General features: G+C 53.1%; 182 protein-coding genes, 2 tRNA genes and 1 riboswitch (2 of these 185 only partly in view). Of the genes, 98 read left to right on the plus strand and 86 right to left on the minus strand.

Annotation, left to right across the window (positions count from 1 at the left end):
- Nucleotides 1–560: the 3' portion of a helix-turn-helix transcriptional regulator gene (locus CCY01nite_RS17420; RefSeq protein WP_146864500.1), read on the plus strand. It extends 82 nt beyond the left edge of the window; the window shows 560 of its 642 coding nt (coding positions 83–642); its start codon lies beyond the left edge, outside the window; the stop codon is at nt 558–560.
- Between the two features lie 6 nt (nt 561–566).
- On the opposite strand, the gene msrB is transcribed toward CCY01nite_RS17420, so the two are convergent.
- On the minus strand, nt 567–1,082 hold the full coding sequence (gene msrB / locus CCY01nite_RS17425) for a peptide-methionine (R)-S-oxide reductase MsrB (protein ID WP_146864502.1): 516 nt from the start codon (nt 1,080–1,082) through the stop codon (nt 567–569).
- A gap of 376 nt (nt 1,083–1,458) precedes the next feature.
- Between msrB and CCY01nite_RS17430 the strand changes: the two genes are divergently transcribed.
- Both CCY01nite_RS17430 and CCY01nite_RS17435 read left to right on the plus strand, forming a co-directional pair.
- A tRNA-Lys gene (locus CCY01nite_RS17430) sits at nt 1,459–1,531 on the plus strand.
- Nucleotides 1,532–1,620: 89 nt separating this feature from the next.
- Nucleotides 1,621–3,282 carry an AAA family ATPase gene (locus tag CCY01nite_RS17435; protein WP_146864504.1) on the plus strand — a complete coding sequence of 554 codons (1,662 nt, stop codon included), beginning with the start codon at nt 1,621–1,623 and terminating at the stop codon, nt 3,280–3,282.
- Nucleotides 3,283–3,779: 497 nt separating this feature from the next.
- Here the strand turns inward: CCY01nite_RS17435 and CCY01nite_RS17445 are convergent, their stop codons facing one another.
- Entirely contained in the window at nt 3,780–4,259 is a 480-nt protein-coding gene (locus tag CCY01nite_RS17445; RefSeq protein WP_146864508.1) for a GNAT family N-acetyltransferase, read from the minus strand.
- 413 nt (nt 4,260–4,672) lie between these two features.
- Between CCY01nite_RS17445 and CCY01nite_RS17450 the strand changes: the two genes are divergently transcribed.
- The 7 genes from CCY01nite_RS17450 to CCY01nite_RS17480 all read left to right on the plus strand — a co-directional run bounded on the left by CCY01nite_RS17450 (nt 4,673) and on the right by CCY01nite_RS17480 (nt 16,585).
- Nucleotides 4,673–6,154 carry a family 43 glycosylhydrolase gene (locus CCY01nite_RS17450; protein ID WP_146864510.1) on the plus strand — a complete coding sequence of 494 codons (1,482 nt, stop codon included), beginning with the start codon at nt 4,673–4,675 and terminating at the stop codon, nt 6,152–6,154.
- A gap of 191 nt (nt 6,155–6,345) precedes the next feature.
- Nucleotides 6,346–7,566: a glycoside hydrolase family 88/105 protein gene (locus CCY01nite_RS17455; protein ID WP_146864512.1), complete on the plus strand. Its 1,221-nt coding sequence runs from the start codon at nt 6,346–6,348 to the stop codon at nt 7,564–7,566.
- Between the two features lie 49 nt (nt 7,567–7,615).
- Nucleotides 7,616–10,813 carry a SusC/RagA family TonB-linked outer membrane protein gene (locus tag CCY01nite_RS17460; RefSeq protein WP_146864514.1) on the plus strand — a complete coding sequence of 1,066 codons (3,198 nt, stop codon included), beginning with the start codon at nt 7,616–7,618 and terminating at the stop codon, nt 10,811–10,813.
- A 90-nt stretch (nt 10,814–10,903) separates the two neighbouring features.
- Nucleotides 10,904–12,712 (plus strand): RagB/SusD family nutrient uptake outer membrane protein, encoded by a 1,809-nt coding sequence (locus tag CCY01nite_RS17465; protein ID WP_222614430.1) that lies wholly within the window; start codon nt 10,904–10,906, stop codon nt 12,710–12,712.
- Nucleotides 12,713–12,744: 32 nt separating this feature from the next.
- A complete protein-coding gene (locus CCY01nite_RS17470; RefSeq protein WP_146864518.1) occupies nt 12,745–13,899 on the plus strand; it encodes an Ig-like domain-containing protein in 1,155 nt (384 codons plus the stop codon).
- A 14-nt stretch (nt 13,900–13,913) separates the two neighbouring features.
- Entirely contained in the window at nt 13,914–15,452 is a 1,539-nt protein-coding gene (locus CCY01nite_RS17475; RefSeq protein ID WP_146864520.1) for a family 43 glycosylhydrolase, read from the plus strand.
- A gap of 26 nt (nt 15,453–15,478) precedes the next feature.
- On the plus strand, nt 15,479–16,585 hold the full coding sequence (locus tag CCY01nite_RS17480; protein WP_146864522.1) for a glycoside hydrolase family 88/105 protein: 1,107 nt from the start codon (nt 15,479–15,481) through the stop codon (nt 16,583–16,585).
- A 27-nt stretch (nt 16,586–16,612) separates the two neighbouring features.
- Here CCY01nite_RS17480 and CCY01nite_RS17485 read toward each other — a convergent pair whose 3' ends face one another.
- Entirely contained in the window at nt 16,613–17,119 is a 507-nt protein-coding gene (locus CCY01nite_RS17485) for a hypothetical protein (protein WP_146864524.1), read from the minus strand.
- Nucleotides 17,120–17,257: 138 nt separating this feature from the next.
- Between CCY01nite_RS17485 and CCY01nite_RS17490 the strand changes: the two genes are divergently transcribed.
- Together CCY01nite_RS17490 and CCY01nite_RS17495 are read left to right on the plus strand one after the other, a co-directional pair.
- Nucleotides 17,258–18,202: a helix-turn-helix domain-containing protein gene (locus CCY01nite_RS17490; RefSeq protein ID WP_186831122.1), complete on the plus strand. Its 945-nt coding sequence runs from the start codon at nt 17,258–17,260 to the stop codon at nt 18,200–18,202.
- A gap of 81 nt (nt 18,203–18,283) precedes the next feature.
- The gene (locus tag CCY01nite_RS17495; RefSeq protein ID WP_146864527.1) at nt 18,284–19,513 is read left to right on the plus strand and encodes an MFS transporter; all 1,230 of its coding nucleotides are present in this window, start codon (nt 18,284–18,286) and stop codon (nt 19,511–19,513) included.
- Between the two features lie 5 nt (nt 19,514–19,518).
- Here the strand turns inward: CCY01nite_RS17495 and CCY01nite_RS17500 are convergent, their stop codons facing one another.
- The 4 genes from CCY01nite_RS17500 to katG form a co-directional block, all read right to left on the minus strand.
- Nucleotides 19,519–19,809: a hypothetical protein gene (locus tag CCY01nite_RS17500; protein ID WP_146864529.1), complete on the minus strand. Its 291-nt coding sequence runs from the start codon at nt 19,807–19,809 to the stop codon at nt 19,519–19,521.
- A gap of 189 nt (nt 19,810–19,998) precedes the next feature.
- On the minus strand, nt 19,999–21,009 hold the full coding sequence (locus tag CCY01nite_RS17505) for a terpene synthase family protein (RefSeq protein WP_146864530.1): 1,011 nt from the start codon (nt 21,007–21,009) through the stop codon (nt 19,999–20,001).
- A 154-nt stretch (nt 21,010–21,163) separates the two neighbouring features.
- Nucleotides 21,164–22,933, minus strand: coding sequence for a hybrid sensor histidine kinase/response regulator (locus CCY01nite_RS17510; protein ID WP_146864532.1), 1,770 nt, complete (start codon nt 22,931–22,933; stop codon nt 21,164–21,166).
- 216 nt (nt 22,934–23,149) lie between these two features.
- Nucleotides 23,150–25,429, minus strand: a complete 2,280-nt coding sequence (katG, locus tag CCY01nite_RS17515) for a catalase/peroxidase HPI (RefSeq protein WP_146864534.1) — start codon at nt 25,427–25,429, stop codon at nt 23,150–23,152.
- A gap of 181 nt (nt 25,430–25,610) precedes the next feature.
- Between katG and CCY01nite_RS17520 the strand changes: the two genes are divergently transcribed.
- The gene (locus CCY01nite_RS17520; protein ID WP_146864536.1) at nt 25,611–26,000 is read left to right on the plus strand and encodes a DUF1801 domain-containing protein; all 390 of its coding nucleotides are present in this window, start codon (nt 25,611–25,613) and stop codon (nt 25,998–26,000) included.
- Here CCY01nite_RS17520 and CCY01nite_RS17525 read toward each other — a convergent pair whose 3' ends face one another.
- The gene (locus tag CCY01nite_RS17525) at nt 26,001–26,282 is read right to left on the minus strand and encodes a hypothetical protein (protein WP_146864538.1); all 282 of its coding nucleotides are present in this window, start codon (nt 26,280–26,282) and stop codon (nt 26,001–26,003) included. It abuts the gene before it with no gap.
- A gap of 265 nt (nt 26,283–26,547) precedes the next feature.
- Here CCY01nite_RS17525 and CCY01nite_RS17530 point away from each other — a divergent pair, with 265 nt between their 5' ends.
- The 6 genes from CCY01nite_RS17530 to CCY01nite_RS17555 all read left to right on the plus strand — a co-directional run bounded on the left by CCY01nite_RS17530 (nt 26,548) and on the right by CCY01nite_RS17555 (nt 37,977).
- The gene (locus CCY01nite_RS17530; protein ID WP_146864540.1) at nt 26,548–29,280 is read left to right on the plus strand and encodes a DUF8487 domain-containing protein; all 2,733 of its coding nucleotides are present in this window, start codon (nt 26,548–26,550) and stop codon (nt 29,278–29,280) included.
- 139 nt (nt 29,281–29,419) lie between these two features.
- Nucleotides 29,420–30,019 carry an RNA polymerase sigma-70 factor gene (locus tag CCY01nite_RS17535; protein WP_186831123.1) on the plus strand — a complete coding sequence of 200 codons (600 nt, stop codon included), beginning with the start codon at nt 29,420–29,422 and terminating at the stop codon, nt 30,017–30,019.
- Nucleotides 30,020–30,096: 77 nt separating this feature from the next.
- Entirely contained in the window at nt 30,097–31,281 is a 1,185-nt protein-coding gene (locus CCY01nite_RS17540) for a FecR family protein (protein WP_146864544.1), read from the plus strand.
- A gap of 236 nt (nt 31,282–31,517) precedes the next feature.
- Nucleotides 31,518–34,766: a TonB-dependent receptor gene (locus CCY01nite_RS17545; protein WP_146864546.1), complete on the plus strand. Its 3,249-nt coding sequence runs from the start codon at nt 31,518–31,520 to the stop codon at nt 34,764–34,766.
- A gap of 24 nt (nt 34,767–34,790) precedes the next feature.
- Complete coding sequence (locus tag CCY01nite_RS17550) at nt 34,791–36,242, plus strand: RagB/SusD family nutrient uptake outer membrane protein (RefSeq protein WP_146864547.1); 1,452 nt, start codon at nt 34,791–34,793, stop codon at nt 36,240–36,242.
- A gap of 70 nt (nt 36,243–36,312) precedes the next feature.
- Complete coding sequence (locus CCY01nite_RS17555; protein WP_146864549.1) at nt 36,313–37,977, plus strand: FAD-dependent oxidoreductase; 1,665 nt, start codon at nt 36,313–36,315, stop codon at nt 37,975–37,977.
- Nucleotides 37,978–38,016: 39 nt separating this feature from the next.
- Here the strand turns inward: CCY01nite_RS17555 and CCY01nite_RS17560 are convergent, their stop codons facing one another.
- Genes CCY01nite_RS17560 through CCY01nite_RS17595 form a run of 8 tightly spaced genes read right to left on the minus strand, consistent with a single transcriptional unit; the run spans nt 38,017 to nt 45,424 of the window.
- Nucleotides 38,017–38,424, minus strand: a complete 408-nt coding sequence (locus tag CCY01nite_RS17560; RefSeq protein WP_146864551.1) for a DUF6157 family protein — start codon at nt 38,422–38,424, stop codon at nt 38,017–38,019.
- 11 nt (nt 38,425–38,435) lie between these two features.
- Nucleotides 38,436–38,690: a DUF6755 family protein gene (locus CCY01nite_RS17565; RefSeq protein WP_146864553.1), complete on the minus strand. Its 255-nt coding sequence runs from the start codon at nt 38,688–38,690 to the stop codon at nt 38,436–38,438.
- Nucleotides 38,691–38,700: 10 nt separating this feature from the next.
- Nucleotides 38,701–39,192, minus strand: a complete 492-nt coding sequence (locus tag CCY01nite_RS17570; protein WP_146864555.1) for a Rieske (2Fe-2S) protein — start codon at nt 39,190–39,192, stop codon at nt 38,701–38,703.
- Between the two features lie 10 nt (nt 39,193–39,202).
- The gene (locus CCY01nite_RS17575) at nt 39,203–39,772 is read right to left on the minus strand and encodes a 4Fe-4S dicluster domain-containing protein (RefSeq protein WP_146864557.1); all 570 of its coding nucleotides are present in this window, start codon (nt 39,770–39,772) and stop codon (nt 39,203–39,205) included.
- 20 nt (nt 39,773–39,792) lie between these two features.
- Nucleotides 39,793–42,006, minus strand: a complete 2,214-nt coding sequence (locus CCY01nite_RS17580) for a molybdopterin oxidoreductase family protein (RefSeq protein WP_146864559.1) — start codon at nt 42,004–42,006, stop codon at nt 39,793–39,795.
- A gap of 20 nt (nt 42,007–42,026) precedes the next feature.
- On the minus strand, nt 42,027–43,091 hold the full coding sequence (locus tag CCY01nite_RS17585; protein ID WP_146864561.1) for an MFS transporter: 1,065 nt from the start codon (nt 43,089–43,091) through the stop codon (nt 42,027–42,029).
- A gap of 1 nt (nt 43,092) precedes the next feature.
- Complete coding sequence (locus tag CCY01nite_RS17590) at nt 43,093–44,157, minus strand: tellurite resistance/C4-dicarboxylate transporter family protein (protein ID WP_146864563.1); 1,065 nt, start codon at nt 44,155–44,157, stop codon at nt 43,093–43,095.
- A gap of 40 nt (nt 44,158–44,197) precedes the next feature.
- The gene (locus CCY01nite_RS17595; protein WP_146864565.1) at nt 44,198–45,424 is read right to left on the minus strand and encodes a multiheme c-type cytochrome; all 1,227 of its coding nucleotides are present in this window, start codon (nt 45,422–45,424) and stop codon (nt 44,198–44,200) included.
- 105 nt (nt 45,425–45,529) lie between these two features.
- Here CCY01nite_RS17595 and CCY01nite_RS17600 point away from each other — a divergent pair, with 105 nt between their 5' ends.
- The 3 genes from CCY01nite_RS17600 to CCY01nite_RS17610 all read left to right on the plus strand — a co-directional run bounded on the left by CCY01nite_RS17600 (nt 45,530) and on the right by CCY01nite_RS17610 (nt 47,001).
- The gene (locus tag CCY01nite_RS17600; RefSeq protein WP_146864567.1) at nt 45,530–45,865 is read left to right on the plus strand and encodes a hypothetical protein; all 336 of its coding nucleotides are present in this window, start codon (nt 45,530–45,532) and stop codon (nt 45,863–45,865) included.
- A 75-nt stretch (nt 45,866–45,940) separates the two neighbouring features.
- A complete protein-coding gene (locus CCY01nite_RS17605; RefSeq protein WP_146864569.1) occupies nt 45,941–46,198 on the plus strand; it encodes a TFIIB-type zinc ribbon-containing protein in 258 nt (85 codons plus the stop codon).
- Nucleotides 46,199–46,230: 32 nt separating this feature from the next.
- Nucleotides 46,231–47,001, plus strand: a complete 771-nt coding sequence (locus CCY01nite_RS17610; RefSeq protein ID WP_146864571.1) for a TerC family protein — start codon at nt 46,231–46,233, stop codon at nt 46,999–47,001.
- Nucleotides 47,002–47,037: 36 nt separating this feature from the next.
- On the opposite strand, the gene CCY01nite_RS17615 is transcribed toward CCY01nite_RS17610, so the two are convergent.
- From CCY01nite_RS17615 to CCY01nite_RS17625, 3 genes are read right to left on the minus strand one after another with little or no spacing between them, the layout of a single operon-like run.
- Nucleotides 47,038–48,054: an MlaD family protein gene (locus tag CCY01nite_RS17615; RefSeq protein ID WP_146864573.1), complete on the minus strand. Its 1,017-nt coding sequence runs from the start codon at nt 48,052–48,054 to the stop codon at nt 47,038–47,040.
- Between the two features lie 3 nt (nt 48,055–48,057).
- Entirely contained in the window at nt 48,058–48,831 is a 774-nt protein-coding gene (locus CCY01nite_RS17620; protein ID WP_146864575.1) for an ABC transporter ATP-binding protein, read from the minus strand.
- A 1-nt stretch (nt 48,832) separates the two neighbouring features.
- Nucleotides 48,833–49,624 (minus strand): MlaE family ABC transporter permease, encoded by a 792-nt coding sequence (locus CCY01nite_RS17625; RefSeq protein WP_146864577.1) that lies wholly within the window; start codon nt 49,622–49,624, stop codon nt 48,833–48,835.
- 133 nt (nt 49,625–49,757) lie between these two features.
- Here CCY01nite_RS17625 and CCY01nite_RS17630 point away from each other — a divergent pair, with 133 nt between their 5' ends.
- The 4 genes from CCY01nite_RS17630 to CCY01nite_RS17645 all read left to right on the plus strand — a co-directional run bounded on the left by CCY01nite_RS17630 (nt 49,758) and on the right by CCY01nite_RS17645 (nt 52,110).
- Nucleotides 49,758–50,600 carry a metallophosphoesterase family protein gene (locus CCY01nite_RS17630; RefSeq protein WP_146864579.1) on the plus strand — a complete coding sequence of 281 codons (843 nt, stop codon included), beginning with the start codon at nt 49,758–49,760 and terminating at the stop codon, nt 50,598–50,600.
- A gap of 71 nt (nt 50,601–50,671) precedes the next feature.
- Nucleotides 50,672–50,869 carry a hypothetical protein gene (locus tag CCY01nite_RS17635; RefSeq protein ID WP_146864581.1) on the plus strand — a complete coding sequence of 66 codons (198 nt, stop codon included), beginning with the start codon at nt 50,672–50,674 and terminating at the stop codon, nt 50,867–50,869.
- A gap of 114 nt (nt 50,870–50,983) precedes the next feature.
- Nucleotides 50,984–51,514 (plus strand): DUF4199 domain-containing protein, encoded by a 531-nt coding sequence (locus CCY01nite_RS17640; protein WP_146864583.1) that lies wholly within the window; start codon nt 50,984–50,986, stop codon nt 51,512–51,514.
- Nucleotides 51,515–51,657: 143 nt separating this feature from the next.
- Nucleotides 51,658–52,110, plus strand: a complete 453-nt coding sequence (locus tag CCY01nite_RS17645) for a response regulator transcription factor (protein ID WP_222614432.1) — start codon at nt 51,658–51,660, stop codon at nt 52,108–52,110.
- 4 nt (nt 52,111–52,114) lie between these two features.
- Here CCY01nite_RS17645 and CCY01nite_RS17650 read toward each other — a convergent pair whose 3' ends face one another.
- Both CCY01nite_RS17650 and CCY01nite_RS17655 read right to left on the minus strand, forming a co-directional pair.
- Nucleotides 52,115–54,703: a cation-translocating P-type ATPase gene (locus CCY01nite_RS17650; RefSeq protein ID WP_146864587.1), complete on the minus strand. Its 2,589-nt coding sequence runs from the start codon at nt 54,701–54,703 to the stop codon at nt 52,115–52,117.
- Nucleotides 54,704–54,749: 46 nt separating this feature from the next.
- On the minus strand, nt 54,750–55,574 hold the full coding sequence (locus tag CCY01nite_RS17655; protein WP_146864589.1) for a universal stress protein: 825 nt from the start codon (nt 55,572–55,574) through the stop codon (nt 54,750–54,752).
- A gap of 48 nt (nt 55,575–55,622) precedes the next feature.
- Nucleotides 55,623–55,720, minus strand: a riboswitch (TPP riboswitch).
- Nucleotides 55,721–55,817: 97 nt separating this feature from the next.
- Between CCY01nite_RS17655 and CCY01nite_RS17660 the strand changes: the two genes are divergently transcribed.
- Nucleotides 55,818–56,042 (plus strand): hypothetical protein, encoded by a 225-nt coding sequence (locus CCY01nite_RS17660; RefSeq protein WP_146864591.1) that lies wholly within the window; start codon nt 55,818–55,820, stop codon nt 56,040–56,042.
- Here CCY01nite_RS17660 and CCY01nite_RS17665 read toward each other — a convergent pair.
- From CCY01nite_RS17665 to CCY01nite_RS17680, 4 genes are read right to left on the minus strand one after another with little or no spacing between them, the layout of a single operon-like run.
- Nucleotides 56,039–56,908, minus strand: coding sequence for a pepsin/retropepsin-like aspartic protease family protein (locus tag CCY01nite_RS17665; RefSeq protein WP_146864593.1), 870 nt, complete (start codon nt 56,906–56,908; stop codon nt 56,039–56,041). The two genes, CCY01nite_RS17660 and CCY01nite_RS17665, sit on opposite strands and share 4 nt — an antisense overlap.
- Before the next feature lie 18 nt (nt 56,909–56,926).
- Complete coding sequence (locus CCY01nite_RS17670; RefSeq protein ID WP_146864595.1) at nt 56,927–57,148, minus strand: hypothetical protein; 222 nt, start codon at nt 57,146–57,148, stop codon at nt 56,927–56,929.
- Nucleotides 57,149–57,177: 29 nt separating this feature from the next.
- Nucleotides 57,178–60,318 (minus strand): glycosyl hydrolase, encoded by a 3,141-nt coding sequence (locus CCY01nite_RS17675; RefSeq protein ID WP_146864597.1) that lies wholly within the window; start codon nt 60,316–60,318, stop codon nt 57,178–57,180.
- Nucleotides 60,319–60,338: 20 nt separating this feature from the next.
- Complete coding sequence (locus tag CCY01nite_RS17680) at nt 60,339–62,294, minus strand: lectin-like domain-containing protein (protein WP_146864599.1); 1,956 nt, start codon at nt 62,292–62,294, stop codon at nt 60,339–60,341.
- Between the two features lie 59 nt (nt 62,295–62,353).
- Here CCY01nite_RS17680 and CCY01nite_RS17685 point away from each other — a divergent pair, with 59 nt between their 5' ends.
- From CCY01nite_RS17685 to CCY01nite_RS17765, 17 genes are all read left to right on the plus strand, one after another.
- Nucleotides 62,354–63,064: a DUF2071 domain-containing protein gene (locus CCY01nite_RS17685; protein WP_146864601.1), complete on the plus strand. Its 711-nt coding sequence runs from the start codon at nt 62,354–62,356 to the stop codon at nt 63,062–63,064.
- 171 nt (nt 63,065–63,235) lie between these two features.
- On the plus strand, nt 63,236–63,634 hold the full coding sequence (locus CCY01nite_RS17690; RefSeq protein ID WP_146864603.1) for a hypothetical protein: 399 nt from the start codon (nt 63,236–63,238) through the stop codon (nt 63,632–63,634).
- Between the two features lie 9 nt (nt 63,635–63,643).
- Nucleotides 63,644–64,021, plus strand: coding sequence for a helix-turn-helix domain-containing protein (locus tag CCY01nite_RS17695; RefSeq protein WP_146864605.1), 378 nt, complete (start codon nt 63,644–63,646; stop codon nt 64,019–64,021).
- The gene (locus CCY01nite_RS17700; RefSeq protein WP_146864607.1) at nt 64,008–64,433 is read left to right on the plus strand and encodes a hypothetical protein; all 426 of its coding nucleotides are present in this window, start codon (nt 64,008–64,010) and stop codon (nt 64,431–64,433) included. Before CCY01nite_RS17695 ends, CCY01nite_RS17700 begins: the two co-directional genes overlap by 14 nt.
- A gap of 165 nt (nt 64,434–64,598) precedes the next feature.
- Nucleotides 64,599–65,234 (plus strand): RNA polymerase sigma-70 factor, encoded by a 636-nt coding sequence (locus tag CCY01nite_RS17705; protein WP_146864609.1) that lies wholly within the window; start codon nt 64,599–64,601, stop codon nt 65,232–65,234.
- A gap of 73 nt (nt 65,235–65,307) precedes the next feature.
- On the plus strand, nt 65,308–66,369 hold the full coding sequence (locus CCY01nite_RS17710) for a FecR family protein (RefSeq protein WP_146864611.1): 1,062 nt from the start codon (nt 65,308–65,310) through the stop codon (nt 66,367–66,369).
- A 236-nt stretch (nt 66,370–66,605) separates the two neighbouring features.
- Entirely contained in the window at nt 66,606–69,959 is a 3,354-nt protein-coding gene (locus CCY01nite_RS17715) for a SusC/RagA family TonB-linked outer membrane protein (protein WP_146864613.1), read from the plus strand.
- 26 nt (nt 69,960–69,985) lie between these two features.
- Nucleotides 69,986–71,884, plus strand: coding sequence for a RagB/SusD family nutrient uptake outer membrane protein (locus CCY01nite_RS17720; RefSeq protein WP_146864615.1), 1,899 nt, complete (start codon nt 69,986–69,988; stop codon nt 71,882–71,884).
- Nucleotides 71,885–71,916: 32 nt separating this feature from the next.
- On the plus strand, nt 71,917–73,110 hold the full coding sequence (locus CCY01nite_RS17725; RefSeq protein ID WP_186831124.1) for a DUF5000 domain-containing lipoprotein: 1,194 nt from the start codon (nt 71,917–71,919) through the stop codon (nt 73,108–73,110).
- 19 nt (nt 73,111–73,129) lie between these two features.
- Nucleotides 73,130–73,813 carry a DUF4998 domain-containing protein gene (locus CCY01nite_RS17730; RefSeq protein ID WP_146864619.1) on the plus strand — a complete coding sequence of 228 codons (684 nt, stop codon included), beginning with the start codon at nt 73,130–73,132 and terminating at the stop codon, nt 73,811–73,813.
- A gap of 24 nt (nt 73,814–73,837) precedes the next feature.
- Nucleotides 73,838–74,563 (plus strand): SGNH/GDSL hydrolase family protein, encoded by a 726-nt coding sequence (locus CCY01nite_RS17735; protein ID WP_146864622.1) that lies wholly within the window; start codon nt 73,838–73,840, stop codon nt 74,561–74,563.
- Nucleotides 74,564–74,595: 32 nt separating this feature from the next.
- Entirely contained in the window at nt 74,596–76,581 is a 1,986-nt protein-coding gene (locus CCY01nite_RS17740; protein WP_146864624.1) for an FAD-dependent oxidoreductase, read from the plus strand.
- Nucleotides 76,582–76,908: 327 nt separating this feature from the next.
- The gene (gene rnk / locus CCY01nite_RS17745) at nt 76,909–77,298 is read left to right on the plus strand and encodes a nucleoside diphosphate kinase regulator (protein WP_146864626.1); all 390 of its coding nucleotides are present in this window, start codon (nt 76,909–76,911) and stop codon (nt 77,296–77,298) included.
- A 134-nt stretch (nt 77,299–77,432) separates the two neighbouring features.
- Complete coding sequence (locus CCY01nite_RS17750) at nt 77,433–78,293, plus strand: AraC family transcriptional regulator (protein ID WP_146864628.1); 861 nt, start codon at nt 77,433–77,435, stop codon at nt 78,291–78,293.
- A gap of 7 nt (nt 78,294–78,300) precedes the next feature.
- Nucleotides 78,301–78,726, plus strand: a complete 426-nt coding sequence (locus tag CCY01nite_RS17755; RefSeq protein ID WP_146864630.1) for a DUF983 domain-containing protein — start codon at nt 78,301–78,303, stop codon at nt 78,724–78,726.
- Nucleotides 78,727–78,780: 54 nt separating this feature from the next.
- Complete coding sequence (locus CCY01nite_RS17760) at nt 78,781–79,215, plus strand: SRPBCC family protein (protein WP_146864632.1); 435 nt, start codon at nt 78,781–78,783, stop codon at nt 79,213–79,215.
- 54 nt (nt 79,216–79,269) lie between these two features.
- Nucleotides 79,270–80,367: a Gfo/Idh/MocA family protein gene (locus CCY01nite_RS17765; RefSeq protein WP_146864634.1), complete on the plus strand. Its 1,098-nt coding sequence runs from the start codon at nt 79,270–79,272 to the stop codon at nt 80,365–80,367.
- A 99-nt stretch (nt 80,368–80,466) separates the two neighbouring features.
- On the opposite strand, the gene CCY01nite_RS17770 is transcribed toward CCY01nite_RS17765, so the two are convergent.
- A complete protein-coding gene (locus CCY01nite_RS17770; RefSeq protein ID WP_146864636.1) occupies nt 80,467–81,555 on the minus strand; it encodes a metallophosphoesterase in 1,089 nt (362 codons plus the stop codon).
- 111 nt (nt 81,556–81,666) lie between these two features.
- Between CCY01nite_RS17770 and CCY01nite_RS17775 the strand changes: the two genes are divergently transcribed.
- The 6 genes from CCY01nite_RS17775 to CCY01nite_RS17800 all read left to right on the plus strand — a co-directional run bounded on the left by CCY01nite_RS17775 (nt 81,667) and on the right by CCY01nite_RS17800 (nt 90,501).
- Nucleotides 81,667–82,488 carry an N-acetylmuramoyl-L-alanine amidase gene (locus CCY01nite_RS17775; RefSeq protein ID WP_146864638.1) on the plus strand — a complete coding sequence of 274 codons (822 nt, stop codon included), beginning with the start codon at nt 81,667–81,669 and terminating at the stop codon, nt 82,486–82,488.
- 94 nt (nt 82,489–82,582) lie between these two features.
- Nucleotides 82,583–83,179, plus strand: a complete 597-nt coding sequence (locus tag CCY01nite_RS17780) for an RNA polymerase sigma factor (RefSeq protein WP_186831125.1) — start codon at nt 82,583–82,585, stop codon at nt 83,177–83,179.
- A 15-nt stretch (nt 83,180–83,194) separates the two neighbouring features.
- On the plus strand, nt 83,195–84,349 hold the full coding sequence (locus tag CCY01nite_RS17785; protein ID WP_146864642.1) for a FecR family protein: 1,155 nt from the start codon (nt 83,195–83,197) through the stop codon (nt 84,347–84,349).
- 182 nt (nt 84,350–84,531) lie between these two features.
- Nucleotides 84,532–87,870: a TonB-dependent receptor gene (locus CCY01nite_RS17790; RefSeq protein WP_146864644.1), complete on the plus strand. Its 3,339-nt coding sequence runs from the start codon at nt 84,532–84,534 to the stop codon at nt 87,868–87,870.
- Nucleotides 87,871–87,894: 24 nt separating this feature from the next.
- Nucleotides 87,895–89,481 (plus strand): RagB/SusD family nutrient uptake outer membrane protein, encoded by a 1,587-nt coding sequence (locus CCY01nite_RS17795; protein ID WP_146864646.1) that lies wholly within the window; start codon nt 87,895–87,897, stop codon nt 89,479–89,481.
- A gap of 9 nt (nt 89,482–89,490) precedes the next feature.
- Complete coding sequence (locus CCY01nite_RS17800) at nt 89,491–90,501, plus strand: DUF6528 family protein (protein WP_146864648.1); 1,011 nt, start codon at nt 89,491–89,493, stop codon at nt 90,499–90,501.
- An 85-nt stretch (nt 90,502–90,586) separates the two neighbouring features.
- On the opposite strand, the gene CCY01nite_RS17805 is transcribed toward CCY01nite_RS17800, so the two are convergent.
- Nucleotides 90,587–92,170, minus strand: a complete 1,584-nt coding sequence (locus CCY01nite_RS17805; RefSeq protein ID WP_186831126.1) for a RagB/SusD family nutrient uptake outer membrane protein — start codon at nt 92,168–92,170, stop codon at nt 90,587–90,589.
- Between the two features lie 17 nt (nt 92,171–92,187).
- Entirely contained in the window at nt 92,188–95,232 is a 3,045-nt protein-coding gene (locus tag CCY01nite_RS17810; protein WP_146864652.1) for a SusC/RagA family TonB-linked outer membrane protein, read from the minus strand.
- 594 nt (nt 95,233–95,826) lie between these two features.
- Here CCY01nite_RS17810 and CCY01nite_RS17815 point away from each other — a divergent pair.
- On the plus strand, nt 95,827–96,597 hold the full coding sequence (locus CCY01nite_RS17815; RefSeq protein ID WP_307726084.1) for a DeoR/GlpR family DNA-binding transcription regulator: 771 nt from the start codon (nt 95,827–95,829) through the stop codon (nt 96,595–96,597).
- Here the strand turns inward: CCY01nite_RS17815 and CCY01nite_RS17820 are convergent.
- The 4 genes from CCY01nite_RS17820 to CCY01nite_RS17835 form a co-directional block, all read right to left on the minus strand.
- Complete coding sequence (locus tag CCY01nite_RS17820) at nt 96,587–97,624, minus strand: sialidase family protein (protein WP_146864654.1); 1,038 nt, start codon at nt 97,622–97,624, stop codon at nt 96,587–96,589. The two genes, CCY01nite_RS17815 and CCY01nite_RS17820, sit on opposite strands and share 11 nt — an antisense overlap.
- 89 nt (nt 97,625–97,713) lie before the next feature.
- Nucleotides 97,714–99,270 (minus strand): flotillin family protein, encoded by a 1,557-nt coding sequence (locus tag CCY01nite_RS17825; RefSeq protein ID WP_146864656.1) that lies wholly within the window; start codon nt 99,268–99,270, stop codon nt 97,714–97,716.
- 4 nt (nt 99,271–99,274) lie between these two features.
- Nucleotides 99,275–99,871 carry a hypothetical protein gene (locus CCY01nite_RS17830; protein WP_222614433.1) on the minus strand — a complete coding sequence of 199 codons (597 nt, stop codon included), beginning with the start codon at nt 99,869–99,871 and terminating at the stop codon, nt 99,275–99,277.
- A 153-nt stretch (nt 99,872–100,024) separates the two neighbouring features.
- Nucleotides 100,025–100,534 (minus strand): hypothetical protein, encoded by a 510-nt coding sequence (locus CCY01nite_RS17835; RefSeq protein ID WP_146864658.1) that lies wholly within the window; start codon nt 100,532–100,534, stop codon nt 100,025–100,027.
- 169 nt (nt 100,535–100,703) lie between these two features.
- Here CCY01nite_RS17835 and CCY01nite_RS17840 point away from each other — a divergent pair, with 169 nt between their 5' ends.
- Nucleotides 100,704–102,008: an O-acetylhomoserine aminocarboxypropyltransferase/cysteine synthase family protein gene (locus CCY01nite_RS17840; protein WP_146864660.1), complete on the plus strand. Its 1,305-nt coding sequence runs from the start codon at nt 100,704–100,706 to the stop codon at nt 102,006–102,008.
- A gap of 91 nt (nt 102,009–102,099) precedes the next feature.
- Here the strand turns inward: CCY01nite_RS17840 and CCY01nite_RS17845 are convergent, their stop codons facing one another.
- Nucleotides 102,100–103,746, minus strand: coding sequence for an amidohydrolase family protein (locus CCY01nite_RS17845; RefSeq protein ID WP_146864663.1), 1,647 nt, complete (start codon nt 103,744–103,746; stop codon nt 102,100–102,102).
- A 3-nt stretch (nt 103,747–103,749) separates the two neighbouring features.
- Nucleotides 103,750–104,700 carry a nitrilase family protein gene (locus tag CCY01nite_RS17850; protein ID WP_146864665.1) on the minus strand — a complete coding sequence of 317 codons (951 nt, stop codon included), beginning with the start codon at nt 104,698–104,700 and terminating at the stop codon, nt 103,750–103,752.
- 128 nt (nt 104,701–104,828) lie between these two features.
- On the opposite strand from CCY01nite_RS17850, the gene CCY01nite_RS17855 reads away from it, so the two are divergent.
- The 4 genes from CCY01nite_RS17855 to CCY01nite_RS17870 all read left to right on the plus strand — a co-directional run bounded on the left by CCY01nite_RS17855 (nt 104,829) and on the right by CCY01nite_RS17870 (nt 107,230).
- Nucleotides 104,829–105,245, plus strand: a complete 417-nt coding sequence (locus CCY01nite_RS17855) for an OsmC family peroxiredoxin (protein WP_146864667.1) — start codon at nt 104,829–104,831, stop codon at nt 105,243–105,245.
- A gap of 176 nt (nt 105,246–105,421) precedes the next feature.
- Nucleotides 105,422–106,153: a helix-turn-helix domain-containing protein gene (locus CCY01nite_RS27110; protein WP_371863619.1), complete on the plus strand. Its 732-nt coding sequence runs from the start codon at nt 105,422–105,424 to the stop codon at nt 106,151–106,153.
- A 110-nt stretch (nt 106,154–106,263) separates the two neighbouring features.
- Nucleotides 106,264–106,752 carry a hypothetical protein gene (locus CCY01nite_RS17865; RefSeq protein WP_146864671.1) on the plus strand — a complete coding sequence of 163 codons (489 nt, stop codon included), beginning with the start codon at nt 106,264–106,266 and terminating at the stop codon, nt 106,750–106,752.
- Nucleotides 106,753–106,798: 46 nt separating this feature from the next.
- Nucleotides 106,799–107,230, plus strand: a complete 432-nt coding sequence (locus tag CCY01nite_RS17870) for a nuclear transport factor 2 family protein (protein ID WP_146864673.1) — start codon at nt 106,799–106,801, stop codon at nt 107,228–107,230.
- Between the two features lie 249 nt (nt 107,231–107,479).
- On the opposite strand, the gene CCY01nite_RS17875 is transcribed toward CCY01nite_RS17870, so the two are convergent.
- From CCY01nite_RS17875 to CCY01nite_RS17895, 5 genes are all read right to left on the minus strand, one after another.
- A complete protein-coding gene (locus tag CCY01nite_RS17875) occupies nt 107,480–109,627 on the minus strand; it encodes a hybrid sensor histidine kinase/response regulator (protein WP_186831127.1) in 2,148 nt (715 codons plus the stop codon).
- 176 nt (nt 109,628–109,803) lie between these two features.
- On the minus strand, nt 109,804–110,328 hold the full coding sequence (locus tag CCY01nite_RS17880) for a ferritin (protein WP_146864677.1): 525 nt from the start codon (nt 110,326–110,328) through the stop codon (nt 109,804–109,806).
- Nucleotides 110,329–110,362: 34 nt separating this feature from the next.
- Nucleotides 110,363–111,190 (minus strand): glutamate racemase, encoded by an 828-nt coding sequence (gene murI / locus CCY01nite_RS17885; RefSeq protein ID WP_146864679.1) that lies wholly within the window; start codon nt 111,188–111,190, stop codon nt 110,363–110,365.
- A gap of 51 nt (nt 111,191–111,241) precedes the next feature.
- Nucleotides 111,242–114,163, minus strand: coding sequence for an FAD-binding and (Fe-S)-binding domain-containing protein (locus tag CCY01nite_RS17890; RefSeq protein ID WP_146864681.1), 2,922 nt, complete (start codon nt 114,161–114,163; stop codon nt 111,242–111,244).
- A 29-nt stretch (nt 114,164–114,192) separates the two neighbouring features.
- Nucleotides 114,193–115,098, minus strand: coding sequence for a DUF72 domain-containing protein (locus CCY01nite_RS17895; RefSeq protein ID WP_146864683.1), 906 nt, complete (start codon nt 115,096–115,098; stop codon nt 114,193–114,195).
- 339 nt (nt 115,099–115,437) lie between these two features.
- Here CCY01nite_RS17895 and CCY01nite_RS17900 point away from each other — a divergent pair, with 339 nt between their 5' ends.
- Genes CCY01nite_RS17900 through CCY01nite_RS17910 form a run of 3 tightly spaced genes read left to right on the plus strand, consistent with a single transcriptional unit; the run spans nt 115,438 to nt 119,655 of the window.
- Nucleotides 115,438–116,853: a glycogen synthase gene (locus CCY01nite_RS17900; RefSeq protein WP_146864685.1), complete on the plus strand. Its 1,416-nt coding sequence runs from the start codon at nt 115,438–115,440 to the stop codon at nt 116,851–116,853.
- A 10-nt stretch (nt 116,854–116,863) separates the two neighbouring features.
- A complete protein-coding gene (locus tag CCY01nite_RS17905; RefSeq protein WP_146864687.1) occupies nt 116,864–118,141 on the plus strand; it encodes a glucose-1-phosphate adenylyltransferase in 1,278 nt (425 codons plus the stop codon).
- A 50-nt stretch (nt 118,142–118,191) separates the two neighbouring features.
- Entirely contained in the window at nt 118,192–119,655 is a 1,464-nt protein-coding gene (locus CCY01nite_RS17910) for a glycoside hydrolase family 130 protein (RefSeq protein ID WP_146864689.1), read from the plus strand.
- Here the strand turns inward: CCY01nite_RS17910 and CCY01nite_RS17915 are convergent.
- Nucleotides 119,642–120,655: a glycosyltransferase family 4 protein gene (locus CCY01nite_RS17915; protein WP_146864691.1), complete on the minus strand. Its 1,014-nt coding sequence runs from the start codon at nt 120,653–120,655 to the stop codon at nt 119,642–119,644. The genes CCY01nite_RS17910 and CCY01nite_RS17915 overlap by 14 nt on opposite strands.
- Before the next feature lie 5 nt (nt 120,656–120,660).
- A complete protein-coding gene (locus CCY01nite_RS17920) occupies nt 120,661–122,946 on the minus strand; it encodes a glycosyltransferase family 4 protein (RefSeq protein ID WP_146864693.1) in 2,286 nt (761 codons plus the stop codon).
- 208 nt (nt 122,947–123,154) lie between these two features.
- On the opposite strand from CCY01nite_RS17920, the gene bshC reads away from it, so the two are divergent.
- On the plus strand, nt 123,155–124,768 hold the full coding sequence (gene bshC / locus CCY01nite_RS17925; RefSeq protein ID WP_186831128.1) for a bacillithiol biosynthesis cysteine-adding enzyme BshC: 1,614 nt from the start codon (nt 123,155–123,157) through the stop codon (nt 124,766–124,768).
- 108 nt (nt 124,769–124,876) lie between these two features.
- Here bshC and CCY01nite_RS17930 read toward each other — a convergent pair whose 3' ends face one another.
- The gene (locus CCY01nite_RS17930; protein WP_146864697.1) at nt 124,877–127,111 is read right to left on the minus strand and encodes an FUSC family protein; all 2,235 of its coding nucleotides are present in this window, start codon (nt 127,109–127,111) and stop codon (nt 124,877–124,879) included.
- Nucleotides 127,112–127,434: 323 nt separating this feature from the next.
- Between CCY01nite_RS17930 and smc the strand changes: the two genes are divergently transcribed.
- From smc to CCY01nite_RS17945, 3 genes are all read left to right on the plus strand, one after another.
- Nucleotides 127,435–130,968 (plus strand): chromosome segregation protein SMC, encoded by a 3,534-nt coding sequence (smc, locus tag CCY01nite_RS17935; protein WP_146864699.1) that lies wholly within the window; start codon nt 127,435–127,437, stop codon nt 130,966–130,968.
- Between the two features lie 89 nt (nt 130,969–131,057).
- Nucleotides 131,058–132,521 carry an MFS transporter gene (locus CCY01nite_RS17940; protein WP_146864701.1) on the plus strand — a complete coding sequence of 488 codons (1,464 nt, stop codon included), beginning with the start codon at nt 131,058–131,060 and terminating at the stop codon, nt 132,519–132,521.
- A gap of 232 nt (nt 132,522–132,753) precedes the next feature.
- The gene (locus CCY01nite_RS17945; RefSeq protein WP_246129969.1) at nt 132,754–134,937 is read left to right on the plus strand and encodes a DUF7133 domain-containing protein; all 2,184 of its coding nucleotides are present in this window, start codon (nt 132,754–132,756) and stop codon (nt 134,935–134,937) included.
- Between the two features lie 2 nt (nt 134,938–134,939).
- Here CCY01nite_RS17945 and CCY01nite_RS17950 read toward each other — a convergent pair whose 3' ends face one another.
- The 4 genes from CCY01nite_RS17950 to CCY01nite_RS17965 form a co-directional block, all read right to left on the minus strand.
- Nucleotides 134,940–135,461 carry a DUF192 domain-containing protein gene (locus CCY01nite_RS17950; RefSeq protein WP_146864705.1) on the minus strand — a complete coding sequence of 174 codons (522 nt, stop codon included), beginning with the start codon at nt 135,459–135,461 and terminating at the stop codon, nt 134,940–134,942.
- A 20-nt stretch (nt 135,462–135,481) separates the two neighbouring features.
- A complete protein-coding gene (mqnE, locus tag CCY01nite_RS17955) occupies nt 135,482–136,663 on the minus strand; it encodes an aminofutalosine synthase MqnE (protein WP_146864707.1) in 1,182 nt (393 codons plus the stop codon).
- On the minus strand, nt 136,660–138,786 hold the full coding sequence (locus tag CCY01nite_RS17960; protein WP_146864709.1) for a M43 family zinc metalloprotease: 2,127 nt from the start codon (nt 138,784–138,786) through the stop codon (nt 136,660–136,662). Before CCY01nite_RS17960 ends, mqnE begins: the two co-directional genes overlap by 4 nt.
- Nucleotides 138,787–138,888: 102 nt before the next feature.
- Entirely contained in the window at nt 138,889–140,523 is a 1,635-nt protein-coding gene (locus CCY01nite_RS17965) for a NupC/NupG family nucleoside CNT transporter (protein WP_222614434.1), read from the minus strand.
- Between the two features lie 180 nt (nt 140,524–140,703).
- Between CCY01nite_RS17965 and CCY01nite_RS17975 the strand changes: the two genes are divergently transcribed.
- Nucleotides 140,704–143,406: a T9SS type B sorting domain-containing protein gene (locus tag CCY01nite_RS17975; RefSeq protein ID WP_146864711.1), complete on the plus strand. Its 2,703-nt coding sequence runs from the start codon at nt 140,704–140,706 to the stop codon at nt 143,404–143,406.
- A 55-nt stretch (nt 143,407–143,461) separates the two neighbouring features.
- Here CCY01nite_RS17975 and trxA read toward each other — a convergent pair whose 3' ends face one another.
- On the minus strand, nt 143,462–143,779 hold the full coding sequence (gene trxA / locus CCY01nite_RS17980) for a thioredoxin (RefSeq protein ID WP_146864713.1): 318 nt from the start codon (nt 143,777–143,779) through the stop codon (nt 143,462–143,464).
- A gap of 133 nt (nt 143,780–143,912) precedes the next feature.
- Entirely contained in the window at nt 143,913–147,551 is a 3,639-nt protein-coding gene (dnaE, locus tag CCY01nite_RS17985; RefSeq protein ID WP_146864714.1) for a DNA polymerase III subunit alpha, read from the minus strand.
- An 82-nt stretch (nt 147,552–147,633) separates the two neighbouring features.
- Between dnaE and CCY01nite_RS17990 the strand changes: the two genes are divergently transcribed.
- From CCY01nite_RS17990 to CCY01nite_RS18010, 5 genes are all read left to right on the plus strand, one after another.
- Nucleotides 147,634–148,302: a C40 family peptidase gene (locus CCY01nite_RS17990; protein WP_146864716.1), complete on the plus strand. Its 669-nt coding sequence runs from the start codon at nt 147,634–147,636 to the stop codon at nt 148,300–148,302.
- A gap of 191 nt (nt 148,303–148,493) precedes the next feature.
- Nucleotides 148,494–149,120 carry a TylF/MycF/NovP-related O-methyltransferase gene (locus CCY01nite_RS17995; protein ID WP_186831129.1) on the plus strand — a complete coding sequence of 209 codons (627 nt, stop codon included), beginning with the start codon at nt 148,494–148,496 and terminating at the stop codon, nt 149,118–149,120.
- A gap of 9 nt (nt 149,121–149,129) precedes the next feature.
- A complete protein-coding gene (locus tag CCY01nite_RS18000) occupies nt 149,130–149,888 on the plus strand; it encodes a methyltransferase domain-containing protein (RefSeq protein ID WP_146864721.1) in 759 nt (252 codons plus the stop codon).
- A gap of 2 nt (nt 149,889–149,890) precedes the next feature.
- Nucleotides 149,891–150,589: a class I SAM-dependent methyltransferase gene (locus CCY01nite_RS18005; RefSeq protein WP_146864723.1), complete on the plus strand. Its 699-nt coding sequence runs from the start codon at nt 149,891–149,893 to the stop codon at nt 150,587–150,589.
- The gene (locus tag CCY01nite_RS18010; RefSeq protein ID WP_146864725.1) at nt 150,583–151,749 is read left to right on the plus strand and encodes a glycosyltransferase family 4 protein; all 1,167 of its coding nucleotides are present in this window, start codon (nt 150,583–150,585) and stop codon (nt 151,747–151,749) included. The genes CCY01nite_RS18005 and CCY01nite_RS18010 overlap by 7 nt, the downstream gene beginning before the upstream one ends.
- Here the strand turns inward: CCY01nite_RS18010 and CCY01nite_RS18015 are convergent.
- Nucleotides 151,741–153,246 carry a lipopolysaccharide biosynthesis protein gene (locus CCY01nite_RS18015; protein ID WP_146864727.1) on the minus strand — a complete coding sequence of 502 codons (1,506 nt, stop codon included), beginning with the start codon at nt 153,244–153,246 and terminating at the stop codon, nt 151,741–151,743. The genes CCY01nite_RS18010 and CCY01nite_RS18015 overlap by 9 nt on opposite strands.
- Before the next feature lie 121 nt (nt 153,247–153,367).
- Between CCY01nite_RS18015 and CCY01nite_RS18020 the strand changes: the two genes are divergently transcribed.
- The 4 genes from CCY01nite_RS18020 to CCY01nite_RS18035 are packed head-to-tail and all read left to right on the plus strand — an operon-like array spanning nt 153,368 to nt 157,326.
- Nucleotides 153,368–154,249 (plus strand): glycosyltransferase, encoded by an 882-nt coding sequence (locus tag CCY01nite_RS18020; RefSeq protein ID WP_186831130.1) that lies wholly within the window; start codon nt 153,368–153,370, stop codon nt 154,247–154,249.
- A complete protein-coding gene (locus CCY01nite_RS18025) occupies nt 154,246–155,193 on the plus strand; it encodes a glycosyltransferase family 2 protein (protein WP_146864731.1) in 948 nt (315 codons plus the stop codon). The genes CCY01nite_RS18020 and CCY01nite_RS18025 overlap by 4 nt, the downstream gene beginning before the upstream one ends.
- A 3-nt stretch (nt 155,194–155,196) precedes the next feature.
- Nucleotides 155,197–156,114, plus strand: coding sequence for a glycosyltransferase family 2 protein (locus CCY01nite_RS18030; RefSeq protein ID WP_146864733.1), 918 nt, complete (start codon nt 155,197–155,199; stop codon nt 156,112–156,114).
- Between the two features lie 15 nt (nt 156,115–156,129).
- Nucleotides 156,130–157,326, plus strand: coding sequence for a glycosyltransferase family 4 protein (locus CCY01nite_RS18035; protein ID WP_146864735.1), 1,197 nt, complete (start codon nt 156,130–156,132; stop codon nt 157,324–157,326).
- A gap of 80 nt (nt 157,327–157,406) precedes the next feature.
- Here CCY01nite_RS18035 and CCY01nite_RS18040 read toward each other — a convergent pair whose 3' ends face one another.
- Both CCY01nite_RS18040 and CCY01nite_RS18045 read right to left on the minus strand, forming a co-directional pair.
- Entirely contained in the window at nt 157,407–159,893 is a 2,487-nt protein-coding gene (locus CCY01nite_RS18040) for a YfhO family protein (RefSeq protein WP_146864737.1), read from the minus strand.
- A gap of 21 nt (nt 159,894–159,914) precedes the next feature.
- Nucleotides 159,915–160,220 carry a hypothetical protein gene (locus CCY01nite_RS18045; RefSeq protein ID WP_146864739.1) on the minus strand — a complete coding sequence of 102 codons (306 nt, stop codon included), beginning with the start codon at nt 160,218–160,220 and terminating at the stop codon, nt 159,915–159,917.
- A gap of 14 nt (nt 160,221–160,234) precedes the next feature.
- Here CCY01nite_RS18045 and CCY01nite_RS18050 point away from each other — a divergent pair, with 14 nt between their 5' ends.
- The gene (locus CCY01nite_RS18050; RefSeq protein ID WP_146864741.1) at nt 160,235–161,032 is read left to right on the plus strand and encodes a queuosine precursor transporter; all 798 of its coding nucleotides are present in this window, start codon (nt 160,235–160,237) and stop codon (nt 161,030–161,032) included.
- Between the two features lie 8 nt (nt 161,033–161,040).
- Entirely contained in the window at nt 161,041–161,490 is a 450-nt protein-coding gene (locus CCY01nite_RS18055) for an NUDIX domain-containing protein (protein ID WP_146864743.1), read from the plus strand.
- On the opposite strand, the gene CCY01nite_RS18060 is transcribed toward CCY01nite_RS18055, so the two are convergent.
- From CCY01nite_RS18060 to CCY01nite_RS18075, 4 genes are all read right to left on the minus strand, one after another.
- Nucleotides 161,487–162,425, minus strand: a complete 939-nt coding sequence (locus CCY01nite_RS18060) for a magnesium transporter CorA family protein (RefSeq protein ID WP_146864745.1) — start codon at nt 162,423–162,425, stop codon at nt 161,487–161,489. The genes CCY01nite_RS18055 and CCY01nite_RS18060 overlap by 4 nt on opposite strands.
- Before the next feature lie 56 nt (nt 162,426–162,481).
- A complete protein-coding gene (gene dapF, locus CCY01nite_RS18065) occupies nt 162,482–163,261 on the minus strand; it encodes a diaminopimelate epimerase (RefSeq protein WP_146864747.1) in 780 nt (259 codons plus the stop codon).
- Between the two features lie 110 nt (nt 163,262–163,371).
- Entirely contained in the window at nt 163,372–164,049 is a 678-nt protein-coding gene (locus tag CCY01nite_RS18070) for a hypothetical protein (RefSeq protein WP_146864749.1), read from the minus strand.
- 17 nt (nt 164,050–164,066) lie between these two features.
- Complete coding sequence (locus CCY01nite_RS18075; RefSeq protein ID WP_146864751.1) at nt 164,067–164,939, minus strand: nucleoside phosphorylase; 873 nt, start codon at nt 164,937–164,939, stop codon at nt 164,067–164,069.
- Nucleotides 164,940–165,036: 97 nt separating this feature from the next.
- Between CCY01nite_RS18075 and CCY01nite_RS18080 the strand changes: the two genes are divergently transcribed.
- From CCY01nite_RS18080 to CCY01nite_RS18090, 3 genes are all read left to right on the plus strand, one after another.
- Nucleotides 165,037–165,107 (plus strand) — tRNA-Cys (locus CCY01nite_RS18080).
- Nucleotides 165,108–165,221: 114 nt separating this feature from the next.
- The gene (locus CCY01nite_RS18085) at nt 165,222–168,107 is read left to right on the plus strand and encodes a sensor histidine kinase (RefSeq protein ID WP_146864753.1); all 2,886 of its coding nucleotides are present in this window, start codon (nt 165,222–165,224) and stop codon (nt 168,105–168,107) included.
- Entirely contained in the window at nt 168,104–168,847 is a 744-nt protein-coding gene (locus CCY01nite_RS18090; RefSeq protein WP_146864755.1) for a LytR/AlgR family response regulator transcription factor, read from the plus strand. Before CCY01nite_RS18085 ends, CCY01nite_RS18090 begins: the two co-directional genes overlap by 4 nt.
- A gap of 203 nt (nt 168,848–169,050) precedes the next feature.
- Here CCY01nite_RS18090 and CCY01nite_RS18095 read toward each other — a convergent pair whose 3' ends face one another.
- The 4 genes from CCY01nite_RS18095 to CCY01nite_RS18110 all read right to left on the minus strand — a co-directional run bounded on the left by CCY01nite_RS18095 (nt 169,051) and on the right by CCY01nite_RS18110 (nt 173,768).
- Entirely contained in the window at nt 169,051–169,791 is a 741-nt protein-coding gene (locus CCY01nite_RS18095; protein ID WP_186831131.1) for a 3-keto-disaccharide hydrolase, read from the minus strand.
- A gap of 8 nt (nt 169,792–169,799) precedes the next feature.
- Entirely contained in the window at nt 169,800–171,083 is a 1,284-nt protein-coding gene (locus tag CCY01nite_RS18100; protein ID WP_146864757.1) for a Gfo/Idh/MocA family protein, read from the minus strand.
- Between the two features lie 72 nt (nt 171,084–171,155).
- Nucleotides 171,156–172,655 carry a sigma 54-interacting transcriptional regulator gene (locus CCY01nite_RS18105; protein WP_246129970.1) on the minus strand — a complete coding sequence of 500 codons (1,500 nt, stop codon included), beginning with the start codon at nt 172,653–172,655 and terminating at the stop codon, nt 171,156–171,158.
- A gap of 18 nt (nt 172,656–172,673) precedes the next feature.
- Nucleotides 172,674–173,768 carry a vWA domain-containing protein gene (locus CCY01nite_RS18110; protein WP_146864761.1) on the minus strand — a complete coding sequence of 365 codons (1,095 nt, stop codon included), beginning with the start codon at nt 173,766–173,768 and terminating at the stop codon, nt 172,674–172,676.
- A 136-nt stretch (nt 173,769–173,904) separates the two neighbouring features.
- On the opposite strand from CCY01nite_RS18110, the gene CCY01nite_RS18115 reads away from it, so the two are divergent.
- The gene (locus CCY01nite_RS18115) at nt 173,905–174,747 is read left to right on the plus strand and encodes a sugar phosphate isomerase/epimerase family protein (protein WP_146864763.1); all 843 of its coding nucleotides are present in this window, start codon (nt 173,905–173,907) and stop codon (nt 174,745–174,747) included.
- 175 nt (nt 174,748–174,922) lie between these two features.
- On the opposite strand, the gene CCY01nite_RS18120 is transcribed toward CCY01nite_RS18115, so the two are convergent.
- From CCY01nite_RS18120 to CCY01nite_RS18150, 7 genes are all read right to left on the minus strand, one after another.
- Entirely contained in the window at nt 174,923–178,135 is a 3,213-nt protein-coding gene (locus tag CCY01nite_RS18120) for a glycosyltransferase family 117 protein (RefSeq protein WP_146864765.1), read from the minus strand.
- Nucleotides 178,136–178,230: 95 nt separating this feature from the next.
- A complete protein-coding gene (locus CCY01nite_RS18125; RefSeq protein WP_146864767.1) occupies nt 178,231–178,524 on the minus strand; it encodes a putative quinol monooxygenase in 294 nt (97 codons plus the stop codon).
- Entirely contained in the window at nt 178,524–179,348 is an 825-nt protein-coding gene (locus CCY01nite_RS18130) for an SAM hydrolase/SAM-dependent halogenase family protein (RefSeq protein WP_146864769.1), read from the minus strand. Before CCY01nite_RS18130 ends, CCY01nite_RS18125 begins: the two co-directional genes overlap by 1 nt.
- 101 nt (nt 179,349–179,449) lie before the next feature.
- The gene (locus CCY01nite_RS18135; RefSeq protein ID WP_146864771.1) at nt 179,450–180,262 is read right to left on the minus strand and encodes an SDR family oxidoreductase; all 813 of its coding nucleotides are present in this window, start codon (nt 180,260–180,262) and stop codon (nt 179,450–179,452) included.
- Between the two features lie 100 nt (nt 180,263–180,362).
- Complete coding sequence (locus tag CCY01nite_RS18140; RefSeq protein ID WP_146864773.1) at nt 180,363–181,580, minus strand: RNA polymerase sigma factor; 1,218 nt, start codon at nt 181,578–181,580, stop codon at nt 180,363–180,365.
- Nucleotides 181,580–181,921 carry a YciI family protein gene (locus tag CCY01nite_RS18145; RefSeq protein ID WP_146864775.1) on the minus strand — a complete coding sequence of 114 codons (342 nt, stop codon included), beginning with the start codon at nt 181,919–181,921 and terminating at the stop codon, nt 181,580–181,582. Before CCY01nite_RS18145 ends, CCY01nite_RS18140 begins: the two co-directional genes overlap by 1 nt.
- Before the next feature lie 160 nt (nt 181,922–182,081).
- A complete protein-coding gene (locus CCY01nite_RS18150; RefSeq protein ID WP_146864777.1) occupies nt 182,082–183,404 on the minus strand; it encodes a DEAD/DEAH box helicase in 1,323 nt (440 codons plus the stop codon).
- 225 nt (nt 183,405–183,629) lie between these two features.
- Between CCY01nite_RS18150 and CCY01nite_RS18155 the strand changes: the two genes are divergently transcribed.
- The 3 genes from CCY01nite_RS18155 to CCY01nite_RS18165 all read left to right on the plus strand — a co-directional run bounded on the left by CCY01nite_RS18155 (nt 183,630) and on the right by CCY01nite_RS18165 (nt 184,957).
- The gene (locus CCY01nite_RS18155; protein ID WP_146864779.1) at nt 183,630–184,376 is read left to right on the plus strand and encodes a fatty acid desaturase; all 747 of its coding nucleotides are present in this window, start codon (nt 183,630–183,632) and stop codon (nt 184,374–184,376) included.
- A 26-nt stretch (nt 184,377–184,402) separates the two neighbouring features.
- The gene (locus CCY01nite_RS18160; protein WP_146864781.1) at nt 184,403–184,678 is read left to right on the plus strand and encodes an RNA recognition motif domain-containing protein; all 276 of its coding nucleotides are present in this window, start codon (nt 184,403–184,405) and stop codon (nt 184,676–184,678) included.
- A 93-nt stretch (nt 184,679–184,771) separates the two neighbouring features.
- Nucleotides 184,772–184,957, plus strand: coding sequence for a hypothetical protein (locus CCY01nite_RS18165; RefSeq protein ID WP_146864783.1), 186 nt, complete (start codon nt 184,772–184,774; stop codon nt 184,955–184,957).
- On the opposite strand, the gene CCY01nite_RS18170 is transcribed toward CCY01nite_RS18165, so the two are convergent.
- Nucleotides 184,949–185,311, minus strand: a complete 363-nt coding sequence (locus CCY01nite_RS18170; protein ID WP_307726085.1) for an ArsR/SmtB family transcription factor — start codon at nt 185,309–185,311, stop codon at nt 184,949–184,951. The two genes, CCY01nite_RS18165 and CCY01nite_RS18170, sit on opposite strands and share 9 nt — an antisense overlap.
- 132 nt (nt 185,312–185,443) lie before the next feature.
- Between CCY01nite_RS18170 and CCY01nite_RS18175 the strand changes: the two genes are divergently transcribed.
- Both CCY01nite_RS18175 and CCY01nite_RS18180 read left to right on the plus strand, forming a co-directional pair.
- On the plus strand, nt 185,444–187,768 hold the full coding sequence (locus tag CCY01nite_RS18175; protein WP_186831132.1) for a family 10 glycosylhydrolase: 2,325 nt from the start codon (nt 185,444–185,446) through the stop codon (nt 187,766–187,768).
- A gap of 89 nt (nt 187,769–187,857) precedes the next feature.
- Complete coding sequence (locus CCY01nite_RS18180) at nt 187,858–189,123, plus strand: DUF5690 family protein (RefSeq protein WP_246129971.1); 1,266 nt, start codon at nt 187,858–187,860, stop codon at nt 189,121–189,123.
- Here the strand turns inward: CCY01nite_RS18180 and CCY01nite_RS18185 are convergent.
- The 9 genes from CCY01nite_RS18185 to CCY01nite_RS18225 all read right to left on the minus strand — a co-directional run bounded on the left by CCY01nite_RS18185 (nt 189,095) and on the right by CCY01nite_RS18225 (nt 201,379).
- Nucleotides 189,095–189,457, minus strand: a complete 363-nt coding sequence (locus tag CCY01nite_RS18185) for a DUF1304 domain-containing protein (RefSeq protein WP_146864787.1) — start codon at nt 189,455–189,457, stop codon at nt 189,095–189,097. The genes CCY01nite_RS18180 and CCY01nite_RS18185 overlap by 29 nt on opposite strands.
- A gap of 142 nt (nt 189,458–189,599) precedes the next feature.
- The gene (locus tag CCY01nite_RS18190; RefSeq protein ID WP_146864789.1) at nt 189,600–190,541 is read right to left on the minus strand and encodes a glycerophosphodiester phosphodiesterase family protein; all 942 of its coding nucleotides are present in this window, start codon (nt 190,539–190,541) and stop codon (nt 189,600–189,602) included.
- 4 nt (nt 190,542–190,545) lie between these two features.
- A complete protein-coding gene (locus CCY01nite_RS18195; protein ID WP_146864791.1) occupies nt 190,546–191,148 on the minus strand; it encodes a histidine phosphatase family protein in 603 nt (200 codons plus the stop codon).
- A 17-nt stretch (nt 191,149–191,165) separates the two neighbouring features.
- Complete coding sequence (locus CCY01nite_RS18200; RefSeq protein ID WP_146864793.1) at nt 191,166–192,626, minus strand: FGGY-family carbohydrate kinase; 1,461 nt, start codon at nt 192,624–192,626, stop codon at nt 191,166–191,168.
- An 11-nt stretch (nt 192,627–192,637) separates the two neighbouring features.
- Complete coding sequence (locus CCY01nite_RS18205) at nt 192,638–194,077, minus strand: FGGY-family carbohydrate kinase (protein WP_246129972.1); 1,440 nt, start codon at nt 194,075–194,077, stop codon at nt 192,638–192,640.
- A gap of 2 nt (nt 194,078–194,079) precedes the next feature.
- The gene (locus CCY01nite_RS18210) at nt 194,080–195,084 is read right to left on the minus strand and encodes a 2-hydroxyacid dehydrogenase (RefSeq protein WP_146864797.1); all 1,005 of its coding nucleotides are present in this window, start codon (nt 195,082–195,084) and stop codon (nt 194,080–194,082) included.
- Between the two features lie 14 nt (nt 195,085–195,098).
- Nucleotides 195,099–196,373 carry an MFS transporter gene (locus tag CCY01nite_RS18215; RefSeq protein WP_146864799.1) on the minus strand — a complete coding sequence of 425 codons (1,275 nt, stop codon included), beginning with the start codon at nt 196,371–196,373 and terminating at the stop codon, nt 195,099–195,101.
- A gap of 28 nt (nt 196,374–196,401) precedes the next feature.
- On the minus strand, nt 196,402–198,138 hold the full coding sequence (locus CCY01nite_RS18220; protein ID WP_146864801.1) for a RagB/SusD family nutrient uptake outer membrane protein: 1,737 nt from the start codon (nt 198,136–198,138) through the stop codon (nt 196,402–196,404).
- Nucleotides 198,139–198,145: 7 nt separating this feature from the next.
- A complete protein-coding gene (locus CCY01nite_RS18225) occupies nt 198,146–201,379 on the minus strand; it encodes a SusC/RagA family TonB-linked outer membrane protein (RefSeq protein WP_222614435.1) in 3,234 nt (1,077 codons plus the stop codon).
- A gap of 339 nt (nt 201,380–201,718) precedes the next feature.
- Here CCY01nite_RS18225 and CCY01nite_RS18230 point away from each other — a divergent pair, with 339 nt between their 5' ends.
- From CCY01nite_RS18230 to CCY01nite_RS18240, 3 genes are all read left to right on the plus strand, one after another.
- On the plus strand, nt 201,719–202,483 hold the full coding sequence (locus CCY01nite_RS18230) for a DeoR/GlpR family DNA-binding transcription regulator (protein WP_146864805.1): 765 nt from the start codon (nt 201,719–201,721) through the stop codon (nt 202,481–202,483).
- Nucleotides 202,484–202,494: 11 nt separating this feature from the next.
- Nucleotides 202,495–204,330, plus strand: a complete 1,836-nt coding sequence (locus CCY01nite_RS18235; RefSeq protein ID WP_146864807.1) for an ABC transporter ATP-binding protein — start codon at nt 202,495–202,497, stop codon at nt 204,328–204,330.
- 188 nt (nt 204,331–204,518) lie between these two features.
- Complete coding sequence (locus CCY01nite_RS18240; RefSeq protein WP_146864809.1) at nt 204,519–204,818, plus strand: DUF3817 domain-containing protein; 300 nt, start codon at nt 204,519–204,521, stop codon at nt 204,816–204,818.
- A 94-nt stretch (nt 204,819–204,912) separates the two neighbouring features.
- On the opposite strand, the gene CCY01nite_RS18245 is transcribed toward CCY01nite_RS18240, so the two are convergent.
- On the minus strand, nt 204,913–205,404 hold the full coding sequence (locus tag CCY01nite_RS18245) for a DinB family protein (protein WP_146864811.1): 492 nt from the start codon (nt 205,402–205,404) through the stop codon (nt 204,913–204,915).
- Between the two features lie 100 nt (nt 205,405–205,504).
- On the minus strand, nt 205,505–206,161 hold the full coding sequence (locus CCY01nite_RS18250) for a GIY-YIG nuclease family protein (protein ID WP_146864813.1): 657 nt from the start codon (nt 206,159–206,161) through the stop codon (nt 205,505–205,507).
- Between the two features lie 144 nt (nt 206,162–206,305).
- Here CCY01nite_RS18250 and CCY01nite_RS18255 point away from each other — a divergent pair, with 144 nt between their 5' ends.
- The 7 genes from CCY01nite_RS18255 (at nt 206,306) to CCY01nite_RS18285 (ending at nt 218,693) form a co-directional block, all read left to right on the plus strand.
- Nucleotides 206,306–210,370, plus strand: a complete 4,065-nt coding sequence (locus CCY01nite_RS18255) for a hybrid sensor histidine kinase/response regulator transcription factor (RefSeq protein WP_146864815.1) — start codon at nt 206,306–206,308, stop codon at nt 210,368–210,370.
- Between the two features lie 227 nt (nt 210,371–210,597).
- Nucleotides 210,598–213,645 carry a SusC/RagA family TonB-linked outer membrane protein gene (locus tag CCY01nite_RS18260; RefSeq protein WP_246129973.1) on the plus strand — a complete coding sequence of 1,016 codons (3,048 nt, stop codon included), beginning with the start codon at nt 210,598–210,600 and terminating at the stop codon, nt 213,643–213,645.
- 16 nt (nt 213,646–213,661) lie between these two features.
- The gene (locus tag CCY01nite_RS18265) at nt 213,662–215,359 is read left to right on the plus strand and encodes a RagB/SusD family nutrient uptake outer membrane protein (RefSeq protein WP_146864817.1); all 1,698 of its coding nucleotides are present in this window, start codon (nt 213,662–213,664) and stop codon (nt 215,357–215,359) included.
- A 9-nt stretch (nt 215,360–215,368) separates the two neighbouring features.
- Entirely contained in the window at nt 215,369–216,880 is a 1,512-nt protein-coding gene (locus tag CCY01nite_RS18270; protein ID WP_146864819.1) for a glycoside hydrolase, read from the plus strand.
- A gap of 40 nt (nt 216,881–216,920) precedes the next feature.
- Nucleotides 216,921–217,394: a hypothetical protein gene (locus CCY01nite_RS18275; protein WP_146864821.1), complete on the plus strand. Its 474-nt coding sequence runs from the start codon at nt 216,921–216,923 to the stop codon at nt 217,392–217,394.
- 1 nt (nt 217,395) lies between these two features.
- Entirely contained in the window at nt 217,396–218,247 is an 852-nt protein-coding gene (locus CCY01nite_RS18280) for an AraC family transcriptional regulator (RefSeq protein ID WP_146864823.1), read from the plus strand.
- A 50-nt stretch (nt 218,248–218,297) separates the two neighbouring features.
- Nucleotides 218,298–218,693, plus strand: a complete 396-nt coding sequence (locus CCY01nite_RS18285) for a DinB family protein (RefSeq protein WP_146864825.1) — start codon at nt 218,298–218,300, stop codon at nt 218,691–218,693.
- Here CCY01nite_RS18285 and dusB read toward each other — a convergent pair whose 3' ends face one another.
- The 4 genes from dusB to CCY01nite_RS18305 form a co-directional block, all read right to left on the minus strand.
- Nucleotides 218,694–219,731, minus strand: coding sequence for a tRNA dihydrouridine synthase DusB (gene dusB / locus CCY01nite_RS18290; protein WP_146864827.1), 1,038 nt, complete (start codon nt 219,729–219,731; stop codon nt 218,694–218,696).
- Between the two features lie 143 nt (nt 219,732–219,874).
- Complete coding sequence (locus CCY01nite_RS18295; protein ID WP_146864829.1) at nt 219,875–221,650, minus strand: peptidoglycan DD-metalloendopeptidase family protein; 1,776 nt, start codon at nt 221,648–221,650, stop codon at nt 219,875–219,877.
- A gap of 148 nt (nt 221,651–221,798) precedes the next feature.
- Entirely contained in the window at nt 221,799–222,533 is a 735-nt protein-coding gene (locus tag CCY01nite_RS18300; RefSeq protein ID WP_146864831.1) for a metallophosphoesterase family protein, read from the minus strand.
- Between the two features lie 19 nt (nt 222,534–222,552).
- The gene (locus CCY01nite_RS18305; protein WP_146864833.1) at nt 222,553–223,539 is read right to left on the minus strand and encodes a phosphotransferase enzyme family protein; all 987 of its coding nucleotides are present in this window, start codon (nt 223,537–223,539) and stop codon (nt 222,553–222,555) included.
- A 67-nt stretch (nt 223,540–223,606) separates the two neighbouring features.
- Between CCY01nite_RS18305 and CCY01nite_RS18310 the strand changes: the two genes are divergently transcribed.
- Together CCY01nite_RS18310 and CCY01nite_RS18315 are read left to right on the plus strand one after the other, a co-directional pair.
- Entirely contained in the window at nt 223,607–225,088 is a 1,482-nt protein-coding gene (locus tag CCY01nite_RS18310; RefSeq protein ID WP_146864835.1) for an arylsulfatase, read from the plus strand.
- A 19-nt stretch (nt 225,089–225,107) separates the two neighbouring features.
- Nucleotides 225,108–225,539, plus strand: coding sequence for an SRPBCC family protein (locus tag CCY01nite_RS18315; protein ID WP_146864837.1), 432 nt, complete (start codon nt 225,108–225,110; stop codon nt 225,537–225,539).
- Here CCY01nite_RS18315 and CCY01nite_RS18320 read toward each other — a convergent pair.
- Together CCY01nite_RS18320 and CCY01nite_RS18325 are read right to left on the minus strand one after the other, a co-directional pair.
- The gene (locus tag CCY01nite_RS18320) at nt 225,534–226,178 is read right to left on the minus strand and encodes a response regulator transcription factor (RefSeq protein WP_146864839.1); all 645 of its coding nucleotides are present in this window, start codon (nt 226,176–226,178) and stop codon (nt 225,534–225,536) included. The genes CCY01nite_RS18315 and CCY01nite_RS18320 overlap by 6 nt on opposite strands.
- On the minus strand, nt 226,165–228,138 hold the full coding sequence (locus CCY01nite_RS18325) for a tetratricopeptide repeat-containing sensor histidine kinase (RefSeq protein ID WP_146864841.1): 1,974 nt from the start codon (nt 228,136–228,138) through the stop codon (nt 226,165–226,167). The genes CCY01nite_RS18320 and CCY01nite_RS18325 overlap by 14 nt, the downstream gene beginning before the upstream one ends.
- A gap of 216 nt (nt 228,139–228,354) precedes the next feature.
- Here CCY01nite_RS18325 and CCY01nite_RS18330 point away from each other — a divergent pair, with 216 nt between their 5' ends.
- Nucleotides 228,355–228,708 (plus strand): C40 family peptidase, encoded by a 354-nt coding sequence (locus CCY01nite_RS18330; protein WP_146864843.1) that lies wholly within the window; start codon nt 228,355–228,357, stop codon nt 228,706–228,708.
- 168 nt (nt 228,709–228,876) lie between these two features.
- Here the strand turns inward: CCY01nite_RS18330 and CCY01nite_RS18335 are convergent, their stop codons facing one another.
- Both CCY01nite_RS18335 and CCY01nite_RS18340 read right to left on the minus strand, forming a co-directional pair.
- Nucleotides 228,877–229,536 (minus strand): nucleotidyl transferase AbiEii/AbiGii toxin family protein, encoded by a 660-nt coding sequence (locus CCY01nite_RS18335; RefSeq protein ID WP_146864845.1) that lies wholly within the window; start codon nt 229,534–229,536, stop codon nt 228,877–228,879.
- A complete protein-coding gene (locus CCY01nite_RS18340) occupies nt 229,536–230,021 on the minus strand; it encodes a helix-turn-helix transcriptional regulator (RefSeq protein ID WP_146864847.1) in 486 nt (161 codons plus the stop codon). Before CCY01nite_RS18340 ends, CCY01nite_RS18335 begins: the two co-directional genes overlap by 1 nt.
- A gap of 418 nt (nt 230,022–230,439) precedes the next feature.
- Between CCY01nite_RS18340 and CCY01nite_RS18345 the strand changes: the two genes are divergently transcribed.
- Nucleotides 230,440–230,686, plus strand: partial view of an FAD-dependent oxidoreductase gene (locus CCY01nite_RS18345; protein ID WP_146864849.1) — the start only. Its footprint extends 1,394 nt past the window's final position; only the first 247 of its 1,641 coding nucleotides appear in the window; its start codon is at nt 230,440–230,442; its stop codon lies off the right edge, out of view.

Consider the following 230,686-nt stretch of genomic DNA (forward strand, 5'->3'; position numbering starts at 1 on the left):
GCGTCATTGCGCAGGAGCTGGGGATCACGGGGGAAGGCGCGCGCCAGCAGCTGCAGCGGCTGGCGGAGGAAGGCTGGGTGCAGTTTGAATCGATCTCCCGGGGAGTAGGGCGGCCGTCGCTGATATGGCGCCTGACCGGGCGGGGCAACCGCCGTTTCCCGGATTCACACGCCGAATTGACAGTACAGCTGATCGATACGATCCGCGACGTGCTGGGTGATGAAGCGCTGGAAAACGTGATCAGCGCCCGCGAGTATAAAGTGCTGTTAAGATATTATGATATTCTTGTATTGGAAGACGGCCTGGAGGCGAAAGTCGCCAAATTTGCCGCCCTCCGTTCATCCGACGGCTACCTGGCCGAGTGGCGGAAAGACGGGGATGGCTACCTGCTGATCGAAAACCATTGCCCCATTTGCGCGGCGGCCAACGCCTGCCACGATATCTGTAAAGTGGAACTGCAGACTTTCCGGGAAATGTTCAAGGAATGGGCCACCGTAGAGCGGCTGGACCATGCCATCGAGGGCGCGCAGCATTGCGCGTACCGCATCATGCCCGTTTAATTCTCCTTACTTTTCCGGCTCAAAATCCAGCGACACCGAGTTCATGCAAAAGCGCTTGTAAGTAGGCGCCGGCCCATCGTCGAAGATATGCCCCAGGTGCGAATTGCACCGGCCACATTCTACCTCTATGCGGTGCATGCCGTAGGAATTATCCTCCTTGTAAATAACGCTGTTAGGCCGGATGGCCTCAAAGAAGCTCGGCCAGCCGCAGGTGCTGGCGAACTTGGCATCCGAGCGGAAGAGCACGTTGCCGCAGACAGCGCAATAGTAGGTTCCTTTTGTTTCACTGTCCCAGTACTCCCCTGAAAAGGCGCGTTCCGTGCCCTGTTCCCGCGCGATGTGGTAAAGCTCCTTTGGGAGAATCTTTTTCCATTCGGCATCGCTGACGTTGAGGTGGGTGGTGTCTGTACGGGAGTAGTAGGGATTGTTTTGATGGTCTTTCATGTGCTGGTTTTGTTGGGCGTTGCCTTTGCAGGCGAACAGGGTGATGATGAATGCGGACAATATGGTTGTCATTTTCATAGCCTAAAGGTCGGGAAAATGACGGAATTAAGAGGCGCTTGTTATTTTGGTTTTCTTTGGCGATGGTAGTGGGTTCTGTATGTTGTAATTATTTGATAATCAATATATAAGCCATATGTAAGCCATAGATAATTCATATCTCATTAGGACGGCTTGTATATGGGAAACATATGGGTTATATATGGCTTATATATGGGTTATCTCCTGTAAGTTGCTATAGGAGAGGGTTTGCAGGAATATTCTCTTCGGCGGGGAAATGCTTGTGGGCTTGATTGTTTGTTGTGGAGAGTGGTATTCGGATAGTTTATCGGGCGAGATTGATTTTTAATATTTTTTTTTACCTTTGAGCCCCCGGGTAAACGACCTGGGTTTTTTTGACTCTGTAGCTCAGTTGGTAGAGCAGCTGACTCTTAATCAGCGGGTCTAGGGTTCGAGTCCCTACAGGGTCACAACTACAAGAGATCAGAAATGATCTCTTTTTTTATGCCTGCTTACCCCAGGTATGCAAATTGGAAATTAAAATAGGTATTTTTGGTATATGCATATACGGAGCCTTCGCCTTGAAAATTTCAAACGGTTTACTGATCTTACTATTCAGGATATTCCTGAACAGGCGAAGCTTGTATTATTAATAGGCAGTAATGGAAGTGGGAAAAGTAGTGTTTTTGATGCATTCCAGGTATTTGGTACGCAGAGCGGTAAATCTAATAAAGCTTTGAATGTTGATGTGTTCAAAGATCCAGCTGTAAAAACATTCAAAATTACTGCTGACACTTTCGAATATGGTTCCATATCGAACGAAAACTATACTTCATATCACACAGAAGGCATCAATTATGGTAGTTTCTATGGCCGTACCAGCTTCCGGCAGATTCCAAGATTGACAAGATTAGCATTGGGAAGTCAAAATGTTCAGATTGAAAGAGACAGTGACAGGGCCGCTTCATTTATAGACAGAGACGAACGCTTTGAGAACGATCTTGAACATTTATTCGGGAAACTGTTAAAAGAATTTTTTCGTAGTAATGATGATAAGTCGGAGATTAAAGAACGGATCATAAATCCCATAAATGAAGCGCTTTTCAGGATCTTCAATAAAAGTTCTGACACGGTGATTTCACTTCTTGAAATTATCCCCCCATTGGAAGGGAAAGTAGCCGAAATTAACTTCAAAAAGGGGAATTCTGTATTTCATTATAACTATCTAAGCGCCGGCGAGAAGGAAGTATTTAATATTTTGTTGAACCTCATTGCCAGACGGGAATACTATCAAAATACGATATACTATTTCGACGAAATAGACCTTCATCTGAATACAGCCCTTCAATATAGTTTTTTAAAGGAAATAGCAGAAAACTGGATACCTGCAGATTGCCAGCTTTGGACCGCCAGCCATTCACTTGGATTTATTGAATATGCCAATAAATCTGAGCGTGCGGTTATTGTTGATTTTGATGACCTGAATTTCGATCTTCCCCAGGTACTGGTACCTGAGCCAAAAGAAAGTAAAGATGTTTATGAAATTGCGGTTGGCAAAGAGTTTCTCCCTTCCATTTTTGGAGAAATGAATATTTTCTTTGTGGAAAACAACGACAGGGATTACTATGCCCTGGCTGGAATTGATAATACCATATTCGTTTCAGATAATAGCCGGAATAATGTATATCATAAAGTACGAACCTCTGAGTTTATGGGAATTGTTGACCGGGATTATCTCTCAGATAGTGACATAAAAGAGATCAGAAATCATTATCCACGCCTTCATTTACTGGAGTATTATAGTATAGAAAACTACCTGTATCATCCGGATAACCTGGAAGAGTATTTTCTTGACCTTAAAAAGGATTTCAACAAAGAACAATACGTACGTGATCTGATCTCGGCCAAAAATCAGTGCAAAGATGGGATTATTCCTTCTCTGAGTCTTAAAAGGACTGAATATCCTTATTTTGGAGAACCCGAATACAATGGTAAGTCACTTCAAAACCGGTTTAAGAACAAGCAGGAAAATTTTGCAGAATCTCAAGTGATCGCCGGTTATCTTGCAAGCGACAACTTTGATGATTTCTATAAAGTACTTCCTATGAAAACATATTGCACTCAGTTACCACAGCGGCAAAATATCATCAAGTCTGATCTTGCTAAAACCGGGTGGTTTAAGAAACAGATTCAGAGAATCCTGGGTAATTTAAAGCATTAAAAAATACGAGTTTACGAGTTGGCGTTAGCTTATAAGTATCTCTTTAGGGCCTCTCCAGTTATATGACAGTAATTTTCAATGTCAAACTGTATAAATCGTATCTGGCGACTTTTCATTTCCCGTAATATTGTTCTCGCCATATGAGAAAAAATTAGGCCACCCTCCGGATTTCAGAGTGAGGTATCGCTTCTACAGTAAAGAAGAAGGAGGAAGGGACCGACTGCCGCACCAAGGTTATCGCTCGGATTTTAGCTATGGCAGCGGTGACCACTATGAATATTCCATGATCTGGCCGGAATTCGAAGACCCCAACGGTGAAGTGATATTGGAGGATGATTGTCCGGTGCCTCAAAGTGGCACAGCCAGAATGTGGATTATAATTCCCGAAAGGCGAGGCGTACATAGACAGAAAATAACGATCGGGCTTATTGGATATTTTATGGAAGGCTCCCGTAAGGTTGCAGAATGTGAAGTTATTGATCTGGGGCTGCCCGTTTTTATACCAACCTGTAAATAAACTCTTCTATCTCCATTTGCCGTGCATTTGCAAAACCCTTATCCGTACCAATCTTTATAAAACCACATTTTTCCAGCACCTTTTGTGAGCCAAAATTGTCAAACGCAACCCGTCCAAAAATAGGTCTTGCGCTTACAATGGTTAGAAAGTTGCTGAGTGCTGTTGTAGCGATCCCCCTTCCCCAAAAGCTTCTGTCTATCCAATATGTAATTTCGGCATCACCTTCCATTTCAAATTTTGCGATGCTGCCTACAACGGTTTCGTCCACCAGAATTGTCTGCATATTTATTGTAGGATCATCCAGAAATTTTGAAAATTTTGCAAAATAGGCTTCCAGGTTGGGTTGGTCTTTGGGAGTAAATGCTGCCAGGTAGTTCGCCTCCCTGTCGAGCTGAAACCGGAACAAGATCTCTAAATCGGATCTTTGTGTTTGTCTGAGTTTTACTGCTATATTTCGCATAATAACGCCAATCATTTATAAATGAAATTACGGATTCAACGTATTCTTATAAATCACCCCATCTTTTGTATAATCCAGCGTGAACTGAACCACTAAATCCGGGCTAAACTGGACCATTAATTCTGTGCCATCTTCTCTTCCTATCCAAAGTTCTTTGTTGCCGCGTCAATCCATATCAGATTCAGCAAGACAATATACCAGTGGAATTTCATCATTACCACATTCAAATATAAATAATGACATCAAAATACGATCGCCCTGAAATAGAATTATTTCAACCATCGTACGATGTACCAGGTATTTGAGACGAATCGCCAAAACATTGAACAGTACGTTTCGTACAGGTTTATTTATTTTGAAAAATTGGAAAGGATTGCTGCCGGGGGACTGCAGCTGTCATTAAAATTAATATCATGCGTTTGTTTTTATCGTTGCTGCTCTGCGCTCTTTTTCTTACAACGAATGCCCAGCAGCTGGTGTTGCCGGGCGATCATCCTGATCCTTCAGTAGTAAAAATCCGTGATCAATACTGGGCTGCAGGCACAACTTCCAACTGGTTCCCGATCTTTCCATTGTACCATTCCAAAGACCTTGTAAACTGGGAAGCTGCCGGACACGTGTTCACAGAGAAGCCTGCATGGGCCGATTACTATATGTGGGCGCCCGAAATCACTTATGATAACGGGAAAGTATATATGTATTATACGGCTCACAAAAAAAATGGAAGCTTATGTATAGCGGCTGCGGTAGCCGAAAAACCGGAAGGCCCATATAAAGATCTGGGGCCGCTTATATGCCAGGAATACGGATCGATAGACGCTTTTCCCATGCGGGACGAGAACGGTAAGTTATATATGATATGGAAAGAAGATGGCAATAGTGCTGGTAAACCTACGCCTATATGGGCCGCAGAAATGCGGGAGGACAGGACTGCATTGGTGGGAGAGAAGAAAGAACTTTTCCGTGCGGATGCCTCCTGGGAAAAGGGCCTGGTGGAAGGCGTTTCTATAATAAAACATAACAATTACTTCTATGCGCTGTATGCGGCAGCGGCTTGCTGCGGTAAGACGTGCAATTATGGAACCGGCGTTGCCAGGGCAAAAAACCTGCTTGGACCCTGGGAAAAGTTTCCGGGAAATCCTGTGTTATCGGGTAATGCCGACTGGAAATGTCCCGGCCACGGAACACCTGTTGAAAAGGACGGCAGGTTCTATTTCCTTTATCATGCGTATAGTACAAGCAGCGGGGCTTATGGCGGACGGCAGGGCTTATTGAATGAATTTGAATTTACGCCCGATGGATGGCTCCGTTTTTTAAACGGTAAGGATTATGTCAGGCCGGTAACGTCCCCCGGATTTGTTGACGATTTTCCAGACGCCAGGCTTGCCGGCAGCTGGTATTGGAGCATATTTCAGGATGTGCGGTACGCTATCTCACAAAATACATTAAGGCTAAAGGCACTTCCGGCCGCTTGTGGCGCGTATATTGGCCGCTCCGTTTTGTCCCGGAATTATAATGCGGAAGTTACGGTCATGAAGGAATCCACATCGCAGGCAGGGATTGCCCTGATAGGGGACGATAAGAATATGGTATACGCAACCATTCACAATAATCATATCCGCCTGGTAGAATTGAGGAAGGGCAAAGCAGCGGTAATTGCCCAAAAGAAGATCAAGATGCCTTCGCAGCTGGTGCTGAAAGTAAAGGTTGCAAACAATACACAGGCCTCTTTTATGTACAGTACGGATGGCGTACAGTTTAAAATATTGAATGTCAAGGCGGCTGATATTTCTTTTCTGCCCCCGTGGGACAGGGCTGTGCGTGTAGGACTGGTTTCGAAAGGACCGCTGGGAGCGGAGGCGCTCTTCCGGAAGTTTGCGCTTGTCAGCGAGTAGACAGCCGGGCATGATTTGATACAATTCGACAAAATGTTGAACAGAATTTGCGATCGGGATATATTTCCTTTGTGCAGGAATACGTCCACAATGTATTGGAAGACTGCGTCTGACCGGTGACCGTGATTTTACGCCCATACTTACGCCTATACTATGATAAACCGGCTAATAATAACGATAAAGAAAGCGGTATGAAAATATCTGTTATCATCGCTGGAGTTTTTTTCACTTCGGTTTTGTTGACATGTTGCAGCAAAGGAAGTGATAGTCCCGAGCCAGCCCCCGGGCCGGATATAAAAAAGGACTCCGCGGCGTATGACCTCGAAAACTTTCCGGAAGGGTCACAGCCTGAAAAAATAGGCGTAAAACTAACCGAACGTTTTCTGCAGACAAAACCCTCCTATTGGGGGAACGTAAATTCCCAGTATACGGCCGATCATATCACTTATCCTGATGTATGTGCCTGGCTGGGAGCATTCTGGTTTACAAAGGCTATCAAAAATGAGGAGCTGCAAAATGCACTGGTCAGCAAGTTTGAACCTTTATTTACGACTGAAAAGCACTTGCAGCCAAACTTGAATACCACCGCGGGTAATAAAGTGGATTATTATGTTTTTGGAGCGGTTCCGCTTGAGATATATAAGGGGAAAAAAGAAAGCAGGTATCAGGACCTCGGAATGAAGTATGCCGACGGGCAATGGACGTTACCTTCCAATGCAACGCAATCGCAAAAAGACTGGTACGCAGATGGTTATTCCTGGCAGACGCGCCTGTGGATCGATGACATGTTTATGATAACGGCATTGCAGGCCCAGGCATATCTGGCTACAGGAGATGAAAAGTACATGGAGCGTACCGCAAGGGAAATGGTGCTGTACCTTGACCGGCTGCAACGCAGCAACGGCTTGTTCTTTCATGCTCCCGACGCACCGTTTTTCTGGGCGCGTGGCAATGGCTGGATGGCTGTCGGAATGGCGGAAGTACTGCGCATCCTGCCCAAAGAGACCCGTTATAATGTTTACCGGGAAAGAATTATGAAGGGTTATCGGGCGATGATGGCGACTTTACTGAAATACCAGATGAATGACGGGATGTGGGGGCAGCTGATTGATAATATGTCGGCATGGAAAGAAACATCCGGGAGTGCCATGTTCACATACGCGATGATCACAGGTGTCAGGAACGGTTGGCTCGATAAGGAAAAATATGGCACGGCCGCCCGCAAGGCGTGGCTGGCGTTGCTCACATACCTGGATGCAAACTATGATATCAGGAATGTGTGCGAAGGCACCGGGGCGAAGAACGATTATCAATACTATCTGGATAGAAGGCGGTGGACAGGGGATCTGCATGGTCAGGCAGCCCTTTTATGGTGCGCCTATGCTTTGTCTCGTCCCGATAAGCCAGACTGATAAAAAACGAACAGCGAAAAAAATAACGAGAATATCAAATCCACGATTTATGAGAAGACTTCTAAAGAAGGTAAAAGGTGCGCAGTGTACTTCAGCACTGTGCAGGATACCACGTCTTGGAGCGCTTGCCGTGCTCTTCCAACTGCTAGGTACAGGTATCGCCTATTCACAAAATGATCCTGTTGTGCCCAGGGAGACACAACAAAACAAAAAGCGTATTACAGGCAGGGTAACGTCTTCAAGCGGAGAGCCGCTGCCAGGGGCTTCCGTGAGAATCAAGAACACAAGTATTGGTACTGCTACGAATAATGACGGGCTCTATGTTATTGACGCGCTTGCTACAGATGTGCTTTCATTCAGCTATACGGGCTTTTTGACAAAAGACACTACAATGAATGGCAGTGGCGTTTTGAATGTCATGCTTCAGCCGGATGTGCTGTTGAACGAGGAGGTGGTTGTAGTAGGTTATGGCAAGCAGAAGCGGGCGGCCATGGTTAGCTCCATAAGCACTGTCGGCTCGCAGGAATTGAGGTCTCCCTCCGGTAACCTTACAGGTAATCTTGCCGGTCAGCTTTCGGGTCTTATCAGCATCCAGCGTACCGCGGAGCCGGGCAGGGACGATGCGGAGTTCTGGATCAGGGGCATCAGCACCTTCAGGGGAGGCTCCAAACCTTTGATCCTGGTAGACGGTATACCACGTGAGATAAATGATATTGAACCAGACGAAATTGAAACCTTTTCCGTGCTGAAGGATGCGGCGGCAACGGCGGTTTACGGTGCTGAAGGCGCAAACGGCGTTATTCTTGTAACCACCAAGCGGGGGATCGTATCCAGGCCCAGGATATCTTTCCGTGCCGAACATTCAATGGCCAGTCCTCAAAGACTGCCCGAGTTCGTGGATTCGTGGGAATACCTTGAACTGGCCAATGAAGCGTTGTTCAACGATGGGTTTGACCCCTATATGACCGCGGAGCAGATTGAAAAGTACCGCAGCCGCGAGGATAACGATCTGTATCCAAATACCAACTGGATGGATGAGCTGCTGGCGAAAAATGTGCAGAACCAGCGCTACACTTTAAATTTCAGGGGCGGAGCGGAAAACGCCAAATACTTCGTATCGATGGCTTATTTCAACCAGGAAGGGGTGTTCAAGAAGAACCCGTTGGGCAAATATGACAGCGACTTTGATTTTCAGCGGTATAACCTCCGCAGCAATATAGATCTGAGAGTAAGCAAGACCACTCAACTGAATATCGACCTTGGCGGCCAGTATGTCAACAGGCTCACTGCTAACCGGTCGCCCGATGATGTTTTCGGCTTTATGCTCAATACGCCGCCGCACCTGTTCCCCACTATTTACAGTGACGGCACCCTGGCTACCTACGAAATACAAAGTGATGGCAACAACCGCAGCCCATACAATATGCTGTACAACCAGGGGTACCGGAAGGAGTTTAGCACACAGATACAATCCAACATAGGTCTGACGCAGGATCTGAAGGTGATCACGGCCGGTCTGAGCGCCAATGCCAAGGTCAGCCTGGACTATGAGGGGAATGCGTCTACGCTGCGTAACTACTGGCCCAGCCTGTACCACGCCACCGGGCGCGATGCAGACGGTAATCTGGTATATATAACATCTGTTTCCGGCAGCCCCCAGCTGACAGATCCAGAGTTTACAGGTACCAGCTCCTACCGCAATATATATGTGGAAGGATCGCTTAACTATGCGCGTGGTTTCGGGCAGCATAATGTAGGAGGCATGTTGCTCTACATGCAGAAGGAGAACCAGCGGAGCGATGCGGTGCTTCCCTATAGGAAACAGGGCCTCGTGGGACGTGTCACCTATTCTTTCGATAACCGCTATTTCATTGAGGGGAATTTCGGTTATACCGGTAGCGAAACATTTGCGAAAGGAAACCGGTTTGGATTTTTCCCCGCCGTGGGCGTAAGCTATTTCGTTTCCAACGAGCATTTCTATCCCGAAGGACTGAAGAATGTGCTGAACAGCGCCAAGATCAGGCTGTCCTACGGCCGTACCGGTAATGATAATACCGGCGGCTCCCGTTTTCTTTACCGGGCCACTTTCAAAACAGACGGTTATACATTCAACCAGGGCATCGGTTCCACAGGCGGTACCAATGGGATGGGCGCGGGCATCAACGACCTGCTGTTTGTCAATAATACCATTGCCTGGGAAATCGAGGACAAGCGCAATGTGGGGCTTGACCTGGGATTTTTCAACAACAGGATCGAGCTGACGGCAGACTACTTTAACAACCGCCGTTCAGGCATCCTGATACAACGCAATACCATCTCCGCTGTAGCGGGATTCCATGCCAACCCCTGGGAGAATTATGGCATCGTGGATAATCATGGTGTGGACGCAAGCTTCAAAAGCAGCCATAACATCGGCCAGTTCAGGATAACTACCAGGGGAACTTTCACTTTTGCCCGCAACAAAATTATAGAATACGATGAGCTGCCGCAAAACCATCCCTGGATGGAAGTTACCGGTACGCGGGTGGGAGACCGTTCCGTTTATATTGCCGAGCGGCTCTATACAGATGACGATTTTATCAAAACACAAAACGCCAACGGCACTTACTCCTACCAGTTAAAACCGGGGTTGCCGGTGGTATCCATGCAGGGAACACTGGGGCCGGGCGATATCAAATTTGCTGACCTGAACAATGACAACATCATTGACAACAATGACAGGAAAAGAGGAGTAGGCCACCCCGAAAACCCCGAGATCAATTATGGTTTTGGTGTAAATGCAGAGTATAAAGGAGCCTATATAAGCGTCTTCTTCCAGGGGACCGGAAATTCCGCTACTTTGCTGGGTGAGGGTAACAGTACTTTCTGGCCTTTCAACTGGGGTATAGAGAAAGCGAATTACCGGACGGCCTTCCTGGACCGCTGGACGGCGGAAGATCCCCGGCAAGACGTTGTAATGCCGAGAATCCACAGCCACTATTCCTACAACGTGAACAAAGAACCCAATACCTGGTGGTTACGGAACAGCAGCTTCCTTCGTTTGAAAAATGTGGAAATAGGTTATGCGCTTCCAAAGGAGCTGGCCCGGAAACTCAGGCTGGGCGGCGCCAGGGTGTACCTGATGGGGTACAACCTCTATGTTTGGGACGATGTAAAATACTGGGACCCGGAAATGGGGAATCGCAACAAGGGTATGAGCTACCCCATGTCCCGCTCTTTTACGTTCGGTCTTGAGCTAAACCTATAGCATTCAGAAGGAAAATCACCATTTGGCAGCGCAGGCTATCCGGCCTTAAAAATTTTACGAATGAAAAAAACAAAAATTATAAATACACTTTTGATAACTCTTTCCCTGGGATATTTTACTTCCTGTAGTAAGTATCTGGATGTGTCCGATGAGCTGGCAGGCGGTATCAGCGATATCTCCCAGGTATTCGATAACGTGGACCGTACCAGGAAGTGGTACTCCCAGGTTTTTGCCAACCGCCCCGACTATTCCATGATATGGGTAGAAACAGACGGTATGGGCAACCCGTGGACTGCTTACGCTGATGAGATATATACAAGGCTGGCCAACAACTCGGGAAAATATAACGAGTGGAACTCCTCCAACTCCGCCGCGCAAAGGTGGGGCAAGCTTTACGAAAGTATCCGTCAGGCCAATATATTCCTGGAACAGGTAAGGCCCATTGTTGAAGAAGGCGGCCCCGGCGCAGCAGTACTTACCGAGCCGGAAGTAGAAAGTTACAAAGCCAACGTGCGGTTTATGAGGGCGCTGTACCACTATTACCTGATGGAGCTTTATGGCCCCATACCGATTGTGGACCATTCCATGACTTTGGAAGATGAGCTGGACCTGCCCCGGAATTCGCTCGATGAAGTGATAAACTTTATCGATGCGGAACTGCTGGCATCTATGCAGGGCATGGAGCAGGAACCTTATCACAACAATGAATCCTATCGTGCCGTTCCCACGAAGGGCGTTGCATTGGCCGTTCGGGCAAAACTGTGGGCCTATGCCGCCAGCCCGCTCTTCAACGGAGGGTTTGCCGAAGGAAGACAATTAACGAACAAAGACGGCAAACGCCTGTTCCCTGACCGCGACGAAAGCAAGCTGCAGAAAGCTATGCAGACCTGTAAAGATCTTATTGAATATGCTGAGCAGGGCGGCCGGTATCAGCTTTATAGAAACAGCGGCACTTTCGATCCCGCTAAATCTGTATACGAACTGTTCCAGCAGTACAATACGGAAATTATCTGGGCCAACTCGGCCACATCCTGGAAAGCCTACAACGGTGGTGGTTTTGACCAGTACGCCACCCCCAGGAGCGAGCCTTCTGGTCTTGGCGGCTTTCACGTATTGCAGGAGCTCGTTGATGATTTTTATATGTCGGACGGTTATCCTGCCAAAAGCACTGCTTTCCTTGAGGCATCTCCTTCATACAGCGAAATCGGTTTTGGTACGCTGGATGGAGTAGAAGTTTCCAAAATGTATATCGGGCGTGAACCGCGTTTTTATAACACGATCACTTTTTCCGGCAAAAAATGGCATATCAGCAACAATGAGGTGCAGTTTTACAAAGGTGGTAATTCGGATAACTCGGTAGGCGATGGCGCCCCGTTTACCGGATATCTTTTATACAAGAGAATGAACCGTACGGTGTATGGCCGTTCTCCGGGCGTAACCTCCATGTACAGACCTTCCATCATCTTCCGCCTCGCAGAGTTTTACCTGCTGTATGCCGAAATGCTCAATGAAGTGTCGCCTTCAGATCCGGATGTGCTCAAATACGTTAACCTGATACGGGAACGTGCCGGCCTGCCGAAGCTGGAAGATCTGAACCCTGCCATAGCAGGCAACCAGGAGTTGCAGCGCGAAGCCATACGCCACGAAAGACGTATAGAGCTGGCTACCGAAGGTCAGCGTTATTTCGATGTACGCCGTTGGATGATAGCCGAAAATACGCCCGACCAGGGTGGTCAGGGCGGTGATTTTACAGGTATGACCCCGGATGGGAATAAAGCGGCATATCATGTACGCAGAAAGGTACAGACCCGTAGCTTCAAACGTAAGAACTACCTGTTTCCTATACCGCTGGCCGAAATGCAGAGAAGTAAAAACCTTGTACAGAATCCCGGCTGGTAACATAAAAAACTATCTACTTTAAATTGAATTGTATGTTGAACAATAATAAAGTATTCGCATTTGCGGCTACGTTCCTGCTGTTCGGCCTGTTGCTCGCAGGCTGCGGAAAAAGTTTCCTGGAGGTAAACGAAGTGGGTGTGGAAAGTATTACGATAAGCGAAGAGCTTGGCAACGGCGTTACGCTGCTGAAAGGCACTACGCTCGATGCTGGCTGGAAAGTGACCGTACTGCCCGAAAATGCAACGGACCGGGCGGAGAACTTTTCTTCCTCCAACCCGGATGTGGCCTCGGTAAACGGTATGGGCGTGGTAACAGCCAATACCGAAGGTACTGCAGACATTACCATATCAGTAGGCGGAAAGAACGTTGAATTTACGGTAACAGTAGTAAACAAGATTATTGTACCGGCTACAGGTATCCAGTTCCTGTCATCCGAACTGGAACTGAAAAAGGGAGAAACGCTCAGCTTGCCTGGTCAGATTACGCTTACGCCGGCTGATGCAAATGACGGATTGGATTATACCTCTTCTGATGCGGCTGTGGCTGCAGTAAATGAGGAAGGCCTGCTGGAAGGCATTTCGTTGGGAACGGCCACCATCACCGTTGCATCCAAACAAAATCCATCTGTTAAGGCTACGCTGACGGTGCAGGTAATGCCCTTTAGCGGCGATTACTCAAGGGCTGACTGGACGATGACAGCCTCCCATGAGCTGATGATAGCCACCAACAACCCGGAAGGAAATTCATTGTCGGCCGCCATTGACGGTGATCTTGCCACCAATTTCTGCCTCGTAAGGCCGGGTAAAACATCCGGTACTACCACCAAGGTAAGTGTGCCTTCCGGATCAGCTATTTATTTTATTGTAGACATGAAGACGGCCCAGGATGTGAACTACTTTAGAATACGTCACAGGAACATCACCCAAACCTTCATAAGATGGTACGCATTTGATGAAATATCAGGCAGCAACGATGGTACAAATTTCGAGGTGATCGCAACAGATGTGGTTATTCCCGATGCCGCAACAGCATCCGTGGAGGAGTCTGTTAATATACCCCTGCCAAAATCCAACTACCGTTACCTGAAATTCTATGCGCAGAAAGCACAATGTTTTAACCAGGCATCGTACACATCACAGGGCAATACGGTACAAATACAGGAGTTATATCTTGGTGTAACGCCCTAAGTAAAATGCATTTTATGAAACGATTAATAGTCGCGGTATGTATGCTCAGCATTGCATTAATAGGCAATGCCTGCCATAAATCATCGGATACTCCTGGCGGACCGCCGCCGCCGGAAAACCCACCCCCGTCATCCGGGGGTGGTGATTTATCCGCATTCACGATAGACAGTACATTTACCAACCCGATCATGCCCGGCGGCGCTGATCCCTGGGTGATCGAAAAAAACGGGACATACTACTATACTTATACCCAGGGCAGCAAACTGGTTATCCTGGAAACAAAAAACATGTCATCGCTTGCATCGGCACGCAGGCACGAAGTCTGGACGCCTCCCTCCGGTCAGCCTTATTCAAAGAACCTGTGGGCGCCCGAGCTTCACGAGATCGATGGGAAATGGTATTTTTATTTTGCAGCCGATGACGGCGCGAATGCCAACCATCGCATGTATGTGCTTGAGAATGCTTCGCCTACTCCTGTAGAAGGGAACTGGCTGATAAAGGGGAAAATATCCGACCCGTCAAATCAATGGGCGATCGATGGCACAGTATTAGAGCATGGCGGCCAGATGTATATGCTCTGGTCGGGAGGTAATGCCGGGGCGCCGCCGCAGCATATTTATATTGCAAAGATGAGCAACCCCTGGACCATCTCGGGCGAAAAAGTGATCATATCCTCGCCTGCCTATGATTGGGAAAAGAAAGGCAACCCTATCAATGAAGGACCACAGGTGCTGATCAATCCCCAGGGCCGGGTATTTGTGGTGTATTCCGGCAGCGGCTACTGGGTAGATGGCTACTGCCTGGGATTGCTCACACTTAAAGAAAACGGGAATCCTATGAATCCTTCCGACTGGACGAAGAAGGACCAGCCTGTTTTTTCCATGAGAGCAGAAAGCGGCGCATATGGCCCGGGACACAATGGCTTTTTTAAATCGCCCGACGGCAAGGAAGACTGGATCATTTACCATGCACGTACCCGCGCGGGCGGGGGCGACGGTAACGGCCGCAACCCGCGTATCCAGCGCTTTACCTGGAACGTTGACGGGTCCCCCAACTTCGGGGCCCCGGCGAATATTGCCATACCGCAAAACCGCCCATCCGGCGAGAAATGGCGATACATATATCCCAAGACGAAATGGGCCATTGCCGCATTCAGCTCGGAGGAAACCGTCAACAGCCGTTTGGCATCCCGCCTGATAGATAATAATACCGCTACTTTCTGGATTGCGCGGTATTCTTCCGATCCAACGGATTATCCCGGACATTGGGTGACCGTGGATATGGGAGAAGGATCCGGGGTTGATGGCTTTATCATCAATCAGAAAGAAGGTGACCGCAAAATAAAGGAACTGCAGTTGCTGATCAGTAATGACAACAATTCCTGGGAAAACCTTGGTGTGTTTACCCTCAATAATATCGATCTGTTGAAGCAATACATAGATCTGCCCCAACGCAAGCAGTTCCGCTATTTCAGGCTGGCTCCCAAATCCGGTTATGATGCGCAGCGTCAACCCGGCCTGGCGGAGGTATCTGCATTCAGATTTAAAGATTGATCAATGGTTCATCGAAAAATAGCTTTATGTTTAAAAATTTGTTTTTATCGTTACTAACCGTTTTTTCTATTCAGGGTGTATCCGCGCAGCAGAATTTCCTGTCGGGTTTCCCGAAGGGGTTTGCGCCGAAAGAGGTTGGGAAAGATCTGGCATATCATTTCATTGACAGCAGGCATGATCTGTATGCAGCGAGATGGATACATTATGCCGAAGTTTGTACATGGAACGGCGCACTGGACTATGCGCTGAAAGCAAAGGACCAGCAGCTTGTCAAACTGTTGCAGCGTAAATTCGAGCCCTTCTTTGGCAGGGAAAAGGCGCTGCTGCCGCCCATGAACCATGTGGATTATAATATGTTCGGAAGTATTGCACTCAAACTCTACCAGGTAACAAAAGATAACCGGTACCGGGATATGGGACTGGCTTATGCTGATGCCCAGTGGAACGTGCCGGAAAATGCAACACCGGCCGAGAAAGCATGGAGTGAAAAAGGGTATTCCTGGCAGACACGCCTCTGGATTGACGATATGTACATGATCACCGTTGTACAAAGGGAGGCATACAAAGTTACCGGAGATATAAAATATATTGATCGCGCGGCAAAGGAAATGGTGCTGTACCTGGATGAATTGCAACGCCCCAACGGTCTTTTCTATCATGCACCGGATGTTCCTTTATACTGGGCAAGGGGAGATGGCTGGATGGCTGTAGGGATGGCCGACCTGCTGCGTGATCTGCCCAAAGACCACAAGGACAGGCCGCGTATTATGGCAGGTTACCTCGCCATGATGAAAAGCCTGAAGGATTACCAAAGACCAGAAGGGATGTGGAACCAGTTGATTGATGAGCCGGACTTTTGGGCAGAGACATCCGGAACGGCCATGTTCACCTATGCGTTTATCCGGGGTATTCAACAAGGCTGGTTAGATGCCGCGGAATACGGCCCCGCCGCACGGAAAGCCTGGATGGCCATGGTCCCGTATATCGACGAACGCAAAAATGTGACCGAAGTGTGTATTGGTACGGGCAAGAAGAATGATAAAGCGCACTACGCCAACCGTCCGCGCAATGCAGGTGATTTTCATGGACAAGCGCCATATCTGTGGTGTTCGGCGGCGCTGATGGATAAATGATAGGCCCTTGCGCTGGTTCGTTATCTGCTATGGCGTCGTTTCTTTATACACCACACTGAATACTCCTTCATACTTATTGAATTCCTCCGTGAATGGGCCAGCGTATATACTGTCCTTTTTAAGATGGATGGAGAATTTTCCGAGGACGCGTCCTTCAATAGTATCAAATCCTACTATTTCAAGGCGGTTTTCTTTGGTGGAATCCAGGCTGTATTTAGCGATGATACCGGCACAGTGCTCGCAATTGGGAACGATCACGCCGGCGCCAAACTTCTCTAACTTTCCAGTGAACGTGGGGCTTCTTTTGAAATCAAACGTTATCCGTTCGTTGTTTTCTCCCCATCCTTCCACGTAATAGGTGCTGTCGTTGCTTTGGCGAAAGCCCAGCGCGGTATTCACCGCCCAGTGATCACCGTTCTTTTTAGCCCGGAAAGTGAATGTGTCCTCTTTATCCCCGTCATTTTCCATTTTTGATTTGGAGCATCCGGAGGCGATCGTCAGTAAAGCTGTGGAGATGATGATGATATATTTCATAAGTAACGTGTAAGCATGGTCCTGTTAAAAATAGTGCAAAATTGAAAAAGGCGGATCACAAATTTGACACTTGAAAAGCTGGCTGGCCGGATGATAAAAGCAGCAAAAATCCTACCTTTGAATTATATAACTGCTGCCATGGAAAAAACAATCCCCACCGAAAGCCTCATCCAATACTACCAGAGAACAGGGCAGGAGGTCCCCGCAGACCTGCTGCACCATCCCGCCGGCACCGGGCACTTCAATGTAAGGCTGGCCGTTACCGCCACCCGCAAAACTCCCTTCAACAGGCGGGACTACTTCAAGATCTGCCTCAGCAGCGGCACCGGCAAAAACAAAGGCACCCTGGTGTATCATGATAAAGAAATACAGCTGCAGCAACCCTGCATCATCTTCACGCATCCTTCCGTGCCGGCATCCATCGAAATACCCTGTCACTCCGCCAGCCGCTACAGCGTTTTTTTTAACAAGCCTTTTATAGAAGGACTTGTTCCGCCGGACGTGCAGTACGCCAGCCCGCTCTTTAACGCCGCGTTGCATCCGGTAGTGGCGCTTACGGAGGAAGAGAAAAGCCGGCTAACGATGTATTTCGCTGAAATGCAATCCCTGCAGGAATCGGCTTATCCCTTTAAAAGGGAAATGATCCGGAACATATTGCAATTGCTCATTCACGAAGGCATCCGGCTGCAGCAAAAACAGACCGGTCAGCCGGCTGTTATCCGGGACAGGCTGGTGAATGATTTCTTTGCACTCCTGAACCTGCAATTCCCGGTCGATTCGCCGGACAGTTCCTTAAAACTCCTGACCCCGGCACACTTTGCCGACCTGCTGCACGTGCATGTGAACCATCTGAACAGCGTGGTGAAAAAGCATTCCGGGAAAACTACCCGCACCATCATCCACGAGCGCGTAGTAGCAGAGGCGCGGGCCTTGTTAAGAAATACCAACTGGAACATTGCCGAGGTGGCCTATGCGCTTGGTTTCGAATATCCTTCCCACTTTAACAAGTACTTCAAGCAGTTTACCGGCGTCAGCCCGCAGGAGTTCAGGCAGCAAAAAATGACCCCGGCTGCTCACCTTTGATTTGTATAAGTATCTCTTTGAATGATATAACACGCATGGAGGCGCGGCGGTCTATCTTTGCACAGCCAAAAGCCATTTACCATGAGGACTATCAACGAATCCAATATACGGTGGAACACATACGTTGCATTAGGTTTAATACCGTTATCCGGCTTCGCGATGGACGTATATATCCCGTCCCTGCCGGATATGGCGGTGCAGCTGAACACTACGCCGGCGGCCATCCAGCTGACGCTTTCGCTGTTCATCATCAGCTACGGCGTTTCACAATTGATCGTAGGCGGCCTGATCGATACGTACGGCCGCTACCGGCCCAACCTGGCGGCAATGCTCGTGTTCAGCGCTTCCAGCTTTCTCATCGCCTATACAAAGAACCTGCCGCTGATATATGTGATGCGTGTCGTACAAGGCTTTGCGGTGGCGGTCATCATCGTGAGCAAACGCAGCTTTTTCGTGGATATGTACCGCGGTGACCAGCTGAAGAAGTACACCAGCCTGTTTTCTGTTATCTGGGCTATCGGCCCGATCGTAGCGCCGTTCCTCGGCGGTTTTTTTCAGACGACCTGGGGATGGACTTCCAATTTTATTTTCCTGGGATGTTTCAGCTTGCTGTTTTTTATCGTTGAAATATTTACCGGCGGCGAATCGCAAAAAGCGCCGCAACCGCTTAGTGTGCGGGTGATAGCGGACAGCTACTTCCATATGATCAAAAAGCCGGATTTCAGCGCGGGCATGGGAATACTTGGATTTACCTACGCCATGATCCTCCTGTATGGCATGGCCAGTCCATTCCTGATCGAGCACCGCCTGCACCTCTCACCGGCGGTAACGGGGTATTGCGCCCTGTTTTCAGGCGTGTCGGTGATGACAGGCGGCACCATCTCCCGCATCCTGATCCGGCAACCGTTCGTAAAAAAGCTGGTCATCGCGTCCGGCCTGCAGGTGGTGCTGGCCACTGTGATCATCATCAGCACTTTTTATCATCAAAGCCTGGTGACCTTGATGCTCTATGTATTTCTGCTGCACAGCACCGGTGGTTTCATATTTAATAACCTCATGTCGTATTGCCTCACGCGCTTCCCGCAATATGCCGGCAAGGCTACCGGCCTCGTAGGGGGCGGCTTTTCGGTGGTGACTTCCATTTTAAGCACTTTACTGGTGAAGGTGGTGTCTATCACCGATCAGACGGCCTTAGGCGTAGCTTACGCGGTATTGATCATCGGCACGCTGCTGCTGATCGTAAAAACGAAATGGAAGACGGGGGAAAGTGTTGTCTTCGAAACGGCGGACCGGAAGCAGCTGACAGCATAGATAAGTCAGCTTCCCGCCAGCGGCGTCCCGAAGATGCCCACGGCCAGCTCTATCCAGATCAATACCAGCGCCGCCAGTATCCCCACAACGATCGCGATCCGGTATTCCGTCTTCTTTACATTTCTTATCACCAGCTCGCACAGCAGCCCCGTGCCGAATAACAGTACGCCGGCAACAATGAAATCGAATGGCGACCAGTTTACTTCGGCCGTGAACTGCATGGCTACCAATGGTATCAGCAACAGCAGCGCCGCCGCGATCAGGATGCCGAGCAATCTTTTGTTTTGTGTGATCATAGTTGTGTTATTATGATGATTAAAAAGTACTTTGCATTACAAAGTTAATGCGTATTTTTATTGCGGAAAAATTTTTTTGGAAAGGAGAGCTGACTAGAAAAGAGGGCTGACTAAAAAGGGCACTCCCTCCCGGGTAGGTGATGGGAACAACGCGGTTCTCTGCGCCTTTTATAGTCAGCCCAGTGGAAATTATACCGTATAAGGAGCGTTTGCCGGAACCGGCGCCAGGTCCGCGTACTGGAAATGATACCTGCTCGTTTCATGGTTGCTCCAGTCGATATTCGCGCGCATGATCGCTTTCAGACCCTCCACATACCTGACGATCTCCATGTCCACCGCCTCGTTGAACGAGGGCAGGGTAGCGGTCAGCCGGATGAACCGCCGCACCTGGTGATCATGAATGGCGATTGTCCGGCTGATCGCCTTGTTGAGGGAAGTGTTCTTTTCATGCGCAAGGATCGTTACGAGATTATGATATTCTCCTTTTTCCCGTTCCTTCGAAAGGGAGAACAGATCGTTGGCCCAGCATACCGTGTTCCGGCATAACTCCGTCAGTTCCGTCAATACCGGATGCTCCCAGGCATCCGCCGGCAACGTAATGCGGTCGATCATTTCCACGCAGTCCGTCGCCACATTCGCCGCGCCGATATATTGCCGGCGGGCCATGTAATCTTCTACGGACGGCCATCGCCCGGCTTCGATGTTTTTATGCTGCCAGAGCGCCGCATGAAAAATACGCCACAGGCTCTTCTTGTATTTTTCCAGCCATTCGGGCGTGCCGAGGCGGATGAGCCTTTCCCACAGATCGGCCAGCGCGGCAAATACCGGCTCCTTGCTGTGATGCGCGATGGACGGGTTTTCGAGAATGGCCACAAAATGCCGGCTAAATTGCTCTACCGATGCGCTGTCGTGACCACCGGACACCATCGCGTCCTGCTGGTCCAGGAAATCATCTACGAGAAACAGCAGCGTGTTCAGATCAGAATACGCGCACAACGTTTCCCGGTCCGCATTCGGGAACATGCGCGCTACCATGTAGGCATAGCCTTCTTTGCGGTACTGCTGGATCTGCTGCTCGGTGTGAAGCAGGCCGAATTTCCGTATCCATTGTACGGTGTGGGCATCCGCTGCAAGCACATGACTGTTGATACGGGACGGGAACGGGCAGTAAAGCCGTTTTGGAAGAATAATGGAGTACATAAACTTTTCGTTTAATGGTTACTGTTATAGATTACAAAATCAATATATATAAATAAGGCGATAAAAGGTAGGTTCGCAAAAGACAGGGCATTATCGAAAAAAGAAGCCTGCGCTTGCTGCACAGGCTTCTTGCAATATTATACGTACCGTATCATCAGTGGGGCGTAAACTCCCGGAGAATCCTCGTAAGGGTGGAAAGCTGCATGGGTTTCACCACGTAATCATCCGCCCCAAGGTCCCAGGCCGCCACTTTGTCTTCCCGCAGGTTGCTGCCGGTTACAAATACTACCGGCACCGCATACAGGGAAAGATGGCTTTTGAAGACCTGCAGCAGCTCCCGTCCGTCCGTATCGGGCAGCCGCATGTCCAGGAAAACAATATCCGGGCGGTTCTGTTCCGCCATCCGCAGCCCTTCCGCGCCTGTATGCGCTATTTCTACCGTGCAGCCCATGCCGGTCAGCATTTTGCCGTAAAGCCGCGAACCGATGATGTCATCGTCAATGATCAGCACCTTCGCCGGATACATGGCGTTGACCTGCGGCGCTGTATATAAAACCGGCGATACCGCCAGGTCTGTTCTGAATTTTGCCGTGAACCTGCTTCCCGTGCCGATCTTCGTTTCTGCCGTGAGGCTGCCTCCCAGCTGCTCGGCGATCTTTAACGCAATGTGCATGCCCAGGCCCGTGCCGGAAGGATTGTTTTCGGTGGATGACATGTATGGCGTGAATAGTTTCGCCAGCGTATCGTCGGTCATGCCCGTGCCGCTGTCCTGCACGGTGATGTACCAAAACTCCCCGGCTGCATGCACCTCTATCTTCACCTCCGTGTCCTTTTTCGAAAACTTCAGCGCGTTGCTGATCAGGTTGTTCAGCACCTGCGTTACCTGTATGCGCGGAAAATTGATCGTTTCCGGCGTGCCGGGTCGTACAGCAGCAGTGATCACGAGATTTTTAACGGAGGCCTGGTAAGCAAAGAGCTGCACCGCATCCTGCAGCCAGTCGCGCACATTCAATGGCTGGATGTTCACGGGAATGGTTTGTCCCGATTCGATCTTCGCCAGCGCCAGTACGTTATTGATGATCTCGAGCGCCTGGTTCACGGAATAATCGATGCTCTCATGCATGCGCTTCCTGTCCTCGTCCGAAAGGTCCTCATCCTGCAGCAGCTTGTTGATCGCATAGAGCGCGTTCAGCGGAGAGCGCAGCTCGTGGGTGGTTTCATTGACGTAAACCGTTTTGTAAAAGCTTTCCTTCGATAGCTTGACGGCGGCATTGCTCAATTTGGCATTCGCATTACTGAGCTTGCCGATCAGCACATTGTTCTGTTGAAGATAAAAGAGGATCACCACAACATTCAGCAGGATCACGGTTGACCATGTTGCCACCCGGAACAGGGGATAGAGGCTGCTTTCAATTTCAAGCGGCGGAATGATGCGCAGCTGGGTAATGACTTCTATGCCCACCAGCGCCGCAACGGAACAAAAGATGCAGGCGGCCAGCAGCTTTTTTTCTTTCCGGGGAAAGATCAGCAACGGCCCTCCGATCAGGTAGCCCGCCATGTGCGTGGCATCAATGACGGTACTGAGCATCACGCCAAAGATCAGCGTGGCCGAGCAGAAGGTGAAATGCCATATGAGGGAGGATAAAAAATACTGCCGCCGGTAGTTGAGCAGGATAACGCTTGTGAACAGTAATGTTTCCGGTATTGCCGGGTACAGGATCACCGTTCGCCCGGAAAGGATGGTGAGCAGGCCGCCGAAGAAGAATACCAGCGAAGCTGCGATCAGGCTCGATATGTTGATGACCCGGGTTCGTTTGTTCTGCTCAGGCTCGCCGGGAACAACCCCTGCGTTTACCAGCGCATAACACCGCTTTCTTACAACTGCAGGTATCAGAAGCGGGCGCAATATTTTGGGCTGGATCATGCCGGTGAAGGGTAATTAGTGACCGAAAATACATCAATTCTTCAGTTGAATACGCATATTAATGTTAATCATCTGTGAATGGAAAGGGCCGTATTGTTGTTTATCCATTGATTTTCAACAGGAATGTGTTTAATGAATTGTTATGTGTATTTCCGGCACAAAATCGAAAGCCCCCGTCACCAGGGGCTTTCGATTTAAGATATCTGTCAGGTCCCGTCAAACGAGATCAAACCTGTCCAAATTCATCACCTTATTCCACGCCGCCACAAAATCTTTCACAAATTTATCCTGCGCATCCGCGCTTCCATAAACCTCTGCAACCGCTCTCAGTTCCGCATTGGAGCCAAATACAAGGTCAGCCCGGGTGGCCGTCCATTTGATGGCGCCGGTAGCGCGGTCGCTGCCTTCATACAGCTCATTGTCCAGCGATGCGGCTTTCCATGCGATGTTCATGTCCAGCAGGTTCACAAAGAAATCATTGGTCAGCTGGCCGGGGCGCGTTGTGAAAACGCCATGCTTTGAACCGTCGAAATTCGTGTTCAGCGCACGCATGCCGCCGACCAGTACGGTCAGTTCCGGCGCTGTGAGCGTGAGCAAATGCGCCTTGTCTATCAGCAATGATTCGGTGGACACGGGGAATTTTGCTTTGCGGTAATTGCGGAAGCCGTCGGCAAGCGGCTCGAGGTGGCCGATGGATTCAATATCGGTTTGCTCCTGCGAAGCGTCCATCCGGCCGGGCGTAAAGGGGACCGTAACGGCATGTCCCGCGTCTTTCGCCGCTTTTTCAACACCCGCGCAGCCGGCCAGCACGATCAGATCGGCCAGCGAAACTTTTTTACCGCCGGATTGTGCGCCGTTGAATTCTTTCTGGATGTTCTCCAGCGCAGCCAGTACTTTCTGCAGCTGTGGCGGATTATTAACTGCCCAGAATTTTTGCGGGGCCAGGCGGATGCGGGCGCCGTTGGCGCCGCCGCGCTTGTCCGAACCCCGGAAGGTGGAAGCGGAAGCCCATGCGGTGGAAACCAGTTCCGGCACGCTGAGCCCGGCTGCCAGTATTTTTGTTTTCAGGGACGCAATATCATTCGCATCGGTCAATACATGGTCCACTTCCGGGATCGGGTCCTGCCAGAGCAGTTCTTCCGCCGGTACGTCCGGACCGAGGTAACGCGCACGGGGACCCATATCGCGGTGCGTTAATTTGAACCAGGCGCGGGCGAAAGCATCCGCAAATTCATCGGGATTTTCCAGGAAGCGCCGTGATATTTTTTCGTAAGCGGGATCAAACCGTAAGGAAAGGTCGGTAGTAAGCATGGTCGGCAAATGCTTTTTGGTACCGTCGTAAGCGTCGGGAATAATGCCTTCCGCGTCTTTCGCCACCCATTGATGCGCGCCGGCGGGACTTTTGGTCAGTTCCCATTCGAAGCCGAACAGGTTTTCGAAGAAGTTATTGCTCCATTGGGTCGGTGTTTTCGTCCATATCACTTCAAGGCCGCTGGTGATGGTGTCCGCGCCTTTGCCGGAACCATAGCTGTTGCTCCAGCCAAGGCCCTGCAGTTCGAGGCCCGCGGCTTCCGGCTCTTTGCCTACGTGTGTGGAAGGCGCGGCGCCGTGGGTTTTGCCAAAGCTGTGCCCGCCGGCTATCAGCGCTACTGTTTCTTCATCGTTCATCGCCATGCGGCCGAAAGTGTCGCGGATATCTTTGGCGGCCGCAATCGGATCAGGGTTGCCGTCGGGACCTTCGGGGTTCACGTAGATCAATCCCATCTGCACGGCCGCAAGCGGTTTTTCCAGGTTGCGGGACTGGTGGATGTGGCCGTCCGCATCGTCATCGGATGACAATACCCCATGTTCTTTCGGTACCCCCTCGGAGCCGTCCGCATAACGGAGGTCGCCGCCTAGCCACGTGGTTTCTGCGCCCCAGTACACATCTTCATCCGGTTCCCAGGCATCTTCCCGTCCACCCGCAAAGCCAAATGTCTTAAAGCCCATCGATTCCAGCGCTACGTTGCCGGTAAGGATCAGCAGGTCCGCCCAGGATATCTTGTTGCCGTACTTTTGCTTGATGGGCCAGAGCAGCCTGCGGGCTTTATCAAGACTCACATTGTCCGGCCAGCTGTTCAGCGGCGCAAAACGCTGCTGCCCCGATCCCGCGCCACCGCGACCGTCGCCCACACGATAGGTGCCTGCGCTATGCCATGCCATGCGGATGAACAAGGGGCCATAGTGCCCGAAGTCCGCCGGCCACCAGCTCTGCGAATCGGTCATGAGCGTATGCAGGTCTTTTTTCACCGCTTCCAGGTCGAGGCTTTTGAAAGCATCGGCATAGTTAAAACCTTCATCCAGTGGATTGGATAAGGACGAGTGCTGGCGCAGGATGCCTACCTTTAACTGGTTGGGCCACCAGTCACGGTTCCGGGTACCGCCCCCGCCAACGTTCTGCTTCAGGCTGCCATTATGAAATGGGCACTTGCTGATGTCTTTTGAGTCTTTTTCCATCTTTATAATTTTGTGGTCGTGAAGAACATTTACCTGCTCATGCATTTGTGCAGGATGGTAAAATTAGGCTATTGAAGATATAGACAGGATCAATTGATTCTATCTTTTAATAGTTTAAATCTATTCTTATGCTGCTGCTTCGCTTCTGTGAATTTAACTTATTTACGGTATCTTCCGTACTATGGAAAAGGAAATACAGGCATATAACGATGCAATGACGGCGGCGGATAAAGCGATCTGCAAAAAGCTGGCGCAGGAAATAGATAAACATCTCACCGGCGCGGAAAGTAAGATATGGCACCGGCATCCGGTCTGGTTTCTGAACGGTAACCCGATCGTCGGGTATAGTAAACTGAAAGATTCCGTCCGCCTGATGTTCTGGAGCGGGCAGTCTTTTGAGGAAGAAGGTTTGCTGCCGGACGGAAGCTTCAAGGCCGCGGTGGCCCGTTATACGGATGTAAAACAGGTGGATACGGAGCTGCTGCAACGCTGGCTGGACAAGTCCGCGGAGATACAGTGGGATTACAAGAACATCGTCAAACGCAAGGGCGTGCTGGAACGGTTGCTGTAGTCAGACCTTCTGTAACAACTTCCTGCTCTCCTTACTCACGAAAGTGATCGGCACAAATTTGTCCGTCGGCGCACCGATATAATACACCATCCACTCCGGATCATGCTGCGCCAGCATTTCACTGATGCAATCCGCCCGGTGCCCCATGGGATTAGAGCAATCGTCCCAGTAAAACAACTCCACCCGGTAGTGCAGCTGCTGCTTCTGATTGTTGATCGTTACTTCAACATTTATTTCCTGCTTGCCCGGAAGGGGAGGAATGGGAATGACAATGTGGCTCATGGTTTTATGTTATGATAACCGCACCACAAGAAGGCTGCCATATCTGAACGCCGCACAGATCAAGCTGTTTATGTATTTTTTTTTCTGATAATCGTTCGTTGGCGTGCCTCCGGTGTCCGGAAACGGACAGTCCATAAAATAATCCATCTTTTCCATGATATTCCCCATTGCATGATCCCCGCGCGGGAAGTAGGTTTGAAGCTATAAACCGCCCGGATACCCACGTTATGAATACGGGCGCTGAACGCACATAATTAAAGACAGCATGCTCAGATCCTTATTCATTTTGCTTTCCGCAATAACGTTATGGAATACACGCCTTTCCGCACAGACAAAAGTATTACCGCTCGAAGGCATTTGGGATTTCAAGCTCGATCCCTTTGAAACCGGTGTGAACAGCAACGGCGTACAGTTGCAGCCGCAGCTCGCGGAAACCATTACGCTGCCGGGCTCTACAGACCAGGGCGGCAAGGGATACAAGACCCAGGGTATGACCTCTCTGCGCCTTACCAGGGCGTTTGAATACAAAGGGATCGCCTGGTACGAAAAAGAGATCTATGTGCCGGCAGACTGGCAGGATAAGGAAGTAGAACTGTTCCTTGAACGCGCGCACTGGGAAACACAGGTGTGGATCAACGGCCAGCCGGCGGGAAGACGGGAAAGCCTTTCCGTACCGCATGTTTATTCCGTTTCTTCACTGATCCGCGCCGGTGAAAAAAACAAGGTGCGCATCCGCGTGAATAACGACAAGATATACGACATAGAATATGCCCATGCCATCAGCGCGGAAACGCAGACGAACTGGAACGGCATCATCGGGAAAATAGCGCTGCAGGCGTACGATAAAGTGCACCTGGCCGATGTGCAGATCTATCCGGATGCTGCAAAGAGATCAGCAAAAGCAAAGATCACCATCAGGAATGCTACTGCAAAAGCCGTAAATGGCCGGCTGACATTTTCCGGCGCTGCCGGCGGCAAAAATATTCCCGTTTCTTCCGCCACATTTTCCGGCAAGGATTCCGTGATGATCGTAAACACGGAGATCGCGCTGGGAGATAGCCTGCTTCTGTGGGATGAATTTCATCCCAACCTCTACCGGCTTGAAGTAAAGCTGGAAGCGGACGGTCATTATGCTGATGAGAAGAAGGTGAATGTTGGGGTAAGGTCGCTGGCGACCAAAGGCACGCAATTCATATTCAACGGCCGTCCCGCTTTCATCCGGGGAACGGTGAATTCTTCGGAGTTCCCGCTGACGGGGTATCCGCATACCACAGTAGAAGAATGGACGAGGATCTTCCGCGTTTGCCGGGACTACGGTTTGAACGCCATGCGCTTCCATTCCTGGTGCCCGCCGGAAGCGGCATTTGTAGCGGCGGATGAACTGGGGATGTATCTGCAGGTGGAGAACCCCGACTGGCGGTTCACCGTGGGTAAAGATTCCGCCACCAACCGTTTCCTGAAAGAAGAAGGCGAAAGGATACTGGACACTTACGGCAATCATCCTTCTTTCATCATGTTCTGCGAAGGCAACGAAATGGTAGGGCCAACGGTAAAGGAATTCCTGAGCGCGCAGGTAACACACTGGAAGGAACGCGATCCGCGGCATTTGTACACCGGCAGCGCGGCCTATCCCATCGTGCCGGAAAGCGACTACAACGTGCTGTACGGCGCCCGCCCGCACCGCTGGAAAGAAGGACTGAAGAGCCGCTTCAACGTAAAACCGCTGGATACCTGGTACGACTACTCCGAATATGTAGCCAAGCACAAAGTGCCCATGATCACCCACGAGATCGGCCAATGGTGCGTATATCCCAACTTTAAAGAGATACCGAAATATACCGGCGTGCTGAAGCCTTATAACTACGAGCTGTTCCGCGAAATGCTGCGGGAGAGCAGGATGCTGGACCAGGCCGAAGAGTTTACAACTGCCTCCGGCAAGTTCTCGGTGATCATGAAAAAGGAAGAAGTGGAATCCTATCTGCGGACGCCCGGTTTTGGTGGCTATCATATGTTGCAGCTGAACGACTTCCCCGGTCAGGGAACCGCGCCGGTGGGCGTGGTGGATATTTTCTGGGACCCCAAGCCGTATGTGACCGCCGCGGAATTCAGCAGGTTCCAGGCCCCGGCGGTGCCGCTGCTCAGAACAACTTCCTTTACATGGACGAACGGACAAACCTTCCAGGCCACAGCGCAGTTCGCCAACTTCGGTGAATCCCCCATCAATGACGCCGTTGCGCACTGGACCTTGAAATATCCTGATGGAACAATATACGCGGAAGGAGATCTCGCGAAGACGGACATCCCCATCGGCGCACCATTCACGCTTGGCGAGTTGTCCGTTCCCCTGAACCGGATACAGGAAGCGGTAAAGCTCGATGTGGAGATCGGTATCAAGGGAACGGACTGCTCCAATAAATGGGGAATATGGGTGTACCCGGAGCAACTGAAAGCGCCGCAGTCCAAAGATGTGATGATCGCCCACCGTTGGAACGATAAAGTAAAAAGTTATTTGGAGAAAGGCGGAAAGGTATTGCTGCTGGCCGATACGGCGGATGTTCGTTCGGATGCTGATCCGGTGTTTTCCGGCATTTCGTGGAACACGGTATGGTCAGGCATGCCGCCTAACCTGTTAGGCATCCTCTGTGATCCGCAGCATCCCGCCCTCCGCCATTTCCCCACGCAGTTCCATTCCAACTGGCAGTGGTGGGACGTTGTGCGGCATTCAAAACCGCTGGTGCTGGACAAGCTGCCTTATTCCTTCAAACCCCTGGTGCAGATGGTGCCGGACTGGAACCGCCCCCGGAAGATCGGGCTGGTATTTGAAGCGAAAGTAGGGAAGGGAAGCCTGCTGGTGTCGGGCGCCGACCTCCGGAACGGCCTGGATAAAAGGCCGGTAGCACGCCAGCTTTTGTACAGTTTGCAACAGTATGTGAATAGTGATGAATTTGCGCCGGATGTTACGGTGGATGCGGCGGTGATAGATGCGTTGTTCAAATAAAGTTTTCATGCGGCACACGCCTTCCGTGTGCAGAAAGGCAGCACCACGAACTACGGTGCTGCCTTTCTTTTTTGAATTTTTACCGCGCTCTTTTGATGTTTTTTAGTAGCTTTAATAGTACACCAATAATTCCACGCTGTTGCCGGAGCATATATTATATGATGAGGACAGGGAACTGCTGAACCGCCTTGTAAAAGGAAATGAGGAAGCCTTTACCATCCTGTACGACCGATACTACAGGCGGGTAGCGCTCTTTGTGCAGCAACTGGTGAAACTGCCCGCGCTTGCGGAAGACATCTCCCAGGAAACCTTTATCCGCATCTGGGAAGCCCGCGAACAGTTAGCCAAAGTACAATCCTTCAAAAGTTACCTTTTTGTGGCCGCCCGCAATCATGCGTTGAACTGCCTGAAGCGCGGCGCTTCGGAAGAAGCCCTCAAAGGCGAGATCATCCGCCATTTCCAGCAGTTCCGCAACAACACGGAAGAAGAAATGCTGACGCAGGCGTATCTGCAGCATATAGAACGGGTGCTGAACGCCCTTCCCCTGCAAACGAGAAGAATATTCCGCCTCTGCCGCGAGCAGGAGCACAGCTACGAGGAAGTAGCTGCGCGGCTGGGCATCTCGAAGAATGCCGTTAAAAAACACATGATACGCTCCATAAAATCCCTGAAATCAGCCGCAGAAAAGGATCTCGGTATTTCCTTCGGCCTGGCCCTCATACTTGTTTCCCGCCTGTAAAATTTTTTTCCTCCCAGGGGTACCCTTCATCGCTATTTTTTTGTCTTCCTACTGAGCACATATTGCATCCACGTACAATGAAAGACAAAGAATTCTATCAACTGCTGGTGAAGCGGTATATGGAAAACAAGGCTACCGACAAGGAGCTGGAAGCCTTTTTTCACTACCTCGGGCAAGGTGTGCTGGACGAGCATATCGCTGCGTATATGGATGCGGGTTCAACGGCGGAACAAATACATAACACCGGAGCAACACATGATGCGGATGATACGTCGCACGGGCGTAAGCTGCGGCGCACGGCCTCCCTGCCGGCTGCAAAACCGGCACGAAAAATATGGCTGGCCGCCGCCGCTTTACTGGCCGCCCTTCTCCTCGCCGGTGGAGGCATCTATCTTTTCCGCAACAACAGCACACCGCTACCACAGGGAACCCTGGCTGCCGCCCCGCAACAGGAGATCGCTCCCGGCACGGACAACGCTGTGCTAACCCTCGCGGACGGCTCCACCATCACGCTGGACAGCACCAGCGCCGGTTCACTCTCCATACAAGGCAATACGAACGTTATACAACAGGCCGGCGGCAAACTCGCTTACCGCCTGCAGGGAGCCGCATCTTCACAGATCGTTCAATACAATACGCTTACCACGCCAAGAGGCGGAAAATACCAGCTCACCCTGCCGGACGGCACTACCGTGCTGCTCAACGCCGCGTCCTCGCTGCGTTTCCCGGTAGCCTTCCCCGGCAAAACACGCGAAGTAGTGCTCAATGGCGAAGCATATTTTGAAGTAGCGGAGAACGCCGCGCAGCCTTTCCGCGTAAGATTGCAGGAACCCGGCGAAGTCATAGAAGTGCTGGGCACCAGCTTTAACGTAATGGCCTACCGGGACGAGCCCCCGGTTAAAACAACGCTGGTGACCGGCAAGGTGAAAGTCACCAGCAACGGCAAAGCAGCTTTGCTGGCTCCGGGTGAACAGGCCGTAATGGCGGCGGATATCAAAGTACAGAAAGCCAGCATCGAAGAAGCGCTGGCCTGGAAGAATAACGAGTTCTATTTCTCCAATACCAATATCTACAGCGTCATGCGGCAGATATCAAGGTGGTACGATGTGGACGTGAAATTTGAAGATTCCCTGCAGGTTTACCTCAACGGGAACATCCGCAAGAACGTAAATGCATCACAGGTGTTTAAAATGCTGGAACTGACAGGAGAGGTGCGTTTTTCAACAAATGGAAAGGAAGTGACAGTCAGCGCCCGGCGCTGATCAACATATTCTTTAATCATTAAAAACTGACCACGTATGAAACCAAAAAGATCATAGCCTTCCGCCATGCATGAAAAAGCCGGGGACATCGGAAGTGTCTCCGGCCATTCAGGTGCTTCATTAAAATTCGGCAGAATCATCATTCCACACCTAAACTTTTTAAAAGTATGCAAATTTATGCACGCTGCAAAGACTTATGCATAAAGAGTCCTTACGTTTCCAAAATCTTACGGCGTATGCGATTAACAGGCTTCCTGATGCTGGCTTTTCTCATGGAGACAAGCGCAGAAGGGTTTTCGCAGGAAAAGATCACGCTATCAAAAAAGGACGCCGCCATTCAGCAGGTGTTCCGTGATATCCGCAGGCAGACCGGGTATGATTTCCTGTACAGTAACAAGGTGCTGGCCAATGCCAGACCGGTATCCGTTTCGGTGCGCAATGCGAGCCTCGACGAAGCGATGCGCCTCGTCCTCAAAGGGCAGCCGCTGACCTACAACATTGTAGACAAAACGGTGGTCATCAAACTGTATGAGCAGCAGCCTCCCGCGCCGAAGGCGGACACCGTTCAGCCGGTGCGCGTAAACGGGCAGGTGAAAGACGATAAAGGCGTACCGTTGCCGGGCGTTACGGTGCACGTAAAAGGAACCTCCGCCGGCACACTCACCGACCCCGACGGCAAATTCAGCATCAACGTGGAGAACACGGACGCCGTGCTGGAATTTACTTATCTCGGGTTTACGAAGGAAGAACGCGCCGTGGGCGAAAACACTACGTTCGACATCGTGCTGCGGCCCTCACAGGAAGGGCTGAACGAAGTGGTGGTAGTGGGATACGGCACGGTGCTGAAAAAAGACCTGACCGGCTCGCTGACGCAGGTGAAATCGAAGGAGATCAACGCAACGCCCGCTGCCAACGTGTTGCAGGCGTTGAGCGGCCGCGCCACCGGCGTACAGGTGATGCAGAACAACGGCTCGCCCGGTGGTCCCGTCAGCGTCCGCATCAGGGGCGCCAATTCCGTGCTGGGCGGCAACGAACCGCTGTATGTTGTGGACGGCTTCCCGGTTTCCGGCACCAATCCCACCATGCTCAACAACATGGACATCGAATCGATCGACATCCTCAAAGATGCCTCCGCCACAGCGATCTACGGCTCCCGCGGCGCGAACGGCGTGGTGCTGATCACCACCAAAAAAGGAAAGGCCGGCCGCACGAAAGTGGATTTTGAAACCAGCTACAGCACACAACGCCTCCGCAAGAAACTGGACCTGATGAATGCGAAGGAATACGCCCAGTTTTACAACGAGCAGGCCCGTAACGACAACCAGCAACCCTTCTTCACCCAAGAACAGATTGATGGTTTCGGGGAAGGATTCGACTGGCAGGACCTGGTATTCAAAACCGCACCGATGAAGCTCACCAGCCTGAACGTGAACGGCGGCAACGACAAAACGCAGTTCTCCCTTTCAGGAAGCGTGTTCGCGCAGGACGGTATTGTGGAAGGAAGCGACTACGACCGCTATTCCCTCCGCGCCAACGTCAACCACGAGATCAGCAAGAAGTTCACGGTCACTTTTTCCGGCACCTTTTCCCGCCTGAAAACAGACCGTAAGGACAGTCGCGGTGGAAGCAGGGGCAATTCCATGATCGCCGCCGCCATTTCCGCGCCGCCCACGCTGACGCCTTACAATGATAACGGCTCCTACCGTGTGCTGGCCCGCGCATATCCATTTGTTGCCACCGACCTCATCAACCCGCTTAATTTTATCAATGAACAGAACTCAACCACCAAAGCCAATGTGGTGCTGGCGAATGCCGCAATCATTTACCGCCCCTGGCCGGATGTGACCGTCAAGATATCCGGTGGCATCGAGAACAGGGACGACCGCACCGATTCTTATACCAGCACGAAATTTGTGAACTCCAAAGGCTCCGCGAGTGTGAGCGCCAGCCAGTTCACCAGCTTCCTGAACGAGAATACCATCAGCTACAACAAATCCCTCGGGAAACATAACATCGCCGCGGTGGCAGGCTTTACCTACCAGGATTTTCAGACCACGTTCATCAGCGGCAGCGGTGTAGGCTTCCTGAGCAATACGCCCGGCTCCAATGACCTCGGCTCCGCGGATGCGCCTGGGATTCCAGGCACAGGCTACGCCAAATCCGCCCTCGTATCGCTTCTGGGCCGTGTAAACTATAGCTACGATAACAAATACCTCGCGACCATCAGCTTCCGCCAGGACGGCTCCTCCCGCTACAGCGAAGGCAACAAATGGGGCGGTTTCCCCTCCGCCGCGATCGCATGGCGGTTGTCTGAAGAAGATTTCATCAAAGACCTTGGCTTCTTCTCCGACCTGAAGCTGCGCGCCAGCTGGGGATACACCGGCAGCCAGGCCATCAGTCCATATGCAACGCTCAACCAGCTCAGCTCCGGCAAAACCGTATTCGACGATGCACTGGCCACCACCTATGCACCCAGTACCACGTTGCCCGGCAACCTGAAATGGGAAGTGACCGAGCAAAGGGATGTAGGACTGGATATCGGTTTGCTGAGGGACAGACTGGTGATCACCGCGGACTATTACGTGAAAAATACGCGCGACCTCCTCAACAGGGTGATCCTCCCTTCCTCCATGGGCTTCACCCGCACCCTGCGCAATGTGGGTGAAGTGAAGAACCAGGGCTTCGAGCTGGGCATCAACGCCGCGATCTTCGATGGTGATTTCAAATGGGACCTCAACACCAATTTCTCCATCAACCGCAATAAAGTGGTGAAGCTCTATGGTGGCGACGATATCTTCGGCGGTACCGTTACCGCGGTGATCGTGAACGATAACAGCAACATCCTGCGGGAAGGCCGGCCGATAGGCCAGTTTTGGGGATACCTGGAAGAAGGGTATGATGAGAACGGCCGCATCCGCTTTACAGACCTCGATAAAGACGGCTCCGTTACCGCGCGTGACAAGACCTATATCGGCGATCCCAATCCCGACTTCATCTACGGCATCAACTCGAACATGTCTTACAAGAACTTCGGGTTGAGCATATTCATCCAGGGCTCACAGGGCAATGATATTTTCAACATGAGCGCGATCGGCAATACGATCGACTACGGCTTCGGGCTGAACATGCCGCGCGAAGTCTTTGAAAACCACTGGACGCCCGAGAACCCGAACGCCAAATACCCGCGTATCAGCTACAACAATACGGTGAGGGTTTCCAACCGTTTCGTGGAAGACGGGTCTTACATGCGCCTGAAGAACATAGAGCTGAACTATGCCGTACCGGTAAAGCAGGCGGGCCTCAACTGGCTGCAGAACCTGCAGGTATACGCCAGCGGGCAGAACCTGCTGACGTTCACGAAGTACTCCTGGTGGGACCCGGAAGTGAATTCACAGGGCGGTGAAAACTCCACCGCACAGGGATATGACTATTACAGCTATCCCACTGCGCGTTCGTTCACCTTCGGCATCAGGGCCGGCTTCTAATTATTTGACCGAAAAAATTGTGACATGAAGCATGTACATAAAACCTGGCTGCTGCTGACGATCATCGCACCGTTGCTGCTGGCCTCCTGCAAAAAAGCACTCGAAGAAAATCCGCCGTCACTGGCAGTGGAAACATTCTATAATACACCCGCGGAAGTGGAAGCAGCCGTCAATGCTATTTATTCCCCGCTCCGCTACAATACCATGCCGAACTATTACGCCACGCTCGAATGCCAGTCCGACTTCACCTACGGCCGCGGCAGCTGGGCGCAGATGAGCGAATTCCAGGGACTGAATGATGTAAACATCACCCGCGTAGGCGGTTTCTGGAACGACTTCTACCTGAGCATCCGCAACGCCAACCTGGTGATCGCGAATGCGCCCAACGGCAACGCCATCAGCGAAGCGGAGATCGCGCGCTACGTGGCGGAAGCAAAGTTCCTGCGGGCATTCAACTACTTCCACCTGGTGCGCAACTGGGGCGGCGTGCTGCTCCGCACGGAAAACAACATCAACGAAGTAGACCTGCCGAGAAGCAGCGAAGCGGACATTTACGCGCTCATCCTCGCGGACCTGGCTGATGCGGAAGTGAACCTGCCGGATGTTGCCCCGCAAGCCGGCCGTCCATCGAAATGGACTGCCAAGACCTTGCTGGCGGATGTTTACCTTGAGCTGGACCGGTTTGAGGAAGCGCGGGATAAGGCCAATGAAGTGATCGTATCGAACAAATACGAATTGATACCGGTAGACAGCACGGAGGATTATCAGAAGATATACGGGCCGGAAGTGATCACGTCGAAGGAAGAAATATTTTACATCAAATACATGCGGCAGGACGGCCAGGGTAACTACATACTCTGGATCACCAACCACCCGGATACCAAACTGTTCCCTGCCGGCGGCGCGTACGCCGTGTACGGCGACCGCACAAATTCCCTGTACAGCAACTGGGACGATGCGGATTTCCGCAAAGGGATGTGGGACCTCATCAACATCGGTCTGGGCGCCAATTCACTGGTGTGCAACAAGTACCAGGACAAGCTGGCGGTGAGCCAGCGCGGTGCGGGCACTGATCTGCCCGTATACCGTTATTCCGAATTGCTGTTGATGTATGCCGAAGCCGCCAGTCATGAGAACGGCGGGCCTACGGCGGAAGCGATGGAAGCCCTCAACAAAGTGCACCGCCGCGCTTACGGCTACGACCCGAAAACAGTATCGCCCGTTGATTTTGACATTGCGGATTACACTACGCACGACGCTTTCCTCGCCCTCGTTATGCAAGAACGCGGCTACGAATTGCAGTTCGAAGGCAAACGCTGGCTGGAACTGAAACGCACGGGCAAGGCCGCGGCGATCATCAGCGCCGTGAAAGGCAAGACCATCACGGAAAAGAACTGGCTCTGGCCCATCCCGCTTTCGGAAATGAACTACAACCAGGCGCTTGATCCTTCCACCGACCAGAACCCGGGATACTGAGTGTCACGAGCAGAGAGTAATCTCAAGGTTGCAATACCCGGGTTTACTTACTAACACAAACAAAAAGAGCATGGAACAAAAGAAACAACAGGACCGCCGTACATTCATCCGCTCCACCGTACTGGCAGCGGTTACCATACCCGCCTTATTTTCCGGCGGCACGCAGGCCGCTGATTTCATATCCGACGTAACCGGTCCCACGGAGCATTCCGACGTGGTGGTATACGGCGCTACGCCCGCGGGCATCGCGGCGGCCGTGGCCGCGGGCCGCGAGGGAAAACGGGTGGTGCTCGTGGAACCCTTGCTGCTGGCGGGAGGCATGATGAGCGGGGGGCTTAGCTTCAGCGATTCCAACCAGATGGCGAGGGAAACGCTGCGCGGCATCTTCGAGGAATTTCACCTGCGCGTGGAAAAACATTATACGGACAAGGGCGTTAAGCTGCCTTACGAAGTAAGCGTGAAAGACAACCGCCCCTGGACCTACGAACCGCATGTTGCGGAAAATATCTTCCACCAGTTGCTGGAAGAAGCCGGCGTGAAAGTGGTGCTGGGCGAAACGTTGCACCGCGCCCGGAAGAAGCGTGGCCTGCTGCAATCATTCCGCACCGTTTCCGGCAAAACGTTCTCCGGTAAAATGTTCATCGACGCAAGCTATGAAGGCGATCTCATGGCCGCCGCGGGCGTAGGGTACAGGGTGGGGCGCGAAAGCAGGAGCGAGTTCAACGAGCCGCTGGCAGGCGCCATCTATCCGAAAAAGCCGGTGACGATGGATGCGTATGATCCACAGCGTAAACCGCTGCCATACATTTCTTCTACAACAAGACCGCAGGAAGGAGCGGGGGACAAGCTGATCATGACCTACAGCTTCCGCTTCTGCTTCTCGAAAGATCCGGCCAATAGGGTCCCTTTCACACAACCCGCCAACTACGATCCGGCGGCTTACGAACTGGTACGCCGCTTTCTGAAGGCATACCCTGACACGCCGCGCCTGATCGACCTGTATCCCTTGCCCGGCAACAAGCTGGACGGCAACAACGGCATCGGCCTGCAACTGTCCATCGGCCTGGTGGGCCTGAACGCCGCTTACCCGGACGGCTCCGCACGGGAAAGGCAGGCTATCTGGAACGCACATACGGAGTATTGCAAGGGACTGTTCTGGTTCCTCACCACCGATCCCGCCGTGCCGGAAAAGATCCGGCAGCAGATGCAGGAGATCGGTTACGCAAAAGACGAGTTCCCGAAATTTGATCATTTCCCCCCCGTGCTCTACGTGCGCGAAGCGCGGAGAATGGAAGGCGCGTATTTCCTCACGGAAAAAGACATCCTGCATGATGTGGAAAAACCGGATTCCATCGGCATCGGGTCATTCCCAGTAGATTCCCATGACTGCCAGCGCATCGCCACGGACGACGGGTTTATCAATGAAGGAACTATCTTCCCGAAACATCTCAAATCCAGGAAGATCGGACAGCCTTACCAGATGCCTTACCGCGCTATCACGCCGAAGGCGGATGAATGCGGCAACCTGCTGGTGCCGGTTTGTTTGTCATCTTCCCACGTGGCGTTTTCTTCTGTGCGGGTGGAGCCGGCGTGGATCGTACTGGGGCAAAGCGCCGGTATTGCCGCGGCATTGGCGATAGAGGAAGGGAAGAAGGTGCAGGAGGTGGATTACACGAAGCTGGCGGAGCGGTTGAAGAAGAGCGGGCAGGTGCTGGAATTGCCGGAGATCGCATAACGGAAACAGGGGTTGATCGAAGCGGTCGCCCCTGTTTTTTTACCGCTTGCTCTTCATGGCTTTCAGTTGCTTCAGGCTACCGTCATGCGCATATTGCTCATATTCCGGCGAGCCCAGCGCATATATCGCCACTTTGCCATCGGCATCAAAATGAAAGCCCCATCCATAGCGCTTCGCCAGCGCCGACGAACGTAAACAGGCTTGTCCCTTTGAAAAGAACTGCTCGCGGGCCTGCGCGAGGTTTTGCCGTGTGGGATTATTTTTCATGACGTATCCTTCGAATATGACATCATCGGAAGTATAGCGGTAGGGGTGCGCCTGCAACATATCAAATTGGCGGTTGGCAATTGTTTCGCCGGAGGCTTTCTTTGGTGGTATCTCCGCTTCGGTAACGGGACAGTCGTCCGCCACGCTGATAAATGTATTATAGTAGTTGGTGGTATGCATCGTTCCGCAAATTAACGGCTTTTATCCTTGCGGTCGCCCATCGGCAGATAATATAACCAGAAAAAACCGATCAGGAAAAGCACGAGCGAGGCGATGAACGCGGGCAGGGCAATGTCTTTATGCTTGCCGAGCGCGTTATTCAGGCCGGTATACAGCAGCCATATCTGTATGCTGATGTTGAGGATCAGGATCACGATCAATGCGGACATCAGCGTGTTGCGCTTGTTGGGATGCGCTTTGTTCTGGGCGTCTTTGAAATTGCTCATAGCGATATATTCACGCGGTTACATAAACATCTTCTCCTTTCAGCACTACTTGTAATGCGGGCAACGGCCGTGGCGGCGGGCCGGCCAGCACTTCGCCTGTCGTGGCGTCGAAGAATCCCTCATGGCAGGGGCACACGATCTGCCCGCTGCCGGGCTTGTAGTACACGGCACAGGAAAGATGGGTGCATTTCTGTTCATACGCCCGCCAGTCGCCATTCTCCAAACGTATAAGAATATAGGGGATGGAGCTTCCTTCCAGCACAAAGGAGCGGGTGCCGCCTACGGGCACGCTGTCCGCCTTGCAAACGAAATGTTCTCCTTTGATCTCTTCCGGCGGAAAAAAATGCGCTTTGGCCGCTACATAGGCGCTGCCTACGGCGAGGCCACCGGAAACAAGGCACAGGAACCGCGCGAAGTCCCGGCGGCTGACCTGTGTGGAAGCGGTCCGTTCTATCGGGAAATCCTGTTTCCAGTTCGGGTCTTTTGCTGTTTGATCAGACATATCTTTCAGATTAATGAACTTTCAGATGAGTGCTGCCTTTCGGCATCATGATATTTACCTTGGTGGTCACCGTTTGCTGGCCGAAGATGAAAGTATTCACAGGCGTGCTGTTCGGCCGCATCCGGCTGATCTCTTCCCTTGTGCCGTAGAACAGCGCCTGGCTGGGGCAGACGGTGGCGCACATGGGCTTTTTGCCGGCGCTGGTCCGGTCGTAGCACATGTTGCATTTCATCATCATATCGTATTTCTCTTCCTTGATGGGCACGCCGAAGGGGCAGGCCATCACACAGTTGGAGCAGCCGATGCACCGGGCGGTATTGGCGCTGTGCACCACCCCGAAATCGTCTTTGGAGATCGCATCCGCGGGGCAGACGCGGGCGCACACGGGATCGTCGCAATGCATGCAGACCTGCACGGTGGTCTGAATGGACACGGCGCGTTCCACATAGTTGACATGTATCATGCTTTGATGGCCGTTCGTTTCGCATTCGGCGCATGCCATTTCGCAGGCTTTGCAGCCGATGCAGCGCTGCATGTCTACGAAGAATTCCATGTCTGTTTTATATGCGGTCACTTCCATAACAATGAATTAAAGGGTGATCAGATACTGTCAAATGCATGTGCTTCGCCGGGGGCGGATATTTTACCGAGCGGTTCCAGCTTGCAGGCGCAGACCTTGAATTCCGGGATCTTCGATACCGGGTCGAGCGTGCCGGGCGTGAGCTGGTTGGCGGATTTTTTGCCGGGCCAGTGGTAGGGGATGAACACGGTATCCTTGCGGATGGTTTCCACGATGTTCGCGGGAAATTCGCCGGAGCCTCTGCGGGTGGTGACCCTTACCAGCTCCCTTTGCCGGATGCCGTACTGCGCGGCCAGCACGGGGTGTATCTCCACGAGGGGCTCCGGGATCAGCCCTACCAGCTTGCCGATGCGGCGGGTCTGGGTGCCGCTCAGGTACTGCGATACCACGCGGCCGGTAGTCAGCACAACGGGATATTCGTCATCCGTTACTTCGCCGGGATCGCGGTATTTGACCGGGTTGAAATGCGCTTTGCCGTCAGGCGTGGCGAATTTCCGGTCTTCCCACAACCGGGGCGTTCCGGGATGATCTTCGGAAGGGCAGGGCCAGAATACGCCCATGTTATCCTCTATCTTTTTATAAGTGATGCCGTAATAATCCGCCGTACCTCCTTTGGACGCTACGCGCAGCTCGTTGAAAATCGCTTCTGTATCGGCATACCTGAATTTGTCGCCCGCGCCGAGCCTTTCCGCCAGTTCCAGGATAATATCTGTATCAGGACGGGCGTTACCGGGAGGGGTAACGGCCCTGCGTATACGAACAACGCGGCCTTCTGCCGTGGTCACCGTGCCATCTTCTTCTTCATGTAATGAACCGGCCAGCACAACGTCCGCATGCCGCGCGGTTTCGTTCAGGAAGAAGTCTATGCACACGTAGAATTCCAGCTTTTCGAGCGCTTCGCGTACGTAATTGTTATTCGGTAAGGATACGAGGGGATTGAAGCAGATGGACAGCAATCCCTTTACTTCTCCGCGGTGAATGGCTTCTATCAGCTCGTAGGCGGTAAGCCCCTTGCCGGGCAGTTCCGGTTCGGGAATGCCCCATACGTCCGCAATGTATTGCCGGTGTGCGGGATTGGTGATGTCGCGGTTGCCGGGCAGCTGATCACATTTATGCCCGTGCTCGCGGCCACCCTGACCGTTACCCTGGCCGGTGATGGTGCCGTAGCCGCAATAGGGTTTGCCGATGCGGCCGGTGGCCAGCACGAGGTTGATGCAGCCCAGCACATTTTCCACGCCTTTGGAGTGATGTTCTATGCCGCGCGCATGCAGCAGGAAACTTGTTTTTGCTTTTCCCCACAGTTCGGCGGCCTGTTGTATCTTTTCTTTTTCGATGCCTGTTACGGATTCGGCCCATTCGAGCGTGTAGTCCTTCACGGCGTCGAGCGTTTCCTGGAAGTTGGTGGTGTGATTATTGATGAAATCATGGTCCAGCATGTCGTGGTCCGCGAGATATTTCAGCATGGCGCCGTAGAGTGCGGAGTCTGTACCGGGTTTTACCGGCAGGTGAATGTCTGCCGTGCGCGCCAGCGGGATCACGCGGGGATCTATCACAATAAGCCGGGCGCCGTTGTCACGCGCGCGCCAGATCCAGTGCGTGAGCGTGGGGAAGGTTTCGCTGACGTTGGCGCCGGCAACGATGATCACTTCCGCATGTTCCAGGTCTTCGTAGTTATTGGAGGTGCGGTCCAGCCCGAACGCCTTTTTATTGCCCGCGCCGGCGCTGACCATGCAAAGCCTTCCGTTATAATCAAGATTGGCGGTTTTAAGCGCTACACGGGCGAATTTGCCCATGAGGTAACTCTTTTCATTGGTCAGCGATACGCCGGACAACACCGAGAAGGCGTCATTGCCGTATGTTTGCTGGATGCGGCGGATCTCGGACACTGTGCGGTCCATGGCGTGTTCCCAGGACACGGGCTTGAAACCCACGCCCTCCGCGCGTTCCAGCGGGCCCAGCAGCCGGTCGGGGTGATTGTCCTGCAAGTAGCGCTGCACGCCTTTGGGGCACAGCCGGCCCTGGTTGAACGGAAATTCCATCCACGGCTCAAAGCCTACTACTTTATTATTCTTTACGAGCAATTGAATGCCGCATTGCATGCCGCAGAAGCAACAATGCGTTTTCACGCTTTTGTCCGGCTCGTCCCTGCCGGGATAACCTTCCTGCGGTGCATAGTTGAGATGCGGCCCAAATTCATGAATGATCTTTTCCGGAGATGCGGGTAGTCTTGCCATTGGATAGTTATTTACCGGGATTAGCCAAAAAGGTTGCCGCCTTCCTGCCGTGCCTGCAAATGTGCTTTTGCCAGCAGGGAGCGTTTTCCTTCGGGACTGAAATCGAGATGCGAGCTGCCGTTTTCCAGCGTGAAATCGAAGCCAAGCTGCTGCGTAACGGTCTTCAGATCGTCCACATGCAATTGCGTGGCAAATGCCTGGCCAGTATGCGGACAAACGGCCATGCCTCTTTTCATGCCTTCTTTTTTATAGATATGCGCGCCGATCTGTGCCGGGCGCTGGATGATGTGAAAGAATTTTCCGAACGGTATCCACACCAGGAAGAGGATCACCGAAATAGCATGCGTAACGGCCATGAAATCGTAGGCCATTCCTTTCATAAAGGCATAGCTGTAATTCAGGCCGAGGCCGGTAACGGAAATGATGATCAGCAGGATCAGCGGCAGCAGGTCGCCTTCAAAAGTCTGTGTGGCGATCAGTCCCGCGTTGGTCATCCTCCGTACCATAAAAAAAACAGCACCGGCGATCACCAGCCAGGAGCACCATGTCAGCGCATGAAAGATGAGGAATGCCATCACGGAGCCCAGCTTGAAGCTCATCACCTGGAACCCGAAAAAGTTGGCGTAATAGAGGCGCGTGGTGCCGGGATCAAGCGCGGTAGCGGGGTCCAGCGTAAAGTTGATCCAGCCGAGCGTCAGCGGAATGGTGATGGCGAAGGCGGCCATGCAGCCGGTAGCCAGCAGGAAGTGCGCGATCCACCTTTTCTTTCCGCGGGGATAGATAAAGCGCTGGAACAGGAGGTTCTTTACGGAATCCGCGGCGAGGTAGTACAGGTGTACGAAAAAGCTTCCTGAAAAAACGAATTGCCAGGTGCGCCGGAAATACATCCAGGTGGGCGGGCGCTGCAGCCATACGCAATAGCGGTAAATGCCGCCGAACAGCGCGAACAGGGTGCCGAATAAATAGGCGATGAGCGCCGGGTCAAAATTCTGGAGCTTCCGCGACCCGTAAAACGAGATGACCACACATGCCAGGGTAACAACCAATGCAACCAGTAAAGCCTTTTTGTTTAAAGAGGTATGCATGTTACGTTTTTTTCTTCCTTATCGAAAATAGTTCTATCAACAGACCGATAAACACAATGACCCAGGTGGTTAAAGCTAATATAACAAATAAAGCCGAAATGGGTTTAAGGAAAGTGAATTCCGTTACGGCGGCATACGTGAACGTACACACGCCGTACATGCCGAGCGGAAAAACCATGGACCAGTACTGCGGATCATATTGCAACGGCACTCTTGCAATGAAATGCCGGTAAGCGAACATGAGGAACAGCAGCGGTATCCACCAGCTGGCAAAAGCCCAGAAGAACATCGTGAACGGCTGAATGAATCCCGCCCATCCCTGCAAGGTTTCATGCGCCCGCGCATACATCACCAGCCGCGAGCCCGCCAGCGAAATAATGGCCACGGCGCCCATGTTGATCCAGTACGGCGGCGTAATGGTCTTGGCTTCCATGCTGAAGAAAAGCCACCGGTAAAGGATCAGCCCGATCAGCACAAAGTAGAACATGCCGCCTGTCATGTACATGCACAGGGAAATGAAAGCGATGAGCCAGTGCACGGTGGAGCTGTTCGCGATAATGGCGCCCAGCACGGCCACCGATTCCGTAGCCACCACGATCAGCAGCCAGGCGCCGCTGATGCTCTGGTCCAGCGAAGGTTTCGGCTCCTTCAGGATATTCACAAGGAAAAACGTATAGAGCAGCAAGGCCCACAATACCAGCCCGGCTATCCAGATCCCCTGCGCAATGTCCATTCTGCCGGTGATCACGGCTACCTGGCTGCCCAGTACGTTGTTTCCGGCTACTAAGGTAAGGAATGTAACACCACGCGCGGAATGATGCAGATCATTCCAGACAATGACAGGAAACCGGACGATGCGGAGGATCAAGATGATCCAGAGCATTGCGTAGAAGAAAATATTTACATAGAGGAACAGCCGCGCCAGCCATTCATATTCCCAGAGGAACAGTCCCATAGATACGATGCCCGTAGCCATGACCAGCGCAAAGTAGCCAGGGAAGAAGTTTTCAAGGGATGTGTATCTGACCGGTTGCCCCGGATGGGCAAGTGCTTCCTGATGAGGCATGGATGAGATATTTAAATTAAAAATACGCAATCTGTTTTGCCTAAAAGCTGCCCGTGGTCATCCGCATTAGTATTTTTTTCGTTGCATCGGGATAAATAGTGATCAGATGCGTGCGAACGGAATCGGGAATGGGACTTTCCTGCCCGTTCGTCAGCAAGGTGATGGAGCCGGAGGGGAGGGCGGGCATGTGGCAGTCGATACAGTTCTGCTGAAGTGTAGAAGCGGGGAGGGTTTTCAGCTTGCAGAAATGCCCGCTGTCCGCCTGGTGGCAGCTCATGCAGCGGCGGGAGAATACCTGCATGTTGTTTCGCTCGGTGGTATGCGGATCATGACAGGTGGAGCAGTTCATTTGCTTGCTTTGCGTAAAACATTTGCTGGCGGTCAGGAGCTGGTATTGATTGCCGTGAACGTCCAGCTGCGAGGGTTTTGAAGGAAAGGCGACGGTAGGCAGCAGGAAATCGGCCAGCACATCGCCGGGCTTGAAGAGGAAAGCGGAGCGCAGCATGGGTTTCAGGCCGGAATGGCAAAGCGCGCACATATCCAGCTGTTGCTGGTTGGCAAGCGTATTGATCTTTGTGATGAAGCGGGCGGCCTTTTCTGCGGGATGCTCCGTATGATAGTTGACGTGCTCCGCGGCGGGGCCGTGGCAGCGCTGGCAATCGATACCGAAGATGGCTTCCTTTTTTTCAAATTCTTCCGTGCGCTGCACGCCGGTGATCTTCTCCGTGGATGCTACCATGGAGCTGTGACAGCCGAAGCAGGTGCTGGGGATCACCCGGCTGAAGTTGGGGTGCGATGCGGGAAAGCCGGGACTGTTCGCCCATTTTTGCACCGGTACGAAGTATGAAATGGGCAGCTGGAAATATTGTTTGTCCTGCCAGTAAAGGTATGTCTGCGCTTTTCTGCCGGAGCCGATGGTGATGTCGAAGGGGTATTGCTGTTGGGGTTTCCCGTCCACATAAGCCGTCTGAAAAAGAAGGCTGTCCTTCCGCTCCATGATCACATCCGTAGCATTCGCAAAATGAAAAACGTTATGCGGAGGGTCGAAGCTGCCTTTGACGGTGGAAGGGGAGGCGGGAGCGGAGGTATGGTAATGCGCCGTTGTGATGTAGGATTCGTAAATATCCTTATGGCAGCTCATACAGGTGGATGCAGCTGCGAACTGTTCGCCTCTTGCGTCCCTGCCGGCGGGTTTCTTGCCGGCGCAACGGGAGAGCATGGCAACGGCAATAACAAGAATGGATACAAACAGCTGACGTTTATTCATAACAGTGGAATAGTAAATAAATATACGGGTATTTTCTGCAGTTTCAGGTTTTCGGAAAAGCTGATAAAAATTAGTACATTCGGCAGGAAATTTCTCAGAGAACAGTTGACTTACTATACAGAAATATCTTTTGGCAAAAGGCTGCGAATCATCTTCCTGCTGGTGTTGAGCCTGTTCTCTACTGCATCCCCCATTTTACCTGACCGTATTGAGCCGGGGAACCGGCAGCTGCTGAAGTCGCTTGTTTACGAAAATGATAACCATGAAGTAGGCAAGACCGGTTTTGAGCTGACCGCTGCCCGGAAATACAGCAATAAGGCCCGGCAACAGGGCCCGGGAGCTTTTGTTCTTCAAACAACATCGTTTGGTAAGCCGGCAGCGCGTTTTGAGTGGCTCAGACCGGTATATTACATCTTTCTTCACCGGCTGACACCATTCTGACGGCTTCTTTTTTTAATGTAGATGCTTGCCCCGCCTGTAAAGTGCGGGTTATTCTTAATTTAAAAACGGAAGACCGTGAAATGTCCGAATTGTAATGAAACGCTCCTGATGACGCACAGGAATAATATAGAGATCGATTATTGTCCTTCCTGCCGGGGCGTCTGGCTGGATAAAGGTGAACTTGACAAACTGCTGGAATACGATGCCCGCGCTGGTAACGACCGTGAAAGAAACGACCGGAGAGATGACCGTGGAAAGTATGACGACTACCACAAGCACCAGCACCCCAGAAAAAAGAAAGGTTTCCTCGGTGATTTTTTTGATTTCGATTAAACGCAACATATTTAAACTGTAAAAACAAACCGATGGAATTCATCATTCCCGATTTCGCGGACCCGGCGGTCTGGATAAGCCTGCTCACACTATGCTTTCTTGAAATAGTGCTGGGCATAGATAACATCATTTTTATTTCGATCGTTGCGGGTAAGCTGCCTGAGAAGCAGCAGCGCCGCGCGCGGAATATCGGCCTGAGCCTGGCGATGATATTCAGGGTAGCTTTGCTGCTCTGCATCAACTGGATCATCGGGTTGAAAGACCCTGTCGTCAATTTCAAATGGTTGAACGGGATGGTGATCCCTTTAAGCTGGAAGGATATCATCCTGCTGGCGGGGGGCCTGTTCCTGATCGTTAAAAGTACGCTGGAGATACACCACAAGCTGCAGGAAGGAGGGGAGGAAACACAAAAGACCACCCGCAAGCCCCACAGCCTTGGCGCCGTGCTTTTCCAGATCGTGCTGGTGGACGCGGTTTTCTCTTTCGATTCGATCCTCACCGCGGTGGGCCTGGTAGATGAGGTGCTGATCATGATCATTGCAGTGGTCGTTTCCATTGCGATCATGATGTTGTTTGCCGGTCCTGTTACGAGGATCATCAACAAACAACCCACGCTGCAAATGCTGGCGCTGACATTCTTGGTCGTGATCGGCGTAGTACTGATCGCCAGCGGCTTTCACCAGGAGGTCAGCAAGAGTATCATCTACTCCTGCCTTGGCTTCTCGCTGGTAGTGGAGCTGCTGAACATCCGGCTGCGGGGGAGACGTGCGAAGAATATCGAACTGAACAATTCAGAGATGTAAATGAAGGAGGGCAGGCGTTTTGGAGCCTGCCCTTTTTTATCTGTTCGCATTCTTCAAACTATCTTTTACTCTCTTCTTCTCTGCTTTCTCCTGGTTCCTGAAATACCGCCTGAATAAGAAATTGCTCCTCAATGCCTCCATATTCACATCCAGCTTTTGCGTGGTGCTTTCAAGATTGGAAAGGGTTGCTTTCAGGTCTTCGGCGGCTTCGGGATCGTTGAGGAGCACGCCGGCGGCGGACTCACTGCCACCAAGCTTTTCATTGACGCTGGTAGTGATCTCTTTCAGATTACCTACCATATCATTCGCCTTTTGTGAGGCTGCTTCGAGTTCTACCGTAGTGCTGCGCAATTTACTGAAAACAATGGTGTCGCTGATAAGGTCGTTGGACAGCGAGCCTTTGGTTTGAAGTTTTTTAGCGTAGTCCGCCAGTCCTTCCGTCAGCAGCTGCGTGTTAGCCATCGTTTTCCGCAGGGTAACCATGGTCTGGTCCAGTTCAATGAACACGGAGGAATCATTGATCAGTCTGCCGAGCGTGCCCTGGCCGTTCATGATGTTCCGGGAAATATTTTTCAGATTACCGGTGATCTCTACGAGATTTTTGTTGTTCACCTGCAGGGTGTTCATCAGTTCATCGCTGCTGATGGTAGTGGCTACGGCGAGCTGGTCGCCGTTCTCGATCGGCTGTGCCTGCGAGGAGCCGCCGGTGAGCGCAATGATCTTGTTGCCTACCAGCCCGTCTGTGCTCACTTTCGCAACAACATCCTTGCGGATGAACTGCCGGGAGCTTTTTTCGATGTCCATCAACACTTCTATCCGGTTATGATCTACGAAGCTGATCTTGCGGATGGTGCCGACCTTTACGCCGGAGAACCAGATGTTATCGCCTTTAGCCAGGCCGCCCACATCGTGGAAAAGGGCTTTCACCTGAACGGACTGGATGAATGATTTTCGTTGTCCGCCCAACACCAGTATGGCCGTGGCAAAGATGATCAGGCCCACAAAAATGAATATGCCCACAACAACACCCCGTTTTGTACTTGTACCTTTCATAGCTTATTGTATAAAGTTATAATCATAGAACTCCCTGATCAGCTCGTCGTCCGATTCAAATACCTCGTCGAAGTTTCCTTTTTTGATGAACTGTCCGTCTTTCAGCACAGCGATTTTATCACCGGTGGCTTTTGCACAGGTGAGGTCGTGCGTAATGATAATAGAGCTGGTCTTGAACCTTTTCTGCACTTCGTTGATCAGGTTGTTGATCTCGATGCAGGTGATCGGGTCGAGGCCGGCGGTGGGCTCGTCGTACAGCATGATCTCCGGGCGGAGGATCAGCGTACGGGCGATACCGATACGTTTGCGCTGCCCGCCGGAAAGTTCCGCGGGCATCTGGTCGATCGTCTGGGACAATCCCACGGCGTCCAGCACGATCTCTATTCTTTTTTCACGCTGTTCGCGCTTCATGCCCGGTTCGTTGCGCGTGAGCGGGAATGCAAGGTTCTCGCCGACGGTCATGCTGTCGTACAGCGCGCCATGCTGAAAGCAGAACCCCACTTTGAGCCGCAGCTCCCGTAATTCTGCGCTTTTCAGCTGCGATACTTCCTGCCCGAGTACATTCACCGTGCCCGCATCCTGCTTCAGCAGCCCGGCAATGATCTTTATCAGCACGGACTTGCCGGTGCCGGAACGCCCGAGCACCACAATGTTCTCGCCTTTATAAAGATCCAGGTCAACGCCCTGCAGCACCCTGTTCTCTCCGAAGGACTTGTACAGGCCGCGGATGGAGATCACTTTCTCGTTCCAGTCGATATCAGGTGTAAACGGCTTCATGTCAGCGTATCATATTTACCAGTTGAACAATGATGATCTCTTCAATAAATATCAGGAACATGGAAACAACCACGGAAACGTTGGCGGCTTTCCCCACACCCTGGGTACCCTGTGTGGCATTATATCCCAGGTAGCAGGACACGGTGCCGATGGTAAACCCGAAAATAATGGCCTTGCACAGCGAGGCCCCGAAGTCCAGGAACGAAATATTCGAGAACGCGCTCTGCAGGAAGGCCGCCAGCGTGGTTTGTTCATTCAGGTGCACGTCCAGGTAAGACCCCGCCATCCCTATCAGCGCCGTATAGGCCATCAGGATAGGCAGGCAGATGGTGCAGGCCAGGATGCGCGTTACCACGAGATATTTAAAAGGGTTGATGGCCGATACCTCCATCGCATCGATCTGCTCCGTAACCTTCATGGAGGCAAGCTCCGCGCCAATGCTGGAACCTACCTTCCCCGCGCAGATCAGGGCCGTTACCAGCGGCGCCAGCGCGCGTATCACTGCAATGGCAATCAGCGAGGGCAGCCAGGAAGTGGCGCCGAATTCAGCAAGGGAGGGGCGCGACTGCTTCGTGAATACAAGTCCGGTTATAAAACCCGTTAAGCTAATGAGCGCCAACGATTTATATCCCACCATGTAACACTGGCGAACAAGCTCCTTCACCTCAAACGGCGGAAGCATCACTTCCCGGAAGAAATTGCCGATAAACTTGAAGATATTGTAAACCCCGGTAAAGAAAGCATCCAGGCTTTTGGAAATGACGGGCTTGTCAGGCTGTTCTGTTTGCTCCATTGGCCAGTTTTACAGGTAAATAAATATTATTAATATTACTTTACAATTTAAAGTGTCGATTTGTTGTACTGCTGTTGCGAATATATGATCAAACAGCATTCCATATATTTTCTCCATTTATTATTTTCATGCTATGCTTACACGTAGAGACTTCCTCGAAATGGCCCTGAAAGGCATCGTGGTCATCGGCGCCGGCAATACGCTGCAATCTTTTTCCCCTGCGGGATTCCGGTTACCCGACAGAAAAAAGGTGCTGCTCCGTTTTGCCCTTGCGTCAGACGGGCATTACGGGCAACCGAAAACCACTTATTACGAGAACCATAAGAAAATGGTGAACTGGCTGAACAAGGAAGGCAGGCGCCGGGGGCTGGATTTTTCCGTGATCAACGGGGATGTATTTCACAACGATCCGAAATTCCTGCCGGAAGTGAAGAAGACCTGGGACCAGCTGAAGATGAAATATTATGTGTCCCACGGTAATCATGATATGATCCCGGAAAAGGATTGGGAGCAGACCTGGGGGATTCCCTGGCATCACGCCTTTGAGCAGGGAGATGCGGCGTTCCTGATCCTCAACACGGCGGACGTAACGGGGAAATATATTTGTCCGGATATGGACTGGACGAAGGAGCAGCTACAACGCTTCAGCGCAAAAAAACACCTGTTCGTGTTCATGCACATCACGCCGGTAAAGTGGACGGAGCACGGTATCGATTGCCCGGAGCTGGTGGAGATGTTCACAAAGCAATCCAACCTGCGGGCGGTTTTCCACGGGCATGATCATATTGAGGACGGCATGAAGGAAAAAAACGGCAAGCATTATTTCTTTGACGCGCATATCGGCGGCAGCTGGGGCACGCCGTATACGGGATACCGTATTGTGGAGCTGCTGGAAAGCGGGGAGGTGTTGAGCTACCAGGTGAACCCCGCCCAGGATATGCCGGTCAACAGCACCACGGTGCCAGATAAAATGTAGAATTATCACTACAAAAAAATTGCGGTAACCGGGTTATCTTGGCAACGTCAATTATATCTCTCACATATCCTATGAAAATCCTTTCCTTACTCGCATTTTTGCTGGGCCTGCTGCTCGTGTCCCTCTCTTATTTTTCCGCAACCCATAACTGGATCTGGAACGAAGTGTTCGTGATCCTCGGTTTTATCGGTTATACCCTGATCATCAGCGCGATCGCTTATTTCCTGTTATGCCTGCTGGACAAACGGTTCGACGAGCTGTCGAAATGAAAGACATCGTACTTTAGCATTAAAACCGGCTTTTCCGGCAAAATCATCCCAAAGTATGAAGGGAAAAAGCGCGAAATCTTTCAATTTTGACGGGAACCTATAAATCGGACAAATATGAAAAAAAATGTGCTTGTATTTGGATTGATCTCCGGATTGATCCTGACCGCGCTGATGATCACCTCCACCGTAATGTGTTACAGGAAGGAGAATTTTGAAGGCAACATGGTGCTGGGGTATGCGGCCATGCTCCTTGCCTTTGCATTCATCTTCGTGGGCGTGAAAAATTACCGGGACAAATTCAACAACGGCCTGATCTCCTTCGGGAAGGCGTTCAAAATTGGTCTTTACATTTCGCTGATCGCGTCCAGCATGTATGTATTGGTGTGGCTGGTGGAATATTATGTGTTTATCCCGGATTTTATGGATAAATATATCCCGCATGTGATGAAGGCCGCGAGGGAAGGCGGGGCTACGGCCGCCGAGCTGGAAAAGAAGGCTACGCAGATGGCGGAGTTTAAGGAAATGTATAAGAATCCCGTTTTTGTGGTGCTGATCAGTTACCTGGAAGTACTGCCGATCGGGATTGCCGTTTCGCTGATCTGCGCGTGGATATTAAGGAGGAAGCCGAAAATGGTGGCGGGTTGATGATAGCCGGGTAATGAAATTACCGAAAGCTGGCCGGGGAAGGCCGGCTTTTTTTGTGAAGATGCGTGACGGGCAGGTATTTTTTCTAACTTAATGACCGGAAAACAGACGATTCCGCACAGTTTATAATGGCCAATAATTTTTTGTCAAAATACAAGCTTGTTTTTCTCTACGGCGGCGCACTGGCGTTGCTGCTGTTCCTGTTAAGATGGCTGGAACTGCATTTTGTGATCATGGACCATGCCCTTGAGCTGTACATCGGCGCCATCGCGGTGATCTTCACGGCGCTGGGCATCTGGCTGGCGCTGAAGCTCGCCCGGCCGAAGGTGAAAACCGTGGTGCTGGAAAAGACGGTGTATGTGAACGGGGAATTTGTGCGCAATGACACCGCACTGGCCGAGCTGAATTTAAGCAAACGGGAATTTGAGGTGCTGGAGCTGATGGCGGAGGGGCTTAGCAACCAGGAGATCGCGGCCCGCCTGTTCCTGTCGCTGCCCACTATTAAAACGCATGCCGCGCGGCTATTCGGTAAAATGGACGTGAAACGCCGCACGCAGGCCATCGAAAAGGCAAAACGATTGCAGATCATCCCATAACAGTTTACGATACGAGTTTGAGCGCCTTCAGCAGGCGGATCACCAGCAGGGACCCGGCGCTGCACAGCACAATGACCCCCCAGTTCCGCCATTCCATTTGTTCCAGCCGCAGCGCCTCCGCCACCGGCGGGATGGTCAGCGTGAGCAGGGTAATGGCGATGCTCAGCAGCACGGCGCCCCAGACGTACACGTTCCGGAACACGGGACCGCTGAAGAATTTTTCTTTGGCGGCCGTCATGCTGAAGGCATGTAAAAGCTGGGAGAAGATGAGCGTGAAGAACAAGGCATTGTTCGCATGTCCTTCGGTGGTAAAAGCCGCCGCTACCGCGCTGCCGCCGATCACCGCCGCGTATACCCAGATGGATATCCACTTTCTTTTATCGAGGATCGGCTGGCGGGGATCTTTCGGTTTCTTTTGCATCACGGTTTCGTCGCCTTTTGTGAAGCCCAGCGCCATGGCGGGTAATACGTCCGTAATAAGATTGATGAACAGTATCTGCAGGGCTACCAGCTGGAAAGGAAGGTTCAGCAAAGCGATCACGCCGATCACCAGCAGCTCGCTCACGTTGCAGGACAGCAGGAAAATGATGAACCGGCGGATGTTCTCGAATATGATACGGCCTTGTTTGATGGCCTGTACAATGGAGGCGAAGGAGTCGTCTTTCAGCACCATGTCCGCCACTTCCTGCGATACCTGTGTGCCGCGGATGCCCATCGCAATGCCGATGTCCGCTTTCTTCAGCGCGGGCGCATCGTTCACGCCGTCCCCCGTCATTGCAACGATATGATGTTGCTGCTGCAGGGCATCCACCAGGTCCAGCTTCTGCTTTGGGCTGACCCTTGCGAATACGGTGGATTGCAGCCACTGGTCCCGCTGCGCGTCCATATCCTTTCCATTGATCACCTGATCTTTTTCATCGCTGCTGATGCCCAATTGTTTGGCGATGTTGGCGGCGGTGGCCGGATGGTCGCCGGTAAGCATCATGATGCCGATGCCCGCGGTATGGCATTCATGGATCACCTGCTGCACGTCCGGGCGCGGCGGGTCCATGAAGCCCGCAATGCCGAGGAACACCAGGTCGTGCATGAAATCCTTTTCGGCGTTGTCCGTTTCCTTCATGGCGAAGGCGAGCGGCTTTAAGCCGGATGCCGCGAGCTGATCGGTTTTTTTCAGCCATTCTTTTTTATCCGCATCGCTGAAAGGCTCTGTCTGTCCGTTCCGGAAGATGTGGGTGCAATAGTCCACCAGGTTTTCTGTGGCGCCTTTGGCGGATATGAAAATCTCTTTTTCCTGTTGATGAATGGTACCCATCACTTTGGTGTCCGAGTTAAAAGGCGCTTCGCCTTTTTTCTGCCAGGACGCTTGCAGCTGCTGCACGTCCGCCCCGGATCTTTCCGCGAATTGCAGGAGGCTGACTTCCAGCGGGTCGCCGGTTTCTTCTGCGAGGGAGGCGTTGTTGCACAGCACCGCTACGCGCTGCAGGTATGGCAGGCTTTTGCTATCGTTCTGTTTTTCGCGGAAGTCGATTTTCCCTTCATCCAATACAGCCGCGGTCACTTCCATTTTATTTTCCGTGAGCGTGCCTGTTTTATCCGTACAGATCATCGTGGCTGCGCCGAGCGTTTCCACGGCGGACAGCTTCTTTACGATCACCTGGTGTTTCGCCATCTGTATCATGCCTCTCGCCAGCGCAAGCGTGGCCACAATAGGCAGACCTTCGGGGATCGCGGCTACGGCCAGCGCAATGGAGGTTTGCAGCATGTCCATGAAAGGCACTTTGTTGAGCAGTCCCGCTCCGAAGATGAGCAGCACGATCACCACCGTGATGCCGATCAGCCGCTTGCTGAAATCTTCCAGTTTCTTTTCCAGCGGCGTAGCCGTTTTCTTCGCGCCCGCCACCATCGACGCAATATCCCCCAGTTCCGTTTTCATGCCGGTGGCGGTGACCAGCACGTGCGCATTGCCTTTACGGATGAAGGTGCCTTTGTAGACCATATTGGTGCGCTCGGCCAGGGGCGTATCCGCTTCGAGGGCGTCCGTTTCTTTTTCCACCGGTACGGATTCCCCCGTCAATGCGGATTCGTCCGCCTGCAGTTCGGTAGCGTCCGCAATACGCCCGTCCGCCGCCACGAGGTCGCCGGCTTCAAGGAACAGGATGTCACCGGGCACGATGTTCTCCACCGGCACTTCCTTCAGGCTGCCGTTCCGCAGTACTTTGGCGGACAACCGGGTCATTTTTTCCAGCGCTTTCATCGACCGTTCCGCCTGCAATTCCATCACAAAGCCGATAACCGCATTGAGCAATATCACAATGCCGATAGCGATGGCATCCGGCCATTCCCGGAAGAAGACGGACATAGCGGCGGCTACCAGCAAGAGATACACAACGGGACTTTTGAACTGATGCAGCAAGATCATCCAGGGTGAGATCCTTTTATGGCTTTCGATCGTGTTCTGGCCATATTCTTCAAGGCGCTGCGCCACCGCTTCGTCCGTCAGTCCTTTTTGCACATCGGATTGGAGCTTTGCGGTGAGTTCTTCCTGCTGTAGCTGGTGGGGAGGAGCTTCCTGGGTTTGCATGCGGGTGTTCATTGGTCCGCAAAGTAACTGCAATATTCCTGCCTGATGATGACAGCCATCAGTGCAGCTGCCGGAAAGTGATGATGGGGATCAGCGCTTTGTACGCCAGCCTTTTGGTGATGCTGCGGTGAAACAGCCCTTGTTTTTTATGTACGGCGATGATCAGCGAAGGTGTTTTCTGCTGCGCGAAATGGATAATTCCTTCCACGGTATTTTCTTCCGTGAGGAATTCGTACACGGGGAAATAGGGTTCCAGCAAGTTATGCAGGCTGGTGAGCTCCGTTTTCAGTTCCGGCGGATAGCTTTTTTCCGGCGGTGCTACGTTCAGTACCCATAAACGGGCGTTCAGTGCTTTCAGCAGCCCATCGATCAGGGGCAGGGGCATGTTGGCGGCGATGTGTTCAAGGTCGGTGGTGAAAATGAGGTTTTCCACGGCAACGGCCGGTGCGGCGGGCGGTACCAGCAGCACGGGGTATTCGCAGGTTTCCAGCACGTCGATGGCTTTGCTGCCGATCAGCGCTTTTTCCAGCCTGGATTTGCCGGCAATGCCCATCACCACCAGGTCTGTTTTCTCCCGCCGGCAGATCTCGTTCAGCGACTCGGGCAATACCACGTCGTCCGTCCGCAGAATGATCTCCGTATTTTCATCCAGCTGATCTTCCAGCTGCGCCGCCAGCTCTTCCAGCCGCCGCATGGATTCCCGGGCGATCTGGCTTTCGTCCATCGTAGGGGATACTGGCAGGTCCGTGGTGGGAATCATGCTTTGAAAGGCATGGAACAGCACGATGCATCCGCTGTGCATCTGCCTCGCCAGTGAACAGGCATATTGGGCAGCATGCGATGCGGTATCTGAAAAGTCGGTGAGTACGAGTATTGATTTCATGGCAAGCGATTTTATAAAAAAAGAGGCTGTCTCGTTGAGACAACCTCCTTAGAATGTTTCTCTTTTCCCTACGCTGGCATTACCCAGATCAGGTTTTAGAGTTTGTTCTCAGATCCTTTTTTACGGGACCACCCCTTGTAAGAAACTTCTTGATGATTAATATGAAAGAATGATGCCGGTCAAATGGCTGTTACGTAGATGATATATTTATTGGCCGGTAAATATGCCGATTAAAGATCATGGATGAAAAAGGCATGTAGATTTTTCTACACTTATGTAGAAAAATACACAATATCGGGCCACGCTGATCGTCTACCTGAAAAGGCGAAGCATATCATTCCCATGCATTACGGCACGTTCGATCTGTCGGACGAACCTTTGGGCAAACCGATCGAAGTGCTGCTGGCGCATGCGGAAAATGAGCGCGTGTTGCCGCTGAAGCATGGAGAAGTGTTGCTGATGGATTAACGGACGATCATTTCCTGCTGTTGCAGGTCGATGGTGATGCATTTCCCGATCCAGTTCAGGGAAACGATGCCGTCGTAGATCAGGCCATCTACAAAGGATGCTTTGAAGCCGGATACTTTCACGGCGGAAGCGTCTTTCGCGGCAAGCGAGCGTACGTTCGCCCGGTAGATGACGCTGGTAAAGCTGGTGTCTATTTCGCTCCGGCGGCGTATTGTTTCCACACGGGAAGTATCGTTCGGGTCAATTCCCAATCTGGTCATATAACGTGGATGAAAGCGGAATACGTTGTTGCCCGCGCCGCTGTCCAGCAGCAATTGGATCACCGCTTTGCCGTCCAGCGAAAAGTAAGCGAAAATATCGAGGGCGAGGCCGCGCTGATCTTCGAGTTGCAGGGGAATGACGGCCCTGGCGTTGCTTTTCCTTGCGGCAAGACTGGCAGGTGTTTCGAGGATCAGCTGTTTATGTTCATAGTCGATCGTAACAGGTTTGTTACGATAGCTCATCAGTGATACAAGTCCGTCTATCGGCCCGAAATCGGCATCCACAACGGCGATCGTGGATGAATCCCCGGTGCTGTCCCCCAGTTGCCCTGCAATCGTATATAGTTGCGCATCGATCCTTTCGCCTGTTGCCCGGAAGCCGGTAAAACCACCGTCCCGCGGGATCAGCGTTTTTAATTGTGATGCAAATTTTCTGGTGACCACGTCCAGCCCTCCACCGGTATCAAAAATGAAATTTCCGGCAACGCCATCGATGCTGCCTTTCATCAGGATGTGCCCTTCAGGGGTGATGTCTACGGGAATAACAACCTGGGCCTGAGAAGTGGTGGATAGGAAGGCCAGGAGCATAGCAAGCATGGTTCTCATGCCTGCGAATATAGGAACTTATTTGTTTTTCGACAGCCAGGTTTCAATCTCCTGCCCAATTCCGCGCGTTTCCGCCGTTTCATTGTCCCTGTTTTCCTCAAACCAGTGACTGGCTCCTTCATTGTCCTGCCGCAATAGCAGGCGCATGGTGAAGCGGGGGAGGTGAACGGTGAAAAGTTCCTCGTCCTGCTGCACTACTTTTACTTCGTTATTGTGGTAATTGATATGGAATGTGCGCATGATAACAGGGTTTTGTTACACCGCCGCAATCATTGTGCCTGTATTTCCAGTTTCACCGGGCCGAGCAGGCCGGCGGACTGATAAGTGCTTTCCGGCTTGTACGGGTTTACGTTGCTCCATGTTTTTCTTTCGGCTTCCGGCAGCTTGCTGTCGCCGATCAGACGGTTCACCCAGGTGTTCACCACTTCAATTTCCAGCTGGTTTTCGCCTTCGCGCAGTGCGCCGGTGGCGTCTACTTTCCAGGGCGCAGTCCATACCGTGCCGAGGTCTTTGCCGTTGAGCTTCACTTTCGCCATTACCATCACGTTGCCGAGATGCAGGAAAACCTTTTCGCCCGCCGGCACTTTCACCGCGCGGAATATTTTCATGTAAGTGGCCGTGCCGCTGAAATCCCGGACGTGTTCATCCGGGTGTTTGCTCCAGTCTGATAATGTGTCGAGTATTACGGTGGTGTCGCCGAACTGTACCTTCCATTTGCCTTCGATATGCTGTAGCAGCGCGGGGGCGGGGAAGTTCTTTACACCGGTTGGTTTGGAGGCCGGTTTGCGGAAAACCACGAAGCCGCTTTCGAAGGCTTCGAGCCGCAGGGGCACGGTAGTGCTGCTGTCGTCAGCCGTGAATTCGGGAAGGTCGCGCACTTGTCCGGTTACCGCATCCCACCACTCGGGCTGCTTTCCATTGATGCGGAAGGTGGGTTTTATCTGTACCGTTTTGTCGGTTTGATTGGAGAGGAAATAATAGTCTGCGTCTTTTGCTGCGCGATGAGCGTACAGTACGTCTTTTCCTTCCATTTTTACATCGGGGGACAGACGTATGAATGCCAGGGCTTCTTCGATGGACATGCCGGATAAAATATAGCCGTTACCGTATTTCCGTTCTTTCCACATGGCCGCGGCGAGCGAGCGCACGGTTTTATCTGCTTCCGGATAGTGCTGCAGGCTGGGAGAGCGTTCCGCCGCCGGGCCGAACACTACGGCGCCCTGTTTCACGAGTTCGCTGATCTTTTGCAATACTTCCGGGCGCATGGTTTGCAGTTTGGGCAACACCAGCATCCGGTAGCTCATGCCGTCCGGCAGCGTCAGGCGGCCATTCTGCACGCTCAACCGTTGCAGGATCACTTCCGCATTGATGTAATCATAAGAATATCCGGCGGGCAATTCGGGGTCGCGCACGCCGGTCATTTTAGGCGCATCTTCCCCGATGAAATAGGCAATATCGTTCACGGGTTTGCCTTGCTGCAACAGGAAATTGCAGCGGCGGATGTAATCGATAAATGCTTTTCCCATGCTGAACCAGGTGTTCTTGCGGTTGAACTCCGTGCCGAAACCCACGTTCACGCCGGGATTGCGCTCTTCATAAGGTTGTGTGATGAAAACATGCAACAGGGTATGATTGATGCCTTCCGTGAATGACCAGTCCCCACGGCGCTTCAGCAACGCGGGATACCGCACGTATGCCTGGCCGCCTGCGGTAAAGGATTCCGCGGCTACCTTGTTCTTCCCGTAAATATGCGCGGCGGAAGAAGCGGCCCGGCATTCAATGTCACCGAGTGTTCCCTCGTTCCAGAATTCCCCGCCTATTTCATCCGCCTGCCCGCCATATTGCAGAAATTCAGCCGGGAACCCCCAGTGGCCGTAATTCTCCAGCCACAACCGCAACCCGTCCTTATGGCTAACGTCCCGTAATCCGCCTACATATTCATACGCCACACGGTCCGCCACCAGCCTGCGAAGGTCCCAGAGAAAGCGGTTGGATCGTTCCGCGGTGCCAACGATCCTGCCGGACAACACCGGGAGCCAGGGCAGGGGATCATAGCCGTACTGCTGGCGGAACGCTTTCTCCATGCCGTCTGTCCAGTTCTGGGAGCCGGTTTCATAGCTGTCCGCCACCACCCATTTTAAAGATGTTCGTTCTGATGCGGGAATGCTGTTGAATATTTTGCCGATGAAAGCATCGTAGTGATGTTGCATGGCAGCACGGTTGATCTTGTCGATCTCCAGCCCGCTGCCTTCGGGGGAGGCCGGTGCGTTTTGCACGCCTGTCGGCAGCATACCGTAGCGCAGGATGATCCATTCGCCCGCGGGCACATCCCAGTTTAAAGTTCCGTCTTTGCCGAGATGGGCGGAGATGTTGCGCACGCTCACCGGGTCGATGGTAAGCGAATCATTTTCTGGCTCCGCCTGTTGCGGCCACTGGTATTCGTTCCACAACGGCAGCGGCGTCTGGAACATCTTGGCGAGTTGTTTTTCTTCGAAGCGCTCTATCCGCGGGGCGCTCAGCAGTTTGATCTCCGTTAGTCCTGATGGAGAAGAATTGCTTAATATCAAACGGAATTCCCTGCCGGTCACCGCCGGAAAAGCAATGCTGACGGGCGCATATGGCCGGAAACCCACCTGCGGCATGGCATTGCTGCGGTCGAACGGAAATTTGGTAACCGTCACCCAGGAAGCGTCTTTTCTGACCTGCAGTTCCACATCGGAACGGTAAGTTTTGTTGATATACAGCACCAGGCTGCGCGCGGTGAAATCTTCCGGCACTTGCAGATCGATGTGCATGTTGCCCGTGGAATCCGGGCCGGTGCCGGTGTTGCCGTCCACCAGCTGGCGGAGGGCGGGAGCGATTTGCAGCGCGTGTTGCGAAATATCATCTTCATCCGCCGCGGGCGCCGGAAATGCGATGACCGCCACATCCTGGAAATCGTTGCCCGGCGCGGGGATTTGCTGTGATATTTTTTGCGGGCCTTTTACGCGCAGTGTTTCTCCCGCAAGGTACCGCATCGATTGTGAAGGTTGTATCCAGGGGCCGCCGCTCTGGCTCCAGCCGGGACTGTTGAACATGCCTATTTCAATATTCTTTTCCGAAGCGGTGCGTATAGCCGTGCGGGTGATCTTCATCCATTCGTCCGAAAACAGCTTTACGTTGCCGTACGGCACTTCCTTCGGGTTATAGCCGATGTTGCCGATGAACGCCCTGCCGATGCCGGCTTCGGCCATCGCCTCCAGGTCTTTTTTAACGCCTTCTTCGGAGATGTTATCGCTCATCCAGTACCAGTAAACGCTGGGCCTGATGCTGTCCGGGGGAGTGCTGAAGCTTTGTTCTACGGAGGTCTGCTGTGCGGTTGCGCAAGCGGAAATGGCCAGCAGCATGGATAGTGTTGTGATGCGGATCATTCCATCAAGATATAAAAAAATCAACGGATAAGCGTTACCGTGCCCTGGCGGCTGAACCGCCTGCCAAGGTAATCCACCCCCTGCACCATCCATACGTAGGTTCCCGGCCCGGCGGGCTGGCCGTTGAAAGTGCCGTCCCACGCCGTGGAAACATCCGCCGTCTGGAATATTATTTTCCCCCAGCGGTCCCACACCCGCAGGAAATCCAGCTTCGGAATCCCCGCAGCGGTGACCCTGAACAGGTCGTTACGCCCGTCATTGTTGGGGGTGAAAGCATTGGGCACATAAAACTCGGGACCGGTGTATGCTTTAACAGCGATCACATCTTCGTCCCTGCATCCTTCGGGAGAGGTGACGGTCACATGATATTCCTGGTCTTTCTGCAGGTAGGCAACGGGGTTGGCGATATAGGGATTGTCCATGCCGGTGGACGGCATCCAGGTGTACTGAAGATTGCTGCCGGTGGCGCGGGCGTTGAGCTGCAGCGGCTGGCCCTTGGCTACCACGGTATCGCTGCCGGCATGCAGCTGAAGGTCTACTACTTCCACATCCGTTTCCACCGCTGCGGTAGGACAGCCGTCCGTACTTACTGCGTGTAGCCGTGCGGTATAGCTTCCCCCGGCGGCGTAGGTGTAGCTGACCTGCCGGGTCCTGGCGGTATCACCGTTCCCCAACGCCCAGTACCAGTGAGCAATGGAAACGCCGGGCGTGAGGTTGCTGCCTTCCAGCTCCACCGGCTCGCCAATACAGGCGTTCCGGCCTGCCGCGGCTGTCAATGGCGTCTGGAACATATCGATGGTCTTGCTGCCTGTGGTGCTGCAGCCTTCGCGGGTGGTGACTTCCAGCTCCACGTTGTAGCGGCCGGGGGCGGTGTAGGGGATGGTGGCGTTTTGCGCGGAGGAAACAGCGCCGTTCCCGAAGTCCCATTCCCAGCGGGCCTTGGTGCCAACATCTACCCTGGAGGAGTCGCCGATCTTCAGCGGGCTTCCGGTGATGCAAAATTCTTCCGGCCCGAAATCCACTACGGGGTAAGAGCCGATAGTGACGGGCGAGCGCAGGGTATCGGAAATGCATCCGCTATTGTCTTCGATCACCATTTTTACTTCGTAGCTACCCGGACCGGCGTACAGGTGTGGCGGCGGTTGTATGGCGGTGGAGGTGGTGCCGTCGCCAAGGTCCCACCAGCGGCGGGTGATCACGCCAAAAGAGCTGGAATTGTCGGAAAAGCTCACCGGCGTACCGTCGCAAAGGATCTGTCCGGAGCTGAAGGCGAAATCCGGCCGCAGCGCGGCGCAGAATTGCTGCAGGTTGGAAGAGCCGCCGGTAGAGCCGGCGAATCCCCAGTAGACCATAGGGTCGCCGTGGAAGATATCGTTCACAAGGTCTTTTGTTATGGAGAACCGCACTTCGTTGTCTACGCTCACTTCCAGCAGGTGCGTGGAGGCGTTCCAGTTGATCCGCAGCAGGTGCCAGTTGCAATCCTCGATATTGTCTTTGCCGTCTATTACCTGTAACGCCGGCGTCAGGTTGCCGGTGGCATCCAGGTGGTCCGAGATACCGTTCATCTGGATGGCGATATGATCGAATGCCGGATCATTTTCATTGGCGTTGTGCCAGGTGTCTATCAGCACGCCGAGGGAGGGGCTGATGCCCTTGAAACCCAGTCCCTGACCGGATGAGCCGAGATTCGTGCCCTGCGTTTGCAGGATGAACCCGATGCCGTCCGCTCCCGATTCGTCCTTGCAGCCTAGATTGATATCGAAAACATAATTAAAGGATTGGGAAAGGTTGATCTTGTTTTTGTTCCATACGGTGCCGCTGGCGTTGTCCACCTCTTCCGTCAGAACATAGCAGTTACAGGTACGTTGCGTTGCGGAGCCGTTCAGGATGTACGGCTGCAGCGTTTGGGCATACGTATGTGCACTGAGAAATAAAATACCGGTGAGGCATAGCCACCATCTCAAAAAAGCGGGCATGGAAAACAAGATAAAGAAAAATTCAGGACTTATCTTTATATGATCCAAAAACAAATATCATGAAAGTCCCTGTCATCAAAGGGGTGATCGACCGCCGGATACTTGTCAACTTCACCGTTGCACCGGGAGCAATTCAAAATATACTCCCTGCGCCGTTCCGTCCGAAACTCTACAAAGGCCACGCGATCGCGGGCATTTGCCTGATCCGCCTGAAGCATATCCGGCCGAAGGGCCTGCCCGGGTTTGTGGGCATCTCTTCTGAAAACGGCGCGCACCGCATTGCGGTGACCTGGGAAGAGCAGGGCATCACCCGGGAGGGCGTATACATCCCGCGCCGGGATACGAACTCCCGCTTCAATGCCTTCGCCGGCGGACGTTTCTTCCCCGGCAAACATTATCATGCCAGGTTCGATGTCCGGGAATCCGGCGTTGATTATCATGTAGCGTTCAACAGCGAAGATGAAACCTTTATTTCGATGGACGGTTCGCTGGCGGATCAGCTTAATGAAGATTCCGTTTTTGAAAACCTGGCCGCCGCATCGGATTTTTTCGAGGCGGGATCTGCCGGGTTCTCGCCCGGTGGGGGAGGACTGGACGGCCTTCAATTACAGGTGAAGGAATGGAAAGTGGAACCATTGGCGGTGACCGCGGTGCGGTCCAGCTTTTTCGAGAACAGAGAGATTTTTCCCGAAGGTTCCGTGCGGTTCGACAATGCGTTGCTGATGCGGGAGATCGCGCATGAGTGGCGGAGCATGCGAGCGCCTTGCTAATAAAAACGCTGAATGAAAAATGAACAAAATGAACAACCCCAAAGTGTTCGTTTAACTGACCGTACCATTATATTTGCCTTGTCTTTCTAATTGCATATCGGAAAGAAACCTACCACAAAGCGTTACCCCCTTTTTTCTAAAAAAAATTTAAAAAACATAAAAAGTTTAGTTGTGACTAAACAAAATATTCCTATTTTTGGAGCACGGAAGATCGATGCGGTCACGGGCAGAATTCCTGTAAGGCAATTAAGTATAAATGGTATCGGCCAGCTTGATGCATTTGAAGCAGATCTGAAGGATACAACTTACCTGCCGGAGTACCGCACGCTGTTAACCTACATAAATTTTTATGCAGAGAACGGCACGCTGCCTCCCAATAAAATGAAGGATATCACGCCCGGGAAAGCAACGGTAAAAGAGTATGAATTCCGGACAAAACATCTCCGGGTTTACGCGATCCACGGTAAAGAAGGGAAGCTGATCCTGTTATGCGGATACAAGAACACGCAGGAGAAAGATATCAGGAAATTCAGATCATTAAAGGAACGATATTTTGAAAGTCTGCAATAATCATTTATCATGGAAAGAGAAGAATTACTGAGGTCCAGGGAGTACTGGACCACCAAGATCAGGCTCGATCTGTATAAATTGCTGGAAGATCACAAGCGCGCCAATCATCTTACTGTTGAGCAACTGGCGCAGCAGTTGGGCGTTACCAAAGGATATGTATCCCAGATTTTAAATGGAGATGCAGATCACAAGATCAGCAAACTTGTGGAACTTGCCCTGATGTGTGGGAAGGTGCCTGTAATCAGTTATGAAGATACAGACCAGTATATTATTGATGATATGCGCGGAAAGCAGGATGAAGACCGGCCCGTTGTTCATCTGAATCTCGAAACCGCTTCCGTTAAATCGGGCGGCAATATTTCAATCGGGGAAGATGCCGTCTTCTAAATCATTACCAGCGCAATTTGCATACGCGCTTAAAGCCGCGAAAGAAACCCGTTTTCTGTTTAACAGCCTCGAAGAGCTGCAACTGCAAAGTATTGATATTTCCAAAGTCAGGAACGAATACTACCACAAATGGAAATATGACCGGGCTAAGGAGGAATTCGGGCTTGATTTCCGGGTAGTGTTCAAGATAAAGGAACAGGTATTTATTGATTACGGCGTACAGGTGCTTTTTAAGACTTCAGGGCTGAGTAGTAACAAGATACCAGAGCTACTGCTGCTGAATTTTTATGGAATAGCTATTGCAACGATCCGCGGCATGCTGGTAGTCCGGTTAGCGGGAAGCGATTATCCGGCCATATTTGTTCCTATATTTCACCCTTCGGACATTCGGGAGCTCTTTTTACACGCATAACCCTTCCGGTAATTTCACTCCCCACACCTTGGATTTTCAATTTAAAAATGTACTTTAGACACCGATTGCCCTTGTAATGTACCGGGGGGATTCGAGATTCCACGTCAACCGATCTTGTACTCATATATCTATGTGTGAATGCATTTATGAATAAATATTCCCGGTATGAAGACTGACAAAGCTTACCTGAATACTTTATGGCAAAGGATTACGAAGGAAAATGACCAGCGGTCGTTCGAAGAGTTGTTTCATCTCTGCTATCAGCGGCTGGTGCGTTTTGCGGTGGAATATGTACATAGTCATGAATCCGCGGAAGAGATCGTTTCGGACATCTTTCTGAAGCTGTGGGCGGGGCGTGATGGGTACACGGACGTGCTGCACATCGAGAAGTATCTTTTTACCGCGGTACGCAATCAGTCCCTGAACTATCTCCGGAAATTCTCCGCTTACCGCGTAGTTGCTACCGAAAACCCGGAGCAGCTTCATATCGCTTATACACATGATCCTTATAAAGCTTCCGAATGGAAGGAGCTGCTGGCCAAGCTGGATGAGGCCGTGGAAATGTTGCCGCCCCGCAGGCGCAAGATATTCCGGCTCATCCGGGAGGAAGGCTTCAAACCCAAAGAAGTAGCGGAAATCATGAACCTCTCGCACCGCACGGTGGAAACCCAGCTCTTCAAAGCGGTGAAAACCCTGCATGTAGTGCTCCAGCCTTATTTGTCGTCCCGGCAAAAATCCGCCCCCGCCGCTATTGATTCCGCGGCTTTATTATCCCTCGTACTTGTCGCTTGTACAGTCTGAAATTTTTTTTCGGGAGAATACGTAAACCACTCCCTTTTGCGTGTCTTGATATAAGAGAGCAAACGCGGCTTTTATGCAAACGCACAAAGAACGGTATTTATGGCTGTTTTCCAGGAAACTCTCCGGTGAGATCCTGGAGGAGGAAAGACAGGAGCTGGAAACCCTTGTCCGCACAAACCCTCAACTCCGCAAGGAGGGCGAGGCACTGCAGGCCTTTTGGGGCCAAAGGGGCGGCCATTCGGATGATGACGACACCCGCTCTGCTTTTGAAAAGCTCAAAGCCAGGATGCATGCCACTGATCCGCAAATGTGGCCGGAACAGGATGCCGGCGCCGGAGGCGTGAAGTGGTGGATGCTCATGGTCCGCATGGCCGCCGCGTTGATTTTTTTTGTCGCGGCCTGGCATATTATGGTGGCAACAGGGCTGGTTCCCGGAAAGGAAGACGGCCTCCGTTCGGAATACAATATCCGCGGCACCCGCTCGCACATCAAGCTCGCAGACGGTACCTCCGTCTGGCTGAACTCGGATAGCGAACTCAAATACCCGCTGCGCTTCAAAGGCAATAAAAGGGAAGTATACCTTAAAGGAGAAGCATTTTTTGATGTGGCAAAGGACGCATCAAAGCCTTTTCTTGTATATACGGAAGCGATGACCATCAACGTATTGGGCACCAGCTTCAATATCAAGGCTTACCCGAATGACAGCACCAGCGAAACTACGCTGATCACCGGCGAGGTGGAAGTGGCGCTGAAGAACAAATCGGAAAAGAAGATCAGGCTGCGCCCCGCGGAAAAGCTGGTGATCACCAATGGCATGGACTCTGTGAAAAGCCTCGTACCCAAAGCGGAGCCGGTCATCATCAAGCCCACTTATTCCCTGAAAGAAGACAGCGCCATTATTGAAACGGCCTGGGTCGATAACAAGCTCATCTTCCAGGATGAATCCTTTGATCACCTCGCTTCTCGCATGGAACGCTGGTACAACGTGTCCATCCGGTTCGAGAATACTGCCATCCAGCAGCTGAGATTTACCGGCATCTTCACCAAAGAGCCGCTCTCACAGGCGCTGGAAGCCCTGCAGCTGACAGAACAGTTCAACTTTAGAATAGCAGACGATACCGTCATCATTTATTAAAAAAATAATCATCAGTCACCAATCATCGATCACCAAAATCATTTGCCTATCGTACTGGAATAAAAAAACGGGAAATGTTGAAGCCATTCCCCGTCCATTAGCCTAATGGAAGCAGTCTCTGTTGAAGGGATGGCTGTTTCCGATTATTAACAACTAATTCTACGTAAGTTATGAAAAAAAAGCATTTAGTGCATGCTTGCAGTCCACCGCGTGCGCTAATAAAGGTACTTGTGATTATGAAACTAACCTTTTGCCTTCTCTTATTATCTTTTTTGCATGTTTCCGGGTCTGTTCATTCGCAGGATAAAGTGTCCCTTGACCTGCAGTCTGCCGACCTGCGGAAAGTGCTGCTGATGATAGAAGCACAAACAAAATATCATTTCATCTTTAGCGAGCGCAAGCTGAAGACAGATAAAAGGATCGATCTGTCCGTGAAGGACGAAGCGGTCTTTACCGTGCTGGAAAAAGTGTTGCCGCTTGCCAACCTGCAGTACAAGCTGCTGGACGGCAACCTGATCGCCATTACCACCAAAGGTGAATCGGGTGATGTGATGATGCGGAAGGATGTGCGGGGTACGGTAACGGATACCACCGGTATGCCGCTGCCGGGTGTGACCATCGCCGTGAAGAGCGCCCCGAGCGTAGGCACCACTACCGACCTCAACGGGAAGTATGTGCTTGACATACCCGAAGGCGCCACCGTGCTGGTGTTCAGCATGATCGGTTACGACAAGCAGGAAATTCCGATCAGCGGCCGGGACGTGATCAACGTACAACTGGCGCTCGCTTCCAACCAATTGGAAGAAACAGTGATCGTGGGCTTCGGCACGCAAAAGAAAAAAGAAGTGGTTGGCGCGGTGACCACCATCAACCCTAAAGAGCTGAAAGTTCCCTCCAGCAACCTCACCACCGCACTCGCCGGCCGCCTTGCCGGTGTGATCGCCTATCAGCGCAGCGGTGAGCCGGGAGCGGACAATGCGGACTTCTTTATCCGGGGGGTTACCACCTTTGGTTATAAAAGAGATCCCCTGATCCTGATCGACGGTATTGAAACCACCACCACCGATCTGTCCCGCATGCAGGTAGACGATATCGCCAGCTTTTCTATCCTGAAAGACGCTACCTCCACAGCGCTGTACGGCGCCAGGGGCGCCAACGGCGTGATCCTTATCACTACCAAGGAAGGGGTGGAAGGTAAAGCCCGCATATCCGTGAGGATAGAAAACTCCAATTCAGCGCCCACCAAAAACGTGGAGTTTGCAGATCCCATTACGTATATGCGTTTGGGTAATGAAGCCGTGCTCACCCGCGATCCGCTGGGCAAGCTGCCTTATTCGGAAGCCAAGATCGACAATACCATCGCCGGCGCCAACCCTTATGTTTTTCCGGCAACGGACTGGCGGAAGGAGCTTTTCAAGGAATCTACCATGAACCAGCGCGCCAACTTCAACGTTACCGGCGGCGGAAAGGTAGCCCGGTACTATCTCGCGGCTACTATGAACCGGGACAATGGTATCCTCAAAGTGGACAAACGCAATAACTTCAATAACAATATCAAGCTGAATACCTACTCCATGCGCTCCAACGTCAACATCAACCTGACGAAGAGCACGGAAGTAGGCATCCGCCTGTCCGGCACCTTTGATGATTACAACGGTCCCCTCGGCGGCGGCACCACCATGTACAAGCGGGTGGTACAGTCCAATCCCGTATTGTTCCCTGCCTATTATCCCAAAGACGAAGAGCATTCCTACGTGCAGCATATCATGTTCGGCAACTACGGAGATGGCAATTACATCAACCCGTATGCGGACATGGTAATGGGATACAAGGAATATACCCGTTCCAAGCTGCTGGCTCAGTTTGAGCTGAAGCAGAACCTCTCGTTCATTACCGAAGGGCTTTCCTTCCAGGCGCTCTTTAACACCGCGCGCACTACTTATTTTGATGTGCAGCGCTTTTATAATCCGTTCTGGTATGGCCTGGGTAACTATGACAAGTATACGGACAAGTATAACCTGACGATGCTGAACCCGAATACGGGCACGGAATACCTGAACTATGGCGAAGGCCCCAAGGAGATCAGTGCCACTACTTACCTGCAGGCAACCGCCAACTATAACCGCACGTTCAACGACAGGCACAATGTAAGCGGCATGATCGTGTTCCTCATGAACAACGAAGTGCAGGCGAACTCCGGCTCGCTGCAGCTGTCGCTGCCGCGCAGGAACATTGGCGTGTCCGGCCGTCTTTCTTACGGATATGACAACCGTTATTTCTTTGAATATGACTTTGGCTATAACGGAACGGAAAGGTTTTACGAAAGTAACCGTTTTGGCTTCTTCCCCTCAGTGGGTGGCGCCTGGCTGGTATCCAACGAGCCTTTCTTCAAACCGTTTACAAGAGTTGTCAGCAACCTGAAACTGCGCGCCACTTACGGCCTGGTAGGGAACGATGCGATCGGTGATCCGAAATCCCGCTTCCTCTACCTGGCGGACGTGAGCATGACAGATGGCGCGAGGGCCTCCTCCTTCGGTACCGATTATGCGTATTCCCGTTCAGGTATTTTCATTCACCGCTATGGCAACAACGACATCACCTGGGAAACCGCCACCAAAACCAACTGGGGACTGGAAGTAGGATTGTTCAACAAAATAAACATCCTGCTGGACGTGTATACCGAAAAGAGAAGGAACATCCTGATGACACGCGCGGATATTCCCGTTACCATGGGCTTTTTGGACAATGCGGATATCCAGGCCAATCTCGGAGAGGCCAGTGGAAAAGGGTTTGATCTTTCTGTGGATTACAGCCACAGCTTCAACGCCGACTGGTGGATGCAGGCGAGGGGTAACTTTACCTATGCCACCAGCAAGTTTGACGTGATCGAAGAGCCGGATTATGTAGAAAAATATTTATCAAAACTCGGATACCCGCTGTCACAACAATGGGGATACATCGCGGAACGTTTGTTCGCGGATGATGCGGAGGTAGCGAATTCGCCGGTGCAGAACTTCGGCGAGTACACCGCGGGGGACATCAAATATCACGATCTGAACGGTGACGGGCAGATCACTACGCGAGACCAGGTGCCCATTGGTTATCCTACCACGCCGGAGATCGTATACGGCTTCGGCTTTTCACTCGGCTACAAGAATTTCGACCTGTCCGCTTTCTTCCAGGGACTGGGCCGGGAATCTTTCTGGATCGATGCGGATTCCACCGCACCTTTTGTGGGGGACCGCGCCTTGCTGAAGGCATATGCGGACAATCACTGGTCTGAGGATAGCCGCGACCTGTACGCCACCTGGCCCAGGCTAAGCGCCAGGAAAATCGGCAACAACGCACTTACCAGCACCTGGTTTATGCGCAACGGCGCATTCCTCCGCCTGAAAACGGTGGAGCTGGGCTATACGCTGCCGGCGGCCATTACCCGCAGATGGAGGATCGAGAAGACCCGTATCTATGCGAGCGGCATTAACCTGTTCGTGCTGAGTAAATTTAAAATGTGGGATGTGGAAATGGGTGGAAAGGGCCTCGGCTATCCCGTCCAGCGGGTCATTAACGTAGGCGCCCAATTGTCATTCTGATCGTGTTAAAATCAAAAAATATTCAGATGAAGAAACATTTTAAAAAATGGCTGATCATCTTATTCGGACCATTCATATTTTCCTGTAATTACCTGGATATTGTGCCGGACAACATTGCAACGGTGGACCATATCTTCCGTATGCGCAATACCGCCGAACAATACCTGTTCACGATATACAGCTATCTGCCTAAATATACGGATGCTTATAATTATCCGACTTTCCTGGGAGGCGATGAGCTTTGGGGGAACGATTATAACGTGAACCTGAGCATGCCTGCCTGGCAGATCGCCAAGGGATTTCAGAACATCGTTACGCCGTATTCCGATTACTGGGGCGGGGGCAACGGCGGCCGCGGCACCTTTGTGGCGCTGCGCGACTGCAACACCTTCCTGGAGAACATCGGCAAGGTGCCGGACATGGACGACTATGAGAAAGCGCGCTGGGCCGCGGAAGCTACCTTCCTCAAAGCCTATTACCACTTTTTCCTGTTCCGCATGTACGGCCCTATCCCGCTGATCAAAAAGAACCTGCCTATCACCAGCAGCACGGCGGATGTAAAAATATCGCAGTCGCCGGTGGATTCTTGTGTGGATTACATCGCCAGCCTGCTGGATGAAGCGGTGGTGAACCTGCCTGACCGCATCGTAAATGAAGCAACAGAACAGGGGCGCGTGACCAAATCCGTTGCAAAGGCCCTCAAAGCCCGGCTCCTCGTTACCGCCGCCAGCCCGCTTTTCAACGGAAACCCGGACTACGCCACCCATACCGGCAACGGCAAAGACAAAGTGAAGCTCTTTCCTTCCGCCTACGATCCCCAGAAGTGGGAGCGCGCCATGATCGCCTGCCGGGAAGCAATCGAAGAATGCCATGCCGCAGGTCACCAGATCTACTACTACAACCCGGCTTTCCTGGGCTTCCCCGCTTCTCCGGAAACGATCACGGAAATGAGCTTGCGAAATGCCGTTTGCGAGAAATGGAACCCGGAAGTGATCTGGACGAGCACCAATAACAGGGCTACTACGCTTCAGCTGGAAAACCTGCCGCGCCTGTATTCCACCGACAAGCAAAGCGCAACGCTCTCTTCCTTCGGCGTACCGATGAAGATCGCGGAACAATATTATACGAAGAATGGCGTACCCATTTCGGAAGACAATACCTGGAACTACAACGCCCGCTACGGCACAAGGTCCGTTACCAGCGCGGACAAGCTCCGCCTTAAATCCGGTTATGTGACCGCCAATCTCAATTTCGACCGGGAGGTGCGCTTTTATGCAAACCTGGGCTTCGACGGCAGCCGCTGGTTCGGGCAGGGCCGCTTCAACGAAGAAGAGCCGGTGTACGTGGAGGCCAAGCTGGGCCAGATCGCCAACAACCACGCCTGGGCTTACTCCATGACGGGCTATTGGGCCAAGAAGCTGGTAAACCCGCAAACGGTTTCTTCCGCCACGGAAGTGACCACGCAAACATATCCCTGGCCCGTGATCCGGCTGGCAGACCTCTACCTGCTATATGCAGAAGCCCTGAACGAATGGCAGGGACCCGGCATGGAAACGTTCAAGTGGATTGACGAGGTGCGCGCCCGCGCCGGCCTCGCCGGTGTGGAAGAATCCTGGGCGAACTTTTCCACCAATCCCGGCGCACCGCAAACAAAAGAGGGCCTGAGAAAGATCATTCACCGCGAAAGATTGATCGAGATGGCTTTTGAAGGACAGCGCTTCTGGGACCTCCGCCGCTGGAAAGAAGCAGAAAGCGTGATAAACCAGCCGATCACCGGGTGGAACATCTTCGGCAAAACTGCCGCCGACTACTACCAGGTCAGGTACGTGTTCAACCCCGTATTCCGGAAGCGGGATTACCTCTGGCCGGTAAGGGAAAGCAACCTGATCGAGAACGCTCAGCTGGTGCAAAGCCCCGGCTGGTAATGTCTTTCATCGATAATCATAATGTAACTACAATGCGAACACAACATATTCTCATATTCTCCATCCTCTTCCTGGCCCTGGGCTGTAAAGAGGAAAAGCTGGAGCCCCTGTCCAAAGGCGGCAATGCCCCGGGCGTTGTCACCAATGTGAGTGTAGACAACCAGAACGGCAGGGTCGTGCTCTCCTACGATATTCCGAATGATCCCGAGCTGCTGTACGTAAAAGCAGTCTATGAAATTCGTCCGGGTAAACAAATGGAATCCATCGCCACTTTTTACAACACTTCTGTTACGCTCGACGGTTTTGGCACGACGGATGAACGGGAAGTGAAGCTGTATTCGGTAAGCAGGTCGGAAGTAAGTTCCGAACCGGTAACGGTAAAAGTAAAACCGCTCACACCGCCCGTGCAGTCTACCTTCGCTTCACTCGATTTCGTTGGTGATTTCGGTGGTATCACCGTAAAGTTCGCCAACCCGGATTCCGCCAATATGACCATCGGTGTATTGACAAGGGACGCCAATGGCGATGCCATTCCGGCAGATATGTACTACACCAGCCAGAAAGAAGGTGACTTCTCCGTGCGCGGATTCGATGACAGCGAGCGCTGGTTCGGGCTGTATGTGCGTGACCGCTGGCTGAACTATTCCGATACGGTGTGGAAACAGGTAACGCCTTTGTTTGAAGAGCAGCTGGACAAATCGCTCTTCCGTTCCATGAAGCTCCCGTCAGACGCCAATCTGTTCGGTTCCGGCCCCATCGCCAATCTCTGGAACGACAAGGTGCAGGGCGGTTCCAGCTCCAACAACACCTGGTTCCGTTCCGCCAACGGCTCCGGCATACCGCACTGGATCACCTTCGATATGGGTGTGACTGCCAAGCTGAGCCGCTTTGTGGAAGTACCCAGGGGTGCATTTGACGAGCTGAACCTGCTGTACAGCGCCGGTGATCCGCAGCTGTACGAAATATGGGGCTGTACGGAGTATAACCCGGATGGCAGCTTTGACGGATGGACGAAGCTGGTGGATTGTGAAGTGGTAAAAGTATCCGGCCTGCCCACGGGAGTTAATTCGAATGACGACATTCTCCGCGCGCAGGAAGGCCATCAGTTCAAAGTGCCGCTGGATGCGCCCCCGGTACGGTACCTCCGCGTCAAGATGCTGCAGACCTTCGGCAACGCGGACTACTGCTGGATGGCAGAGCTTACTTTCTTTGGTCAAAAACAGTAATTACTGAAAATCGCACAGCATGAAAAAACTATTGAAATATATATGCCTGTCAATGGCAGCGGGTTTTTACCTTGCTGCCTGCGACAAGGCGGATGAAGCTTACAAGGACTTTGTGCCGCAGGGGGAGATCATATATCCCGGCAAGGTGGATTCACTCAAAGTAAATCCCGGCAAGAACCGCATTGAGCTGGAATGGCTGCTGAAAACAGATTCCCGCATCGTGAAATGCAGGATCTACTGGAACCGCAAAGCGGATTCCTCCGATGTCACCGTTCAGCGCACCACTGGCGTAGATACCGTCAGGACCGTGCTGGACGCCATGACGGAAGGACCGTACGTTTTTGAAGTGTACACCTACAACGCGCAGGGCGACCGCTCCATCCGGCAGGAAGTGAACGGTGATGTGTACGGAGAATTTTACGAATCCAATCTCATCAACCGCATCCTCAGAAGCGCGGTGATAGACAACGATGGTAACGCGAAACTGCAATGGGACGAAGCGGACCCGCGCTCTCCGGCGGTGCGGCTGACGTACACGGACCAGGACGGCGTTGCGCAAACATTGCTGGTGCCCTCCACGGAAAGCACCACAATATTGAACGGCGCGCCACAAACAGGTACAATGGAATTTAAAACTTTGTATCTTCCGGTGCCAAACGCTATTGATACGTTTGCAGCGCCTGTTGTGAAGGTGAATTTATAGAACGAAAAAAATATAACGTAAACCGTGCAACGAAGAACATTCCTGTCCACCGCCGCACTGGGCGCTTTGGCCCTGGCGGCGGACATTCCGGCGCTCGCCGGAACGGACGACCCGGATTACCTGGTGATCAACGCCGGCGTCGGCGGCAATAACACGAACGATCTGCTGAAGCGGATAGACAAGGACTGCCTGTCACACAAGCCGGCACTGACGGTGCTCATGATCGGCACGAACGACATGAACAGCATGAAGTACATTCCGCTGGAGCAGTACCGGAAAAATCTTTCCACGCTGATCGAAAAGATACAGGCGCAGCAAAGCAAAGTATTGCTGATGACCATTTGCCCGTTTATAGAGGAATATCTTTTCACGCGGCATAAACGTGAGCATTATGGTGCGGAAGGACCTTCCGGAAGAAGAGCAGAGGTGAACAGAACGATCAAGGAACTGGCCGAACAATATAAAACGACGCTGCTGGACCTCGGGTGTTTGTTTGACAAGGCGGGGAAAGTGGGGCTGGACAAATTATCGCTGATCCAGAACGTTGCCAATTCCAATAAAACGGATGGCGTGCATCCCACGGCGGAAGGCTACCGTTTCATCGGGCTGGCGGTGTACCAGGCCATCCTTTTCCACGGCCTGCCGCAGAAACGCATCGTGTGCTTCGGCGACAGCATCACGGCAGGGGATGGAGGCACAGAACGTAACAGCTATCCTGCTACACTGAAAAGATTACTGACACCGGCATAATTTTTTACACCTATAAATAACAGATCCAAATCATGAAGTGCAAATTCCTGATCTGCGCTGTAGCGTTTTTTTTATGTCAGCAGCTGGCATGGGCTAACTACAAAGTAGACGTATGTATTTATGGCGGCAGCTCCGCCGGCGTGATCGCCGCTTACACGGCGAAAAAGGCCGGACGTTCCGTATTGCTGATAGAACCGGGCAAGCACCTGGGGGGCCTGACCACGGGGGGGCTGGGTTATACCGACATTGGTAACAAATACGCGATCCGCGGGCTGTCCCTCGAATTTTACAGGCAGATCGGGCGGCACTACGGGAAGTTTGAACAATGGATATTTGAGCCGCACGTAGCGGAAAGCCTTTTTACCGATTATGTAAACCGCGCGAAACTGGAAGTGCTCTATCAGCACCGCCTGCTCTCCGCGAGGAAAGAGAACGGCGCCATCAAGGAAATTACGCTCGACGCAAACGGCACTACCGTTACCGTATCCGCAAAAATGTTCATCGACTGTACCTATGAAGGCGACCTGATGGCCAAAGCGGGCGTAAGCTACACCGTTGGCCGCGAGCCCAATTCGCAGTATAACGAGACCTGGAACGGCGTGCAAATGCTCGACGGCCACCAGATCCCCGACAACGTAGATCCCTACAAAGTGCCCGGCGATCCGTCCAGCGGCCTGTTATGGGGTATCAGTCCCGAAACGCTGCAACCGAAAGGCAGTGGCGACAAAAAAGTGCAGGCGTACAACTACCGCATCTGCCTTACCAACGATCCCGCCAACATGGTGCCGATCACGCAGCCGGACAATTACGATATATCCCGTTACGAGCTGCTGGCAAGGCTTTTTGTAGCCCAGCCGCAAAGAACAAAGCTCAACGACTATGTGATCCTCAGCAGGATGCCCAATAACAAGACCGACATCAACAACCGGAACGGTTTTTCCACTGACATGATCGGCGCGAACTATGATTATCCCGAAGCGGATTATGAAACCCGCAAAAAGATCATCAGGGAGCACGAAGATTATACAAAAGGACTGCTGTATTTCTTCGCCACCGATCCCCGCGTACCCGCGCCGCTGCAGGAAGAAATGCGTAAATGGGGTTATCCGAAGGATGAGTATACAGATAATGGCAACTGGTCGCCGCAATTATACGTGCGCGAAGCCCGCCGCATGATCGGCGCTTATGTGATGACGCAGGCGAACTGCGTGGGCGAACAGGTAGTGCCGGATGGCGTAGGCATGGCCGCTTATACGATGGATTCCCACAACACGCAGCGTATTGTGATAGAAAAGAACGGCAAAAAAATGGTGAAGAACGAAGGAAATGTGGAAGTAGGCGGTTTCCCGCCGTACCCCGTTTCTTACCGCGCGCTGATCCCCAAAGCAGAGGATTGCAGCAACCTGCTGGTGCCCGTTTGCCTGTCCGCCAGCCACATCGCTTACGGCTCCATCCGCATGGAACCCGTGTTCATGGCGCTGGGCCAGGCTACTGCTGTTGCAGCCGACCTCGCGATCGAAGGCGGTACTTCCGTGCAGGAGGTGGATGCCAAAAAAGTAGCGGAAGTACTGGCAAACAATCCCCTGGGCGATGGCCGGCAGGGGGATGTGCTGATGGACAACGCAACTGCCAATCTGCAGCTGGAAGGCGACTGGAAAACAGTAAAAGGGAAAGGCAGCTACGGGACCAATATGCTCACCGCGGAAAAAAATGCGAAAGCTACTTTTCGTCCCGTGATCCGCAAAACAGGCAATTACGCCATTTACATGTATTATCCCCGTTTGAAAAATAATGCGGAGGTAACCAACATTAAAGTAATGAATGGCAAAAAAGAGCAATCTGTGCCGGTGATCGCAAAAGATGTGAAAGTAGTGGGCCAGACCTCCGGTGAATGGGTAAAACTCGGCACTTTCCGGCTTAAAAAAGGCAGTTCATCCTATGTGGAGATCTCCGCGGGAGATGCCGGCGAAGGCGTGGTAGTGGCCGATGCGGTGCTTTGGGTACCCGAAAAGAGATAAATTACTCCTTCTTTACCGATAATTTGTTAAGTTTGCAGTATGTCAGGCATTGTACATACTGCAAACTTTTTTACTTTCCGGCGCTCATTGCCGGATGGTTTGCATTTTTATGCCTGTATCAAACAGCATTTCCGCGTTTTTTGCAACAAGCTGTACTATTTCTCAAACTTTAAGGACTTCAATACTTTCACCCTGGCCTGCTAGTTAACTCCCGCGGCACAGGGTTACTTCTTGTTATTTTATTATTCTGCTATTACCCGGACCAGGAAAAGGGCGCCGGCGTATGGCAGCTTTTCATTTTATATAGCACCCTTAAATCGATAAACTATGAAGAAAGCAGCACCAACACTCGTACTCAGAAATGATGATCATGAAATACTGACATCCTACCTGAGCAGCCAGGAACTGTCCGGCAATCATAGCATTGAAGCGTTGCAGGCCGAGTTGAAAAAGGCAAAGCTGGTCAGCAAGGAAGAATTTCCTGAAGACGCTATCCGCCTCAATTCCAGAGTTAAAGTCAAAGATGCCAATAACGGAAAAGAAATGGAATTGATGGTAGTAATGCCAGACGATGCGGACATCAAGCAACGTAAAATATCCGTGACAGCGCCTGTAGGCATCGCCCTCATCGGCTTCCGCAAAGGACAGAAAGTAGGATGGCAGGTGCCTGCCGGCATGAAAACCTTTACCATCACAGACGTGGTGAACCAGGATTAAGCTATGGAAGAGAGGGTGTGTCAAAAAACTGGCACACCCTCTTTTGCCTGGCGACCCCCAATCGGTAAAAAGTACCATAAAATCCATAAATCGCCATTGGCGGCTGATCCACTCCGGCGTACCTTTGTGCTGTCATGAAAACAGCTATCCCGGTATACGATATTTGCAGCATCAGCAAAGGCCATCATCAGCAGGACCTGCTGGTGGAGCGGCTGGACCACTACCTGCAAAAGAACTATCAGAAAGTGCATACGCAGCATGGGCATGATTTCTATCACCTGGCCATGTTCACCAAAGGCAGCGGCACCCATACGATCGACTTCACCACCTTTACCGTAAAGCCTTTCCAGGTCTATTTCATGGTGCCCGGACAGGTACATAGCTGGTACTTCAGGCCGGGCGTGGATGGTTATATCGTTCATTTTTCCGCCGCTTTTTTCCACTCTTTTCTGTTGAATCAGGATTACCTGGAGCGGTTTCCGTTCTTCAGCGGCAATAGTAAGGACCAGGTGGTCAACATCCCCGTAAACGCGCGGAAACAGATCACCTCGGTATTTGAGAACATGCTGCCGGAAACAGCCGTGCATGATATGGTCCGCGTACTGCTGCTGGAATTGTTCCTGCGGGTGGAAAAGATCAGCGCGCGTACGGCGCAGCGGACCATACCGCAGCAGAAGCAGCTTGTGATGCGGAATTTCCGGCAGCTGATCAACAAACATTTCCGCACCATCAAGCTCCCGAAAGAGTATGCAGAATTGCTGTACATCACGCCCAACCACCTCAACGCGCTTTGCCAGGACCTCCTGGGCAAGACCGCGGGAGAGCTGATCCGGGAACGCATTTTGCTGGAAGCAAAGCGGATGCTCACCAATGCGGACCTCACCATCACCCAGATCGCCTATGACCTTAACTTCCAGGATAACTCCTACTTTACCCGCTTTTTTTCAAAGTATGAAGGGGTCACCCCGGATGGATTCAGAAAAAGCTTAAACTGACAGATATATGTGTGCTCATCAAGACGACCACAAACCCAACCTCCTCCTTAGCGTATTGCAGAACAGGTGCCCCCGTTGCAGAAGGGGCCGGCTGTTCGAGGAATCCAATCCCTACCGCCTCCGCAGCTTCATGAAAATGAATGTGCAGTGCCCCGTCTGCGGCCAGCCTACCGAGCCTGAAACCGGCTTTTATTTCGGAACCGGTTACGTCAGCTATGCCCTGTCCATCGCCCTGAGCGTAGCCACTTTCGTGGCCTGGTGGGTGCTGATCGGTTTTTCGCTGGATGATAGCCGTTTATTCTGGTGGCTCGGACTGAACGGCATCCTGCTGGTGCTGATGCAGCCGTTGCTGATGCGCGTGTCGCGAAGCATCTGGCTGGCGTTTTTTGTGTATTACGACAAGAACTGGCGGCGCTTCAGAATTTCGCAGTAAAAAGAACAACATTTTGGTATAATTAGTGCGGTAGGAGATAAAAAATCACCGCCCATGCGAAAACTGTTCATCGAAAAGGCGATCATCATAGACGCGCATATTTCCGACGTATGGAAAGTGCTTACAGACCCTCAGCTGAATAAACAATGGATACAGGAATGGTGGCCCGAGCTGGAAACACTGGAAGCCGACTGGCGGCCAGGCGGCCACGTTGTGTGGAAATTGAAGGACGGACAGACCGGCGCTGACGGCAAAGTGACCATTGCGGACCCCTATACGATGCTGAGCTTCAGCTTCCGTATCAACGAACCGAATACCTCTAAACAGGAGATCATCACCTACAAGCTGGAAGAACGCGACAATCATACCTACCTGCTGGTAACGGTAGGCGATTACGGTGATACGCCGGAACATGAGCTGTGTTACCCCGGCGCGGTGGAGAGCTGGGACCTGTCGCTGCCGAAGATCAAAGCGCTTTCAGAAAAATAAGCAGGCATTATTGCTTTTTCCGCTGTATCTTATCATTTCCTAAAACCCTTTCCCATGTTCCACTCCCGTAGAAAATTCCTGCAGTATTCCGCTTATATGGGCGCCGGCGCGCTGGCGATGCCCCTGGCCGGTATGGCCTTTCCTTCCCAACAAAAGAAACTTGGCATTGCCCTGGTGGGCCTCGGCGGGTATGCCACCAACCAGCTGGCGCCCGCGCTGATGCAAACGCAGCACATTGAACTGCGGGGCATTGTGACCGGTACGCCGTCCAAGATTCCGCAATGGCAGGAAAAGTATAAGATACCGGAGAAGAATATTTACAACTACGGCAATTTCGACGAGATCGCGGATAATAAGGACATCGATGTGGTGTACATCGTGCTGCCGAACTCCATGCACGCGGAATACACTATCCGCGGCGCCAAAGCGGGCAAGCATGTGATCTGTGAAAAACCGATGTCCGTTTCCGTTAAAGAAGGAGAGGAGATGATCGCCGCCTGCAAAAAAGCGGGCAAACAACTGGCGATCGGGTACCGTTTGCATTATGATCCCTTTCACCTCGAATTTATCCGCCACAGCCGCGAGCAGGTTTTCGGGAAGGTGCTGGCGGTGGAGGCCAGTGATGGATTCCGGGCCGGCGATCCCAATCAGTGGCGTTTGAAAAAGGCGCTGTCCGGCGGCGGGCCGCTGATGGACGTGGGGATTTATGCGATCCAGGGAACTAGGTATACTATCGGCGAGGAGCCCATCGCCGTTACCGCGCAGGAGTTCCCCAAAACAATGCCGGAGAAGTTTAAAGACGTGGAAGAATCGCTGGCATGGCAACTGTATTTTCCCGGCGGCGCCGTTTCCAATTCCTTCTCTACTTACACAACGAACGTGAACCGCTTGTTTGCCGGTGCGGAAAAAGGCTGGTTCGAGATCAATAACGCTTTTGGCTATAGCGGCCAGCAGATGCGCACCAATAAAGGCCCCCTGCAGATCACGCCCATTAACCAGCAGGCCGCGCATATGGACGGCGTAGCTTTGTCCATCCTGCAAAACAAGCCCGCAAACAATGTTTCCGGCGAAGAAGGGTTGCGGGACATGAAAGTGATCGAGGGCATTTACGAAGCGATCGCCAGCGGGAAGAAAGTTGATCTCAAGATTTAACGAAGAAATGAATCCGGAGGGGCAGAGGTATTGGCAGAATGAGTCCGTATGGCAACTTCCTTGGAGCATTGCTTTAACGGCATCTACACAGGATGTCCGCTATGATGGCAATTGCTCAAACAGGTAGTAAAGCGGCGATTCTTCCAGCACCTTGCGTTCGCCCTCTTCCCATTTTATCAGCCGGATGAATCCTTCGGATATCTCTATCCCGGTAATATCCCCGTCATCAAAACAACAGCAGCCGGTGTTGAAGTAGGTCGGCTGCGCCATCGTTTTCACAAACTTTTTCCCCGCATATTCCGCCTGCCGTTTGGCCAGGTCGTTTTTCAGTTTGGCTGCAAGATCTGGATCACCGGCCTGTTCCGCGCGTTCCAGCTGTCTCGTCAGCCGGTCGATATGATCGAGGGAAGCGAATACTGGCTTGTGTGTATGCCCGGAAATGAGGAAGGTATTTTTGTACTGCAGCGTCCATTCATACATCACGATGTTGTGCGTATCCACCAGGTCGAACGAATCGGAAACGGTGTTCATGCGGATGTCCAGGAAACGCTGTATGGGCGTCCAGATGGCCGCGACGAACCATTTGGAGAAAGCGTTGCCATCGCTGCGCTGATCGCCCTGGTGCCCGTGTGTGAGCAGGATGGAAAAGGTTTGCTGGTTGTAAGGTATTTGCAGGATCAGCCCTTCATATACTTTCAGCTTCGCGCCGAAGAGCGGCTTGAGGAACTGCATGCGCGGCACCACGTAATTCCATTCCAGGTCGTGATTCCCGAAGATGCGGTAATAGCGTTCCTGCTGCAGGAATTTAGCTTCTTCCAATAATGACAGCCTGTTTTTTTCAATAACGGCGCCGGGCGTATTTTCCCAGAGTTCCTCACAGTCGCCAAGGTTGATAAAAGTGTAGCCTTCCCCGTAATACCAGCTTAATGCGGCCATGTAGTTGTCCGCCGCGTTCATGAAGTCGTCTGCCGCATCGCGGGCGCCTTTGTGCTGATCGGAGAAGATGATGTAGCGGGCTTTTTCGGGAAGGCAGGAGAGGAGCGGGCCTTTGTCCTGTTTACCGTTGAGGATGTCCTGCTGCAACTGGGAGAGCGAGCTGAACACAGCGGCGCTGTCCGGCCGGGAGGAAATCCTGTCTGCCAGCCAGATCACGGGTTTGCGGAATATTTTCTGGAGGAGTTTTTTCAATGAGATAAAGATAATATATATCCGGATTTACAGACTATAAAAACGGCAAGGTTTGTGTATCATCCTGTGTAGCCCCGAAACGGGTTTCATGATTAAATCGTAGCTTTAAATATGAAGCAGTTCATCATACTCACCCTGGTAGCCATGTGCTGCGCATGCTCACCGCAGCCTTACAAGGCTACCAATAAAGTGTACCGCCAGCAGGCCAAACAGTGGGCGGCCGTTTTAAGGCAACAGCCCGCGGGCGTAGCGGTAGATTCGGTGCCGGTTGTGCCCTGGTGGGCGGGCACCACCAACTTCAACCTGCGCAAGCCCAACTTCGTGATCATTCATCATACCGCGCAAAACTCCTGCGAACAAACGCTGCGCACCTTTACCCTCGAACGTACGCAGGTGAGCGCGCACTACGTGATCTGCCGCAACGGCACCATCCATCACATGCTCAACGATTACCTGCGGGCATGGCACGGCGGCGTGGCCCGGTGGGGGACCATGACGGACATCAATTCATCTTCCATCGGCATTGAGCTGGACAATAACGGCTTCGAACCTTTTGAACCGGCGCAGATACGCAGCCTGGTCATTCTGCTGGATACGCTAAAGCATCGCTATAATATTCCCGCATCCAACTTCATCGGCCACGGGGATATCGCGCCGCGCCGCAAGAACGATCCCAGTGCGTTGTTTCCGTGGGACCAGCTGGCGCAGAAGGGCTTCGGCCTCTGGTACGGCGATACTTCGCTGGTACAGGTGCCGGAACAGTTTTCCACCCTGCAGGCGTTGCGCACCGTGGGATACGATCTGAAAGATACCACTGCCGCTATACAAGCGTTCAAAAGACATTTTATCCCGTCCGATTCCACCGGCATACCCGGTGAGCTGGACGAAAGAGGTAAAAAAATACTGATCAGCGTGCTGGAAAATAATCCCTGACGGCAATCTTATATTTTTATTAACTTTAAGTTCCACGTCAACCAGAATTTATCCGTTCCTTATCTTTATCCGGAGATAAATGTTCAATGCTACGATGTCATTGTATGATACCTATACAGACGGAGAACTGATACAATCGCTGAAGAACAGTGATGAAGCTGCTTTCACGGAAATTTACCACCGTTACTGGAAGCTGATGTTCGCTGTTGCGGCCAACAAGCTCAACGACCTGGCCGTTGCGGAAGACCTCGTGCAGGACGTGTTCGCCGATATATGGAACCGCCGCCACACGATCGCTGTGGACGGCCCGCTCCGCGCTTACCTGGCGGTAGCCATGAAATATAAAGTGATCGACGCCCGCCTTCGCCGCAGCAGGATCACCGCGCATGAATCCCGTGCGGCGGAAATGCCGGAAGCAGCCGATCATTCCCTGGAACAGAAAGTGCATTTCGATGAGTTGCGGAACAAGTTAGCCCGCCTGGTGGCCGATCTTCCGGAAAAGGCCCGGCTGGTTTACCAGCTGAGCAGGGAAGAAGGCTTTGCCCACCGCGAGATCGCCCGGCATTTACAGATCTCCGAAAAAAATGTTGAATATCATCTCTACCGCGCTATTAAATCCCTTCGTATCCGTCTCGGACAAATTTTTTTTATGCTGGTACTAGGACTTTTCCTTTTTGCATCGACTTATTAGGAAAGGGTGCACCTTATGCCTGACCAACATCTCGACAAACGCTTACAGGAACTTGAAGAAAAATGGCTGAACAATACCATCACGCCCGAAGAAGCCCGGGAGTATGCGGAATGGTATAACCGGCACCAGGATGATCCGGTGTACGTTCCTTCCTCGCTGGCAAAGAACGAAGCGGAGCATGAGCAGCGCATGCTGCAACAGGTCCGCCGCCGCGTGGGGCTGGAGCCTGCCGTTATCAACATCCGCCGCCGCGTGGTACGGTGGACGGCTGCGGCCGCTGTGCTCGCGCTTATTGCTGCCGGCGCCTACCTGCTGCGTCCTGTACCTTCTCCTCCCGTTATTGTGGAAAAGCAGCCGCTGCTGAATGATAAGGAACCCGGCCGCCAGGGCGCTGTGCTTACGCTGTCTGATGGCCGCGAAGTGGTGCTGGACAGCCTGGGAGACGGGCAGGTGGCCACACAGGGCGGCACCCGGGTATTGATGCAGGGAGGAAACCTTGCCTATACCGCCGCGGCCGCCGCTACCTCCATGACCGCTTATAATACGATTACAACGCCCACGGCACGGACCTTTCAGCTGGCATTGCCGGACGGAACGAAAGTCTGGCTGAACGCGGCGTCAACGCTCCGCTTCCCCGTCGCATTTACCGGTAAGGAAAGAAAGGTGGAGGTGACAGGGGAAGCATATTTTGAAGTGGCCCACGACGCTTCGCGGCCTTTTATTGTGAAGGCGGATGATGCCGATGTGCGCGTGCTGGGTACGCATTTCAATATCATGGCTTACCGGGATGAAAAGGAGATCAAAACCACACTGCTGGAAGGCGCCGTGCGGTTCTCGCGTTCTTCAAAGAGCGTGCTGCTGAAGCCCGGCCAGCAGTCCGCCGCCGGCAGCAATGGCCCCGGGCGGCCGGAGAACGTGGAAACGGATGAAGTAGTGGCTTGGAAGAACGGGTATTTCGATTTCAGGAGCGCTTCGCTGGAAGTGATCATGCGGCAGGTAGCCCGCTGGTACGATGTGGAAGTGGTCTATGAAGGAAAAGACCACAAGGAAATGTTCTTTGCGGAGATCCCCCGCAACAGCCGGATGTCTGACGTGCTGAAAGCGCTGGAACTGACGGGGAAAGTGCGTTTCCGGCTGCAGGGAGCGGTGCTGACCGTTCAATATCTTTAATACAGCCTGACAGAAAAAAGCCAGAAGTGGTAGTGACACTCCTGGCGGCGAATTCTGGTCAGCTTGTTATAAACTCGACTGTTTAATACTTAACCAAAAAACTGATCTAAGTTATGGAATTATTTTCTTTCCGGCCGTCTTCCTGGCGGAGGCGCCGGAGTATTCGTGAAACGTTGCTTATTATGAAGTTTATCGCTTTTTTCTCTCTGGTGGTCTGCATGACAGCTTCGGCAAAAAGTTATGCGCAGAAGATCTCTCTTTCAGAGCAAAACGTTTCACTGGAAAAGATCTTTTCCAGGATCAAAAAACAGACCGGCTATACCTTCATCTATACCTGGACCGATTTGCAGAAAGCGCACAACGTAAGCCTTTCTGTTAAAGATGCGCCGTTCATAGCGGTGATGGACAGCGTGCTCAGCGGTCAGCCGCTGACCTGGACGCTCTTCAACAACATGATCGTCATCAAGCAAAAGCCCGAACCGGTTACTTTTTATCCCGTTGCCGAACAACCCCGCGATGTTACCATTACGGGCAAGGTAACGGATGAAAAAGGAGAGCCGCTGATCGGTGCTTCCATCCATGAAAAAGGTACGCAGACCAATACCATCAGCCGGGAAGACGGCAGCTTTTCGCTGAACGTTTCCGGTCCCGGTATTACGCTGGTGGTGTCTTTCATCGGTTATAAAACGCAGGAGATCGTCATCGGCACGCAAACCAGCTTCAATATCCGCTTACAGACCGCCAATAACGAGCTGACGGACGTAGTAGTGGTAGGATACGGCACCCGCAAGAAAGTAAACCTCACCGGCTCTTTGTCCGTACTGGAAATGAAAACCATGGAAGACAGGCCGATCACCAACGCCAGCCAGGCTTTGCATGGCGTGTCCGGCCTCTGGGTGAACCAGGCGGGCGGCAAACCGGGGCAGGATGTGGGAGATATCCGCGTCAGGGGCGTAGGCACCATGAACAACAGCAGCCCGCTGGTGCTGGTGGATGGTGTGGAATATAACCTGAACGAGATCAACCCGGATTTCATTGAAAGCATCACCGTACTGAAAGACGCTTCCGCGGCGATCTACGGTTCCCGCGCCGCCAATGGCGTTATTCTTGTCACTACCAAGAAAGGCAGAAAAGGAGAAAAGGCGGAAGTGAATTACAGCTTCTCCTATGGCAATCAGCAACCGACCTTCCTGCCCGACGTAGTGTGGGACCCGATCCAGTACATGGAAATGAAGAACCAGGCGCTCATCAACGAAGGCAAATCGCCGGCTTCCGTGAACTACTCCGCCGCACAGATAGAGGAATACCGGAACGGCATGGCTACTAACCCTTATGCCTATCCGAATATCAACTGGTTCGACCAGGTGATGAAGAACGGGTACATCCAGCAGCATAACCTCCGCGTTTCCGGCGGTACGGAAAAAGTGACTTATAATATCGGCCTCGGGTATATGGACCAGGACGGTATCCTCATCGACGCCAACCATGCCAACCGCTATTCTCTCAACATCAGCGTGAACGCCGATGTATCAAAACGCCTGAAGATCGGGGCGAGCCTCGTTGGAAACTACCGCGTGTATTCCGAGCCCGCTTTCGGCGGCTCCGACGCCACCGGCTACTACTTCAACCGCCTGATGCGCGTGCTGCCCATCTTTACGCCTTATACGGAAGACGGGAAGTATGGTTCCACCGTGTTCACCACACCGGGCCGCAATACCATCGAGAACCCCATCATGCTGCTGAAGGAAGGCCGGAACGATCACTACGTACAACGTAATCTTGTAAAGGTGAACGCCGACTACAAGCTGCCTTTCGATATTACCTACAGCGCTACTTTGGGGCTTGACAAGCTGGACGGGAAGGCCGAGACCTTCGTGCCTTACATCCAGTCCTTCCACCCGATCACCGGCGTGCCCAACAACTATAACGTCAATCCTTATTCTACCAATTATAACGAGAACCGCACCGGCCTTTCCCTGTATCATACCTTGAACTGGCAGCGCCAGTTTGCCAAAGACCATGATGTGCAGGTGATGCTGGGCAGCAGCTATAACAGCTTCCATTATGGCGATTTCAGCGCTACCTCTGAAGGGTATTTTGATAATACGCTGACCGACCTGGACGTGGGTTCCCTGAACATGCGCAACGCGGGCAGCGTTACGGATGACCGGCTGCTGTCTTATTTCGGCCGTGTGAACTATGCTTACCGCGATAAATACCTCCTGGAAGCAGTGCTTCGCTACGATGGCTCTTCGCGTTTTGCGTCTGATAACCGCTGGGGTGCTTTCCCCTCCGTATCTGCCGGCTGGCGGATAGATCAGGAGCCTTTCATGGAGAATGCCCGGAAAATAGACCTGCTGAAGCTGCGCGCTTCATGGGGCAAGCTGGGTAACCAGGCGGTGCCGCTGTACAGCTACGAACCTAATGTAGTGCTGGGCGAGCCTTATGATTATCCTTTCAATAACGTTGTCAGCCCCGGCGGAGCCGTAACGAGCTACAACGATCCCACCATTTCCTGGGAAACCACTACCTCCTACAATGCCGGTGTGGACGTAAGCCTCTGGAACGGATTGCTGGGTGGTAGCGTGGACGTGTTCAAAAGAAGAACAGAGGGCATCCTGCGCCGGGTGAACATTCCGCAGCAGGTGGGCGGCCTTGCCGGTCCGCAGCAGAACGTAGGCGTAGTGGATAACGATGGGATTGACCTTATGCTCACACACCGCAACCGCCTGGGTGATTTCAGCTATGAAGTAGCCGGCGCCGTTAGCTATGTAAAGAACAAAGTGGTAGACCTGAACGGGGAAGTGATGATCTCCGGCAGGAAGATCGTGAAAGAAGGGTATGCGCTGGATTCCTGGTACCTCTATGATGCCATCGGCATTTACCAGACGCCGGAAGAGATAGCCAACAGCGCTACCGTAGGCGGCGGTGTAAAGCCCGGTTACCTGCAATACCGTGATGTGGTGAAAGACGGCAAGATAGATGGGGATGACCGCGTGATCGTTGGCAGCTCTATTCCGAAATGGAACTACAGCTTCAATGCTAACTTCGGGTATAAGAACCTGCGGCTGGAAACCTTCTGGCAGGGCGTACAGGGCATCAATCACTATACTTCACTGAACCTGGTGGCGCCGTTCAACAATGGTGCGGGCGTTACCAAAGAGTGGATCACCGATTCCTGGACCCCTGAGCGCAGGAACGCCCGTCTGCCCATTCTGACTACCGCCACGGGCGCACCGGAAATGTACGCCACCGGCAACGCTTCTTCTTTCTTCCTGCAAAACGGCTCTTACCTGCGGTTGAAGAACATTCAGCTGAAGTACGAGTTTTCAAAAGCGATCCTGAGCAGGATCAGGATACAGCGGCTGGCCGTATTCGCCAACGCCGAAAACCTGCTGACCTTCACGAAGTTCAACGGCTTTGATCCTGAGAAAGACGTTGCGTCCAACGCGGCGGGAGACGATATTTATGAATATCCTTCACTGAAGACCGTGAGCTTTGGCCTGAATGTTACTTTTTAACCTGTTATTTTACAATTCGAGACCATGAAAAAATTACACATCAGCTATATATTATTCAGCCTGCTCATAGCCTCCGGCTGCGGCAAGCTGCTGGACGTAAAGCCTAATGACCGCTATACGACGGAAACATTCTGGGATTCAGAGAAAAAAGCCATGGCGGGTCTTGCAGGCTGTTATGCAGTGCTGCATGAAGACGGCCTTTTCGGATATGCGACCCCGTTATGGGAAGAAACGGCTACGCCCAATGCGTATAACTACGATAACTCCGGCGGCTTCGGGGTGATAGCGCTGGGCACGCATACCGCTACCAACGCCACCACCGGCAATATAACAGGCGGCATCATTGCCGAACGCTGGCTGCATTGCTATGTGGGCATCGGGCGTTGTAATACGCTGCTGGCGAATATCGACAAGGTGCCGGTTATGGCGGACGCGCTGAAAAACCGGGCGAAGGCGGAAGCCACCTTCCTGCGCGCCCTGTATTATTCCATGCTCGCTACTTACTACGGTGGCGTTCCCCTGATACTCGACGAGCCTGATCTGGCAACGCAGGGCAAGCTGCCGCGCAACACCCGGGAAGAAGTGGTAACGCAGGTGCTGAAAGACCTGGATGCCGCCGCCGCCGTGCTGCCGCCGAAATATACGGGCAACGACATCGGCCGTGCCACCAAAGGCGCCGCCCTGGCGCTGAAGGCAAGAGTGCTGCTCTTTGAGGCCAGCCCGCTCAACAATCCTTCCAACGACCTGACCAAATGGAGCGATGCCGCCGCCGCCGCCAAAGCGGTGATGGACATGGCTTCCACAGCAGGGTATGGCCTGTTCCCGAACTACCGCCAGCTGTTCATGCCGGCCAACGAGAACAAGCAGGAAACAGTGTTCGATGTGCAGTTTACCGTTTCCCAACCGGGTTATGGCAGCGCTTTTGACCTGATCTGCCGCCAGTACGGCACCAATGCGCCCCTGCGTGACATGATCGAAAGCTACCTGATGAAAGACGGCCTGCCCGCGGCGGAGTCACCGGAGTTCAACCCGGCGAACATCTACGAAAACCGCGATCCGCGCATGTACCAGACGATCGTATATCCGGGCGATACCTACCTGGGCGAAGTAACCACGCCTTCCGCGCCTTTCAAGCTCACGGGCTATGGCGTGAAGAAATACAGCATCTACGACAGCGAGCCCAGCAGTAACCTCATCAACCAGGCCGGCCGTTCCGAGATCAACTATATGGTGATCCGCTACGCGGACGTGCTGCTGATGTACGCCGAAGCGCAGAATGAAGCGGTTGGTCCGGATGAAAACGTTTACAAGGCGATAGATACCATCCGCGGCCGCGCGGGTATGCCGAAGCTGGCGGCAGACCTCACACAGGAGGAAATGCGCGCTGCCATCCGCCAGGAACGCAGAACGGAGCTGGCGTTTGAGGGATTCTATTACAACGACATCCGCCGCTGGAAAACGGCTGAAGTAGTGATGAACGCTGCCATCCGTAATTCGGAGGACGAGCAGATAGAAGTGCGCTCGTTCGACAAAACGCGCGACTACTGGTGGCCGATCCCGCATACACAACGGGAGCTGAATCCCAACCTGGAGCAGAATGACAAATACTAACGAAACGATATGAAACGAATTTCGATCTGGATGTTTGGCAGCATGATGTGCAGCATCATCGCCTGCGGAAAAGGAAGCGCTACGCCGGAAGGCCCGGGGGACGGAAACCCCGGGCCCGGTCCGGGCACGGAAGAACCGAAGCCGCCCGCTACGGTGGCAGATTGCAAAAAATGCATTGTGCTGGCGGAGCAGCTTCATAATCGTGTAGCCATTGCCGATGTTGCATCCAAACAGATATTCTGGGAATGGAAGCCAGAGGAGTCCAACGTAAAACCCGAACACCTGGCCTGGTTCACCAATACCAGCGACGCCAAGCCGGTTTACAATGGAAAGTACATCCTGGTAACGGCCTCGGGCGGCGGTGTGGCGCTGGTGAGGATCGCGGACAAAAAAACAGTGTTCTACGCCTACGCAGGCGGCAACACGCATTCCGCCGAGCTGCTGCCGGACGGCAATATCGTGAGCGCTTCCAGCACGGGCAACTTCATGACCGTTTTCAGGGTGGATACCACCAAGGCGGCCACGGAGGTCTACAGCAAAAATTTCCCGCTGGCTTTCGGGCATAACGTGGTGTGGGACGAGAAGAACCAGGTGCTGTGGTCCGCCGCGGACCATCAGCTGCTGTCTTTCACCTACAATTTCAATTGCGGGGAACCCGCGCTGACGCAGAAGGATGCGGTCAGCCTGCCGGGGAAAGATGCGCATGACCTGTTCCCGGTATATGGACAAAACGCGCTGTGGCTGACGAACACCACCAATGTGTACACCTACAATCTTGATACGAAGAAGCTGGAAGAGGCCAACGTGCTCCAGGCGAACATCAAGAGCGTGTCTTCCGGCGATGCTGCTTTCCCCACCATCATCATCCGCCCCAAAACAAGCTGGTGGACGGACGAGGTGATGGATGCAAAAGGGAACACGGTGTTTTACCAAAGCGGATTGAAGATCTATAAAGCCCGCTGGTACCTGAAGAACACATTCAGCTACCCGGCCGTGCATGATATGAAACAATGCCAATAGGCGCTACTCTTTATACTTGATACCAAACAAAAAAGGCGGGAAGAGAACTTCCCGCCTTTGTCTTTAATTCCACTTATGAATGTAATCAGTAAAAATCGTTCTGCTCAAGCGCAGGGTTCAAATCTCTTTCTGCTAACGGTATTGGCCACCAGTAGTCCCTGGCAGGATTGAATTTTCTTGTTTCGAGGCGGTCGCCGCTGTATTTGTATACATCTCCGTTGAGTTCTACTTCCGCGGTTTTCCAGCGGCGGATGTCGTTGTAATACTGGCCTTCACCTGCCAGCTCTATGCGTCTTTCATGACGGATGATGGTACGCAGTTCCGCCTGTGTTTTGTCGCGCGTAATTTTGGGCATGCCTACGCGGCCGCGCAGGGTATCGAGCGCATCGTAGACATCGCTGGTCGGGCCGCCGAATTCGTTTTGTGCTTCGGCGTACATCAGCAATATATCTCCGTAGCGCAGCACGATGAAGTTGGTTTCGGACTGGCCGTTCACGAGCGAGGCTTTGTCTGACGGGGGCTTTTCACGGTCGTAGATGCTGAATTTCTTCATGCCGAAGCCGGTGATCGCAAAGCGGGTGTTGGTCACTACTTCGCCCATGTACATGTCACCAGGGAAGGTCATGGTACCATAGAGGCGCGGATCGCGGTTCAGGTACGGATGATCCGGGTCGTAGCGCGGCGATTCGTCAGCGGGCAGGCCATCGTCCATCAGGTAAGCCTGTGCGAGGCCCAGCAGCGGCTGGTTGGTGCCGTACTGGCGGCAGATCAGGTCAAACGAGCTGCCCTGGTTCGGGAACATGTACTGCACGTCAAAGATCACTTCCTTGTTATTTTCATTGGCGATCATAAAAAGCTGGCGGTAGTCCGGGAACAGGCCGTAACCGGTTTGTCCGGATGCGTTCATCAGCTCCTTTGCCGCATCTGCCGCGGCTTTCCACTTCTGTGCATCATTCGTGCCGGCAAAAAGCGGGCTGGCTTCATACAGCAGCAGCTTTGCTCTCAACGCCATGGCTGCTCCTTTTGTAGCGCGGCCTTTATCCGTCGCCGCCGTGTATTTGTAAGGCAGCTTCAGTTCCGCGCTGTCCAGGTCTTTCAGTATCTGCGCTACTACCTGTGCACGTTCGGTGCGGGGGAGGTCAGACTGGGTGAGCGCATCCGGAGGGTCCAGGATCAGCGGTACATCTCCATAATAGTTTTGCAGCAGGAAATAATAGAATGCACGGAGGAAGAACGCTTCACCTTTCATCCTGTCTTTTACAGCATCATTCATCTCCGGTACGTCATCCACCTTTACAAGAAAGGTGTTGCAGCGCCCGATCCCGCCGTAAGCGTCCGCCCAGCGGGAGGAGATCACGCCGCCGGAATTGGATTCCTGCAGGCCGCTGGCAATGGCATTGTAGCTCATGCTGTTGCTGTAATTGTAGGCATTGGGTGAAGCCGTTTCTTCCCATAGGGCGGTGGCGTTGTTGCTGCCTTTACCGCCGTAGATCCCGTCGTTTCTCAATATAGAGTAGCATGCCGACAAACCTGCGTCGGCTTTTTCGGGCGAGCTCCAGAAAGTTTCTTCCACATACCGGTCTTTCGGGAGCTGGTTCAGCAGGTCGGTATTACAACCTGTGGCCATTATCAGGCCGGAACATCCGGCCAGTAAAAATATCTTTTGCATATGCATGATTTGTAGCATTATAAAGTAACGTTCAGGCCGGCGCTGAAGGTTTTCAGCATCGGGTAGGTGTACACGTTGGTCCTGTCCAGCAGGGATTCCGGATCAAAGTCGTCATACTTTGAAAAGGTCACCAGGTTTTCCGCATTCACATATACGTTCACCCGGTTGATCTTCACTTTGCTCAGCCATGACTGGGGCAGGTTGTAGCCCAGCTGGATGTTTTTCAGGCGGAGGTAGGAACCGTCGCGCAGCCAGAAGGTGGAGCGTTGTGAGAAGTTCCAGGTGGAAGCGGTGGTGAGTATCGGGAAACGCGCATTCGGGTTCTCGGGCGTCCAGGTATCGGTCGCCCATTCCTTTGTGGCGTTCGCACCGTTATTGAACGGATAAGCGAGGTTAGCCGTAGGATATACTTTCACGCCGGCTATGCCCTGGAAGGCGCTGCTTAGTGTAACGCCCTTGTAGTCCAGGTTCAGGCCGAACCCGAAAGTATATTTCGGCAGGATGGACGATGTGTTGATCACAACACGGTCGTCACCGGTGATGGCGCCGTCTCCCGTTACATCTTTATAGCGGATGTAGCCCGGCCTTACGTCGTTGCTTTGGGTGGGGCCTTTGGCAACTTCCGCATCATTCTGGAAATAGCCGTCTGCCTCGTAGATGAAGTAAGATTCGAGCGGGTAGCCGGCCTGGGTGATCGTGCCGGAGCCGTAGAGGATCTCGCCTTTCAGGTCAATCACTTCATTTTTGTTGTAGGCGACATTGCCAAAGAAGGAATAATTCAGTTCATTGAAATTATTCTTGTATTGCAGTGTAAATTCTACCCCGGTGTTGTCAACCGTACCCACGTTCCGTTGGGCGCCGGCGAGATTACCTACTTGTGAAGGCAGTTCTACAGGACGGAGGATGTCGCTCGTCCGTTTCTTATACACATCGATGGTAACGCCGATGCGATTTTTCCACATGGTCAGGTCGATACCGCCATTATAGGTAGTAGTGGTTTCCCAGTGAATAGTAGGGTCTGAATAAGCGGTTACCGCGCCGCCGGAAGAAAGTGTTCCCCCGAAGCTATAGTCCTGCCCCAGGCTTACGGTAGAAAAATACCTGTAGAGGTCCACCGCCTGGTTGCCCAGCTGGCCCCAGGACGCGCGCAGCTTCAGTTGATCGATGAAGTTGGACTGGAAAAAATCTTCCCGGTCGATGCGCCAGCCGGCGGACATAGCGGGGAAGTAACCCCAGCGGTTGCCTTTGGCGAAGCGGGCGGAACCGTCCGCACGGAAAGTAAATTCAAACAGGTATTTGTTGTCGAAATCGTAGTTCACACGGCTGAAGTAGGACATGATCACGTCGCGGGTGATGTTACCGCTGGTGGCATTCCAGATCGTGCCCGCATCCAGCACCGGCAGCAGATCGTCCTTATAGCCCGTCATGCTCGCATTGAACTGGTCCGTTTCAAAGTTGTCGTAGCTCGCGCCGATCATGGCGGAAACGTTGTGCTTGTTGAATGACTTCGCCCAGTTCAGCGTATTGTAGAAGTGTATGTTGAGATCGTTCTCGTCCGTTTTGCCGAACCTTGGCGCGGTAGCGGGACTGTTCCAGTTGATGGCGGCGCCGGTTTTCGGGTTGAAGGTTTGCAGCCGGGGGAAGTTCTCGCTCAGCAGGCCGTCGTACTTGTCCACACCGAATTTGATATTGTAGGTGATGTCGAACGGCAGCTTGTATTCCGCGAAAACCGTTGCCAGGAACCGTTGCACCAGCTTGGTGCTGATAGCGCCGTACGCCAGCATGCGCGGGTTTTCCCAGTTATTACGTCCGGGGGTGCGCAGCCAGGAATTGCCATAGCGGCCGTCCGCCAGTGTATCCGTCAGGATGGGCAGGGTACGGGAAAGGTATTGCCAGAAGCTGTTGTAAGAAGGAATGGTGTAGTTGCGGTAGTAGCCGTCCAGCGTAACGCCCACTTTCAGCTTTTTGGTAACGTTCATGGAAGCGTTCAGGCCGAGGGAATAGTTCTTGGCATGGTTGCCGGGGCCGAACATGATGCCGTCCCTGTTCAGGAAGCCGAGAGACAGCCGGTATTGATAGTCTTCCGTGCTGCCGGAAACGCTCAGGTCATGTTTCTGGATCATACCGTTCTTCAGCGCGATCTTGTACCAGTTATTGGAAGGGTAGGTGATCGGGTCTGTTTTCATGCCCTCCTGGTATTCCGCGATCTCCGCATCGGAATAGTCTACTGCTTTGTTCTCGTTGATCAGGGCCTGGTTTTTCAGCCGCATGTACTGGATCGGATCTTCGATCACGTCCGGCAGGTAAGTGGCTTTCTGCAGCCCGCGGTAAAAACCGTAGTTCACGCGGGGTGTGCCGCGGCCCTTTTTGGTCGTCACGAGAATAACGCCGTTGGCGCCGCGGGAACCGTAGATGGCGGCAGCGGCGTCTTTCAGTACGGAAATGGATTCGATATCGTTCGGGTTCAGCTCGTCCATGGAATATTCAATACCGTCCACCAGCACCAACGGGTTGTTGTTATTGAGCGTGCCCACGCCGCGGATGCGGATCGTGGAACGGTCAACGCCGGGCTGGCTGTTGCTGAGGTTCACGAAAAGGCCGGGAGTGCCATGCAGGGCGTTGGATACGTTGGCGATCGGTTGCCCTTCTTTCTCGGACATGTCTACTGTAGCGATGGCTCCGGTAAGGGTGGCTTTCTTCTGTGTGCCATAGCCTACCACCACCGTTTCGTTCAGCTTCTGCACATCTTCCTGCATCTTCACCTGTATCATGCCGGCTTTGGCGACTTTCACCTCCTGGGCGATGTAGCCGATAAAAGTGAATTTGAGCACGGAGCCCGCAGGCGCGCTGATACTGAAGGCGCCGTTCAGGTCGGTGGCCACGCCCTTTGAAGTGCCTTCTACCTGGATGCTTACACCCATCAGCGGCGTGCCGTCAGCCGCGGAGATCACCTTGCCGGTAACGGCCAGGTCCTGCGCCCGCAGCGATAACGTAGTCAGGCAAATGATCCCGAAGCAAACCGATAGGCATCGAAAGAGTTGGAATCGTTTAAATAGCTTCATAAATGTTGGATTTAGCAGTGTAAGTGGTAAGTTTTGCAGAGATGTCTGCCCGTTTTTCGAAAAGTGCGTAATGCCGGCATGGAACAGCCGGGCGCTGTACATTCATAAGCACAATCATTCAATTTGTAAATGGATAATTTAAAAGTGTTTAAAAGCCGGTAACGGTCACCGTTACCATGTTCTTCATAAGCGTTTTTTTCTTCTGTTTGCCCTCATATCCGCCAGCGTTACCCGGCTAAGTGTTTTTCAACGTGATAACTGATTTTGGCTTTTGGATTATTTCATTTCGCGACAAATCTATAAAAAATAAAACAAAAACAAATAAATCGTAACTAATTTATTTAATAATCCGTAATCTTGCCAAGGTAACCGGCATTTCATTAAACGGCTGAAAAAGAATGCTCAGTTTTGAATCTGACATCTTTATCCATGTTAACTAATTAATAATTCTATTTTTGCCCGATCTTTATTACCTGTTTTTTATAAAAACCTCCGTAATTTAAAGACCGGAAGAAATCACAGTATTTTGTAATGTGATGGTTTTCAATATGCATAAAAAGATTCCATCGTTCATCAGCATAAATATTATTCTCTATGTCAATGATCAATATCGCCGAGCGGCACAAGTTTATTCTAAGCCGGTTGTATGAAAAAGGGTATGTGAATGTGGTAGAATTGTGTAAGGAGCTGGATGTTTCAGGTGTAACAATCCGAAAGGATCTGAAGCTGCTCGAGGATAAATCATTGCTTTACCGCTCACATGGCGGCGCCACGGTGCAGAACCCTTATACGAATGACAAGCCTGTCAACGAAAAGGAGAAGATACGCCGTGAGGAGAAGAATAATATCGGCAAGATGGCCGCTTCGCTGATCGTTCCCGGCGATGCGATCATCATTGCTTCCGGCACTACGGTGCTGGCCCTGGCGAAGCATATACAGCCACGTGGCCCGCTGATGATCATTACTTCAGCGTTGAATGTGGCGCTGGAACTGAACCGTTATCATGAAATCGAGGTCATGCAGCTGGGGGGACTGATCCGCAATAATTCATCATCCGTGGCCGGCCCATATGCTGAAAAGGTGCTGGGCGATTTTTCCTGCAGCAAATTGTTCCTCGGCGTGGATGGCATTGATGTGGAGTTTGGATTGACCACTACCAATATCATGGAAGCGCACCTGAACCAGCAAATGATCGCGGCGGCGCAGAAAACCATTGTGCTGGCGGATTCTTCCAAATTCGGCAAGCGGGGTTTCGGAAAGATCTGCCGCCTGGAAGAAGTAGACCAGATCATTACCGATAAAGGGATTTCCGAGCATATGGTGAAGCTGCTGGAAGATATGGGGATTGAGGTGGTTATCGTTTAATGTGCAGCACCACATGCCGGATATTCTTTCGTTCTGCCGTATACGTTATATGCACCATGCCATCTTCGGCCTGTATGATTGCGGGATAGCTGTATTCTCCCTTCGGCTGGTTTTCCAGTGAAAAAACATATTGCCACTTGCGGCCGTCTTCCGAGGCCACCACATGCAGCCTGCTCCTGCCTTCCCACCATTCGCGCCCCTGGAACAGGGGATTGTACACCATCACCTGCAGGCCGTTTTGCAGAGTAACGGCATCCGTTCCCGAATTGGGATTGGGCAGTTCCGTAATGCTCAATGGTCCCCAGGTAGCGCCGTTGTCCGCCGACCAGGATTGCACGATGTAATTCTGCCGGCTTCTGCACAGTAATTGCAGCGAATCATGCGGGTATGTGAGAATGCTGGGTTGTATTACGCCGAAGGTATCGTTGTTGATGGGTATGCGCGTCCAGTTACGCCCGTTGCGGTCGGATCTTTCGATGTGTATATGCCATTCTTTTTCATCGGCGCTTTCCGTGCTGGAAGGGTAGAGGATGTCTCCGTTCTTCAGCTGCACGGGCTTGTTCTTGATTGGCCCGAGCATGCCGTCCGGCAGCCGTTCCGGCGCGCTCCAGCGCCTGCCGTTGTCCGCAGAGGTCATCATCATGCCCCACCATTCCCGCGGCGATTTGCCTACTTTGTAAAAGAGAAAAAGCTTGCCGGCGCTGGTGCGGAACAGCACGGGGTTCCAGCAGGGATAGCGAAGCGTATCGTTGATGATGCCGTTGGCTACTTCTTTCGGCGCGCCCCATTTTCCTTTTTCATATACGGCGGTCCATATACCCACATCACTGCTGCCTTCATGTTTGCCCGCAAACCAGGCGGCCAAGAGGCGGTTGCCTTTCAGCGAAACGATCGTGGAGGCATGGCAGCTTTCGAAGGGCGGATTGTCCAGGATAAATATCCGCCTGCCGAGCTGTGCGGTGATCGTTTGTGCGTGAACGTTTGACAGTGCGCAGAACAGGAAGATGGAAAGCAGGATGCGGATCATCACGTATCGGTTTATTTGTATGCTAAGGTAAAAAACGGGGTGTATCAAAGTCAGATACACCCCGTTTTAATTTGTATGGCTCAACATTTTTATCCTTCCGTAGTTTCCGCGGGAAGCACGGTGTCGCCGTTTTGTTGTTTGCCGAGGAAATCCGGCAGGTCCATGCCGGCCATGTTGAACATGTCCTGCAGCGGCGGCACGGATTTGTACAGGCCGGAAATGAAGTTGGCGGTGGATGACTGGCCGTTCTTACCGTTATTGCCTTCCCATACCGTTACCTTGTCGATCTTGATATTCTTGATCGCTTCGGTCTGCATTTTCACCAGCTCCGGCAGCTTGTCCGCGATGAGCAGCAGCACGGCATCTTTGGAGTTGTTGCCGGCAGCCTGCACGATGCGGTCCAGCCCTTCTGCCTGTTTCGTCAATATTTCGAACATACCTTTCGCTTCCGCTTCCATACGGGCATAGATCGCGTCTGCTTCACCTTTCGCTTTCTCGCGGATCTTTTCCGCTTCGGCCTGCGCTTCAATAATGGCGCGTTGTTTCTGTATTTCGGCGCTTACCACGATGTTCGCGTTCTGGGAAGCCCTTTCCCTGTCCGCGCGCGCATCTTCCGCTTTCTTTTCGGCGAGGTAGGCTTCTTCCAGCGCTTTGGCGGACTGTATTTTTTCCGCGGCGATGGCGCGTTTGCCGGCTTCGGCCTCTCTTTCCCTTCTTTCTGATTCGGACTGCGCGATCTTGATGCGGGCGAGGTTTTCCCCTTCCACGGCGATGGCGTTGGCTTCGGATTCCTTGATACGGGTATCTCTTTCCGCTTCGGCCTTACCAATGGCTTCGTCCCTGTTGGCGGCGGCGATGAGGATGGCTTTGTCCTTGTTCGCTTCCGCGATCAGCGTGTCGCGGTCGCGCTGTGTTTCCGCGATGCTTACGTCCCTGTTCTTGAGGGTGGTCTGAATGGTGATATCTTTTTCCCGGTCCGCTTCGGCTTTACCGATCTCACCGACCTTTTCCTGTTCAGCTACGCTCTTCTTCGCGTCGTTGATGGCTTTGGCGGCGGCTTCCTTACCGAGCGCCTCGATGTAACCGGATTCATCCTTGATGTCTGTTACGTTCACGTTGATCAGCTTCATGCCGATCTTCTTGATCTCCGCTTCCACGTTGGAGGCCACGTTGGCGAGGAACTTGTCGCGGTTGTTGTTGATCTCCTCGATGTCCATCGTGGCTACCACGAGGCGGAGCTGGCCGAAGATGATGTCTTTCGCCAGGTCGTGGATGGCGGGGCGCTGCAGGCCGAGCAATCTTTCCGCGGCGTTGGTCATCACACCGGGCTCGGTGGAGATGGCGACGGTGAAGCGGGAAGGTACGTCCACGCGGATGTTCTGGCGGCTGAGTGCGTTGGTGAGGTTCACTTCAATGGAGATCGGGGTGAGGTCCATAAAGGAATAATCCTGGATAACGGGCCAGATGAAGGCGGCGCCGCCGTGGATACACTTTGCGCTGTGAGAGCCGTCCGGCCCTTTGCCTACTTTGCCGTACACGACGAGTATCTGGTCGGAGGGGCAACGTTTGTACCGCTTGAACAGGGAATACAGTATGGTGAACACAAAGACGACTGCGACCACAATGGCGATCAATACATAATCCATAGGTCTATGAGGTTTGTTTGGTGACGAGGAGAACGTGGTTGTTTAAAACCTGGGTTACTTTGACGAGGGCGCCGGTGCGCAGCTCTTCGCCGTCGTCGGTAATGGCGTCCAGCTCGCGGAACGCGCCCTGGACCTTGAGGTTCACTTTACCGATGCCGGCCCGCGATGCGGGAATGGTGAGGTATACCGTAGCCAGCGCGGACACCGCGTTTTCCAGCTTCAGCGTGCCGCTGTAGGCCAGCTTGCCGGTATAATAGAAAAGGGAGGCCATCAGCACCATCATGGCAAGCCCCGCCACCGTGGAGATCACCACTACCAGGGTACCGGATTGCCCCGCATGGATACAGGCCAGCCCGGCCCATCCGAAGATGGTGAAAAAGCCGAACAGGTTACGGACCGTGAAAAACTGAAAGCCGATGCCGTCGTCCGCATCCAGCATTTCATCCACATCGCCCGTAGCGCCGTCATGCTCCCCGCCGAAAAGGCTCATCGCATTCTGCACGAGGAATAACAAAGTAAAAAGGATGGCAATGGACCAGTATATCTTTTCAAAAACAGGTAACTGACCGAACCAATCTGTTATGCTCAATGAAATCATCATGATAAGTATAGGTGGATTGAGCCGTCAATATAACGAAATTTCCTGATCGCAAAAGGAGAAGATCAATAAGTGTAAGTTAACATCGCATAAGTGTATACAAACACGTCAGGATCCGCTGCAAAAGCGGATCCTGACGCAAACTTCCTTCGGGTGTCATGCGGCCTGCCTCCAGCCGCCCAGCATCACTTTCACGAACCAACCGGTGGCTGCGGGCAGCCAGCCGATGCTCTTGCCGGTAAGATGAAGCGCTGCCAGCGCCTGGCCTTTCGGCAGCTGCTGGGCGGAATAAACGAACTGAAGGCCGTCCCGCTTCAATTCCATCAGTTCCTTTACCGGTATCACCATGCCGGACTGCTTGCCGCTGGCGTCAGCGAACTTCCATTCCTTTATCACCTTGCCCTTTGCATCCGTTACCGCTATCTTCCGGCTTTTACCGATCTCCCCGCAGTGGCTGTAATGGAAGGTCAGCTTGTCGTTGATATTGGCGTCCGCAAGCTGCAATTGCTGCAATGTGAAAGTGCGGCCCATATACTGCTCGATGATGAGCTTGTTGTTCAGGTACACTTTAAAATGGTCCGCGCCGGCTTTGGCATCCAGCGAAAGGGCGGAAAGAGAGGCGACGGCGAGGACCGCGATAATCCGGAAAAATTTAGTGTGTAACATATAACAGGTTTTTGGTGTCCACTACAAAGCAAGGCAAATGCCGCGGGCGCGCATAATTGCTTTGACGAGCTGCGGGGTTTTCTTGATGTGCTGCAGCTTCCGGCAAATTTATTTTGAGATGTAGTTTACTCTAGCTAATTTGTAGACTAATAGGATAAAAAGAAACATCATGCCAAACACATCATTACGATTCGAGACCTTGCAGGTCCATGCCGGCTACCAGCCGGAAGCTACCACCAAAGCAGCGGCGGTGCCCATTTACCAGACCACTTCTTACACGTTCGACGATGCCGCGCATGCGGCGGACCTTTTTCAGCTGAAGCAGTTCGGCAACATTTACACCCGCATCATGAACCCGACGACGGACGTGTTCGAAAAACGGGTGGCGGCGCTGGAAGGCGGCGTAGGAGGGCTGGCGGTCGCATCCGGACAGGCGGCGCAGTTCATTGCCCTGCACAACATCCTGCTGCCCGGGGACAATTTCGTGACCTCGTCTTACCTGTACGGCGGCACCTACAACCAGTTCAAGGTGAGCTTTAAGCGGATAGGCGTGGAAGCGCGTTTTGCGGACCTGGACGATCCGGCCAGCTTTGAGGCGCAGATCGATGACCGCACCAAAGCGATCTACGTGGAAACGATCGGCAACCCCGGCTTTGCGATCCCTGATTTCGAGAAGATAGCGGCGGTGGCGAAGAAGCATGATCTGCCGCTGGTGGTGGACAATACTTTTGGCGCGGCGGGATACCTTTTCCGGCCCATCGAGCATGGCGCGAACATCGTGGTGCAGGCGGCGACCAAGTGGATCGGCGGGCATGGCAACAGCATTGGCGGTATTATCGTTGACGGCGGCAATTATAACTGGGGCAACGGAAAGTTCAAACAGTTCACGGACCCGGATGATGCGTATCATGGCATGAAGTTCTGGGAGGTATTCGGCGCGGAGAGCCCCTTCGGCAATATCGCCTATATCATCCGCGCGCGCGTAACCGGCCTCCGCAGCTGGGGCCCCGCGCTGGCGCCGCAGAATGCATTCCTGTTCATACAGGGGCTGGAAACCCTGTCCCTCCGCGTGCAGCGGACGGTAGACAATGCCCTTGCGCTGGCGCAATGGCTGCAGCAGCACCCTTCCGTTGAATCCGTGAATTATCCGGGCCTGCCGGGCAATAAATACCACGAGCTGGGTAAAAAATACCTGAAGAACGGCTTTGGCGGCGTATTGTCATTCAAAATAAAAGGAGGAAAAGATGCGGCGGATAAATTCGTGCAGTCATTGGAGTTAATATACCACCTGGCGAATGTGGGAGATGCCAAAACGCTGATCATCCATCCGGCTACCACCACGCACCAGCAGCTGAGCGAGGAAGAACAGAAAGCCGCGGGCGTGGAACCCGGACTGCTGCGCATTTCCCTGGGGATCGAGCATATCGACGATATCAAGGGCGACCTGGATCAGGCGTTCAAAAAGGTATCCTGACGTTTTAAGAGTATCATAAGGCTTTCACTCAACTATCATCCGGAGCTGCTTTCCGCAAGGGGGCAGCTCCTTTTTTAGCTTCCTGCGGCTTTTAACCTCCCATAGCGCCGTGTAGGCGGTTGAACAGGAATTTCCGCGGATTGATGATCGCCATCTGTTCCAGCTCTTCCGGCGATAAGGCCGCCACCATGTTCGCCCACATCTGTTTGTCGGACTGCTGGCTTCTCACCACATAAAAATCCGTTCCGAACAGCACCCTGTCCGATACGCCGCTTTGCGGCAGCAGGGTGGTTTTCAGCAGGGGATGGGTTTGCGCGTCGTGGAGGATATAGCTGATGTCCGCGTATACGTTCGGGTACTGGAGCATGAGGCTGTAGATGATGCTGAACCAGCTGGCATACCGCCAGATGCCTTCCAGCGCGGAGTCTTCCGTAAAGTTCAGTCCCCTTTCCGGGTGAAACTGCAGGATGTTGTTCCGGAGGTCCCGGTCGCTTTCCAGGTAACGCGCCCATTCATCTTCCCCGCCGAAATGCCCGAAGCAGATCTTCAGCTTTGAGAGATCTTTTTGCAGCGGCGTATCCGCGTCCGTGAAGCCGAACAGGTCGAACAGCGCTTTGTCGTTATAGTGGACCAGCAATTGCCGCAGCCTTTTTTCATCCAGCAGGCAGAGGTAATTGAGGGGATGGGTGAAGTTGGTGGAGAAGTCCACGTTCTTTTTCTGGAAGAGCTGCAGCTTTTCATCGTCGGTGGACTGGGAGAAAACGGGATGGTAATTCCATTCTTTTTTCTTGGCGCCGCGGTAGAAGATCACGCCGCGGATGCAGTGGTTCAGCACGGGGATCTCATGCTCGCAGGCATAGAGCATCAGGGGCAGGAGGTCTTTGTCGAACGGATAGTAACCCAGCGCCGGGTAGGTTTTGATACCCGCAAAATGGTCTTGCTCAAGGCATTCTTTCACCACGTTCATATAACCGGGATCGGCCTGCAGGCGCCGCGGGTCCGCGAATACAAAAGGCAGGGCTGTATCGGGATTGTTCTTCCGCAGCCTTTTCAGTTCCGTGAGCTGCTGTATGTAGTTGTGGCGCGGCTTGCCGGCGTCCATGTAGTCCATGTCCATCGGCAGGATCACAAAGCGGGTGTGCAGCGGGTATTGGCGGGTGAGCGTGTGGAAGATATTGTGTTGTTTCCGGTAGAACGCGAACCGGCCGATGCTCATGTAACGGATGAGGTATTGCCGCGTTTTCGGGCCGGGCAGTATTTTCAGAAGCTTCAGCGTGCGGGTGGCTATGAACCACACCAGGTTGCGCCCGGAAGGGATGAGCAGCAGCACGAGCACGAGTATCCCGTATTGCAGGGCGGGCTGCACGGGAAGCAGGTGCCAGCGGATAAAGAACTGCGTAACGGCATCCAGCCAGGGATACCCGGTCACGCTCCAGCCCAGTACGATCAGGATCGCATCCAGCGTTAAAATACCGGCGATCACTTTCAGCAGCAGGCTGATGGCTTTGTGCTGATGCAGCCACAATCCCGCTTCGTAATAACGTTTCCTGAAACGGCGCGCGAAACGCCCGTACTGAAAGGGTTTGACCTTGTAGTACCACCAGCGGAAAAAGTTAACGACCAGCGGGATGGTAAGGATATATCCCAGCGGCGCCGGCAGCATTTTTTTTCCGAGGTAAGGGGGAACGTGGTCGCCGGTGAATACGTGGGTGTGACAGTTGATGAATGCCTGTTTCATGGTTTAACTATTCTTCATCCATACTACTTTTTGTTCGGAAGCGTGCGCCTGCCCGATCACATCCCTGTACAGCTCCGGTCTTCTTGCTTTTTTATAGCGGTAGCCGCCGGCCTGTTGCAGCTTTTCGGGGATTACTGTTGCGATGGCGATGTCGTTATCCAGCTTCCTGCATTCCGCGATCACGTCGCCGAAGGGGTCGAGGATCATGGAGCAGCCGTTTTTTAACTGGTCGTCGTCCATCCCGATGGGGTTGGAGAACACGGCGTAGATGGCATTGTCGTATGCGCGGGCGGGCAGCCATTTCATCAGCCAGGCGCGGCCTTTCAGCCCGTCAAATTCCTGCCGCAACGAGGTGGGGTCTTCATGGCGGCGTTCCCAGAGCGCCGGGTCTACGAAACCCGCGCCGGGACGGGTGGAGGGCGTGCACATGGTCACATGCGGCATGAAGATGATGTCCGCACCGAGCAGCGTGGTGGCTCTTACATTTTCGATGACGTTATTATCGTAGCAGATAAGGATGCCGCATTTCCAGCCCAGCAGGTCGAACACCACATAACGGTCGCCGGGCGTGAGGTGAGGGTTGATGAAAGGATGCAGCTTGCGGTATTTGGCCACCAGCCCGTTTTTGTCTACGCATACGTATGCTTTGTACAGCCGGTCTTCCGCATCTTTTTCAAATAGTCCGGCCAGTATCACGATGTTCAGTTCCCGCGCAATGCCGGTCAGCGCCTGTATGCTCGGGCCGTCCGGGATAAACTCCGCAAGGTCCAGCATCTGCTCTTTGTCGAGGTGCCGCGCGAACGTATACCCTGTCACCGAGCATTCATGAAAAGCGATCACGTCGGCGCCTTCGCCGGCGGCTTGCCGGGCGAGGCTGTGGATAACGGAAAGATTGTAAGCTTTGTCACCACTGCGGTTCTCAAACTGCGCGGTAGCGATCTGCAAGGTTTTCATAGTACGAAGCTAAGTTTTTCCATTGAACCAAATCCCCTAATAATTGAACGAATTTATAAAACCCGTTTGTCTTTTGTTTTGCAATTTTACATCGTCAATAGTGACATCATAATTTAAAACAATAAAAAATGAAACGTACTGCAAAAGCACACTGGACAGGAACCATAAAAGACGGCAGCGGTGTATTGACCACCCAAAGTGAAATTCTGAACCAGACCAATTATAGTTTCAGAACCCGTTTTGTTGGTGATGAAAAGGGGACCAACCCGGAGGAATTGTTAGCGGCAGCGCATGCCGGTTGTTTTACCATGGCCGTCAGTTTTGCCTTGACGGAAAAGGGAATGAACCCGGTTTCACTGGATACGGAAGCAGTGGTGTCAATGGATGCCACCGGAATAACCTCCGTTCATCTTTCCATCACCGGAAATGTACCAGGTATAGATATTGCAGCATTTGACGCGGTCACCAAAGGTGCAGAACAAAACTGTTTCATTTCTAAAGTATTGAAAATACCTGTTACTTCAGAAGCCCGCCTTATTTCATAACAACGGCGTTTAACGGATAGGTCAACATTATTACCTAAATTTGGTGAGTATTAAGACCGATGATCGCCGGATATAAAAAATTTGAGCTGTTTGGCAAAACATTCATTCAGAAAGTGGATGTAAAGCCTCCTTTTGAGTTTGCCTTTCCCGTGGCAGAGCAGGCCTGCTTTTTATATATGTTGAAAGGAGAGATGGAATATCAATCCGCGGATGATCATCTGAAAATTCCTACGCATCATTCCTTATTGCTAAACTGTATAAATTCCGGAAAGCAAATACATAATACCGATGCCGGCAGCGATGGTGAAATTGTAATTGTTACGTTCCATCCGGATATATTGAAGAAAGTGTACGATAAGGAAATTCCTTTCATCTTTCAATCCAGTAGCCAGGTAACCAATCAATCCAGGAGAGCGGTCAATAATGACTTTCTGATTCAGAAGTATATTGAAGGGCTGCTCTTTTATTTTGAAAATCCATCTTTGGTAAATGATGAGATTTTGATCTTGAAATTGAAAGAGATCATTCTATTGTTATCCCAAACGCAGGATGCCGAAACCATACAGGTCATCTTGTCCCAGCTGTTTTCGCCCGCTACCTATACGTTCAAACAAATTATAGCGGCCAACCTGTTTTCACAAACCAGCGTAGAAGACCTGGCGCAAAAGACCAATTTGAGCGTTTCTTCTTTTAAAAGAGAGTTTAAAAAGCTGTACAACGATTCCCCGGCCAATTACATCAAGACCAAAAGGCTGGAAAGAGCAGCTGAACTGCTTTTGGCTTCCGGTGAACGCATTACCGATATTGCTTTTGATTGCGGCTTCAACGACCTGGCCGGTTTTACCAAAAGCTTTCACGACAAATACAATGTTTCCCCAACCAACTACCGCTCCCTCAATAGTCTTTGAAATTCATACGTCCCCTTTCAGCACCATATTACCAAATAATTGAACCGATCTGCAAACCTGTTCTGCCTTTAGCGGCGCAATTTTGCAGTATCAATAAAACATTTAAAACTATGGGATTATCACATTTAGGTATTTTTCACACCGTTATTGGTGTTGTAGCCATTATTGCAGCAGTTATTTCTTTGATAAAAAGCGGTAAAATAGACCTCCGCCAGTTGACCGGCAAGCTGTATTTTTATTGTACGTTGATTGCTTCGCTCACCGCGCTTGGATTGTCCAGTGTCAACGGTATTAATCCGGGGCATATTCTTGCATGGCTGATTGTGGTGTTAATTTCGGTTGCCTGGTTTCTTCACGCCAGAAAACAGGGTAATAACCGCTCGCGGTTAATCGAGAATTTCTTACTTTCTTTCAGCTTTTTCCTGTCATTGATTCCCACCGTAAATGAAACCTTTAATCGAATTCCGGTTGGGCGTCCTTTGGCAAATGGACCGAAAGATCCGTTAATTGGTAAAACGCTTCTTTTACTTTTCGTCCTGTTTATTGTTGGGTCGGTTTTGCAGTTCAGGAAGCAAAGGAGGATCAATAAGGCGGTATAACCTGCAAATTTTATTAAAAGTGTATAACATTTTGTATTTTGATAGAATGAAATATTTACTGACCATCGTTATGTTAAGCTGCCTGCACGTTGCTGTTGCGCAGACGAAAGATGAGGCCGCCGTAGGCCGTGCCGTGGAATCATTACGTAAGGCCATGATCGCTGCGGATAAAGCGGAATTAAGCAGGCTGACGGCTGAAAAGCTGAGCTATGGCCACTCTTCAGGAAAGGTGGAGGACAAGGCCGCGTTTATCCAGAGCCTCGTCAGCGGCCAGTCCGATTTTGTAACCATTGATCTGACGGACCAGACGATCGCCGTAACCGGCGGCACCGCTATCGTGCGGCATACGCTGAGCGCCAAAAGCAACGACGGCGGGAAACCGGGTACCGTACATCTTCATATCATGCTGGCATGGAGCAAGGAGGGTGGTCAATGGAAGCTGGCGGGAAGGCAGGCGGTGAAGATACCGCAGCAGTAGGCTTTTTTTTCGACGGGCAAGGCAAACGTTTGCATAAAAACGGGAGCGGAACGTTCGCATTCGGACAAATGCTGTACAGAATCGCACAAGACAGGAAATTAGCAATCGTTGAAAATGAATGCATTACGATAAAACATCGGCATGGCATCATAGTTGCCTCACTGCCGGCAGTTTACGTTTAGCGAATTCCTGGCGGATTGCTACCAGCCAGGTCCCATCACCTTAACCACGCTTCGCGCGTGGTTTTTTTTATGCGGTGGTGTTCGCTTCCTTGCCGCGGAAGAGCGTGATCTTTTCCAGCACATCCTTTTCCCGGAAGGGTTTCAGGATGTAACCGTTCATGCCGGCGGCCATGTAGGTGTCCAGGTCTTCTTTCACCACGTTACCGGTAATGGCGAGAATAGGCAGGGATGCTTTTTTCGGGTCGGCCAGCCGGCGGATGTGACGGGCAAGTGCGAGGCCGTCCATCACGGGCATCTGGATGTCTGTAAGGATGATATCAAAATCATGTTGTTCAAGCAGCTCGAGGGCTTCCCGGCCGTCGGCAGCGGAGCGGAAGTCGACTTTTATTTTTTTCAGGATCAGTTCCAGCAGTCTGCGGTTAAGGGTATTGTCATCCGCCAGCAGCACCTGCGAAACCTTAGGCATCACGGCCGTGGGAGCTGTTTTGCCGGCAACAGGCGCCGTCTGCGGGGCCGCGGGTTTGTAGGGGATGGAGAAACGGAAGGACGATCCCTTTCCGGGCGTACTGTTCACCTGCACGGTGCCACCGTGCAGATCGATGATCCGCTTCACGATGGTCAGTCCAAGTCCTGTTCCTTCCGCTTTCGCGCTGTTGGACGCTGCCTGTGTAAATTCTTCGAAGATGAAGGGAAGATATTTCTTTTCTATGCCGATGCCGGTGTCTGTAACGGTTACGTCCAGCAGCAGCTTTTCTTTTTCGGGGCGCAGGCTGGCGTCTATGGTTACGCCGCCTTTGCTGGTAAACTTGATGGCATTGCCGGCGAGGTTGAACAGTATTTGTTTGAGACGGAACACATCGCCGTTCACCAGGGTGTCTTTGGAGAAATCGTACCGGGTCTGCAGCAGGATGCCTTTTTCGGCGGCTTTTACGGAAAGCCCCTTGGTGATGCCGTCCAGTATTTTTCCGGGTGAAAAAGGCTTCAGTTCCAGCGTGAGCTTGTTCTCTTCCAGTTTGGAAAAGTCCAGCACATTGTTCACGACGGACAGCAGCATGTTGGCGGAGAGGTTGATGGCGTCTACGTATTCGGACTGCTCGCCATCCAGCCGCGTTTTACCAAGTTGCTCGGAGAAGCCGATCACGGAGCTGAGCGGTGTTCTGATCTCGTGGCTCATGCTGGCCACAAATTCGCTTTTCAGTTTCGAGAAGTGGTCGGCATGATGGCGGGCGCTGTTGAGATGTACGCCGGTGCGGTAGTTGTACCACAGCAGGATGAGGATAGCAATGCTCAATCCGGCGATGAACAGGAGAATGTACAGCGTGTCCGAATTAAGATCATTCAGCTTCAGGCCGATGTCGTCCCTGAGCGCCAGCTGCTTCTGATGCGCGGCATTCACTTCTTCATCCTTCAGCAGGTTCAGGTTGCTTAACAATGTTTTTAAAAGCCTGTCATTGGAGATGACCATTTCGTATTCTTTCCGGTTCAGGCGGGCATGGCCTTCGGATATCCGGCGGAAAGCTTCGTTATAATATTCGTTGATCTTTTTAAGCTGCTGCCGGTTATACTGTTCCGCTTCAGCGGAATTGTCCGCAGAGATGATGGTTTTCACCACCTGGCTGCTGGTGGCGGTATCTTTTCGTTCCTTGTTGGATATGGCGTCCGCGATGCGGCCGAAGAGCTTCTTTCTTTTGGCGGGTTGTGTTTCAGTGCGGGAAGTGATCGAATCCACTCTCACCTGTTGCGTAAAAAGGCTTGCTGTGGCGGGTTGGGGGATCGTCCATTCCCGGGTGCTGTCCCATTCCTTGTTGATGGTCATCAATGAATCCATCATGGAGCGTACGCTGATGTAAATGCCGGTCTTGCGTGTTTTGTCCGCCAGCAGTCCTTTCAGATTGCCTTCGCGGCGGTCGCGGTCCTCAAGGGAATCCAGTTCCGCCGCTGCGTTGCTCAGCGCGGCGATATACTGGTTCAGGTGTTCCTTCTCGTAGGTAAGGGTAAAAAGGCGGAAATGGTTTTCCGCGGCATACATATTCTGGATGGCATTGTCGATCTGCTCTACTTCTCCGCGCACGTCCGTCAGCTCCATCACCGCATCGTTCAATTGCTTGAAGCGGTGCTGCTTGTAGTAGCTGATGACCACCAGGCCGACGAGCAGCAATACCAGTATCGCCAGCAGCACGTACCTGTACAGGAGGTGCCGGTTACCGGATTGCATGCGCAAGTTGGATTGTAGCGGTGTAAGGTCCATTATTGGAATAAGTAGATGTATTAATTTTTATACGCCGGTGGACGGCGACAGGTAACATATCGGGAAGGGGGCAAGATACGAAATAAAACGGAAGGAAGAGGAATTACCGGGACCAGTGGAGGGCCCCGGTAAAGCATACACTATCAATGTCCTTTTCCGCCGCCGCCGCTAAGCTGCATGCGGAGGTTCTGAATATCACGGTCAAACAGGTACAGGCCGCTTTTGTCTTCCCCGATCAGTTCCAGCTTTTCGTTGAGCGTACGGGCGAGCCTTTCTTCCTCGATCTGCTCGGAAACGTACCATTGCAGGAAGTTATGCGTAGCATAGTCCTTTTCCTGCAGCGCCATATGCACGAGGTCGTTGATGCTTTCAGACACTTTGATCTCGTGCTGGAGGAATTCCTCGAACACTCTTTTGAGCGACTGGAAGGTGATGATGGGCTGACCCAGGTGCGGCACGATGCCGAAGCCTCCGCGCTCGTTCACGAACTTGATCAGTTTAAGCATGTGCACTCTTTCTTCATCTGACTGGATGTAGAAAAATTCGGACACGCCCTGCAGGCCGGGCTGGATGTCTGCCCATGAGGCCATGGCAAGATATGCCTGGGATGAGGCGGCTTCCAGGGCTACCTGGGCGTTCAGCGCTTCTTGGATCGTTTTACTAAGCATATGTTTAAGGTCTGGTTATAACTAAATATACGAATTATAAGGACAGGTGTTTGCTTTTGACAGGGGCTTCAAAGAAGATGCCGGCCTGCCGGTCGAATGTCTCCGTATCGTCCGTGGTAAAGAACTCCCGGCTTCCGCCGGTGCTGCATTTCGCCGCCATCTCAGGATGCCTTTCCAGGTAATCGGCCAGGCTTTTCGCGGCAATGCTTCCCTGGGACAGCAGCTGCACGTCCGGCGGCAGGTATTGCCGCAACTTTTCGGCCAGCAGGGGGTAGTGCGTACAGCCCAGCACAATGGTGTCGATGTCTTCCGACTGTACCAGCAGCTGGCGGATGTATTTGCGGATAAAGAAGTCGGCCCCCTCGCTGCTGTACTCATCGTTTTCCACCAGCGGCACCCACATGGGGCACGCCTGCTGGTAAACGGTCACGTCCGGGAAGAACTTTTCTATTTCAATGGGGTAGCTCTGGGAGTTGACGGTGCCGGCCGTTCCGAAGATGCCCACCTGCCGGCTGCGCGTGTGTTTACCCACCACTTCCGTGGTAGGGCGGATGATGCCCAGCACGCGGCGGCCGGGATCGATCTTTGGCAGGTCGTTCTGCTGAATGGTGCGCAGGGCTTTGGCGGATGCGGTATTGCAGGCCAGTATGACCAGGTGGCAGCCCATATTGAACAGGTGCTGCACGCATTCCAGCGTGTAGTGGTACACGGTTTCAAAGGAGCGGATGCCGTAGGGCGCGCGGCCGTTGTCGCCGAGATATATGTAATCGTACTGCGGCAGTTCCCTGATGATCTCCTTCAGTACCGTTAATCCGCCGTAGCCGGAATCGAATACGCCTATCGGGCCTTGTTTTTTGTTCATACCTGCCAGTTTATAGCGTTGCATGGTGACAGGCAAATGCCGTGCCGCCGGTTAGGCCAATGCATCATACAATATCTCCACCGGGTGCATGGCATGCGCGCCGGTACCGTCTTTGATCTGGTGCCTGCAGCTGGTGCCGGGCGCCGCGATCAGCGTATCTCCGGCGGCATTGCGCACCGCCGGGAACAGCACCAGTTCGCCGATCTTCATCGATACGTCATAATGTTCCTTTTCATACCCGAAAGAACCCGCCATGCCGCAGCAGCCGGAAGGGATCACCTCCACGTTGTAGCCTTCAGGCAGGCTCAGTATCCTTTTGCTGTGCAGTACGCTGGACAGCGCTTTCTGCTGGCAATGCCCGTGCAGCTTGATCTGCCGGGGGGCTGCCTTGAACATGCCGCTGTGGATGTTGCCAAGGTCCGCTTCGGTGGACAGGAACTCGTCTATCATATATACATGCTTCGCCAGTTGCTTTGCCGCGTCCCGCAGCGGCTCGCCCACCAGGTCCGGGTACTCGTCCCGGAAACCGAGGATCGCGGAAGGCTCTATGCCCACCAGCGGCGTATTGTCGGAAATGATCTCACTGAACAGGCGCACATTCTTCTCCGCGATCACCTTTGCCTTGCGCAGGAAGCCTTTGGACAGCAGGGCGCGGGCGCTTTCCGGATGTTCCACCGGTATCACCTCATATCCGAGCTTTCGCAGCAGCTGCACGGCTTTGATGCCCACATGCGTATCGTTGTAATTCGTGAACTCGTCGCAGAACAGGTACACTTTTCGTTGATGCGTGCCCGTTTGCGGATTTTCTTTCAGCCATTTGCGCAAGGTCTTCCGTTCCAGCGTGGGCATGGAGCGGTCAGGCGCAAAGCCGGAGAATTTCTTGATAAGCCGGGAGGGCGCGGGCTTTTTCACGAGCCAGTTGTAGATGCCGGGCGCTATTGCCGCGAGGCTGGTCAGCATCCTGAAGTTGCCGATCATCCAGGTGCGGAGGGATACACCGTTGGCATCATAATAATGCTGCAGAAATTCCATCTTCAGCTTGGCCACGTCCACATTGGAAGGGCATTCGGATTTACATCCCTTGCAGGCGAGGCAAAGGTCCAGCACATCATAGATCTCCTGGTGATCGAATTTGTTCGCCTTGGTGGAGTGGGTGAGAAACTCGCGCAGGATATTGGCCCTGGCGCGGGTGGTATCTTTTTCGTTGCGGGTGGCCATGTAGCTGGGGCACATGGTGCCGCCGCTGAGGTGCGTCTTGCGGCAGTCGCCGGAGCCGTTGCATTGCTCCGCATGCTGCAGGATGGTTTGCTGCGGGAAATGGAAAACGGTCTTCAGGTCCGGCGCTTTTTTGCCCGGCTCGTACCGCAGCATGCTGTTCATGGACGGCGTGTCCACGATCTTGTGCGGGTTGAAGATGTTCTCCGGGTCCCAGGTATATTTGACTTCCTTCAGCAGCGCGTAGTTCTTCGGGCCGATCATCTGCTGGATGAACTCGCCCCGCAGGCGGCCGTCGCCGTGCTCGCCGCTGAGGGAGCCGTTGTATTTTTTTACGAGGGTGGCTATTTCCTGCGCGATGATGCGGAACAGCTCGTTGCCTTCTTTTGTTTTCAGGTTGATGATGGGGCGGAGGTGTATTTCGCCGCTGCCCGCGTGGGCGTAGTGTACGGAAAACAGGTCGTATTTCTGCAGTATCCGGTTGAAGTCCGCAATATATGCCGGAAGGTCTTCCACGGCCACGGCGGTATCTTCGATCACGGGCACTGCCTTTTCATCGCCGGGGAGGTTGCTGAGCAGGCCGAGGCCCGCTTTGCGGAGGGTCCAGATCTTTTTGGTGTCGTCGCCGAACAGGAGCGGGAAGTGGTACCCCAGGCCCGCCGCCTGCAGCTCCGCCTGCAATTGCTCCGCCACCGCGGTGATCTCTTCCCGCGTATTCCGGCAGAACTCCACCACCAGGATGGCGCCGGGATCGCCCTGCACGAAGAAGCGGTTCTTGCGCTGTTCGATATTATCTTTTGTGCATTCCAGGATGAAATGGTCGATCAGCTCGCTGGCGCTTGGTTTGTAGCGCATGGCGATGATGTTGGCGCGCAGCGATTCGTCGATCGTATTGAAATGTATGCAAAGCAGTCCCGTTTCCTTTGGCGGAAGCGGGGATATGTTCAGCTTGATCTCGGTGAGGAAGGCGAGCGTGCCTTCAGACCCGGCGATCAGCTTGCAGAAATTGAAGTCTTCGCGGCCGTAGGTGAACGGTGCCGTTTCCAGCAGCAGGTCTATCGCGTAGCCGGTATTGCGGCGGAGGATCTCCGGCTTGGGGAATTGTTTGCGGATCTCCTGCTGGTTGTCCGCATTGCTGAGCAATGTGCGGATCTGTTGATAGACCGCTGTTTCCAGCCTGCCGTCGTTGGCTTCGCATTTGGCATGGAAGGCTTCGGGGCTGAGGGTTTCGAACACGGCTTCCGAGCCGTCGCTGAGCAGGGCTTTCACGGAAAGCAGGTGCTCGCGGGTGCTGCCGTACACCACGGAGTTGGAGCCGCAGGAGTTATTGCCGACCATTCCGCCGATCATGGCGCGGTTGGCGGTGGAGGTCTCCGGCCCGAAATAGAACCCGTATGGCTTCAGGAAAAGGTTCAGCTCGTCGCGGATCACGCCGGGCTGCACCCGTACCCATTTTTCTTCCGTATTGATCTCCAGTATGCGGGTGAAGGTCCGCGAAACGTCTACGATAATGCCGTTGCCCACCACCTGTCCGGCCAGCGAGGTGCCCGCCGTGCGGGGAATGAGCGAGGTCTTGTGCGCACGGGCAAAACGGATCAGTGTCTGAATATCTTCTTCATCCTCCGGGATGGCCACCGCCAGGGGCATCTCCCGGTAGGCGGATGCATCTGTGGCATAGAGGGTACGCATGGTATCATCGAAATACAACACGCCTTTAAGAGTCTGGCCGAGTTGCATCAGCATTTCACGCTTGATCATGCCGCGAAATTAATACTTAACCGGGATTGTTAAAAGAGGGTATTGCCGGAGGGCTGTCCGGGGAACGGCACTTTTATCCCGCAAACCGCTTCCAGCCTGTCTGCGAGGTAAGCGCTCAATTCGGGCTCGGTGGTTTCGTCCGGCATGTGCATGAAGAACCAGGCGGTTTCCAGCCCGTGGTCCATCCAGAATTTAACCCGGTTCAGCCAGTCGTCGATGCGGGTGTAGTCGGTGGGGTGGAGGTGGTTGCCGACGTAACGGATGAATGTCCGCGGCACCGGCAGGTGCATGTGCACAATGTCCCGCCGCCCGGCCGTGTCCGTGATCACAGCGCCCATGTTCAGGTTACGCAGGGTGGTGAACAGTTCCTGGCTGTGGTGGGGATCGCTGAACCAGTCGGGGTGCCGTACCTCCACAAAGAATTCCAGGTCTACCGGCAATGAGGCGAGGTAATTGAACAGGTTGCTTTTGCGGGAGGGGCCGTAGCTTTCGCTCAGCTGCAAAAAGATCGGGCCGAGATGCTCTTCAAATTCCACCACGCCTTCGAGGAACGCGGCCGTCAGGTCCATAGCGTTCACCAGGTTGCTGTAGTGGCTGATGGCCTGGGGGATCTTGGGGCAGAACAGGAAGTCCTGGCCCTTTACCTTTTCCTTCCATTTACGGATGGTATCCGGGCCGTAGATCCGGTAGTGGGTGGCATTCAGCTCGATGCTGTTGTAGACTTTGGCGTATTGGGTGAGGAAATCCTTTTCCTTCGTGCCTTTCGGGAAAACGCTGCCCACCCATTCCTTGCGGTTCCAGCTGGTGCAGCCGAGCCGGAAACCGGGCTGCTTCACAGGTTTGCCTTTTAATGCGCCTTTATTGAAAGCCGGCTCCGCGGGAAGCTTGAAGTCGATGTCGTTCAAAATGGATGGGTCTGTTCTTCCGAATTGCATGGTGAAAAGGTAATAAAAAAAGAAAAACCGGATTTTATGAAGATATGAACAAGCAGGTTTAATAGTATTTTATCTTATGGTACCGGAGGTGTACCGGGTAAGGCCGGGAAACGGCCATGGTCGCCGAAGGAACAGGCCGGGCAAGGTGGAGGTGAGGTGGACTTGAGGTGGACTTGATCTGCCGTTAAAAAAGTGAATATCCTATCAGGCCGGGGTCTTATACTGAAAAAACTTTGCAGCCCATCCGGTTCCGGCCACCATTCCATATTCCAACGTCATCCCACTTTTTTACTTTTTATTTTTAAGTTTTAGTCTTAATTTATAAGCAATTACATCAGCATGGAGATTTTACACGTGAGCGCGGAGTGTTACCCGGTGGCAAAAGTGGGCGGTCTGGGAGATGTGGTGGGTGCCTTGCCGAAATATCAGCAGTCAGCCGGCGCCATTGCCAAAGTGGTGATGCCGGCCTACAACACCGCTTTCAGGGAAAAGCATTCTTACGAGATCGTGCACCAGGGCGGTTTGTGGCTCGGGCACGACTGGTACCATTTTAATGTCTGGAAAGAAAGTACGAACGAGCTGGGTTTTGATCTTTACCAGGTGGATATCCCCGGTCTGCTGGACACGCCCGGCGTTTACGGCTATCCTAATGACACAGAGCGTTTCCTGGCCTTCCAGGTGGCGGTGCTGGACTGGCTGAATGAATGGCAGCACCAGCCGGACGTGATCCATTGCCATGACCATCATACCGGTATGATCCCATTCCTGCTGCGTTTCGGTTACAAATACAGCCGGCTGAAGCATATCGCCACCGTTATCACCATTCACAACGCGCAGTACCAGGGGCAATTTGGCTGGGACAAATTATACCTCATCCCGTCTTTCGACCTGTGGAAAAGCGGCATGCTGGACTGGAACGGCGCCATCAACCCGCTGGCGGCCGCCATCAAGTGCGCCTGGAAAGTGAACACTGTATCGCCCAATTATATGGAAGAGCTGTTCCGGTCCGCCAACGGGCTGGAAGGCTTGCTGAACGCGGAGCGCGGCAAAGCCACGGGCATCCTGAACGGCATCGACGATAAAGTGTGGGACCCGGCAACGGATGAAATGATCCCCGCGAAATACGGCCTGAAAGACGTTACCAAAGGAAAGAAAGCGAACAAAGAGCAGCTGTGCAAAACCTTTGAGCTGGACCCCTCGCTGCCGCTGTTCGTGTTCATCGGCCGGCTGGTGGGCGACAAGGGAGCGGACCTTCTGCCGGAGATCATCGGCAGATCGCTGTACGAGCATCCCGGCGAGCTGAATTTCCTCATTCTGGGTAGCGGTGACGCACATACGGAGTGGCGGTTGCAGCAGGCCCGTCAATATGCAGGAGAACACTTTAACGTCTTTATCGGTTATAATGAAGCGCTTTCGCATCAGATGTATGCCGGTGCGGACTTTCTGCTGATGCCTTCCAGGGTGGAGCCCTGCGGCCTCAATCAGCTGTATGCCCTGCGTTACGGCACCGTTCCGCTGGTGCGCGTTACCGGCGGGCTGAAAGACACGGTGACCGATTTCGGCGACCCCGGCGGCTTCGGCATCCGCTTTTTACATGCTTCCACCGGCGATGTGTGCCACGCCATCGGCCGGGCACTGGAATTGTACAGGAGCAAAGTAAAATTTTCGAACATCAGAAAAACAATCATGCAGCTGGATCATTCCTGGGATAAAGCAGCGCAATCTTACATAGATCTTTATACCAGCCTAAAGTAAATCTTACGTTATGTCTAACGCAGTAATCTCAATCATCCTTGGAGGGGGCGCCGGCACCCGGCTTTACCCGCTGACGCGGAGCCGTTCAAAGCCCGCAGTGCCTGTAGCCGGAAAATACCGCCTGGTGGACATTCCCATTTCCAACTGCCTGAACGCGGACCTGCACCGCATCTTTGTGCTGACGCAATTCAATTCCGCATCGCTGAACAAGCATATCAAGAACACCTATCATTTTTCCCATTTCAGCAAAGCGTTCGTAGACATCCTCGCCGCCGAACAGACGCCGGACAATCCCACCTGGTTCCAGGGAACGGCGGACGCGGTGCGCCAGACCCTGCGCCACCTCGAGAACTTCGAATTTGAATATGCGCTCATCCTTTCCGGCGACCAGCTTTACCAGATGGATTTCCGGGAAATGATACAGCACCACATAGAAAAGGAGGCGGACATTTCCATCGCCACCATTCCCGTACATGCGAAAGAAGCTACCGAGTTCGGCATCCTGAAAACGAATGAAGACAGCTTCATATCCGCCTTTATCGAAAAGCCGAAGAAAGAGCTGCTGCCGGACTGGAAGTCTGAGGTAAGCCCCGAAATGCACCGCGAAGGCCGGGAATACCTCGCGTCCATGGGTATTTACATCTTTAACAAACAATTGCTGTTCGACCTGTTGAGCAACCAGCCGGAAGCAACGGATTTCGGGAAAGAGATCATCCCCAATTCCATCGACGCGCACAAAGTGCTCAGCTTCCAGTACGAGGGCTACTGGACGGACATCGGTAATATTTCCTCTTTCTTTGAAGCCAACCTGGGCCTGACGGACGATATTCCCCAGTTCAACCTGTTCGACGACAGCAAGACCATCTTCTCCCGCGCCCGCATGCTGCCGCCGGCGAAGATATCCGGCACCACGCTGGAAAAGACCGTGATCGCAGACGGCTGCATCATCAACGCCAGCCGGCTGGAAAGGTGCGTGGTGGGCATCCGTACCCGCATCGGGAAAGGCACCACCATCAGCAACAGCTACCTGATGGGGAACGACATCTACCAGACGCTGGACGAGATCAGCAACGCCCGCACCAAAGGCCGGCCGCCGATCGGCATCGGCGACCGCTGTTATATCAACAATGCGATCATCGACAAGAACGCCTGCATCGGCAATGACGTGCGCATCAACGGCGGCAAGCACATGGAAGACGGCGATTTTGAAAAATACACGATAAAAGATGGCATTGTAGTTGTGAAGAAAGGAGCAGTACTGCCGGACGGATTCCAGTGCCTCGCATAAGCGGGCCCGTTCGGTATTTTTCATCATACTGAATGCTTAAATGACCGGATATGAGATTGTCCATTGAACGACAGGCGATCAAAGTTGCACCTGATCTGAAAAGGGTGGTAGCGCGTTTTTTCTTTAACGGCGATGCGCGCGCAAAGGGGATCATCCTTAAAGTGCTGGAAATGACGGATGCGGAAGTGGATATAACGATCACGCCTATACTCCGTGATTTTTCCAAGCGGCACCGCAACATCACCAGGATATTTGAACGGCATGCGGAAAAGCTGAAAAACCTGTTCATCGCGCTGAAGATCGATTATGCCGCTATCGACATGAAACGGCGGCTGCTCATCGGCTCATTTTTTACGAATGAATTTTCCATAGAATCGGCTGCCTTCTTCAACCCTTCCATCGTGGAGGATGTGGACCAGAGCGGGCTGGAAGAAGGGGAAAAACGCATCGTGCTCAGCTTCCGCGCGGTCGGTGAGGGCCATATTTCCTCCATCGTGTTCCGCCGCGGCCTGATTGACAAGTATAACGATATCTCTATCGTTCCGGCGGGGAATTATGTGGATGAGCCGGACATTATCCGCGATGCGGAATATCACAAGAATGTTTTCTTCCAGAACGCTTCGTCCATCAAGCTGCCGGATTCCGTGATCCGCGAAGTGAGCAACAGTCTTCCTGATACGTTTGAATACGTGGGGCTGAAGCGGGTGATCCGGGAGATGCAGCAGCGTTACCAGGTAGACCATCTGCTGAAGCGCAATCTTGAACGCCTGCTCTGGCTGGCGGATTCGTATTACGAGATCAATTTTTCGCTGGACACGGATATCTCGGACCGGGTGATCTTCCCGTATTCCGACGCGGAAAGCCGCGGCATTGAAGACGCCCGCTTCGTGAAGTACACCGGCGATACCAGCGGGGTCACCTATTACGCCACCTACACGGCATTCGACGGCGTGACCATTCAGCCGAAGCTGCTGCAGACGCGCGACTTCTACAACTTCAAGATCATGCCCCTGTACGGTGAGGGCGCGCAGAACAAGAACCTCGCGCTCTTTCCCCGCAAGATCAACGGCAAATACGCCATGATGTCCCGCATAGACGGCATCAATAACTACATCATGTATTCGGACAAGATCAACATCTGGGAAAACCCCGAGATCCTGCAAACCCCCAAATATCCCTGGGAATTCGTGCAGATCGGGAACTGCGGCTCACCGATAGAAACGCCCGAAGGCTGGCTGGTGATCACTCATGGTGTGGGACCAATGCGTACTTACTGCCTCGGGGTCACGCTGCTGGACCTGGAAGATCCCACCAAGGAGATCGGCCGGCTGAAGGAGCCTTTGCTGGTGCCCAACAAGGATGAGCGGGAGGGGTATGTGCCGAATGTGCTGTATTCCTGCGGCGCGTTAATCCATAACGATGAGCTGGTGATCCCCTACGGCCTGTCCGACTACGCTTCCACCTTCGCCACCGTGAACCTGCAAAAGCTGCTGGAAAGGATCAAAGCCGGCTAAGCACTTTCTCGTAGACCTTCACGTAATCGCTGACCATTTTTTGCATGCTGAATTGGGACAAGGCCCATTCGCGGCAGGTTTTCCGGTTGATGTCCTTCAGCTGGTCTACCCGCTCCACGGCGTCTTTCAGGCTGCTGGCCAAGAATCCCGTTTCCCCGTCTTTCACCAGCTCGGGCATGGAGCCCCTGCGGTAGGCGATCACCGGCGTGCCGCACATCATGGCTTCCGCCACGCTCAGGCCGAACGGCTCTTCAAAGTGGATGGGGTGCAGCAGGGCCAGCGCCTTGCCCAGTAGGGCATTGCGCTCTGCGGGCCCGGCGGGGCCGATGTACTGTATCTGCTCGCCGTCGATAGAGGGCTGTACTTTCTCATGATAATATGCCTCGTCCTGTATGATCCCCGCCATGATCAGCCTTTTTTTATTCGCCTTCGCGATCTCGATGGCGTCGCAGGGCCCTTTGTCCGGGTGCATGCGGCCGAAGAACAGCAGATAGTCGTCCGGTGATTCACAAAAATCGAAGCCTGCCGGGTCGATGCCGTTGTAAACGGTAGCGGCATATTGCAGGCGCGGGCTTCTGTCCGAGTTACTGATCGACACATAATGCCCGATATCGTTGTAGCGCTCGTACACCGGGATGATCTTCTGCGAGGAGAAGCCATGGATGGTGGTTACTATGGGTGTGCGGACCAGCCGGGAATACGTCAGCGGCAGGAAATCGAAATGATTGTGGATGATATCATAGTCGTCCGCCTGCTCCATGAGGTAACTGATATGCATACACTCCATCACCTTTGCGTCCTGCGTTCTGTCTTCTTCGTACCCTTCGGCGTACAGCGATTTCAGGACGCCGTGCGTATGCGAGCCGGAAGTGGCGAAGAGCGTCACTTCACAGCCATGGCTTTCCAGGCCCTCCGCTACGTTGGAGGCCATTTGCTCCCAGGGGCCATAGTGCAGCGGAGGTGTCCGCCACGCTACGGGGGAGAGTATTGCTATTCGCATGTGGATCAGATGATTTTACTTACCATGCCGGCGGTGATGATCGTTGTTTTTTGCACCGGTTTTTCCTGCCGGGGTATGGCCATTTCGCTGCTTTTGAGCACGGCGAGATGGGAGATAAAGTAAGCCAGCGTGCTTTCCGCGCCCTGGTTGCGGTTCAGCCCATCTCTTTCCAGTCCGTCGCAGCAGCCGTGCGTTTCCGCGTCGTACAGGGAGATGCGGAGGGTGTTCTCACCGAGGAACCATTTATAGCAGGTGAACATTTTTTGCAGATAGAGGCGGTTGCCGGTCACGGCATGCGCCTGCTGGTACAGCAGCACCATGGCCATGGTTTCGATGGCCTGCTGGTCGAACACCGGGCATTCGCCGCCTTCGGTGTACCAGCCTTCATTGCCCACGGGCGTAAAGTATCCCTGCTTCATGGTCACGCTTTCCAGGAAGGCCAGGCTTTCCAGCCCGATCTCTTTCCATGCGGCATTGCCGGTTACTTCCGCCGCATGCAGCAGGGCCAGGGGCAGAATACCGTTGTCATACGTCATGGTTTTTTCGAACCATTTCCATTGTGGTGTACGGTTGGTTTCCCATGCGTCCAGTATCGGTTTTACGAGGATGTTCAGCGCGGCGAACTTGCCTTCGTCTGACGGGCGGTAGTTGAGGTAATGGCATACGCCGATGATGGCGTTGGCGCGGCCGCGGAGGTATTCCAGCGAATCGAAGTGCTGGAAGGAGCGGTGGAACAATTCGGACGCGAACTCGCGGTAGGAGTTGTTGGGAGCGAAGCGGATGAGGTAACCCAGCGCCCACACGGTGCGGCCGAAGGAATCTTCCGATCCCACTTCATCGAGGTACTGGCGGCTGAAGCTGAGGAAGTTCCGGAAGTTGCCGTCCGGCGTTTGCATGTAGTGAATAAAGCTCAGGTAGATGGGCAGCATGTCCTGCGCCTCCTTGCTCTTGCACATTTGCTGCGTCATCAGCACCATCATCAGCGCGCGTGAATTATCATCGAGGCAATACCCTTCCTTCAGGTTGGGAATGCCGTATTTAGCATGTTGCACGATGCCGGTGTCATCCGTCAGTCTTCGTACATGCGCCAGGTTGAGCGGCGGCATTTGGGAAGCGTCCGGCATCAGGCGGGTATTGTTCACCGCGGAACGTGGCGTGCTGTGTATCCGGTGCATCAGGTTCCGGTACCTGGCGCCGATGCGGCTCCACTGCAATTCCGAGCCATAACCGGCGGCCCGGCTGCGCAGCTCTTCCAGCGCCATTTCATCGTCCAGCAACGTGGTGATGATGTCGCACAGCTCATGGTGCTGCGAGAAGCCGAACAGTTTTCCCCTTCCTTCGTCCAGCAGCTCGCTGGCGTACCAGTAGGGCGTGGAAAGCACGGCGGCGCCGGCTCCCAGGGCATAGGTGAGCGTGCCGCTGGTGATCTGCGCTTCATTGAGGTACGGCGTGATATAGATGGCGCTGTGGCGCAGGTAAGCGAACAGGTCGTCTTCTGACAGGAACTTGTCTACGAATATCACATGATCTTCCAGTCCCAGTTCCGTGATGAGGCCGCGCAGGCTTTCGCGGTATTCCTCGCCGGAGTGGCGCAATACCGCGGGATGTGTTTTCCCCGCCACCACGTAGACCGTATCCGGGTGTTTGGCGATAACGCCGGGCAATGCCTTGATCACCGTTTCGATGCCTTTGTTGCGGCTCAGCAGTCCGAAGGTGAAGAGCACTTTGCGGTGATGCATGCTTTCAGGCAGTTGCACGCCATCGGTCCGGAGATGATCGAAGTCCGGCACGCCATGCGGAATGAGCATCAGCTTGTCTTCATTCACTTCATACAAGCTGGTGAGAAAGTTGATGGCCAGCTTGCTCATCACGATCACTTTCTGCGCATGTTTGGCGATCTCGCGCACCACGAGTTGTTGTGTGAACGAAGGCTCCCGCAGCACGGTATGAAATGTAACGACATAAGGCACTTTCAGCCGGTGGAGAAAAGGAAGGATGTATATGCCGCTCTCGCCGCCGAAAATACCGAATTCATGCTGCAAAACAACGATGTCCACACCGCTTGTATTCACATGGTCCGCCGCCGCAATGTAATCCTGCATGTGCTGCTGGCGGACGGTAAACGTGACTTCCGGCGGATATTCATACGTCTGGCCTTCATCGTTCATGGCTATCACTGATACTTCCGGAACATTCGCACGATCCGCGGACACGGCGCGGATCAGGTTTTCGGTAAATGTTGCAATCCCACACTCCCGGGGAAAATACGAGGCTATATACGCAATCTTCATATCTGATAAAATTTTTAGAATCATTCACAGGACAATTAATATTTGCAAATTAGTTGCCAGAAAAAATCGTTCAGAATTGGCACGCCCGTCATTTTGGCGGGCATAAAATGATAAATGGTAACATCAGGAAAAATGAAATATGTAATTTCAAACTTCAAATTTGGTAACAAGCATTTGCCTTATCTTCGTGCATTCAAATTTCGAGGAAGTGATCAATCATATACAGCCGGTTTTTAGTCATCATTATTTACCATTTGCCGATACAGGTTATTGTAGTCCTATCATAGCAGATTTTCTGGCGGCCCGCCCGCCGCTGCGGCCGTTTTACGCATATACGCCGGTTGATCCCGATTTCGGGAGGGCCATTGCGGAAAAATCAGCGCAGCCATTGCGCCGGGATTTGCTGGCGGAGGCGCTGTATCAACAATACGGTAAAATCGAAATGAAGGAAGAGGTGCGGGCAAATATCGGCCTGTTACAGGCTTCGAACACTTTTACCGTGTGTACGGCCCATCAGCCGAACATTTTTACGGGGTATCTCTATTTCGTCTACAAGATACTACAAACAATCGGTCTTTCCCGCGAACTGCAAATGAAGCATCCCGGCCACCACTTTGTGCCGGTGTATTATATGGGCAGTGAGGACGCGGACCTGGACGAACTGGGCTCCATCAACCTGAACGGTAAAAAACTGACCTGGAATACCGCGCAGACCGGCGCTGTAGGCAGGATGGACACGAAGGGACTGGAAGCGCTCATCGATCAGGTGGCGGACAGCATCGGTTATGCCCCTTTTGCTGGCGAATTACTGGAAATGCTGCGGAAAGCCTATCTCGGACATTCCAACGTTCAGGAGGCGACCCTGAGCCTTGTAAATGACCTTTTCGGGCAATACGGGCTGGTGGTGCTGATCCCGGACAGCCCGCTCTTCAAGCAACAGCTGATACCGGTGATGGAAGAGGAATTGTGGCAGCAAAGTTCCGCGGGAATTGTGGGAAGAACGATCGGCAAACTGGCAGAAAATTATAAGGTACAGGCCAATCCGCGTGAAATAAATCTTTTTTATCTCAAAGACGATCAGCGCGAACGCATTGTAAGGGATGGGGAATTGTGGAAAATCCTGCACACATCGTTGTCGTTCAATGGGGAACAGCTGAAAAAGGAATTGTACGAACATCCGGAACGCTTCAGTCCCAATGTGATCCTCCGCGGCATTCTCCAGGAAACCATTCTTCCCAACGTGGCGTTCATCGGCGGGGGCGGGGAAGTGGCGTACTGGCTGGAATTGAAAGACCTTTTCCATCATCATAAAGTGCCGTATCCGGTGATACTGTTGCGTAATTCCTTCCTCTGGATAAAGCAGGAGCAGCAGCAGCGCCTGGCGAAGCTGGGCATTGGCGTGGAAGCGCTTTTTGAAGATACGGAGCTGCTGGTGAACCGCTTTGTTTTTGAACGCACGAATGCCGCACTGGTGCTGCGCGATGAATATGCGGCCGTTGAAAAGCTGTTTAATGAGCTGGAAGAAAAAGCCCGCTCGATAGATATTACACTGGTGGCTTCCGTCAATGCCGAGCGCAGCCGCGCCGTGAAATCCATCGGCAAGCTGGAGCACAAGTTCCTGCGCGCGGAAAAAAGAAAATTCGCCTGGCAGACGGACCAGATCAGGGCTTTGAAGGAGCAGTTGTTCCCCGCGGGTTCGCTGCAGGAAAGGAAAGAGAACTTCATGCCTTACTACGCGGAATACGGGCCTGCTTATTTCGAACATCTGCTGAAGGCGCTGCGGCCGGTCACTGATCAGTTCTGTGTGATCAGGGAATGCTGATCATCCCTCCGCTATTATCGCGCCGCGTACCGATCGGTTCTGCATGATCAGAAATGCTGATCACCGCGGCCGGTTACCAATCAGTTCTGCTTGATCAGGGAATGCTGATCATCCCTCTGCTATCACCGCCCCGTGCACTGCGGCCTTCTTCATATCTTTCAATACGGAATACAACGCATTGAACTGATCCCGCACATGTTTAATTTCCAGCATTTCTTCCCGCTCCTGCGTATTGCCTTTCCCTTCGTTGATCTGCTGCTGGCGCACCTGTAACAGATGTTCCAGATGATCTTCCAGTTGCTGGAAAGCAGGTGTGGGTGGCAGGTCGGGAAAGATCACGCCTTCGCTGACGTATTGCCCGATCTGGTCCATGATGGTGAGCAGGAACAGCAGGATGTCCTTATACTCCTGGCGCTTGTACTGCAGCCGGTGCTGCCATGCGAAGGCGGACAGCTGCGCGATGTGGGAAGACAGCGTATGGCTCAGCACCACAAAGTGATATAGTTCCGAACCGTGTTTCCGCTTGCTTTTGGGTTCCGACAGCATCCGCTGGAACGCGGCCGTGAGGTTCGCGGTGTTCACATGCACTTCCTTGCGCGCCAGCTTGTAGGAGATCAGGCTGAAAGGCTTGTCCGTATACAGGTTGATCACCTGCGTGAGGTATTGTTTGTTGGAGGCGATCGTTTTGATCATGTAATCCGGCAGGAAGCGGTATTCCCAGCTCGGCCAGAAGAAATAGTTGAAAGAAAATGCGATGCCGCCGCCGATGACCGTATCAATGACGCGGTGGGTAAGGTTCTGGAAATCCGCCGGCTGCAGGAAATGCAGCAGCAGCACAATGAACGGCGTCATGAATACCACACTCACCACATAATTGTAAGTGGTAAAACTGTAGGCCCCGAGAATACATACCAGCATAATGGAAAAGATGATCGTATCATCTTTTGTGAGCCATAGAATGCCCGCTGCAAAGAAAGCGCCGATCAGCGTACCGATCACGCGCTGGAAGCTGCGTGTTTTGGTAAGACTGAAGCCGGGCTTCATGATCACCATGATGGTGAGCAATATCCAGTAGGTTTTGCTGATGCCCAGGGCTTGCCCGAGCAGGAACCCCGTTACCATGGCCAGCCCGGTGCGCACTGCGTGGCGGAAGATGTGGGAGTTGAAAGTAAGGTTATTGCGGAAGGTCGCCAGGTCGTACTGATGACGGGTGGTAAATTTGGACAGCTCCAGCTGATGATCGAAGGTGGCTTCCCTGGCTCTTTCCAGCCGTGTGAGGCGGTGAAGGTTGTAGATGCGCTGCGCGATGTGCTGCATGTTGTCGATCACCGCTTCAAAGGGCAGGAGGGCGGCCCTTTCCTTCAGCGTTGGCAGCTCGGCCTGGTAAGCTTTGAATTCGCGGCGGGCTTTTTCCAGCTCGAGCTTCAGGTTGACCCTGAGCATGGAACGTTGTCCCGCTGTTACGGCAATGCCTATCTGGTCCAGCTCGTACGCGAACTGCACGATGCTGTGGTGGAGCTGCTCCACTACTTTTGACTGCCCGAACTGTTTTTGCAGGGAAGTATAATCGATCTGGGAGGCCATGATCTGTTCATACATGTCTACCAGGTCAAGAAATATCAGCACCATGCTTTTGCTGATGCTGGTGGTGCCCTGTTGCGCGGAGCGCATCTTCAGCAGCAATTCCCGTACGGCTTCCTGTTTTTCATTGACCACCACCTGCTGCGCGAACACATCGCGGTAAGTATCGGTGATGTCTTTGGCCGGCTGGTAAAAGTCCGCCCGCAAACGGAGGTACCGGGCGGTGGATTGAATGCAGTCCCCGAGGGTTTGCTGCACGGTCAGGTACGGCCTTACCTGCCAGAGCAGGAGCGCCAGCAGCGAATACCAGATGCTGCCGCTCAGCGTGAGCACGGCCATTTGCACGGCTCCGGCCGGCGTGAAATTCTCTGCCAGTACGCTCACCATCACCAGCAAGCCCCCGACGCCGATGTTCCCGCCACGGTTGCCGTAAATCAGCAGCATACTGTAAAACACGCTGCAGAGGCCGATCCAGATCGTCAGCAAGGGAATGTAAGGCTGCAGCAGGCCCGTGCCGAGCGCGGTGAGAAAGATCAGCACCGTGCTGATCAGCAGGCCGTTCCGCTTATGAATAATAGTGCCCGGAACATCAGCCAGCGCGGTGCACAGGGCGCCCATCGAAATGGAAATGCCCATGTCCAGCCGCCCGATACCGGAAAAAATGAGGGAGGGGACAACAACGCTCAGGGTAGTACGAAGTCCGTTGCTGAAATGGTAACTGAATATAAAGGCTTTCGCTTCTTTGAACCAACGATCTTGCATTAGCGGCAAAATTACAATATAAGCGTCATCTTTTTAATCTACTTTAATAATCAAGCGATTATCGAATTGAATATAACATATATTTCATTATCAATTATTTAAATAATTTCCATACGGCCGTCCGTGTAAAAATTATCCCCAAGTGTGTATAAATAAATAGTAAATATTATGTGTTCTCTTTTAATTTACCAATTGTTTCAGGATCACCTCAAAAGAGCATGTTGTGTTGCCATATCTGTCTGACCGCCCGACCGGAAAGCAACCCCATGATACTGAAATCAACTTATTCGATTATCTTTGGCGGCTCATAAAAAGGAGGTGTTGTGCGTTTAAAAACACTAGAGATCAAAGGGTTTAAAAGTTTCGCGGACAAAACCGTGCTGCACTTCGATGAAGGTGTGACCGGTGTGATCGGTCCCAATGGCTGCGGAAAGAGTAATATCATCGACTCTATCCGTTGGGTGATCGGCGAACATAAGATCAGCAACCTGCGTTCCGAAAACCAGGCCGGCCTTGTATTCAACGGCTCCCGTACCCGTTCCGCCAGTGGTATGGCGGAAGTAAGCCTCACGTTCGAGAATACCAAGAACGTGCTGCCCACGGAATTCACCACCGTGACCATTACCCGTAAATTTTACAAGAACGGCGACAGCGAATACCGGCTGAACGACGTGGCCTGCCGCCTGAAAGATATTCATAACCTCTTCCTCGATACCGGCGTCAGCACCGATTCCTACGCGATCATCGAGCTGGGGATGGTAGACGATATCATCAAGGACAAAGAGAACAGCCGCCGCCGCATGCTGGAACAGGCTGCCGGTATTTCCATCTACAAGACCCGGAAAAAGGAAGCCAAATCCAAGCTGGACGCCACAGAAGGCGACCTGAACAGGATCGAGGACCTGCTGTTCGAGATCAACAACAACCTCAAGACGCTCGAAAGCCAGGCGAAGAAAGCCGAACGCTACTACGAGATCAAAAAGGAATATAAAGAAGCCAGTATTGAACTGGCGAAAGCCGCGCTGGAAGGGTTCAACATCACTTTCCGCGACCTTACCGAGCAACAGCAGCAGGAAACCGACCGCAAAATGGCCCTGGAAGCGGAGATATCCACAGACGAGGCCGCCGTGGAACAGGACAAACTGCACTTCGTAGCCAAGGAAAGGGAACTGCAGGTATTGCAGCGGTCTTTCAACGAATTGGTGTCCAGTATCCGCACAAAAGAGAACGACAAGAACCTCGCCACCCAGCAGCTGACTTACCTGAAGGAGCGCGAAAAAAACCTGACGGACTTCCTGAACAACGCGGAAGGCCAGTTGAACGGCCTCACCGAATCCATTGCCTTTACCGAAACGCAGGTAACGGAAGAACAGGAGGTGTTCGATTCCATGCAGGACGAACTGGAAGGGCTGCAGGAGATGGTGGATGAAAAGAAGCAGCACTTTTCCGAAAAGAAGCAGCAATTGGAGAAACTGCGACAGGACCAGCAGCAATGGCAGCGCCAGCAGTTTGAAGCGGAAAAGAAAGTAGCGGTGGCCGATACTTCCGTGCAGAACCTGCAACGCGGCATCCAGCAGCTGCAGGAAGAGAAGACGGCCCGTGAAACGCAGATACAGACGCTGGAAGAAGAAAAGGCCGGCCTGCAGGAAACGCTGGCCAACAGCAAGGACGAGCTGGAAGAAATGATCCGCTTCCAGGAAGAAACGAAAGACAAGATACTTACCACGCAAGGCGAAATAGAAGGGCTGCGTGACAGGCTGGTGGACGAAAACCGGAAGCTCGATTCGAAAAAGAACGAATACGACCTGCTGAAATCCCTGGTAGACAGTCTCGAAGGCTATCCCGAAAGCATCAAGTTCCTGAAGAAGAACAGCGACTGGAACAACAAGGCGCCCATCCTCAGCGATATCTTTTTCTGTAAGGAAGATTACCGCACCTGCATCGAAAACCTCCTCGAACCATACCTGAACTATTATGTGGTGAACAACGCCGAAGAAGCCATCCAGGCCATTCAGCTGCTCGACCTGCATAAAAAAGGGAAGGCCAACTTCTTCATCCTCGATCAGTTCAATCACCAGGCCGGCAGCCTGTTTGCGCCCCCGGGCACAACGCCCGCGCTGGACGTAGTGGAGATCGAAGAGAAATACAAAGGGCTCGGCAACTACCTGCTGGGTAAAGTATTCGTGGCGGAAACGGACCTCACCAGCGTCAGCTTCGCTGAACTGCCGGACCAGGACGTGCTTATTACCGAAAAGAGCGGCCGTGTGCACCGCGGCAAATACAGCATGAACGGCGGTTCCGTTGGCCTGTTCGAAGGAAAGAAACTGGGCCGCGCCAAGAACCTCGAAAAGCTGGATGCCGAGATCCGCGAGCTGGAAGGCATCTGCGGCAGCCTCAAAGCGCAGCTGCAGGCGAAACACGATGAAGTGCTGGGCTACAACAGCCAGCTCAACGAAAACAAGATCAACGCCGTGCGGGAAAAGGTGAACCAGCTGAATAACCAGCTGTTCGGCCTGCAAAACCGCATCGAGAATTTCCATCATCTTATCGAAACCGGCAACAAACGGCTGGCGGAAATGGAGCAGTCGCTCGCCGTTAACGAGCAAAGCATTTCCAGCGTACGCGATGAGCTGGAAACGCTGAACGACCAGGTGCACACGCTGCACGACAGCATTGTGGCGGCGGACCGCGCCTCGCAGGAAGCCGAGCAGCAGTTCAACCAGGCCAGCACGCAGTTCAACAACCAGAACCTGCAGCATACCCGCCAGCACAGCAAGGTGCAGGGGTTGAAGCAGGAGCTGGACTTCAAACGCAAGCAACTCAGTGACCTGCACCAGCAGATCACCAGCAATAAAACACAGCTCGAAGACACGGCAGGCAACATCGCCGCGGCGGAAGACCGCCTGCTGCACTCGGAAGACGGGCTGGTAGACCTGTTCCGCAAAAGGGAAGAAGAAGAGAAAGCGCTCAACGAAAAGGACCAGGAATACTACAACTTCCGCAACCAGCTGCAGGAGCTGGAAAGCGCGCTCCGCTCCAAGCAGAAAACGCGCGACATGCTGGAACAGAACCTGAACCAGATCAAGGACAAGGTGAACGAACTGAAGCTGCAGCTGGCCTCCATGAAAGAAAGGCTGAGCGTGGAGTTCAAGATCAACCTGGACGAGATACTGGACGAAGAACGCACCGGTACGCAAAGCGTGGAAGACCTGCAGTCCAACGCCGAACGCCTGAAGAAGAGGCTGGAAAACATGGGTGAGATCAACCCGACGGCCATCGAAGCCTACACCGAAATGAAGAAAAGGTACGAGTTCATCCTTGAGCAGAAGAACGACCTGGTGAACGCGAAAGAATCCCTGCTGGCTACCATCCAGGAAGTGGAATCCACCGCCAACCAGAAGTTCCTGGACACCTTCAACCAGGTAAAGGAAAACTTCATCCGTGTGTTCAAAGCGCTCTTCACGGAAGAAGACCAGTGCGATATGATCCTCAACGATCCCGCTAACCTGGCGGACACCGGCATAGAGATCATCGCCAAGCCGAAAGGCAAGCGGCCCGCGGCCATTACGCAGCTTTCCGGCGGGGAGAAAACCCTTACCGCCACCGCATTGCTGTTCGCCATCTACCTGATCAAACCGGCGCCTTTCTGTATCCTGGATGAGGTGGACGCTCCGCTGGATGACGCCAACGTGGGCAAATTCACCAACATGATCCGCAAGTTCTCCGACAACTCGCAGTTCATCATCGTTACGCACAACAAGCAGACGATGGCGGCTGTTGACGTGATCTACGGTGTAACGATGCAGGAGCCGGGTGTGAGCAAGCTCGTGCCGGTGGACTTCAGGAGCCTGAACTAAAAAACGTAGTTTAACATAAGGGAGCGCGCTGTTACGGCGCGCTTTTTCTTTGGTACAATCATTGTCCGAATCACCAAAACGCTGAAAAAATGGACTTGAAGCCAAGGCAAACGCTTACGGAACAGGACGTCAGGCATGGATTGAAAATGGTTATCAGGGATGGAGTGGCTTCAGAGGCCATGACCACGCTTACCGGCGGTGCGTTTATTATAGCAATGGCCATACTGCTGGGCGCAAGCAACTTACAGCTGGGCCTTATTGCGTCGCTGCCAACGCTGGTGAACCTGTTCCAGCTGATCTCCATCTGGCTGGTCAGGCGTTATAACAACCGCCGCGCCATTACCGTGATCTTTTCGTTCCTTGCGCGTTTCCCGCTGGTCATCATCGGCATATTACCCTTGTTCTTCCCGCAATTCACAACAATAGAGCTGATCATCCCCATCCTTTTCTTCTACTACTTTTCCGGCGCCATCGCCGGCGCCAGCTGGAATTCCTGGATGAAAGACCTGGTGCCGGAGCGGGAGCTGGGCGGCTATTTTGCAAAACGCAGCAGCTATATGCAAACGCTGAACGTGGTCCTGAGCCTGCTGCTGGCGCTTGGGCTGGATTTCCTGCGGGACCGCCGGCCGGAGCTGGAGATGGATGCTTACGGCTGGATGTTCATTGCCGCGGGCATCATCGGGTTGACAGGTTCCTACATCCTGTCCATGACGCCCGAGCCGCAGTCCTTCCTCACGAAAGAAAACATCTTCCGGATGCTGCGCCGCCCGCTGAAAGACAGCAACTTCAGGAAACTGCTGATCTTCAATTCCGCATGGATATTCGCCGTGAACATCGCCGCGCCGTTCTTCACCGTGTTCATGATGAAAAGCATGGGCCTCGGCCTGTCTTACATCATCGGGCTGACTATTTTGAGCCAGGTGTCCAGCATCCTCACGATCCGCCTCTGGGGCCTGTTTGCGGACCGTTACAGCAATAAAACGATCATTGCCATTGGTGCGCCGATCTATATATTGTGCCTCGTGGCCTGGTGTTTTGTGGGCATCTACTCGCAGCTGTGGCCGAACCTGGTGCTGCTGGCGCTGATCCACATCCTGATGGGATTTTCCAATGCCGGTATCAACCTGTCGCTGACCAATATCGGGCTGAAGCTGGCGCCGCAGGCGGATGCGATCATCTATCTCGCCGCAAAGAACGTGATCACCGCTATATTTTCCGCCCTCGCGCCATTGCTGGGCGGTTCCCTGGCGGATTATTTCACAGGCCGCCATCTGAAGATCGATGCGGAATGGGGTGGCCCCAACTGGACCAAATCCTTTCACCTGGTGGAGCTGCATGAATGGAACTTTTTGTTTGCCTTTGGAGCGATACTGGCGTTGATAGCGGTCAACCGGCTGGCCTTTGTAAAGGAAACAGGGGAGGTGGAAAAGGATGCGGTGGTGCGGATTATGCGAAGCACGCTGCGGCATAACCTCAAGGAGAATTTTATTGTGGGTAACCTGATGAACGGATATTCGCATTTGCGGAGCGCTTTCCGGAGGCGGTTCTTCTGATCTCCGCCAACCTTCCCATTCAACCGCTGATCAAAAATTTCCCCGCCATCCCGTCCGTAAATTTGAAATTACGCTCTCGCTATAGTATTTTGAAGCAAAATTCAATCGATTTCAATTTATGTTCCGCGGTACAAAAATGAAGCGTAAGACTCTTATTGGTGGCGTAATTGCCGGGTTTTTAACCATCTCCTGCAACAATGTTGAAAAAAACGCTGGATCAGACTCGCTGGCCATGCGGAAACTGTACGCGGAATCGCCGGTGCTCACAGCGGAGCAGTCCCTGGAATCACTGGAAGTGGAAGAAGGTTTTACCGTGCAGCTCGTAGCCGCGGAGCCGCAGGTGATCGTGCCGGTGGCCATGACCTTTGATGAAAGCGGCCGCCTCTGGGTGGCGGAAATGACGGGTTACATGCCGGATACCGTGGGCACCGGTGAAGATGCGCCCAACGGCAGGATCGTGATACTGGAAGATACGACCGGCGACGGCGCTATCGACAAACGCACGGTGTTCCTCGACTCCCTCATTCTTCCCCGCGCTCTTTGCTTTGTGGAGAACGGCTTGCTGGTAGCGGAGCCGCCGCGCCTCTGGTACGTGGAGGTCAACGGAGATAAGGCCGGCAAAAAAACGCTTGTAGACGCTGCCTACACAGAAGGCGGCAACGTGGAACACCAGCCCAACGGCCTCCTCCGGGCAATGGACAACTGGATATACAACGCGAAATCTTCCAAACGTTACCGCAAGATGGGTAACCGCTGGCTCAAAGAAGACACGCATTTCCGCGGCCAGTGGGGCATTTCGCAGGATAACTACGGCAGGCTTTTCTATAATAACAATTCGGAGAACGTACTGGGCGATTATTTCAGTCCCGGCCTCGGCTCCGCCAACCCCCACCAGCGCACGGTAGACGGCTTCAACCGCAACATTGTGCCGGATAACCGCGTGTATCCCATCCGCGCCACGCCGGGTGTGAACCGCGGATACATGAACGGCGTGCTGGACGACAGCCTGCGGCTCGTGAATTTCACCGCGGCCTGCGGCCCGCTGGTATACCGCGGCGGCCTTTACGGCGATGCTTTTGAGGGAAATATTTTCGTGGCGGAACCTTCCGCCAACCTGATCAAACGGAACATCGTGCGGGACAGCGGGTACTTTGCCAAAGGCAGGCAGGCGTACAAAGGCAGGGAGTTCCTGGCGAGCACGGACGAACGTTTCCGCCCGGTGAACCTGCATCTCGGTCCCGATGGCGCGATGTACGTGCTGGACATGTACCGTGGCATCATCCAGCATAAAACATATCTCACGCCTTATCTCAAAAACGAGATCGGGGTGCGCAACCTTTCGCAGCCATTGAATTGCGGCCGCATTTACCGTGTATTGCCGAAAGACAAAAAGAACCCCCAGCCTGTGCAGCTGACAGCCGATCCGGAAAAGCTGCTGGCGCAGCTGGATGACCGGAACGGGTGGGTGCGCGACAAAGCGCAGCAGATGCTGGTGGACGGGCATTACCGGCAGATCATACCCGCGCTCCGCGCCCGCCTGCAGCAAACGGACAGGCCGCTGGGCCTTCTGCATGCGATGTGGACGCTCGAAGGCTTGCAGGCGCTGGAAATGAAGGATATCGTGGCCTTGCTGCAGCAACCCGGTCAACAGATCCGGTCACAGGCCCTGGCGGCGCTGCCTTCCATTCTCAATGCCGCCAATAAAGCGCCGGTGTTGCCCTTGCTCGAAGCGCTGGCTACCGATCCGCAACAGGCTCCTGCAGTAGCTTACGTATTGCCCACACTGCAAAAAACAGACGCCGTTGCTGCCGCCCGCATCCTCAAAACCATCTGGCAAAAATTCCCGAACGACCGCTTTGTGGCCGACGCAGTGATCAGTAACGTAAAAGACAAAGAAGAAGAACTGTTCCGCGAGATCACTGCCTGGAGCGCAGATACCAATCTTGTCATCCGCCGTCATCTGAAAAAGGTGATCACCGATATTTCCAATCACCGCAAAGCGAAGCTGGACGAAGCTCTCGTGAAAGAATTCCCCCGCGGCAACCTCATCTTCAAAACCATCTGTCAAACCTGCCACGGCGCTGACGGCGACGGCATACAATCCCTCGCCCCGCCGCTCAACCACTCCGAGATCGTCACCGGCAGAAAAGAACGGCTGATCGCCATTGTGCTGTATGGCCTGACCGGCCCCGTGGAAGTGAACGGCAAAGTGTACAAGGCGCCCGAGATCAGCGGAGATATGCCTGGCATTATTCATAACGACGAGTTCTCCGACGGGGACATCGCGCAGCTGATGAGCTTCATCCGCAACGCATGGGGCAACAAGGCGGAGAAGGTAACGGAGAAGGATATACTAAAAGTGAAGCAGCAGTACAAAGGCAGGGAAAAGTCGTTTACGATGGAAGAGCTGCAATAACGCTACTGCTTCGTAAACGCGATCTTGTCGCCATACTTTATTTTATTCCGGTCGCTGAACCCGGCATTCACTTCCACCACGTACTGCGCCTTCTTAAAGGAAGGAAGGCTTTCTTCGGAAAGGGGCGTGGCATATTTCTGGATGGACACGATCTCCATCTTTTCATCCACGTACATAATATCCAGCGAAATGTAAGTATTCTTCATCCAGAAAGACTGTTCCTCCGGTTCGGAAAAGATGAACAGCATGCCTTGCGAATCGGCCATGGACTTGCGGTCCATCAATCCCCGCGCTCTTTCTTCATCTGTTTCTGCAATTTCAATATCGATGGTGCGGATGGTATCGCCTTTTTCCTTGCCGATGAAGGAGAGCACGCCTTCTTTTTTGAAGGCAGGCCCTTTGTCCGTTACTGTGGCGGCGGACTCTGAAGTAGCGGCGTTGCTGCCCTGCCGGGAGGACGGGTTGTTGTTGCAGGCGCCCATATACAGGCTGCTCATCACCACCAGTACGATCGAATATTTCATAATTGTCATCTTCAAATATTTCAGTTCATCAGCTCTTCGTCCGTGAACACTACGTTGGAATAGTCTTTTACTTCGTTGTACACCGTATCCCGCTCTACGGGAATGCGCCCTGCCTGCCGGATGAGCATGGCCAGCTGCGCGGTGTTCATGGACGGGCTCTGTTCTTCGGAGCCGGCCATGGAATAGATCTTCGTGGTATCGTCGATGGTACCGTCGAGGTCATTCACACCGAAGGAAAGCGTGAGCTGCGCGCTGTTGCGGCCCAGCATCGGCCAGTAAGCCTTGATGTGCGGGAAGTTGTCCATATACAAACGGGCAACGGCGTACATCTTCAGGTCTTCCACGATGGTGGATTCCGGAACATGCGCCATATCGTTGTCTTTATTACGGAATTTGAGCGGGATGAAGGTGTTGAAGCCGTTCGTTTCGTCCTGCAGGTCGCGGAGGCGGGTCATGTGATCGATGCGGTGCCAGTATTCCTCGATGTGCCCGTATAGCATGGTGGCGTTGGTGACCATGCCCATTTCATGCGCGGTACGGTGGATCTTCAGCCAGCCTTCGGCGTCTACCTTATCATGACATATCTGCTGGCGGATATCGGGATGAAAGATCTCCGCGCCGCCGCCGGGGAGGGATTGCAGGCCGGCCTCTTTCATGATGCGCATGCCTTCTTCCACGGTCACTTTCGCTTTGCGGAACATGTAATCCAGCTCTACGGGCGTGAAGCCTTTGATATGCAGTTCCGGCCGGTGCGCCTTGATCTTTCGCATCAGCCCGGTAAAGAAGTCGAGGTTCATTTTGGGATGCACGCCGCCGACGATGTGCACTTCCGTAACGGGCTGATCATCATATTTCTTCACAATGTCCAGCATCTCGTCGATGCTCAGTTCCCAGCCTTCTTCGCGGTTCTTGTACAAACGGGAGTACGAGCAGAATTTGCAGGTAAAAACGCAAACGTTGGTCGGCTCGATATGAAAATTGCGGTTAAAGTAGGTCTTGTTGCCGTGTTTCCGTTCACGTACATGGTTGGCCAGGGCGCCGAGGTAACCGATATCTCCCTTTTCAAACAGCGTTACGCCGTCTTCCTGCGTGAGCCGTTCCTGTTTCAACACTTTGTTGGCTATCCTGCGGAGATCTGCGTCCAGGGTGGATGCTGCGAGTATTGTCTCAAGTCCGGGCTGCGTAGCGATGGTCGTCGTCATTTTGCTTTCACTATTTTATATGTCCTCACCTGTTGCCTGTAAAACAACTTTACAAAGTAAACACCATTTGCCTCATTTACCAAATCAATTGTCACCCTGTTGCCTGCGCGGATGGCGGGTTGCCGGATGTAAACGAGCCTTCCCAGCGCATCGTAGACGGCGATGCCCTGCAGATCTTCCGGCCAGGGGCTGAATTCTATGAAGAACTGGCTGGTGAAGGAATTGGGCCAGATGAGGATGCCTTTTTCGCGGAGGGTGCGGTTGACATCTTTTTTGACGATGTTGATATTGTCGATATAAACATTGTTTTCGTAGTTGGACGTGTTGCGGAAGACCACCCTGAATTGCTGATGGTAGATGAAGGGCGTCAGGTCGATGGAATCGGTGCGCCATTCGGCAGCCATTGGCTGGTATTCATCGATCACGCGGGTGGGTTTGGTGATGAGCGTCTTGCCCCATTTTTTGTAGCCGGTGGGTATGAACGTTTGCCCGCAATCCGTGGTGAGCAGCACTTCCAGCGTGTCCCAGGGATTGCCCTGGAAGTCCGGGTCCATCGAAACAGCTGCCGCCACGTCAAAGAAAAGGAATACGGAATCCGCGGAGGTAGCGTCCACAACGGGACCGGCCAGATCATCCACCTGGTCGTTCACGGCGTAGCCGAGGTTGCGCACCACGGCGGAATAGTTGCTGCCCTTGCTGCCAACGCCGGCGCGTTCCCAGGTGAAGCTGCGGTCCGGATTGGTAATGCTGAAACCCGCCGGCGGGAATGTGCCGTCTTCAAAGGTTTCCCGGAAAGGCATGCTCACCGGCGCGCGATAGCTGAAGTTCACGGTGGACGTGTCATTCTCCGGTTTTTCGTCCGTATTGCCATTTGGCCGTTCTGTGTAGACTTTCAGAGTGAAGCTGCCTTCGTTGGCATTAAAGCCGGGCAGTATCACCGCGGTTTCGGCCTGTGAGGCCAGGGAGCCCGTCCAGTTCTGGTTCACCGGCGTGCCGCCGTTGATGGAATACCGGATCGTCACATTGGTGAGCACTGCTGTTCCGCGGTTCCTGAGCGTCACTACCGGGGACTGGCCAGTGACGCAGAGGTAGCCTTGCGGTTGTTGTATTTCCGTGATGCCGGCGTCGCTGGTTTTCAGGTCTACGGGGGTGCAGCCGTCAGAGGTCATCAGCGAGGCGCGCTGTGCGTCCAGCGCATTGCGCATGCGGTCCGTCTGCCCGGTGGTAAAGAGGTACATGCAGGCGTCGTTCACGTAATCCATGTAGTTCATGAACATGACGCCGGGCGCGGCAGCCTGGCAATTGTCCAGCAAAGGATAGGAGGGGCAGCCGTAATTCTGGCCGGCCTGTGTGGGTGTGTCGTCCACCCCGTCATCCTGTGTGCATCCGCCGTTGTCGTCCGCCCAGATATGCCGCAGGCCGAAGAAGTGGCCGATCTCGTGGGTGAGCGTACGGCCGAGATTGAAGGGGGACGAAGCGGTGCCGGTATTGCCGAAAGCGCGGTAATGCACCACCACGCCGTCTTCTTCCGCCGGATAGATGTTTCCCGGCGGCGTGGCTACGCCGAGGTAGTTATCGTCCAGGTTGCAGATCCAGATGTTAAGGTAACGGGTGTTATCCCAGCCGGGAGCGCCGCCGGTGGCGGTATATTTCACGTCCTGCGCGGCGCCGTTGATGGAAAAGGAGCTGCGGGCGGTCACCGTGCGGGTGATGCCGGAAGTGGGATCTCCGTCCGGCGTGCGCGCGGCGAGGCAGAATTGCACCTCCGCATTGCCCACCAGTCCCTGCCATACGGCGGGCACTTTGCTGATGTCGGTGTTCTGCGCGATGTAGTCCAGGTTCAGGCTTTCCAGCTGGTTCAATACCTGTATGTTGGTCACCTGTTCGGGATTTGGCAGTACGATGTGCACGACTACGGGGATCGTTACACGGGGATTGATGCGGAAAAAGCGGTTGTCCGGCCGCTGCTGGCGAAGCTGTGTTTCCAGGTTCTGTAATCTGGCGGCGAGTTTTGGCTGTTGGAGTATCCGTTGGGATAATGCTTCTTCAGTGCCGCATTTACGTTGTGCGGCGGCCGTTATGCAGATGCAGGTCAGGAAGATGATCAGGGTAAGATTACGCAAGTTGTGCTTTTATAGGTGATGGTAAATAGGCATCCGTTGTGTAAATGTAATAATGGCGGTCGAGATCTTTGTCATTTTTCGATCAATCCCCGTTTTTCCCGGTCAGCTTAGCGCTCCGGCTATACAACCGCACATGAGGCAGGCGATAGTACCGCCTATCAGGGCTTTTACGCCCAGTTCCGTGAGGTTTTTCCGCTGGTTGGGCGCCAGCTGGCTGATCCCGCCGATCTGTATGCCGATGGAGGCGAAGTTGGCGAAGCCGCAAAGCGCATAAGTGGCGATGAGCAGGGATTTAGGGTCCTGTATGACGTTGGTTTCCTTCATATGGCCGAGGCTTTTATAAGCCAGGAATTCGTTGAGCACGGTCTTTTCTCCCAACAGCTGACCTACGGCCACCATGTCCTGCTGCGCCACGCCGATCAGCCAGGCCACCGGCGAAAACACGTATCCCAGCAGCATTTCGAGTGACAGGGAGGTGTAGCGGCCACCGCTCATGGCGGCGATCCGCGGGTTCAGGTCGGTTTGCCCGCCTACCCATCCGAGCATGGCGTTGACCACGTACATCATGGCGGTGAACACGATGAGCATGGCGCCCACGTTCACGGCGAGCTTCAGGCCGTCCGTGGTGCCGAGGGAGAGGGCGTCCAGGAAGTTGTCGCCCAGCTTTTCCTTTGGAACGCGGAGGTCTTTGGAGATCAGGTGTTCCTGCGTTTCGGGGAACAATATCTTGGAGCATACGATGGCGGCGGGCGCGCTCATGATGCTCTGGCTCAGCATGTGCAGCGCGAAATAATGCTGCTGGTCGATGTCCGCTCCGCCCAGCATGCCCACATAGGCCGCCAGTACGCTGCCGGCGGTGTTGGCCATGCCGCCTACCATGATACACAGTATTTCGGAACGGGTCATTTTTTCCAGATAAGGGCGTATCATCAGCGGGGCTTCGGTTTGCCCCAGGAAGATGTTGGCGGCGGTAGAGAGGCTCTCGGCGCCGGAGATCTTCAGCTTGTTGAGCAGGTACGCGAACACATATACGATTTTTTGGAGTACGCCGAGATAATACAGGATGGAAGACAGGGCAGCAAAGAAAATGATATTCGGCAGTACCTGCACGGCAAAAATATATCCCCAGGAACCCGTAAAATCCGCCAGCCCCTCAAACATGAATTCCGTACCCTTGTGGCTGATATTGATCAGGTCCACGAACGCACCCGAAATGGAGGACAATACACTTCTGAAAACCTCCGGGTTGCAGAGCTTCAGGTAAACGGAAACGGTCAGTATAACACAGGCCGCCAGTATCGTCCATTTCAACAACTCCAGGCTGCGCCGCTGCAATATTTTTATCATCGCCACCACCGGTATCAATCCCGCAAAAAAAGCAATAGCGGGGTAGGCGTACAGGTGGCTGCGTATAATACCGAAGTAAAAGCCCACGAGCGCCGCGAGCGCCAGCGCCCAGCTGCCTGCGTCCTGCGGAAGGCCAAAGCCTTCCCGCTGCTTGCGGCGGAACCTGTTGATGATGAAAAGAAGGATCAGCGCGCCGAAGCAAAGCCAGAACACCGGCTGCCCGGCGATCTGCGTGTGCAGCACGCCCATGGCGAACATCACCTGCGCGAATACGCCGATGCCGACAAGTTTCCAGTTCACAGCCTTGCGGTTATTGCTGAGCAGGTAACAAACAGCGATCAGAAAGATCATGCCCAGGAGCCCTCGGGCAATATTTTCCCAATTTGCCATGCAGTGGTTTTGAGATGACTGAGGTTGATTATGTGGCAAAATAAGGGATTCTTGCCATATGACAATATAAAGAAGGTAAACCGGGGATAATGGGCACCCATAAAACGATAATGTTATATGAAGTCCGGCTTTAATTGAGCATATTTGCAGGATCGATTTGATCTATCTCTCTACCTGCTTATGCAAGTTTTAAGACTCCTGGCGATAATTATTGTTTTCCCGTTGTTTACTAATGCCCAGACAGCAGGCTTTAGCGCTCCCGACACTGTTTGCGTAGGATCGCCGGTGCAGTTGCAGAATACATCCACCGGTATAACCAGCTACTTCTGGAATTTCTGTTCCGGCAGCATCTACAGCAACCCGGAGCTGAGCAGCCTCGGCAATCTTGGAGGCTTGCTCAAAGACCCCGTCTTCACAGCTATTGCGAAGGACGGCGATAATTACTATGTCTTTGTGATCAATAATACGGATGACAGGCTTGTCCGGCTGGATTTTGGCACCAGCCTGCTTAATAACCCGGTTGGAACACAACTGGGCAATATCAGCATTCCTTCCAATGCGGAAGGTGTACAGGTTGTTCAGGATGCAGCAGGATGGCATATTATTGTCGTGGGAGGAACAGCGCTTGGCGGCTCCCGCGTAGTGACCATCGATTTTGGGGCCTCACTTGCGAATAACGCTCCGGTGGGAACGGACTGGGGAAATATCGGAAACATGGCCTATCCGATTGATCTTTACGTATTCGAGGATGGAGGTAAATATTATGGCTTCACCTGTAACTCTGAAAATAATACTATTACGAGGCTCGATTTCGGCGATGACTTTACGCAACCGCCGACTGGTATCAATCTCGGAAATCTGGGAGGAGTGCTGAATGCGCCTACCGGTATTTTTGCCATACAGGAAAACGGAAACTGGCATCTTATTGTGACGAATGAACGGGATAGCAAATTGATACGCCTCGATTTCGGACCTTCTCTTCTGAACACGGCCCCCGCGGTTGTTGATTTGGGCAACCCCGGCACAGGATTGAATCATCCCCGCGATATCTCTCTTATCAGGGAATGCGGACAAATAATGGCCATAGCCGTAAATGGAAGAGAACCGGGGACAGCCTCAGGAGGCGCTATCGGGCGTTTTGTTTTTCATGGTGGTATTACCGGTAACGTCACAGGTGAGTATCTTGGTAATCCTGGTAACCTCTTTGATCTTCCACACGCTATTTCCAGTATATTCAGAGTAGACAATGAGCTGTATGCATTTGTTCCCAATGCGCGCAACGGTACGCTAACGAGAATGTCCTTCGAGAGCTGCACGGACGCCAGCATTCCGTCTTCCACTTCAGCATCGCCTCCCGTTTATCAATATAACCGGCCAGGTAGGTATACGATCAATCTTATTACGGATGAAGGAACTGCCACGCAGCAAACCGCCTGCCGGAATATTGTGGTGGTAGAACCGCCAGCAGTAGACCTCGGACCGGAGGTCCGGCTTTGCGACGGCAGCGCAGCAACGCTGGATGCGGGCGACGGATTCAGTACTTACAGCTGGAGCGACGGCAGCACCGGCAGGTTTCTGACTGCCAGCACTGGTGGAACCTACGCCGTTACTGTCACTAACGGAGGATGCTCAGCTACAGACGAAGTGGAGCTGTTCATTTCACCTCCGATGCAGTTCAGCGCGGACATAATGCAGGAGATCGATTGCCGCCATACAGAGGGAGCGGTGCAGATCAATATTTCGGGAGGAACGGCTCCTTTTTCATATTCGCTTGACGGTGCTCCCGGCACTGACCAACCTGTTTTTAGCGCAGTGGAAAGGGGAATTCATTCCATCTCCGTAACGGATGACCAGGGATGTATTATCACAGACGATTTCGGGATGACAGAAGATGCTGCAAGGCTGCTGACTGCTGGTGCGGTCATTCAACCACCGTTGTGTGACGATTCCAGGGATGGCGCCGTCAGCGTGCAAGTCACGTTGGGCACACCGCCTTTTGAATATGCACTGGCGGATGGTGCATTTCAGTCGCAGCCAGACTTTACCGGCTTGCCCGGTGGAGCTTATAAAGTGTATGTTCGCAATAGCTATTGTATTGACAGCCTGGAATTAGAACTGACTACACCGGCGCCTCTTCTCGCCGGCATTGCCAAAACTGACGAAATCTGCGGCCGGGGTGATGGCGAGGTCAACCTTTCCCCTTCCGGCGGCACTGCGCCTTATAACATCACATGGGAAAACAACGCCGCGGCCGGCAGCGTCTTCCCGGACCTGTCCGCCGGTACTTATCATGTTGCGGTAGAAGATGCGAACGGATGCAGAACAGAAGAGGACGTAGCAATCATCAACCAGATTTATCCCAACATCAGGATACGCAACGAGGATATAACGATCAATATCGGCGAACAGGTAATACTGCAGGCGGAAAACGCGCCGGACTACCAATGGGAATCGGATCCGGTGGACGGCAACCTCAGCTGCCCCGTTTGCGCTACAACCATCGCCCGTCCGCTCCGGGACACGCGGTACATCGTGCGCACACTCACAGGACAGAACTGTGTTCCGGCCGATACGGTAAATGTACACGTCACTTATCTGCGGTCGTTTTTCATGCCGAATGCCTTTTCCCCGAACAACGATGGTCAGAACGATTACTTCAAGCCGGTCAGCAAAGGTGTGATGGTATTCAGCATGCAGCTTTACAACCGTTGGGGAGAGCTGTTGTTCCAGCAAAACGATCCCTACCAGGGATGGGACGGCAAGGTAAACGGGCAGCCGCAGCCCGTGGGAACGTATGTGTACGTTGTGACGTACGGTCTTTATTCAGATGTAGGGGAAATTGTACTGCAAACCCGCAAAGGGACATTCACCCTCGTCCGCTAAACCCACAAAAAAAGGGCGCCAATAAGCGCCCTTCCCGATTTTATGGTTACCTCTTTTAGAGGTTAGCCTGAATTTTCTTTTCCAGAACAGATTTAGGCACCGCACCCACCTGTTTGTCCACTACCTGGCCATTTTTGATGAACAGGATGGCAGGGATACTGGTGATACCGTAGTTCATGGAGATCTGCGGGTTGTTGTCCACATTCACCTTACCGACGTTTACTTTGCCATCGTAGTCTTTGGACAGTTCTTCGATCACGGGACCGATCGCGCGGCAGGGACCGCACCATTCCGCCCAAAAATCAACCACGCTCAGTTTGTCCGAGTTCAACACGGTGGTCTGAAAGTTCGCATCTGTGAATTCTAAAGCCATTGTTATGAATTTAAAAGTTGAAAATCTTGTAAATGATTGGTCTTGAATGTTTTCCGGATTTTATGTCTTTCAAACAGACATGCAATATATGCAAAAACCAAACCGGTGTAAAACTACTGCTTTTTTGACACGCCTACTTATTGAAAATGTCAATATAAGTATCGATGTCCGGATGGGTGTCCAAAAAATGCGCCAACTCGTCATTCATTTCGATGTGCCGGTTAAAGGTATGCAGCTTCACAGTGAGGTCTTCCTGCTGGTCGATCAGCTGCAGGTAGACTTCGCATTTCCCGGGATATTTTGCCGCGTTGTCTACGAGAAAGTCGATCACCTCGGTGGTGATATGCTGCGGCTGCGTCAGCAGCCCGATCTTTTTGGTATGCGTGCGTTTCACTTCCTGTAGCAGCTGCATGCCCTGTACTTTGAACTCGTATTCGTTCTCGTTGAAGCGCCGGGGCTTGAATGCGCCGTTCACGTACAGGCAAAGGCCGGATTTGAAGTGGGTGGTGAAGCGGAGGAAGTCTTCGCTCCAGAGCGCGAATTCGAACTTGCCGGTGTAGTCTTCCAGCGTCATGATACCGAACTGCTTGTTGTTGCGGGAGATCCTTTCCACGGCGCTGGTCACGTAAACGGCCATGCGGAATGCGCGTTCCCTGCCTTTGTTATTGTCGGAGGCGCCGCTGATCTGGTTCTGGTATTCCAGTACTTCGGCAATGGTGCTCATGTTGTAATACCGCAGCTCGAACTTGTAATCGTCCAGCGGATGACCGGAGATATAGATGCCGGTTACTTCGCGTTCGTTGTTGAGCTTGATGGTCAACGGCCAGGGATCGCAGGGGGGGATCTTCGGGGTGGGTATCTCCGGCATCAGCTCGTCCCCGAAAAGGCCGCCGGAAGTCTGGCTGCCGGCCTGCGCCTGCTGCCCGAATTTGATGATCTTTTCCAGGCCGGTGGTGCTTTCGCCCTCCGGTTTGTGGAAGTATTGCGCGCGGTGAAGGTCCGGGAAGCAATCCAGCGCGCCTGACATGGCCAGCGCTTCCAGGGATTTCTTGTTCACGGCCCGTTGGTTCACCCGTTTGATCATATCGAATACCGAAGCGTAGGCCCCGTTCTTTTCCCGTTCTTCGATGATGCTTTCAATGGCGGCTTCGCCCACGCCTTTAAGACCCGCGAGGCCGAAGCGCACCTGGCCTTTTTTGTTCACCGCAAAACCTTTGAACGATTCATTCACGTCGGGCGGCAATACGTCCAGCCCCATGCGCTTACATTCTTCCATGAAGAAAGTGATCTTTTCCAGGTTGCTGGCGTTGTTGAGCACGGAAGCCATGTATTCGGCAGGGTAGTGGGCTTTGAGGTAGGCCGTCTGGTACGCCACGAAAGCGTAGCAGGTGGCGTGCGATTTGTTGAACGCGTAGGATGCGAATGCCTCCCAGTCCGTCCACACCTTGTCGCACATTTTAAGATCGTGGCCATTTTCTTTACAGCCGGCGATGAACTGGGCCTTCATTTTGTCCAGCACCGCTTTCTGTTTCTTACCCATGGCCTTTCTGAGAATGTCCGCATCTCCTTTGGAGAAGTTGGCCATTCTCTGGCTGAGGAGCATTACCTGTTCCTGGTATACGTTGATGCCGTAGGTTTCCGCGAGGTATTCCTCCATCACCGGCACGTCGTAGGTCACCGGTTCCAGGCCGTGCTTGCGGCGGATAAAGGTGGGAATATACTCCAGCGGGCCGGGGCGGTAGAGGGCGTTCATGGCGATGAGGTCATCGAATTTGTCCGGTTTCAGTTCGCGGAGGTATTTCTGCATACCGGGACTTTCGAACTGGAATGTAGCGTTGGTTTCGGCTTTCTGGTACAGTTCATAAGTTTTGGCATCATCGAGTGGAATGTTGTCGATGTCGATGTCCACATTATGGTTCTTCCTGATCAGTTCGAGGGCGCCTTTGATGATGGTGAGGGTTTTCAGCCCGAGGAAGTCCATCTTGATAACGCCGGCGCTTTCGATGATGTTTCCTTCGAACTGGGTCACCAGCAGGTCGGAGTCTTTGGCGGTGGCTACGGGTATCAGTTCGGAGAGGTCTTTCGGGGCGATGATGATGCCTGCCGCGTGGATGCCCGTATTCCGTACGGAGCCTTCCAGTACGCAGGCTTCACGAAGCACTTCGCCCTGCAGGTCGCTTCCCTTGATCAGTTCCCGCAGTTTTTTCACGTTCTCGATATCTTCACCCATCAACCCTTCTTTTTCGGAAAGGCTCTTGTCGCCGTCCAGCGGCGCGTTGAAGATGCGGGAAAGCTGAATGCCCGGTTTGTCCGGCACCAACTTGGCGAGCATGTTGGATTCCATCAGCGGAAGGTCCATCACCCGCGCCACGTCCTTTATACTCATTTTAGCGGCCATGGTACCGTAGGTGATGATCTGCGCTACCTGCTGCTTGCCGTATTTCTGCACCACATAGTCGATCACTTTCTGACGGCCTTCATCATCGAAGTCCGTATCAATATCGGGCATGCTCTTACGTTCCGGGTTGAGGAACCTTTCGAACAGGAGGTTATATTTGATCGGGTCGATGTTAGTGATGCCGATGCAGTAAGCCACGGCGGAGCCCGCGGCGGAACCGCGTCCCGGGCCGATGAACACGCCGAGGTCGCGGCCGGCTTTGATGAAGTCGGACACGATCAGGAAGTATCCCGCGAAACCCATGTTCTCGATCACGTTCAATTCGAAGTTGATGCGCTCCTCGATCTCCGCCGTCATTTCCGAATACCGCTGGTGCGCGCCTTCCATCGTGATGTGGCGGAGGTACTGGTCCTGCGTCAGGAAGTTAGGGGGGATGGGGAAGTTGGGCAGGAGGATGTCCCGCTTCAGGTCCAGCAGCTGTACCTTGTCCACGATCTCGTTGGTATTGTCCAGCGCCTGCGGGAGGTCGTGGAACAGTTTGCTCATCTCGTCCGTGGTCTTGAAGTAGAACTGGTCGTTATAAAACGCGAAACGTTTGTTTTTCACCATTACATCATCATCCGCGAACTCTTTCATGGTGGGCGTGCTCTTCTTTTCGCCGGTGTTGATGCAGAGCAGGATGTCATGCGCGTTCGCATCTTCCTGGTCCACGTAATGGGAGTCGTTGGATGCGATGATCTTCACATTGTATTTCTCCGCGAGCCTTACCAGCACTTCATTCACCTTGATCTGTTCGGGGATGCCATGGCGTTGCATTTCCACGTAGAAATCCTCCCCGAATATGTCCAGCCACCATTTGAATTCCTTTTCACCGGCTTCTTCGCCGTGCTTGAGGATGGTCTTGGGCACGGAGGCGCCGAGGCAGCAGGTAGTGGCGATCAGCCCTTTGTGATATTGCAGGATCAGCTCTTTGTCGATACGCGGATATTTGCCGTACAGGCCCTCCATGTAGCCGAGGGAGCAGAGTTTGATGAGATTGCGGTATCCTTCGTCGTCCTTCGCCAGCAGCACCTGGTGGTAGCGGATGTCTTTTTCTTCCCGGGTGAACTGGCGTTTGTGCCGGTTTTCCACCAAATAAAACTCACAGCCTACAATAGGCTTCACTTTCAGGCGTTTATCTTTAGGATCATCGGGATTCAGCTTATGATTATAGGCTTCTGCTACAAACTGGAATGCACCGAACATATTACCATGGTCCGTGATCGCCAGCGCGGGCATGTTATCGGCCATTGATTTCTTGTAGAGCTGCTTGATGTCGGCAGCCCCGTCCAGCAGCGAAAACTGCGTGTGTACGTGCAGGTGAGAAAACTTCATCGTCGATCTTAAAATTAGGAGCGGGTCAAAGAGCAAAAAAACGACATTTTTTTTATATTGCAACCATTTTAAACGGGTGTACATGATGAGAAGAACGGGAAAAACCTATTTTATTCTGACAGTTTGCGCTGTATCCTTTGCCAGTTGCGCTATCACCAGAAAGCAACAGCAAACCGCCTCAAAGCCGGCGCAAAAGAGGGAAGAAAAGGTGGAGTTCATCGAGGACATCGCGATCTCCCCCGGCGCCAAATCTTCCGTTCACCATTACAAGGGGCGGAATACCCAGCCAAAGAACACACCTGCCTCCAACAGCCTCGAAGCGGCCCAGAGCTGGCAATTCAAATATGCGCAGCTGCTGGATGTACCCGTGGAGGAAGTGGGGAACGAAAAGCTTTTTTCCTTTATCGAAGACTGGTGGGGCGCCCCATACCGTCTCGGCGGCAATTCCAAAACGGGGATCGACTGCTCCAATTTCGTTAATACCCTGCTCGGCGCCGTATTTCACATGTCTATCGCCGGCAACTCCATACAACTTTACAACCAGGTGAAACGTCTCCGCAACAAGGCCGAGCTTCAGCTTGGCGACCTGGTGTTCTTTGCCATCAACAGAAGCAAACGCATCTCCCACGTAGGCATCTACCTGGAAAATGACCGTTTTGTACATGCCTCCTCCAGTTCAGGCGTTGTGATCAGCGACCTGAAAGAGCCTTACTGGAAACGGTATTACGCCGGGGCGGGGAGGCTGAACTGACCTGCCGGTAGCGAAGAATCCCGTGATTTTTAAGGTTAAACATTTATATTTACGGTCGCTTTAAATTAAGCCTGTAATTCATGAGCTATCTGAAGAGAATTTACCGCCGGATATTTCCCCGGCCGGTAGCACTTCCGCCTGATTTTGACACATTTCACTGTCATGTCGCGGGAAAAGTAAAACCTTATACGATGACCAGTCCTCAGCGGGTATTCGCCCTCGTTGAAGCGGTTAAATATATTCATAAGAACGGCATTGCCGGCGACATTGTTGAGTGCGGCGTCTGGAAAGGCGGCAGTATGCTTGCCGTGGCCGAAACACTCGTGTCGCTCGGAGATACGCAGCGCACGCTTTACATGTACGATACGTACGGCGGCATGCCGGCGCCGGAAGAAGTAGACAGCGATTTCCGGGGAGAAAAGGCGGCTGATCTTTTGCAAAGCAATGCCGACAAAAAAGAGAGCGATCTCGTATGGGCATATGCCACGCTGGATACTGTAAAGGCCACCATGGCGCTCAGCGCTTATCCCGCCGGTAACATACGTTACGTGGCAGGCAAGGTGGAAGACACCATACCGGCGATCATGCCGGACAAGATAGCGATCCTCCGGCTGGATACGGACTGGTACAGCTCTACAAAACACGAGCTGGTCCATCTGTTCCCGAAACTGAGCAACGGCGGCATACTGATCATCGACGATTATGGTCATTGGGAAGGCGCCCGGAAGGCGGTGGACGAATATTTTGAAGAAACAGGCACACGCATCTACCTGAGCCGAATCGATGAGACCGGCCGCGTGGCTGTTAAACAACAATAAAATCAATTTATGAAAATCAATCCCTTCCGGTTTCTGAAAAAGGTCAAGGTGGCGATCTGGGGTGAAGAACTTGCCGCATTCAAGCCGTACAGGGCCTTTTTTGAAGGAAAACACGGATTGGAGATCGGCGGGCCGAGTAAAATATTTTCCGCAAAAGCGCTGCTGCCTGTTTATAATCTCACAGACACAATAGACGGTGTTAATTTCTCCGCCAATACAGTATGGGAGGGAACTATAGCGGAAGGAAAAAACTACGGATATGCGAAAGGGAAAGCCGGATACCAGTTCATCTGCGAGGGCAACGACCTCCGGAAGGTGGAGAACGGCGCATATGATTTCCTGCTCAGCAGCCATAATCTTGAACATTTTGCAAACCCGCTCAAAGCCATTGAAGAATGGAAACGGGTGCTGAAGCCCGGAGGCGTAATGCTGCTCGTGCTGCCGGACAGACGTTATACTTTTGACCATCGCCGCTCTGTCACCACATTTCAGCATCTGATGGACGATTTCAAGGCAGATATGCAGGAGGATGATCTGTCTCACCTGGATGAGATACTGCGGCTGCACGATTTTTCAATGGACCCGCTATGCGGCGGGCCGGAACAGTTCCGCGAGCGGGCGCTCAGGAATTTTGAAAACAGGTGCCTGCATCAGCATGTATTTGATGAGCAACTGCTAAAAGAGATATTTGCAGCTTCCGGCATTCATACCCTGTTCAGCGCATTTGCGTTGCCATATCATATCATCATCATGGGACAAAAAAAATAAATATGATCAGTTCCGAATTCCGGCCAAGCGTATTTCACCCTTATTATTTTATCAGGAAAGGTCTTTTCAGGAAGATAAAGGAACATAGTCCCGTGCTGAAAGGGAAGCTCCTGGATTTTGGTTGCGGCTCAAAGCCTTACCGCTCTTACATCCATGCGGATGAATATGTGGGTGTTGACTTTGAAAATGAAGGGCATCCCCATGATAACGAGCAGATTGATATTTTTTATGACGGAAAACGTATCCCTGTTGAACCGGAGCTTTTTGATTCGGTATTGAGCAGTGAAGTATTTGAACATATCTTCAACCTGGAAGAGATGCTGGTGGAACTGCACCGGGTGATGAAGCCGGGCGCATCCATGCTGATCACCTGCCCATTTGTATGGAAAGAGCACGAAGTACCGAACGACTACGCCCGTTACACGCATTTTGCATTGAAACACCTGCTGGAGAAAAATGGATTCCGCGTGAAGGTGCTGGATAAAAGCGGCAATTTTATGGAAGTGCTGTTCCAGTTGCAGGTGTTGTATTTTCACGACAGCCTTTACCTGAAGTTCTTCCGTAAAATACCGCTGGTCAAAGATCTGTTCCGGCTGTTCTTCTTTGCACTGCCTAACCTGGTGGGTGCTGCCGCCAGCAAAGTGTTTCCCCGCAATACAAGGATGTATCTTAACAATATAATCGTTGCGGAAAAATGCTGACCAGGCCGCAACGGATCGTTTTTGTCGGGCACGATGCCAGCCTGAGCGGCGCTCCCATTCTGCTGCTGCAGCTCCTGTTGCTCCTCCGGCAGCAGCCCGGCATTACCATTACACTTGTCATTCACCGCGGAGGGCCGCTGATGGGTGCCTACAAGGAACACTTTGATGTGATATTGCTGAAACCGGAAGGTTACGGCAAAAAGAAAAGTCCGGTCCAACGCCTGCTGGAGATATTGCAGAACCGCAGGCAGATGCTTTCTTTCAAACGGAAGGTAGCGGCAGCCGACCTGGTTTTCAGTAACACGATCGTGAACGGAAGGCTGATGAAGAAGATCGCGGCGGCCGGCAAACCGGTGGTAACCTACGTGCACGAACTGGAAAATGTCATAAAAGATTACAAGCGTTCAGGCGATGCGGTATATCCCGGACTGGAAACCGGGGTGATCGCCTATCCCTCTCAAAAAGTAAAAGAAACGGTATTACAATACTACGCCATTCCGGAAAGCCGGTTGAGAAGACTGTCTTACTACTTTCCCTTTAGCCCTGACGCGGCGCAGAAAGCCCGCGCCGCCGAGGATTTCAGAAAACGCTTCCATATACCGGCCAATACCTTTCTCATAGGCGGCATGGGCGTGGCCTGCGACCGGAAAGGCACCGATCTCTTCATTGCCGTCTGTGCAGCGGTAACGCGGGTGAACCCGGATGTTCAGTTTTGCTGGACGGGTGTTTTCGAAACGCCGGAAACGGAGCTGTACCTGCGGCAGCTGGTGGCGGAAAAGCAACTCGGAAAGAAGATCATTTTTACCGGGCCAATGCCACATAGTTATTACAACACCGCGGCCTTCGACCTTTTTTTCCTTTCTTCCCGTGAAGACCCATACCCGCTGGTGGTGCTCGAAGCCGCCTTTATGGAAGTACCGGCTGTTTGCTTCAGCCCTTCGGGCGGCATTACAGAATTTGTGGGGGAAGACGCCGGCTGGATCGTTCCGGGCTTTTCCGTGGAGGAGGCTGCTGCTACTATGCTGCGCCTGGCGGGAAATGCAGACGCCGTCCATGCAAAAGGAAAAAGGGCCTGCGAAAAGAGCATCGCACTGCACGCCAATCCTTCATTGATCCTGCAACAATTCCGTGAGATACTTGGCCTGTCCGGGTTATCTTGATCTTGCAACAAACTCTTTTATTCTCCTCACTCCCGCGTTAAATACATTGTTGGCATCTTCAGAAACTTTCAGCCGGATGATCAGGAAGGCAGATAGTATGGTATATAGCGCGGTTTGCAGGATCGCTTCCAGTAAAGGGGATGCTACCTGAATTATAGCCGTTACAATAAAATAGTTGATGATCAGGATGACAATGGCGATCAAAGTCTGAAAAGTAAAGGGCTGCATTTTGAATTTGACCCAGATAAAGCCGAACCGGATGGAATTGAACAGGAGATAGGCGATAAAGGTAGCCCAAGCTGTTCCTGTTATTCCGTATTTCCTCACCAGCAGATAATTCAGCGGGATCAATGTTACGAGCAGGATAACAGTCGTAACAAAATCAACCCGCCAGTAGCGGGAAGTCAGGATGATCTGCGAGTTAACGCCGGTACCCAGCTCAAGTATCTTTGTAACGCCAAGGATCAGCAACGCCGTTTCTCCGCGTAGATAAATAGTATCGAGGTGGAAGATCGCGAAGGCGTTATGCAGGTTCATCCAGACGAGCGCGAAAATGAATCCCGAGAACAATAGCATATTGATCGATGTTTTCTGGTAGATCCTGAATATCCTTCCCCGGTCCTTGTTCTTCCAGGACTGGGCGATAACCGGCAACGACGCCGCTATCAGACCCCGTTGGGGAGCTTCCATGATAGAAGTAAGATAGGTGATGAAAGTAAAGATCCCCACGTAGGAGAGGTCCAGCACGCTTGAAATAAGGATGGTATCAAACGTTTTTGCCAGGATGCCGCAGAAGGATACAAGCGATATAAAAAGACCGTACGGCACCATCTTGTCTTTCATCCGCGTCGTTATCTGGCTCGTCTTCAACGTAAATACGATGGCGTGCTTTCTTCGCAGATAAAGGAACAACCCCAGCGATATACATCCGAACAATAACGAAAACAGCACGATAAAATGATCGAAATCAAGTATGTTCAGCAGAAAGAGAAGGATCAGTAAAGTTGTCAGCACCCTTAACACAAACTCTTTGTAAAACGCCGTTACCACCGAAGCGTAATGGTTCCATGCCTGCACTTCCAGCAGGGAATAGATCAGGAAAAAGAAGGTGAAAGGAAAAAGTACATAATAGTATTGCACCAGCAGCGGCGAATTACCACTGAACTTCTGGATAAAAAGATCCTTGAAAAGCAGCAGCATGGCGCTCACCAGCAGGAACCCGAACATGGATACCAGGAACATCTTCCCGAAAAGATCCCGCTTTTGCAGCGGAAGCCGGTCGCGGTAATACGGGTAGAACCGGTACATGACGGACACGCTTCCCAGGTTTGCGAGCGCAAACAGCGTATAGCCGATATCGTACATGATCCGGGTAAGGCCGTATTGCTCCGCGGTAAAGAAGCCGCTGGTAAATATCCAGGTGTTCAGTGCCCCCACGGCAAATCCAACATAGGTGATGACGGACGCAGTAATGCTTTGCTTCTGGATATTCCCCATAACCGTGCAAATTAAAGCAAAAAAGGATAGCTTGTAGCAATTGGATCGCTATTACACAGGGCTTAACGTATTCAATTATGTGATAAAGGTTGTATTTTGGCAGGAATTTAAATCCGCTGGCTTGATAACAGTTATAATTTGCACAGCAGTTCCCGGAAGGCTTGAAAAAGTGAAGGAAAGTATTGCGGACACGATCGGTTTGTCATATGAGCTGATCGCGGTGGATAATACGGATGGAAGGATGGGGCTTTGCGAAGCATACAATACCGCTGCCAAAAAGGCTTCCTTCGATGTCCTTTGCTTTATGCACGACGACGTACAATTCCTGACAAAAGATTGGGGAAAGCGCGTGGTGGCGCATTTCAGCGCGGATGATGCACTGGCGGCTATCGGGCTGGCCGGCAGCCGGTACAAGAGCCGTACGCTCTCCGGCTGGTGGAGCGGCCTGGCGGATTGCGATTGTTGTAATATCCGGCAGCAAAAGCCGGATGGTGAGATAGAACATGTTTATGTGCGGCCGCCTCTGTTGTCAGGGGACGTTATCCCGGTGAGAGTGCTGGATGGCGTCTGGATATGCATGCGGAAGGAGGTATGGCAGGAATTTCCCTTTGCGGAAGAACAGCTGCGCCGGTTCCATTTCTACGATGTGGACGTAAGCCTGCGTATTTCCGCAAAGCGGAAGGTAGCAGTAGTGTATGATGTGGACCTGGTGCATTTTTCATATGGCGCTTTCGGTAATGACTGGATACGGGAAGCTATCCGTTTTCACCGGTCTGTCAACCAGGTGAAGTTGCCTGGCGCTATTGGTACGCCGCATGAGAGAAACCCCGAACGTGCCGTTATGAGAGCCTGGCTGCTGCGCCTCCGCCGGGAAAAAATATCGCTTCGCAACAAGCTCGCCTGGTGCAAAACGGCAGGTGTTTGGCAGAACCCGGGCAACTGGCCATACATCTTCCTGTTCCTCACCTCCATTTCTTTTGCCCGTTTCAGAAAAAAGGCATGAATACGACCATCAAAGTTTCCGTGTGCATACCGGCTTACAAGAACGTCCAGTTCCTGCAAAAGGCGCTGGATGCACTGGTTATGCAGGATTACACGGACTGGGAGATCATCATCACGGACGATAGTCCGGATGACAGTGTACGCGCGCTCGCAGCACAATACCACGCGCGCCTGCCTTTGCATTACTACAAGAACGAGCCCGCGGCCGGGATGCCGGCCAACTGGAATGTCTGTTACGATAAAGCCCGTGGCGCTTACATCAAAATACTGCACGACGATGACTGGTTCACCAGCCCCCGGGCCATCCGTACAATGGCGGAAGCCCTGGATGCGCGGCCGGACTGTGACTTTGTGTTCTCCGCCTTCCGCAACTGCTACCTCGGTTCCGGCAGAACGGAAGACGTGCATTGCAGCGCCTTCTACCAAAGGCTGCTCCGCAAAGGGCCGGAACATCTCTTTCAGAAGAATTTCATCGGCCCGCCCAGCGTGGTCATGCACCGCAACAAAGCGGCTTACCGGTATGATGTAAAGCTGCGCTGGATGGTGGACAAGGATTTTTACATGAACATATTGCGGCAGGCGCCCGCATTCATTTACCTGGATGAGATACTGGTGAACATCGGCATCAGCGAAAACCAGATCACGCAGTCCGTGAAAGGGGTCCGCGAAGTGGAGGTGCCGGAGCAGTTCTATTTATTGTCGAAGACCGGTGAACAGCACCTGCACAATATTTACGTATACGATTTTTTCTGGCGGCTGCTGCGCAACCTCGGACTGCGGCGGCCGCAGGAGCTGAAGGAAGCGGGATTGCAAGGCGAACCGCCTGTATTGATCGTGCAGATATTGCAACGGCAGCGGCTTTTCCCGCTGGCGCTCCTGAAGATCGGGCCGGTATCGAAGCTGCTGATGGCTATTTCGTATATCTTACGCCATAGAAACGTTTAAAAAATGAAACCGTTAAGCATTATCATCATCACATACAACCGGCCGGACGATCTGCTGGACCTTTGCAGGAACATTGCGGAGCAGGAGGATGCGGCCGCGCTGCTGGAGAATGTGGTCATCGTCAACAACGGTTCCACGATCGATTACAGTCCCGTTACGGATTTCATCGCCGCGCACCGGGACATACCTTTTGAATATAAGTGGTCTGACCAGAACCTGGGCGTTGTCGGCGGCCGGAATATGGCCATCGGACTGGCCCGCGCGGCTATTCTTATTACATTGGATGATGATGCTTATTTCCGCGATGCGGACGCATTGAAGAAGGTATTGCAGGCATTTGAGCATCCCTTCACCACCACGCGCCCTTTCGGCGCGATGGCCTTTAAAGTGCTGTACACCGCTAACGGCGAGATGCAGCAAAACGCATTCCCGCACAAAGAGTTTGAGCTGTACCGCGATAAACCGCATTTCCTCGCGCCGTATTACATCGGCTGCGGGCATGCGATCACCAGAGAGGCGTATGAAGCAGCCGGACTATACCCGGAAGATTTTTTTTACGGGATGGAAGAATACGATCTTGGCTACCGCATTATCGACAAGGGATATGCGATCGCCTACGAAGCTTCGGTGGTGGTGATGCACAAGGAGTCGCCGCTGGCGCGGGTGCCGAACGAAACGAAAATGCGCATGCTGTGGACCAACAAGGCCAAAGTGACTTACCGTTATTTACCTTTGTTCTATTTTGTGACCGCCTCGCTGCTGTGGTCGCTGGAATACCTGAAAAAAACATCCTGGGACCTGAAAGGCTGGCTCAAAGGCTGGAACATCATCCGGCGCATTCCGGCGCAGAACAAACGGCAGCCGCTGAGCGACGAAGCGATGGAGTATTTACACCAGGCAGCCGCCAGGCTCTGGTATTAAAGCAAGCAGATCATCATGAAAATATATCCGCTGATCACATTAAAACGTTATGCCGAACAGGTTATCATGTTTCCCTTTGTGTTGCTGGGAAAGGGGATTGCCGTGCTCCGGCCGTTGCAGGAGGAATATGACGTGTTCATGTTCTTTCCTTCCTATGCGCTCGGTGGCGCGGAGAAGGTGCATGCGGCGGTGGTAGCGGCGATGCACAGCGAAAAGGTGATCGTTTTTTTTACCAAACGTTCGCAGAACGACAAGCTCCGGCATTTCTTCGCAAGACCCGACGTAAAGCTGGTGGAGATAGACCGGTACACCGGCAGTAAATGGATGTACTGGGCAAATTTCATCTACCGCGGCATCTGTGCCCAATATATCAACAGCCAGCGCAGGAAAACAGCGGTGTTCAACGGGCAATGCAACTTTGCTTACAAGCTGCTGCCGCATTTGCGGAAGGATATACTAAAAACAGAGCTGATCCATGTATCCGAAAAGAAATTCGGATGGGTCACCTTTCCCTACATTCCTTTCATCAATAAAAGAGTGATGGTGGCGGACAGCATCATCCGGCAGATCATGCAGCAGTACCGCGAGCTGGGCATCCCGGAAAAGTACGATGCGCGCGCCCGGAAGATATTGTATACGGTGCCGGTGCCGGAAACCCTGCCGGCGAGGCTGCCTCATCCTGTTAAAAAGATCGCTTACTTTGGCCGCGGCGGCTACCAGAAAAGACTGTACCTGCTTTTTGCAATCGTGCGTAAATGCCAGGCGGCGGCGTTGCCGGTGGAATTTCATTTCGCGGGTACGTTCGAGGATGAGGTGCCGGAGGATTTGAAACCGTTGGTACACTGGCATGGCCGCATCGGCAGCGACGAGGAAATGTACCGGCTGCATGCGCAGATGGATATTTTGGTGATGACCTCGCTGTTCGAAGGTTTCCCGGTGGTGATCATGGAAGCGATGAGCTGCGGCGTGGCCATTGTGGCTACGGCGGTAGATGGTATCCCGGAGCATATTGTTGATGACCGGAACGGTATGCTGATCCGCGCAACGGAAGAAGCGGCGATTGTGGAAGAAGGCTTCCGCCATGTCAGCCGCCTGGCAGCGGACGATGCGCTACTGGCTTCCATCGCGCAAAACAATCATCAATACGCTGTTGATCATTTTTCGAAGGCCGTTTTTGACAGGGCGTACCGGAACCTCCTTGAACTGCCCTGACAACTGAAAATGCTTCCGGCAGGAACATAAAAAAAGCTCCTCCACAGTAATATGGAGGAGCTTCTTATTTTAAACTGTAATTACTTCCCGGTAGCCGGCTCTTTCCTGAATTTCTTCCATATTTCCGCACCAAGCGCACCAAAGAAAAGCAGCAGCATCAGTATCGAAGAGTACCTGGACACGAGGTTCCCCACATAATAAGAGCGCGGCTCAAAGCGCAGCGTGATCTGGTGATCACCCGCCGGTATCTTCACGGCGCGCAGCACGTAATTCGCCCGTACGATCTCGCCGGGTTTATTGTCGATATACACATTCCAGCCCTTGGGATAATATACTTCAGAGAACACCGCAAAGCCGTTCTGGCTGTTGTGGCTCTGGTATTGCAGTTCGTTCAGCCCGTATTTGGTCAGCTTGATGCTGGCGGAGGAATCCTTGCCGAAAGTGTAATTCTCCAGACCTGCTTTAAAGCGCGCGTCCACAACGGCCGTGTCATCCACCTGCAAACTGTTCAGTATGTTCATTTCCTCATCGGCATTGGCCGCCCATTTGATCTGGCTCACGAACCAGGCGTTGCCTTTGGCGCCGGGGTTCCGCTGGTAGGTCAGCTGTCCCTGCTGGTCGGGCATGATCACATATTTGGTGTTCAGCATGTTGAGCACCTGCATGTTGTTTTTGGTGATCTGCCGGTCGATGATATCCTGATAGAGAGAAAGCCTGGCCGCGTGATAACCGCCGATGGATTTGTGGTGGTAGGAGGTCATCGCGTCGGCGAGGATGTTCTGGGTGACGTTCAGCACGCGGTAGTAGGGATCAGGGTCCTGTTTGATGGCCTGGTCTACCGGTGAGGGCGCAAAGAGGTTGGAATAGTCCGACGGCGTTACAAAGTTTTCCTTGTTGAGGTAACGTTTGTCGATCTGCCAGAGGTCGAACGTTACGATCAGGCCGGTGAGCAGGAAGAACACCGGCAGCTTGATCCTGTCTTTCATCAGCAGCCAGATCAGGCCCGCTACCAGCAGGATGATGAAAAGCGAACGGAAAGCATCGGAACGGAGGGCGGATGCGCGGTCGCTGATGATGGCGTTCAGCATTTTCTGCATAACGTCCGGATTATTGCCAAAATAGCGCTGGTACAGCGATTGGGCGCCGTCCGCTTCCGCTGTGAAATTCATCATGCCGAAAGAAGCGAGGATGAACAGCAGGCAGAGCCCCCCGGCGATGTACACCGCCTTTTTCAGCTGCTTCAGCAGTTCGGGTTTGGCGTATTGCCCGGTCACCACTTCATTCAGCACCCAGCAGCCCAGCAATGGCATCAGTATCTGTGGGATCACCATGGCCACAGTGGGCGTGCGGAATTTATTGTACATGGGCATGTAGTCGAAAAGGAAATTGTTGACGAGGGCGAAGTTCTTGCCCATGGCCAATATAATGGCGAACGCGATCGCAGCCAGAATCCACCATTTCTGCCAGTCCTTCACTAACAGGATCGCCAGTACGAAAAGGAAGATGATGGCGGCGCCATAGTAGGAGGGGCCGCCGGTAAAGGGCTGCGGGCCCCAGTATAACGGTACGGAAGCTACGAAAGTTTCCGCCTGCGCGGCCGGTACGCCCACCGCCGTCAGCTCCTTGTAGGTTTCCGACGAAGTGCCGATATTTTCATTGGCGGAACCGCCGTAGAGGTTGGGAATGAGGATGGTCAGCGTTTCCAGCGGCCCCTGGCTCCATTCAAAGGCATACCCGCGTTCCAGGCCGTCGGACGACTTCACCTCGCCGGAGCCGGGCAGCGGCGTCAGCTCGGAATGCCCGCCGCGCATGGTGTATTTGCCATATTCATAGGTCGTCCACAAATGAACGGTAGACGGCAGCACCGCCAGCATCCCGAACACCAGCAGCACGCCGGTAGCCTTCGCATATTGCGGCAGCGTTTTGGAACGGATGGCATGCACCAGGTGCGCTACCCCGATGATGAACGATATGATGAGCGTATAATATAGTATCTGGTAGTGATTGTTCATGATGAGCAGGCAAAGCATCAGGCTGGTGATGATGCCCCCCAGCCACAGCCGCCCCCGGTAGGTCAGCAGGATGCCCGCTATCACCGCAGGCATGTAAGTGAGGCAGAACATTTTGGTATCGTGCCCCGCTGCTATCAGCGACATGTTATACGTGGAAAGCCCCACCGCAATACCGCCGATCAGCGCCACCCAGTTCCGGAACCGCATCACGCAAAGCAGGAAATAAAAACCCAGCATGCCCATGAAGAGGTAATTCGCCGGCTTCGGAAGCCCGAGTGTAAATACGTTATGCAGGTAAGCCGTAAAATTGTCGAAGTGCATGAATATCTGGTAGGTAGGCATGCCGCCGAACAACGTATTGGTCCACAGCGGCGTTCCCCCGGTCTGCTCGTAGAATTTGACCGCCTCGCTGGACATCGCCTTCCAGTTGATGTTATCCCCCTGTTGCAGTTCCATCCCCTCCAATACCGGGCTGCAAAAGATAAACGAGAGCCCCAGGAAAATGAGGACAGCGTAAACATGCGGTAGAACGGCTTTTTGCCAGCTTTGCTTCATCGGGTATTTCAGGTTTAGTTTTTAAAGAATCCAAAATAACTGTATTTTATCCGAAATTTCAATATGAGCTGGCTTAGGTTTCTGGTAAAATTCAGCTTTATCTGTAATTGCTGCTATCTTTTGGGCTTTATTATCAGGATGACGGATTACCAGGATAGATTCGAAGGCATCGTTAAACATATATTGGTATTGGGTTACCTCGTTTCTCCCTTCCTCAATATTATCACCATCCTGTTGACGGTGATACTGTTGCTGGCTAAAAAAGCGAGGTGGGCGGATGTCCATCCCTATATTTTTATCCTGAATGTTATTATTTTCCTGATCCAACTGGAATGGTTCATATGATCACCAATATCCTGAAAGACAAATCGACCCGGCTTTTCATCATCCTCAGCGGATTTTTCGTAGCCAACGCGCTGATTGCCGAGATCATCGGCGTAAAGCTGTTTTCACTGGAAGCCACCTTCGGCCTGACGCCCATCAACCTGAAGATCATGGGTGAAGTGTACAATTTCAACATGACCGCCGGCGTGCTGCTGTGGCCCGTGGTGTTTATTATGACGGACATCATCAACGAATATTACGGCTCTAAAGGCGTCCGCTTCCTGTCTTTCATGACGGCCGGCCTGATCCTTTTCGCCTTCATCATCTTTTTCCTCGCTATCCGCCTCACGCCCACGGAGTTTTTCGTGACCAGCAAGGTCAATTCCGGGGTGCCGGATATGGACAAAGCCTATAACCAGATCCTCGGGCAAAGCTCCCTCATCATCGTGGCGTCCCTCATTGCTTTCCTTATCGGGCAGCTGGTGGACGTGTTCACTTTCCACAAGATCAAAAAAGTGACCGGCGAGCAGAAGATCTGGCTGCGCGCCACCGGTTCCACGCTGGTATCGCAGCTGGTGGACAGCTTTGTGGTGCTGTTCGTGGCCTTCAACCTGGGGCCGCGCATCTATAATCCGGACGGCAACCCCATCTGGCCGATGAACCTCGTGCTCAGCGTCTGCATCGTCAACTACATTTATAAATTCATCGTGGCTATCCTGCTCACCCCCGTGATCTACTGGATACACGGCATCATTGAACGGTACCTCGGGCACGAAACGGCCGCGGAAATGAAGCGGGTAGCCATGAACAGATAAAGAAACACATGCAAGCTTTTACGGTCCGTGTATACGGCATTATGATCAATGAGAAAAAACAGGTGCTGGTCAGCGACGAGTACATCCGCGGCGGGTACTATACCAAATTTCCCGGCGGCGGGCTGGAATTCGGGGAAGGCACGCTGGAATGCATCATCCGGGAGTGGAAAGAGGAGCTGGACCAGGATGTGGAAGTGGTGGAGCATATTTATACGACCGATTTTTTCCAGATCTCGGCGTTTGACGACAAATCGCAGATCATCTCCATTTATTATCTCGTTAAACCCACCTCACCCTTTACCAAACCCATTCTTGCCAATCCGTTCGACTTCGAGATACCCGAAGGCGTCACCCAGGTGGAAGGCGTGCGCTGGATCGACTGGAACGACTTCTCCGCCGAAACGGTGACGCTGCCGATCGATAAGGTATTGGCCACGATGGTAAAGGAAAAATACTAGAACCACTTTTTCTTCATGAAATACCAGCTCATGACCACCGCTGTAACAATGGCGATGGTAACGGGTATGTAGAAGGCGTACTGCGAGTGCGCGTACGGGATCTCCACGTTCATGCCGTAGATGCTGGCCACGAGTACGGGGAGGGTGAGCACGATGGTGATGGAAGTGAGGCGCTTCATCACAAAGTTCAGGTTATTGGAAATGATGCTGGCAAAGGCATCCATAGTGCTGCTGAGGATGTTGGTGTAGATATTGGCCATTTCAAGGGCCTGGGAAGTATCTACGATCAGGTCGTTCAGGAACTCTTTTTCATCTTCGTTCAGCCCCAGGAAATTGGTGCGTTCCAGCTTCATGAGCAGCAGCTCGTTGCTGCGCAGGGCGGTTACGAAATACACCAGGCTTTTCTGGATGCGCATCAGGTAGAGCAGCTCTTCGTTCCGGTTGGAATCGTACAGCTTTTGTTCCAGCAGGTTGCGGCGCTGGTTGATCTCCTTCAGGTAGTCCAGAAAATTCATCACCACTTTCTCGAATACTTTCAGCACCATCATGTTCCTTTTTTCCGGGTGGCGGTTGTGGAACGTGTTCAGGAATTTTTTGATGGCGGCGTTGTCGAACGAGTTAACGGTAACGATCTGGTGGTGGGTGAGGATGATCACGATGGGGATAGTAATGTAATGGGCGTCGCTTTCGTTGATGGAGTTGTTTTCTGTGGGGGTTTTGATAACGATGAGCTTAACGTTGTCCTCCAGCTCGAAGCGGCTTTTTTCATCGATGTCCAGCGAGTCCGTGAGGAAGTCCAGCGGAATATCGAGGGTTTCCGCCAGCTGCTCGAACTCTGCCTGTTTCAGGGGAGGGGTGATGTTCACCCAGGCCCCGTTTTCCGGCTCTTCTATGGCAACAGTGCGGTTATCGATATTTTTGAAGTACTGGATCATCCGGGCGCAAAGGTAGTGGAATTAATTTACCAAAATCAACCCGGCCGGCCGGGTCCTCAAATTTTAATATTTCCTTCAAATACCAGCGTGGCGGGGCCGCAGAGCCAGATGTCGCTGTAGCTGCGCTCGCCGGTACGGGTAAAGTGCACTTCCAGGTGTCCGCCGAGGGTTTCCACGGGGATGTTGTAGTCGCCGGGTTCCGCCGGCGCGGCGGTGAGTGCGGCGGCGGTAACGCCGGTGCCGCAGGAAAAGGTCTCGTCTTCCACGCCGCGTTCGTACGTGCGTACAAAGATGCCGTTATCCACTTCCTGCACGAAGTTCACATTGGTGCCTTCCGCTGCAAAGCGGTCGTTGTAGCGGATGCTGCGTCCTTCTTCATATACGTCCACTTCCTGCACGTCCGTCACGAACTTTACGAAATGCGGGGAGCCGGTGTTCAGGTAAAAGTAGAGGTTGCCCGCTTCCACCTGGTGCACGTCCTGCATTTTGAGGTCCACCCAGCCGTTCTCGCGGAGCCGGGCTTCATGTGGACCGTCCACTGCAATGAAGCGCAGCATGGGTTTGCTGATGCCCATATGCCGGGCGAAAGCCGTAAGACAGCGGCCGCCGTTGCCGCACATGCTGCCTTCGCGGCCGTCCGCATTATAATATTTCATTTTAAAGTCGTACTCCGGTTGCATTTCCAGCATCATCAGCCCGTCTGCCCCGATGCCGAAACGCCGGTCGCACAAATGCGCGATCTGTTCGGTGGTCAGGGAGCTGTATTCTCCGCCACGGTTGTCCACGATCACAAAATCGTTGCCTGTGCCCTGGTATTTATAGAAGTGAATGTTCATTTACTGCAAAGGTAAAAATTGTTTTTGATGATTGTGGAGCCGGCGGCAGGATCATGGTTGGGGCCGCCGTTGCGTCGCACACTTTAGCGGCCGGCCTGCTGTGCAGCTACTTAGTTCATAACTTCAAACTCGGAATATTCAATATATATCCTCTCCAGCCGTCCGTTTTTGAAATGCAGCGTTACCGTATACCTGCCGTCAACACCAGCGCTCACGGATTCGTTAAACACAAATCGCCACTGATCGTGATCCGCCATGACCGGGTCAAAGGGCTTGCCCAGGGACTTCTGCCCGAGCCTGATGGCATACCCTTCAAGAACGCCCGTGGTGTAGATCGCTTGCAGCTTGTTATAAATGCCGCCCAGGTTTTCATCCCGCCGCAAGGCTATTTCCTCCGGGGCATTTTGGGGCCATTGCGTTACCGGGGCCGTCAACCCCGATCCTTCATCGATGTTCGATATCTTGTCCCCGTAAAAAGAGATGATCACCCGGTCCGGATACGTTGCCTGCTGCTTTTCAATACTAATGCCGCTGTACAACGCCATCCGCGGACCTATTTCGTCCGGCTGGTTAAATAACGTGGATAGTTGCCCGGTCACTTCAACCTGGCCCAGGTTTTCTTTCTGTTGCCCCAGTTGCTGTAATTGCAGGTACACATCGGCGGCTGTGCTGCCGATCTGCATGCCCCATTTCTCACCTTTGGTGATCGTTTCCGTTCTCGGGAAGGAGTTGTCTTTCTTGCAGGAAAAGAACGCCAGGAGTAAGGGCAGGAATAAAAATCTTCTCATCAGTGTATTTTAATTAATTAGCCGGCAATGATTTCCATCGCTTTTGCGATCATCTTTTCTACCGCCGCATTCCCGTCGCGGCTGAACTCCTGGCTGATGCGGTTGGCAACGATCGCGCTTACGGAGAGGCATTCATGCCCCAATACCCGCCCCAGTCCATATATCCCCGCTGTTTCCATCTCGAAGTTCGTGATATGGCGGTTCTCGAAGCTGAAGCCTGTCAATTGCCCGATCAGGTCGGGGTGGGAGAGGGCGCCGCGCAAAACCCTGCCCTGTGGAGCGTAAAAACCCGGGCAGGTAACGGTGATGCCTGTATGAAAATCTCCGGTGAACCGCCCGGACAATTCCCCTGAAGCTTCTATCAGGTAAGGGCGGATCGCGCCGGGCTGCAGCCGGATCTGCCCGCGGAAGGCTTCCAGTAATTGCTGCTCTTCGGGCGTGTTCTGGTAGTTGTAAAAATGCAGTAGGTTGTCCAGCCCCAGCCCGTGTGAAGACACCACAAAGCTGTCTACCGGGATGTTCTCCTGCAATGAGCCGGCGGTGCCCAGCCGGATGATCTTCAGTGATACGGGCGTTTCCTTCACCGTGCGGGTGCTGAAATCGATGTTCGCTAGCGCGTCCAGCTCGTTCAGCACAATATCGATATTGTCCGTACCAATGCCGGTAGACACCACGGAAAGCCTTTTATCACCGATGTACCCGGTATGCGTAACGAACTCGCGGTGCTGCCAGCTGCCTTCCAGCCGGTCAAAATGTTTGCTCACGGCTTTCACCCGGTCGGGATCGCCAACGGTGATAATGGTGCCGGCCAGTTCCTCGGGGCGAACGTTGAGGTGGTATACCGCGCCGCGCGCGTTGAGTATCAGTTCGGATTCGGCTATGGTCGTCATAATATGTTGCAGGTTTTTTAATCCGTAATTGAATATATGCTAATCAGATTTGGCAAATATCGAAAATTTACTACTTTTGCAGTCCATCAAAATTAATGGTTCCGTGGCCGAGTGGCTAGGCAGAGGTCTGCAAAACCTTTTACAGCGGTTCGAATCCGCTCGGAACCTCAAAAGGATCGCAAATAGCGGTCCTTTTTTTATTGCGGACCCCAAAGCCATCTGCCTGATTAACAAATGTATTTCTGCCACAAATTACTATATTCGCTCATATAGTATCCCGCAATGCTGTTTAGAGGAACCAGAAAGTACGTTTATATCTTCCTGTTATTAATTATCCCGTCCATTCCGGATCTTGTTGTAGCCCAGGATTACAGTTACCGTCATTATAACGAGCGGGATGGTTTGACAGGACCGGTCGTGTACAGCATGTGCCAGGATCGGGACGGCTTTATGTGGTTCGCCACGGAAACCGGTGTGAGCCGCTTCGACGGCAGCCGTTTCACCAACTTCACTACCGGCGACGGCCTCCCCGGCAACGCGATCATCCACGTATACTGCGATGCTGCCGGCCGCGTGTGGCTCATCCCTTTCAAACACGCCATCTGCTACTATTACAAAGGCCGCATCCACAACCAGCAAAACGATTCCCTCCTCAAAAAGATCAGCCTCGATGAATACGTGGTAGGCATCGGTGAGAACAGCGAAAAAGAAGTCATACTGATGAGCGGTTCCCGGGTATTGCGGCTCACGGCGGACAACCGCGTGGTTCCGCTCACGGACCAGGTTTTCGGAAAGCTCTCCATGGTAAAAATGAACGTCACGGAATCCGGTGTGGTCACCATGCTGAACAAGCACGATATCTACCGGTACCGCAACGGGCGCTTCATGCTTGAATCCGCCATCAGGCCCATCAGCGCCGGCGCCGCCCAGATCCTCCTGCAGGACGACCTGCTTTGCTGGCTCACGGCGGCGGACAAGCTGCAGGTGCGCTCATCGCGGTATGGACTGAACTACGCATACACCGTTCCGCCCGTCAATACCCTGCAATGGATCAACGATTCCATTATCTGCATCAACAGCACCCAGGGCGCTTTTCTCCTGAATGTGCGCAGCCGGAAAGTGGAGAAGACCTACCTGCCCAACAAGAACGTCAGCAGCATGCTCACCGATTCGGAGGGCGGCATCTGGCTCTCCACCATGAACGACGGCGTTTACCGCATGGGCCCGGACGGCTTCCGGCATTTATCCGGCCCCGGCGGCGGAAAGTTCAGCGTGTACGACCTGCTGCGGCACGGGAACAGGATACTGGTGGGCGCGGACCTGGGATGCCTGCAGATCGTGGACCGGCGCCTGCAGCCATACCCCGGCGGCGAGCTGCCCGCAAGCCCCGTCACCAATATCCGGAAACAGGGCAACATGCTGGTGATGAGCAGCGGCCAGTATTTTTATGTAAAACGCGGGCGGTTGCCGGCAGTGCAGATCAGGGATATCAACGCCGTCAAGGACTTTATCATCCGGGATAACGAAGCGCTGCTGGTGGCGGGCGCAAACTCCCTTCATACAGTGAGCATCCCGCAGCGGCAGGCGGTCGCGGATGCATGGACCGGCAGATTGACCTGCCTGCTGGCGCATCCCGACGGCATCTATTTCGGAACGCTGCACGGGCTGCATCTCCTGAAGGCGGACAGCACCGTGATCCGCCTCGGAGACGCGCATCCGCTCCTGCATGAGCGCATCGTAAAACTCGTGGAGGGAGCGGACGGCACCATCTGGGTGGGAACGGAAAAGAACGGCATCATCGGATGGAAGAACGGCCGCATCATCCGGCATATCAGCCAGGACGCGGGGCTGAGCAGCAGTACTATCCGCTGCATCACGGCGGACGGGCCTTTTTTATGGGCGGGAACGGACAAGGGATTGAACAGGATAGACCTGCGCGCAAACCCCGCCAGCATCGTCCACTACACGCGGGCGGACGGCCTGGCGTCCGATATTGTCAACACCGTGCTGATAGACAGGGATACCGTATACGCGGGTACGCAGGAAGGGATCACCTATTTCAGCAGGGACGCGGTGCCGCGCAAAGCGCCCTGTTCCCTGAAGCTCACCGGCATCACCATCAACGGAGAAGAAGCGGATATGGACCACCTGCCCGCGCTGGAATACGGAACGAACAACATCCGCCTGGAATACGCCGGCATCTCCTTCAAAGGCGGCGGCGACATTCGCTATTTTTACCGCCTGAAGGGGCTGGACACCACATGGAAGCAAACCGTGCAAACCGCGCTGGAACTGATCTCCCTGCCGCCGGGGCGCTATGAGCTGGAATTATACGCCAGCAACCGGTTCGGAGAAAAAAGTCTGGTCACCGCCATTCCGCTCGTCATAAAAAAGCCGTTCTGGCAAAGCATCTGGTTCATTTTGCTGGCGCCTGGCCTGCTTTTTTTCGCGGTACATTTCGTCATCCGGTACCAGATCCGGCGAAGCAGGAAGAAAGAAGCGGCAAAACTGGCCATCGAGCAACAGCTGCAGGAACTGGAACAAAAAGCCCTGCGCGCGCAGATGAACCCCCACTTCATTTTCAATTGTCTCCATGCCGTGCAGGAGTTTATCATGGACCACGACACCGAAAATGCGAACCGCTACATCGGCCGCCTGGCCCGGCTTATCCGGCAGACGCTGGATATCTCGCTCCGCCCGCATATCACCATCGAAGATGAAGTGCAGTACCTGGATACCTACCTGCAGCTGGAACAAATGCGTTTAGAAAACAGGTTTACTTTCAGTATCATTGCAGACCCGGCGATCGATACGCAGGCGGCTTCCATCCCGGGCATGCTGCTGCAGCCTTTTGTTGAAAATGCGGTGCAGCACGGTATCCGTCATATGCGGCAGCAGGGGCACATCGCGGTGCATTTTGAGGCGGAAGGAAAATATATCACCTGTACCATTACGGATAACGGCGTTGGCAGAACGGAAGCAGAAAAACGGAAAGCAGGCAGAAGCTATGCATCGCTGGGCACGCAGCTTACGCAGGACCGCATTGCGGTGATCAACAAAAATCTCTCGGCCGGCATCACGCTGGAAACTACAGATTTACCGGATAACAGCGGGACCAGGGTCATCATCCGCTTCCCGCCGATTGTACATGAAAAAGTGAAACCATGATCAAATGTGTCATTATCGATGATGAATCCAGGAGCATTTCCGTACTGAAAAAAATGATCCGGCAATATTGCCCCGGCCTGCACGTAGCCGGTACCGCGGGCGATATCCGGGAAGGCGCGCAGGTGATTAAAGACGTGCGGCCGCAGCTGGTTTTCCTGGATGTGGAAATGCCTCCCGGCGACGCTTTTGAATTGCTGGGCGCGCTGATGCCGCTGAACTTCGATGTGATCCTCGTTACGGCGCATGACAGCTATGCCGTTAAAGGATTTAAATACGGCGTGCTGGACTACCTGCTCAAACCGGTGGAGATAGATGAGCTGAAAGCTGCGGTGGAAAGGGCGGAAAAGAGAATACACGAGCGCGACCTCAACCATCATCTCAATATGGTGATCCCGCATCTGCGCAACGAAAAGCCGTTCGGAAAAATAGCGCTCCGCGAAAAGGACGGCCTCACTTTGTTTGCGGTGGATGATATCGCCTATTGCAGTGCGGAAGGAGGATATACGCGCTTCTGTTTCAGCAACGCCAGCCCGCTGGTGGTGTCCGGCAATCTGAAAGAATTTGAAGAGCAGCTGCCGAAAGATATTTTCTGCAGGATACACGATTCCTGGCTGGTGAACCTCAACTACGTGAAGAAATATTATAACGGCAAAGGCGGGTATATAGAAATGATGGATGGAAAAACGATCGAAGTTTCGGTAAGAAAGAAACCTGAATTTCTCAGCCGCCTGAAACAATGAACGCTTATTCGCGAAACATCTACACCTGTCAATTAGCATTTAATGGAAACACTGCATTGGCGTAATTTTGGGGCTTGCCTTGCGACAACGGGCAATAGTGATGCAGTTAACCCATTGAGTACACATTTTGAGTAGTAAAGGCCGCCTGTATGGGGGGCCTTTTAAATTAAAATACCCCGGCCCAATGGACCGGGGCGTTTCTTTTACAATTTTCTCACCCAGATATTCCGGAAGCTCACCAGGTCCCCGTGATCCTGCAAAGCGATCGACATGGCGCCGTGCTTTTCGTAAAACGGTTTGCCGATGTAGAGGGTTTTTCCTTTCAGCTCGAAATTGTTTTGCACCAGCACGTTGTTCAGCAGTGCGGTCACGCGGGCGGGTGATTTCAGACTGCCGTCTTCGTTGAAGCGGGGGGCCGTCCAGATCACATCATATGTTTGCCATTCGCCGGGCTTTTTGCTCGGGTTGGCGAGGGGGATGGCCTGTTTGTACATGCTGCCCACCTGGCCGTTGGAATAGGTCTTGTTGTTGTAATTGTCCAGCACCTGCAGCTCGTAGAATTCCTGCAGGAAGATGCCGCTGTTGCCGCGGCCCTGGCCTTCTCCTTTCACCACTTCGGGGGCGCGGAATTCGATGTGCAGCTGGAAGTCTTCGAATTTTTCTTTCGTTTTGATGCCGCCTTTGCCTTTGGCAACGGTCATGGCGCCGTCTTTTACTGTCCAGGGCGCTGCGCCGCCTCCTTTTTCGGACACCCAGGCGTCCAGGTTCCTGCCGTTGAACAGCACGATGGCGTCAGAGGGAGCTGTGCCGGCTGTTCCGGGTGTTACAATGGCGGGAACGGGTTCCCATACTTCCGTGTCCTGTGGCTTGGCTTCCTGTGCGCAGGCGCTGATGGCCGGGAGCAGGATGGCGCTGGATACCAGTAAAGATTTGATACGATGCATTTTCTGTGTTATTTAGGCAGTTTATAGTTATTATGATATTGCGCGGTCATCAGCTTGTTCGCATCCCTGCTGGTGAATTGCTGCTTGTCTGCATTCCAGTACACTTTCTGACCGGTTTTATATGCGATGTTGCCCATTTGCGCGTTCACGGCCACGTTCGCGCCGGTGCTGATGTCGCAGTTGAGGTCTTCCAGCTTCCTGGATTTGATCACGTCTATGAAGTTGCGGGTATGTTTCACCAGGCCGTTGTCGGATGCTTTCTGGTAGGCGACGGCTTCCATTTTGTCTTTTTCGGGGATCACTTCCCATCCGCCGCGGTCCAGCACCAGGGTGCCGTTGTTGCCGATGAAGGCGATGCCGTGCGTTCTGCCGTAGGGGCCGCCGTCGATGCCGGTGGCGTGTTCCCATTGCATGTTGAAGCCGTCGAACTCATAGATGGCGGTGAGGGTGTCCGGTGTTTCGGAGGCATCATCTGGGTAGGCGAACTTGCCGCCGGAAGCCACGACGGACCGCGGGTTGGAGGCTTTCATGCCGTACAGGGCGTAGTCGATCAGATGCACGCCCCAGTCCGTCATCAGTCCGCCGGCATAATCCCAATACCAGCGGAAGTTGAAATGAAAACGGTTCGGGTCGAACGGGCGTTTTTGCGCCGGGCCTAACCAGGTGGTGTAATCTACACCGGGAGGTGGTTCGGTGATGTCTTTCTTCGGGATGGGCTTCATCCATCCCATATATGCCCAGGCTTTGACCAGCCTTACATTGCCGAGCTTGCCGGCATGTACAAAAGCGATGGCATCACTGAAGTGCTGCATGCTTCTTTGCCACTGGCCCACCTGCACCACGCGGTTGTGCTGCTGCTGGGCGTTCACCATGGCGCGGCATTCCGCGATGGAGTTGCCGATCGGCTTTTCTACATAAATATCTTTTCCGGCGGAGCAGGCGTCCGCCATTTGCAGGCAATGCCAGTGGTCCGGCGTACCGATGATGACGGCGTCGATGTCTTTATTCTCCAGCATCTGCCGGTAATCGCCATACAGCTGCGCTTTAATGTCTTTCTTAGCCAGCTCGGCGGCCCGTTTGTCCAGCACATTTTTGTCAACGTCGCAGATCGCCACGCAGCGGGCTTCGGGGTGGTGCAGCATACCGTTGAGGTCGCTCCAGCCCATGCCGTTTACGCCGATCACGCCAAAATTGACAATATCGCTTGGTGCAACGGCACGCAAAGCGGAGGGTAGCAACGCTGATCCTGCAAGGAAAGCGGAGGTGTTAAACAGGAAGTTCCTTCTGTCCATTGTAATCACTGTTTTATTTAACGTGGATATTGTAATGGACAACAAAATATAAAAAAATAGGATTTTTCGCAGTTATATTTCATCCTCCTCCAGGTCTTCCCGCGTTCCGAAATTCATCATGGTGCCCAGCAGGTCGGAAAACCGGGTTTCGTTTTCCAGCGTTTTTTTGCTGAGCAGGGAATAGGTGGAAAGGCCATGGAGGATCATCTCCATCATGAGCAGGCGTTCCTGCTTGTTGGACTGCGGAAAGAGCTGCTTTACGAGGTCGTGCAGCCCGGTGACCTGCATCAGGGCGGTTTCATACTGCTTGTCCGTTGCGTCCTGCAGCATTTGCAGCGCATTGCCCTGGTCGAACCACTGGATAATGGGGCGGTACGGGTTCATATCCGCCGCGCCGGGGTTCTTCCGTTTCTTGAAGGTATCCGGGTTGGGGAAGTAGGTGGCGAAGACGGTGCGGATGCTTTTTTCGAGCAGGTTTACGGCCACCTGCAGCGGGCCTTCCTGTTCGCCTTCGTATACCAGCTCTATTTTACCGGTGATGCCGGGGATAACGCCCTGCAGGTCGTTGATCCGTATGTAGGTGGATTTTTCCTTGTTGATGATGGCTCTCCGCTCGGCGGCGCTCACGGCGTTCTCGAATGCGGCGATGGTCAGGCGCGCGGAAACACCGCTTTTTTTGTCCACATACTCACTGCCGCGCGCTTCAAAAGCCACCTGTTCGATGATGCGCTTGATCATATCGGGCATTTGCACGGACTGCTGCTCTTCGTGCACGTTGGCTTCCTGTTCGGTGATGAGCAGGGAGTTTTCCAGCGTTTTCGGGTAGTGGGTGATGATCTGGCTTTCGATGCGGTCTTTCAGCGGAGTGACGATGGAGCCGCGGTTCGTGTAGTCTTCCGGGTTAGCCGTGAATACAAAGAGGATGTCCAGCGGCATGCGCACCTTGAAGCCGCGTATCTGGATGTCGCCTTCCTGCAATATATTGAAGAGCGCCACCTGGATGCGCGCCTGCAGGTCCGGCAGCTCGTTGATCACAAAAATACCGCGGTTGGAGCGGGGGATGATGCCGAAGTGGATCACGCGCTCGTCCGCATAGCTCAGCTTTTCGTTGGCGGCCTTGATGGGATCTACGTCACCGATGAGGTCGGCCACGCTCACATCGGGCGTGGCGAGCTTTTCGCCGTACCGCGCTTCACGGGGCAACCATTCGATAGGTGTTTTATCGCCGAGTGCGGCGACCTGGTCGCGCGCGAAGCGGGAGAGGGGCGCAAAGGGATTGTCGTTCACTTCGGAGCCGGCCACGATGGGAATGAACTCATCGAGCAGGTCCACCATTTGCCGGGCCATTCTGGTTTTCGCCTGTCCGCGCAGCCCCAGGAAGAGGATGTTATGGCGGGAAAGCAGGGCTCTTTCTGTATCGGGGATCACCGTATCATCATAGCCAATGATGCCGGGAAAGGTGCTTTCCTTCCTTTTCAGCTTGGCGATCAGGTTTTGCCGGATCTCTTCTTTTACAGACCTGTACACATATCCGCTCTTTTTGAGCTCTCCCAGGGTTTTGATCTTTTCCATTCCCATTGTTTCTTTTGTTTAAAGTGTTTTCCTTTTCCCGCTTTCGAAATCATAGAACAGGAACTGTCCAAGCTTGTCAGTGCCGGAGAAGAAGGCTTTGCCGTTATTGGTTTCCGTAAATTCCTTTACGAATTGCTGCAGCCACGGGTCGGTGGCTACCATGAAGGTGGTGATGGGTATTTTGAGCTTTTTGCACTGTGCGGCCAGGTTGAGCGTCCGGTTGAGTATCTTCCTGTCCAGCCCGAAGCTGTTCTTGTAATACTGCTTGCCCTGTTTCAGGCAGGTGGGCTTCCCGTCCGTGATCATGAAGATCTGCTTGTTGGGATTGCGCCGCCGCCGTAGAATGTCCATCGCCAGCTCGAGGCCCGCTACCGTATTCGTATGGAACGGCCCCACCTGCAGGTAGGGAAGGTCCTTGATCTCTATCTGCCAGGCATCGTTCCCGAACACGATGATGTCCAGCGTGTCTTTCGGATAACGGGTGGTGATCAGCTCGCTGAGGGCCATGGCTACCTTTTTGGCGGGGGTGATGCGGTCTTCCCCGTAAAGGATCATGGAATGCGAGATGTCGATCATCAGGGCGGTGGAGGTCTGCGTTTTGAAGTCGGTTTCCTGTATTTCCAGGTCGTCCTGCTGCATGGAGAAAGCCTCAATGCCGTGATTGATCTGGGCATTGCGGATGGAGGCGGTCATATCGATCTGTTCCAGCGGGTCGCCGAATTCATATGGACGGGTTTCCGCGTTCAGCTCGTCGCCCATACCGGATTTCCGGATGTTGTGATCGCCGATGGTGGATTTCTTCAGCTTGCCGAAGATCTCTTCCAGCGCGCGTTTGCGGATGGTCTGCTCGGTTTTGGAAGTGATGGAGATATTGCCGTTTTCCGGGTTTTCCTGGATATATCCCTTGCTGCGGAGGTCTTCAATAAAATCACCGATACCGTACTCGTTGTCGGACACCTGGTATTCTTTATCCAGCTCCGTCAGCCACTGCAGGGCTTCCGCTACGTCACCGCTGGTGTAAGTGAGCAATTGGGTGAAAATGTCCAGCATCTTCTCGAACGGCGACTGATTTTTATCAGAAGGCTCGAACTTTGAGAAAATAAATCCTTTCATACGTTCATCTAAATTACGTAAAAACTCATTACCGCCATTTTCCGGCGCCGCTGATCATTCCGTCCTTGCATTAGTGGGAAAAGGCTGTTAATTTTCCGGTCATTTTCATTACGATTCAAATTAAATACGCACGTTTATGAATTCTTTGCGAAAAAGCCTGCTGTTGCTCGGTATGGCTGCCATGACTTATGCTGCGCCCGCTGTTGCACAGCAGAAAGAAGCGAAACTGGGCTGGAAGCTCGGTGCACAGTCGTATTCTTTCCGACTTTTTACCCTTACGGAGGCGCTGGACAAGCTTGATTCCTGCGGATTGCACTATGTGGAGTGCTATAACGGCCAGAAGATCGGAGGGAATATCGAGGGGAATATGGATTTCAAGATGGATGCTGCCAAGCGAAAAGCGATCCAGAACTTGCTGAAATCCAAGAAGAAACAACTGGTGGCCTTCGGGGTGGTGAGCCCCAAAGGAGAACAGGAATGGAGGCAGATGTTCGATTTCGCTAAAGCGATGGGCATCCAGGTGATCACTTCGGAGCCCCGCACGCAGGACCTGGACGTTGTTTCCAGGCTGGCGGACGAGTACAAGATCAAAGTAGCGATCCATGACCACCCTAAACCGAGCCATTACTGGCATCCGGACAGCGTACTGACCGCGATTCAAGGCCGCAGTCAATACATCGGCGCCTGCGCGGACATCGGGCACTGGGTACGTTCCGGCCTCGATCCTGTAGAATGCCTGCAAAAGCTGAAAGGCCGCGTTTTCAGCCTTCACATGAAGGACCTGCATGAAAAAGACCGCAAGGGGCATGACGTAGTGTGGGGAACGGGCGTTTGCAATATCGAAGGAGTGGTGAAGGAACTGAAAGCACAGAAGTTCAAAGGCGTTATCTCCGCTGAATATGAGCACAACTGGGCTAACAGCGTACCGGACATTACGGCGAGCGTGAAGAACTTGCGGGAGATCATCGCGAAGAAATAAAAGAGATCACCGGTTTCAGATCGGAGGCTTTGAGAATCGCTTCAACGATGACAAGCCGACATCAGATACCCGAATAGAAACGGGCTGACCATTACTTTTGGTCAGCCCGTTTTTCTTTTCTCCAAAGAAAAGGGCCAGCCTTCCGGCCAGCCCTATGTTGATGATCTTGTTTTGTTTATTTGCTACTATCCGGCACCGTACTGAACTGCTTACCAGCCTCATTCTGCTGCGCGGAATCCGTCGCGGCGAAATCTATCTTCCATTGCTTCAGCATCAGCGAGAACTGTTCGGCGCGGCGCGCATCGTCCTGCAGGTCGTTGGTCAACAGGCGGGCGGGCAGGGCGCGGTAGTAGCGCATCTGCTGTTCCATGTCCCTGAGCAGTTGCTGGGAGATCTCGTCCGCTTTCTTCGCGTTGCCGGCGAGGTAGTAAGCGTAAACGATCTCCATGCTCCAGAGGTTGTGCATGTTGCCGGGCGTGGTCATCGCATACGGCATGTTGCCGGGGAGGAACACGGAATCCTGGCGGTCCAGCACCTGCAGCGCTTTATCGCGTTTGCCTTCTTTTACCAGCGCCACGCCCAGCTTCGTGTAGGCGTTGCGGAGGCTTTGCAGCATGCGGCGGTTGGGCTCATCGAAATAAACACCCGGAACGTCCACGCTGCCGTATACGAATTTGTTCATCAGGTTGTCATACATCTTGCGGGTATGCACCTGGTCGTTCAGGCCGGGCAGCATTTCGTCGGACGGCTGCCTGCGTGTGGGAACTAGGCGGTAAGTAAGACCCTCTACCTGCAGATAGTCGTTCAGACCGAGGTCTACCGGGCTGGTGAAGTATATCGGGCGTTTCCAGTTGTTGGTGGCGATCATGTCGTATACGGCGATATCTCCTTTGTAGATGACGTTCTTGGTGATGGAGAACTGCACGTTCGGCACAATGCGGCCGCTGTCCTGGATGTCTACTGTTCCGTTTTTGATCACTTCTTCCGCATTGACGGGGATGAACAGGTGCTGTGTGGGCAGGTAATTCACTTTGTCCCCGCTGGTCAGCGGCACTTTGGCGGCATCCCTGTCGTCACCGATGAAGGCAATCACTTCGCGGATATCGAAATATCTGTCCTGCGGCAATTTACCGTTGTCATAGTGCATCACGTAGCTGCGGGCGTCGCCACGGTATTTGTCCGGCGTCAGCGTCATTTCAATGGCTGGGCTTTCATTGATCTTTTTCCGTTGCTGTTCGATGTACCATTCCGCGCTGAGCAGGCTCAGGTTGATCACGCGGATATCCGGACGGATGCCTTCTACTTCCTGCGCGTACCAGAGCGGGTACGTATCGTTGTCACCTACGGTGAACAGAATGGCGTTGGGCGCACAGGATTCCAGGTAGTCGCGCGCTACATCGCGGGCGATCACTTTTTTGGAACGGTCGTGGTCATCCCATCCCTGCTGCGCCATCAGCACCGGCACGGCCACGAGGCAAAGCACGATGGCTAACGGTGCGGCTGCACGAAGTTTTTTGTTGATGAAAAAGTTGTATACGCTCATCACGCCAAGGCCGATCCATACGGCGAAGGCATAGAAAGAACCTACGTAGGCGTAGTCACGCTCCCTCGGCTGGTTGCCGGCCTGGTTGAGGTAGAGCACGATGGCGAAGCCGGTAAAGAAGAAGAGCAGACCAACGATGAATGCGTCCCTCCGGTGACGGTTGTAGTGGAAGAAGAACCCTATCAGCCCGAGTATCAGGGGAAGGAAGAAGAAGGTATTGCGGGCCTTGCTGTTTCGCAGGCTGTCCGGCATTTCCGACTGATCGCCGTAGATCAGGTTATCGATGGGGCCGATGCCGGAGATCCAGTTACCGTCCCGCGGATTGCCGAAGCCCTGTATATCGTTCTGCTTGCCGGCGAAGTTCCACAGGAAGTAGCGGATGTACATGATGTTCACCTGGTATCCCACAAAGAACTTGATGTTATCGAAGAAAGTTGGTTTTTCGCCGTCTTTCAGATTGAGGAATGCCTTGTAGTAATCGGCATGTCCCTGGTCGTTACTGGCGTCCCACACGCGGGGGAAGAGCATTTTATCGCTGCTGTTGTAAACCGGTGTTTGTTTCTGGCCTACTACAACGTATTTATCTTTCACACGCGCGTATATGTTCCCGGTAGGTTCGTATTTCTCAGGGCGGGCGGTGAATACCTGTCCGTATAAAAGCGGGAAATCGCCATACTGCTCACGGCCAAGGTACCCTACGAGTGAAACGGGGTTGTCCACATTATACATGTCCACGGAAGGATCGGCGGAAGAGCGGATCATGGTGGTCACGTATGTGGAGTAGCCCATCAGCAGGAAAAAGATACAGGCGTTGATCAGGCGGGTGGCATGCTGCAGCTTTTGGGCGTTGAGCGTAATGCCGAAAGTTTTAATGAAATAGGGAATGAGCAGTACGCCAACGGCCAGTATGAACCGGAAGATGCGCACGCCGGTGCTGTCTCCTTCTGCGAAAGCGGGGATCAGGATCACGGATGCGATTACGATCAGCGGCACATAGAACCCGAATTTGGGTTTCATATATCCATACACCAGCAGCCCAATGAGCGCTATAAAGTAAAAGGTAAAGCCGGAGAAGAACGGCAGGCCGAGGCTGTTCACAAAGAACACGTCCATCATTCCGGATACCTTGATCGTATCCTGGATAATGAATTTCTGCACGAGGCCGGTGATCACGCATCCCAGTACGAAGGCCCAGAAAGCGCCCGCGGTGGAGATCTTGTTACTGCGTTTGAAGTAATAGATCAGCACCATGGCGGGGATGGTGAGGAGGTTCAGCAAGTGCACGCCAATGGACAGCCCCATCAGGTAAGCGATGAGCACGATCCAGCGGTCGCCGTATTTGCTGTCCGCTTCGTGTTCCCATTTGAGCATGGCCCAGAACACTACGGCGGTGAAGAGGGAAGACATGGCATATACTTCGCCTTCCACAGCGGAGAACCAGAAAGAGTCGGAGAAAGTGTAGGCCAGTGCGCCCACGGCGCCGGCGCCCATTACAGAAAGCAGTTGCTGGCTGTTCAGGGGCTCACCTTTGGGAGAAAGGATGCGGCGCGCAAAGTGCGTGATGGTCCAGAATAAGAACAGGATAGTGAAACCACTGGCGAGGGCGCTCATGATATTCACACCGATGGAAGCTTCTGAGGGCGTAAAGGGCAGCGTAAAGAGCCGTCCGAGCAATACGAACAACGGAGCACCGGGGGGGTGGGGCACCTGCACTTTATAGGCCGCGGAAATGAATTCGCCGCAATCCCACAGGCTTCCCGTGGCTTCCATGGTCATTAAATAAACAACACAGGCAACTATGCACACGATCCAGCCTGTAATGTTATTGATCCGGTTAAAATTCATAAGGTTGTTTTAGATAATTCCGACAAAAATAGAAAAAGTAACCAATTAAGCTAATGTGAACAATAGTTTTAACTTTTTATAAATACTTTAACATATTAAAGTGTCGGTGTGATGTCGTCCAGGCTCCATGCTTCGGGTTTTGCGGTGAACCATGGCTTGATGGTGCCCCAGATGTCCGAAAACATCGCGGAATGCCGGTAGGCGTCCAGCGCATCCTGGTTATCCCAGATGCTGTAGGTCATGAATACGCCGGAGGGGAGGTGGTTTTTCCAGAGGGCGAGGTGCCGGCAGCCGGGGAAGTGGCGGATCTGCATCATTTTCTCCGTAAAAAGTCCTTCAAATGCTTTTGCTTTTGCCGGATCGATGGTGAGTTTCACTATCCTGACCATTATTCGAAGATTATGCGTACAGTTTGATAAAATGAAAGGTGCTGATAGGTAGCCTGTTGCAGCTGATCGCGGCTGAAGCCCTGCAGGCCGAACAGTCCCGCCGCATTGCCTTTGTTCACCGCTATCTCCAGGTAACCGGCGGCGTTGAAGAGCGCGAGCTTCTGGCCTTCGGGCACGTCCGCGTAGGTTTCGCTGATGTTGCGGATCATTTCGTCCCGGCGGAAGAAAATCGCAAACTGGCGGCCGTTGCGTTGCTCGTCGAACTGCTCTTTGGTGATGTTGACCACTACGTTCTCGAAGTTATCGATATGAATGATCTGGCCTTCAATATAATCGGCGCCGGTGAGGGGCTGCAGGTTGTTTTTCACCACGATCTCCGTTACCGGCGTGCCGGCGTCCTGCAGGGAGGCGCCGCTGCTCATCCGCTGAACGGCTTGCGCCATGGTGCGGGCGAGCGTCAATGTATTTTTCGGCACGGCGGGGTCCAAAGGCAGGCGCACGACGGCCGCGGGCATTTCACCGGCGATCATGGTGAGCAGGCCATTGTCCGCACAGCAGATATAATGACCATTGTGGGAAGCCATGAGCAGGTAATCCGCTTTCCGGTCGAACAGGTTGTTCAGTACCAGGTGAAAAGTGCCTTCGGGGAAATGCCGGAAGGCGGCGCGGCAGATATAAGTGGCCTGGGGGAGGTTGAATGGTGAGATGTGATGGGATACATCCACGACCTGGGCACCGGGACAGTTTTGCAGCAGCAGACCTTTGATGGCTCCTGTGAGGTAGTCCTGCAAACCGATGTCAGATGTCAGTGTGATGATAGGCATGTTATAGTTCCGGGCTGTAACGCTCAGGGGCCTTGTTTTTTCCTGTGCAAAGAACGTTAGAAAAGTAAAAAGTAAAAAATTAAAATCACTTTAATGGCTGGTTATTCCAGCGGGGAGCCCGGTTCTTTCTTGAAGTGGGAGAACACCAGTTTATCCAGCAGGGCGGGGAACGTTCTGCTGAGCAGTACCGTGAACCTGCCCTGGGAAGTGAGCACCAGCGTGCGTTTACGCTTCGCAATAGCATTGAGGGTATGTTGCGCCACCTTTTCGGCGCTCATGAGCTGGTCTTCCTTCAGCGGTGTTTCCTGCTGGGAATGCCCCGTTTTGTCCAGCGCCGTATTGCGGATATTGGAGGCCGTGAAGCCGGGGCATACCCACATCACGTTAACGCCTGTATGTAAATTCTCCGTCCGCAGCGCTTCGAGGAATCCCTGCATGGCGAATTTGGATGCGGAGTAACCCGTCCGCCCCGGCAGGCCCCGGTATCCCGCAACGGAGGAAACGCCCACTACGGTGCCCTTGTTGGCGAGGATGGAGGGCATGGCGAATTTGGTGCAATATACGGCGCCCCAGAAATTGACATCCATCAGGGTTTTCAGCACCTCTACCTCCGTATCCTTGAACAGCGCCCTCATGCTGATGCCGGCGTTGTTCACCAGGATGTCTACTTTCCCGAATTTTTCCAGTACACTGTTTATGAACGCTTTGCAATCTTCTTCCTGGCTAACGTCCGCTACAAATGTGTGGAGGGCCGCCGTGTTACATTCTTTTTGCATTTCGTCGAGAGAAGCCTGCCGGCGGCCACAGACGGCCACCTGCGCACCGGCCTGTAAAAAAGCAAAAGCGAGCGCTTTCCCGATACCGGAAGTTGCGCCCGTTATCACGACAGATTTTTGCTGGAAAGAGGTTTGCATCCTGCAAAAGTAATGGAGAAAATAAAAACTATGGAAACTTGTAGGGGGATTCGCGGGAATTATTTTGATGATTTTTTAGAAATGGCTGTCCGTGCAGGAGTTATAAGGTCTGTATAAGCGCATTGATCTTCCTGCCGATAAAAGCGGATTCCGGTAACGACGGCTTGCAGGTGAGCGCTATGCGGTAGTGCTCCAGCGCTTTGGCGGCCTGGCGCTGATCTGTATATATGCGGGCAAGGCTGCAGTGATAAAGATGATGGTTTTGCATAAACGTATCGTTACCAAGGGATAACAGTTGCCGCAACGCAGCATCCGGACAGCCTGCAAAATGTAAAGCTACGGCATGGTTGAGCTGTACAAAAGGAGAGGGGTTGACGCGGACCAGCTGTTCATATAACCCGCAGATCTGCTCCCAGGGTGTATTTCCGGCGGAGGTATGCAGCCATGCGATGGTGGCTTCCAGCAATAATGCGGAGCGTGGGCCGTTCCGGGCGGAATGAAGATAAGTGGTGGCGATGCGGATCATATTTTGATCCCATTGTTCTCTTGGCTGCTTTTCAAGTTCCTGCAATTCACCGTTCTCGTTTATGCGGGCGTTTGCGCGTGCGAGTTGCAGCAGCATAAGCGCGTACAGGGCCCGGGCATCTGTTCCGCAAACGCGGCTGTGCCGTATTACGGCTTTGGTAAGGCTGAGTGCGTCCTCACATAATTGTTCATCCGTCAACCCGCCATCGTCACCGATCTTCCATCCTTCGGTAAAAACAAGATAAAGCACTTTCAGCGCCATGCCTACTTTCTGTTCGCTCCACCAGACGAAGCCGCTGTGAAAGGCAATGTCCTGCGCTTTCACCTGCTGCCGCTGCCGGTATAATATCTTGGAAATACTTTCGGGCGAAGTGCCGAGCAGCCGCGCGATCTGCTGCACCTGCAAACCATGTACATACCGTAGGGAAATCACCAGCTGTGTTTTGGGCGGGAAGTCGGCATGCATGCAGGCGAAAAGCAGGCGGAGCAATTGTGTATCGCCGTCTTCGGAGGATGCGTGGGCAACGGTCAGCCGGTCGGCCTGATCGAGCGCTACATGCGGTTGAGTGCGGCTGAGCCGTTTGGACGCGATGTTGCGGATGGTGGCGTAGAGCCATGCTTCGGGATGGTCGGGCAATGTTTGCCGCCACTTGAGCGCGGCGGCGGCAAAGGCTTCCTGCACGATGTCCTCCGCATCAGCGATCACGCTGATACCGCTCCGGTACATCAGGGCGCTTACCATCTTGCCGAATTGCGCCCGGTAGATCTTTTGCAGGCAGTCTTCCGGTTTCATCAGCAATCCAGCACGGGTCTCACTTCGATGATGACGGTATTATTGAGTACTTCGGGGCATTGTGCAGCCAGTTCGCCGGCTTGCTGCAGGTCTTTTGCCTGGATGAGCAGGAATCCGCTGATGCCTTCCCGCGCTTCGGCGAAGGGGCCGTCTGTGGAAATGTGATCTTTTTTGACATAGAGGCCTTCCGTTTCGAGGGGTTCCCCGGCCAGGAAATGCCCTTTTTGGGCAAGACCTTCGGTCCACTTTGTCATTTCTGCGATGCAGGCTTGCATTTCATCTTCCGGTATGGTCTGCAGACGCTGAAGGTCCTCACGGATCAGCAAAAGGAATTTCTTCATGGTATTGACTGTTTTTTAAATATAGTACCAATACGGAAGGAAATCCGGACAGCAAAAGAGAATTTTTTTTGGAGGGCATGCTATAGCTGGTTGCACAACCGATGGCCGTTGCAAACCGGCTGTTCGCGACCGATGACAGCGAGGCCGTTGAGCGGGCTGTTTACTGCTGTGCGCTGGTCTTCGGAGAAGAAGGCCCTTTATGCGGCGCGCCGCCGCCTTTATTGTTTTTGCCGTGTTTGTGATGGAATTTGCGGTTATTGCCACCTTTGCCCCGGCCTTTACCCGGCCTGCCGTTGCCGCCACCACCGCCACCACCGGATTTCCGGTTTTTGGGCTGGTATACCGGCGCCGGCCCGAATGCTTCCGGCACGGGAACTTTCACCACTTCATGCCCGAGCAGCTGCTCGATGCGGGAGAAGCGGCCCTGTTCCTTGGGCGTGATAAAAGTGTAGGCAGTGCCGTCTGTAGCCGCCCTGGCTGTACGTCCGATGCGGTGGATGTAATCTTCCCCGTCGTTAGGCACGTCGTAGTTGATGACGAGATCGATGTCCTCGATGTCGATGCCGCGGCTAAGGATGTCCGTAGCCACCAGGATGTTCAGCTTTTTATTTTTGAAGTCCAGCAGCGCCTGTTCCCGTTTTTCCTGCTCCAGGTCCGAGTGGATCTCTTCCACCGAGAACTTCGCTTTCTTCAGCAGCAGGGTGAGCTGCTTCACGTTCTGCTTGCGGGAGCAGAAGATGATAACGCTTTGCTTGCGCCTGCTTTCCAGCACGTGCTTGATCAGCGGGGCCTTTTGCTCTTCATGCACTACAAAGGCTTCCTGCACGATCTTTTCCGGTGGTTTGGAAATGGCGATGTTCACCTGCTCGGGGTCCTTGAGTATCTTGAGGGCCAGCTTGCGCATCTTTTCCGGCATAGTGGCGGAAAAGAGCAATGTCTGCCGTTCTTTCGGGAGGTAGGAGATGATCTTTTCAATATCGTCATGAAAGCCCATGTCCAGCATGCGGTCCGCCTCGTCCAGCACCAGGTATTTCAGCCCCTGGAGCTTTACATAGCCCATGTTGAGGTGCGCGATCATACGGCCGGGCGTACAGATCACAATGTCCACACCGGAAGACAGCGCTTTCTTCTCCACCGCAAAGGAATTACCGTCACCGCCGCCATAAACGGCGATGGAGCTGATATTGGTGAAGTAAGACATTCCTTCCAGCACCTGCGCGATCTGCACGGCCAGTTCCCTGGTGGGTACAATGATCATGGAGTTGATCTGGCTTGCGTCATGCGTATGCGTGAGAAGGTTTTGTATGGTGGGGAGGAGGAAGGCGGCAGTTTTGCCCGTGCCCGTCTGGGCGGAGGCTATCAGGTCTTTTCCTGATAATATGATTGGGATCACTTTTTCCTGAACCGGAGTTGCGGTGGTATATCCCATCGCATCTATGCCATCCAAAAGATCATCGTCGAAGTCAAAATCGTAAAAATGCAAGGTAATTATACTTTTTTTTAATATAGGTATGTAAAGATACGTGAATATCGGGGATTTGGGGCATTGTGATTTGTTTAACATTATTTTGGCTACCTTCGGAGCGTAATAAAAGTTACAACTGCTTATTTCTGCTGCAATCTGCGTTCGCTCACATCTTTCAGCTTAACTTTCTGGTTACCTCCCCCGGGGATTTTATTACCCAACATCTGTCACCAACTATTTTTTATGTTTATCATTATCTTTTTTATTGCCATCTGGTATCTGTCGCTGTTTTCCCAGACTTTTCTGCAACATCGTTACGCATCGCACGGAGCCTTCCAGATGAACAGGTTCTGGGAAAGGGTCTTTTACGTTTTCGCATATATTACCCAGGGATCTTCCTATATGAGCCCGAAGGCTTATGCTATCATGCACAGAATGCATCATGCCTATACGGATACGGAGCGCGATCCGCATTCGCCGGAGTTCTCAAAGAACGTATTCTCCATGATGTGGCGGACCAGCCGCTTTTACCGGCAGATATTCCACGGGAAAATGAAGGTGGAAGAACGGTTTACGAAGAACCTGCCTGACTGGAGGAAGTTCGACCGCTTCGCCAGTTCCGGATGGAGCCGCCTGTTATGGGTAGCCGGTTACGTGCTGTTATTCGTATTCTTTGCTACTTCTCCCTGGTTATTCCTGCTGCTGCCGGTGGTCATTACTATGGGAGCGGTGCATGGCGCCATTATCAACTGGTTTGCCCATAAGTTCGGCTACAAAAATTACACCCTGAAAAATACTTCCGCAAACCTGCTGCGCATGGATGTGCTGATGTTAGGTGAATCTTATCACAACAATCATCATAAACATCCTTCCGCCATCAATTTTGGCATACGGAGATATGAAGTGGACCCGGTATATTATATCATCCTGCTGCTGAACTGGCTGCGGATCGTGAAAATACCCAGGCTGGCCACGGTGCACGCACATTAATTACAAACACACTTAAATACAATTATATGAACATTTATGTATCCAATCTTCAGTCTTACTTCAAAGACGAAGACCTGCACGGCCTGTTTGCTCCCTTTGGGAACATTGTTTCCAGTAAAGTGATCATGGACAGGTATACCGGTACTTCCCGGGGTTTCGGTTTTGTTGAAATGTCTGCTGCCGGCGAAGGGCAGGAGGCGATCAAAGAACTCGATGGTAAAGTAGTTGACGGGAGGGCAATTGGTGTTTCCGTTGCAAAGGAGCGTTCTGAAAGACCGGGTAACGGCAGGAGCTTCCGCTAATATTGCCTGACATATACAAAACGATCTGCCGTTCCGGGAAACCGGGGCGGTTTTTTTATTGACATAACGATGGAAAATTTGTAAAATTGAAGAATGAAATGGTGGATATTCTTTCCCATGTACGTCCTGCTATTCATCGGGTTCGCTGTACTGCGTGATCTGTGGTGGCTGGAGAAACCGTACAGCGATCACCTTATCCCCGACTGGATTGTTTGGGGGCTGATATTAGGCGGTCTTTTTTTCTTCCTGTTCCGGCCGCGTAAGAAACCATCATCCTGACTTCGCAGCCCCGCCTTTTGCGTTTTTCTTCCTCGCGTTTTTCTGCCCCTTCGCCAGGAAACTCTCCAGCGCGTCCAGCTTCCCTGTCCAGAAAATACGGTATTGTTCCGCCCATGACGCTACGTCTTTCAATTGCTGCAGCTGTACTTCGCAGTAGCGTTCGCGGCCCTGTTGCCGGATGGTGATCAGCCCGCATTCCGTGAGGATGCGGATATGTTTGGAGATGGCCGGCCTGCTGATATCAAAATTGTCCGCCACGGCATTCAGGTTCAGGGACCGGCGGGCCAGCAGGTCTATGATCTTTCGCCGGGTGGGATCTGCGATGGCCTGGAATACGTCTCTTCTCATTTCCATATTAAACAGTTATTACGAAACCTTCTGGTTACAAATCTACGCAAATTTATTTTAGGCGGCGATAACGGCGAACGATCGTCAGATGATCTATATACTGGAAAGCACTATTGTTTCAACCAAAATCCCCGTATGATGCCTCAACTTTTACGCAATCTATTCCTATTCACTTTACTTCCCCTTTTTACGATCGCACAGGTAGCCCCGAAGCGGGAGCTGCGCGGCGCGTGGATCGCTACGTACCTGGGCATCGACTGGCCGAATAAAAACCAGACCCCCGCGCAGCAGCAGGCGGCCTTTATCGCCATCGTGAACCATCATAAGGCGACGGGACTGAACGCCCTGTACATACAGGTGCGCAGCCAGTGCGACGCGCTGTACAACAGCCCGATCGATCCCTGGTCCGCCGACCTCACCGGCACGCAGGGCGTAGCGCCCAACCCGTTGTGGGACCCGATGCAGTTTGCCATCGACGAATGTCATAAACGCGGCATCGAATTCCATGCCTGGATCAACCCGTACCGCGCCGTGGGTAATTCCAACAACCTGCCGGGCTTCGCGGAGAGCCATGTTGCGAAGCAACATCCCGAGTGGCTGCTGAGCCAGGGCACGCTGCGGGTGCTCGACCCCGGCCTGCCGCAGGTAAGGGATTACATCACCAGCGTGATCGATGATATCGTGCGCAGGTATGATGTGGACGGCATTCACTTCGATGATTATTTTTATCCCGGTTCTCCCTCCACCTTTAATGATGATGCTACTTACGCCGCCGATCCGCGCGGGTTTACGGACCGGGGGGACTGGCGAAGGGATAATATCAGCCTGCTTATCAAACGTTTGAACGACACGATCAAGGCGATCAAGCCCTGGGTGAAATTCGGCATTTCGCCCTCCGGCATCTATCGTAACAGCACAGACCCTGAGATCGGTTCTCCCACCTCCGGCCTGCAACACTACGTTACATTGTTCGCAGACACCCGCAAATGGCTGGAAGAAGGCTGGGTGGATTACATCATGCCGCAGGTATACTGGTATATCGGCCAGCCCGGCGCGGATTATTCCAAAGTGATGCCCTGGTGGAACAATCACGCCTACGGCCGGCATATCTACATCGGCATGGCGGGATATAAAGTGAATGATGCCGCACAGGCGCAGCCCTGGAAGGAACCTGCACAGATCCCCAACCAGGTGCGGATGAACCGCGACAGCGCTTACAGCAACGTTTACGGCCAGTCCATCTACAACACCGGCAGCCTGCGGTCCTCCACACGCCTCGGCTTCCGCGATTCGCTGCGCCTGCATTTCTACAACACTCCCGCATTGCAGCCCGCCATGCCCTGGCGCGATAACGTGGCACCGGAGGCGCCCATCGCCCTGAACGCTTACCAGCACGCCAATGATTCCGTGACCCTCAACTGGGTGAATATGGCCAGCACCACCGATGAAATGGATAAGGCAAAACAGTTCGTCATCTACCGTTCCACGCAACCGGCGATAGATACCACTGTTATCCTTGCCATCACGCCGCAAAGCGAAACGGCCTACACAGATACTACCATCGAACCCAATACAACGTACTATTATGCCGTCACCGCGGTAGACCGGTTCCACAATGAAAGCGGCGCCTCCAATCTCTCCGCCAACCTTGCGCCGGAGATCATTTGTCCGGATACAACGCTGCGGCTGAATGCGGATGCCGCCTGCACCATCCAGGTACCGGACTACCGCCAGCTGGCGCAGGTCGGCGATACCACCGGCGTTACCTTCTCACAGTGGCCTTTACCGGGCAGCATCGTGCAGGGCAACCAGCTGATCCAGCTGATCGCTACCAACGCGGGCGGCAAGTCGGATACCTGCGGTATTGCCCTGATGGCGGGAGATACCATCGCGCCGGCGATCACCGGCATCAGCGCGGACCCGTCCATCATCACGGTGGCGAATAACCAGCTGAAAGACGTAACGGTGAACTACCAGGTGTCCGACTGCGGCCCGGTTACCACTACGCTGAGCGTTACCAGCAACGAACCTATCAGTCCGTCCGACTGGCAGGTGGTGAACGGTCACCAGGTAAAACTGCGTGCAATGCGCTCCATCTTCGGCAACGGCCGCATCTATACGATCACCGTTGCGGCAACAGACAGTGCGGGTAATGCCAGCACGGCCAGCACCGAAGTGATCGTGCCCGGTAGCAAGCCATGGACTTCCGGGGACGGCCTTGCCGTGGTAGCGGTGCCGAACCCGACGCTGCATCAGTTCGTATTGCTCATGATCAGCAAGCATCCGCAACCGATCAGCATCCGTGTGCTGAACAACAGCGGGCAACTGGTGGAAAGCCGTCAGAACATCGCGCCGAACAGCACGCTCAGGATCGGGGCGAACTATGTACCGGGCATCTACTATGTAGAGATCCTGCAAGGCACGAAACGCCAGATACTGAAGCTCATCAAGATCGGTCACTAGCCTTTCATATATTGATACACCCCCGCAGGGCCGCTCACTACGGTGGGCGGCCCTTTCTTTTATCCGTTTAACAACGTATCTTCCGGTATATGTTCACCAGGCGCCAGATATGGACCGCGGTCCTTGCGGCCATCACCAGCTTTTCCGCTTACACGGCTATCTTCACTTTCCGCAAAGCCTTCAATGTGGCGGCGTACGACGGCCATTCCCTTTTCGGGATGGATTACAAGGTGGTGCTGGTGATCACGCAGGTACTGGGATATATGACCAGCAAATTTTACGGCATCCGTTTTATTTCCGAGATGAAGCGCGTGCGCAGGCATGTGCTGATATTGCTGCTGACGGGCTTCTCCTGGCTGGCATGGCTGGCGTTCGCGCTGATACCGCCGCCGTATAATTTCTGGTGCCTGTTCCTCAACGGCTTTCCGCTTGGCATGCTGTGGGGCGTGGTGTTTTCTTACGTGGAAGGCCGGCGCACGACAGACCTGATCAGTGCAGCCCTTGCCGTTAGTTTCATCTTTGCGTCCGGACTGGCGAAAACAACGGCGCAGTGGGTGATGGATGCATGGGCTGTCAGCGAGTACTGGATGCCGTTCGTGGTGGGATGCATCTTTATGCCGGCGCTGGTGCTGTTCGTATTCCTGCTGGAAAAAATACCGCCGCCGGATGAAATGGACGTGCAGCAGCGGATGGACCGGCAACCGATGGGGAAGGGGGACCGGCGGGCGTTGCTGAGGAGTTTTTTGCCGGGGATCTTTTCGCTGGTGGTGATCTACATCCTGGTGACGATCCTGCGGGAGATCCGGGACAGCTTTATGGCGGACATGTGGCGCGAATCCGGTGTGGCCTTGCAGGCCGGTGTTTTTGCAAAAACAGAAACGACTATTTCCGCGGTTATCCTGGTGCTGATCGCCGCGATGATCTGGCTGCGGAATAACTTCAAAGCTTTTATGCTGGCGCAGGGAATGATGCTGGCGGGGTTCATCATCGCGCTGGCCGCCACCATACTTTATCAGCGGATGCAATTGCAGATGTATAGCTGGATGCTGATGGTGGGTTTGGGATTATACATGGTGTACATTCCGTTCAACAGCATCCTGTTCGACCGCTTCATTGCGGCGTTCCGCTTTGCGGGGAACGTGGGGTTTCTGATATATATCGCGGATTCTTTCGGGTACCTCGGTAGTGTGGGCGTGCTGCTGGTGAAAACAGTGTTTCACATAGAGGCGGACTGGCTGCGGTTTTACATGCAGCTGGTGATGATCGCGGGGATGGTGGGGATTTTAGGGACGCTGATCTCGATGATCTATTTTTCGCGGAAATACATCAAAGCACGAAGATCAGCAGCAACGTGATCAATGCCGGTAACGCCTGTACGAAGAATATTCTTTTGGATGCGGTGACAGCGCCATATATACCCGCCACCGCCACACAGCTCAAAAAGAAAATGGCCACATGCCGTTGCCAGGCTACGTCTTCAATCCAGAGGCACCAGAACAGGCCGGCGGCGAGAAAGCCGTTGTACAGGCCCTGGTTGGCGGCCAGCGTTTTAGTCGGTTCGAATAATTCTTTGGGTATTTGTTTGAATATCTTTGGCGCGCGGGTGGTCCATGCGAACATTTCGAGGTAGAGGATGTAGAGGTGGAGAAAGCAGATGAAGCAGATGAGGACAAGGATGATGATAGCCATAGGAGTATTTTATTGGATAAATATAGCGGATTTTGGTCACAAGGGATCAAGGCTGTACAGGAAAACCTTTAAAGACGTAAAAAGGCTGCCGCACCATACAAATGTTGATGCAGCAGTCTTTCGGAAATAACTATCAATATCTTCAGATCGTTTTCTTCCCGAAGAATTTCTTCTTCTTACTTTTCGCCGGCAGCAGGGGTTTGATGGCATCCGCGGCTTCAATGGAGCGGTCCGCTTCTATCAGGCTGGCGCCATCGCGGATGATCGCGCGGTAAGCGTTGGCGCGCTCTTCGGCGGAAGCCAGCTTGTCGTACGTGGGAGCAGTGGAGATCATGCACATCACGCCGCGCTTGTTGAGGTTCGCGTACAGCGGCTTCAGCTCGGGCTTGTTATCGGGACCAACGTACGCCATGATATGCGTCCACGGAATGCCGAGGGCTTCGTATTCTTCGAGGGCTTTTTGTGTTTTTACGAAGGCTTCAAATACGATCTCCCTGTTCCGGTCGTGATACCATTTTGCTTCTTTGGCGGAGTGCACGGTGACCATCACATTCGCTTCCGCGTTGTGTTTGGCGATGATGGCGGCGGTCATTTCAAAGGGTACGTCCTTTTTATCCAGTATCAGCACCGTTTTGCCCTTGCTCCAGATGATCGCTTCCTCGAGCGTGGGGATGCGGAATTTAGTAACATTGCCTTCCACATCTTTCAGGTAAAGCTGTTTCAACTCCGCCAGCGTGTAGTCGCCTACTTTACCGGTACCGGTGGTGGTGCGGTTGAGGGTGGCGTCGTGCATCAGTACGATGACGCTGTCTTTTGTGAGGCGCGGGTCGATCTCGAAAGTGGCGGGTGTGTGGCGGAGGGTGTTCTCGAACGCTTCGATGCTGTTCTCGGGGAAACCTACATTCACCCCGCCGCGGTGGCCGCTGATAAAGGGCACGTCCTTGCCGGTATATTTAAAGAAGGCGCGGAGGTCTTTGGCCGTTTTGATGTTCAGCACATTGATGGTATTGGATTGTGCGTACATCGTACCGCTCATGGCGATGGCGATGCCGCAGGCTGCTAACTTTTTATACCATGCGATCATATTCTCAGAATTTTGAATTAAGGTGTTCTAATGTGAAGGAGCCGTCGGATGAGAGTTTGAACATGGTGATGGAGGCGTTGTCCTGTACCAGCATGCGGTAGTTTTTCAAAGGCATGCCGAGCTTGTAAGCGAGGTACAGGCGGTTCACGCCGTTGTGGGCGGCTACGAGAATGTTGCCGGACGGGTGTTGCTGCACCAGCTCCCGGAAAAAATCATCTACACGGGTAACGATCTCCATGCCCGTTTCGCCGGTGCCACCTGCGCGGTGAATGGCGGGATCATCCATCCAGTTGGTCCACAGCGAAGGGTTTTCCGCGATAAACTCCTCTTTCGTTTTCTTTTCCCAATCCCCGAAGTCCGCTTCTATCAGGCGCTGGTCTTTTTTTACGTCCACGCCGGAGGCGATGGCGGCGGTCATGAAAGCACGCTCTAACGGCGAGGAGTACACGCCGTCGAACGTAAATCCTTTCAGCTGATCGCGCACCAGTTCCGCCTGCTGTATGCCCCTGGCGGTGAGGGAGATGTCCGACCGGCCACAGTAGCGGTTGTTGTCTGCATTCCAGGCAGTTTGTCCATGCCGTAACAGAAAAATATTAAGCGTATTCATCCGTTGATAATTATCGTTTAGCGGTCAGATGGAACGCCCGGTGTATAAAAACGTTGGGTGGGCGTTTCATAGCCTGAAATGTATCCTTTTTCTTTGAGTGTCTGTATGAATTTTATGTAATTATTCTCGTACACGGCCATAATGGCGGGCGCGGGCCTTACTTCCCGTTCTATTTGCGTCATGGCAGCGGCGGCTTCCATGATGGAAGAGAAGCGCGTTTTGGATGCGGCCAGGATGGCGGCTCCTGTGGCGCCGGTGACATGCTTCATTTTGTACAGCGGCAGATTCAGCACATTGCTGCGGATGCCGAGCCATACCGGGCTGTTGCTGGCGCCGCCCGCGGTGAACACGGCCTTTACCTTTTCGCCGGAGAGCTGCTCGATGACCTCGTAGGCATATCTTTCGATATAGGCCACGCCTTCCATGCCGGCGGCGAAGCGCGCCGCGGTGGAAAGTCCTTCCTCTTCAAACCCCCTTGCCTGCGGCGCGATGAACGGGAAGCGCTCCCCCTGCTGCATCAGCGGCCAGGAAAGGTGCTGCGTGGGAATGAGGGCGGCGGCGGCTTCGTTGAGCGAAGCAAGATCTTCATTGAAATTTTTGGTTACCCAGTCCGCGCCGGTGTTGCTGGCGCCACCGGGCATCCAGTATCCTTCCGGGTGACGGTGGCTATATAGCCGGCCTTCCGGGTCTCTGATCACTTTGGTGGTAACGCCTTTTACCACGAGCGTGGTGCCGATGGTGGTGTTCCAGTCACCGGGGTTCACCGCGCCGGAGGCGATCTGCGAAGCGCATCCATCCGTCATTCCCGCTACCACGATCACATCATTGCCTAAGTCCGGAACGTCTTTCACGTGGCCGACTGGTGTACCGGAGGGCACTACCTCCTGCAGCCATTCCTTTTTAAATGGAAGATGTTCCCATATGTATGCCGGCCAGTGCTGCTGCTCTACGTCGTAGCCGGATTTCAGCACATTGGTGAAATCCGTTACATCGAAGCGGCCGCATAATTTTCCGATGATGAAGTCGGCGGCGTGGATGAACTTGTAGAGCTGCGCGGTCTTTTCCGGATAATTGTTGATGAACCAAAGCATCTTGGGCAGGCCGCTGCTGGTATTGAAGGCCGTATAGCCGTGATCGTGATATTTCACCGCTGCGGCCTTGCAGGTATCGCCTTCGGCTTTCTGCCTGCCGTCGCTGTACATGATGGCGTTGTGCAGCGGTTGGAGGTCTTTGCCGAGGGGGATGATGGTGCCGGAGGTGGAGGTGACCGAAACGGCTTTTACGGCCGAGAGGTCGCATTCCGCGGCGAGCTGCTGCAGGGAGCGGAGGCAGGCGTCCCACCAGGTGGCGGGGGATTGCTCTTCGCGGGAAAGGGAGAACTGTTCCTCACGGCTGCCGAGCAGGTTGCCTTTGTCGTCCATCAGCACTACGCGCGCGCCTTGCGTACCTACGTCTATCCCTATAAAATGATGTTGCATAATTGTTCTTGCTAATTCATATTCCTGAAATACCCGCGCGTTTTTTCCCATTCAGCGTACAGCGCGGCGTAATGCTCCTGTTCCTGCGGGTGCACCACTTCAATGCTGTCGTTCATGGTTACGTTCAGCTGCAGCGCCTGGTTGCAGATCAGCGCGCCGCCGATGGCGGAGGACTGCTGGAACGCATGACGCATCTGCACTTTCTTGCCGGTGAGATTGGCGATCAGCTGCCGCAGCACCTTGCTCTGCAATCCGCCGCCGCATCCCCAGATATAATCCGGCCGGTGGCCGTCCACTTCCGCCAGGATGCGGTAGTTCTTCACGATGGAGCAGGCGATGTCGAAGATCGTGGCCCATACGAAGGAGCCGCGGGTGAGCAGGTGGGATACCGGCGCAGGGAAGATGAAGCCGCCGCGGGTGAGGGATACCTCCTCGTCCGCCAACAGGGAGCCAAGGGAGGCCATGCAGAACGTATGCTTGTTCTCCTGCAGCTCTTTTTCGATCACGTCATATCCTTCATTCGGATAAAAAATCTCTTTCAAACGCTGATAATTCAACCCGGTAACACCGGCATTCGCTTCAAACACAAACCGGTCCGGCTCAATATCCCGGCTCGTCCACGTCCGTTCTTCATCATCCAGTTTATACGTTCCTGTTAGTTTCACGATCGGGGTGGTGGTGCCGGATACGATCACCATATCGTCCACAGCGGGACGGGTACTCTTGATGGCGAGTTGTGTATCGCCGCCGCCTACAACCACTTTTACATCTTTATTCAGACCGAGCGATTGCGCTACATCCGGCAGCACGTCGCCTAATACGGTAGCGGATTCCGCAATAGCGGGCAGCAGATCCATGCTTAACCCGAAGACTTCACAGAGTTCTTTCGACCATTGCTTTTGCGCCACGTCGTAAAGCAATGTTTCGGATGCCTGTGAGTGCTCGTACTTCGCCACGCCGCTCATTTTATATTCGATCCAGTTACTGATGCTCAGGAAGGTGTGCAGCTCTTCCCATACGGCCGGTTTCCGCTCGCGGATGCCTACCAGCTTCATGGCGGAGAAAAGGGAAGTAGGGTAGCGGCCGGTCAGTTGATAAACACGGCTTTTGTCCCGCATGATGCCTTCCCATTCGCGTCCGCGGTGGTCGATGTTGGGCAGGCCGATAAGAGAAGCACCGTCTTTCCCTATCAGCACGATCCCTTCGCGCTGGCTGGTGGCGGTAACGGCTTTCACGGAAGCGGCGGGAACAGTGGCGAGCACCGTTTTCGCCAGCCGCTGCACCTGTTCCCACAGTTGCGCGGGATCAAAGTACAGCGCATCCGGGTAATCGTTGTCCTTGACATATACAATATCTTCCCTGGCCACGCCCAGTACTTGTCCGTTTTGCGCGGCAGCGGCCACGCGCACGTTGCCGGTACCGATGTCTACAATAATATATGAATCCTGCATCGTCATTGAATATGGGCTTTAAGTATAGCTTTGTTGGACAGCTCCGCGATCTGCCGGTTTCCCCGGGCGAACCACTCCTGCAGCGCCCTGTTCATGATCTCTACGTGATGATCTTCCACTTCGAAGGTGGCGCCGGCGATGTGCGGTGTGGCGATCACGTTCGGATGGTCGATGATGCGGTAGTCCAGCTCGTCCGGCGGCTCGTTGTCGAACACGTCCAGCACGGCGCCGCGGATAGCCTGCGATTCCAGCACTTCCAGCAGGTCTTCACGCTGCACCACTACCGCGCGGGCGGTATTGACAAAGATGGCATCTTTTTTCATCCGTTTCAACAGGCTGCTGTTGATCATCCCTTTTGTTTCCGGTGTAACGGGCAGGTGAATGGATACGATGTCGCTGCTGCTAAAGATTTCCTCGATGCTGGTTTTGCGGTAAGCCTTGTCGTATTCCGTCACGTACGGATCAAAGAACTGGATATTGCAGGGATAGTTGCGCACCAGCTTTGCGATCAGCTGGCCGATGGCGCCGAATCCCACCATGCCGATGGTCCTTCCCGCCAGCTCGTTGCCTTTGAACGCGAGGTACGAATCATGTGCGCCGGCCTGCCAGTTGCGTCCTTTGAGCCAGTCGATGCCCGGGATCGTTTTACGCAGCAGCAGGATCACGTTGGAGATGAACATTTCCGCAACGGCCTGCGCGTTCCGCGCGGGCGTGAAGAATACGGGTATGCCCAGTTCCGTTGCCGTAGCCACGGCTACGTTGGAGGGGGTGCCACGGCAAACGCCGATGAATTGCAAATGCGGGTTGGCCTGGATAACGGCGGCCGTCACATGGTCGTGCTCGGTGATCAGCGCCTCCGCTTTGGAGGACGCGAGCAGTTCGAGCAGCTCTGCTTCGTTATACGCTCTTCCATGGGGTTTCCAGGGCTTGTAAACAATTTCGCCGAATTGCTTTTCCAGTTCTTCTAACCCTTTTTCATGGTAGGGTGCTGTAATCAATATTCTCATGCTGTAATAATTTGCTATACCGTTTGCAGTGTTTCCGCCTGGTTGTTGTGATGATGCAGGGTCTTTGCATTATCGGGCAGGGTAATGAAGCGCGTCAGCACTGCGCTGATCACGTAGAGGACGGCGAGTATCCATATCACACCGGCTTCGCCCACGCTGCCGATGAAAAGCCCTACGATGGCGGGCCCTACGAATACCGGCAGGCCGGCGCCGAGGTTGAGGATCGCCATGGCGGCTCCTTTATCTTTCTTTACAAGTGACGGCACGAGGGCGGACAAAGGCACATATCCGGCGAGGAACGCGCCCCAGAGCACGCCGGCGGCCATCACCATCCAGAAGCTGCCTTCCCATATCTGCGGCGCGTAGTAGAACAGCAGGGTGCTCACCGCGCAACCCACGCCGCCGAACCACATCACCGTATTGCGCCATCCGAAGCGGTCGCCCACAAACCCGAAGATCAGGTTGAAGATGATGTTGGCGGTAAAGATGGTGCCCCAGATCTGCAGCCACTGCGTGGTATCAAAGCCATGCCGCGCCATGTACATGGGCAGGAACACCGGGAAGGCGAACTGCGCGGTGGTATTGATGATGCGCACAATTCCGCCCAGCAATACCTTCGGCTCTTCCTTCACGATGGTCAGCCCTTTCATCAGCTCTTTCGCCTGTGAGCCGGACGTAGTGCTTTTCTTCGTTTGCGGCCGGTTGATGATCAGCGCGAAAAGCGCGCCCAGCAAGGCCCAGAACAGCGAAGTCCATAATGTGTTCAGATGCCCGAATTTTATAATGGCCCAGCTGGAATAGTAAGCGCCGAGTACATTCAATCCTCCTGTAAACACGAACCAGAACCAGCCTACGGCCCGGCCCAGCTGTTTCTGCGGGCTCACGTACGCGATCCACACCAGGAAGGAATAAGCAAAAAGCGGGTATCCGAAACCCCGTAATGCATACGTCAGCAGCATTACGGGGTAGTTCAGTTCCGGCATGCCATATCCAACAAAGCCCACCGTTCCGAGAATGTAAAGCACCAGCCCCATGAACATCGTGCGTTTGATGCCGTATCCTTCCGCCAGTACGCCCGAGAACCAGGCGGAAATGGCGATCGTAATACCGTATACGGTGAACAGGGTGGCGGACTGCTGTACGGTCATCCCGTGGTCCACCAGGTAAGGGCTGAGCCATCCCTGTTCAATACCATCGCCCATCATGAAGATCATGATGCCGATATAGCCCCACAGCAACTGCCGTGGAATGCCTGCTTTGTCAAATAGTGTTTCTTTGTTGGTTGACATGCTGTATCAGTTTTTATTTTACGTGTTATCAGTTCGGCCACCTGGGGTCTTGTTTCAGGTTGCCGTTCAGCACGATCTCGTTGTACGGGATCGGGTAGAAATATTTATAGTCTTCGAATTTTCGTTCCAGGTTATCGAACAGGATCAGGTTGCCGCTGGTGCCATCCGATAGTTTGAACTGCACGTTATCTATCAGGAAGTAATATACGCCGGGCACTTTTGTGGTGGGGATGGTGGTCACGAAACATACGTCCATCTTGCCGTCCTCGTTCAGGTCCATCAGCGTGTTCAGCGAAGGTACGTACATGCCGTCGTATGTTTTTTCGAGCAGCCTGGCCGCTTTCCAGCGCAGGAGGTCGTCGTAGCGGAATCCTTCCAGCGCCAGCTCTATGCCGCGTTCCCGGCGGATTTCCAGCAGCGCCGCGTCGTCGATGTCCGGGAAGTAGTTTTGCTGCATATAGGCGTCCGCCACGGTGGGGAAAGGAGCGGCGGCGATGCCCGCGCGCTGGCGCAGCAGGGCGATGGTCGCGTTCCAGTCCGTGGTATTGAAGGTACCTGATTCCGCTTTTGCTTCCGCGTAGTTCAGTAGCACTTCGGCGTAGCGGATGATGGGCAGCGAATTGAAGTTCTCCGCCACACCATCCGTCGCTTTAGAGTCCACAGCCAGTTTAATGGGCATATAGCCCGTATAGGTATAGGTAAAATCCGGTGGCGCCGCCGCTCCGTCGCGGGTGTAGTTACCGAGGCGGATGGATTGTTTCAGGCGCAGGTCGCGGTCCTTTACTTCCGTTACGAAGGGAATGCTGTTGTAATTGGCCTGTGCGGTGAAGGGGGTGCCGTCTGTTTTCAGATAGGTGTTGATGAAGGTCTTGGTGAAATTCAATCTACCGCCGTAAGTGGCGCTGGTCCAGTACCAGTTGCCGTCGTTGAAAACGCGGAGGCTTTTGCTGTTCACCGCGGCGAGCATCACTTCGGTGTTGTTCGGCGTTTCGTTGACGAACAGGTCGCGGTAAGGCTGTGCGCCCGTGGTCAGCAGGCGATACTGGTTGCCCTGCATCACGAGGTTCGCTGCTTCCGCGGCTTCGGTGAACCATTCGCTGGCCGTAGCGGTCAGTTCCAGTTCCGGATGATATTTGCGGATGGAGCCTTCGAACAGGCAGATCCTTGACTTCAGCGCGAGCGCCACCCAGCGGGTGACCTGTGAAGCGGTGTTGTCTTTCGTGTTGCGGATGTTGGCGCAGGCGAAGTTGATGTCGGACAGCACGCTGTCCATTACCAAAGTGCGCGGGTCGCGGCCTTTGTACAGATCGGGATCGTCTACGGCGAGCGTCTTGTTATAATAAGGCACATCCCCGAACTTCTTCACCATTTCAAAATAGAACCAGGCGCGGAAGAAGCGCGCCAGCCCGATGTAGTGGTTCCGGGCTTCGTCTGTGATCTTTGCCTGGCCTACGTGTTCGAGGAAGTAGTTCACCTTGCGCAGGTTTTCCCAGTTCCAGCCGGAAGCCTGTGTGGCGCCGAAGGAACCGTAGATGTAGTTGGAGGGTGTTCTGCCTACGAGGTAGTCGCTCAGCGCATCGCTTTTAACGATGTCCGTGCCGGTGGGCAGGATCAGGTAGAACGAGTTGGCGTAGAGCTGCAGATCTTTTTCCGTATTGAAAGCATTGTCCGGGGACAGCTTGTCGAAAGGCTTCAGGTCCAGTTCCTGCTTGCAGGCGGAGAACGCGACCAGGGCGATGAGTAATATGTGGAGAATACGTTGCATGATCGTTTTATTTGAATGTCACATTGATCCCTACGGTGTAGGTTTTCATCATCGGATAGGCCATCCCGTTACTGCCGCTGCCGCTGGTCAGTTCGGGGTCGGTGCCTTCGATCACTTCAGGATCGAGCGTTTTCACGTGCCTGTACATGGGGCTCCACGTCCAGAGGTTCTGGCCGGTGAGGTAGATGCGCGCGCTTGCCATGCCGGCTTTGGATACCCAGGCGGAAGGCAGCGTGTAGCCGAGGCTCAGGTTCTTCAGGCGGACGTAGGCCACGTTCTGCATGTACTTGCTTTGCTGCACCTGCAGCTGGCCGCGGGAGTTGAGCGCGGTATAGCCCCGCAGGCGCGGGAAGTAGGTGTCCGGGTTGTCTTCTGACCAGATGTTGTTCACCACATCTTCCGGGTGCCAGCTATATGGACGGTTGAAGGCGCCCCAGAACAGCGAGTTGTCGGTTCCCGGCCAGAAGTCGCGTTTACCCACGCCCTGCACGAACAGGGAGAAGAAAATACCTTTCCATTCCAGGTTGGAGGTAAAGCCGTAAGTGTAGCGCGGCTGCGTGTTACCGATGATGGCCTTATCGCCGGGATCGGAGAGGGAGCCCGCTCCTTCAGTGATCTTCTTGTCGCCGTTCAGGTCCTTGAACTTGATATCGCCGGGTAATGGCTTGTTGGCGGCCGATACGCGGATGAAGCTCTGGTCGATGCCGCGGTTGTTCACTTCGTCCATGTCCGCATAATATCCGTCATTCACAAATCCCCATACATCACCAACGGTCATGCCCACGTAGTACGTGTTGATGAGCCCCTGCGGGTTGTTGAAGCGGGTGATGGTGCTTTTGTTGTCTGACAATACAAAGCGCAGGTCGTAGGTCAGTGGATTGCTGCCTTTGGTGCGGTCTTTCCAGCCGATGGACAATTCCCATCCTTTTGTTTCCAGGTCCGCGTAGTTGCCTTTCGGTTCGGCGGCGCCGAATACGCCCGGCAGTGGCAGCCCGGTGGTGAACATGTCCGTTGTTTTACGGGTGTACCAGTCGAACGTAGCATTGAGGCGGTTGTTGAGGAAAGCGATGTCTGTACCGAAGTTCAGCGTGGTGGCTTTCTCCCAGGTGAGACCGTCGGGTACCACGCCCGGTTGCTGCGTGTAGTCCGGGCGGATGCCGTTCAGCACGCGCGCCAGCTGGGCGACGGACATGGTTTCGAGGAACTGGTAAGGGGAGATGTTCCCGTTGCCCAGGGTGCCGTAGGAAGCGCGCAGCTTGAAGTCGCTGACGGTGTTCACGGGCAGCGTCCAGAACTTTTCGCGGGATACGCGCCATCCGGCGGATGCGGAGGGGAAGAAGCCCCATTGCTGGTTTTGCGGGAATTTGGAAGTACCGTCGTAGCGGCCGTTCACTTCAAACAGGTAACGTTCATCAAAGATATAGTTCAGGCGGAAGAAGCCGCCGATCGTTCTCCATTCGCTGCCGCCGCCGCGCAGCTGGAAGTTCACGCCGTTCATCAGCGAGAAGTCCGGCAGGGCGTTGTTGATCAGCCCGTCCCGTTGAATATAGCGGCTTTTCAGGAGAGAATGTTCGTAGTTGTAACCGATCATCCCTTTGAAGTAATGCTTGTGGAAGGTCTTTTCATAATCCGCGTAGATGTTGGCGGCGAGATAGCTGGTCTTGCCATCGTCTTCATTCATCTTGCTTTCGCCGCGTTCCAGCATCACGCCGGGTTTCTTGCTGTAGGGCACCGGCGTGTAAAGGCGCGTTTCCACGTTGTTCTGCTGGGAGAAGGTAAGGTCGCCGTTCACATGCACCTTGTTTTTAAACAGGCTGGCCGTAAACCGGGAGGTATTGCGGATCAGCTGGCGGCGCTCTTCCGAATAGTTATTGCCGGAAATGAAGCTGCCGAACACGATGGCGGCATTCTCCGTTAAGGTGCCGTCCGGATTGCGCAGCATGGCAATGGGAAACGCTTCGTCCGAGATCCTTCTCCATACCGGCGTATTGCTGGGGTGGTTGAGGATGGGGAAGAAGTAATCCATTTGCGAGAAGTTCAGGTCGTTCTCCACCTTCAACCACGGGAACGCCTGTACGGAGCCGCGCGCCCGCAGGTTATAGGTGGAGAAGTTGTCCGGGTTGTAGCGGAAGACGCCTTTCTGGGCCATGTAGCGGCCGGAGAGGTAGTAGTTGACGTTCTTGCTGCTGCCGGATACGCTGAGATTATGTTCTGTGGAGGGATTGGCGTCGGCGTATAATTCCTTCAGCCAGTCCGTGTTGCCGTAATAGACATAGTCGCCGTTAGCGGGGTTGATGTCTACCTTCGGCAGGGAAGGATCTGCGTCGCGCCGTTTCAGCTCGTCCAGGTAATCTAACGAGAACGGGAATACGGAGTTTGCTTTCTGCGGATGGGAGGCGTAGTCGTTCCAGGAGGCGAAGGCTTCATCGAAGTGTTTGGCCCACTGGTAGCCGTTGGTGACCAGCTTGGGTTTGATGGTGCGTTCGTTGAGGGAAACGTTGGCCGTATAGTTGACGGTGGTTTGTTCTTTTGTCGGGTTTTTGGTGGTGATGAGCACCACGCCGAAGGTACCGCGGGAGCCGTAGATGGCTGCCGCCGCGGCGTCTTTGAGCACGGTCACGCTTTCAATATCGTTGGGATTGAGGAGGTTCGGATCTCCCGGCACGCCGTCTATCAGTATCAGCGCGCTGCCGCCGGCGCCGATGGAAGTGGCGCCGCGCACGTTATAGGTGGCGCCGCGGATGGGCTTACCGTCCGTCATGCGGATGTTCAGGTTGGGGATGACGCCCTGCAGGCCGCGTGTAGTGTTGGTCAGGGGCCTGTTTTCGAAAACTTCGCTGCCCACCTGGTCTACCGCGCCGGTGAGGTTGATCTTTTTCTGGGTGCCGTAACCCACTACCACCAGGCCTTCCAGGTCACGGGAGGTGGATACGAGCTGCACGTTGATGGTGCTGCGGCCGCTTACAGGAACTTCCTGTTCGGCGAAGCCGATAAAAGAAAATTGGAGAACGGACTGCCCGCCGGGGACCGCAAGCTGGTAGCGGCCATTGTCGCCCGTGGTAACGCCCGTGTTGCTGCCTTTGACCCGCACGTTCACACCAATGAGGATCTCGCCTTTGTCATTGGTCACTGTTCCGCGTACAGTGTGTTGGGACTGCCCGTTCATAACTCCGGGCAATGCAAGCAGCAACAGGCTTAGCATGTACCTGCAGCACATGGTAAGGATGCATCTTTTGCTCATGTTCATCAGTGTTTTTTGGTTTGACATTTCATCAGTTCTGAAAAAATTGTGGTTGAATAACTGATGTTTCATATCAGTCGTGGAATTTGAACGTGCTGTGGAATATCTCTTCAATAAAAGTAGAAATTAAACTTAATTAAACAAAATTAAATTAAAGTTAAGTAATGGTTAAAGCAATATTAAGGGAATGAAAAGAAGTGAAAACAGTTGAAAATAAACGAAATAAGCGGGGTGGAGGAAATTTAAAAATAGTTTCATCTACCCTGTAAGAGTATGTTTATTTTTATTCCTTAAATTTGATGAAAGATTATTTAAGTTAAATAAGACCAGTATTCAGCCATGAATATTACAGACAGACATCAGCTGATCCTGCAAAAGCTGCAGGAAAACGGCCGGGTAGACATACAGGAGTTAAGCGAATCGCTGCAGGTTTCAGGTGTTACCATCCGGAAAGACCTCAAGCTGCTGGAAGAGAAAAAGCTGCTGTTCCGCACCAAAGGCGGCGGTTCCACCCAGAACCCCTATACTATCGAACGCCCCATCAACGAGAAAGAATTCATCAAAACAGAAGAAAAAAAGAAGATCGCCAGGGCCGCTGAAACCCTGATCGGGCAAAACGATTCGATCATCATCGGTTCCGGTACAACCGTATTTGAACTGACCCGCTTCATTCATCCCCCGAAACATCTTACAGTCATCACGCCGGCCCTCAAAGTAGCGCTGGAGCTGTGTAACAGACCTTTTGTAGATGTATTGCAGATCGGCGGCCTCATTCATCAAAGCTCCTCTTCCGCCGCGGGCTCCTTCGCGGAAAGGCTGCTGGAAGACATTTCCTGCGGCGTGCTCTTCCTGGGCGTGGACGGCATCGATCCCGAATTCGGCCTCTCCATCACCAACCTCGCGGAAGCCAGCCTCAACATGAAAATGATCAGCCTCGCGCAGACCGTGGTAGTGATGGCGGACAGCTCGAAGTTCGACAGAAGGGGGATCGGCCGTATTTGCAGTCTTGAGCAGGTGGATTATATCATTACAGATAACCTCGTGTCGCAGGATACGGTGAAGATGCTGAGCGAGCGGGGGGTGAAGGTGATCATTGCGGAATAGTTTTTTTAATCATGAGAAGACCCAACCGGAAACCGGGGGAACCTGATGTGAACTTTAAAGAAAGGATGGCGGCGCTGCGCAACCTGCCCGCATTCTTCCGGCTGGTATGGCAAACCAGTCCCTGGCTGACCGCCGTGAATGCCCTGCTTCGCATTCTTCAATCCGCCATGCCGCTTGCCATGCTCTACACCGGCAAGCTGATCCTCGATGAAGTAGTGCGCATGACGCAGATCAAAGGGGAGCAGAGCTTTCTGCATCTCTGGGAATTTGTAGCGCTCGAATTTGGACTGGTGATCGCCACCAGCGCCCTCAGCCGCGTGATCACTCTGATAGACGGCCTGTTAGGCGAGCAGGTGGCCAACCACACCTCGGTACGCATCATGCAGCACGCCGCTATGCTGGACCTTGACCAGTTTGAAGATTCCGCTTTTTACGACAAGCTTGAACGCGCCCGTCAGCAGACGCAGGGCCGCACCGTGCTGCTTTCGCAGGTATTAAGCCAGGTGCAGGACCTGATCACGATGGCTTTCCTCGCCGCCGGCCTGCTGGCATTCAGCCCCTGGCTGATCCTGTTGCTCGTGGTGTCTGTTGTCCCCGCCTTTTTTTCGGAGACTTATTTTAATGACAAGTTCTATGCGCTCGCATGGGGACAAACGTCCGACCGCCGCGAGCTGGACTATATCCGTTACCTCGGCGCCAGCGATGAAACCGTGAAGGAAGTGAAGATCTTCAATTTGTCGGATTACCTGATTGGCCGGTTTAAAAGGTTGTCGGACAAGTTTTATCATGACAAAAAGCAATTCTCTGTCCGCTACCATTCCTGGGCGGTCTTTTTCGCGATAGTCGGCGGCGCGGGGTATTATACCGCTTATGTTTTCATTATCCTGGATACGGTGCGGGGCAACCTGAGCATTGGCGATCTGGCTTTTCTCGGCGGTTCGTTCCGGCAGTTGAGAAGCTTGCTGGAAGGCGTGCTGATCCGCTTCACCAGTGTAACGCAGGGCGCTATTTATCTGCGCGACCTGTTCGAGTTTTTCGAAATACAGCCGCGCATCATTCAGCCACAGCAGGCAAGACCGTTTCCCGATCCGATCCGCGAAGGGTTTGTATTCGAGAACGTTGGTTTTAAATATTTGAATTCGGAAAGATGGGCGAACCGTCATTTGAATTTTACCTTGCATGCCGGTGAAAAGCTGGCGCTGGTGGGAGAGAACGGTGCGGGAAAAACCACGCTGGTAAAGCTGCTGGCACGCCTGTATGATCCTGTGGAAGGGCGCATTCTGCTGGACGGGCACGATCTCCGCGAGTACGATCTTGTACAGTTGCGAAAACAGGTGGGCGTGATCTTCCAGGATTTTCTGCGGTACCAGATGACCGTTTCGCAAAACATAGCAGTGGGGAATATCGGGGAGTTGGAAAACGAAGAAATGATCACTACCGCGGCGCGGAAAAGCATGGCCGACGAGCTGGCACAGCGGCTTCCCGGAAAATACGAACAAATGCTGGGCCGCCGTTTCCACCAGGGTGTGGACCTCTCCGGCGGCGAATGGCAAAAGATAGCGCTTGCGCGCGCATACATGAAAGACGCCCAATTACTGATACTGGACGAGCCTACCTCCGCGCTGGATGCGCGGGCGGAATACGAAGTATTCCTGCGGTTCGCAGACCTTACAAAAGGGAAATCCGCCGTGCTGATCTCGCATCGTTTTTCCACGGTAAGAATGGCCGACCGCATCCTTGTGCTCGAAAGCGGCGAGCTGAAAGAGATCGGCAGCCATGATGAACTGCTTGCCCGCGGAGGGCGTTATGCGGAATTGTTTCATTTGCAGGCGCAGGGGTATAGGTGAGAATTTTACAATTCGAGGAAAATACTAGAATTTTGTCATTATTACATTGTTTATCAATAAATTAGTCTGAATGACCCATTGGCTTTCCTGCAATTTTACTTTAAGTGTCTTCGTGAAGGCAGGGACGCCCCGCAGTGCACCTGACGAGGATCATATGCCAGGAAAAGATTGTGGCGTAGTATTGCCGCATGGAAAATAAAACACCCGCGTCCGTCAAGCGGCTGAAATTTATCGCCTTGCTGGAAGGTATTTCCTTCCTGGTACTGCTTTTCATTGCCATGCCGCTGAAATACTTCGCGGAAGAGCCCTGGCTCAACAGACAGGTGGGCATGGCCCACGGGGTGTTGTTTGTGCTGTACGTGATACTGGTCATTGAAGTGAAGATCGCGCTGGACTGGTCTTTCAGAAAGATGCTCATTGCGCTGGGCGCTTCAATTGTACCTTTCGGCACGTTCTACATTAACGAAAAGTGGATGAAGAAGCCGTAAAATTGCCGTCTCCAATCGTTGAAGGGGACGAGGTGTAAAAAGGGCCCGTCCACATACAGTTTCCGGGCCCTCAATGGCGTCCGTTCAAAGATCTTTACTGCTCATCCGCGCTCGGCCCGTAGCTGCCGGGAATGGGAACGTCCAGCAGGCGCAGGTAAACACCCAATTGCGCGCGGTGATGCACGATCTGGCAGTAAGTCATCCTGATCATTCCCGCTTTGGAGGTTTCAGAAAGTACATCGGGGCCTGCGCGAAGCGTCCATATATCGTCCAGCTTCTGCTCGTCTGCCGCCGCAAGGCTCTGCTTCCCGTTTTCCAGTGATTGCTCGAAATATTTCATCAGCTCATCCGTATTTTTGATCGGCACCTGTTCGTACGGCGTGGTGGCAAAGTCCAGCCCGTCCGTTGTAACGGCCAGGGTCACCCAGACAGGCAGCTCCGCCACGTGTGTGGCCAGTTGCCGGATGCTCATGCTTTTGGGGTGCGGCTGCCAGTCGTATTTGTCATCAGGAATACGGGACAGCATTTTACGGGTGGTTTGCGCTTCTTGCTCCATTTCTTGCTGGAGGGTGGAAATGATTGACATGATCGTAAGGTTTTTGTTTCTGTTACAAAGGAACAGCCGGGGTTTGACAACCTTATGTCAGCAGGAAATCAGGATGTTGAAATTTTTTTTGAGGGAGGGATCAGTACAGCTGGTTCCGCAATATTCTTTTGATCATCTGGATGGTGGAGCGGCTGATCTGGCCTTTATATTTCTGAAGGATGTGGCTTTCGCTGGCGCCATCGCCCAGCTCGCTCACCACGCGCAGCCATTTGCCGAGGAATTCTGAATTGGGGGTGCGGTACCTTAACAGCCTTCTGACGGTTTCGATAATGGCTTTCTGCACGGTGCCTTCATACAGCTCGAACACTTCATCATTGCTAAGCCCGAGGTTGATATCGTCCGCCACTCTCGAATAATCCTGCAGGTATCTTTCATTGGCTTCCATCACCTGCAGCATGGGGTTGTCGCTAAAGGCGATGTCCGCATATTTCCGGCGCTGTTTCTGGAGGGATTGCAGGGCGTAATTCCGGGCCACATTGTCGCAGATGATCAGGTCATCTTTACTCAATTCAAACCATTCGCCTTTCACCCGTTTGTGCTGAAAGAGGATGTGCAGGCTTTCTTCCAGGTCCGTCATATTCAAGGCGGCATATTGCCGGATCACCCGGAACATCACGGGCAGGTGGGTATGATAGGCCGCCAGCCGCCTGTGCAGGTCCTGCGTCTTGCCGATCTTGTACAGGTTCCGCCCGGTATTCAGGATGTACACACACTTGCCGACTTGTACTTGTTCCATGAGGTAATCGCCCTTGTTAAAACAAAGATATCAATTTACGACTTTGATTATTATATACAAAATCGGGCTATGATTTCGCCGCGGGACCGGGGGAATTTCCTTAACTTGAACCCTACGATTTTACGACAGTGAACTATGCCGGCGATGTTATCCAGGAGATCATTTTTAACGATACTGGTATTTCTGCATACCATTTTCTGCTTTGCCGGCGGATTGCCCGTCCGTTACCTGGGAATTGACCAGGGCTTGTCCAACAACGCTGTCATGAGCATTTACCAGGATGATCACGGTTTTATGTGGATCGGCACGTACGACGGGTTGAACCGGTATGACGGCTATAATTTCAGGGTCTTCCGCAATGTCATTGGCGACAGTACTTCCCTGTCCACCAACAATGTGTATTGCATTGAGGGGGACGACCGGCACAATATCTGGGTGGGCACCCAGAACGGTCTGAACATCTATGATCCCCTGTCTTCTTCTTTTTCCGCTCCGGGCTATCTTTCCGGCGAAAGCCACACCGTGCGGCGCGTAAGCGGGGAGATCGCCGCTATCAAAAGCGCGCAGGGCAGCGTGATGGTCGGTTCCCAGCGGAATGGCCTCCTGGTTTTTGAAAATGCGCGGTCCGCCGGCACACAGATCCCGCTGCCCACCGCTTCAGGCCCTCAGCACGACTACCACGTGCACGTCATCGAATACGACCAGCGCCACCAGCGGATCTGGGTGTTCATCGAAAATCAGGGGCTTTATCTATTTCATCTTTCCAACAACACGTTGGAAGCGGTATCCACGCAGGTCAAACATGCGAATTGTGTGAAAGCCGATGAACAGGGCAACTTGTGGATCGGTACGGATAAGGACCTTATCTATTACGAGGTGGCCAGCCGCTCGTTCACCCGCAATCACATGCCCGTCAGAAGTTCGGTGATCAGCCTTTGCTTTGATAAAAAGGGCACCTTGTGGATCGGATGCGACGGCGCCGGCGTATACCGGCTCTTCGATAAAGCCGGCAGCGCCGTTCCCTTCTCCGGCGATGCGCAGGCCCCGCAGATCAATAGTAATGCGGTGTACGCCGTGTATGTGGACAGGGATGAACGTAAATGGGTGGGCACCCTGCGGGGAGGGCTGAATATCATTGAACCGCGCCCGCTTCCGTTCAGGCATGTCCGTTATAGCGGCGCGGGCAGGAAAGGCATTGCGGAAGACTTTATCCTGTCGTTCTGCGAAGACGCGCAGCAGAACCTGTACATCGGCACGGATGGCGCCGGTCTTCGTTACTGGGATATCAAAAACAACAGGTATACCGCTTATAAATACGATCCCGAAGACCCCGCGTCCATCGGCAGCAACTTTATTACCAGCCTCGCCAGGGATGCGCATGAGGACATCTGGATATCCACCTGGTTCGGCGGCATCAGCCGGCTGAAGCACAATGCCCGGAAGTTCGAGCGGTTCCGGCTCTACAATCCCGCCACCAACCGGGAAGAGGCCAACGCCTGGATCGTGTATGAAGATCAGCAAAAGAACGTATGGGCCAGCGCAACGAACGATGGCAGCCTGTACCGGTTCAACCGGGAATTCAACCGCTTCGAGCTTTTCGATCCCGAGATCGTCAACCTTCAGAGCATGGCGGAAGACCGGCGGGGCGAGCTGTGGGCCGGCAGTTACTCATCACTGATCCGGATAGACAGAAAAGATAAACGGCACCGTATTTTTCCCATCGGCCATCCCGTCCGCTGCATCCATGAAACAAAAAAAGGCGGGTTCTGGCTCGGGACACAGGGCGCCGGTTTGCTGCTGTTCGACCGGAACACCGGCAAATACAGGCAGTTCACCACGGCGGACGGATTGCCCGGCAACACCATCCTCCGCATGCTGGAAGACCCGCAGGGCAACCTGTGGTTAAGCACTTACAGCGGCATCGCCCGGTTCAACCCCGCTACCGGTTCCATCGACACCTACTCGCAGCCGGACGGCCTGCAAAGCAGCCAGTTCAGCTTCAATGCCGCGCTGGCGCTGACATCCGGGGAATTCGTTTTCGGCGGGATCAACGGGTTTAACATATTTCATCCCGATAGCATTGTCACCGAAAAACGCAGCGCGGCGGTCTTCCTCAACGGGCTGCGGGTCAATAACAGGCCGGTAGCGGAAACGCCGGCTTATATTACGGAAAGGGAGGTGGAAATGATACGCGAAATAACCATCCCTTTCAGCCAGGCCGTACTGTCACTGGATTTTCTGGCGCTCGATTACTCGCGGGCGGACAAAATAAAGTATGCCTATTTCCTCGAAGGATGGGACAAGGACTGGAATTACCCGAACGGCAGCCGCACCGCGAATTACTCCCGCCTGCAGGAAGGCGATTATGTTTTTAAAGTAAAGGCTTCGCAGCCGGGGCACATCTGGAGTGAGGGAACAACGCTGCTGAAAATCACCGTGCTGCCGCCGTGGCACCGCACCTGGTGGGCCTATGCGGGATACGCCGCGCTGATCTTCGGCAGCATCTACGGTTATATCAGGTATACCCGCAAGCAGGAACGGCTGAAATACGAGATCAAGCTCGCGCATCTTGAAAATGTAAAGGATAAAGAGCTGACTGAAAAGAAACTCACCTTTTTTACCAATGTGTCGCATGAATTCAGAACGCCGCTTTCCCTGATCATCAATCCGCTCAAACACCGCCTTCATCAGTCTCCGGACCTGGAGCTGACGGTCGCTTACCGCAATGCCCGCCGCCTGCTGAGCCTGGTAGACCAGCTGTTGCTTTTCCGGCAGGCCGGCTCGGGAGCGGATGAGCTGAAAGTCTCGGCGTTTAACATCATTCACCTTTGCAATGAGGTCTACCAGTGTTTTACGCAGCAGGCCGCCGCGCGGAGCATAGATTACAGGTTTGTTTTTCCTTCGGATGAAATAGCGGTGCAGGCGGATTATGGAAAGATCGAGATCGCGCTGTTCAACCTGCTGTCCAATGCGTTCAAATTTACGCCGGACGGCGGAGCTATCAGCCTGGAACTGGAAGAAGGAGGGGAAGACATCACCATCATCGTCCGCGACAGCGGTTGCGGCATTGATGAGGCGGACCACGCGAATATTTTCAGCAAGTTTCAGCGCTCCACGTCAGAAAGACCGCAGAAAGCCGGCTTTGGCATCGGCCTGTACCTCGTCCGCCATTTTATTGAAAGCCACCAGGGCGCTGTAACTGTCAGCAGCAAATTGAACGAAGGAAGCGCGTTTACCATCGTGCTGCCCAAAGGCAATGCCCGCCTCATCGCAGATTACCCCATGCAGCCCGGGAACGGCGCGAGCGAGCTGCTGGAAGAACTGGCGGAGGAAACGCCGGCCCCCGCCGCTGCCGTTCGGGAAGCGCCGGAGGACGGGAAGTCCGCCGAAGAGATCGTCACGGAAAAAAAATCCGTGCTGATCATCGACGATGATGAAGAGATCCGGGAATACCTGCAGCATCTGTTCAGGGATAAATATTACCTCCTGACCGCCGGAGACGGCACCACCGGCTTTGAAATGGCCGGCAGCCATTTGCCCGACCTGATTGTAAGTGATATAAATATGTCCGGAATAGATGGGCTGGACCTCTGCCGCCGGATAAAGGCGTCGCCGGTGCTCGGGCACATCCCGGTGATCCTGCTAACGGCCGCCTCTTCTGCTGACAGGCAGCTGGAAGGCGTGGAAGGCGGCGCCGATGATTATATTACCAAGCCGTTCGACAGCCAGCTGTTGCTGGCCAGGGTGGAAACGATCCTGAAAAACCGCAACCTCGTGCAGCAGTTCTTCTTCGACAGCATCACCCTGCGGCAATCTTCCGTAAAAGTTCCCGCCGCCTACAAGGAGTTCCTGCAGCAATGCATCCAGGTGGTGGAAGCCAATCTCGACACCGAAAATTTCACGATTCAGAAGTTCTGTAAATCCGTGGGGCTGAGCCGGTCCACTTTATATGCAAAGATCAAACATGTGTCCGGCCAGTCGCCCAACGCCTTTATCCGTTCCATCCGGATACGGCGCGCCGCCGTGTTAATGATCCGGGAGAACATGAACGTCAACCAGGCCGCCTTCCAGGTGGGGATCGGGGATGCCCGCTACTTTCGGGAGCAGTTTGTGAAGCTGTTCGGCATGACGCCTTCCGTGTATATCAAGAAATACCGGCAGTCGTTCAACCTCGATCTGAACCTGATCCGGCAGGGAGAGGACCAGTAATTTACCCCCGGAACCATACAATTTACCCCCCATATTTTGACAGTTGATCCACCGTCCGCCGCCCGCACCCGCTATACCTTAGCGGCAGAAAAGGTCATCTGACCGACAGTATCCAAAATCCAAAATCCAAAATCCAAATTCCGCGTATCATGATGAAACGATTACAGCCAGTCCGTAATCCGGCGGTTATCCATTTGCACCGTTTCCGGCTTCTTCCGTTTTTCCTTTTGTCCTTATTCCTTCTTTTCAGCCTGCCGCTCTTCGCGCAGCGGTCCGTTTCCGGCACCATCACCTCCGGCAATGCGCCGGTGCCCGGGGTAACGGTGAGCGTGAAAGGCGCCTCCACCGGCACCACCAGCGACGAGGCGGGGAAATTTTCGCTGAATGTTCCCGCCAATGCCATACTGGTATTCACGCATATCAATTACATCCCCCGCGAAATGCCGGTGCCCGCATCCGGCACGCTGGATGTAAGCCTCGAGCCAGAAAGCAGCAACCTCGGAGAGGTGATTGTAGTGGGGTATAACGCGCAGCGGAAAGCCACGGTCACCGGCTCCATTTCACAGGTAAAAGGGGCGGACATCGTAAAAAGCCCCCAGCCCAACATCTCCAATTCCCTCGCCGGCCGCTTCTCCGGCATCATGATCAACAACCGGGGCGGGGAACCGGGATATGACGGTTCGTCTTTCACCATCCGCGGCCTCGCCACCACCGGCAATAATGACGTGCTGATCGTGGTAGACGGCGTGCCCGGCCAGGTCGGCGGACTGGAAAGGCTGAATCCCAATGATATTGAAAGCATCTCCATATTGAAAGACGCCTCCGCCGCCATCTACGGTAGCCGCGCCGCCAACGGCGTTATCCTGGTCACCACCAAACGCGGCAAAAGCGGCAAGCCCGTTATCAACGCCAGCTTCAACCAGGGCTTTTCTTCCCCCACACGCCTGCCCAAAATGGCCGATGCCGCCACCTACGCCACCATCGCCAATGAAATTGCCTATTATAACAACAAGGCCGGCGGCATGAACCAGCAATATACCGCCGAAGAAATAGAGAAGTTCGGCAATGGCACAGACCCGCTGAATTATCCCAATACGGACTGGACGAAGGAAAGCCTGAAGAAAACGGCTTTGCAGAACCAGGCCAATGTGTCCGTTGCCGGCGGCACCGAGAACGTACGCTATTACCTCTCCGCCGGTATGCTTTACCAGGACGGGCTGTATAAGAACGGGGCCACGAAGTACAAGCAGTACAGCTTCCGCTCGAATATCGATGCGGACGTTACCAAAGATTTCAGGGTCAGCCTGTATTTGTCCGGCCGTCAGGAAGACCGGCAGTTTCCCACCACCGGCGCGGGCGATATCTTCCGTTCCATTTACCGCGCATACCCGATCATCCCCGCACGGTATCCCAACGGACTGCCCTCTTCCGGTATTGAAGGCAACAACCCGGTGATGATGGCGACAGATGCCGGCGGGCTTAACAAGAGTCCCACACAGGTTTTCAACGGCATCCTGAAAGGAAGATATAATATCGCCGCGGTGGAAGGCTTGTCAATAGACGGTTTCGCGGCGTTCGACAAATCCTGGTCCTTCTCCAAAGCGTTTGCCGTTCCGTATGTATTGTATACCTATAATAAAGGAACGGATACTTACCAGTCCCGCATCGTAGGCGGCAACAACAACGCGGCCACGCTGAATGAAAGCCAGCGGAATCTGTCACAAACCACCTATAACTTCAAGATCAACTACCAGCGCGGATTCGGCGTTCATCATCTCAACACGTTCGTCGGCTACGAGCAAAGCAAAATAACGCAGGAAGATTTCGCGGCATCGCGCATCAACTTCCTCAGCATTCTCACGCCGGAGCTTTCGCAGGGAGGAACCGCGGCCACAGACCGGGACAACAGCGGCAGCAGCTACGTGTTCACCCGTAAAAGCTACATCGGCAAGCTGGCGTATGACTTCGATGAAAAATACCTGGCGGAAGTGCAGATGCGCATCGACGGATCATCTACTTTCCCGAAGGGCAATCAATATGGTTATTTCCCTTCTGTGTCCGCAGCCTGGAGAATTTCAAAAGAGCCCTGGTTCAGCAGCCTGTCCTTCATCAACGACCTGAAGCTGCGCGCATCCTACGGCGCGCTGGGTAATGACAGCGTGGGCCTGTTCCAGTATTTCACGAACTATGCGCTGAAGAACCAGTTTGTGATACAAACCAGCAACGGGCCGGTGATCGTTCCGGGCCTTGACCTCACCAAGCTGCCGAACAGTAATATCCATTGGGAAGATGCGCGTAAAACGGACATCGCCATCGAAGGCACTTTGTTCAACGACTTCTTCTTCGAGTTTATCTATTTCCGGCAGCAACGCTCCAACATTCTCGCGGAACGCAACGCTTCCATCCCGTTCGTATCGGGCATTGTGAATCCCTTCACCGGCAATCCGCTGGTGCCCTCCGAGAATATCGGGAAGGTGAGCAGCCGCGGTATTGAAGCAACGGCGGGATACGAAAAACGCAGCGGCACATTCCGCTACGGCATCTCCGGCAATATCACGTACGCGAAAAGTAATATCGACTTTATTGATGAAGCCCCCGGAGCACTGGAATACCAGCGGCAAACCGGGCACCCTTTGGGCACGTACCTCCTTTACCGCGCCACCGGCATTTTCCGCAGCCAGGAGGAGATCGACAAAACGCCGCACCTGAGCGGCGCGCAGCCGGGAGATCTTATTTATGAAGATTATAACAAGGATGGAAGCATCACAGCGGACGACCAGGTGAGAACCCCCTACGGCAACATCCCCCTGATCTCCTACGGCGCCTCCCTGTCACTGGGCTACGGAAATTTTGATCTCTCGGTCATATTCGCCGGCCAGGCGCAGGTAAGCCAGTATGTGCTGCCCGAATCCGGCACCATCGGCAACTTCTATAGCTCCTGGGCAGACAACCGCTGGAGCCCTTCCAACCCCAACGGCAGCTACCCCAGGGTAGACACCCGCGCCTCTTCCTCCGTGAACGGCGGGCTTTACAACAGCACGTTCTGGCTGGATAACGCCGCCTTCCTGCGGTTGAAGAACATGGAACTGGGATACAATCTCCCCGTGAAAAAAATGTCCTTCCTGCGCATGCAGTCCGCCCGCATCTACGCCAATGCGTTCAATCTTTTCACCATCACCAAAGTGAAAGACTACGATCCCGAAGGCAGCAGCAGCAGCGGGCAGTTCTATCCGCAGCAGCGGATCGTCAACGTAGGCGTTAACGTGAGTTTCTAATTTTAAAAGACTAACAATGCAGATCAGAAATATTATACATACAGCATGCGTGGCGGCCATCCCGGTGATGATATACGCATGCAAGGGAGATTTCCTGGACATACAGCCAACGGATAAAATTGCGCAGGAAGTAGTGCTGACCGATTCCATGGTGTTTGAAGCATATGTGGTGAACCGGTATATCGGCGCGCGCCTGCAGGACAAAGAGGGTGACGGCACAGATCCGGGCTTTGGCCGGGGCTTTGAATACAGCATGTGGAGCTCCATCACCGATGAGTCCATTTACAATAACGACGATAACACATGGCTGATCCAGCGGGGCCTCCTCGCCCCGGAAAACCTCGGCATGGCCGGCACCATCTGGCCGCGCAGCTACCGGAGCATCCGCGAATGCAACATTGCGCTGAACGGCCTGGCAGACATTACCATGAGCGACGAACGTAAGAAACGCCTGAAAGGCGAGCTGCAATTCATACGCGCTTTCCGGTACCATGATCTTATCCGCAACTACGGCGGCGTAGTGCTGATGGGGGAGAAAGTAGCCCAGCTGTCGGATAACCTGCAGGATGATTCGTTCTTTCAGCGAGCCACGCTGAAAGAAAGTATCGACTATGCCGTGGCGCAGCTGGATGAAGCCGCCGCCAATCTTCCAACGGATAACGACGGCAACTGGCCGTTGGGGCGCGCTACCAAAGGCGCGGCGCTCGCGCTCAAAGCCCGCCTGTTGCTGTACGCCGCCAGCCCGCTGTATAACACCGGCAGCTGGAGCGATGCCGCCAACGCCGCGCAGGCCGTAATCGGCATGAATAAATACAGCCTTTACCAGGGCGGTTATGACCGGATGTTCCTTTCCGCCGACCACCAGGAAGTGATCTTCGCGCGGCTGTATACCCGGAACGCCAATCACGTGCACCTGGAAATCGCCAACGGTCCGAACGGTTACGGCGGATGGGGCGGCAACCTGCCGCTGCAGAACCTCGTGGATGATTATGAAATGTCGAACGGCAAACCCATCACCGATCCCACATCCGGCTACGATGCGGCGAATCCCTATGCGAACCGGGACCCGCGTTTTTATGCCACCATATTGTACAACGGCGCGTCCTACCGCGGATCTACCGTGGAAACTTTTACGCCCGGCGGGAAAGACAGCAAGGACGGTCCCGATAACTGGAACACCTCCAAAACCGGCTACTACCTGAAGAAGTTCATGAACGACGCTTATCCCTTGCAGAACCCCTGGGGCAACGCGGGCTTCCAACCGTGGATATACATCCGCTACGCCGAAGTGCTGCTGAATTATGCCGAGGCCGCGAACGAAGCCTTTGGTCCGGAAGCAGTGCCCGCCGGCGCAACGCTTTCCGCCAGGGCAGCGCTGAACCTGGTGCGCGCAAGAAGCGGCGTGAACATGCCGGCGCTCGCCGCAGGCACATCACAGGCGCAGCTGCGCGAGGCCGTAAGGTATGAAAGAAGGGTAGAGCTGGCGTTTGAAGAACACCGGTACTATGACGTGAGAAGATGGAAGATCGCCGATGTCACCGAAAATGAACCCGCACTCGGTGTTATCATCACAAAGTCCGGCGCTAACTTTTCCTATACTTCGAAGATCGCGCTGGAAGGCCGCCACTTTGAAAACCAGCACTACTGGCTGCCCATCCCGCGTGCGGAAATACTCGCGTCTTCCAACAAACTGCAACAGAACGATGATTATTAAAAGTGAACAATGACGACAAGCATCGGTAAATATGTTTTGCTGGCTACCTCTTTTTTATGCAGCAACGCATTGCACGCGCAATCAAAGAAAAGCCTGAAGATCATTATTGATGACACCAGGACGTTCCAGACCATCCACAACTTCGGCGCATCGGATGCATGGGCCTGCCAGTTTGCAGGCAACTGGCCGGATGACAAGAAGAATAAGATGGCGGACTGGCTCTTTAGCCTGGACACCACCGCAAACGGACAGCCCAAAGGCATCGGGCTGTCCATGTGGCGGTTCAACCTCGGCGCGGGCAGCAGCCAGCAGGGCGATGCCAGCGGCATAAAAGATGAATGGCGGCGCGCGGAATCTTTCCTGGAACAAAATGGACGATATAACTGGGAAAGGCAGGCTGCCCAGCAATGGTTTTTACGCGCCGCGAAGCAGCGGGGCGTGCCGTATTTCCTGGCCTTCCTCAACAGCCCGCCCGTGCAGTTTACGGTGAACCACAAAGCGTATGCAGATAGCGGCCGGTGTAATATCGACAGCGCGCAATATCCGGCAGTGGCGGCTTACGTGGCCGCTGCGCTGAAAGGGCTGGAACAGCAAACAGGGATCGTTTTCAATTATATCAGTCCTGTGAACGAGCCGCAGTGGGACTGGAGCGATGGCGGACAGGAGGGATGCCCTTACAGCAACCGCGAGATAGCCGGCATCGTGAGATCGTTATCAGGCGCCTTGCAGCGGGAGCGCGTTGAAGCCGGCATCCTGCTGCCGGAAGCGGCGCATCTTAAATATTTATTGGCGGATGACGACAAACCCGGCCGTGGCAACCAAATAGATGCTTTCATGTCGCCCGGCGCTGAAGAGTATGTGGGCGATCTGCCCGCTGTTGCGCCCGTGATCGCCGGGCACAGCTATTTCAGCACTTCGCCGTACGACGCATCTGTTGCACTGCGCCGGCAGGTGGCCGGCCGTGTGGCGGGCATTGACGGGCTTTCTTTCTGGCAATCCGAATATTGCATCCTCGGTGATAACAACGGCGAGATCGACGGCAATAAAAGAGATACCGGCATACAGGCGGCGTTGTACGTAGCCCGCACCATTCACACGGACCTCGTAATCGGTAATGCCACGGCCTGGCAATGGTGGCTGGCGATCTCGCCTTATGATTATAAAGATGGATTGATCTATATCGACAAAAACAAAACAGACGGAAATTTGCAGGACAGCAAAATCTTGTGGGCGCTCGGAAATTACAGCCGGTTCATCCGGCCCGGCATGCAGCGTATCAATGCATCCGCGCCGGAAACAGGAGATGATCTGCTGGTGTCCGCCTGGAAAGATGCGAAGAATCAAAAGATCGTCGTCGTGATTGTCAATACCGGCGATGAAGAGAAAATAGTGGATCTGTCGCTGTCCGGAAACAAAATGATGGAAACGTATACCACCAGTGCGCATCAGGCATTGGGCAAAGCGTATGTATCCGGACCGCTGCGCATCGGGCCGGAGCGTATTGTTACCGTGGTGATGTGAACTTCCCGTTTTTTCGTAGATTTATGAAAACGAACCATCTATGAGAAGCACAATTGCCACCTTCCTGATCTTTTCCTTTGCAGCCGCAGCCTGCGGCAGTGGAGCGCAGCAAGAAGCCGCAAACGACTCCCTGCCGGCGGACAATACGGTTGTGGACGAACCGGCCGCCAACACTGCTTGCTATCTGAAAGCGGTAGGGAAAGATACGTTCCGGCTGAAGCTGGTGGTGAATGAAGAGCAGGTAGCGGGCGAGCTGCGGTACGATCCGCATGAAAAAGACAAAAGCAGCGGCACCATCACCGGCGTGCTGAAAGATAATATCCTCCGCGCCAGCTACAGCTACCAGAGCGAAGGCATGAACAGCACCCGGCCCGTGGTGTTCAAGGTGATGGGGGAGCAGGTGTATGAAGCGCTCGCGGATAATTTCGACAAGAACGGCATCCCCGTATTCAGCGAAGTGAACGATCAGCTGAAATTCGATCCTACGCCATACAACAAAAAAGAATGTGAATAATATGGATGCGGACATCCATACGTTATATACCTCCGATCTCTACCGCATTCTCGATTTCAAATGCCGGTGTACAGATTGCCGTACCTCCAAACCCGAGTACAACGAAACCTTTTGCATCAGCTTCGTACGGAAAGGCAATTTCGTGTTCAACGTTTTCCGGCATGCGCTTGATTCCTACACCGGCTGTGTGCTCATCACCAAACCGGAATACGAACGTACGGTCACGCATACACACGAAGTGCCGGATGAGTGCACCATCTTTGAATTTTCTAACGAGATGCTGCAACAAATAAAGGAGCAGTACGGCAAAACCGTCTTCTTTACCAATAAGGACCTGCATTCCACGCTCATCCGCGCGGACGCGGAAACCGAGTTCCTTCATTTCTATATTACAGAGCTGGTAACATCCCGCGCCGGCAGCCGTTTGCAGATCGATCAGCTGGTGCTGGACATGATCGCGAAGGTGATGCTGCACATCACGGATTATCAACCGGATGAAAAGATCCACGCGCGGTTGAAAAGGAATCATCTTATCACGATAGAAAGGGCGAAGGAATATATGATGCAGCATTTCGCCGGCGACATTTCCCTGAAAGAGATCGCCACGTACAGCCTTGTCAGCCCCTTTCATTTCAGCCGTATCTTCAAGACCTTCACAGGCAGCAGCCCACATCAGTTCCTGCTCTCCCTGCGCCTCCGCCATGCCGCGATGCTGCTGCAGAACACCGCATTGCCCTTGTCGGACATCGCCTATACCTCCGGCTTTAACAGCATGGAATATTTTCATGCCGCCTTCCGCCGCCGTTACCAGGTGCCGCCTTCACAGTACATGAAAATGAGCAAGATTTCTTAATTCCTTCTCTGGCCCGCAGCCTAGCTTTGTTGCATAAAACTTTCAAATCTATGGAACAACAAATCATGCAACGGCTGGATCAGTCGGAACAGTACACGCTTGCCGTGGCGGACGCAATGCCTGAAAAGGAATACGGGTTCAGGCCAACAGGAGAGGTCTGGAGCTTCGGGGAGCTGATGCACCACATCGCCTACGGCATCCGCTGGTGGGAAGCCAATTATATCCGCAAAACGGAAACACCCTGGGACCCGCCGCCGGCCAAAAAAGGGAAAAAAGCATTGATGGAGGAATTGCGGAAAGCGTATGCTGATCTGCGGCAAACGGCCGGCAGCGCCAAAGCGGAAGCGGGCTTCCATTCCACGCTGGACCATGTCACCCATCACCGCGGGCAGGCTACGGTGCAGCTGCGCCTCAAGGGCATTGTACCACCGGAGTACATGTACTGATCAGAGCGGGCATTTCTCATGGTAATTCACCAGCTGGATAGGCGTATGCGCCATCTCGAAGCCGTCATAGGCGCGTAATACCTCATCCAGCACAGCTTCTATTTCTTCGGGCACGTTCAGGGTCACGAGGCGGTTGCGGAATTCCTTGATGCCGGGCAGTCCTTTCAGGTAAGTAAGATAGTGACGGCGCATGGCGTAGATCCCGGCCACAGGGCCTTTCCATTGCAGTGATTGCTGGAGGTGCCTTTTGCAGACCTGCACTCTTTCCGCCACTGTGGGCGCGGCCAGCTGTTCACCGGTATCCAGGTAATGCCGTATCTCGCGGAAGATCCAGGGATAGCCGATAGCGGCCCGCCCGATCATGATACCGTCCACACCATAACGGTTTTTGTATTCCAGCGCTTTCTGCGGGCTGTCGATATCCCCGTTCCCGAATATGGGGATGTGGATGCGGGGATTGTTCTTCACTTTGGCGATGAGCGTCCAGTCCGCTTCGCCTTTGTACATCTGGCAGCGGGTGCGGCCGTGAATGGTGAGGGCTTTCACGCCCACGTCCTGCAGCCTCTCCGCCACTTCTTCGATGTTCTTCGTATCATCGTCCCAACCCAGGCGCGTTTTCACGGTCACGGGCAGGGAAGTGGATTTTACGCATGCCTCGGTAAGACGCACCATCAGCGGGATATCTTTCAGCACGCCGGAGCCTGCGCCTTTGGCAACAATGCCTTTAACGGGACAGCCGAAATTGATGTCCAGCAGCTCGGGGTTGGTCACGTCCACGATCTTTGCGGCCATGCCGAGGCGTTCTTCGTCACCGCCGAAGATCTGTATGCCTACCGGCCGTTCCTCGTCGAAGATGTCCAGCTTCCTGCGGCATTTGATCGCGTCGCGGATGAGCCCTTCGCTGGAAATGAACTCCGTATACATAAGGTCCGCGCCGTTCTCCTTGCATACCACACGGAAGGGTGGATCGCTGACATCCTCCATGGGAGCCAGCAACAGCGGGAAATCCGGTAGTGTTATGTTATCGATCTTTACCATGAGCGGATGCAAAAATACGGTAAAATAGACAAAGGCTGACCATCGTCGTTGATGGCCAGCCTTGTTGTTGTGTAGGAGTAATCGGGCAACCTCCCGGCCGGGAAGCCGGGCCCGAAGCTGTTTGGAAAGTTATTTTCCCAAAGTTATTTCCCCCAGACGGCGCTGAAGCGCCCGTTGTTGTCATAGTTCTGCACTTTGATCAGGCGCAGCCCTTCCGCCGCGAACTGGTTGAACTTCACCTGGTAGCCGGTGGAAGTCATGCCATAATAAGCCGCGTAGTTGTTCTTTTTCGGGCGCCATACGCCGCCCACTTTATTGCCGTTTACGTTGATGCTTTTTAATTCCCATTTGTTGTAAAGCTCCTTGAACTTCTTGTCGAAGTCCGTGCTGCTCAGGCCGTAAAAAAGATAAAAGCCGTTGTCGTTCGGTTTGTTGACAAAAACGGCGGCATGGTAGCGTTTGCCGTTCACGATGTAGTCCACATGCTCCTGCACATGCCATTTTTTGTTGACCACATACGTTTTCCAGACGTTGTTGAAAGCAGCATCGTCACGGTTATGCACGGAATAGGCGCTCTGGCCCGCGGGTTTCTTTTCCCAGATAGCGGTGAAGCGCGGATTGCCGCTGCCGTCGCGGGTAACGGAAAGCTGCCGTGGCCGGAAGCCCTGTTTATCGTACGAAGTGAAATAGCTCTGGTAAGTAGCCCCCGTCATGTAAAAGCGGGTATACCACGCGCCCGGCAATCCCCACTGGAAGGACCCCGCGGCATAAAGATTACTGCCGTTCCTGTCCACGCTCACCGTCTGCAGCGCCATGCCCATGCCGGTGTAATATCCCCAGAACTTGTTCACCAGGTCCAGCGGTACATTGTGGAAGCTCGGGTAGAAAGGAGCGAACAGCCGTGCGAAAGGCGTGCTGGCTTCAAGATCGTAGCAGTCTACCCCGCCGTGATTATACGCGCCGTAAGGATCTACCAGCACCCATTCCCCGCTGTGCCCGTCACGGGTATCCTGCACACGTATTTCAAAATGAAGGTGCACGTTGAAGGAGCGGGTGTTCGGATTTTCGAGGGTGCCGTCGTCGTTCAGGATGACGCCGATGCCGCCGGAGCCGGTGTTGCCTGCATAGGCGATGAACTGCCCGTCCCGTACGATGTCATTGACCTTTACGGCGATCTTCTGGCTGTTGGTGCCCCAGCAGAGCTTGCTGGTGGTGCCGTCGTCCGCAAAAGCCTTGTATTTGCCCGAAGTGCCCTGCGCCTTTGCGCGGTCGTTATCGTATCCGTTGCGGAGGTGCAGGTATTTGCTGCGGTATTTGTAGCCGTTGGGCGCGGTGTGCTCTATCTCCACGATGTTCCCGCCGCCGTTGGACCATTTTACGTCGATCACCTTGCCCGGCGCAATGGCGTACACGCCAAAGGTGGGATCTTCATTGGCGGCAACGGATGTTTTGCCGTAGTCGATAGCGCGGTGCGCGTCGTTGGCGCCGTCGTCATTGTTGTCCCAGCTGTAATAAAATCCCTGCCAGATGCCGGTAGTGCTGTTCTTGTAGGGGAGGTACAGCGGCATGTGCGCTTTCACCGAGCTGTACACGGGTTCCAGTTCTTCCTCGATCACCGGCGCTGCGCATACGGCGCCGCGCATGAGCTTCGAAATGCCCGGCGCATCGTTTTCCGTGATGATCAGCTGTTGGGAAGGTTGCAGCACGGCGCTGCGGGTGGCCGTTACTTTTTTCATTCTGCCCCGTACGGGAATGTCGGAATCTTCATCGCCGTCTTTGCCTTTAGGGATCTCGATCGTAGGCTTTTTTACTTTCTGATAAAGGATTTCCTGTGCATTCTCTTCTTCCCGCGGGATGTCTTGCGCGCCGGCCCGGCAAACAATGAACAGGGCCGCCGCTGCGGTGCATAAAAGTTTCATAATTTTTCAATTTGGGTGTTAACAATTTTCAGTGCCGCAAACCTAGCAACATTCGCATCGCGGGAGAAATACCAATAGATATCTGGTATGTCCGCGGCGATAGCTGGCCGGTTTCATCGGGTGAAAGGGGTAGGTGTTATCACGCGCATCAGCGGTTCCTCCCGCGTTCGCCGGGGTATAGTTTCATCACTACATCGCTTTGCAGGAATGCCTTCGTTTCCACATCGAGGGCGGAGATCCTGCCTCTGAAAGCCGCGCCGGTATCCACATTCCAAACGTTGCATGCCTGCATGGGAACCGTTACGTCATAATTGGTAGTAGGGGTATGGCCGATATAGATCTCGTTAAACAGCAATAACCGCTTTGGATAGAGCAGTGAATTTTTGGGAATGCGTTGGTCCATGACCAGCGCCATTTCCCACAAAGTACGGTCCCAGGAGAAATTCGTCATGTAAGGCTCGCGGTGCGGGCCGTGCATGGAAGAGAATCCCGCGTGAATAAAAAGACGGTGGTGTTCATCCACATAATAATTCACCAGCGCATCAAAGAAAGCAAGATGTTCCTTCCTGGCAGCGGTAACGAGCCTTTCGTAGCTTTCTATCGTTGCTTCCCCGCCGTGAAACAGCCATACATCATCCCGCAGCCCGCCGCGCAGCCAGGCTTCGCACCAGGCATCGTGGTTGCCCCTGATGAAAATGCAGTTATGCTGTTTGTCCAGCTCCATGAGGTAAGTGATAACTTCCGCGGATTGTGACCATCCGTCCACATAATCCCCGAGAAAGATCAGGCGGTCGCCGCCGCGTGGCTGTATGAGGCCGATAAGCTGTTCCAGGGCCCTGAGTGCGCCGTGAATATCTCCTATTACGAAAGTCCTTGCTGTCATGTTCAATCGTGAAAATACGTCAAAACCGGCAATACATGGCTGTGTACTGACGAATAAGCTCCACCCTGTCTTTCCGGAAACGCGGGCCCCAGAAGAAATTGGACCAGTCCTCGAAATTGTCGTGCTGAAAGCCCAGGTAATAGACCCAGAAAGCATAACCGAAGAAAGGGATGGCCGCGATCTCGTTGTCCGTCAGCGGGCGGACGGAGCGGTAGGCGTCCAGGAAAATGCCGAACGCGCGTTCCGTTTCTTCCACCGGCGTCTTATGCAGGTAAAAATGCGCCAGGAAATTGCCCATGTCCGCCGCCAGCCAGCCTTTGCCGGCGAAGTCGAAATCGAAGATCGTGATGCCGCCCTGCTCATCGAAATGGAAGTTCTTGGGCAGGTAATCGAAATGGATATATCCCGTGCTGAAATCCCCGATGTTCAGTGCATGGAGCTTGCCGATCACCTTTTCGGTCGTTTCCAGCAGGTACGTGTAACCGTCCGGGTTATCCGCGTAGGAATCCGCTACTTTTTGCAGCGGCACACGCAGCATACTGTCGATATCGAACGTTTCACGGGGCCAGGGCAGGGAGAGGTTGGCGGTGATGTTGTGGATGGCAGCCATTTCCCGGCCAAGTGTGGTTAACGCCGCGTCCGTCAGGTCAAAGGAACATTTTCCTTTGGCGTAACGGAACAATACGCCGTGACGGGGGCCTTCGGCGGCATCGAAATGCTGCACAGCCCGCCCCTCCGCATCGCGGACCACGCCGGCCACCTTCGCGCCGTTTTCTTCGAGGGCGTCCAGCAGCGCTACTTCGCCTTCTACCGCGTTCCGCGAGCGGTGGCAGTTGCGGTACACCTTGAAGACGTATTTATCAGCCGCATCCTCCACAATATAAGTATCGCTTACGCCGTGGAGCAGCAGCCGGCATTGCACACCGGGAAGACCGTAGCAGCGGGCGATATGCTCACCCAGCGCGGGAGCGGAAAGGAGGGAATAACGGGTCGGGAATATTGTCATGGGATGGAAAATTGGGGATGCAATATACTTCAAATTATCTATCTTGGATACACAAGCTACTCATTGTATGACAAGATACTTTATGGCGGCGTTCCTGTTGTTGTCCGCCTTTGCCGTGTCCGCGCAAAGAAAACCTAATATCATATTCATTTATGCAGATGATCTCGGTGTGGGAGAGCTGGGCGTATATGGACAAAAGAAGATCAAAACCCCGCACCTCGACCGCCTGGCGCGGGAAGGCGTGCAATTCAATAACTTTTATACCAGCACCCCCGTGTGCGCCCCGGCCCGGTGCATGCTGATGACCGGCCGTCACGGCGGGCATTCGTATATCCGTGGCAATTATGAGCTGGGAGGATTTGCGGATTCGCTGGAAGGCGGGCAAATGCCGCTGCCGGAGGGCGCCATGACCATCGGAAAGATGCTGCAGCAGGCCGGTTATAAAACCGCGGCTATCGGTAAATGGGGACTGGGTATGCATTACAGCACCGGTAACCCGAACGCGCAGGGCTTCGATTATTTCTATGGTTACCTCGATCAGAAACAGGCGCATAATCTGTATCCCTCGCATCTATGGGAGAACGGCCGTTGGGATACTTTGCAGAACCCGCCCATCAATGTGCATAAACGTCTTGAGCCCGCTACGGCAACGGCGGCGGACTTTTCCTACTATAAAGGAAAAGAATATGCGATCGACAGGATGACGGACAAGGCTGTTCGTTTCATAAAAGACCACCGGCAAACCCCGTTCTTCCTGTACCTGCCTTACACGCTCCCGCATGTGTCCCTGCAGGCGCCGGATGCGGCTGTAAAGCAGTACATCGGCCAGTTCAGCGAACAACCCTACTACGGCGCCCAATCCTACGCATCCACTCAATATCCATTATCTACCTACGCCGCCATGATCACTTATCTGGATGCGCAGGTAGGCATGATCATGGAGCAGGTGAAGCAACTGGGGCTGGATGAAAATACGGTTATCATGTTTTCCAGCGATAACGGCGCCACGTTCAACGGTGGGGTAGATGCGGCATTTTTCAATAGCGCGGCGGGTTTGAGAGGATTGAAGATGGACCTTTATGAAGGCGGCATCCGCGAGCCGTTCATCGCAAGATGGCCGGGCAGAATACCCGCGGGCAGGAGGTCTGCGCTGCTTTCCGTGCAATACGACCTCATGTCCACCTTCGCCGCCATTGCGGGCATCGAAGCGCCGCCGAACGACGGTATCTCCCTGCTGCCGGAAATGACGGGCAACAAAACCGCACAACAGCAGCGTAAATACATCTATTTTGAATATCCTGAAAAAGGGGGACAGGTAGCCATTCGCATGGGGCATTGGAAGGCCGTTAAAACCGGATTGAAAAAGAATCCGCATCAGCCCTGGGAACTGTACGATCTGTCCGCAGATCCCGCTGAAAAAAATAATGTAGCAGCTGAAAATGCTGCGCTGATACCGGAGCTGGACGCCATTGTAAAAAAAGAGCACCGCCCCGCGCATATCCGCGAATGGGAGTTCCTCGATTCAAAAGTGGCAACGAATTTGCGGTAGATCAGCAAAACGTTCAATTATGTCCAGGAAACTCACTGCCAAGACCTCCATCCCCGTGAAAGCCTCTATTGATAACGTGTGGAAAGCGTTAACCGACCCTGCTATCATCAAACAATACCTGTTCGGCACCGATACCAAAGCGGAATGGAAAAAAGGCGGTTCCATCACCTATACCGGCGAATGGGAGGGAAAATCGTATGAAGATAAGGGAACAGTGGTGGAGATCATCCCCGGAAAACTGCTGCACACCACTTTCTACAGCCCTATGTCCGGCCTGCCGGACCTGCCGGAGAATTACGCCAATGTCATTTACGAGATCACGCCTGAAAAAGAGGTAACGCTGCTGACCATCAGCCAGGATAACCTGAGCGACGAGGAAAGCCGTCAGAGGGCGGTCAGCAATTGGGACCGTGTATTGCAGAGTTTCCGGGAAACGGTGGAGAAGCTATAGCAAACGCTGTTCCACGGCCATCTTGATCAGCGCGGCGGTATTGCTGGCGTCGAATTTCTGCATCAGGTTCCTGCGGTGCGTTTCCACGGTGAACTGGCTCACGCAAAGCTCATCGGCAATGCTGGCGGAAGTTCTGCCCGCCGCGATCATGCCCAGCACCTGCTTTTCCCTTTTGGTCAGATGCGGGATCTGCTTCAGCTCGTTTTGTACCGGGCGCGTCATGATGGCCGTTATTTCCGCACTCAGCGCGATACGTCCGTTCAGCACCTCATGTATGCAATGCACCAGCTCGTCGCCGGAAGCGTTTTTGAGCAGGTAGCCGCTTGCGCCCTGCTGTAACATTTGCATGATAATGCTTCGCTCGTTATGATTGCTGATGATCAGTATTTTGGTATCGGGCGCATGTATTTTTATTTCGCGGCATACTTCCACGCCGTTCAGGTCCGGCAGCGTAATGTCCAGCAAAACGATGTCGATGTGCGGCTGCTCTTTTAAAAAGGAAAGAAATGCGCCGCCGGTGGTGAATGACTGCACGATATGCAGCCCCTCTTCTCCCTGCAGCAGGGATTGCAGCCCTTCTATCACGATAGGGTGATCATCAACGATCACCAGTGTTGCGTCCGTTTTATTCGCTGACATTCAGTTCAATATTAATCGTAGTACCTTCACCGGGCACGGAATCCACTTCCATTTTTCCTTTCAGGAAGTCCACGCGGTTGCGGATATTATTCCAGCCCAGTCCGGCTTTTTTATTCATTTGCGGGTCGAAGCCCTTGCCGTTGTCTTCAATGGCGAGGTAGAACATATGCTGGTTCTGGCTGCATTGCAGGATGATCTTGCTGGCGCCGGAATGCTTGATGGCGTTGGCGAGCAGCTCCTGCGCGATGCGGTAGATCACGATCTGCGTTTTCTCCGGCAGGTCAGGCTGCACGCCCAGCGCTTCGAAGTGGATGTCCAGTCCGGGTACGGTGTTCAGCTCGCACATGTCTTTCAGTGCTGTTTCCAGCCCGAAGTTCAGCAGGGATTCCGGCATCATGTTGCGGGCAATGCCCCGCAGTTCGTTCACGGAGTTGTCCAGCTGCTGAATGATCTGTATCAGCCTGGCTTTTCCGGGCACTGTGCCCGGCAGCCCTTCCACGGTGCCGGAGAGGTTCATCTTTACACCGGCCAGCATGCCACCAAGGCCGTCATGCAGATCGCGGGCCAGCCGCTGGCGTTCCCGTTCTTCGCCTTCCAGGATCGCTTTGGTCAGTTCCAGCTGCTTCTGCTGCTCCGCTTCCGCTATTTTCCGGGCGGAAAGTTTTTTGTGGCTCCTGTAATACAGCAGCGCGAATACCGTAACGATCAGCAGGAAGATGCAGGCGGAGGCCAGCAGCCACGTCATCAGCCAGGCGTTCCGCGAAGAAAGGTCCGCCTGTTCGTTAGCCGCTTTCAGCGCAATGATCTCTTTCTGGTTTTCCGCGTTCCGGAACTTTACTTCCAGCGCGTTGATGTCATGCAGCAGCCGGCTTTCATACATGCTGTCACTCAGCTGGCTGTAACGTTTCAGCCAGGTGTAGGCAAGCGGCATGTTTCCCAGCCCGGCGTAGGCTTCAGACAGGCGGGAATAGGTTTCGATCTGGTTATCCACCAGTGACATGGCATCCTCATCCTTCAGCAATCCGGTTAATACCTGCCGTGCCTTTTCATAGCTTTTTTGCGCCAGCAATGCCCGTACTTTCGCGTATTGCAGCTCCTGTATCCGGTATATTTTGTTGGCGCCGCCGGCCGTAGCGATCCCTTTATCAAAACTGTTTAACGCTTTATCATACTCCTTCCGTTCATGATGGTACATGCCTTCCACCAGGTAATAGCCGGAATTCATATCGGATTCCGGATGCGGTGCGAGGATGATCCGCATGCTGTCCAGCATTACCTTTACACGTTGCAGGTTTTTCAGGTAGATGTAGTTCTCGCCCGCGCGGTAGTAGGCGGATACCAGCATGGCCGTGCGGTCGCTGCCCCCCTGAAGATAGCTGATGGCATTGTTCAGGTACGGTTCCGCTTTGCCGTATTGCTCCGTATTCATAAAGGCCAGGCCGATGCTCGTGTATTGCGAACCGATCAGCACGCTGTCCCCCGACTGCTCGGCGAGCGGCAGGGCCTTGCTCAGCAGGATGTCCAGGTAACCTTCATCATCATCCTGGCGTTGCCGGATGACCGCCATGTTGCGCCAGGCGTTGGCCCGTACCCGGTAGGCATCTTTGGTAGCAAATCTGCTCATCAATGAATCCGTTTTCCGGTAAGCCGCTTCGCTTTTTTCCATGTCAGTGCCATAGTAAAAATAACCCTCCTGTGAAGCGGCGTAGCCCTGCATGAAAGGAGAGTGCCGGCTGAAGCGCTTTCCTTCTGCAAGATGATGCGCTGCTTTCGCGGAATCCCTGGCCAGCCAGTAGATGGTGAGGGTGAAGTGAAGTTTGGCCTTCACGCTGTCGTTGGTTTCCTGCTGCAAAACCTTGCCCAGGCTGTCAGCATACCCCGGCCCGAACAAGGGCAATTGGGCTGAGCAGAGGGAGGGAAGGCTGATAAGAAAATAAAGGACGTAGATGTAACGGGTCATAAAACAAGGTAAATAAACAATCGATACGAAGGCGAATTAAAGTAAAATATACCGGAAAACCAGTAGAAAAAAATACAGGTTATCAGTATTGTCCGGCACTGGTAAGTGAAAGTAACTTTGCAAAGCAGAGAAAGCGGAAACTAAAAAAGCGATCGAAGCGCACCTAACTTAAATCTTCTCACTATGAAAATGTTCATGAAATTGTTTTTGCCCGTCATGTTATTCACGATGATTTTTTCGGCATGTTCAAAGGATAAGGACAAACCTTCCGGCGGCAACCACAAAGTGGTGTTCAAAGCGGTAGGATCGGCCGGCACCAGCATCAGTACGGTTGTCTATGTTGACGGCGGTGGCGAGAATGTCACCAAAACAGACCTGAGCGGCAGCACCTGGGAAAGCGGCGAGCTGACCTTTTCTTCCTCCGTGCAGGCCATTAGCTTCGGTGTACAGGCAACAGGCCCCAATGCCAGCGCCACGATGAAAGTGCAGATCTTTGTAGACGGTGTTATGAAGAAGGAAAGCTCCGGCACCGGTACTATACTTGTTCCTTCCGCTACTTATTATTTCTAAACTGTCACACTGCCCCAATAAAGTTTCAAAGCCGCTCGCTGAGTGGCTTTGATATTTCGGGGACAGCCATTGTTTGTTACCCTTTCTTAGTTATTGTTTTCGGTGAGCTTTGCTGCTGACCGCGCTGAAGCGCTGTGCGGCCCGATATGATCATCCAGTGCGTAGCAGTTACCGGGCGGCCTTATATTTCTCAACGGCTTCGAGCATATTATATTTTACCAGCTCCCATATCTTTCCTCGTTTACAATCGGGGTCAAAGTCGCCATCCGCCTGCTTAAAGTTGACCAGTTGCAAAAGAAGCTCCTCTTCGTTATGTGTGTAGGGATGGCGTTGCTCATGGAGCTTAATCAGATCTTCTAAAGCGTAAGTGTCCATCATCTCATCGATATCCCAAAAATCTTTCTTACGGCCAGTGCGGCGTATGACATCCATTTTCATAGCCGCGATCTCGTTCACCGTAGCCATACGAACACCATCCTCCTCGTGCGCCGGCTGAATAAATGGCTCCATCGAGTAGTACAGATCAACCTTCAAATTTTCATCCTCACTGTCCCCAACGTAATAAGAACCACCCATGGCATTTATCAGGCCGTCCCCGGTTTTATAGAAGTAGGCATACTTATTTTTCAGGTAATTCTCCTGCTCAATAAAATCGATCGACTCATACGGTGCATCAGTAAATAGGTCAATATCTATAGACATCCGGTGTCCCAGGTGCAAGCTGAGGGCTGTTCCACCCACCAAACGGAAGGAAGCAAACGCAGGCGCAGCCATCAAATCTAAAAGTACCGTTTTTAATAAATCGGAGATCGTATCCCAATAAAGCATTACGAACGGGTTAAGGCGTGCGGGAGAATGCGCTCAATGGTGCTTTTGCCATAAAAGCGGGTGATTTCCTGTTTTTCCTGTTCATTACCCCGCTCAAAGATACGCTTGATGATGGCAGGTTTTTGCTCGTCCCATCGGATATTCTCTATCCGCGTATCCCAAAACAGCGCCCTACGGAACTTTTTGACATCAGGCCTGGCGATTGGGTCGCGGTGTCCGTTGATATCCCTGCTTTTTTTGAGGTTATAATGATATTGCAGGGCGGAAAGGAGTCCATCATTGAGTTGAAGCTCATGCTCAATCTTTGTAGCAAGTAACTTGCTCAAAGAACATTTGCCGGAAATAAAATCATTGATAATTTGCGGATCGGAACCAATGGTTAGAGCAATATCGTTCCCCGAAAGCTGTCTTTTCTTCAGCTCCCTTGCCAGGAATATGCCAGGATGAATTCCTTTTAAAGCATTTATTTGCTCTTCGATCTTCATTACAACAAATTTAATCAAAAATCGGGCAAAATTCGTCATTCGCTTCTTGTGCCCGCCTCAATGATATGAATATCAAATGTTTATACAAAGGTCATTCTCCTATAAAGAGCGGTTCAACTAGTAATAAACTCGTAGCCGTTTTCTGTTTTGTGAGATTATACGGGGTGAACAAATTTTATGTCTTTGAGTGACGATAACGGAATACCTTTGGCAATAGCCTCTTTGATCCTTCTTTTATCATCCATCATTTTGATGAAAGGATTTTCCCGTTGAGGGCGAGGTTTGTTATTTACCTTTTTGTTTTTCACCACGTGTAAAAATAGTTCCCCGGAAATTATAAATAAAACTTTTACTTGTTAAAATACTAACTGCTTAACTTTTTATATATTTATCCCTTTTGGATCAACTATTCCACGTTATGAAGAAATTACTTTTCCCTTTATGCCTTCTGATCTCTACGCAAATCCTGGCGCAGCAAAAACTGGATGCGGACGTGGTGATCTACGGCGGTACTTCGGCGGCGGTGACGGCCGCTGTGCAAGCGAAACAGATGGGTAAATCTGTTGTGATCGTTTCTCCTGACACACATCTGGGAGGTCTGTCCTCCGGGGGCCTCGGTTTTACCGATACCGGCGATAAGTCGGTGATCGGCGGCCTGGCGCGCG

The sequence above is a fragment of the Chitinophaga cymbidii genome (assembly GCF_007992715.1).
GTDB classification, from domain to species: domain Bacteria; phylum Bacteroidota; class Bacteroidia; order Chitinophagales; family Chitinophagaceae; genus Chitinophaga; species Chitinophaga cymbidii.

What these genes read in the sequence shown, in the direction of transcription:
- CCY01nite_RS18320 (WP_146864839.1), bottom strand. Translation starts at nt 226,178, where the DNA reads ATGTCAGCGAATAAAACGGACGCAACACTGGTGATCGTTGATGATCAC.
- CCY01nite_RS18325 (WP_146864841.1), bottom strand. Translation starts at nt 228,138, where the DNA reads ATGACCCGTTACATCTACGTCCTTTATTTTCTTATCAGCCTTCCCTCC.
- CCY01nite_RS18165 (WP_146864783.1), top strand. Translation starts at nt 184,772, where the DNA reads ATGAAATGGTGGATATTCTTTCCCATGTACGTCCTGCTATTCATCGGG.
- CCY01nite_RS18085 (WP_146864753.1), top strand. Translation starts at nt 165,222, where the DNA reads ATGCTGTTTAGAGGAACCAGAAAGTACGTTTATATCTTCCTGTTATTA.
- CCY01nite_RS17750 (WP_146864628.1), top strand. Translation starts at nt 77,433, where the DNA reads ATGAAAACAGCTATCCCGGTATACGATATTTGCAGCATCAGCAAAGGC.
- CCY01nite_RS18010 (WP_146864725.1), top strand. Translation starts at nt 150,583, where the DNA reads ATGCTGACCAGGCCGCAACGGATCGTTTTTGTCGGGCACGATGCCAGC.
- CCY01nite_RS18255 (WP_146864815.1), top strand. Translation starts at nt 206,306, where the DNA reads ATGTTATCCAGGAGATCATTTTTAACGATACTGGTATTTCTGCATACC.
- CCY01nite_RS17575 (WP_146864557.1), bottom strand. Translation starts at nt 39,772, where the DNA reads ATGGAAGTGACCGCATATAAAACAGACATGGAATTCTTCGTAGACATG.
- CCY01nite_RS17695 (WP_146864605.1), top strand. Translation starts at nt 63,644, where the DNA reads ATGGAAAGAGAAGAATTACTGAGGTCCAGGGAGTACTGGACCACCAAG.
- CCY01nite_RS18225 (WP_222614435.1), bottom strand. Translation starts at nt 201,379, where the DNA reads ATGAGCAAAAGATGCATCCTTACCATGTGCTGCAGGTACATGCTAAGC.
- CCY01nite_RS17945 (WP_246129969.1), top strand. Translation starts at nt 132,754, where the DNA reads ATGCGGAAACTGTACGCGGAATCGCCGGTGCTCACAGCGGAGCAGTCC.
- CCY01nite_RS17805 (WP_186831126.1), bottom strand. Translation starts at nt 92,170, where the DNA reads ATGCAAAAGATATTTTTACTGGCCGGATGTTCCGGCCTGATAATGGCC.
- CCY01nite_RS17530 (WP_146864540.1), top strand. Translation starts at nt 26,548, where the DNA reads ATGCTCAGATCCTTATTCATTTTGCTTTCCGCAATAACGTTATGGAAT.
- CCY01nite_RS18305 (WP_146864833.1), bottom strand. Translation starts at nt 223,539, where the DNA reads ATGACAATATTCCCGACCCGTTATTCCCTCCTTTCCGCTCCCGCGCTG.
- CCY01nite_RS17700 (WP_146864607.1), top strand. Translation starts at nt 64,008, where the DNA reads ATGCCGTCTTCTAAATCATTACCAGCGCAATTTGCATACGCGCTTAAA.
- CCY01nite_RS17670 (WP_146864595.1), bottom strand. Translation starts at nt 57,148, where the DNA reads ATGCGCACATTCCATATCAATTACCACAATAACGAAGTAAAAGTAGTG.
- CCY01nite_RS18130 (WP_146864769.1), bottom strand. Translation starts at nt 179,348, where the DNA reads ATGCCTATCATCACACTGACATCTGACATCGGTTTGCAGGACTACCTC.
- CCY01nite_RS18205 (WP_246129972.1), bottom strand. Translation starts at nt 194,077, where the DNA reads ATGCAGGATTCATATATTATTGTAGACATCGGTACCGGCAACGTGCGC.
- CCY01nite_RS18210 (WP_146864797.1), bottom strand. Translation starts at nt 195,084, where the DNA reads ATGAGAATATTGATTACAGCACCCTACCATGAAAAAGGGTTAGAAGAA.
- CCY01nite_RS18270 (WP_146864819.1), top strand. Translation starts at nt 215,369, where the DNA reads ATGACGACAAGCATCGGTAAATATGTTTTGCTGGCTACCTCTTTTTTA.
- CCY01nite_RS17875 (WP_186831127.1), bottom strand. Translation starts at nt 109,627, where the DNA reads ATGCAATCCGGTAACCGGCACCTCCTGTACAGGTACGTGCTGCTGGCG.
- CCY01nite_RS17505 (WP_146864530.1), bottom strand. Translation starts at nt 21,009, where the DNA reads ATGTACTCCATTATTCTTCCAAAACGGCTTTACTGCCCGTTCCCGTCC.
- CCY01nite_RS18220 (WP_146864801.1), bottom strand. Translation starts at nt 198,138, where the DNA reads ATGCAACGTATTCTCCACATATTACTCATCGCCCTGGTCGCGTTCTCC.
- CCY01nite_RS17550 (WP_146864547.1), top strand. Translation starts at nt 34,791, where the DNA reads ATGAAGCATGTACATAAAACCTGGCTGCTGCTGACGATCATCGCACCG.
- CCY01nite_RS18035 (WP_146864735.1), top strand. Translation starts at nt 156,130, where the DNA reads ATGAAAATATATCCGCTGATCACATTAAAACGTTATGCCGAACAGGTT.
- CCY01nite_RS17625 (WP_146864577.1), bottom strand. Translation starts at nt 49,624, where the DNA reads ATGGAGCAAACAGAACAGCCTGACAAGCCCGTCATTTCCAAAAGCCTG.
- CCY01nite_RS18240 (WP_146864809.1), top strand. Translation starts at nt 204,519, where the DNA reads ATGGAAAATAAAACACCCGCGTCCGTCAAGCGGCTGAAATTTATCGCC.
- CCY01nite_RS17730 (WP_146864619.1), top strand. Translation starts at nt 73,130, where the DNA reads ATGAAAAAACTATTGAAATATATATGCCTGTCAATGGCAGCGGGTTTT.
- CCY01nite_RS17595 (WP_146864565.1), bottom strand. Translation starts at nt 45,424, where the DNA reads ATGAATAAACGTCAGCTGTTTGTATCCATTCTTGTTATTGCCGTTGCC.
- CCY01nite_RS17590 (WP_146864563.1), bottom strand. Translation starts at nt 44,157, where the DNA reads ATGCCTCATCAGGAAGCACTTGCCCATCCGGGGCAACCGGTCAGATAC.
- CCY01nite_RS18195 (WP_146864791.1), bottom strand. Translation starts at nt 191,148, where the DNA reads ATGAATACGCTTAATATTTTTCTGTTACGGCATGGACAAACTGCCTGG.
- CCY01nite_RS18015 (WP_146864727.1), bottom strand. Translation starts at nt 153,246, where the DNA reads ATGGGGAATATCCAGAAGCAAAGCATTACTGCGTCCGTCATCACCTAT.
- CCY01nite_RS17725 (WP_186831124.1), top strand. Translation starts at nt 71,917, where the DNA reads ATGCGAACACAACATATTCTCATATTCTCCATCCTCTTCCTGGCCCTG.
- CCY01nite_RS18075 (WP_146864751.1), bottom strand. Translation starts at nt 164,939, where the DNA reads ATGACGACCATAGCCGAATCCGAACTGATACTCAACGCGCGCGGCGCG.
- CCY01nite_RS17780 (WP_186831125.1), top strand. Translation starts at nt 82,583, where the DNA reads ATGTCATTGTATGATACCTATACAGACGGAGAACTGATACAATCGCTG.
- CCY01nite_RS17715 (WP_146864613.1), top strand. Translation starts at nt 66,606, where the DNA reads ATGAAACTAACCTTTTGCCTTCTCTTATTATCTTTTTTGCATGTTTCC.
- CCY01nite_RS18055 (WP_146864743.1), top strand. Translation starts at nt 161,041, where the DNA reads ATGCAAGCTTTTACGGTCCGTGTATACGGCATTATGATCAATGAGAAA.
- CCY01nite_RS18330 (WP_146864843.1), top strand. Translation starts at nt 228,355, where the DNA reads ATGTTATTCACGATGATTTTTTCGGCATGTTCAAAGGATAAGGACAAA.
- CCY01nite_RS18100 (WP_146864757.1), bottom strand. Translation starts at nt 171,083, where the DNA reads ATGGACAGAAGGAACTTCCTGTTTAACACCTCCGCTTTCCTTGCAGGA.
- CCY01nite_RS18285 (WP_146864825.1), top strand. Translation starts at nt 218,298, where the DNA reads ATGGAACAACAAATCATGCAACGGCTGGATCAGTCGGAACAGTACACG.
- CCY01nite_RS17490 (WP_186831122.1), top strand. Translation starts at nt 17,258, where the DNA reads ATGGAAAAAACAATCCCCACCGAAAGCCTCATCCAATACTACCAGAGA.
- CCY01nite_RS18315 (WP_146864837.1), top strand. Translation starts at nt 225,108, where the DNA reads ATGTCCAGGAAACTCACTGCCAAGACCTCCATCCCCGTGAAAGCCTCT.
- CCY01nite_RS17890 (WP_146864681.1), bottom strand. Translation starts at nt 114,163, where the DNA reads ATGATCAAGCGTGAAATGCTGATGCAACTCGGCCAGACTCTTAAAGGC.
- CCY01nite_RS17810 (WP_146864652.1), bottom strand. Translation starts at nt 95,232, where the DNA reads ATGAAGCTATTTAAACGATTCCAACTCTTTCGATGCCTATCGGTTTGC.
- CCY01nite_RS17790 (WP_146864644.1), top strand. Translation starts at nt 84,532, where the DNA reads ATGAAGTTTATCGCTTTTTTCTCTCTGGTGGTCTGCATGACAGCTTCG.
- CCY01nite_RS18060 (WP_146864745.1), bottom strand. Translation starts at nt 162,425, where the DNA reads ATGATCCAGTACTTCAAAAATATCGATAACCGCACTGTTGCCATAGAA.
- CCY01nite_RS17965 (WP_222614434.1), bottom strand. Translation starts at nt 140,523, where the DNA reads ATGGCAAATTGGGAAAATATTGCCCGAGGGCTCCTGGGCATGATCTTT.
- CCY01nite_RS17460 (WP_146864514.1), top strand. Translation starts at nt 7,616, where the DNA reads ATGAGAAGACTTCTAAAGAAGGTAAAAGGTGCGCAGTGTACTTCAGCA.
- dapF (WP_146864747.1), bottom strand. Translation starts at nt 163,261, where the DNA reads ATGAACATTCACTTCTATAAATACCAGGGCACAGGCAACGATTTTGTG.
- CCY01nite_RS17840 (WP_146864660.1), top strand. Translation starts at nt 100,704, where the DNA reads ATGCCAAACACATCATTACGATTCGAGACCTTGCAGGTCCATGCCGGC.
- CCY01nite_RS18275 (WP_146864821.1), top strand. Translation starts at nt 216,921, where the DNA reads ATGAGAAGCACAATTGCCACCTTCCTGATCTTTTCCTTTGCAGCCGCA.
- CCY01nite_RS18250 (WP_146864813.1), bottom strand. Translation starts at nt 206,161, where the DNA reads ATGGAACAAGTACAAGTCGGCAAGTGTGTGTACATCCTGAATACCGGG.
- CCY01nite_RS17785 (WP_146864642.1), top strand. Translation starts at nt 83,195, where the DNA reads ATGCCTGACCAACATCTCGACAAACGCTTACAGGAACTTGAAGAAAAA.
- CCY01nite_RS18090 (WP_146864755.1), top strand. Translation starts at nt 168,104, where the DNA reads ATGATCAAATGTGTCATTATCGATGATGAATCCAGGAGCATTTCCGTA.
- CCY01nite_RS17710 (WP_146864611.1), top strand. Translation starts at nt 65,308, where the DNA reads ATGCAAACGCACAAAGAACGGTATTTATGGCTGTTTTCCAGGAAACTC.
- CCY01nite_RS17740 (WP_146864624.1), top strand. Translation starts at nt 74,596, where the DNA reads ATGAAGTGCAAATTCCTGATCTGCGCTGTAGCGTTTTTTTTATGTCAG.
- rnk (WP_146864626.1), top strand. Translation starts at nt 76,909, where the DNA reads ATGAAGAAAGCAGCACCAACACTCGTACTCAGAAATGATGATCATGAA.
- CCY01nite_RS18120 (WP_146864765.1), bottom strand. Translation starts at nt 178,135, where the DNA reads ATGAATTTTAACCGGATCAATAACATTACAGGCTGGATCGTGTGCATA.
- CCY01nite_RS18105 (WP_246129970.1), bottom strand. Translation starts at nt 172,655, where the DNA reads ATGGAAAAGATCAAAACCCTGGGAGAGCTCAAAAAGAGCGGATATGTG.
- CCY01nite_RS17900 (WP_146864685.1), top strand. Translation starts at nt 115,438, where the DNA reads ATGGAGATTTTACACGTGAGCGCGGAGTGTTACCCGGTGGCAAAAGTG.
- CCY01nite_RS17610 (WP_146864571.1), top strand. Translation starts at nt 46,231, where the DNA reads ATGGAATTCATCATTCCCGATTTCGCGGACCCGGCGGTCTGGATAAGC.
- CCY01nite_RS17755 (WP_146864630.1), top strand. Translation starts at nt 78,301, where the DNA reads ATGTGTGCTCATCAAGACGACCACAAACCCAACCTCCTCCTTAGCGTA.
- CCY01nite_RS17775 (WP_146864638.1), top strand. Translation starts at nt 81,667, where the DNA reads ATGAAGCAGTTCATCATACTCACCCTGGTAGCCATGTGCTGCGCATGC.
- CCY01nite_RS18200 (WP_146864793.1), bottom strand. Translation starts at nt 192,626, where the DNA reads ATGCAACATCATTTTATAGGGATAGACGTAGGTACGCAAGGCGCGCGC.
- CCY01nite_RS17765 (WP_146864634.1), top strand. Translation starts at nt 79,270, where the DNA reads ATGTTCCACTCCCGTAGAAAATTCCTGCAGTATTCCGCTTATATGGGC.
- CCY01nite_RS17920 (WP_146864693.1), bottom strand. Translation starts at nt 122,946, where the DNA reads ATGAAGATTGCGTATATAGCCTCGTATTTTCCCCGGGAGTGTGGGATT.
- CCY01nite_RS17565 (WP_146864553.1), bottom strand. Translation starts at nt 38,690, where the DNA reads ATGAGCAATTTCAAAGACGCCCAGAACAAAGCGCATCCCAACAAGCGC.
- CCY01nite_RS17830 (WP_222614433.1), bottom strand. Translation starts at nt 99,871, where the DNA reads ATGATGATTTCATTGAGCATAACAGATTGGTTCGGTCAGTTACCTGTT.
- CCY01nite_RS17560 (WP_146864551.1), bottom strand. Translation starts at nt 38,424, where the DNA reads ATGCATACCACCAACTACTATAATACATTTATCAGCGTGGCGGACGAC.
- CCY01nite_RS17930 (WP_146864697.1), bottom strand. Translation starts at nt 127,111, where the DNA reads ATGCAAGATCGTTGGTTCAAAGAAGCGAAAGCCTTTATATTCAGTTAC.
- CCY01nite_RS18145 (WP_146864775.1), bottom strand. Translation starts at nt 181,921, where the DNA reads ATGAAGAAATTCCTTTTGCTGATCCGTGAGGACCTTCAGCGTCTGCAG.
- CCY01nite_RS17850 (WP_146864665.1), bottom strand. Translation starts at nt 104,700, where the DNA reads ATGAAAACCTTGCAGATCGCTACCGCGCAGTTTGAGAACCGCAGTGGT.
- CCY01nite_RS18040 (WP_146864737.1), bottom strand. Translation starts at nt 159,893, where the DNA reads ATGAAGCAAAGCTGGCAAAAAGCCGTTCTACCGCATGTTTACGCTGTC.
- CCY01nite_RS17675 (WP_146864597.1), bottom strand. Translation starts at nt 60,318, where the DNA reads ATGATCCGCATCACAACACTATCCATGCTGCTGGCCATTTCCGCTTGC.
- CCY01nite_RS18000 (WP_146864721.1), top strand. Translation starts at nt 149,130, where the DNA reads ATGAAAATCAATCCCTTCCGGTTTCTGAAAAAGGTCAAGGTGGCGATC.
- CCY01nite_RS17665 (WP_146864593.1), bottom strand. Translation starts at nt 56,908, where the DNA reads ATGAGAACCATGCTTGCTATGCTCCTGGCCTTCCTATCCACCACTTCT.
- CCY01nite_RS17650 (WP_146864587.1), bottom strand. Translation starts at nt 54,703, where the DNA reads ATGAACACCCGCATGCAAACCCAGGAAGCTCCTCCCCACCAGCTACAG.
- CCY01nite_RS17845 (WP_146864663.1), bottom strand. Translation starts at nt 103,746, where the DNA reads ATGAAACAGGCATTCATCAACTGTCACACCCACGTATTCACCGGCGAC.
- CCY01nite_RS17940 (WP_146864701.1), top strand. Translation starts at nt 131,058, where the DNA reads ATGGACTTGAAGCCAAGGCAAACGCTTACGGAACAGGACGTCAGGCAT.
- CCY01nite_RS17630 (WP_146864579.1), top strand. Translation starts at nt 49,758, where the DNA reads ATGCTTACACGTAGAGACTTCCTCGAAATGGCCCTGAAAGGCATCGTG.
- CCY01nite_RS17500 (WP_146864529.1), bottom strand. Translation starts at nt 19,809, where the DNA reads ATGATCACACAAAACAAAAGATTGCTCGGCATCCTGATCGCGGCGGCG.
- CCY01nite_RS17910 (WP_146864689.1), top strand. Translation starts at nt 118,192, where the DNA reads ATGAGATTGTCCATTGAACGACAGGCGATCAAAGTTGCACCTGATCTG.
- CCY01nite_RS17870 (WP_146864673.1), top strand. Translation starts at nt 106,799, where the DNA reads ATGAAATATTTACTGACCATCGTTATGTTAAGCTGCCTGCACGTTGCT.
- CCY01nite_RS17975 (WP_146864711.1), top strand. Translation starts at nt 140,704, where the DNA reads ATGCAAGTTTTAAGACTCCTGGCGATAATTATTGTTTTCCCGTTGTTT.
- CCY01nite_RS17915 (WP_146864691.1), bottom strand. Translation starts at nt 120,655, where the DNA reads ATGCGAATAGCAATACTCTCCCCCGTAGCGTGGCGGACACCTCCGCTG.
- CCY01nite_RS17660 (WP_146864591.1), top strand. Translation starts at nt 55,818, where the DNA reads ATGAAAAAGGCATGTAGATTTTTCTACACTTATGTAGAAAAATACACA.
- katG (WP_146864534.1), bottom strand. Translation starts at nt 25,429, where the DNA reads ATGGAAAAAGACTCAAAAGACATCAGCAAGTGCCCATTTCATAATGGC.
- trxA (WP_146864713.1), bottom strand. Translation starts at nt 143,779, where the DNA reads ATGGCTTTAGAATTCACAGATGCGAACTTTCAGACCACCGTGTTGAAC.
- CCY01nite_RS17820 (WP_146864654.1), bottom strand. Translation starts at nt 97,624, where the DNA reads ATGATCCGCATCCTGCTTTCCATCTTCCTGTTCTGCGCACTGTCAAAC.
- CCY01nite_RS17640 (WP_146864583.1), top strand. Translation starts at nt 50,984, where the DNA reads ATGAAAAAAAATGTGCTTGTATTTGGATTGATCTCCGGATTGATCCTG.
- CCY01nite_RS17635 (WP_146864581.1), top strand. Translation starts at nt 50,672, where the DNA reads ATGAAAATCCTTTCCTTACTCGCATTTTTGCTGGGCCTGCTGCTCGTG.
- CCY01nite_RS17570 (WP_146864555.1), bottom strand. Translation starts at nt 39,192, where the DNA reads ATGTCTGATCAAACAGCAAAAGACCCGAACTGGAAACAGGATTTCCCG.
- CCY01nite_RS18245 (WP_146864811.1), bottom strand. Translation starts at nt 205,404, where the DNA reads ATGTCAATCATTTCCACCCTCCAGCAAGAAATGGAGCAAGAAGCGCAA.
- CCY01nite_RS18175 (WP_186831132.1), top strand. Translation starts at nt 185,444, where the DNA reads ATGCCTCAACTTTTACGCAATCTATTCCTATTCACTTTACTTCCCCTT.
- CCY01nite_RS27110 (WP_371863619.1), top strand. Translation starts at nt 105,422, where the DNA reads ATGTTGAAAGGAGAGATGGAATATCAATCCGCGGATGATCATCTGAAA.
- CCY01nite_RS18280 (WP_146864823.1), top strand. Translation starts at nt 217,396, where the DNA reads ATGGATGCGGACATCCATACGTTATATACCTCCGATCTCTACCGCATT.
- CCY01nite_RS17815 (WP_307726084.1), top strand. Translation starts at nt 95,827, where the DNA reads ATGTCAATGATCAATATCGCCGAGCGGCACAAGTTTATTCTAAGCCGG.
- CCY01nite_RS18025 (WP_146864731.1), top strand. Translation starts at nt 154,246, where the DNA reads ATGAATACGACCATCAAAGTTTCCGTGTGCATACCGGCTTACAAGAAC.
- CCY01nite_RS17555 (WP_146864549.1), top strand. Translation starts at nt 36,313, where the DNA reads ATGGAACAAAAGAAACAACAGGACCGCCGTACATTCATCCGCTCCACC.
- CCY01nite_RS17895 (WP_146864683.1), bottom strand. Translation starts at nt 115,098, where the DNA reads ATGCAATTCGGAAGAACAGACCCATCCATTTTGAACGACATCGACTTC.
- CCY01nite_RS18185 (WP_146864787.1), bottom strand. Translation starts at nt 189,457, where the DNA reads ATGGCTATCATCATCCTTGTCCTCATCTGCTTCATCTGCTTTCTCCAC.
- CCY01nite_RS17470 (WP_146864518.1), top strand. Translation starts at nt 12,745, where the DNA reads ATGTTGAACAATAATAAAGTATTCGCATTTGCGGCTACGTTCCTGCTG.
- CCY01nite_RS17760 (WP_146864632.1), top strand. Translation starts at nt 78,781, where the DNA reads ATGCGAAAACTGTTCATCGAAAAGGCGATCATCATAGACGCGCATATT.
- CCY01nite_RS17585 (WP_146864561.1), bottom strand. Translation starts at nt 43,091, where the DNA reads ATGCATACCTCTTTAAACAAAAAGGCTTTACTGGTTGCATTGGTTGTT.
- CCY01nite_RS18050 (WP_146864741.1), top strand. Translation starts at nt 160,235, where the DNA reads ATGATCACCAATATCCTGAAAGACAAATCGACCCGGCTTTTCATCATC.
- CCY01nite_RS17520 (WP_146864536.1), top strand. Translation starts at nt 25,611, where the DNA reads ATGGAAAAGGAAATACAGGCATATAACGATGCAATGACGGCGGCGGAT.
- CCY01nite_RS17720 (WP_146864615.1), top strand. Translation starts at nt 69,986, where the DNA reads ATGAAGAAACATTTTAAAAAATGGCTGATCATCTTATTCGGACCATTC.
- CCY01nite_RS18295 (WP_146864829.1), bottom strand. Translation starts at nt 221,650, where the DNA reads ATGAAACTTTTATGCACCGCAGCGGCGGCCCTGTTCATTGTTTGCCGG.
- CCY01nite_RS17880 (WP_146864677.1), bottom strand. Translation starts at nt 110,328, where the DNA reads ATGCTTAGTAAAACGATCCAAGAAGCGCTGAACGCCCAGGTAGCCCTG.
- CCY01nite_RS17685 (WP_146864601.1), top strand. Translation starts at nt 62,354, where the DNA reads ATGAAAGTCCCTGTCATCAAAGGGGTGATCGACCGCCGGATACTTGTC.
- CCY01nite_RS17990 (WP_146864716.1), top strand. Translation starts at nt 147,634, where the DNA reads ATGATGAGAAGAACGGGAAAAACCTATTTTATTCTGACAGTTTGCGCT.
- CCY01nite_RS18265 (WP_146864817.1), top strand. Translation starts at nt 213,662, where the DNA reads ATGCAGATCAGAAATATTATACATACAGCATGCGTGGCGGCCATCCCG.
- CCY01nite_RS18160 (WP_146864781.1), top strand. Translation starts at nt 184,403, where the DNA reads ATGAACATTTATGTATCCAATCTTCAGTCTTACTTCAAAGACGAAGAC.
- CCY01nite_RS17620 (WP_146864575.1), bottom strand. Translation starts at nt 48,831, where the DNA reads ATGAAGCCGTTTACACCTGATATCGACTGGAACGAGAAAGTGATCTCC.
- dusB (WP_146864827.1), bottom strand. Translation starts at nt 219,731, where the DNA reads ATGGTAAAGATCGATAACATAACACTACCGGATTTCCCGCTGTTGCTG.
- CCY01nite_RS17580 (WP_146864559.1), bottom strand. Translation starts at nt 42,006, where the DNA reads ATGGCAAGACTACCCGCATCTCCGGAAAAGATCATTCATGAATTTGGG.
- CCY01nite_RS17495 (WP_146864527.1), top strand. Translation starts at nt 18,284, where the DNA reads ATGAGGACTATCAACGAATCCAATATACGGTGGAACACATACGTTGCA.
- CCY01nite_RS18125 (WP_146864767.1), bottom strand. Translation starts at nt 178,524, where the DNA reads ATGGTCAGGATAGTGAAACTCACCATCGATCCGGCAAAAGCAAAAGCA.
- CCY01nite_RS18110 (WP_146864761.1), bottom strand. Translation starts at nt 173,768, where the DNA reads ATGAAAGGATTTATTTTCTCAAAGTTCGAGCCTTCTGATAAAAATCAG.
- CCY01nite_RS18310 (WP_146864835.1), top strand. Translation starts at nt 223,607, where the DNA reads ATGACAAGATACTTTATGGCGGCGTTCCTGTTGTTGTCCGCCTTTGCC.
- CCY01nite_RS17905 (WP_146864687.1), top strand. Translation starts at nt 116,864, where the DNA reads ATGTCTAACGCAGTAATCTCAATCATCCTTGGAGGGGGCGCCGGCACC.
- CCY01nite_RS18030 (WP_146864733.1), top strand. Translation starts at nt 155,197, where the DNA reads ATGAAACCGTTAAGCATTATCATCATCACATACAACCGGCCGGACGAT.
- CCY01nite_RS18005 (WP_146864723.1), top strand. Translation starts at nt 149,891, where the DNA reads ATGATCAGTTCCGAATTCCGGCCAAGCGTATTTCACCCTTATTATTTT.
- CCY01nite_RS17705 (WP_146864609.1), top strand. Translation starts at nt 64,599, where the DNA reads ATGAAGACTGACAAAGCTTACCTGAATACTTTATGGCAAAGGATTACG.
- CCY01nite_RS17450 (WP_146864510.1), top strand. Translation starts at nt 4,673, where the DNA reads ATGCGTTTGTTTTTATCGTTGCTGCTCTGCGCTCTTTTTCTTACAACG.
- CCY01nite_RS17435 (WP_146864504.1), top strand. Translation starts at nt 1,621, where the DNA reads ATGCATATACGGAGCCTTCGCCTTGAAAATTTCAAACGGTTTACTGAT.
- CCY01nite_RS17485 (WP_146864524.1), bottom strand. Translation starts at nt 17,119, where the DNA reads ATGAAATATATCATCATCATCTCCACAGCTTTACTGACGATCGCCTCC.
- CCY01nite_RS18300 (WP_146864831.1), bottom strand. Translation starts at nt 222,533, where the DNA reads ATGACAGCAAGGACTTTCGTAATAGGAGATATTCACGGCGCACTCAGG.
- CCY01nite_RS17510 (WP_146864532.1), bottom strand. Translation starts at nt 22,933, where the DNA reads ATGATCCAGCCCAAAATATTGCGCCCGCTTCTGATACCTGCAGTTGTA.
- CCY01nite_RS18340 (WP_146864847.1), bottom strand. Translation starts at nt 230,021, where the DNA reads ATGAAGATCGAAGAGCAAATAAATGCTTTAAAAGGAATTCATCCTGGC.
- murI (WP_146864679.1), bottom strand. Translation starts at nt 111,190, where the DNA reads ATGAACAAAAAACAAGGCCCGATAGGCGTATTCGATTCCGGCTACGGC.
- CCY01nite_RS17950 (WP_146864705.1), bottom strand. Translation starts at nt 135,461, where the DNA reads ATGAAATATTCGATCGTACTGGTGGTGATGAGCAGCCTGTATATGGGC.
- CCY01nite_RS18135 (WP_146864771.1), bottom strand. Translation starts at nt 180,262, where the DNA reads ATGCAAACCTCTTTCCAGCAAAAATCTGTCGTGATAACGGGCGCAACT.
- CCY01nite_RS17655 (WP_146864589.1), bottom strand. Translation starts at nt 55,574, where the DNA reads ATGAAATCAATACTCGTACTCACCGACTTTTCAGATACCGCATCGCAT.
- msrB (WP_146864502.1), bottom strand. Translation starts at nt 1,082, where the DNA reads ATGAAAATGACAACCATATTGTCCGCATTCATCATCACCCTGTTCGCC.
- CCY01nite_RS18170 (WP_307726085.1), bottom strand. Translation starts at nt 185,311, where the DNA reads ATGGAAATGAGAAGAGACGTATTCCAGGCCATCGCAGATCCCACCCGG.
- CCY01nite_RS18180 (WP_246129971.1), top strand. Translation starts at nt 187,858, where the DNA reads ATGTTCACCAGGCGCCAGATATGGACCGCGGTCCTTGCGGCCATCACC.
- mqnE (WP_146864707.1), bottom strand. Translation starts at nt 136,663, where the DNA reads ATGACGACGACCATCGCTACGCAGCCCGGACTTGAGACAATACTCGCA.
- CCY01nite_RS18335 (WP_146864845.1), bottom strand. Translation starts at nt 229,536, where the DNA reads ATGCTTTATTGGGATACGATCTCCGATTTATTAAAAACGGTACTTTTA.
- CCY01nite_RS18155 (WP_146864779.1), top strand. Translation starts at nt 183,630, where the DNA reads ATGTTTATCATTATCTTTTTTATTGCCATCTGGTATCTGTCGCTGTTT.
- CCY01nite_RS18140 (WP_146864773.1), bottom strand. Translation starts at nt 181,580, where the DNA reads ATGAAACCGGAAGACTGCCTGCAAAAGATCTACCGGGCGCAATTCGGC.
- CCY01nite_RS18115 (WP_146864763.1), top strand. Translation starts at nt 173,905, where the DNA reads ATGAATTCTTTGCGAAAAAGCCTGCTGTTGCTCGGTATGGCTGCCATG.
- CCY01nite_RS18215 (WP_146864799.1), bottom strand. Translation starts at nt 196,373, where the DNA reads ATGTCAACCAACAAAGAAACACTATTTGACAAAGCAGGCATTCCACGG.
- CCY01nite_RS17540 (WP_146864544.1), top strand. Translation starts at nt 30,097, where the DNA reads ATGAAAGACAAAGAATTCTATCAACTGCTGGTGAAGCGGTATATGGAA.
- CCY01nite_RS18230 (WP_146864805.1), top strand. Translation starts at nt 201,719, where the DNA reads ATGAATATTACAGACAGACATCAGCTGATCCTGCAAAAGCTGCAGGAA.
- dnaE (WP_146864714.1), bottom strand. Translation starts at nt 147,551, where the DNA reads ATGAAGTTTTCTCACCTGCACGTACACACGCAGTTTTCGCTGCTGGAC.
- CCY01nite_RS17480 (WP_146864522.1), top strand. Translation starts at nt 15,479, where the DNA reads ATGTTTAAAAATTTGTTTTTATCGTTACTAACCGTTTTTTCTATTCAG.
- CCY01nite_RS17615 (WP_146864573.1), bottom strand. Translation starts at nt 48,054, where the DNA reads ATGAAAGGTACAAGTACAAAACGGGGTGTTGTTGTGGGCATATTCATT.
- CCY01nite_RS17800 (WP_146864648.1), top strand. Translation starts at nt 89,491, where the DNA reads ATGAAACGAATTTCGATCTGGATGTTTGGCAGCATGATGTGCAGCATC.
- CCY01nite_RS17525 (WP_146864538.1), bottom strand. Translation starts at nt 26,282, where the DNA reads ATGAGCCACATTGTCATTCCCATTCCTCCCCTTCCGGGCAAGCAGGAA.
- CCY01nite_RS18190 (WP_146864789.1), bottom strand. Translation starts at nt 190,541, where the DNA reads ATGATCGCATGGTATAAAAAGTTAGCAGCCTGCGGCATCGCCATCGCC.
- CCY01nite_RS17825 (WP_146864656.1), bottom strand. Translation starts at nt 99,270, where the DNA reads ATGGATTATGTATTGATCGCCATTGTGGTCGCAGTCGTCTTTGTGTTC.
- CCY01nite_RS17545 (WP_146864546.1), top strand. Translation starts at nt 31,518, where the DNA reads ATGCGATTAACAGGCTTCCTGATGCTGGCTTTTCTCATGGAGACAAGC.
- CCY01nite_RS17865 (WP_146864671.1), top strand. Translation starts at nt 106,264, where the DNA reads ATGGGATTATCACATTTAGGTATTTTTCACACCGTTATTGGTGTTGTA.
- CCY01nite_RS18095 (WP_186831131.1), bottom strand. Translation starts at nt 169,791, where the DNA reads ATGCATCGTATCAAATCTTTACTGGTATCCAGCGCCATCCTGCTCCCG.
- CCY01nite_RS18235 (WP_146864807.1), top strand. Translation starts at nt 202,495, where the DNA reads ATGAGAAGACCCAACCGGAAACCGGGGGAACCTGATGTGAACTTTAAA.
- CCY01nite_RS17795 (WP_146864646.1), top strand. Translation starts at nt 87,895, where the DNA reads ATGAAAAAATTACACATCAGCTATATATTATTCAGCCTGCTCATAGCC.
- CCY01nite_RS17475 (WP_146864520.1), top strand. Translation starts at nt 13,914, where the DNA reads ATGAAACGATTAATAGTCGCGGTATGTATGCTCAGCATTGCATTAATA.
- CCY01nite_RS17680 (WP_146864599.1), bottom strand. Translation starts at nt 62,294, where the DNA reads ATGCCCGCTTTTTTGAGATGGTGGCTATGCCTCACCGGTATTTTATTT.
- CCY01nite_RS17855 (WP_146864667.1), top strand. Translation starts at nt 104,829, where the DNA reads ATGAAACGTACTGCAAAAGCACACTGGACAGGAACCATAAAAGACGGC.
- CCY01nite_RS17445 (WP_146864508.1), bottom strand. Translation starts at nt 4,259, where the DNA reads ATGCGAAATATAGCAGTAAAACTCAGACAAACACAAAGATCCGATTTA.
- CCY01nite_RS17455 (WP_146864512.1), top strand. Translation starts at nt 6,346, where the DNA reads ATGAAAATATCTGTTATCATCGCTGGAGTTTTTTTCACTTCGGTTTTG.
- CCY01nite_RS17835 (WP_146864658.1), bottom strand. Translation starts at nt 100,534, where the DNA reads ATGTTACACACTAAATTTTTCCGGATTATCGCGGTCCTCGCCGTCGCC.
- CCY01nite_RS18070 (WP_146864749.1), bottom strand. Translation starts at nt 164,049, where the DNA reads ATGAGAAGATTTTTATTCCTGCCCTTACTCCTGGCGTTCTTTTCCTGC.
- CCY01nite_RS17995 (WP_186831129.1), top strand. Translation starts at nt 148,494, where the DNA reads ATGACCAGTCCTCAGCGGGTATTCGCCCTCGTTGAAGCGGTTAAATAT.